Here is a 224,426-nt window from a genome sequence, read left to right as displayed (position 1 = left end):
TGGGCGATGGCTACGCCGCGCTGGTGCAGGGCCACCAGCAGGCGCTGGCGGCGCTGGCGGAGCAGATCGCGGGCGTCGCCAGGGCGGCCGCCGCGGGCGGCATGCCGGCGTGCCCGGCCGGCTAGCGCGGGGCGCGGGAGAGGGGATGCCGGGGCCATCGCGGCCGGAGGCCGCTCCCGCAAGGTTGCCGCGAGCCCGTGGGAGCGGCCCCCGGCCGCGATGGCCCGCGCCATGACGAGCCCTCGGAAGCCAACCCGGGCGCAGGAAAGGCGCCGATTCTGCTAGTCTGCGGGGTTCATCGTCGCCGCCGCTCGCGCCCCGCGGACGGCGGCCGCAACCGCACATGGCACCCGAACACATGCAGGACATCCAGGACCAGGCCCCGGGCAACGAGAGCGCGGGCTACGACCCGCAGGCGGTGGAAGCCGCCGCGCAGCAGTACTGGGAGGCGAAGCGCGCCTACCAGGTGAGCGAGGACGCCTCGCGCCCGAAGTTCTACTGCCTCTCCATGCTGCCGTACCCCTCCGGCGCGCTGCACATGGGCCACGTGCGCAACTACACCATCGGCGACGTGATCAGCCGCTTCCAGCGCATGAACGGCAAGAACGTGCTGCAGCCGATGGGCTGGGACGCCTTCGGCCTGCCCGCCGAGAACGCCGCGATCAAGAACCGGACCGCGCCGGCCAGGTGGACCTACGCCAACATCGAACACATGCGCGGCCAGCTCAAGGCGCTGGGCTACGCGATCGACTGGTCGCGCGAGTTCGCCACCTGCCGGCCCGACTACTACGTGCACGAGCAGCGCATGTTCGTGCGGCTGATGAAGAAGGGCCTGGCCTACCGCAAGAACAGCGTCGTCAACTGGGACCCGGTGGACCAGACCGTGCTCGCCAACGAGCAGGTGATCGACGGCCGCGGCTGGCGCACCGGCGCGCTGGTGGAGAAGCGCGAGATCCCGCAGTGGTTCCTCAAGATCACCGACTACGCGCAGGAGCTGCTCGACGGCCTGGACGACCTGCCCGGCTGGCCCGAGGCGGTCAAGACCATGCAGCGCAACTGGATCGGCCGCAGCGAGGGCCTGGAGATCGAGTTCGCGGTGGAGGGCGGGGCCGAGCCGCTGACCGTGTTCACCACGCGCCCGGACACGCTGATGGGCGTCACCTTCGTCTCCATCGCCGGCGAGCATCCGCTGGCGCTGAAGGCCGCCGGGAACAACCCCGAGCTCGCCGCGTTCCTGGAGGAACTGCGCAGGGGCGGCGTCTCCGAGGCGGAGCTGGAGACGCAGGAGAAGCGCGGCATGCCCACCGGCCTGCACGCGATCCACCCGGTCACCGGCGACAGGGTGCCGGTGTGGGTGGCCAACTTCGTGCTGATGGGCTACGGCACCGGCGCGGTGATGGCGGTGCCCGGCCACGACGAGCGCGACTTCGAGTTCGCCGCGAAGTACGGCCTGCCGATCCGGCAGGTGATCGCGGTGGACGGCGAGAGCTACGACCCCGCGCGCTGGCAGGAGTGGTACGGCGACAAGACCCGCGCCGACATGCGCGTGGTCAACTCCGGCGCGCTCGACGGCAAGAACTACAGGGAAGCCTTCGACGCCATCGCGGACATCCTCGAACGGCAGGGCAAGGGCCGCCGCCGCGTCAACTACCGCCTGCGCGACTGGGGCGTGAGCCGCCAGCGCTACTGGGGCTGCCCGATCCCGGTGATCCGCTGCCCGCACTGCGGCGACGTGCCGGTGCCGGAGGACCAGCTCCCCGTGCTGCTGCCCGAGGACGTGGCCTTCTCCGGCGTGCAGTCGCCGATCAAGGCCGATCCCGAGTGGCGCAGGACCGCCTGCCCGGAGTGCGGCGGCGCGGCCGAGCGCGAGACCGACACCTTCGACACCTTCATGGAGTCGAGCTGGTACTACGCGCGCTACACCTCGCCCAACGCGGCGACGCAGGTGGACGAGCGCGCCAACTACTGGCTGCCGGTGGACCAGTACATCGGCGGCATCGAGCACGCGATCCTGCACCTGCTGTACTTCCGCTTCTACCACAAGCTGATGCGCGACGCGGGCCTGGTGCACTCGGACGAGCCGGCCACCAACCTGCTGTGCCAGGGCATGGTGATCGCCGAGACCTTCTACCGCGAGAACGCCGACGGCTCGAAGGACTGGATCAACCCGGCGGACGTGGAGATCCAGCGCGACGACAAGGCGCGCGTGGTCGGCGCGGTGCTCAAGGCCGACGGCCGGCCGGTGAGGATCGGCGGCACCGAGAAGATGTCCAAGTCCAAGAACAACGGCGTCGACCCGCAGTCGATGGTGGCCAAGTACGGCGCCGACACGGTGCGCCTGTTCTCCATGTTCGCCGCGCCGCCGGAGCAGTCGCTGGAGTGGAACGAGGCGGGCGTGGAGGGCATGGCGCGCTTCCTGCGCCGCTTCTGGCGCGAGGTGACCGCGCACGCCGCGCAGCCGGACCACCCGGCGGTCGACCCCGCGCGGCTGGACGCCGGCCAGAAGGCGCTGCGCCGCCAGCTGCACGAGACCATCCAGAAGGTGAGCGACGACCTCGGCCGCCGCCATTCCTTCAACACCGCCATCGCCGCGCTGATGGAGCTGCTCAACGCGGTGGGCAGGTTCGCCGACACGAGCGAGCAGGGCCGCGCGGTGCGCCACGAGGCGCTGCAGGCCATGGTGCTGCTGCTCAACCCGGTGGTGCCGCACGTCTGCCATCATCTGTGGCAGGTGCTGGGCAACCCGGCGAGCGTGCTGGAGGACCAGCCCTGGCCGCAGGCGGACCCCGCCGCGCTGGTGCGCGACTCGCTGACCCTGGCGGTGCAGGTGAACGGCAAGCTGCGCGGTACCATCGAGGTGGCCGCCGACGCCGGCAGGGAGGCGGCCGAGGCGCAGGCGCTGGCCCACCCGAACGTGCAGGCGTTCCTGGAGGGCCTGAGCGTGCGCAAGGTGATCGTGGTGCCGGGCAAGATCGTCAACATCGTCGCAGGATGAAAGCCATGAACCGCATGCTGAAGGCCACGCTGCTCCTGGGCACGCTCGCGCTCGCCGCGTGCGGCTTCCACCTGCGCCGCAGCGTGGCGCTGCCGCCCTCGATGCAGCGCATCCACCTCACCGTGAACGGCGGCAACGAGCTGCAGCGCGACCTGGCCCGCGCGCTGGAAGGCTCCGGCGTCACCGTCGAGGAGCAGTCCGGCCCCGGCATCGCCGAGCTCAGGATCCCCGTGGCGCAGTTCAACACCGACACGCTGACCATCAGCGGCACCGCGCGCATCACCGAGTACGCGGTGCGCTACCAGGTGCAGTTCGAGATGGACGATGCCGGCGGCCAGGTGCTGCTGCCGCGCCAGCGCATCGACATGTCGCGCGAGTTCAGCTACGACGCCACCAACGCCGTGGGCACCGACACCCAGGTCGAGGAGCTGCAGCGCAGCCTCAACGACGACATGGTGCAGGCCATCCTGTTCCGCCTGCAGGCGGCCGGCCGGCACGCGCAGGAGGCCGCGCCGGCCGCACCCGCGGCGGCTGCCAGCGCGGGCCAGCCGTAAGAGCCTGTTCATGCGCTCCCCGTACCCCGCGTTGCCATCGGGTGGCCGCCAGGCGGCAGGGCGTGGCGCCGGCTTGCCTGGCCGGCAGGCCAAGCCGCGCGCTGTTGCCTGGCGGCCACCCGGTGACAACCCTCCGGGCCGGGGCTGTTTGCCCGCATCCCGGCGTCATCGCTCAGTCGCGGACCGAGGTCCACCCCTCGCTCCCCAAAGCCGGCGCCATCCATGGCGCCTCCCCGCGTTCCTTCGTTCTTCCTTGGCCTGCGCGCAAACAGCTCCCGGCGCGGGGCACGGGGAGCGCATGAACAGGCTCTAACGCCCATGCCGCTCGGTCCCGCGCAGTGGCAGAAGGTGCTGGCCGGCGACCGGCTGGCGCCCGCCTACCTGCTGGCCGGCGAGGAGCTGCTGGTGCTGGAGGCCGCCGACGCGCTGCGCGCGCAGGCGCGCCGGCTCGGCTACGGCGAGCGCGTGGTGCTGGACGCCGGCCAGCATTTCGACTGGGACGAGCTGGCGCGCTCCGCGGCGGGGCTGTCGCTGTTCGCCACGCAGCGCCTGATCGACCTGCGCCTGCCCGGCGGCCGGCCGGGCACCGAGGGCGCCAAGGCGATCGCCGAGTTCTGCGCCGCGCCGCCGCCCGACACCTCCCTGCTGGTGACCGCCACCGAGTGGAGCAGCAAGCACGAGGGCGCGTGGACGAAGAAGCTCGACGAGGCCGGCGTGATGGTGGTGTTCAACGCGCCGCGGCCGAACGAATGGAGCGCCTGGATCGGCGCGCGGCTCGCCACGCGCGGGCTGGCCGCCACGCCGGACGCGGTGGCGCTGCTGGCCGAGCGGGTGGAAGGCAACCTGCTCGCCGCCGCGCAGGAGATCGACAAGCTCGCCGTGCTGGTGGGAGCGGCCTCCGGCCGCGATGCTCCACCGCGCATCGACGCCACCCAGATGGAACAGCTGGTCGCCGACAGCGCCCGCTACGACGCCTTCAAGCTCACCGACGCCGCCTTCGCCGGCGAGGGCGGCCGCGCGCTGCACATCCTCGCCGGCCTGCGCGCCGAGGGCGAGGAGCTGATCGGCCTGATGGGCTGGCTGGTCAACCAGCTGCAGCTCGCGCTGCGCCTGGCCAACGCGCGCGACCTCGCCGCGCAGGCGCGCGCCGAGCGCCTGTGGCCGGCGCGCGAGCAGCTGTTCCGCAAGGCGCTGCGCCGCGCCCCGCGCGAGCACTGGCAGGCATGCCTGGCGCGCGCCGCGCGCATCGACCGCATCGCCAAGGGCCGCGAGCAGGGCGACGCCTGGCTGGAGGCCGAGCGGCTGATCGCCGCCATCGCCGAGCCGCGCGCGGCGCAGGCGCTGGCATGAGCGCCGCCCGCCTCCTTGCTCCCTCTCCCCGCCGGGGCGAGGGCCGGGGCGAGGGGCCGCCCTCGCGCGGCGCTGCTTCCACTCCCTCTCCCCACCGGGGCGAGGGCTGGGGTGAGGGGCCACTCTGGCGACGGCCTCCCATGCCCGTCGCGCCTGCGCAGGCAGGAGCCCGGCGCGGCAAGGCCCGCTTGCCGGCTCGCCTCGAATCCGGTTTTTTGGACGGCGCCTTCGGTTGGCGACCGCGGTCGGTCGTAACCGTCGAGCGTTGTTGGGGACGCATCCGCAAGCCCCGGCCCCTCACCCCGGCCCTCTCCCCGAAGGGGAGAGGGAGCCTGCCGGGAGGTTCCCGGCGATGACCGCGAGCGCAGGCCAGCAGGCGCCCTTGCGCCCCCTCGCCATCCTCGGCGGCACCTTCGATCCGGTGCACCTGGGCCACCTCAACGCCGCGTGGGAGGCCGCCGAGCTGCTCGACGCCGAAGTGCGCCTGCTGCCGGCCAGGGTGCCGCCGCACCGCCCGCCGCCGGTCGCCGGCGCGGACCAGCGCGTGGCGATGCTGCGGGCGGCCCTGCGGGGACAGCCGCGCCTGGTGCTGGACACCCGCGAGCTGGAGCGGGACGGTCCTTCCTACACCGTCGACACCCTCGCCGCGCTGCGCGCGGAGCAGGGCGCGCGGCCGCTGGTGCTGCTGGTGGGCGAGGACGCCTTCGCCGGGCTGCCGTCCTGGCATCGCTGGCGCGAGCTGTTCGGGCTGGCGCACCTCGGCGTGCTGACGCGGCCGGGCGCGGAGCCCGCCTGGCCGGAAGCGCTGCGCGAGACCGTGGCGCAACGGCTGGCCGGCGATCCGGCGATCCTGCGCCGCGAGCCCGCCGGCCGCGTGGTCGCGCTGCCGGTGACGCCGCTGGAAATCTCCGCCACGCGCGTGCGCGAGCTGCTCGCGGAGGGACGCGAGCCGCGCTACCTGTTGCCGGCGGCGCTGTTCGACGACCCGGCGCTGCTGGCGCCGTACCGGGCGGTCGCCGGCGGCTGACGGGCGTCGCCGGCGCGCGCCGCTGCGCACACTTGTACCGGCTGTGGCGCGGCTGCGATGCGTTCCTGTCCGACCGCAACGGCTCCTGCGGCCGGTACGTCTGCCTGCGCTGCCGCCAGCGGGCTCGCCGCCGCGCTCAGCCCCGGCGCGGAATGAAGCGCAGCGCCACCGAGTTCATGCAGTAGCGCAGGCCGGTCGGCGGCGGGCCGTCGTCGAACACGTGGCCGAGGTGGCTGTCGCAGCCGGCGCAGCTCACCGCGGTGCGCTGCCAGCCGAAGCTGTCGTCCTCGGTCTCGACCACGTTCTGCCTGGCGATCGGCTGCCAGAAGCTCGGCCAGCCGGTGCCGGAGTCGAACTGCGTGGCGGCGTCGAACAGCGCGGTGTCGCAGCCGGGGCAGCGATACAGGCCGGGCACCGGCGGTTTCTCGTGCGGGCCGCTGAAGGCGCGCTCGGTGCCGTTGCGGCGCATCACGTCGAACGCCTCGTCGGACAGGCGCTGGTGCCATTGCGCGTCGCTCAGCGCCAGCTTGCGCACGTGGCAGGGGCCGAGGTAGTGGCCGTCGTCCGCGTAGCAGGCCAGCAGCACGTCGGCGCCCGGCGCCGGCGCGGCCGGCGGCGGCGCCGCGTCGCGCGCGCGCAGCCGCGGCAGCAGCACGCCGCCGAGCGCGGCCGCCGCGCCGCCGGCCAGCGCGGCGCGCAGGAAGCGGCGGCGTTCCAGGGCGAGGGTTTCGTCGAGGCGGGACATGGGGACCTCCGGGTCGGTGCGGTGTTTCGGGCGGGCGTGTCGCGGCCGGAGGCCGCTCCCACGGGGCGGCAGCGGCTTTGCGGGAGCGACCTCGGGCCGCGATGCCGCGAGTTGGAGCGGCATCCCTGCCTCAGCCGAAGGTGAACGCATAGGCCCGCACGCCAGGGTCGAGGAACTCGATCTCGAACAGCCGCTCGCCGCTGCCGTGCGCCTGGCGCACCAGCTGGTACAGCCGCTGCGTGGTCACCGTGCCGTTGCCGTCGGCGTCCGTGTCCATGCCGTGGTCGGCGCCCGGCGGCCTGCCGTCGATGCGCACGCGGAAGCGCACCGGCCCGCCGTCGCCGCCGGGACCGAGCACCAGGTGCAGGTCGCGCCCGCGGAAGCGGTAGGCGATGCGGCCGCCCGCGCGCTCCAGCGCGGCGTTCTCGTCGTGCACCGTCCAGCGGCCGTCCAGCGTCCACTGGTTGAGGGCCGGCGCGGCCGGCGCGCGGTAGTCCCACGGCTCGTCGTGCGCCGCCGCTCCGCCGGCGAAGCCCTCGGCGCGCGCGTAGCCCACGTAGGTCTCCGGCGAGCGTCGCGCGTCGCCCGAGCCGGCCGCTTCCGCGCCGGTGGCGCCGGGCTGCACGTAGCCGCCGGGCAGGTCCTTGTAGCCGGCCTCGGCCAGCAGCTGGCGGATCACGTCCTCGCCCTGCGCGTACTCGCCCTCGCCGAAGTGGTGCGCGCGGATGCGGCCCCGGGCGTCGACGAAGTAGTGCGCGGGCCAGTACTCGTTGTCGAAGCCCTTCCAGATCGCGTAGTCGTTGTCGAGCGCGACCGGGTAGTCCACGCCCAGCTCCTTCACCGCGCGCGCCACGTTGGCCGGCTCCTTCTCGAAGGCGAACTCCGGCGCATGCACGCCGATCACCACCAGGCCGTGGTCGCGGTACTTGTCGGCCCAGGCGCGCACGTAGGGCAGCGAGCGCAGGCAGTTGATGCAGGAGTAGGTCCAGAAGTCGACCAGCACCACCTTGCCGCGCAGCGCCTCGCGGGTCAGCGGCGGGCCGTTGAGCCATTGCGTGGCGCCGTCCAGCGGGGGCAGCTCGCCCTCCACCGGCGGCGGCGCGCCGGCGGCGCGCGGGGCTTGCGGCTGCGGCGCCGGGCGCACGCCGTCGAGCAGCCGCTGCTCGATGCCGCCGGTGCTGGCCAGCGAGACGCGCGCGAGCACGCCGGTGTCCAGCCCCAGCGCGATCGCCGCCACGCCGGCCAGCACCAGCACGCCGAGCGCGCGGCGCACCCATTCGCCGGCGCCCAGCGAGCGCTTCATCAGCGCGAACACCTTGCCGCCGATCAGCAGCGCCAGCGCCAGCGAGGTGGCCGCGCCCAGCGCGTAGGTGAGCAGCAGCAGGGTGGTCCGCACGCTGGCGCCATTGAGCGCCGCGCCGGTCAGCAGCAGGCCGAGGATCGGCCCCGCGCAGGGCGCCCACAGCAGGCCGGTGGCCACGCCCAGGCCGAACGAGGCGGCGGCCGAGTCGCCGCCGTCGCGCGCCGAGCGCTGCGACAGCCGGTTGCCCAGCGCCACGAACGGCCGCGCGATCCACTCGGCGACGTGCGCGGAGAGCAGGCCGAGGCCGAGCAGGGCCAGCACCGCCAGCGCGATCCAGCGGCCGTACTGGTTGGCGCGGATCGCCCAGCCGCCGCCCACCGCCGCCAGCGTGGCGACCAGCGCGAAGGTGAGCGCCATGCCGGCCAGCAGCGGCAGCCCGCTGCGCGCGAACGGCCGGTCGGCGCGCGCGAACACGAACGGCAGCACCGGCAGGATGCACGGGCTCAGGATGGTCAGGACGCCGCCGAGGTAGGCGAGGATCAGCACGAGCATGGATGCGTTTCCGTGGGGGCTTGGCCGGGCATTCGCTGCCGGCGGGGATGAAGTTACTCCGGTGTCCGGCCGCGAAGGCATCTCCACGCGGCCACGGAGTAACCGCGGCAGTCCCCGCCGCGAATCCGCCAGCATGTGGGACTTGACCGCCGCCGCGCCGATGCGACTAGATGACGCCCTTGTCCTCCGGGCGGATTCCCGCGTCCCCGTGCCAGCCGACCCTCCCGCCAGCGAGACCAGCGACCAGCGCCGCGCCGCGTGGATGGCCGCCGCGCAGGCCGGCGACCGCCGCGCCTACGAGCGCGTGCTGGCCGACTCGGTGCCGCTGATCCGCGCGGTGGCGCGCCGCCAGGGCGTGCCGGCGGACGCGCTGGACGACGTGGTGCAGGAGACCCTGCTCAGCGTGCACCGGGTGCGCCACACCTACGACCCGGCGCGCTCCTACGACGCCTGGCTGGGCGCGCTGGCCGCACGCCGCGCGATCGACGCGCTGCGCGGCCACGGCCGCCGCGCGCGGCGCGAGGTGAGCGACGAGCTGGCGCTGGAACGCCACGCCGGCGCCGACGACGCCAGCGCCGATGCCGAGCGCGCGCAGCAGGCGGCCCGGCTGCGCGCGGCGATCGCCGCGCTGCCGCCCGGCCAGCGCGAGGCGGTGGAGCAGCTCGGCCTGCGCGAGCGCTCGTTGGCCGAGGCGGCGCAGCGCACCGGCCGCCGCACCGGCGCGCTGAAGGTGAACCTGCATCGCGCGCTGAAGGCGCTGCGCACGCGCTTCCACGGAGACGACTGAACCGCCATGACCGATCCGCGCTCCCACGACAGCCTGATCGCCGCGCTCGGCGCCGAGCTGGCGCCGGTGCGCCGGCTGCCGCCGCCGTGGCGGCGCACGCTGGGCTGGCTGCTGGCGGTGGCGGCGATCGCCGCCGCGCTGTTCTGGCACTACGGCGCCGGCGGCATGCTGGCGCGCTGGCGCGGCACGCCGGACCTGGCCTGGGCCGGCATCGGCGCGCTGCTCACCGCGGTCGGCGCGGCCTGGGCCGCGTTCGCGCTGGCGGTGCCCGGGCGCAGCGCGCGCTGGGCCTGGCTGCCGCTGCCCGGCGCGCTGCTGTGGATCGGCGCCAGCGGGCTGGGCTGCCTGCGCGGCTGGGTCGCGCCGGCCACCCACGTCGCCGCGCTGCGCGAGGCGCCGGACTGCCTGGCGTTCATCGTCGCCTTCTCGGTCCCGCTGTCGGCGCTGCTGGTGTGGCTGCTGCGCCGCGCCGCGCCGCTGCGGCCGGTGCTGACCGCGGTGCTGGCGGGGCTGGCCAGCGCGGCGGCCTCGGCGACGCTGCTGGAGATCTGCCACGCCTTCGACGCCAGCGCGACCGACCTGGCGATGCACGCGCTCGCGGTGGCGCTGGTGGTGGCCGCCAACGCGGCGATGGGCGGGCGGCTGCTGTCGAAGGCCGCGTAACCGCGGCGGCGTCGGCGGCGAAGGAAGCGCTGGAGGCCCCGCGCCTCCATCCCTTATCTTTCCGAGGACACCACCATGAAAGCACGCATTCCCGTCGTCCTGGCGCTCGCCATGCTCTGCGGCGCGCCGGCCTTCGCGCAGGACGCCACGGCGCCGGCCGGCGCCGGCACCGCCATGCAGCAGGACGGCATGCGGCACGATGCGACGATGAAGAAGGACGACGCCATGAAGGGCGAGGCGATGAAGTCCGGGAAGGACGCGATGAAGCCGGGCCACAAGGCGATGAAGCGCCACGCCAGGGACGCGGGCGGCGGCATGTCCGGCGACGCGATGAAGTCCGACGGCGGCAAGTAGGCCGTGGCGCGGCGGCCCGCGCCGGCCGCCGCGGAAATCTTTACGCGATCTATACGGGGTAGCGGCTTCCCGCTACCCCTTTCTTATGCGCCGGTTCCTACAGTGCGCGCCGTTCGCTACGAGGAGACGGCGCCCTTGGACGTCATCTATCTGCTTTTCGCCTTCGTGCTCACCGCGGCCACGGTCGGCTTCCTGCTGGTCTGCGACCGCCTTGGCCGGCGCTGAGCCGCAGCGCGACTTCCCGAAGGATTTTCCCCCATGACCCTGATCTACGGGCTGGCCATCGCCATCGCGGTGGCGCTCGCCGGCTACCTGTGCGTGGCCCTGCTCAAGCCGGAGTGGTTCGAATGACCGCCAACGACTGTCTCCAGGTCGGCCTGTTCCTGGCCGTGCTGCTGCTGCTGGTGAAGCCGATGGGCGCCTACATGGCGCGGGTGTTCGCCGACGCGCCCAACCGCGTCACCCGCTTCGGGGCGCGCGCGGAGCGCGGCATCTACCGCCTGTGCGGCGTCGACCCGGCCGAGGACATGGGCTGGAAGCGCTACGCGCTGGCCATGCTGGCGTTCAACGTGCTCGGCCTGCTCGCGGTGTATGCGCTGCAGCGCCTGCAGCCATGGCTGCCGCTCAACCCGCAGCACTTCGGCGCGGTGTCGCCCGACTCGGCGATGAACACCGCCATCAGCTTCGCCAGCAACACCAACTGGCAGGGCTACGCCGGCGAGTCGACGATGAGCTACCTGACCCAGATGCTGGGCCTGGCGGTGCAGAACTTCCTTTCCGCCGCCACCGGCATCGCGGTGCTGGTGGCGGTGGTGCGCGGCTTCGTGCGGCGCAGCGCCCAGGGCCTGGGCAATTTCTGGGTGGACCTGGTGCGCGGCACGCTGTACGTGCTGCTGCCGCTGTCGCTGCTGATGGCGCTGCTGCTGGTGTCGCAGGGCGTGGTGCAGAACTTCAAGCCCTACGTGGACGTGCCGCTGGTGCAGGCCAGCAGCTACACGGAGACGCTCAAGGACGCCGCCGGCAACGCGCGCAAGGACGCGGCCGGCCACGCGCTGACGCGCGAGGTCGCGGTGACCGCGCAGACCCTGCCGATGGGCCCGGCCGCCTCGCAGATCGCGATCAAGCAGCTGGGCACCAACGGCGGCGGCTTCTTCAACGCCAACTCCGCGCATCCGTTCGAGAACCCGACGCCGTTTTCCAACTTCGTCGAGATGCTGGCGATCTTCCTGATCCCCGGCGGGCTGTGCCTCACCTTCGGCCACATGGTGGGCGACCGCCGGCAGGGCTGGGCGCTCCTCGCCACGATGCTGCTGATCTTCGTCCCGCTGGCGCTCGGCGCGGTCGCGGCGGAGCAGGCCGGCAACCCGGCGCTGCACGCTCTGGCGGTGGACGCGCACGCCTCCGCGCTGCAGGCCGGCGGCAACATGGAGGGCAAGGAGACGCGCTTCGGCATCGTCTCCTCCGGCCTGTTCGCAGCGATCACCACGGCCGCCTCCTGCGGCGCGGTGAACGCGATGCACGACTCGCTGACCCCGCTGGGCGGCCTGGTGCCGATGTGGCTGATGCAGCTGGGCGAGGTGGTGTTCGGCGGCGTCGGCTCGGGCCTGTACGGCATGCTGGCCTTCGCCGTGGTGGCGGTGTTCATCGCCGGCCTGATGGTGGGGCGCACGCCGGAATACCTGGGCAAGAAGATCGAGGCGCACGAGATGAAGATGGCCAGCCTGGCCGTGCTGCTGCCGTGCGCGCTGGTGGTGATCTGCACCGCGGTCGCCGTGCTGGTGCCGGCCGGCGTGGCCGGCATCGCCAATCCCGGCGCGCACGGCTTCAGCGAGGTGCTCTACGCGGTCAGCTCCGCCTCCAACAACAACGGCAGCGCCTTCGGCGGGCTCTCGGCGAACACGCCGTTCTGGAACGTGCTGCTGGGCCTGTGCATGTTCTTCGCGCGCTTCCCGCTGGCCATCGCGATGCTGGCCATGGCCGGCTCGCTGGCCGCCAAGCGCCACGTGCCCGAATCGGCCGGCACGCTGCCCACGCACACCCCGCTGTTCGTGGTGCTGCTGGCCTGCGTGGTGATCGTGGTCGGCGCGCTGACCTTCCTGCCGGCGCTGGCGCTCGGGCCGATCGCCGAATACCTGATGTCGGGACATTGATCGATGAATACGCATTCCCATGCCGTCCGCGGCCTCGACCGCGCGCTGGTCCTCAAGGCGGTGGCCGATTCGTTCCGCAAGCTGTCGCCGCGGTTGCAGTTCCGCAACCCGGTGATGTTCGTGGTGTTCGTGTGCAGCGTGCTGACCACGCTGCTGTGGGTCCAGGCCGTCGCCGGCCACGGCGAGGCGCCGGCCGGCTTCATCTTCTGGGTCGGCGTGTGGCTGTGGTTCACGCTGCTGTTCGCCAATTTCGCCGAGGCGCTGGCGGAGGGCCGCGGCAAGGCGCAGGCCGCCGCGCTGCGCAGCTCGCGCAAGGACGTGGTGGCGAAGAGGCTGGCCGCCGCCGAGCGCAACGCCGCCATCACCTTCGTGCCGTCCAGCGAGCTGCGCGCCGGCCACTACGTGCTGGTCGAGGCCGGCGACCCGGTCCCGGGCGACGGCGAGGTGGTGGCCGGCGCCGCCAGCGTGGACGAGAGCGCGATCACCGGCGAGTCCGCGCCGGTGATCCGCGAGTCCGGCGGCGACCGCAGCGCGGTCACCGGCGGCACCAAGGTGCTGTCGGACTGGCTGGTGGTGCGCATCACCCGCAACCCCGGCGAGAGCTTCCTCGACCGCATGATCGCGATGGTGGAGGGCGCCGCGCGGCGCAAGACGCCGAACGAGATCGCGCTGACCATCCTGCTGGCCAAGTTCACGCTGATCTTCCTGCTGGCCTGCGCCACGCTGCTGCCGTACTCGATCTACAGCGTGCAGGCGGCGGGCCAGGGCCACCCGATCACGCTGACCGTGCTGGTCGCGCTGCTGGTGTGCCTGATCCCCACCACCATCGGCGCGCTGCTGTCGGCGATCGGCATCGCCGGCATGGACCGGATGATCCGCGCCAACGTGATCGCCACCTCCGGCCGCGCGGTGGAGGCGGCCGGCGACGTGGACGTGCTGCTGCTGGACAAGACCGGCACGATCACCCTGGGCAACCGCCAGGCGGTGGCCTTCCATGCCGCGCCGGGCGTGGAGGAGCGCCGGCTGGCCGAGGCCGCGCAGCTCGCCTCGCTGGCCGACGAGACGCCGGAGGGGCGCAGCGTGGTGGTGCTGGCCAAGGAGCGCTTCGGCCTGCGCGAGCACGCGCTGGAAGCCCTGCACGCGCAGTTCGTGCCGTTCAGCGCGCAGACCCGCATGAGCGGCGTGGACATCGGCCGCCGGCGCATCCGCAAGGGCGCGCTGGACGCGGTGGAGCGCCACCTGGAATCCCGCGGCAGCCACCTGCCGCCGATGGTCAAGCGCATGGCCGAGGACGTCGCGCGCCGCGGCGCCACGCCGCTGGTCGTGGCCGAGGACGACGCGGCGCTCGGCGTGATCGAGCTGAAGGACATCGTCAAGGGCGGCATCAAGGAGCGCTTCGCCGAGATGCGCCGGATGGGCATCAAGACCGTGATGATCACCGGCGACAACCCGCTCACCGCGGCGGCCATCGCCGCCGAGGCGGGCGTGGACGACTTCCTCGCCGAGGCCACGCCGGAGACCAAGCTCAAGCTGATCCGCGACATCCAGTCCGAGAACCGGCTGGTGGCGATGTGCGGCGACGGCACCAACGACGCGCCCGCGCTGGCCCAGGCCGACGTGGCGGTGGCGATGAACACCGGCACGCAGGCGGCCAAGGAAGCCGGCAACATGGTCGACCTGGACTCCAACCCGACCAAGCTGATCGAGGTGGTGGAGATCGGCAAGCAGATGCTGATCACCCGCGGCGCGCTGACCACGTTCTCCATCGCCAACGACATCGCCAAGTACTTCGCGATCATCCCGGCCGCCTTCGCCACCACCTACCCCGCGCTCGACGCGCTGAACGTGATGCGCCTGGCCACGCCGCAGAGCGCGATCCTGTCGGCGGTGATCTTCAACGCGCTGATCATCGTCTTCCTGATCCCGCTGGCGCTGAAGGGCGTGAAGTACCGCGCGCTGGGCGCCGGCGCGCTGCTGCGCCGCAACCTGCTGGTCTACGGCCTGGGCGGCATCGCGGTGCCGTTCGTGGGCATCAAGCTGATCGACATGCTGCTGGTCCTGCTGGGACTGGCCTGACTCGCCGCGCCGGCGCCGCCGCAGGGCGACGCCGGCGCGGACACCCCCACCGTCTTTTTCCCCGAGGCCAACCATGCAAACGCTCAGGCTCTCCATTTCGCTGCCGGACGACACGCACCCCGACATGGAACTGCGGCTGTCGGCCAACGACGCCGACTGCGACGTCGTGATCGCGCTGCCCGGCGGGCCGCGCCCGCCGGGCAAGGGCGGGCGCTCCCTGCACGACACCGAGTCGCCCGACAGCGACGACTACGTGCTGGGCGGCTACGCCGGCATCTGAGGCATCCGCGCCGTCGCCACGGCGAGGATTCATCCACCGACAAGACGGTCCCCGTGGACCGGCAATCCAAGGTATCTATGCGCTACGTGAAAGCTTTTCCGCTGGCGGCCGTCATCGCCATGACGCCGCTCTCCCAGGCCCTGGCCGGCGCGCTGGACGCCCGGCCGGCGACCGTCGTCGCGGCGACGGCGGACCAGGTGGCCGCCGCCGAGCCGGCGCCGCCGCCGTCCAGCGGCGACTGTTCGCGGGGCTTCTTTTCGCGCCTGGCCGCGGCCTACCGCGAGGACGCGCAGCCGGCCGACCCGAACGCCCCCGCGCCGGAGCGCCGCGCCATGGACGCGCCGCTGGACGCGCCGCCGTTCCCCAACGGCGAATGGCAGCTCGGCGGCGTGCCCGCGCCCATCGGCGTGCCGGTCGCCTACGGCCAGTACCCGGTGCAGAAGGCGCTGGCATGCACGAAGCTCGGCGGCTGGATGAAGCGCCACCGCATCGAGGTCAACGGCTGGATCAATCCGTCGGCCAACGCCAGCTCGTCCAGCTTCACCAACTATCCGCTGTCATACGCCACGCGGCCCGACCGCGTGGAGTTCGACCAGCTGGTGCTCAACGTCACCCGCGCGGAAGACACCGTGCAGACCGACCACGTGGACTGGGGCTTCAACATCTCCACCCTGTACGGCTACGACTACCACTACACGGTGACCAAGGGCGTGTTCAGCAACCAGCTCCTGAACCACCCCAATTCGAACGGCCCGCTGCCCGGCAAGGTCTACGGCATCGACCCCATGCTGTTCTACTACGACCTCTACATCCCCACGGTCGCCGAGGGCATGGTGGTCCGCATCGGCCGCTACCTGTCGCTGCCCGACATCGAGGCGCAGTTCTCCCCGCAGAACTACCTGCTCACCCATTCGATCCTGTACACGGTCGACCCGTACACCCAGACCGGCATCATGACGACCACGCGGCTGAGCCGGCAGTGGACGCTGCAGATCGGCGTGAACGCCAGCAACGACACCGCGCCGTGGAACCGTTCGGCGCGCCCGGCGCTGCAGGCCTGCGTGCGCTGGGTGTCGGCCGACAACAACGACATGCTCTACCCCTGCATCAACAACTGGAACACCTCCGACTACAACTACAACAACGTGCAGATGTACGTGATGACCTGGGGCCACCGCTTCAGCCGCAAGGTGCACATGCAGACCGAGGGCTACTACATGTACGGCCGCAACGTCCCGGGCTTCGGGCCGGGCGGCGAGCCCGGCGTGGTGGCCTCGTCGCCCTATCCGGGCAAGGCGGCCGAATACGGCGTGGTGAACTACCTCAACTTCGAGCTGAGCTCCAGCAGCATGCTGACGTTCCGCAACGAGTTCTACAACGACCAGAAAGGCCAGCGCACCGGCTACGCCACGCACTACAGCAGCCATACGCTGGGCATGACGCACTGGGTGTCGCCGGACCTCGAAATCCGCCCGGAGCTCCGCTACGAGCGCTCGTACGACGTGGACGCCTACGACGGCGGCAAGAAGAACTACCAGGCCGTCGCGCTGGTGGATGCCATCCTGCACTTCTGAGGACGACGGACATGGGCAAACTCGTTCGCAATGCGCTGGCCATGCTGGTGCTGATGACGGCGCTCACCGGCGTCGCCTACCCGCTGGTCGTCACCGGCCTGGCCCGGCTGCTGTTCCCGGCCCAGGCCGACGGCAGCCTGGTGACGCGCGAGGGCAAGCCGGTCGGCTCCGCCCTGATCGGCCAGTCGTTCACCGACCCGAAGTACTTCTGGGGCCGCCCGTCGGCGACCAGCCCGATGGCCGACAACGCCGCCGCGTCCGGCGGCTCCAACCAGGGCCCGACCAACCCGGCGCTGACCGACGCGGCCAGGCAGCGCATCGCCGCGCTGCGCGCGGCCGACCCGGGCAACGCCGCGCCGGTGCCGGTCGACCTGGTGACCGCCTCCGGCAGCGGCCTGGACCCGGACATCAGCCCGGCCGCCGCGCGCTACCAGGTCTCGCGCGTGGCCCGCGCCCGCGGCCTGCCGCCGGACCAGGTGCTGGCACTGGTCGAGGCGCACACCCGCGGCCGCCAGTTCGGCGTGCTCGGCGAGCCGCGGGTGAACGTGCTCGGGCTCAATCTTGCGCTCGATGCCCTGCGGAAGCGCTAACGTAGGACGCCCCACCGCCAGCGAGCATGCATGAACGACCACCGCCAGGCCCGCGCCGACGCCCTGCTCGGCGCCGTGCAGGAGGAGCAGCGCCGGCTCAAGGTGTTCCTCGGCGCCGCGCCCGGCGTGGGCAAGACCTACGCCATGCTCTCGGCCGCGCGCGAACTCAAGCGCCAGGGCGTGGACGTGGTGGTGGGGCTGGTCGAGACGCACGGCCGCGCCGAGACCGCCGCGCTGCTCGAAGGCATGGAGGTGCTGCCGCGGCGCGGCGTGCGCTACCGCGAGCGCGACTTCGAGGCATTCGACCTGGACGCCGCGCTGGCGCGGCGGCCGGCCGTGCTGCTGGTCGACGAGCTGGCGCACCGCAACCTGCCGGGCGGGCGCCACGAGCGGCGCTGGCAGGACATCGCCGAGCTGCTCGACGCCGGCATCGAGGTCTACACCGCGCTCAACGTGCAGCACCTGGAGAGCCTCAACGACCAGGTGCGCCGCATCACCGGCATCACGGTGCGCGAGACGGTGCCGGACGCCTTCCTCGACCGCGCGCGCGACATCGTGCTGGTGGACCTGCCGCCGCGCGAGCTGATCGAGCGGCTCAAGCAAGGCAAGGTGTACGTGCCCGAGACCGCGGCGGCGGCGCTGGACGCCTTCTTCTCGCCCACCAACCTGGCCGCGCTGCGCGAGCTGGCGGTGGAGACGGTGGCCAGCCACGTGGAGAGCGACCTGCGCGAGCACATGCTGGCGCGCGGCGGCGCCATGCCGGTGCGCCGGCGCGTGCTGGCCGCGATCGACGGCCACGCGCAGAGCGAGTACCTGGTGCGCGTGGCGCGGCGCATCGCCGAGCGGCGCGGCGCGCCGTGGAGCGTGGCCTTCGTCGACACCGGCGGCGCGGTCGAGCCGGCCCGCCGCGAGCGCGTCGACGCGGCGATGCGGCTGGCGCGCCGGCTCGGCGGCGACGCGGTGATCCTGCGCGGGCCGGCGATCGCCGACGAGCTGCTGGCGCACGCCGACCGCGAGGGCGTGGGGCAGATCATCCTGGGGCGCACGCGCGAGCGGCCGCTGGCGCGCATGCTGGGCCTGTCGCTCACCCAGCAGCTGCTGCGCCGCGGTGCCCACCTGGAGCTGGCGATCATCGCCACCCCGGCCGAGCGCGCGCGGGCGCGGCGGCGCCTGCAGCTGCCCGGCGGCCGCGGCACGCGCCGCGAGTACGCCTTCGCCACGCTGGCGACGCTGGCGGCCTTCGGCCTGGCGTTCCTGGCCGACCGCTACCTGTCGGTGGCCAACCTCGCGCTGATCTTCCTCACCGCCGTGCTGGCGGTGGCCACGCGCACGCGCATGCTCGTGGCCGTCTATACGGCCGCGCTGTGCTTCCTCGGCTACAACTTCTTCTTCGCGCCGCCGCGCTACACGCTCGCCATCGCCAACGCGGACGACGTGCTGGCGGTGCTGCTGTTCCTGGTGGTGGCGCTGGTGTGCAGCCGCATGGCGACCCGGCTGGCCACCCAGGTGGAATCGCTGCGCGGCGCGCAGACGCGCGCGCGGGCGCTGCTGGCGCTGGGGCAGCGGCTGGCCGCCAGCACCGACGCCGAGGGCGTGCGCGACGTGGGCGCGCAGGCGCTGGCGCAGGCGCTGGGCGCGCAGGCGGCGATCCTGGGCCGCGACGCGGACAGGACGATGCGGGTGCTCTCGACCTGGCCGCGCGACCTGGCGCTGAGCGCGCAGGACGTGGCCGCCGCCGACTGGAGCGACCGCCACGCGGAGCCCGCCGGTCGCTACACCGACACCCTCAACGCCGCCGGCTGCTGGACCCTGCCGCTGGGCAGCGAGGACAGCCCGCTCGGCGCCGCCGCGCTGCGCTTCGGCGCGGACGAGGGCGAGCCCGACGCCGACCGCCGCGGCCTGGCGCTGGCGATGGCGCAGGACATCGGCCTGGCGCTGGAGCGGGCGCGGCTGGCGGAGGAGCTGGAGAGCGCGCGCGTGCAGGGCGAGACCGAGCGGCTGCGCAGCGCGCTGCTGTCCTCGGTCTCGCACGACCTGCGCTCGCCGCTGGCCTCGATGATCGGCGCGGCCGGCACGCTGGCCAGCTACGGCGGGCAGCTGCCGGCGGAGGAGCGCGCCCAGCTGCTGGAAGCCATCCTGGGCGAGGGCCAGCGGCTGGACCGCTACATCCAGAACCTGCTCGACATGACCCGGCTCGGCCACGGCACGCTCAAGCTCAACCGCGACTGGGTGGACGTGGCCGAGATCGTCGCCGCCGCGGTGGCGCGCCTGCGCCGGCTGTTCCCCGACCTGCGCGTGGACACGGCGCTGCCGGCCGACACCGTGCTGCTCTACGTGCACCCCGCATTGATCGAGCAGGCGCTGTTCAACATCCTGGAGAACGCCGCGCGCTTCTCCCCGCCGGACCAGGCCGTGCAGGTGGAGGCGCGCGTGGTGGGCGAGCGGCTGCTGATCGAGGTGGGCGACCGCGGCCCCGGCATCCCGGAGGAGGAGCGCGCGCGCATCTTCGACATGTTCTACTCGGTGTCGCGCGGCGACCGCTCGCCGCAGGGCACCGGGCTGGGGCTGGCGATCTGCCGCGGCATGATCGGCGCGCACGGCGGCAGCGTGGAGGCCTTGCCCCGCGCCGGCGGAGGCACCACCATCCGCGTCTCGCTGCCGCTGCCCGCGCCGCCGGACCAGCCGTGAGGCGGCGGCCGCCTGCCGGCACGCTGGCCCGTTGTATCTTTCGTCCATGAACGCGCTCACCCTTTTCGGCCTGCTCGCCGTCTCGGCCATGCTGGTCTGCCATGCGATGGAAAACCGCTGCCGCGGGTGGACGCTGGGCTTCGCGTTCGCCTGTGCGCTGGGCTCGGCCTATGGCTTCCTGCAGGGCGCCTGGCCGTTCGGTCGGGTCGAGGGCGTGTGGGCGCTGGTCGCGCTGGCGCGCTGGCGCGCGCGGAGCGTGCAGGCGTGAAGCCGGGCGTCGCCCCGCGCGTGCTGGTGATCGACGACGAGGCGCAGATCCGCCGCTTCCTCGACATCGGCCTGCGCGCGGAAGGCTACGAGGTGCTGCTCGCGGCCGACGCCGCCGAGGGCCTGGCGCTGGCCGCCACGCGCTCGCCCGACCTGGTGATCCTGGACATCGGCCTGCCCGACCGCGAGGGCCACGAGGTGCTGGCCGAGCTGCGCCAGTGGAGCCAGGTGCCGGTGCTGATGCTGTCGGTGCGCGACGCCGAGGGCGAGAAGGTGCGCGCGCTGGACGGCGGCGCCAACGACTACGTGACCAAGCCGTTCGGCATCCAGGAGCTGATGGCGCGGCTGCGCGCGCTGCTGCGCGTGCGCGCGACGGCCGGCGCGGCGGAGGCGCCGGCGCGCTACGACGACGGCCGCCTGGCGATCGACCTGGCGCGCCGCGAGGTCACCCTGGACGGCGCGCCGGTGGCGCTCACCCGCAAGGAATACGCCGTGCTCGCCCTGCTGCTGCGCCACGCCGGCCGCGTGGTGGGCCAGCAGCAGCTGCTGCGCGAGATCTGGGGCGCCAGCCACGCGCAGGACACCCACTACCTGCGCATCGTGGTGGGCAAGCTGCGCCAGAAGCTGGGCGACGACCCGGCCGCGCCGCGCTGGCTGAAGACCGAGCCGGGGGTGGGGTATCGGTTTCTGGCGGAGGCCGCGCCGGACCGCGATCACTGATCCCGCGGCCGCATCGCGCTCTCGACGGCGAACTGCGCCGCCAGCGCCCGCCACGGTTCCAGATCCCAGTGCCCGCGCGCCTGCCCCGACGGCGAGGGCAGCACGAACACGCGCGCCGGCCCGATGGTTTCGTCCTGCGGGCCGTAGTGTGCGACGGCGCGGCCCAGCGCGGCGCGCGCGGCGTTCTTGCTGGTGAAGGCGAGCAGGCGCGGCGCGTAGGCCTCGATCTTGGCGGCCAGCGCGGGCGCGTCGAAGGCGTCGCGCGGCAGCTCGTCGTCGTTGCCGCTGTGGCGCTTGGCCAGGTCGGTGAGGCCGATGCCGTGCTCGGGCAGGCGCGGGAATTCGTGCGGCGCGAACAGGCGCGGGGTGAGCCCGGCCTCGAACAGCGCGCGCCAGAACAGGTTGCCCGGATGCGCGTAGTAGGCGCCCTCGGCGGCGGAACGCCTGCCGGCGGCGGTGCCGCAGAACACCAGCGCCAGGCCGGGCCGCAGCACGTCGGGCAGCACGTGGGCGTCAGCGCGGCGCGGCATCGGCGGGCAGGAAGTCGGTGCACTGGAAGCGGCCGTCGCGCAGCACCGTGCCGCCGCGGCGCAGCCGCAGCGCGTGCGCGAACAGCGGGCCGCCGTAGCTCAGCGTGTGGAACTCGCCGCGCTCGCCGCAGGGATCGACGCCGGCGGGCAGCGCGTCGAGCAGCGCGCCGTCGTACTCGCGGCCGCAGTAGCCGGCGTCGAGCTGCTGCGTGTCCACGCAGCACAGCACCGCGCGGTGTCCCTCGGCGACGAAGCGCCGCGCCAGCGCGGCGGTGTCCTCGCCCCACAGCGGGAACACCGCGCGCCATTCCGCCAGGCCGAGCTGGCGCACGCGGTAGTCGCGCACGTCCTCGAGGAACAGGTCGCCGAAGGCGCAGTGGCGCACGCCCGGCCAGCGCATGCGCGCCTCGGCCAGCGCGCGGCGGTGCGCCTCCTCGTAGGCCTGGTTGCCGCCGGGCCAGTCCATCGGCACCTCCAGCAGCGGCAGGCCGAGCGCCTCGGCCTGCGCGGCGAGGATGGCGCGCCGCACGTGGTGCATGGCGACGCGCTGCTCGCCGCGGTCGACCGTGGTGAGCAGCGCGACCACGCGCCAGCGCGGGTCGGCGCGCAGGCGGGCGAGGGCCATCAGGCAGTCCTTGCCGCCGCTCCAGGCGAGCAGGATCGGGGTGGCGTTCATGCCGACACTTTAGCGTGGCGGGCCGTTGCGGTCCCTCTTTCTTTGCACGCACCGGCACAACCGGCCTGCCCAGTTGGACCCCTGGGATGGGCGCGCGGAGAGATGCGGCGAATCGGGCAGCGCCGTTCGTTCCGGGCCGGAGGGGCGGGCGTCGCACATGGCGGGGCGGGCCGCTTCAGCGGAGCTAGCTGCGCAGTACCGCCATCACGGGCTCCAGCTCGCGCAGGGCCTGCGGGTGGCTGGCCGCCACGTGTTCCCTGAGATGGCCTTCCAGGAGCCGACTCATCAGCCCCTGGACCGCGCCGCGGATCGAGGCCGCCTGCTAGCACGGTGCTGCAATCGGCATCCGCTTCCAGCCCCTCGGCCGAGGACGGCGGCCCGCGCCGCGCCGGGGCTTGAGAGCCTGCTCGAGATCGGCGCATGCCCCGCGCCGGGAGCCGTCCGCGCATGGGCCGGGAAGAGCGTGGGGCGTGGACGTCCGTCCACCAGGGCGCGGCATGGCGCGATGATCCGGGCATCGCGGCCGGAGGCCGCTCCCGCAAGGCTTGCGAGGCTCCCTGTGGAAGCGGCCTCCGGCCGCGATCGACCTGGCGCGAGACCGCCAACAGCCTCGACGCCATGCCCGGCGCCCGATGGTGGCACGTGGTCCGGCTTGGCTGGAGAAATACGGAAGGCGACGGCAGGACGGCGAGCGCCGCCCACGCCCCGCCCGAGGCTCATCGGCGCCGGCCTGGCGCTCTTCCGCGGAAGATTTCGAGCAGGCTGCGAGGTCGCGCTCAGCCCGCGCAGCCGTGCGCGAGGTCGAGCTCCGGCCGATACACCGAGGTCCGCACGCCGAACAGGCCCAGCACGGTGTGGAACAAATTGTCCTGGCCGGCCGGCCGGTGCGTGCGCGAGGCCACGCAGGCGGCCTGCGCCGGCTGCGCGGCCTTCCAGGCCGGCGAGAACCACACCAGCAGCGGGATGTGCGTCTGCTCCGGCGGCGCCACGCGGTAGTCCATGCCGTGCAGGTAGATGCCGTTCTCGCCCAGCGACTCGCCGTGGTCGGAAAGATAGACCAGCGCGGTCTCGGCGGGCAGCGCGCGCAGGTCGGCGATCACCCGGCCGAGGATGTGGTCGGTGTAGAGGAGGGTGTCGTCGTAGGTGTTGACGATGGCGGCGTGGTCGCAGGTCTGCACCTCGGCGGTGTCGCAGGTGGGCGCGAAGCGGCGGAACGCCGGGGTGTAGCGGCGGTAGTAGGCCGGGCCGTGGCTGCCCTTCAGGTGCAGCACCAGTAGCGCGGGCGCGCGCAGCGCGGCGAGCTTCGCCGGCAGGTCGCGCACCAGCACGTCGTCCAGGCAGTCGCCGCCGGCGCACAGGCCGGGGATGGCGGCGTCGCTGAGGTCCTCGGTGGGCACGCGCTTGCACACGCCCTTGCAGCCGTTGTCGTTGTCGCGCCACTGCACCGCCACGCCGGCGCGCTGCAGGATGTCGAGCAGGTTCTCGGTGCGCCTGGCGACGTCCTCGTTGTAGTGCGCGCGGCCGAGGTGGGAGAACATGCACGGCACCGAGACCGCGGTGGCGGTGCCGCAGGAATGCGCGTCGGTGAAGTAGTCCACGCCGGCGGCGGCCAGCTCCGGCGTGGTGTCGCGCGCGTAGCCCTGCAGGCCCTGGTCCTGCGCGCGCGCCGTCTCGCCCACCACCAGCACCACCAGCCGCGGGTGCGCCGGGTCGGGCGGCGCGGCCAGGCGCGCGTCGCTGCCCAGCGGCTGCAGCGGCTGGCCTTGCCCGGCCAGCGCGTGGCGCGCGTAGCGCACGCCGGCGGAGAGGTAGTTGTAGGGGTTGAACAGGTCGTAGACGTCGCGGTGGTTGCGCGCGAAGTAGATGTACTGCTTGCTGGACAGCCCGAACAGGCCCGCCGCCAGCGCCAGCGTGGCCAGCGCGCCGGCCAGCGCGCGCAGCCACTGGCGCCGCGGCGCCCAGGCGATGCGCAGGCGCGCGAACAGCAGCGCCGGCAGCGCGCCGTACAGCGCGAGGTGCCAGAGCAGCGCCGGCGTGACCAGCGCGCGCGCCTCGCTGGGGTTGGTCTGGAACACGTTCTCGATCATGTCCCGGTCCAGCGCCACGCCGTAGCTGTCCATGAAGTAGGCCGCCGCCGCCGAGACCAGCAGCAGCGCGCACACCAGCGGCTTGCCCACGCGCGGCCACAGCAGCAGGGTGAACAGCAGGTTGAGGTAGCAGACCAGGAACAGGCACAGCGAGACGAAGAAGCCGGCGCCGCCCGCGCCGCCGCCGTGGAACAGCGGCCAGAGCGCGCGCCACAGCGAGTGGTTCAGCGCGAGCAGGAAGTACGCCGACAGCAGCAGGGCCGCGACGGGGGAGGACAGCCGGAGGCGGAAGGCGGCGAAGGGCCGGCGGAGGAGGATGGCGGACACGCGGCGGGTCTGGAGCGGACGGCGGGGCCGGGCCTGTCCAGGCGCGGCGCGCGCGCAGTCTTGCGGGTTTCGCTTAGCAAACCCTTAGGGGCGGGAACGACTTTCATTCCGCTCCGGTCCGCCCGGGCGCGGCTCAGGCGGCGGGCGGTCCCAGGCGCGCCTGCAGGCGGCCCGCGCGCAGCCGGTGGTCCAGGCGCAGGCCGAGCGCCTGCGCCGCCGCCGCGGCCAGCGCGAGGCCGAGCCCAGCGTGCCCGGAGTCCGGCGGCTGCTTGCGCCAGAAGCGCTGGCCGAACAGGGCGAGGTCGCCTTCCTCCAGCTCCGGCGCGGCGTTCTCCACGAGGACGCCGTCGGCGTCCAGCCACACCGCCACGGTGTCGCCGGCGGGCGCGTAGCCGCAGGCGTTGCCGAGCAGGTTGCCGAGGATCAGCTCCAGCAGCGCCGCGTCGCTGTGCCAGACGGCGCCGGCCCCGGCCTGCAGCCGCAGGGCCACGCCGCGGCCCTCCGCGGCCGCGCGCTGGCGCCGGACCAGGCGCGCGAGCAGTGCGCCGAGGTCGACCTCGGCGCACTGCGGGCGCTCCAGCCCGGACTGCAGCCGGGTCAGCAGCAGCAGCGCGTTGACCGTGCTCTCCAGCTCGGCGCCGATGTGGCCGATCTCGCGCAGCAGCTCCTCGCGCGGCCGCGCGCTGGGATAGCGCGCCTCCACCTCGCACAGCGTGCGCAGCTCGGCCAGGCGGGTGCGCGTCTCGTGGGCCAGCCCGCTGGCGAACTGGCGCTCGCGGGCGAGGCCGTCGTCCATCCGCGCCAGCACCTCGTTGAAGCGCGCGACCAGCGGGTCGAGCTCGCGCACGCCGACCGGCGCCAGCCGCTGCCCCGGCGCGTTCGGCCCGATGCCGGCCATGCGCTCGCCCAGCGCGCCGAGCGGGCGCAGGCCGCGCCGCACGATCGGCGGCACCGCGAACAGCGCGATGCCGAGCGCCAGCAGCGGGCCCAGCGCCAGGATCCAGTCGACGCTCAGCAGGATCTCGTCCAGGCGGCCGCGGTCCTGCATCAGCAGCAGGCGGCAGTCGCGCGAGGCGGAGGGGCGGCCTTCCCGCAGCCAGCGCTGCTCGCGCTCCGCCTCGGTCCTGCCCCAGCCCTGGCCGAGCGGCATGCGGAAGGCCAGCATCGTCCAGCCCATGCGGTGGCCGTCGGCGAGCTTCAACTCGCCGCTGGACGGCTTGCGGCCGGCGGCGGCGGGCCAGGACGGCGGCACCGCGGGCGGCGGCACCTCGCTGCGGGCGAGCAGGCGGCCGCCGCACTCGATCGCGTAGTGCAGGGTGGCGTCGCCCAGCAGCCCCACCGACAGCCAGCTGGCGTTGTCCGGCTCCAGGTGCCAGGGCTCCAGCTCCATCGCCGCGGTCAGCGCCTGGGCCTGGGTCAGCTGGCTCTGCCGGAAGCGCCGCTCCAGCTCGTGGTCCACCTGGTGGTCCATCACCAGCGAGCCGCCGGCGAACACCAGCAGGCTGGTCGCCAGCAGCAGCCAGGTGATGCGCCGCGACAGCGAGGCGGCCTTCATGGGATCAGGTAGCCGGCGCCGCGGCGCGTCTCGACCAGGCCGGGCAGGCCGGCGGCGTCGAGCTTGCGGCGCAGGCCGTGCACCAGCACCTCCACGCTGCGGTCGGACACGTCGGCGTCGCTGCCGGCCAGGCGCTCGAGGATGCCGGCGCGGCTGAAGGCGCGGCCGCGGTGGCGCAGCAGCAGCGCCAGCAGGGCGAACTCGCGCGGGGTCAGCGGCAGCGGCGTGCCGCCCACGCTGGCCTGCCGCGCGCGCGGGTCCAGCCGCAGCGCGCCCAGCTCCAGCACGTCCGGCTGCGCCTCCTGCGGGCGCCGCGCCAGCGCGTGCAGGCGGGCCAGCAGCTCGTCGAAGGAGAACGGCTTGATCAGGTAGTCGTCGGCGCCGGCGTTGAGCGCCTCGATGCGGTCGCCCACCTGGTCGCGCGCGGACAGCACCAGCACGCGCGGCCGCCGCCCGCGCGGCGGCAGGCCGCGCAGCACGCCGATGCCGTCCAGCCGCGGCAGCATCAGGTCGAGCACCACCAGGTCGTAGTCGTAGGCCTGCAGCAGGCCGCGCGCCTCCATGCCGTCGGCGGCGGCGTCGACGGTGAAGCCGGCCCCCTGCAGGCCGTGCTTCAGGGTGGTGCGCAGGCGTTGCGAGTCCTCGGTCAGCAGCAGTTTCATGGCGGCCTACTGTACGCGATGCGCGGCCGCCGCCGCGCGGCGGCGGGACCGTGCGCCGCGCATCGACAGTCCGCGCGCGCAACCGCTATAAAGGCCGCATCAGCCTCGGGGATGCCGGTGAGCGAAGAAATCCTGATCAACGTGACCCCGCGCGAGACCCGCGTCGGCGTGGTCGAGAACGGCATGCTGCAGGAAGTGCACGTGGAGCGCGCTTCCCGCCGCGGCTACGTGGGCAACGTGTACAAGGGCCGGGTGCAGCGGGTGATGCCGGGCATGCAGGCGGTGTTCGTGGACATCGGGCTGGAGCGCGCGGCCTTCCTGCACGCCTCCGACATCGTGCGCCCGCCGCTGCCGGAGGGCGCCGAGCTGCCCGGCGGCAACGGCCACACGCCGTCGATCAGCGAGCTGGTCCACGAGGGCCAGGAGATCGTGGTGCAGGTGGTGAAGGACCCGATCGGCAGCAAGGGCGCGCGGCTGTCCACCCACCTGTCGATCCCCTCGCGCTACCTGGTGCTGCTGCCGCACTCGCGGACGCTGGGCATCTCCGCGCGGATCGAGGACGAGGCCGAGCGCGCGCGGCTGAAGGAGGTGATGGCCGCGCTGGTCGGCGACAGCCCGCTCGGCTACATCGTGCGCACCAACGCCGAGGGGCAGAGCGCCGAGGCGCTGGCCTTCGACGTGACGTACCTGGGCAAGGTCTGGCGCGTGGTGCAGGAGAACATCGCCCGGGCCAAGGTGGGCGAGCGCGTGTACGAGGAGCTGTCGCTGCCGCTGCGCAGCCTGCGCGACATGCTCAACGACGACATCGAGAAGGTGCGCGTGGACTCGCGCGAGACCTACGACAAGGTGGTCAGGTTCGTGCACAAGTTCATGCCGAACCTGGACGACCGCGTCGAGCACTACGCCGGCGAGCGGCCGATCTTCGACCTGTACGGCGCCGAGGACGAGATCCAGCGCGCGCTGAGGAAGGAGGTGCCGCTGAAGTCCGGCGGCTACCTGATCGTCGACCAGACCGAGGCGATGACCACCATCGACGTGAACACCGGCGGCTACGTCGGCTCGCGCAACCTGGAGGAGACCGTCTACCGCACCAACCTGGAGGCGGCGCAGGCGGCGGCGCGGCAGCTCAGGCTGCGCAACCTCGGCGGCATCGTCATCATCGACTTCATCGACATGGTCGACGAGGAGCACCGCCGCCAGGTGCTGCGCACGCTGGAGAAGGGCCTGGCGCGCGACCATGCCAAGACCACGGTGTACCCGATGTCGCCGCTGGGCCTGGTGGAGATGACCCGCAAGCGCACCACCGAGAGCCTGGAGCGCCAGCTGTGCGAGCCGTGCCCGGCCTGCGGCGGGCGCGGCACGGTGAAGACCGCCGAGACGGTCACCTACGAGATCTTCCGCGAGATCACCCGCGCGGTGCGCCAGTTCAACGCGCAGGCGCTGCTGGTGATGGCCAGCCCCAAGGTGGTCGGGCGCATCCTGGAGGAGGAGTCCGCCGCGGTGGCCGAACTGGAAGAGTTCATCTCCAAGAGCATACGCTTCCAGGCCGAAGAGCATTATTCGCAGGAACAGTTTGATGTGGTTCTGCTGTAGCCCCGGCATCCCCGGCCGTACCCCGTGACCTCGACCTGGCAGCGACGCCTGCACCGGCTGACCCGCGCCCTCGGCTGGACCGCGGGCGTGGCGCTGGTCGCGCTCGCCGCGCTGATGGCGCTGGCGCAGCTGCTGCTGCCGCTGCTGGCGCGGCACCCGCAGTGGGTCGCCGCGCAGCTCGGCGCGCGGCTGCAGCGGCCGGTCGCCTTCGCCTCGCTGGAAGGGCACTGGCGGCCTTCCGGGCCGCTGTTCGTGATGCACGACATCACCGTGGGCGCGGCGCAGGGCGGCCAGCCGCTGCACCTGCCCGAGGCGCAGCTGGAGCTGGACTTCGGCGGCTGGCTGCTGCCCTCGCGCCACGTGCTCAACCTGCGCGCGCGCGGGCTGGAGCTGGACATCGGCCGCGACGCCGGCGGGCAGTGGCACGTCAACGGCATCGGCGTGGCCGGCGGCGGCGCGAGCCAGCCGCTGTCGCTGGGGCCGCTCTCGCTCGGCCTGTGGCTGGACGACCTGCGCCTGGACATCGCCGACCAGACCAACGGCCGCCACTACCGCCTGCTGGCGCGCACGCTGCTGCTGGACCGCCAGGGCGAGCGCATCCGCTTCGGCGTGGCGCTGCGCCGCGAGGGCGCCGCCGGCGGCTGGCGCGGCGCCGGCAGCTTCCGCGAGGACGGCAGCCAGGGCCGGGTGTGGCTCGCCGGCGAGCAGGTGGACCTGCACGCGCTGCTGGGCGACATCGCCGTGGACGGCTACACCGCCAGCAGCGGCCACGGCAGCCTGGCGGCCTGGCTGGACTGGCGCCACGGCAAGGTGGTGCGCGCCACCCTGCGCGCCGACCTCGACGACCTGGCGGTGGCCGGCCCCGCCGGCACCGCGGTGGTGCCGCGGCTGCACGGCACGGCCGCGCTGGCGCGGCTGGACGACGGCCACGAGCTGCGCTGGGCCGGCGACGACGGCGGCGCGTTCGTGCTGGCCCTGCATGCGTCCGGCGACGGCGCCCTGCGCGCAGGCTTCGCCGCGCGCCGGCTGCAGCTGGCGCCGCTGCTGCCCTGGCTGGCGCTGAAGCCGGACCTGTCGCCCGGCCTGGCGCAGTGGCTGGGCGGCGGGCGGCCGCACGGCGTGCTGGACCAGGCCAGCCTGCGCTGGAGCCGCGCCGCCGGCGTGGAGCAGGTGCAGGCGGATTTCCGCGACGCCGGCATCGACGCGGTCGGCAAGCTGCCCGGGGTGAGCGCGCTCGCGGGCACGCTGCGCGGCGACGCCGAGGCGCTCGCGCTGGAGCTGCCGGCGCAGGCCAGCACGCTGGCCTTCCCGCACGTGTTCCGCAAGCCGTTCGTGATGGCCAGGCTGGCCGGCGAGCTCGCCCTCTGGCATGCCGACGGCGCCTGGCACGTCGGCACCGACGCGCTGGACTTCGAGGGCGAGGGCTTCGGCGGCCAGGCGCGCGGCGAGGCGGCGCTGCCGGACGGCGGCGGCCGGCCCTTCCTCGACCTGTACGCGCGGCTGGACCACGCGGCGGTGCCGGCGGCCAAGCTGTTCTGGCCGGTCAACGACATGCCGCCCTCGGCGATGGCCTGGCTGGACCAGGCGCTGGTCGACGGCCAGGTCACCGAGGGCGCGGCGCTGGTGCGCGGCAGCCTGGCCGACTGGCCGTTCCGCCACAACGAGGGCCGCTTCGAGGCGCGCGGCGTGATCGACGGCGCGGTGCTCGACTACGGCCGGGGCTGGCCGCGCGCCGAGGGCGTGCACGCGGTGGCCAGCTTCGTCGACAACGGCATGCTGGTGGAGGCCAGCGCCGGGCAGTCGCTGGGCAACAAGGCCGAGCGCGCGGTGGCGCTGATCCCCGACTTCGCCGACACCACGCTGGACCTCAACGTGCAGGGCAGCGGCACCGGCGCGAGCATGCTGGAGTTCCTGCGCCGGAGCCCGATCGCCAGCGCGCAGGCCGACGTGCTGTCCAAGCTGAAGCTCGGCGGCAGCGGCCGCTTCGCCTTCCACCTCTCGCTGCCGGTGAAGGACGCCAGCCAGATGGTGCTGAGCGGCCAGGCGCAGCTCAAGGACATGGACCTGGCCGCGCCGGAGTGGAAGCTCGCGCTGGACAGGCTGAGCGGCCCGCTCGCCTTCGACGCGCACGGCGTGCGCGCGGGCCCGCTGCAGGGCGGCTTCCGCGGCCAGCCGTCCACGCTGGACGTGGACATCGCCGCCGCCACCGGCCGGCCCGACACCGTGCTCGCCGCGCGCCTGGCGGGCAGCTACGGGATGGCCGAGCTGGTGCAGGACGTCCCCGCGCTGGCGTGGCTGAAGGACGCCGGCGCGGGTCGCAGCGACTTCGCCATCGGCCTGGAGGTGACGCGCGCCGGCGCGAACGCCGCCTGGACGCCGACGCTGAGCCTGGACTCGACCCTGGCCGGCATGCGGCTCGACCTGCCCGTGCCGCTGCAGAAGCCGGCGGCCGCGTCGCTGCCGCTGCACCTCGCGCTGCCGCTGCCGGCGGGCAGCGCCGACCTGCAGCTCGCCGTCGCCGACGTGCTGCGCGCGCGCCTGCGCCTGCCCGGCGACGGCGACCGCCCGCTCGCCGGCACGGTCGCCTTCGGCACCGCCATGCCCGACGCGCTGCCGGACGCGGGGCTGCGCATCCGCGGCAAGGCGGCGAAGCTCGACGTCAGCGGCTGGGTGCAGCAGGCGGTGGCCGGCGCGGCCGGCGGCGACGGGCCGGGGCTGGAAAGCATCGACGTGAACGCCGACCAGGCGCTGCTGTTCGGCCGCGCCATCCCCGCCATGCACATCCTCGCCGCGCCGAAGGGCGGCGTGCTCGGCATCGACGCCAGCAGCGAGGCGCTGGCCGGCCACTTCGACGTGCCCACGCAGGACCTGCGCCGCCGCGGCATCACCGCGCAGCTGCAGCGCCTGCACTGGCCCAAGGACAACACGCCGGCGCCGCCGGGCGCGGCCGCCGCCGCGCCGGCCGCCAACCCGGCCGCCACCGGGATCGACCCGGCCGCGCTGCCGCCGTTCCACCTGCTGATCGACGACCTGCGGCTGGGCGAGGCGCGGCTCGGCCAGGCGCGGCTGGAGACCTGGCCGACCGCCACCGGCCTGCACATCGACCAGCTGCGCGCGCTGTCGAAGAAGGTGCAGATCACCGCCGGCGGCGACTGGGACGGCAACGCCGCCGACAGCCATACCCGCCTGCGCATCGACTTCGCCGCCGACGACCTGGGCAGCCTGCTCGGCGCGCTGGGCTTCGAGGGCCTGTTCGAGGGCGGCAAGACGCAGGCGCGGCTGGACGCCCGCTGGCCCGGCGCGCCGTCCTCGCTGGCGCTGGCCAACATGGACGGCACGCTGAAGGTGGACGTCAGCAACGGCCGCATCCCCGAGGTGGGGCCGGGCGTGGGCCGCCTGTTCGGGCTGGTCTCGGTGGGTGAGCTGCCGCGCCGGCTCACCCTGGATTTCGGCGACGTGTTCGGCAAGGGCCTGGCCTTCGACTCGATCACCGGCGACTTCCGCCTGGGCGGCGGCAACGCGGTCACCGACAACCTGAAGATCGAGGGCCCCGCCGCCGAGATCAGCATCAAGGGCCGCACCGGCCTGCGCGCGAAGGACTACGACCAGCAGGTGCTGGTGGTGCCGCACGTGGGCAGCAGCCTGCCGGTGGTCGGCGCGGTGGTGGCCGGCCCGGTCGGCGCGGCGGCGGGCCTGGCCGTGCAGGGCATCCTCGGCCGCGGCCTCAACAAGGCCGCCGCGGCGCGCTACCGCGTCACCGGCACCTGGGACAAGCCGGTGATGACCCTGGTCGAGAAGCGCAACGTGCCGGTGCGGCCGCCGCTGGCCGAGCCGGCGCTGCCCGCGTCGGCCGCGCCGCCGGCCGGGCATTGAGCCGCGCCGCGCGCTTTAAAGCCCGCGCCGGCGGCCCCATGTGACAATCACGCTTTCCCCCACGAGTCTCCCCATGACGGATTCCCCGCTCGCCCAGGCCGAACGCAGGCTGCTCGCCCCCGGCGGCCTCGCCACCGGCGACCTCGACCGCGTGTTCGCCCAGCTGATGGGCCCGGACATCGACGCGGCCGACCTCTACTTCCAGCACTCGCGCAGCGAGTCCTGGCTGCTGGAGGAGGGCATCGTCAAGGACGGCAGCCACGCCATCGAGCAGGGCGTGGGCGTGCGCGCGATCAGCGGCGAGAAGACCGGCTTCGCCTATTCCGACGAGATCGTGCTGCCGCAGCTGCTGGACGCCTCGCGCGCCGCGCGCGCGATCGCCCGCGACGGCCACGGCGCCGGCCGGCCGCTGGCGCTCGCCGGCGCGCGCGCGCTGTACCCGGCGATCGACCCGGTGGAGAGCCTGCCCAACCCGGACAAGATCGCGCTGCTGCGCGAGGTGGACGCCTACGCGCGCGCGCGCGACCCGCGCGTGAAGCAGGTGATCGTGAGCCTGGCCGCCACGCTGGACACCGTGCTGGTGGCCGGCTCCGACGGCACCCTGGCCGCCGACGTGCGCCCGCTGGTGCGGCTCAACGTGCAGGTGATCGCCGAGGCCAACGGCCGCCGCGAGCAGGGCCACGCCGGCGGCGGCGGCCGCTACGGCTACCGCGAGCTGATCGAGAACGGCCGCGCGCTGGCCTTCGCCGCCGAGGCGGTGCGCCAGGCGCTGGTGAACCTGGACGCGGTGGACGCGCCGGCCGGGCAGATGCCGGTGGTGCTCGGCCCCGGCTGGCCCGGCGTGCTGCTGCACGAGGCGGTGGGCCACGGCCTGGAGGGCGACTTCAACCGCAAGGGCAGCTCCGCCTTCGCCGGCCGCATCGGCCAGCGCGTGGCCGCGCCCGGCGTCACCGTGGTCGACGACGGCACGCTGGAGGGCCGCCGCGGCTCGCTCAGCGTGGACGACGAGGGCACGCCCACCGAGTGCACCGTGCTGATCGAGGACGGCATCCTCAAGGGCTACATGCAGGACAAGCTCAACGCGCGCCTGATGGGCATGGCGCCCACCGGCAACGGCCGCCGCGAGTCCTTCACCCAGCTGCCGATGCCGCGCATGACCAACACCTACATGCTGGGCGGCAGCCACGACCCGGAGGAGATCATCCGCTCGGTCAGGCGCGGCCTGTACGCGCCCAACTTCGGCGGCGGCCAGGTGGACATCACCAGCGGCAAGTTCGTGTTCTCCGCCAGCGAGGCGTACCTGATCGAGGACGGCCGCATCACCGCGCCGGTGAAGGGCGCCACCCTGGTCGGCTCCGGCCCCGAGGTGATGCAGCGCATCTCGATGATCGGCAACGACATGCAGCTGGACGACGGCGTGGGCGTGTGCGGCAAGGACGGGCAGAGCGTGCCGGTGGGCGTGGGCCAGCCGACGCTGCGCATCGACGGCATGACGGTGGGCGGCACGGCGGCGTAGGCGCTGTCGAAATCCGGCGCGGCGGATCGTCGTGAGGCAGAGGGCGCAAGCGGCCGTGCCGCGCGCGCCATCCGTCCACCCCTTCGCCACCGAGGAAGCCCGCCATGTCCGACGACCGCACCGTCCGCCTGCACCGCGTCCTGCGCACCACGCCCGAGAAGCTCTACCGCGCCTTCCTCGAAGCCGAGGCCATGGCCAAGTGGCTGCCGCCGCACGGCTTCACCTGCACGGTGGAGCACCTGGACGCCCGGGCCGGCGGCACGTTCCGCATGTCCTTCCGCAACTTCTCCACCGGCGACGGGCACTCGTTCGGCGGCGAGTACGTCGAGCTGGTGCCGCACGAGCGCATCCGCTACACCGACCGCTTCGACGACCCGAACCTGCCGGGCACGCTGGAGGTGACGGTGGCGCTGCGGCCGGTGGCCTGCGGCACCGAGCTGCGCATCGAGCAGGCCGGCATCCCCGCGGCCATCCCGCTGGAGATGTGCTACCTCGGCTGGCAGGAATCGCTGCAGCAGCTGGCCGCGCTGGTCGAGCCGGACATCCCGGGCTGACGGCGGGCCTTCCGGCCGCCGCGCGCGGCCGGAAGGCGCTGCGCGTTGTACGCTGGCGCCTCTCCCGACCGCCAGGAAACGCGCATGGCCACCGACCGCGATTTCGTCGACTACGTGCTGGACCAGTCGGGCCTGGGCGAGGCGCTGGCCGTCCGCAAGATGTTCGGCGAGTACGCCTTCTACCTCGACGGCAAGGTGGTCGCCTTCGCCTGCGACAACAGCTTCTTCCTCAAGCCGATCGCGGCGGTGCGCGCGGTCGCGCCCGCTTTGCCCGAGCGGCCGCTGTTCCCGGGATCGAAGCCGTACCTGGTCGCCGACGAGCTGCTGGACGACTCCGACACGCTGAGGCGCGCGCTGCTGGAGACGGCGAAGGCGCTGCCGCCGCCCAGGCCCAGGAAGGCCGGGCGCGGGCGCGGCGACGCGAAGCGCGGCAAGTAGCCCTGGCGGCCCGCCGCAAGCCGGTGCGGCCAGTGCCGCACCGACGGGGCAATCCGTCGGCAGACGGCGTTCGAGCCGGTGCGGTGGCCGGGGCACGTGCGCCGCGCAACCGCTTGCCGGCGTCCACGTGGTTCCCCGGTTGATTCATCCGGGCGCGCCGGCGGAGCGTTCCGGTCGCATGTCCCGGCCGCGCCCGTCCTGCGGGCAGCGCCGGGGCGCACGCTCCGGCTGTTCTTCGCACAACAGGGCCGCACCGTTGCCGTCCCCGGCACGGCAGGGTTCCGACGCGCCTCGCGTATGATATCTAAATATCATTGACATAAAAATGTTACGATGATAACAATGCTCCGCGGGTCGTCCGCATACTCCGGGGGGAGGTGTCATGGAGCACTGTTGTCCGCGGTACATCCGCCGGCGCATCGGCCTGGCCGTTGCCCTGGCACTGGCCAGCCCGCCGGGCGTCGCCGCGCAGGCCGGGGACGAGGCCGGCAAGCCGCCGGCGCAGGACGGCGCGGCCGCCTTCGCCGGCGGCCGCGCGCAGGACGCGCGCCAGCCGCCGTCCACCCGGCTCGGCACCGTGATCGTCACCGCCAACAAGCGCAGCGAGCGCTCGCAGGACGTGCCGATGGCGGTGTCGGTGCTGGACGACACCCGGCTCGAACGCCAGAACGCGCTCGGCTTCGCCGACTACGCGGCGCAGGTGCCGGGGCTCAACATCATCTCGTCCGGCGCGGGCTGGACCCAGCTCGTGCTGCGTGGCGTCACTTCCGGCAGCAGGCAGCCGAACGCGACGGTGGGCACCTACATCGACGACATGCCGTTCGGCTCGAGCACCGTCTACGCCGCCGGCAGCGTGCTCACCCCGGACATCGATCCGGGCGACCTGCAGCGCATCGAGGTGCTGCGCGGCCCGCAGGGCACGCTGTACGGCTCGAACACCCTGGGCGGCCTGCTCAAGTTCGTCACCACCCCGCCGGACACCACGCAGGCCAGCGCCCGCGCCGGCTTCAGCACCAGCCACGTCGACGGCGGCGGCAGCGGCTACGGCGCGCGCGCCTCGGCCAACCTCCCGCTGGTGGCCGATACCCTGGGCCTGCGCGTCAGCGTGTACCACCGCGACGATCCCGGCTACATCCGCAACGTCGTGACCGGCCGCTCCGAAATCGACGAGGCCAAGGTCAGCGGCGGCCGCGCGCAGCTGCTGTGGACGCCGGACGACAAGGTGTCGGTGCGCTTCTCGGCGCTGGCGCAGAACCTCGGCAGCGACGGCCTGGCCAACCAGGGCATCGACGTCGATCCGGCCACGCTGCGGCCGGTCCAGGGCTGGCCGAACCAGGCGCGCGCGGCCGGCACCGGCATGTTCAAGATCAAGTACCGCCTCTACGGCCTGACGGTGAACGCGGACTTCGGCTGGGCCAGGCTGGTGTCCACCACCAGCTACGGCACGCTGCGCTTCAACGAGAACACCGACATCACCTCGGTCTACGGCCCGGTGCTGAATCCGCTGTTCGGGCTGGACGACGGCGGCTATTCCGAGCTGCAGCCGATCGCGCTGAACAAGGCCACGCAGGAGCTGCGCCTGCAGTCGCCCGCCGACCGGACCTGGGAGTGGCGCGCCGGCGCCTTCTTCACCCGCGAGCACACCACCGACGACCAGGACATCCTCGGCTTCGACGCGCGCACCGGCGCGCCGATCGCCCTGCCGACGCTGGGCAGCGTGTCGGTGGGGCCGGCCGTCTTCCGCGAGTGGGCGGGCTACGGCGATCTCACCTGGCACGCCACGCCGCGGCTGGGCATCCTGGTCGGCGCGCGCTACAGCAGCGACAGCACGTCCTACACGCAGACCAGCAGCGGCCTGCTGATCGGCGACGCCCACTTCACCACCCGCGGCAGCGACCACCCGGTCACCTACCTGTTCAATCCCAGCTACAAGTTCGGCGACGACCTGATGGCCTACCTGCGCGTGGCCTCGGGCTTCCGTCCCGGCGGCCCGAACGTCGGCGTGCCGCCGGGCCTGGGCGCGCCGCTGACCTTCGGCCCGGACAAGCTGGTCAATTACGAGCTCGGGCTGAAGTCGCTGCTGCTCGACCGGCGCATGAGCGTCGAGGCCGACGTGTTCTACATCGACTGGAGCAAGGTGCAGCTCACCGCCACCGCGGGCGGCTTCAGCTTCCTCGGCAACGGCGGCAGGGCGACCAGCAGGGGCGCGGAGCTGAGCTGGAGCTACCGGCCGCTCGCGGGCCTGACGCTGTGGGCGAACGCCACCTACACGAACGCGCGGCTGGCCGCGGACACGCCGGCCGGCGGCATCTACGGACTGAAGGGCGACCCGCTGCCCTACGTGCCCAAGTGGAGCGCGAACCTGGGCGCGGACTACAACTTCCCGCTCGGCGGCGGCGGCTGGTCCGGCTTCGTGGGCGGCAACCTCAGCTACGTCGGCGCGCGCGCGTCGGACTTCAACTCCACGCCGGCGCCGCGCATGCACCTGTCCGGCTACAACAACCTCGACCTGCACGCGGGCGTCAACTACGCCAACTGGACCGTCGAGGTGTACGCCAAGAACCTGGCGGACAGGCGCGGCATCACCGCCATGTGGCCGGAGACGCTCGGCGAGACCAGCGGCCCCTACCAGGCTTCCTACCAGGCGCCGCGCACCATCGGCATGTCCGCCAGCGTCGAGTTCTGAGACGGCCTTTCCCACCAACGCATCCCGCACGGAGTGTCCGCATGAACCGCCATCTCAAGCGCCTGGCGAGCCTGGCCGCCGTCCTCGTCGCCCACCTCGCCGCGGCGCAGGCAGCGCCCGTGCTGCCGCCGGCGCCGGCCGCCGCGGCCTCGGCGCCCGCCCCGGCGCCCGCCGGCACCCCCGCCGCGGCGCCGGCGCTGACGGCCGAGGACCTGTCGTCCTTCCTCGACGGCCTGGTGCCCTTCGCGCTCCGGCGCAGCGACATCGCCGGCGGCGTGATCGTGGTGGTCAAGGACGGCGGCGTGCTGTTCGCCCGCGGCTACGGCTACGCCGACCTGGAGCGCCGCACGCCGGTGTCGCCGGAGAGCACGCTGTTCCGTCCCGGCTCGACCTCCAAGCTGTTCACCTGGACCGCGGTGATGCAGCAGGTGGAGCAGGGCAGGCTGGACCTGGACCGCGACGTCAACGGCTACCTCGACTTCGGGATTCCGCCCTACCAGGGCAAGCCCGTCACCCTGCGCCAGCTGATGACGCACACCGCCGGCTTCGAGGAGGCCGCGCGCGGCCTGCTGCCGGCCAGGATCGAGGAGGTGGGGCTGGAGCGCTACCTGAAGGAGCACGTCCCCGCGCGCATCTTCCCGCCGGGCGACGTGGTGGCCTATTCCAACTACGGCTGCGGCCTGGCCGGCTACATCGTGCAGCGCGTCTCCGGCGAGCGCTTCGAGGACTACGTGCAGCGCCACATCCTGCAGCCGCTGGGCATGCGCCACTCGACCTTCGCGCAGCCCTTGCCGCCGGAGCTGGCGCCGCTGCTGGCGAAGGGCTACAAGACCGCCTCGGACGGCAAGCCGCAGCCGTTCGAGCTGGTCAACCCGGCGCCGGCCGGCGCGATGAGCGCGTCGGCGCTGGACATGGCGCGCTTCATGATCGCCCAGCTGCAGGGCGGCCGCTACGGCGACGCGCGCATCCTGCAGCCGGCCACGGCGGAGCTGATGCACAGCCGGCAGTACACGCCGGCGCCGGGCCTGCCCGGCTTCGACCTGGGCTTCTACCAGGAGGACCGCAACGGCCTGCGCATCATCGGCCACGGCGGCGACACCATCGTCTTCCACAGCGACCTGCACCTGCTGCTGGACAAGGACGTGGGCGTCTTCATGTCGTTCAACAGCGCCGGCCGCCCCGACGCGGGCGGGGCGGAGATGGTGCGCACGGCGATCTTCCACGCCTTCCTCGACCGCTACTTCCCGTACCAGGAGCCCGCGCCGCCGGCGCTGCCGACGGCGAAGGCCGACGCCGCGCGGGTGGCGGGCTGGTACGAGGTCAGCCGCCGCAACGAGAGCGCGATGCGCGTGATCTACCTGCTGAACCAGGTCAACGTCGCGCCGCAGCCGGATGGCACCCTGGTCGTGCCGATGCTCACCGACTACGCGGGCCAGCCGCTGCACTGGCGCGAGACCGGCCCGCTGCAGTACCGGGAGACCGACGGCCGCAACCGGCTCAGCTTCGTCACCGGCACCGACGGCGGCATCCGCCACTGGGCCACCGACTACATCCCCGGCGTCGAGGTGTTCCAGCGCGTGCCCGCCTACCGCAGCCTGGGCTCGGTGCTCTGGCTGGGCGGTGCGAGCGTGCTGGTGGTGCTGGCGGCGCTGCTCGTCTGGCTCGGCGGCCGGCTGCTGCGCCGCCGCTACCGCGCAACGCTGGAGCTGCCGCCGCGCCTGCGCCGCACGCGCCTGCTGTCGCGGCTCGGCGCGCTGGCGCTGTTCGCCGACCTGCTCGGCTGGGTGGTGCTGATCGCCGTCATATCCGCCGACGAGAACGTGCTGCTGCAGGGCGCGGCGGTGCCGTGGCTGTACGTGCTCTACGTGCTGGGCGTGGTCGCGTTGCTCGGCGCGCTGGCCGTCGTCGTGCACGCGGTGCGCGGCTGGCAGGTCGGGTCGCGCAGCGTGCGGGTGCGGCTGGGCGAGACGCTGCTCGCGCTTGCCGTGCTGTACCTGGCCTGGTTCATCGTGGCGTTCGGGCTGGTCAGCTTCAGCGCGCGCTTCTGAGGCGGAGGACGACCGTGACGAACCATGGAAGCGGGCCGCTGGAGCTGGACGCGCGCATCGAGACCCTGCCGCTGACCGAGCCGTTCCACATCACCGGCTACACCTTCGTCGATTGCCGGATGCTGGTGGTCGAGCTGCGCGACGGCGCGCTGGCCGGCCACGGCGAGGGGCTCGGCGTGTACTACCGGCACGACACGCCCGACACGATGCTGCGGCAGGTGGAGGCGCTGCGCGGCGCGATCGAGGCGGGCGTCACGCGCGGGCAGCTGCTGCGGCTGCTGCCGCCCGGCGGCGCGCGCAACGCGGTGGACTGCGCGCTGTGGGACCTGGAGGCCAAGCGCAACGGCAAGCCGGTCTGGCAACTGGCCGGGCTGCCGCCGCCGCGGCCGCTGCCGACCACCTTCACCCTGGGCGCCGACGAGCCGGCGGCGATGGCCGCCGCGGCGCGCCGGCTCGACGGCGCGCGCACGCTCAAGCTCAAGCTGACCGGCGACCGCCGCAACGCCGAGCGCGTGCGTGCCGTGCGCGCGGTCTGCCCGGACGCATGGATGATGGTGGACGCCAACCAGGGCTTCACCCGCGAGACGTTCGCGGAGACGCTGCCGGCGCTGGTCGAGGCCGGCGTCGCGGTGGTGGAGCAGCCCTTCCCGGTCGGCCGCGAGGACTGGCTGGACGGGCTCGACTGCCCCATCCCGCTCGCCGCGGACGAGAGCGTGCAGGACAGCGCCGACCTGCCGAAGGTGGCCGGCCGCGTGCGCATCGTCAACATCAAGCTGGACAAGTGCGGCGGCCTCACCGCAGCCTTGGCGCTGGCGGAGGAGGCGCGCCGGATGGGCTTCGAACTGATGGTCGGCAACATGGGCGGGTCGTCGTGGTCGATGGGGCCGGCCTTCGCCCTCGGCGCGCTGTGCGCGGTGGTGGACCTGGACGGGCCGCTGTACATGCGCGGCGACCGCTCGCCCGCGGTGAGCTACCGGGACGGCCGCATCTGGTGCCCGGACGCCGTCTGGGGCGGCCCGGCCATGTCCGCCGCATGATCGCGGCGCCCGCGCCCGCCGCGGGCCCGCCGCCGCGCGGGCGCGACTGGTTCGGCCATCCGCCGGGGCTGAGCATCCTGTTCCTCACCGAAATGTGGGAGATGTTCTCCTTCTTCGGCATGCGCGCGCTGCTGGTCTACTACATGACCCTGCGGCTGGACATCCGCCAGGACCACGCCTCGCTGATCTACGGCGCCTACGCGGCCTTCGTCTACTTCACCCCGGTGTTCGGCGGCATGGCGGCCGACCGCTGGCTGGGCAAGCGCCGCGCGGTGCTGCTCGGCGGCGCGACGATGGCGCTGGGCCACTTCATGATGGCGTCCGAGCCGCTGTTCTATCCCGCACTGGCCACCATCGCGCTGGGCAACGGCCTGTTCCTGCCCAGCCTGGCCAGCCAGATCGAGGGCCTGTACCGGCACGGCGACCCGCGCAGCAAGAGCGCGTACAGCGTCTACTACGTCGGCGTGAACCTGGGCGCGTTCCTGGCGCCGCTGGTGTGCGGCACGCTGGGCGAGGCGCTGGGCTGGCACTGGGGCTTCGCCGCCGCCGGCATCGGCATGCTGGCCTCGCTGGTCATCTACGTGGCCGGCGGCCGCCACCTGCCGCCGGAGCCGGCGCGCGCCGGCGCGGCGCCCGCGCCGCGGCCGCCGGTGGACCGCGCGGTGCTCGGGCGCTTCGCCTTCCTGCTGGGCGTGGCGGCGATCGTGGTGGTGTTCCGCGGCGCCTACGAGCAGGTCGGCAACACCATCGCGCTGTGGGCGGAGGAGGGCGTGGACCGCCACGTCACCGCGGGCTGGAGCATCCCGATGACCTGGTTCCAGGCGCTCGACTCGCTGGTGGTGTTCACCGCCACGCCGCTGCTGGTCGCGCGCTGGACGCGCCTGGCCCGGCGCGGCGTGGAGACGCCGTGGCTGCACAAGATGGCCTTCGGCGCCGCCGTGGTGGGCCTGTCCTACCTGCTGCTGGCCGGCGTGTCGGCCTGGTCCGAGGCGCATGGCGCGCGCGCGAACTGGGCCTGGCTGGTCGGCTGGTTCGTGCTGATGACGCTGGGCGAGCTGTACATCCTGCCGGTGGGGCTGGGCCTGTTCGGCCGCATGGCGCCGGCGGGCTTGCGCGCCACCAGCATCGCCGCCTGGTTCTTCGCCGGCTTCTTCGGCAACCTGCTGGCCGGCGCGCTGGGCACGCTGTGGCGGCCGCTGCCGCACGCCTGGTTCTTCGCGCTGGTCGGCGGCGTGGCCGGCCTCGCCGCGGCGCTTCTGTATATGCTTGGGCTGCGCATGGGCCGGGTGGAAGGCCGCGAGGAAGCGGCCGCGGCGGCCGTGCTTTCCCGATGAACGGACGACGATGACCACGGAACTGCAGAAAAAGCTCAAGGACCGCTGGAAAAGCTTCACCGCCTCCGAGCAGAAGATCGCCACCTACCTGCTGCACAACATCCGCGAGCTGCCCTTCGAGACGGCGGCGTCGCTGGGCAAGCGGGTGGGGGTGAGCCCGATGACGGTGGGGCGCTTCCTGCGCAACCTGGGCTACGACGGCGTGGGCGAGCTCAAGGAGGAGCTGCGCGGCGGCGCGGCGTGGCGGCATCTCTACCGGGAGGTCGAGGTGCCGCAGGACACCGACGCCATCGCCTCCCACCTGCAGACGGAAATGCGCGCGCTGACCGGCGTGCACGCGCTGGCCGGCGGCAAGGAGTGGGCGCCCATCGTGAAGCTGCTGGCCTCGGCCGACCGCGTGTCGGTGGCGAGCTTCCAGCAGGGCGCCTTCCTCGGCCTGGGCCTGGCCACGATGCTGCAGCAGATCCGCCCGCACGTGGCGTTCCACTCGGGCGCCGACGGCGCCTACGTGGACATGCTGCTGGACTCGACGCGCAGGAGCTGCGTGGTGCTGATCGACATGCGCCGCTACTTCCGGCTGTTCCGCACCCTGGCCGAGGAAGTCGTCGCGCGCGGCATCCCGCTGGTGATGATCACCGACACCGACTGCTACTGGGCGCGCGAGCTGACCCCGCACGTGCTGATGGTGCACGCCGAGCGCGCCTGGCACGGCTTCAGCGCCTACACCAGCCTGTTCAGCCTGCTGGTGACGGCGATCGCCCAGGAGAAGGGCAACTTCATGGACCGGCTCGGCGACATCAACCAGCTGCGGCAGAAGCTGGTGGGCTACCTCGGCGCGGCGCCGGGCCGCGGCGAGCCCGCCGCGCCGGACCGCGCGGGAGCGCGCACGGCCGGCGCGGCGGGGAGGCGGGGCAAGCCACGGCGGTAAGGGCCGCTGCCCGGCACTCACGCCCCTCGTCGATGCAGGGCGTCGATGCGACCCCGCGGAGACTCAGGGCTTGCCGCCCCGCCGCAGCAGCGCCAGCACCTCGTGGCACGCGCCCATGGTGTGGTAGTCCACCTTGCCCGCCGGGCTCTTCTCGTCGCCGTACTTGCGGTTGTCGCGGGTGAGGATGCGGTACCAGGCGCCGTAGCGGTGGTCGATCATGTGGTTCCAGGCATAGGTCCACAGCCGCACGTACCAGTCGTCGTAGGCGGCCTCGCCGGTGCGCTCGTGCAGCAGGGCGGCGGCGGCGAGGGATTCGGCCTGCACCCAGAAGTACTTGTCGTCGTCGCAGACCTTGCCGTCGGGGTCGAAGCCGTAGCACAGGCCGTCGTACTCGGTGTCCCAGGCGCGCGCGACGGCGGTGTCGAACAGGTGGCGCGCGGTGGGCAGCAGCCAGTCGGGCGCGGGGCGGCCGGCTTCGCGCAGCTCGCGCTCCAGGATCAGCAGCAGCTTGGCCCACTCGGTCTGGTGGCCGGGCTGGAAGCCCCAGGGACGGAACAGGTGCTTGGGATCGTCCCTGTGGTAGTCCCAGTCCACGTTCCACTGCGCGTCGTAGTGCTCCCACACCAGGCCGCCGGCCTTGGCGGCCTGGCGGCGGGTCATGTGGTCGGCCAGGATCAGCGCGCGGTCGAGGTAGCGCGCCTCGCCGCTGGCCTGCCAGGCGGCCAGCATGGCCTCGCACATGTGCATGTTGGCGTTCTGCCCGCGGTAGGGGCTGAACTGCCAGTGCGCGTCGGCCTCGTCGCGGTACAGGCCGGCGTCGGCGTCCCAGTAGCGGCGCTCCAGCAGCTCCCAGGTCTCGTCCATCCACGCGGCGGTGTCGATGCCGGCCTTGCGCGCGGTGGCGCAGGCGAGCAGCACGAAGGCGACGCCGTAGGCGTGGTTGGTGCGGTCCTCGGGGCGGCCGTCGCGGATGGTCCAGGCGTAGCCGCCGGTCTCGGCGTCGCGGTGGACCTCGCGCAGGTAGCGCAGGCCGTGGCGGGCCATCGCCAGGTACGGCTCGGCGCCGAACTCGATCGCCGCCATCGCGTAGTTGTAGACGAAGCGCGTGCTGCTCACCAGGTGGCGGTGGCCGGCATCGTAGACCGTGCCGTCGTCCCTGAAGTACTGGAAGAAGCCGCCGGCCGGGTCCAGCGCGTGCGGCTGGTAGAAGGCCAGGGTCTGGGCGATGTGCGCGCGCAGGAAGTCGGCGCTGCGGAAGTCGGGCAGGGGAGGAACGGGAGCGGTCATGCGCGGGAGTCCATGAAGGCCAGCACCTCGGCCTCGTCCGGCATGGCCGAGAACGAGCCCTGGCGGGTGACGGTGAGCGCGCCGCAGGCGGCGGCGAAGCGCAGGGTGGCGTGCAGGCGCGGCAGCATGCCGACCAGGCCGTCGAGGCGGCCGCCGTCGCCGTCCAGCTCGGCCAGGCGCAGCAGCAGGCCGCCGACGAAGGCGTCGCCGGCGGCGGTGCTGTCCACCATCGGCACCGGGTACACCGGCAGCTCGCCCTCGGCGTCGGGGTGGAACCAGCGGATCGGCTGCGCGCCGTCGGTGACCACCAGCAGGCGCGGCCGCCCGCCCCACAGGCGCGCGATCGCGGCCTCCTCGCCGTCCACCGCGAGCCAGGCCAGCTCCTCGGCGCTCAGCTTCACCACGTCGGCCAGGTGCAGCGCGGGCCAGACCAGCGGGCGCGCGTCGAGGTTCTTCGGCCACAGCGCGGGGCGCAGGTTGAGATCCATGCTGACCAGCGCGCCGGCGGCGTGCGCGCGGCGCATGCCCTCCAGCGTGGCGGCGGCCAGCTCGGGGTCGGTGAGGCTGTTGGAGCACACGTGGAACACCGCCGCCGCGCGGAAGCTCTCGTCCCTGAAGTGCTGCGGGCGGAACAGCAGGTCCGCCGAGGGCGGCCGGTAGAAGCTGAAGCTGCGTTCGCCGTGCGCGTCGCGCGCGACGAAGGCCAGCGCGGTGTTGGCCTCGCCGGTGCGCACCACCGCGGCGGTGTCCACGCCGGCGCGGCGCAGGCTGTCGAGCAGGAAGTCGCCGAACACGTCGGTGCCGAGCATGCCGGCGAAGGCGGCGCGGCCGCCCAGCCGGGCCACCGCCACCGCCACGTTGGCCGGCGCGCCGCCGGCGAAGGGCACGTAGCTGGCGGGGAAGCCGTGGGCATCGCGGCCCTCGCCGTGGAAGTCGATCAGTGCTTCGCCGAAGCACAGGATGTTGCGTGGCATTCCGGTTCCTTAGGGCCTGTTCGTGCGCTCAGCGCGTGAGCGACGGCGCTTCCACGACGCGCGAGCCGCGCAGGCCGTAGAACACGATGTAGGCGTAGCACAGCGCCGGCAGGAAGAAGGCGTGCTGCACGCCGATGCGGTCGGCCAGCAGCCCCTGCAACTGCGGCACCACCGCGCCGCCGACGATGGCCATGATCAGCAGGCTCGACGCCTTCTCGGTGAGCGGCCCCAGCCGTTCGATGCCGAGCGTGAAGATGGTGGGGAACATGATCGAGTTGAACAGGCCGATCGCCACGATCGCCCAGGTGGCGGTCGTGCCGCCAGTGCTCATGGTCACGGCCAGCAGCAGGATGTTGATCCCGGCGAACAGCGCCAGCAGCGCGCGCGGCGAGTAGCGCGTCATCAGCCAGGAGCCGGCGAAGCGGCCGACCATGGCGCCGAGCCAGTAGTAGGAGACGTAGCTGGCCGCCTGCTGCTCGCTCATGTGGCCGATCTGCGGCTCGGACAGGTAGTTGACCATGAAGCTGCCGATCGACACCTCCGCGCCCACGTAGCAGAAGATGCCGACCACGCCGAACAGCACGTGCGGATGGCGCAGCGCGTCGAGCAGGGTGTGGCGCTCGCGGTCGGTCTGGCCGATGGTTTCCGCCAGCGCGGGCAGGCGGAACAGCCACACCAGCACGGCCAGCGCGAACAGCACGATGGCCAGGCCCAGGTACGGCCCCTGCACGGTGTGCGCCTCCTGCGCGCGGTAGGCGAGCTGCTCGGCCGGCGGCAGCTGGGCGACCTCGGTGGCGCTCTTGACCACGGTGGAGAGGATCAGCAGGCCGCCGAAGTGCGGCGCCAGGAAGGTGCCGAAGGAGTTCAGCGCCTGCGCCAGGGTGAGCCGGCTGGAGCTGGTGCGCTCGGGGCCGAGCAGCGCCACGTAGGGGTTGGCCGCCACCTGCAGCACGGTGATGCCGGTGGCGAGCACGAACAGCGCGCCGAGGAAGGCGGGATAGGAGTGCAGCCCCGCCGCCGGCCAGAAGCCGGCCGCGCCGAGGCCTGCGATGGCCAGCCCCACCACGATGCCGAGCTTGTAGCCCAGCCGGCCCACCATCCAGCCGGCCGGCAGCGACATCAGGAAATAGGTGCCGAAGAAGGTGAACTGCACCAGCATCGCGCGCGCGTAGTTCAGCTCGAACACCGCCTTCAGGTGCGGGATCAGGATGTCGTTGAGGCAGGTGAGGAAGCCCCACATGAAGAAGATCGTGGTGACCACGCCCAGCGCCAGCGGGTAGTCGGTGTAGCGCCCGGAGGCGGCCCGCGGCTGCGGGGAGGCGGTGGAGGCGGGCGGTGCGGCGAAGGCCATGCGGGATTCCCCTGGTCGGTGGGCGGTCGTGTGGCGGGTCAGCGGTCGGACGGCGGCGGGCTGCTCTCGCGCACCACCAGCCGCACCGGCGCGACCACCGTCTGCGCCGGCGCCTGCGGGTCGTGCAGGCGCGCCAGCAGCAGCTCGGCGGCCTGGCGGCCGCGCTCGCGCGGCGCGGTGGCCAGCGTGGTCAGCGGCGGCGTGCTGAAGGCGGACTCGGCGATGTCGTCGAAGCCGGTGACGGCGAAGTCGCGGCCGGGTCGCAGGCCGCGCTGGTGCAGGCCCAGCAGCAGGCCCAGCGCGACCGCGTCGTTGTAGCAGACGGCGGCGGTCGGCGCGGGCGCGCGCGCGAACAGGCGCTCGGTCTGCCGCGCGGCGTCCAGGCGCGTGGGCGCGGTCTCGACGCGCCAGTGCGCCGCCTCCTTCGCCCCGGCCGCGCGCAGCGCGTCGCGGTAGCCGGCGTAGCGCTGCTGCGCCGAGCTGGAATCGCCGTGGCCGCCGAAGAAGGCGATGCGCCGGTGGCCCTGCGCGAGCAGGTGCTCGGTGGCCAGCCGCGCGCCGGTGCGGTTGTCCAGCAGCAGGCGGTCCCAGTGCGCGTCCTGGGCCCCGGCCTCCTCCAGCTCGCGGTTGAACAGCAGCAGCGGCACCTGCGCGCCGACCGCGGCCAGCACTTCCGGCGCGGTGCTGCCCTCGGCCGGCGAGAGGATGATGCCGCCCGGGCCGTGCTCCACCAGCGAGCCGAGCACGGCCTGCTGGCGCGTGCGCGACTCGCCGCTGTTGCCGAGCAGGGTGACGTAGCCGGCCGTGCCCAGCGCCTCGTCCACGCCGGCGGCGAACTCGGCGAAGAACGGGTTGGCCAGGTCGTTGAGCACCAGCGCGATGGACGAGGAGGTGCGCCGGCGCAGGTTGGCGGCCGAGCGGTTGTAGACGTAGTTCTGCCGGCGCAGCTCCGCCTCCACCCGCTCGCGCGTGCGCGCGTTGACCAGCGGGCTGCCGCGCAGCACCAGCGACACGGTGGCGCGCGACACGCCGCAGCCGGCGGCGATGTCGGACAGGGTCACCTTGCGGGTGGTGGGCGGGCTGGCGCTCAAGGCGGCTCGTCGGCGTTGGATCGTTTCAAATGTAGCGGTTGCGGCGCACGCGGCCAATCGCGCAGCGCAGCATGCGCCGGTGGCGGCGCAATGCTAGCGTACCGGCATTTGTCACGATCTAAATCCCAAGGAGCCGCCATGGCCGTGCGTACCCGTTCCATCCGTCGTTCCCTCGGTGCGCTGGCGGTGGCGCTCGCGCTGGCCGGCGGCGCGCGGGCCGCCGGGCATGCCGGCGAGGTCGACCCGCGCATCGGCACCGGCGGCGACGGCCACACCTTCCCGGGGGCCACGGTGCCGTTCGGGATGATCCAGCTCTCGCCCGACACGGCGATGCCGGACTTCAAGCACGCCTACAAGTGGGCGGCCGGCTACCAGTACGGCGACCCGACCATCCTGGGCTTCTCGCACACGCACTTCTCCGGCTCCGGCCACTCGGACCTGGGCGACGTGCTGGTGATGCCGGTGGCCGGCGAGGCGAAGCTGGAGCCGGGCGAGGCGGACAAGCCCGGCAGCGGCTACCGCTCGCGCTTCAGCCACGCCAGCGAGGTGGCGCGGGCCGGCTACTACGCGGTGACGCTGGAGGACTACGGCGTGCGCGCCGAGCTCACCGCCGGCCGGCGCGTGGGCTGGCACCGCTACACCTTCCCGGCCGGCAAGGACGCGCACGTGCTGCTGGACCTGCGCCCGAGCATCTACGACTACCCCGGCAAGGTGCTGTGGGCTTCCCTGCGCGTGCATGCCGACGGCACCGTCACCGGCTGCCGCACCACGCGCGGCTGGGCGCCGGGGCGCGAGCTGTGCTTCGCCATGCGCTTCTCGCAGCCGATGGTCTCGCGCGAGCTGTACGACCGCGAGAGCGACGCGCCCTACAAGGGCTTCAGGGGGCCGGGCAACCAGCCGCAGGACCGCGACGCGCAGAACGGCCGCGCGCTGCTCGGCGTGTTCGACTTCGGCGCGCTCAAGCAGCCGCTGGTCGCCAAGGTGGCGATCTCCACGGTGAGCGAGGCCAACGCCGTGGCCAACCTCGACGCCGACGGCCGGGGCTTCGACTTCGACGCGCGCCGCGCCGAGGCCACCGCGGCGTGGAACAAGGCGCTGGCGTCGATCGACGTGGACGCGCCGGCGACGCAGCGCACGCAGTTCTACACCGCGCTCTACCACGCCATGCTCTCGCCCACGCTGTCGATGGACAGCAACGGCGAGTACCGCGGCCCGGACCACCAGGTGCACAAGGCCGACGGCTTCTCGTTCTACTCGACGTGGTCGCTGTGGGACGTCTACCGCGCGCAGCAGCCGCTGATGGTGCTGCTGCGGCCCGACCTCAGCAGCGACTTCGTGAACTCGCTGGTCGCCGCGCGCGAGGCCAGCCCGTTCGGCATCCTGCCGGTGTGGGCGTACCAGGGCCTGGAGACCTGGTGCATGATCGGCTATCACGCCGTGCCGGTGATCGCCGACGCCTACGTCAAGGGCGTGCGCGGCTTCGACGCCGGGCGCGCGCTGGAGGCGATGGTCGCCAGCGCCACCTACGGGCCCTACGGCGACCTGGCCGACTACATGAAGCTGGGCTACGTGCCGATCGACAAGGAGCCCGAGGGCGCCTCCAAGACGCTGGAGTACGCCTACGACGACTGGTCGCTGGCGCAGATGGCCAAGGCGATGGGGCAGACCAAGACCGCCGCCGAGTTCGAGCGGCGCGCCGGCAACTGGAAGAACGCCTGGGACGCGGCGACCGGCTTCATGCGCGCGCGCAAGAGCGACGGCAAGTTCCGCGAGCCGTTCGATCCCGCCGCCGCCGGCTACGGCAGCGACTACACCGAGGGCAACGCCTTCCAGTACTCCTGGTACGTGCCGCAGGACGTGGCCGGGCTGATCGGCGCGATGGGCGGCGACGCGCGCTTCGTGCAGAAGCTCGACGCGGTTTTCGACGCCAGGGTCGACCCGGCGCACTTCAAGAACGTGGAGGACATCACCGGCCTGATCGGCTGGTACGCGCACGGCAACGAGCCCAGCCACCACCTGGCCTACCTGTACGACTACGCCGGCGCGGCGTGGAAGACGCAGGAGCGCCTGAAGCGGATCATGGACAGCCAGTACGCGCCGCGCCCGGACGGCCTGGCCGGCAACGACGACCTGGGCCAGATGTCGGCGTGGTACGTGTTCACCGCGCTGGGCTTCTACCCGGTGGCGCCGGGCAGCGACCAGTACGCGATCGGCCGCCCGTTCCTGCCGCGCGCGGTGCTGCACCTGGCCGGCGGCAGAACCTTCACCGTCACCGCCGCGCCGCTGGACGACGCGCATCCCTACGTGGGCAGCGTGACGCTCGACGGCAAGCCGCTGGACCGCGTGTACCTGCGCCACGGCGAGATCGTGCAGGGCGGCGAATTGCACTTCACCATGCAGGCGCAGCCGAACCGCGAATGGGGGAGGGCGGCGCAGGCGCGGCCGTTGTCGATGAGCGCGTATCCCTGAGGCAAGAGCGGCCCCTCACCCCGGCCCTCTCCCCGGAGGGGAGAGGGAGCCAGCGCTTAGAGGGAGTCAAAGCGCGCTTGTTCGAGCCTGCGACGAACGCCACGCCCTGCTTCCTCTCCCCTCCGGGGAGAGGATCGAGGTGAGGGGCGGGCTCGCGGTGGCGCTTCGTCCGGGCCGGGTTTTCTTTTCGACGGGAAGGAAGACCGGGGCAAGAGCGGCCCCTCACCCCAGCCCTCTCCCGGGAGGGGAGAGGGAGCAAGGGCGCCTACTCCTGGCCGTCTTCGCCGTCCGCGCCTTCGTCGGCGGCGCCGCCCGCCTCGTCGCCCAGCTCCTTGAGCAGCTGGAAGATCTCCCGGTACGCCCGGGGCGGCCTGTTCGGCGCTTCCTTCTCGATCCGCGCCTGGCGCACCAGCGCGCGCAGGCGCTGGCGGTCGACGCCGGGATGCTGCGCGATCAGTTCGCCGACCGCCGCATCGTCGGCGAGCAGGCGCTCGCGCAGCGCCTCCAGCCGGTGCATCGCGGCGGTCTCCTGGCGCTGGCGCTCGCGGTTCTCGCCCAGCGCGGCGCGCACCGGGTCGAAGGTCGCGCTGTCGTAGCGGCGCATCAGCTTGGCGAGGAAGCCGAGCTGGCGCTTGCGCGCGATGTGCGAGGTGATGCGGCGCACGTTGGCCACCTCGGCGCGCACGTCGTCGGGCAGCTCCAGCTTGGCCAGCCGGGCCGGCGCCAGCTCGACCAGCTGGCCGGCCAGCGCCAGCACGGCCAGCGCCTCGCGCCGCTGCTGGGTGCGGGTGGGGCCGTAGTCGGTGTCGTCGAGTTCGGTCTGGTTGCGGCTGCGGCTCGGGCTCACGATGTCGGTTCCGTAAGGGCTGAAGGCCAGGTGCGCGGCCCGTCGGGCGATTCGGCCTGCTCCAGCGCGAAGCGGGGGATCGGTTCGCCGTCCATCTCGACGGTCTCGGCGAACATCGCCGCCGGGCGCACCCACAGGCCGTGCTCGCCGTACAGCGCCTGGTACACCACCAGCTCCTCCAGCGTCTCGCTGTGGCGGGCGGTGCCCAGCACGCGGTAGCGCTGGCCCTTGTAGTGGCGGTAGATGCCGGCGACGGTGGTCATGGCGCGCTCCGCGTCTGTCCTGAAGGCTTTGCATTCGGCCGCGACGGCCCCATCTGGGGATGATCGCGCGGCGTGGACCGTGCATTCTACCCGCCCGCCATCCGAGGACAGCTTTCGTGAGCGCCATTGCCGACCGCCAGGACCACAGCCTGCAGGAACTCGACCGCCTGGCCGAACTCGCCGGGGAGGTGATCCGCCGCGCCCGCGCCGCCGGCGCCAGCGAGGCCGAGGTGGCCGCCAGCATCGACACCGGCCTCAACGTGAACGTGCGGCTGGGCGAGGTGGAGACGGTGGAGCACACCCGCGACCGCGGCTTCGGCCTCACCGTCTACTTCGGCCGGCGCAAGGGCTCGGCCAGCACCGCCGACCTCAACCCCGAGTCGATCCAGGCCACGCTCGACCAGGCCTGCGCGATCGCGCGCTACACCGAGGAGGACCCGGCCGCCGGCCTGGCCGACCCGGCGCGCATGGCCACCGACTTCCCCGACCTCGACCTGTGGCACCCGTGGGCCATCGACACCGCGCAGGCCATCGCGCTGGGCCAGCGGATCGAGGCGGCCGGCCGCGCGCACGCGGGCATCACCAACTCCGAGGGCGCCAGCGTGCAGGCGGGCGAGAGCCTGTCGGTGTACGCCAACTCGCACGGCTTCGTCGGGCGCGAGCGCGGCACGCGGCACTCGCTGTCGCTGTCGCTGATCGCCGGCGAGGGCGAGCGCATGCAGCGCGACTACTGGTACGACAGCGTGCGTGCCCCCGGCGACTTCATGGGCGCGCAGGCGCTGGGCGACAAGGCCGCCGAGCGCACGCTGGCACGGCTGGACGCGCGCGGCCTGTCCACCCGCGAGTGCCCGGTGCTGTTCGCGCCGGAGATCGCGCGCGGGCTGGTCGGCCACCTGGTGGGCGCGGTCAGCGGCGGCGCGCTGTACCGCCGCGCCAGCTTCCTGCTCGACCATGCCGGCAAGGCCGTCATGCCGCCCTGGCTGAACATCGTGGAGCGGCCGTTCCTGCGGCGCGGCCACGGCTCCGGCGCGTTCGACGCGGAAGGCGTGGCGACGCGCGACAGCGCGCTGGTCGAGGGCGGCGTGCTGGCGCGCTACGTGCTGGGCAGCTACTCGGCGCGCAAGCTGGGCCTGGAGAGCACCGGCAACGCCGGCGGCATCCACAACCTGGTGGTGGAGCCGGGCTCGGCCGAGGGCACGGCGGAGGACTTCGCCGGCATGCTGCGCCGCCTGGGCACCGGCCTGCTGGTGACCGAGGTGATGGGACAGGGCGTCAACACGCTCACCGGCGACTACTCGCGCGGCGCGGCGGGCTTCTGGGTGGAGAACGGCGCGATCGCCTACCCGGTGGAGGAGATCACCATTGCGGCCAACCTGCGCGACATGTTCGCCGGCATCCGCGCGGTGGGGGCGGACGTCGACCCGCGCTCGGCGATCCTCACCGGCTCGATCCTGGTGGGGCGGATGACGGTGGCGGGCGAGTAGGTCAGGCATCGGGCGTCGCGGCCGGAGGCCGCTCCCGCAAGGCCTGTCGCGGCCCTGTGGGAGCGGCCTCCGGCCGCGATCCCGGACCCCCGGCCAGGGCCCGCGCCGCCCAGCGGCCGCTTCACGCCGGCGCCACGCGAAAAACCCACCGCGGCTTGCTAGCATCGGCGCGCACCCGGCGCTGGCCGGCGATCCACGATGGAGGAGTTGCCCATGAGCGTTCCGCCCGAGTCCGTCACCCCGCCACCGCCGCCGCCCGACGACGTGCCGCCGCCCCCGGCGGACGGCATGCCCTCGCACGAGGAGCGCCAGTGGGCGCTGTTCGCCCACCTCTCCGCGCTGCTCGGCTGCCTGGTCACCGGCCACTTCTTCGGCGTGGGCTGCTTCCTGGGGCCGCTGATCATCTGGCTGGTGAAGAAGGACAGCATGCCCTTCGTCGACGACCAGGCCAAGGAGGCGCTGAACTTCAACATCACCCTGGCGATCATCGGCCTGGTGCTGGTGGTGGTCACCGTGCTCACGCTGGGCATCGGCATCTTCGTCACCGCGCCGATCGGCATCATCGTCGGCATCGCCGCGCTGGTGTTCATCATCATCGCGGCGATCAAGGCGAACGAGGGCGAGCGCTACCGCTATCCGTTCGCGCTCAGGCTGATCAAGTAGCCCGCCGGGGACGCGGAACGGAAGAGGCGGCCCGCGGGGCCGCCTTTTTCATGGGCGCGCCGTTGTCAGCGCGCGCGCTCGGCCGCGTAGCGGGCCAGCTCGCGCAGCAGCCCGCCCCGCGCGCCGAACGGGGCGAGCGCGTCCAGCGCCTCGGCGGTCAGCGCGGCCAGCCGTTCGCGCGAGGCGTCCAGGCCGAGGATCGAGGGGAAGGTCGGCTTGTCGGCGGCGGCGTCCTTGCCGGCGGTCTTGCCGATCACCGCCGCCTCGCCCTCCACGTCGAGGATGTCGTCGCGCACCTGGAAGGCCAGGCCGACCGCGGCGGCGTAGCGGTCCAGCGCGGCCAGCGCCTCCTCGCCGGCGCCGGCGGCGAGCGCGCCCAGCCGCACCGAGGCGCGGATCAGCGCGCCGGTCTTGCAGGCGTGCATGCGTTCCAGTTCGTCGAGCGCGAGCCTCCGGCCGACGGCGGCGAGGTCCAGCGCCTGGCCGCCGGCCATGCCCTCGGCGCCGCAGGCGCGGCCGAGCGTGCGCAGCATCTCCACGCAGCGCGCGGCGTCCACGCCGTTGTGGACGTCGTGGGCGAGGATCTCGAAGGCCAGCGCCTGCAGCGCGTCGCCGGCGAGGATCGCCATCGCCTCGCCGAACACGATGTGGCAGGTGGGGCGGCCGCGGCGCAGGTCGTCGTCGTCCATCGCCGGCAGGTCGTCGTGCACCAGCGAGTAGGCGTGGATCAGCTCCACCGCGCAGGCCGGCGCGTCCAGCTCCGGGCCGTCGTGGCCCAGCGCGTGGCCGGCGGCGTAGACCAGCAGCGGACGCAGGCGCTTGCCGCCGCCGAGCACGGCGTAGCGCATCGCGCGGTGCAGCTCGGCGGGAGGCTGGTCCTCGGCGGGCAGGGTGGCGGCGAGCGCGCGGTCGGCGCGTGCGGTCAGCGCCTGCAGGGCCGGGCCCGGTTCAGTCTTCGGGCTCAAACGGTTCGGCGTGTTCGGGGGCGTCGGGATCGAGCAGCAGGCGCACGCGCAGCTCGGCCTGGTCCAGCGCCTGCTGGCAGTGGCGGTACAGGCCGATGCCGCGCTCGAACGCGGCCAGCGACTCGTCCAGGCTCAGCTCGCCGCCTTCCATGCGCGCCACCAGCTGCTCGAGCTCGTCCAGCGAGTGCTCGAAGTCGGCGACGGAGGCGGGTTCGGCGGGGGATGGAGCGGGGGTGGCCATGGCCGGCAACGCTAGCGCAGCACAGATGGGGAATCAATCGCAGCCGCGCGACCGGGGCGGGCCGCGCTGCGCCCGGCGCGGCACGCCGGCCCGCACGCACGCGCGACGCGGGCTTGATTTAGATATATCTAAGTTATATCTTTCATGGCTACTGGGCCCACCCATGGGCCGGCATTGTCCCCCGCAGGAGCCCCTTCGTGACCACCGACCCGTCGACATCCGCCGCCGAACCGGCCCGCGCGCGGTTCTCCGGCTACCAGAAGTTCGTGGTGGCCGTGCTGGCCTTCCTGCAGTTCACCATCGTGCTGGACTTCATGCTGCTGGCGCCGCTCGGCGCGCTGGTCACTCCGGCCCTGAGGATCACCCCCGGGCAATTCGGCATGGTGGTGTCGGCCTATGCCTTCAGCGCGGGCGTGTCGGGCATCCTCGCGGCGGGCTTCGCCGACCGCTTCGACCGCAAGAAGCTGCTGCTGGCCTTCTATGCCGGCTTCATGTTTGGCACCCTGCTCTGCGCGCTGGCGCACAGCTACGCGATGCTGCTACTGGCGCGCATGGTGACGGGGCTGTTCGCGGGCGTGGTGGGCGCGGCGTCGATGGCGATCGTCACCGACCTGTTCCCGCTGTCGATGCGCGGCCGCGTGATGGGCTTCATCCAGTCGGCGTTCGCGGCCAGCACGGTGCTGGGCCTGCCGCTGAGCCTGGCGCTGTCCAGCCGCTGGGGCTGGAACGCGCCGTTCTTCCTGATCGTGGCGGTGTGCACCGCCGTCGGCGCCGCCGTCCTGGGCCGCCTGCGCCCGGTCAACGCCCACCTGGCGCTGCGGCCGGACAAGAGCCCGCTGCACCACCTGCTGCACACGCTGGGCACGCGCGCCTACCTGGTCGGCTTCGCCACCACGGCGCTGCTGACCATGGGCGGTTTCATGCTGATGCCGTATTCCACGCTGTTCCTGGTGCACAACGTCGGCATCCCGGTGGAGCGGCTGTCGCTGGTGTACCTGGCGACGGGGCTGGTGTCGGCGGTGGCGGGGCCGGCGATCGGGCGGCTCAGCGACGCGCTGGGCAAGTTCCGCGTGTTCGCCTTCGGCTGCGCGGCGACGATCGTGATGGTGCTGATCTACACGCGCCTCTCCGGCGTGGCGCTGTGGACGCTGATCGGCGTGAGCGCGCTGCTGCAGATCGGCATCTTCTCGCGCATGATCTCCTCGTCGGCGCTGATCTCCGCGCTGCCCAGCCCCACCGATCGCGGCGCCTACATGTCGGTCAGCTCTTCGCTGCAGCAGGTGTCCGGCGGCCTTGCCGCGATGCTGGGCGGGGCGATCGTGACGCAGGCCGGCGGCGGCCGGCTGCTGCATTTCGACGTGCTGGGCGACCTGCTGGTGGGCACCACGCTGGCGTCGTTCGCGCTGATGTATTTCGTCAACCGCCGGGTGACGGGCGCGGCCGCCGCGCCGGCGGCGGCCCTGCCGCTGGAGAACGAGGCCTGATACGGGCGTCAGCGGCCCGGACGCCAGCGCGGCCGGGCGCCGGCGGCGTGGAAGATCGCCTCGGCGCGCTCGCTCAGCCAGTGGCCGGCGACGGCAATCAGCTCGTCGCCCTCGTAGAGCAGCGGGCAGGCGGCGCGCCGCCACGGCGGCAGCGCGGCCTGCTGGAACAGGTCGCGCAGCTCGCGCGTGTGGCGGTCGCCCGCGGGGCGGATGCGCTCGCCGCCGCGGCGCAGGCGCACGGCGAGCGGCGCGGCGAGGCGCGCGGGCGGTTCCAGCCGCAGCTCGCCGCCGTCGGGCAGCGGCAGCGGTTCGCCGGTCCAGGCGGCGCTCCAGCCGGGATCGACGGCGGGCGCGGGCCTGCGCGCCCACAGGCGGCCTTTCCAGACGTGCAGCTCGGCACCCGGCCAGCGGATGCACGGCAGCTGGCCGGGCCGCGCCGCGCACTGCCGCTCGATCTGCCGGCGCTGCGCCCATGTGGGCGCCGGCACGCCCTGCGCGTGCAGCCAGTGGTCGAGCAGCGGCTCGCGCAGTGCGGGGGGCAGGGCCAGCCAGCCCGCGGCGTCCAGGCTGCCGGTGGCGGCGTCGCGCAGCGTCCCGAGCGCGGCCTGCCATTCCTGCCGCAGCGCGTCGGCGGCGGCGCGGCACAGCGCGGCGCTGTGCGCGATGGAGTCGGCCGCCTGCGGCCAGTGCGCGGTCAGCCGCGGCAGGATCTCGTGGCGCAGGCGGTTGCGCGCGAGGCGGACGTCGGCGTTGGAAGGGTCGTCGATGCAGGGCAGCCCGTGCGCGGCGGCGTAGGCGCGCAGCGCCTCGCGCGGCAGCTCCAGCAGCGGCCGCCACAGCGCGCCGCGGCCGAGCGGGCGCCGCGCGCGCATGCCGCCCAGGCCCTCCGGGCCGGCGCCGCGCAGCAGCTTGAGCAGCACCGTCTCCACCTGGTCGTCGCGGTGGTGGGCGAGCAGCAGCCGCTCGCCGCCGCCCAGCGCGTCGGCGAAGGCGGCGTAGCGCGCGTGCCGCGCGGCGGCCTCCGGGCCGAGGCCGGCGTCGCGCGCGACCGCGACGCGCGCGACCGTGCAGGGGACGTCCAGCGCGCGGCAGAAATCCGCGCAATGCGCCGCCCACGCGGCGCTGTCCGCGTGCAGGCCGTGGTCCACGTGCAGCGCGCGCAGGCCGCGCGCGCGCGCCTCGGGCAGCGCGGCCAGCGCGTGCAGCAGGGCGGTGGAGTCGGCGCCGCCGCTGTAGGCGGCGCAGAGCGCGCCGCCGTCCGCGTCGTCGCGCAGGGCGCGGCGCAGCAGCGCGGGCAGCGCGTCAGGACGGCTCACGGGGCGCGGGTTTCTTCTTGTTGCGCACGTAGATGTGCTTGCCGTTGCCCACCTGGCGCTCTTCCGTGTCGAACAGCCCGATGGCGGCGATCAGTCCGCTGAGCTTGGCGTAGCCGTAGTTGCGCGAGTCGAAGTTGGGCGCGCGCTTGCTGAGGATGTTCCCGATCGCCCCCAGGGCGGCCCAGCCGCCGTCGTCCTCGGCGTCGGCGATGGCGTTGCGCAGCAGGTTCAGCAGGCGGGCGTCCTGGCGCAGTTCCTGGGCGGAGAGCCGCCGGGGCGGCTCGATGGCTTTCTCGCGGCCTCCCTCGGCCGCCTTTTCCCGGCTTTCCTCGGCGGGCTGCGCCAGCACCTCGGTGTAGATGAACTTGTCGCAGGCGGCGACGAAGGGTTCGGGCGTCTTGCGCTCGCCGAAGCCGTACACGATCAGCCCGGACTCGCGGATGCGCGCGGCCAGCCGGGTGAAGTCGCTGTCGCTGGAGACGATGCAGAAGCCGTCGAAGCGGCCGGAGTAGAGCAGGTCCATCGCGTCGATGATCATCGCCGAGTCGGTGGCGTTCTTGCCGCTGGTGTAGCCGAACTGCTGGATCGGCTGGATCGACTGGGTGAGCAGCTGGTCCTTCCAGCCCTTCAGGTGGTTGCCGGTCCAGTCGCCGTAGGCGCGCTTGACGTGCGCGGTGCCGTACTTGGCGACCTCGGCCAGCAGCCCCTCGGCCAGCGAGGGCTGCGCGTTGTCGGCGTCGATCAGGACGGCCAGCTTGGCGGTGGTGTCGTTGGCCATGGCGGACTTCCCGGCGGCAGAGGCGGTGCGGCGATGGTAGCGCGCCGCTCAGCGCAGCAGGCCGTCCCGGCGCAGGTGGGCGCGCAGCAGGTCCATGTCGTGGCCGCTCCACCTGTCCACCAGCCGGCCCTGCCGGAACACGTAGAAGGTGGGCATGCCCCAGTCGTCCAGCATCGGCCACTCGCTGTCCTGCCAGGCGATGTTGATGGGCTGGTCGGGGAAGCGGCGGTTCCACTCGGCGGCGGCCGCGAAGGAGGTGCCCTGGCTGGCCAGCCAGATCGCCCGTTCGGCGAACAGCGGGCGCAGCCGGGCGTCCGCCACGATGTCGCGCGCGGCGTCTTCGGAGAAATGGCAGGCGGCGACCACCACGATGCGCCACGGGCCGGACAGGTCGAAGGCCTGCCGGCGCATGTGCCGGCCCGAGGCGTCCACCCGCAGCGCGGTCGGCTGTCCCTGCGGCGGCGCGGGCGTCGGCGGCATGGCCGGGACGGCGTCGACCTGCATGCCGGGGCGCTGCCGCGCCAGCGCCGTGGCCTCGTCGAGCCGGCGGCTGGCGACCAGCACCCGGTAGAGGCCGGCGTAGTCGCCGTCGCCGATCATGCGGCGGCGCTGCAGCTCCGCCAGGTCGGCCCGCAGGTCGGCGATGCGCGCGGCGTCGGGCGCTTCGGCCGCCGCGCGTTCGGCCGCCCGTTTCAGCAGGCGCAGGTCGGGCTTGCTCACCTGGCGCAGGCTGGCGGGATGCTGCAGGCCCGCGAACAGGCGGTCGTAGCGCCGGCCGATCGCGGCGCGCCGCCCGGCGTCGGGCATCGCGGGGTCGGGCCGTTGCAGCACCAAGGCATCGAAGCGCTGCTCGATCGCGCTTTCCGGGCAGCTTCCGGCGGCGCAGCCGCGCGCCCTGGCGTCCTCGGCGCGCTCGGTTTCGCGGCGCGCGCGTTCGGCCGGCGCCAGGCCCAGTCCCCGCGCGTAGGCCTGCGCGTCGAACAGCGCCAGCAGGCGGACCGCCTGCGCGTGGGTCAGCTCGTTGTCGATGTCGTCGAAGGGAACCGAGCCCAGGCCGCCGCGGCCCCAGCCCAGTTCGGCGAGGAACCGCCTGCGGCCGCCCGGCGACAGCGGCGCGAGCGGCGTGCGTTCGAGGGGCGTGTCGCGCAGGTAGCGGTCGAGCTCGGCCTGCGAACGGATCGCCGGCCCTGCGGCCGGGGCCGCCGCGGCAGCGGCCAGCAGGGCGGCGAAGAGGGGCGTGAGCGGGTTCAAGGGCGTTCCTCGCGCGGCGGCTTCCGGCGAAGGAATCTAGCGCAGGCCGCCCGCGCCATGCAGGCGCGCGGGGCTACTCCTGGTACGCGCCGTAGCCGCGCAGGCGGCGGTAGCGCCGCTCCAGCAGGTCCTGCACCGGCATCGCCTCCAGCTCGTCGAGCTGGTTGAGCAGCACCGCCTTCAGGCGGATCGCCATCGAGCGCGGGTTGCGGTGCGCGCCGCCCAGCGGCTCGCGGATCACCTTGTCGATCAGGCCCAGCTCCAGCAGGCGCGGCGCGGTGAGGCCCAGCGCCTCGGCGGCGTCGCGCGCCTTCTCGGCGCTCTTCCACAGGATCGAGGCGCAGCCCTCGGGCGAGATCACCGAGTAGGTGGCGTACTGCAGCATGTTCACGCGGTCGCCCACGCCGATCGCCAGCGCGCCGCCGGAGCCGCCCTCGCCGATCACGGTGCAGACGATCGGCACCTTCAGCCCGGCCATCTCCAGCAGGTTGCGCGCGATCGCCTCGCTCTGGCCGCGCTCCTCGGCGCCCACGCCGGGATAGGCGCCGGGCGTGTCGATCAGGGTGACGAGCGGCAGGCCGAAGCGCTCGGCCAGCTTCATCAGGCGCAGCGCCTTGCGGTAGCCCTCCGGGCGCGGCATGCCGAAGTTGCGGCGCACCTTGGTCTTGGTGTCGCGGCCCTTCTGGTGGCCGATGATGACCACGGCGCGGCCGTTGATGCGGCCCAGCCCGCCCACGATGGCGGCGTCGTCGGCGTAGGCGCGGTCGCCGGCCAGCTCGTGGAACTCCTCGCAGATCACGCCGACGTAGTCGAGCGTGTACGGCCGCGCCGGGTGGCGCGAGAGCTGGGTGACCTGCCAGGAGTTGAGGTTGCGGAAGATCTCCGCGGTCTTGAGCTTGAGCTTCTCGCGCAGCCGGCCGACTTCCTCGTCGATGTTGAACGCCTGGCCATGGCTGGCATGGCGCAGTTCTTCGATCTTCCCTTCCAGTTCGGCGATGGGCTGTTCGAAATCGAGGAAGTTCGGATTCATTCGCTGCGGTTCATGGCGCGGAAGCGGGGCAGTATACCGGGCCCCGCGGAACGGCGGGAACGGAGGCGTATGGGGTGCGGGAGGGGCCGCGGATGGGGATTTCCGTCAAGCGGGAAACCGGGCTGGCGTGGCGCTGCGAGCGTGCGCTTCCTCTCCCCTGCGGGGAGAGGAGTGAGGTGAGGGGAAAGGGCTTGCCATGGCGTTTCATGCAGAGCCGGTCTCGGGGGCGCCTTCGCGGCGTGGCCCCTCGCCCCGGCCCTCTCCCCGGGGGGGGAGGGCGCGGAGGCGCCCCGCGCTTCGGGGAGCGGGCGGCCTCAGCCTTCGTTCTTGACGATGCGCAGCCGCGCCGCCTCCACCCCGGGCAGCGCGCGCACGCTGCGCAGCAGCTCGGGGACGGCGTTGATCTGCCAGTCCTTGCCCAGCTCCAGGTCGGCCTGGGCGACGCGGTTGTGGTAGCCGTGCAGGGTCACCGTGGCGCGGCCGCCGCGGTAGCCGGCCAGCGCCTGCTTGAGCTGGGCCGCGAAGCCGGGGTCGACGCCGTTGAGCTTGAGCTGCAGCGCGCGCGCGTAGCGGCGGCAGGCGTCGGCCAGGGTCATCGCGCCGCGCGCGCGCAGCTGGAAGCCGCCGCCGGAGAACTCGTCGATGCGCAGGCCACCCTCGACCACCAGCAGCTCGTCGCGCACCAGCAGCGGCGCCGCCTGCTGGTACAGCTCGCCGAAGAAGCTCACCTCGATGACGCCGCTGCCGTCCTCCAGCCGCACGAAGGCGTCGCTGTCGCCGCGCTTGCGCACCGCGACGACCATGCCGGCCACCGTCCACGGCGTGTCGGGGCCGCGGCGGAAGCGGTTCTCCTCGCCGTCGCCCTTGCGCGGGCGCGGCGGCTGGTAGCGCGCGGGAATCTCGCCGAGCGGGCAGGTGGCGAGCTGGGCCAGCTCCTCGCGCCACGGGTCGGTGGGATGGCCGGAGAGGTAGTGGCCGAGCGTGTCGCGCTCGCCCTGCAGCTTCTGCTCCAGCGGCCACTCGGGCGCGGTGGGCAGCTCCACGTGGACGACCGGCGCGGCGCCGCCGGCGAGCGCGCCGAACATGTCGTTCTGGCCGGACTCGCGGTCGCGCAGGTGCTGCTCGGCGGCCTTGATCGCGTCGGGCAGCTGCAGCATCAGGCTGGCGCGGGTGGGCGCCAGCGCGTCCAGCGCGCCGGAGAGGATCAGCGCCTCCAGCACGCGCCGGTTGAGCTTGGTCGGGTCGACGCGGCGGCAGAAGTCGGCCAGGTCCTTGTACGCGCCGTTCCGGCGGCGCTCCTCGACGATCGCCTCGCAGGCGCCCTGGCCCACGCCCTTGATCGCGCCCAGGCCGTAGCGGATCACCTTCGGCTCGACCGCGACGAACATGTACTCCGAGGCGTTGGCGTCCGGCGGCAGCACGGTCAGGCCGATCGCCTTCGATTCCTCCAGGAAGGTCACCACCTTGTCGGTGTTGTCCATGTCCGAGGAGATCGTCGCGGCCATGAACTCGGCCGGGTAGTGCGCCTTCAGCCAGGCGGTCTGGTAGGACACCAGCGCGTAGGCGGCGGCGTGCGACTTGTTGAAGCCGTAGCCGGCGAACTTCTCCATCAGGTCGAAGATCTGGTCGGCCTTCTCCGCCGACAGCCCGTCCCTGGCCGCGCCCTCGCGGAAGATCGCGCGGTGCTTGACCATCTCCTCGGGCTTCTTCTTGCCCATCGCGCGGCGCAGCAGGTCGGCGCCGCCGAGCGTGTAGCCGCCCACGATCTGCGCCATCTGCATCACCTGCTCCTGGTAGACCATGATGCCGTAGGTCTCTTTCAGGATCGGCTCGACGCGCGGGTCGGGGTACTCCACTTCCTCGCGGCCGTGCTTGCGCGCCACGAAGCTGGGGATCAGGTCCATCGGGCCGGGGCGGTACAGCGCCACCAGCGCGATGATGTCCTCGAAGCGGTCGGGCCTGGCGTCCTTGAGCATGCGCTGCATGCCGGTGGACTCGAGCTGGAACACGGCGACGGTCTGCGCCTTCTTCAGCAGCTCGTAGGGCGCCGGGTCGTCCAGCGGCAGCGCGGCGATGTCCAGCGGCGCCTCGCCGGCTCTGGCGCGGCGCGCGTTGATCGCCTTCACCGCCCAGTCGATGATGGTCAGCGTGCGCAGGCCGAGGAAGTCGAACTTCACCAGGCCGACCGCCTCCACGTCGTCCTTGTCGTACTGCGTCACCACGCCGGTGCCGCCCGGCTCGCAGTACAGCGGCGCGAACTCGGTGAGCGGCTTGGGCGCGATCACCACGCCGCCGGCGTGCTTGCCGGCGTTGCGGGTGAGGTTCTCCAGCTTCAGCGCCAGGTCGATCAGCGGGCGCGCCTCGTCCTCGTCCTGCTCGTAGAGCTCGCAGAACTCCCGGACGACGCGCTCGGGCTCCTTCTTCGACTTCTCGCTGCGGCCCAGCGCGTCGGACAGGGTGAGGTCGAGCGGGCGAGCGGGGATCAGCTTGGCGATGCGGTCGACCGCGTTGTAGCCCATGCCGAGCACGCGGCCGGAGTCGCGCAGCACTGCCTTGGCCGCCATCGAGCCGTAGGTGATGATCTGGCTGACGTGGTCGCGGCCGTACTTGCGCGCCACGTAGTCGATCACCTCGTCGCGGCGGTCCATGCAGAAGTCGATGTCGAAGTCCGGCATCGACACGCGCTCGGGATTGAGGAAGCGCTCGAACAGCAGGTCGAACTGCAGCGGGTCCAGGTCGGTGATCCTGAGCACCCAGGCCACCAGCGAGCCCGCGCCCGAGCCGCGGCCGGGACCGACCGGGATGCCGTTCTGCTTGGCCCAGTTGATGAAGTCCGCCACGATCAGGAAGTAGCCGGGGAAGCCCATCTCGACGATGACGTCCAGCTCGCGCTCCAGCCGCTGCTCGTAGTCGGCCGGCGTGCGGCCGGGCGCCATCGGCGCGGCGGCCAGGCGCTGCTTCAGGCCGTTGCGCGCGGTCTCGCGGATGTAGCTGGCCAGGTCGTGGCCTGCCGGCACCGGGAACTCGGGCAGGTAGTAGGTGCCGAAGGAGAGCTCCAGGTTGCAGCGCTTGGCCAGCTCGACGGCGTTCTCCAGCGCCTCGGGGAGGTCGGCGAACAGCGCGGCCATCTCCTCCGGCGACTTCAGGTACTGCTGATCGCTGTACTCGCGCGGGCGCTTGGGATCGGCCAGCACGCGGCCCTGGTGGATGCACACGCGCGCCTCGTGCGCCTCGAAGTCCTCCTGCTTCAGGAAGCGCACGTCGTTGCTGGCGATCACCGGCAGGTCCAGCGCGGCGGCGAGCGCGAGCGCGGCGGCGTTCCAGGCTTCCTCGCCCTCGCGGTGGCAGCGGGTGAGCTCCAGGTACAGGCGGTCGGGGAACAGCCGCGCCAGCGGCCGCAGCTTCGCCAGCGCGGCGTCGTGGCCCTGGTTCAGCGCCAGCCGCGCCACCTCGCTCTCGCGGCCGAGCAGGGCGATCAGGCCGGCGCCGCCGTCCGCGTCCAGCCAGGCCGCGTCGACCAGCGCGCGGCCGCCGTGCTGGCCCTCGCGCCAGGCGCGCGAGACCAGCCGCGACAGGTTGAGGTAGCCCTCGCGGTTCTGGCACAGCACGGTGAGCCGCCACGGGCGCGGGTCGTCCGGCGCGCTGATCCACAGGTCGCAGCCGCCGATCGGCTTGATGCCGGCCGCGCTGCACGCCTTGTAGAACTTCACCAGCGCGAACATGTTGCTCTCGTCGGTGAGCGCCGCCGCCGGCAGGCCCAGGCGCACGCAGGCGTCGACCAGCGCCTTGATGCGGATGGTCGAATCGACCAGCGAGTACTCGCTGTGCAGGTGCAGGTGGACGAAGCGGGCGGGCATGCGGCTCACGGGGTGAGTCGGGGAAGGCTAACCGTGCGCTCCCGAACCGGCAAGATTGACAAGCGCGGCGGTCCGCGGGGCGGCGCGGCGCGCCGTCCCGCGGACGCGCGCGGCTAGCCCACCCGGAAGCGCTCCCCGCCGCTCGGCGGCTCGATGTAGTGCCCGAAGGCGTGCACCCGCAGCGGATGCAGGTCGTAGTCGAGGTGGGCGTCCGCGTCCTGCGCGGCGGGGGCGTCGGTCAGGGCGCGCGCGGGCGGGGTCGGGACAACCGCGTGCGGCGGTTCGGGGCGCGTGGGCAGCATCATGGCAAGCCTCCTGCCTCGGGTGAGGCGCGATGCCTGGGCGAACGGCGTCGGCGTCCTGCCGCGGGGCGGCGCCGGCGCGTGGCGGGCGGCGCCGCATCCTTCCTGCCCGACATGGATGCGGCGGCGCGCGGAAAGGTTGCCTGCGCGGGCCGCCGGCTCCACGGGCAGGGCGGATTTTACGCCGCCGGGCGCGGCCGCGCCCGGGCCGACAGCCATGGGATGGGCCGCCGTGCTTGGCCCCGGCGATGCATGCGTGGCGGGCCGCTAGGGCGTGGCGGACGACGCGGCCGGCGCCGCCAGCAGGGCGTTCAGCTCGTCGGCGATGGTGGGCAGCATGTCCTGGTCGTAGCCCACGTGCACGTGGGCGATGCGGCCGTCGCGGCCGATCATCACCATGTGCGGGATGCCGTTGACGCCGAAGGCCGCGGCGGCCTTCTTGTCGCCGTCGTAGGCGAGCACCAGGCCCAGGTCCTTCAGCTGGCGCGCCACCTGCACGTAGGTGCTGCGTTCCTCGTCGTGGCTGATCGCCACCACCTGCAGGCGCGCGGCGCCGGCGAGGCGCTGGATGTTGGCCAGCACCGGCAGCTCCTTCATGCAGTAGCCGCACCAGGTGGCCCAGAAGGTGACCACCACCACCTTGCCCTGGAACTGCTGCGCGTGGACCGGCGTGCCGTCGCGCAGGGTGCCCAGGTAGTCGGGCGGCGCGTCGCCCGCGGCGGCGTGCGCGCATGCGATGCCCAGCGACAACAGCGCGGCCAGCGCGCCCCGGATCGGCTTCGTCATGGTGGATTCCCCCCGTGGGCCGCAGCATAGCCCGGGGCGGCGTGATCAGAACAGCACGCCCTGGTCCAGCAGCAGCTTCACCGGCGCGAAGCTGCGGCGGTGGTGCGGGCACGGCCCCAGCCGCCGCAGCGCGGCCAGGTGCTCCGGCGTCGAGTAGCCCTTGTGCGCGGCGAAGCCGTAGCCGGGGTGCAGCGCGTCCAGCATGGCCATGTGGCGGTCGCGGGTGACCTTGGCGAGGATCGAGGCGGCGCTGATGGCCGGTTCGGAGCCGTCGCCGCCGATGATGGCGCGGCCGGGGCAGGGCAGGTCGCGCGGCAGCCGGTCGCCGTCGACCAGCGCCTCGTGCGCGCCGGGGGACAGGCCGGCCAGCGCGCGGCTCATGCCGACCAGGGTGGCCTGCAGGATGTTGATGCGGTCGATCTCCTCCACCTCGACCAGCACCACGTGCCAGGCCAGCGCGCGCTCGACGATGCGCGCGTGGAGCGTTTCGCGGCGGGCCTCGCTGAGCTTCTTGGAGTCGTCCAGCCCGCGGATCGGCCGGCGCGGGTCGAGGATCACCGCGGCCACCGCCACCGGGCCGGCGAGCGGCCCGCGGCCGGCCTCGTCCACGCCCGCCACCAGCCGCGCCACCCTGACGCCCTCTCCCCCGCGGGGAGAGGGCTGGGGCGAGGGGGCGGGGCTCGCGGTGGCGCCGGCCTTGGCAGGCTTTTCCCTGGCTTCCATCGTGGGCGTGTCGCCAGTGCGGCCCCTCACCCCGGCCCTCTCCCCGGCGGGGAGAGGGCGGACCTCGGCGGCTTCGTGTTCACGCCTGCGCATGGCCGCCCTCCATCAGTTCGCCGATCGCCGCGGCGGCCGCGTCGGCGGCGCTGCCGGACAGGTCCGCGCGCAGCGCGCGGTGCAGCTGCTCGAACGCGGCGACGATATGGCCGCGCCGCTCGCTGTCGCGGAACAGCGCCAGCGTCGCCCCGGCCAGCTTGCCGGCGGTGCAGTCGTCCTGCATCAGCTCCGGCGCCAGCAGCGCGCGCTCGCCCAGGCCGCAGGCGCGGGCGAGGATGTTGGGCAGCGCGTAGACGTCGGTCCTGAGCATGCGAAGCGCGCGCGCGATGCGGTAGCTGACCGGCGAGACGCGGTAGCCCACCACCATCGGCCGCTTGGCCAGCATCGCCTCCAGCGTGGCGGTGCCGGAGGCGAGCAGCACGACGTCGGCGGCCTGCATCGCCTCGTGCGCGCGGCCGTCCAGCAGCAGCGGCGGGGCCAGGTCCGCCGGCCAGCCAGCCAGCAGCGCCTGCAGGCGCGCGTGCATCCGCGCGTTGGCCGCCGGGATCGCCACGCGCAGGCCGGGCAGGGCGGCGGCGACTTTCTTCGCGGCGGCGAGGAAGGGCCCGCCCAGCCGCGCCAGCTCGGACGAACGGCTGCCCGGCAGCACGGCCAGCACCGGCGCGTCCTGCGGCAGGCCCAGCGCCTCGCGCGCGGCGGCGCGGTCGGACACCAGCGGGAAGCGGTCGGCCAGCGGATGGCCGACGAAGCGCGCGTCCACGCCGTGGCGCGCGTAGATCGGCGGCTCCATCGGGAACAGGCACAGCACGCGCGCGGCCGAGCGGCCGATCTTCTCCGCGCGGTTCTCGCGCCACGCCCACACCGATGGGCTGACGTAGTGCACGGTGCGCAGGCCGGCGCGCCTGAGGCGCTGCTCGACGCCGAGGTTGAAGTCGGGTGCGTCGATGCCGACCACCACGTCGGGCTTCGCCGCGACCAGCCGCGCGACGAGCTCCCTGCGCAGGCGCAGCAACCGCGGCAGGTGCGCCACCACCTCGGCCAGGCCGAACAGCGACAGCTCGCGGATGTCGTACCAGGACTCGAAGCCCCGTGCCTGCATGCGCGCGCCGCCGATGCCGACGAAGCGCGCCTGCGGATGGCGCGCGCGCAGCGCGGCGACCAGGTCGGCGCCGAGCTGGTCGCCGGAGTCTTCGCCGGCGATCAGGGCGATCAGCGGCGCGCCGGACCGTGGATGCGGGGAAGCGGGGACGGCTCCCGAAGCGGCCGACAGGGGGGCGGAGGAACTCATGGGGCGGGAGTGTAACGCGCGGAGCGCGAGCGATCGCGGACCGCATGTGCAGGGTTGCCGTGCGGGCCGTCTCGCAGGCCTGCGCCGCCGTGCGCACGCCCGCTCGCCGGCGGCCGGAACCGCCAGAGGCGGCGGTTGGCGCCGTCGACCGAGCGGTGGTGCAACGAAATCCGTGCCCTGGAGATGGCGTCGGGACACAGGCGGCGGAATGCTCCCCCGTTCCCCGTTCCCCGTTCCCCGTTCCCCGTTCCCCGTTCCCCGTTCAACGCGCCAACGCGCGCTCGCTGCGGTCGATGAAGTCCAGCAGCGCCTTCACGTCGTCGCTGTCCTGCGCCTGCGCGGCGAGCTGCTCGCGCGCCTCGGCCAGCGGCAGGCCGCCCATGTACAGCGTGCGGTAGGCGCGCTTGATCGCGGCGATGCGCGCGGGCTCGAAGCCGCGGCGCTTCAGGCCCTCGCTGTTGATGCCGCGCGGGCGGCCGCGCTGCTCGTTGGCCATCGTCACGAACGGCGGCACGTCGGCGCCGACCAGGCAGCCCATGCCGATGAAGGCGTGCGCGCCGACCTTGCAGAACTGGTGCACGCCGGAGAAGCCGGACAGGATCACCCAGTCGCCGATCTCCACGTGCCCGGCCAGCGCCGAGTAGTTGGAGAACACCGTGTGGTTGCCGACCTGGCAGTCGTGCGCGATGTGCACGTAGGCGAGGAACCAGTTGTCGCTGCCGATGCGGGTCACGCCGCCGCCGTCGCCGGTGCCGCGGTGCACGGTGACGAACTCGCGGAAGATGTTGCGGTCGCCGACCACCAGCTCGGTGCGCTCGCCCTTCCACTTCTTGTCCTGCGGCGCGCCGCCGAGCGCGGCGAACTGGTTGATGCGGTTGTCGCGGCCGATCCGGGTCGGCCCCTCGATCACCACGTGCGGGCCGACCACCGTGCCCTCGCCGATCTCCACGTCGGCGCCGATCACGCTGTAGGCGCCGACGCTGACGCTGGCGCCGATGACGGCGGAAGGATCGACCTGCGCGGTGGGATGGATCATTTGTCGCTCCTGGCCGCGCACATCAGCTCGCAGCTGGCCACCTCGCGGCCGTCCACCACGGTGCGCGCGGCGAACAGGCCCATGCCGCGCATCAGGCGCTTGAGCGAGACCTCCAGCCGCAGCTGGTCGCCCGGCACCACCGGCGCGGTGAAGCGCGCGTTGTCCACCTTGGCCAGGTAGAACAGCGGGCTGCCCTTGTCGCCCTTGAGGCGGCTGCTGATCTGGGTGAGCAGGCCGGCGGCCTGCGCCATCGCCTCCACGATCAGCACGCCCGGCATCACCGGGTGGCCGGGGAAGTGGCCCTGGAAGAACGGCTCGTTGATGGTGACGTTCTTCAGCGCCACCACGCGCTCGTCCGGCACCAGCTCGACCACGCGGTCGACCAGCAGGAACGGGTAGCGGTGCGGCAGGAGCTGCTGGATCTGCTCCACGTTCACCGGCAGGCCGAGGGCCGGGGTGTTGTCACTCATCGTTGCTGTCCTTCTCCAGCGCCGCGATCCGGCGCGCGTACTCGTCCAGGTGCTTGAAGCGGGCGGCGTTCCTGCGCCAGGTGCGGTTGTCCTGCAGCGGGGTGCCCGAGGAATACTCGCCGGGCTCGCGGATCGAATGCGTGACCAGGCTCTTGGCGGTAATGGTAACCCGGTCGGCCACCTCCAGATGGCCCAGCACGCCGGCGTTGCCGCCGATCATGCAGTAGCGGCCGATCTTCGCGCTGCCGGCCACCGCGGCGCAGCCGGCCAGCGCGCTGTGCGCGCCGATGTGGACGTTGTGGGCGATCTGGATCTGGTTGTCCAGCCGCACGTCCTCCTCCAGCACGGTGTCCTCCAGCGCACCGCGGTCGATGGTGGTGTTGGCGCCGATCTCGCAGTCGTCGCCGATGCGCACGCCGCCGAGCTGCGGGATCTTCACCCAGTGGTCGCGCTCGAAGGCGAGGCCGAAGCCGTCCGAGCCGATCACCGCGCCCGGGTGCACCAGCACGCGCCGGCCCAGCGTCACCCGCGTGACCAGCGTGACGCGCGCCACCAGCCGCGACTGCGCGCCGACCGTGCAGCCGGCGCCGACGATGCAGTGCGGGCCGAGCACCGCGCCCGCGCCGATCTCCGCGCCGTCCTCGACCACGCAGCACGGGCCGATGCTGGCGCCCTCGCCGATGCGCGCCGTGGGCGCGACCACCGCGCTCGGGTGCACGCCCGGCGCGGCGGCCGGCAGGCGCTCGAACAGCGCGGCGATCTTCGCGTAGGCCACGTAGGGGTCGGGCGCGACCAGCGCGGCGGTGGGGCAGGCGGGCAGGTCGGCCTCGCGCAGCACCACCACGCCGGCGCGGGTGGCGGCCAGCTGCGCGGCGTACCTGCTGTTGGACAGGAAGCTCAGCTGGCCGGGCCCGGCGCCGGCCAGCGTGCCCACGCCGCCGATCACGCGGCCGCCGTCGCCGTGGAAGGCGAGGCCGAAGCGTTCGGCCAGTTCGGCCACGGTGTAGTTGTCTGCGCTCATGCGGGCTCCCGGCAGGGCGGCCAATTGTAATGGCCCGGGCCGCTCCTGTCCGGCGCGGCCCCCGAAACGCGGAGAGCGCGGCTGGGCCGCGCTCTCCGTGTGGAACTCCATGTGCCGCCCTGTGGGAGCGGCCTCCGGCCGCGAAGGCAGCTCCGGCCGGCCGGCCTCAGAACTGGCTGCCGAAGGTGAACTGGATGCGCTCCTCGTAGTGCTTGTCCTCGTCCTTGGAGCGGATCGGCGTGGCGAAGCTGATGATCAGCGGGCCGATCGGCGCCTGCCACTGCAGCGCGATGCCGGTGGAGGCGCGCAGGTCCTTCGCCTCGAAGCTGTTGTAGTCCTTGTAGGCGTTGCCGACGTCGACGAACAGCGAGACGCGCGCGGTGTTGACGTCCTTGAGGAACGGCAGCGGCAGGAACAGCTGCGCCGTGCCCAGCACCTTGAATGCGCCGCCGATCGGCTGGGCATAGTTGTAGTAGCTGCCGTTGCAGTAGCCGCGCTTGTCCGGCTGGATCGGCGTGCCGTCGGAGTTCACGCCGGCGCACAGGCGCGGGCCCAGGGTGTTGTCCTGGAAGCCGCGCACGTCGCGCACGCCGCCGGAGTAGTAGTTCTGCCAGAACGGGAAGTCGATCTTCTCGCCGGCCTTGTACTCGCCGAAGGTGGCGTCGTAGGTCTGGTTGCCGTAGGTCTTGCCCATGCCCACCTGGCCGTCCAGGTACAGCACGAAGCCGCCGCCGACCGGCCAGTAGTGGTTGGCCTCGGTGTACAGCTTCCAGTACTGCACGGTGGAGCCGGGCAGGGCGACGTCGAGGTTGGCCGACAGCAGGCCGCCGCGGGTGGCCGCCCAGTAGCTGTTGCGGGTGTCGCGGCTCCAGCCCAGCGTGCCGGTCCAGGCGTGCTCGGTGTAGTGGCCCAGCGCGTGCTGGTAGTCCAGCAGCGCCTGCGGCGTGTAGCCCTCGATCGACACCACCTTGTTGCTGGACAGGCCCAGGCCCACGCGCATGCTGCTGAAGTCGGTGAGCGGGATGCCCAGGTAGCTGGAGAACGCCTTGGTGCTGGTCTCGTAGTTGGCGAAGTCGGTGTCGCCGTAGTCGGTCTTGGTGTAGGTGGCGGTGTAGCCGATGCCCACGCCGTTGTCGGTGAGGTACGGGTTGTAGTAGCTGGCGTTGATGCGGGTGTAGTAGTCGCTGCGCTCGGCGCCCACGCTGAAGCTGTCGCCGGTGCCGAGGAAGTTGTTCTGCGACACCGAGGCGGACAGGATGATGCCCGAGTACTGCGAGTAGCCGATGCCGAACATCAGGCTGCCGGCGGACTGCTCCTCCACCTTCACGGTGACGTCCACCTTGTCGTCGGTGCCCGGCACCAGCTGCTTGTCGATGTCGACCTTCTTGAAGTAGCCCTTCTGCTGCAGGCGGATCTTCGAGCGGTCGATCGCCGCCTGGTTGTAGTAGGAGCCCTCGAGCTGGCGCATCTCGCGGCGCAGCACGTCGTCCTCGGTGCGGGTGTTGCCCTGGAACACCACGCGGCGCACGTACACGCGCTTGCCCGGCTCGATGTAGAGGGTGAGGTCGACGGTGCGCTTTTCCTTGTCCAGCTTCGGGATCGGCGTGACCTTGGCGTAGGCGTAGCCGATGTTGGACAGCAGGCCCTTGATGGCGTCGCTGCTCGCCTCGATGGCGCCGCGGTTGAAGGTGTCGCCGGTGCGGATGAACACCAGCTTGCGCAGGGTGTCCTCGGGCAGGATCAGCTCGCCCAGCAGGTGCACGTCGGAGACGGTGTAGATCTCGCCTTCCTTGATGCTGGCGGCGATGTACATCTCGCGCTTGTCCGGCGCGATGGTCACCTGGGTGGAGTCCACGCCGAAGTCGGCGTAGCCGCGGTTCATGTAGTAGGACTGCAGCTTCTCCAGGTCGCCGGAGAGCTTCTCGCGCGAGTACTGGTCGTCCTTGGAGTACCAGGACATCCAGTTGGTGGTGTCCGACTCGAAGTCCTTGCGGATCTCCTTGTCGGTGAAGGCCTTGTTGCCGACGATGTTGAGCTGCTTGATCTTGGCGACCTTGCCCTCGCGGATCTCGATGTCCACCGCCACGCGGTTGCGGTCGAGGTTGGTCACGTGCGGGTCGACCGAGACGTTGTACTTGCCGCGGTTGTAGTACTGGCGGATCAGCTCCTGCTGCACGCGGTCCAGCGACAGGCGGTCGAAGGTCTCGCCCTCGGCCAGGCCGATCTCCTTGAGGCCCTTGCGCAGGTCCTCCTCCTTGATGTCCTTGTTGCCGCGCAGGGTGAGCTTGGCGATCGAGGGGCGCTCGACCACCTTGATGACCAGGATGTCGCCCTCGCGCTCCAGCTCCACGTCGCTGAAGAACTTGGTGTTGTACAGCGCGCGGATGGCGCGCTGGGCCGCCTCGTTGGTGAGCCGGTCGCCCTTGTTGATCGGCAGGTAGTTGTACACCGTGCCGGCCGAGATGCGGCTCAGGCCGTCGATGCGGATATCGGAAACGACGAACGGCTCGAAGGCCAGCGCGTTGGCGGAGAGTGAGGCAAGCAGGATCAGGGCGGCGATACGCTTCATCGTCGATTCCGTTGGGTTATTGCGGCGAGGCGGCCGGATGGGCCGCCCCGAGATCAAGGGTGCCGGGCGGGACCGTGCCCGCCTCGCCACGCATCCCGCGCACGCGCCGCGTCACGACAGCAGCGTGCGGTGGATGTCGTTGTAGAACGCCAGCCCCATCAGCATGAACAGCACGGCCAGTCCGATGTACTGCCCGATGATCATGGTGCGCTCGCTGACCGGGCTGCCCTTGACCAACTCGATAAGGTAGTACAGCAGGTGCCCGCCGTCCAAAACCGGGATCGGCAGCAGGTTCAGCACCGCCAGGCACAGCGAGATCTGCGCCAGGAAGCTGAGGAACCAGGCCGGCCCCATCTGCGCCGAGACCTGCGCCGCCTGGGCGATGCCGATCACGCCGGACAGGTTCTTCGTCGAGGCCTCGCCGGTGACCAGCTTGCCGATCATGGTGAGCATCGCGGCGACGCCGTCGCGGGTGGACGCCAGCGCGGCGCCGACGGCCTCCAGCGGCCCGTAGCGGCGCACGGCCGGCTCCCGCTCGGCCGGCCCGACGCCGATCAGCCATTTCTCCGGCTGGCCCTGCAGCGAGGCCATGTGCGCCTGCACGGTGAAGGGCAGGGTCTGGCCGCCGCGCTGCACCACGATCCGCAGCGTGGGCGACCTGGCCGCCTCCTGCGGGATCAGCTTGTTGAGCGCGTCGAAGTCGGCCACGGCCTGGCCGTTGACGCTGACGATGCGGTCGCCGCTGCGCAGGCCGGCCAGCGCGGCCGGCTGCCCGGGCGTCACCACCGCCGCGACCGGCGGCGGCGGGTTCAGGTCGAGCCCCAGCGCGTCCATGTATTCGTCCACCGCCTTGCCGGCGGGCAGCTGCTGCAGCGGCAGCAGCAGGTCGCGCACGCCGCCGTCGGGATCGCGCACCTCGAGCGGCAGCGGGCCGCGGCCCAGCGTGGCCATGGCGATGCTCTCGTAGGCGTCGCTCCAGGCGCTCACCGCCTTGCCGTCCACCTTCAGCAGGCGGTCGCCCGGGCGCACGCCGGCCTGCGCGGCCAGGCTGTGCGGCGCGGCGGTGACCACCGGGGCGACGTCCGGCTTGCCCAGCACGAACATCAGCCACAGCGCGAGCACGGTGAAGACCAGGTTGAAGCCCGGCCCGGCCAGCACGATGGCGATGCGCTGCCACACCGGCTTGCCGGTGAACTCCTGGTCCGCCAGCGCCGGGTCGACCTCGCCCTCGCGGGCGTCGAGCATCTTCACGTAGCCGCCGAGCGGGATCGCGGCGATGCAGTACTCGGTGCCGTCGCGGCCGATGCGCTTCCAGATCGCGTTGCCGAAGCCCACCGAGAAGCGCAGCACCTTCACGCCGCAGCGCCGCGCGACCCAGTAGTGGCCGAACTCATGGAAGGTCACCAGCACGCCGAGCGTGACCAGCAACCAGAACACCGAGCCGAAGAAGGAAGTCATCAATCGGAAACTGTCCGCGGGGAATCCAGAGCTTATCAGCAAGCGCCGTGGAGCACGCGGCGGGCGGCCGCGCGGGCGGCCCGGTCGCGCGCGACCAGCGTCTGGACATCGACCACGGCCTGCGCCGGCAGTTCCGCGAGCACGCTCTCCACCACGTCGGCGATGGCCAGGAACGGAATCGCGCCGGCCAGGAAGGCCTCCACCGCCACCTCGTTGGCGGCGTTCAGGATCGCCGGCGCGTCGCCGCCGGCGTGCAGCGCCTGGAAGGCCAGCGCCAGGCAGCGGAAGGTGTCCAGGTCCGGCCGCTCGAAGGCCAGCGGCGGGCCGGCCGCCAGGTCCAGCGGCGCCACCCCGGCCTCGACGCGCTCCGGCCAGGCCAGCGCGTGGGCGAGCGCGGTGCGCATGTCCGGGTTGCCCAGCTGCGCCAGCACCGAGCCGTCGGCGTACTCGACCAGCGAGTGCACCAGGCTCTGCGGGTGCACCAGCACCTCGATCCGCGCGGGCGGGGCGCCGAACAGGTGGTGCGCCTCGATCACCTCCAGCCCCTTGTTCATCAGCGTGGCCGAGTCGACCGAGATCTTGCGGCCCATCGACCACTTCGGGTGCCGGCAGGCCTCGTCCGGGCCGACCGTGGCCAGCTCCGCCCGCGTGCGGCCGCGGAACGGGCCGCCGGAGGCGGTGAGGATCAGCCGGCGCACGCCGGCCTCGGCCAGCGCGGGGCGGCCGCCCGGCAGGCACTGGAAGATCGCGTTGTGCTCGGAGTCCACCGGGATCAGCTCGCCGCCGCCCTCGCGCAGCGCCTGCAGCAGCAGCGGGCCGGCCATCACGATGGATTCCTTGTTGGCCAGCAGCAGGCGCTTGCCCGCACGGGCGGCGGCCAGGGTGGAATCCAGCCCGGCGGCGCCGACGATGGCCGCCACCACGGTGTCGCACAGCGGGCCGGCGGCCGCGGCGGCGATCGCCTCCATGCCGGCGGCGACCTCGCAGCGCACGCCGGCGGCGGCGAGGCGGCGGGCCAGCTCGCCCTCCAGCGCCGGGTCGGCGATCACCGCCAGCTCCGGCCGGTGCGCCGCGCACAGCGCGGCCAGCGCCTCCACGTTGCGGTGCGCGACCAGCACGCTGGCGCGGAAGCGCGCCGGGTGGCGCGCGATCACGTCGAGCGTGCTGCCGCCGATCGAGCCGGTGGCGCCCAGCACGGCGACCCGGCGTGGCGCGGAAGCGTTCATAGGCCGAGCAGCAGCTTGCCGAGGGCGAACACCGGCATCGCCGCGAACACGCTGTCCAGCCGGTCCAGCAGGCCGCCGTGGCCGGGGAACAGCGTGCCGGAATCCTTCACCTGGGCGTGCCGTTTCATCAGGCTCTCCAGCAGGTCGCCCACGATCGACGCCGCCACGGTGAGCACGGCCAGCAGCACCAGGCCGGCCAGGCGCGCGTCGCGCACGCCCAGCAGCCAGCCGCCGGCCAGCGCCACCAGCGCGCCGGCGGCGAAGGCGCCGTACACGCCGGCCCAGGTCTTGCCCGGGCTGATGTTCGGGGCGAGCTTGCGGCGGCCGAAGCGGCGCCCGCTGAAGTAGGCGCCGGTGTCCGCCGCCCAGACGATGGCCAGCGCCAGGAAGGTCCACCAGTGGCCGTGCGGCTGGGCGCCGTGCAGGGCGGTCGCGGCGACCCAGCCCGGCACGATCACCAGCAGGCCCGCCAGCAGCTTGAGGCCGCGATTCTCGGCGGTCGGCGCGGCGCCGAAGGCGAAGTGGCGCAGCCACAGGCAGGTCAGCCCCCACCAGGCCACGCCCAGCGCGATCAGCGCCGGCCACAGCGCCGTGGCGCGCCAGCACCACAGCAGCGCGAACACCGCGGCGGTGAACGCCAGCAGCGCGCCGCGCGCGGCGTCGCCGCGCACGCCCGACAGCTGGCTCCATTCCCAGGCGGCGCCCAGGAACACCAGCGCGACCGCCGGCGCGAACAGCCAGGTCGGCGCGGCGAGGATCAGCAGGATCGCCAGCGGCGCCAGCAGCAGGGCGGTGAGGATGCGCTGTCGCAGCATGGGTATCCTTCGGTCAGGCCTGCTTGACCTGCTCGCCGGTGCGGCCGAAGCGGCGCTCGCGGCGGGCATAGTCCTCGATGGCGCGACGCAGGCAGGCCTGGTCGAAGTCGGGCCACAGGGTGTCGGTGAAGTACAGCTCGGCGTAGGCGGCCTGCCAGAGCAGGAAGTTGCTGATGCGGCACTCGCCGCCGGTGCGGATGAACAGGTCCAGCGGCGGCTGGTCGGCCAGGCACAGGTAGCGGCCCAGCGTGGCCTCGTCGACCTGCTCCGGCCGCAGCGCGCCGTCCGCGACGGCCTGCGCGGCCCGGCGCGCGGCCTGCGCGATGTCCCAGCGCCCGCCGTAGCTCACCGCGACGTTGAGCTGCAGCCGGTGCGCGTCCGCGGTGCGCGCCATCGCCGCCTGCATGCGCTCGCGCAGCGGCGCGGCGAAGGCGTCGAGGTGGCCGATGAAGCGCAGGCGCACGCCCTGCGCGTGCAGCTCGTCGACCTCCTTGTCCAGCGCGCGGACGAACAGCTCCATCAGCGCGCCGACCTCGTCCTCGGGGCGCTGCCAGTTCTCGCTGGAGAAGGCGAACAGGGTGAGCGCCTCGACGCCCTCGCGCAGGCAGCCCTCGACCACCTCGCGCACCGCCTTGCGGCCGGCGTTGTGGCCGAAGCTGCGCGGGCGGTGCCGCGCCTTCGCCCAGCGGCCGTTGCCGTCCATCACGATGGCGATGTGGCGGGGGACCCGCGCGCCGGCGTGCCCGCTCACGGCGCGGCTCCCCGCCGCGGCGAGGGCGCGGCGCACGGGCGGGCGGGCCGTCGCCGCCGCGGCGCTCCCCGCCCGGCGCGCGCGCAGGCCTCCCCGCCCCGGCGGGGAAGGGCGGCGGAAGGGCCGCGCGGGATCGCGCGGGCGGGCGGCGCCGGGAGGTGCATGGCGAGGCTCGATGGCGCCCGTCCCTACAGGGCCATCAGCTCCTCTTCCTTGGCCTTCACCACGGCGTCGACGTCCTTGACGAAGCGGTCGGTGAGCTTCTGGATCTCGTCGTCGGCGCGGCGCTCCTCGTCCTCGGTGATCTGCTTGTCCTTGAGCAGGTCCTTCACCTTCTGCATGGCGTCGCGGCGCACGTTGCGGATGGCGATCTTGGCGTTCTCGCCCTCGTGGGCGACGTGCTTGGCCAGCTCGCGGCGGCGCTCCTCGGTGAGCGGCGGCATGTTCAGGCGGATGGTGGTGCCGGCGGTGTTCGGGGTGATGCCGATGTCCGAGGCGAGGATGGCCTTCTCGATCGGGCCGACCATGTTCTTCTCGAACGGCGTGATCAGGATCGAGCGGGAGTCGCCCAGCGACACCGAGGCGACCTGGTTCAGCGGCATCTCCGCCCCGTAGTAGGGCACCCGGATGCCTTCCACCAGCGCGGTGCTGGCGCGGCCGGTGCGCAGGCGGGTCAGTTCGTGCTTGAGCGCGTCGATGCTCTTGCCCATGCGCGTCTGGGCATCGTTCTTGATGTCGTTGATCATGGGGCGTTTCCCGGTGGATCTGGCAAGCGGGCGAGTATAGCAGCGCGGCCCGGCCGGGCCGCGCGGTCAGCCGGCGTCGACCAGGGTGCCGACCGGCTCGCCGCGCATGATGCGCATGAGGTTGCCGGGCACGGTCATGTCGTAGATGCGCATCGGCATGCGGTCGTCGCGGCACAGCGCGATCGCGGCGGTGTCCATCACCGCCAGCTTGCGCTCGATCACCTCGTCGTAGGTCAGGTGCTCGAAACGCCTGGCGTCGGCGTGCTTGGCCGGGTCGGCGGTGTACACGCCGTCCACCTTGGTGGCCTTCAGCAGCAGGTCCGCGCCGATCTCCACCGCGCGCAGCGCGGCGGCCGAGTCGGTGGTGAAGAACGGGTTGCCGATGCCGGCCGCGAACAGCACGATGCGGCCCTTCTCGATGTGGCGGATGGCGCGGCGGCGGATGTAGTCCTCGGCCACGTCGTGGATCGGGATCGCGCTCATCACGCGCGCGTAGCCGCCGCGCTTCTCGATCGCGTCCTGCATCGCCAGCGCGTTCATCACGGTGGCCAGCATGCCCATGTGGTCGCCGGTGACGCGGTCCATGCCGGCGGCGGCCAGGCCCGCGCCGCGGAAGATGTTGCCGCCGCCGATCACCACGCCGACCTGCACGCCGGCCTTCTGCACCTCGATGATCTCGTCGGCCAGGCGGCCGATCACCTTCGGGTCGATGCCGTAGTCGCCGTCGCCCATCAGGGCTTCGCCGGAGAGCTTGAGCAGGATGCGGCGGTACTTGGGCTGGTCGCTCATGAGGTCTCCGGATTGTGGCGTGCAAACCGGCGCATTGTAGCCGAGCGGCCGTGCTTCGTCAGGCGCCGCGGCGGTATGCTGCAAGGTTCCCTCGGCCTGCGGAGAAGACCATGCGGCATGCGATCGGCGCCGTCGCCCTGATGGTGCGCGACTACGACGAGGCGATCGCCTGGTACGTGCGCCGCCTCGAACAGGCGGGCCTTCTCGTTGGCTTCATGCAGTTGGACTTGCAGCGCTTTGATCTGTTGTTCCGGGGTCAGCGGTCTGGGCTTGGTAGGCATGGGTGTTGATGATGCGTCATCTCGCCAGTCTTGCCGACCGTGCTTGCGGAGCCACACCAGCACAGTCGATCGGCCCTGGACCCCGTAGCGCTCCTGAGCTTGCTTGTAGGTCAGCTCGCCTTTTTCTACCTGCTCGACCACCGACAGCTTAAAGTCCAGCGTGTAGTCGCGCTGAGTGCGTTTGATCCTCGAATTCATGAGGGCGCCTTTTCTTGGGTGAAAAGGTGTCAACTCATTTCAGGACGGGTCACGGGTCAGAGGCAAGAAAAAGGCCGCGGTTTCCCGCGGCCTTTTTCTTGTTGCTTTCGCGCGATCCCGAACCGACAGCGCGCCCTTGCGAGGAGGCCGGCCGTGGATGGCCGGTCTCCCCGTCGGGGCCAGCCTTACGCCAGGCCCGCCTGCTTCATCACCTCGGCGGCGAAGTCCTCCTCCACCTTCTCGATGCCTTCGCCGACGGCCAGGCGCACCACCGCGGCCACGTCCGCGCCTTCCTTCTTCAGCGCGTCGCCCACGGTGACGTTGGTGTCCAGCACGTAGGGCTGGCCGACCAGGGTGACCTCGGAGACGATCTTGTTGACCTTGCCGGAGACGATCTTCTCCAGGATGTCGGCGGGCTTGTTCTTCTCCTTGTCCGACATCGCGGCCAGGGCGATCTCCTTCTCCTTGGCGAGGAACTCGGCCGGCACGTCCTCGGCCTTCACGTACTGCGGGCTCATCGCCGCCACGTGCATCGCCACGCCCTTGGCCAGCTCCTCGCTGCCGCCCTTGAGGGCGACCAGCACGCCGATGCGGCCGCCGTGGACGTAGCTGCCGATCACGCCGTCGTTCTCCACGCGCGCCAGGCGGCGCACCTGGATGTTCTCGCCGATGGTGGCGACCAGCGCCTTGGCGGCTTCCTCGACGGTGCCGCCGGCCGGGTAGGCGGCGGCCTTCAGCGCGTTGACGTCGGCGGCGCCGGACTTCAGCGCGACGTCGGCGACGGCGTCGCTGAACTTCACGAAGTCGGGGTTCTTGGTGACGAAGTCGGTCTCGCAGTTGACCTCCACCAGCACCGCCTTGCCGGCGGCCTGGGCGGCCACGATGCGGCCCTCGGCGGCGACGCGGCCGGCCTTCTTGTCGGCCTTGGCCAGGCCCGACTTGCGCAGCCACTCCATCGCGGCCTCGATGTCGCCGTTGTTCTCGACCAGCGCCTTCTTGCACTCCATCATGCCGGCGCCGGACCGCTCGCGCAGTTCCTTCACCAGCTGGGCGGAAATATTGCTCATCTCGATACCTCGAATGCTTGGGTCCGCCGCGGCGGCGGGGCGGCCGCCGCGGCGCGGAATGGCTTACTCGGCGGCGTCGGCCGACTCGGCGCGGGCGCGGCCGCCGCGGCCGCCGTCGCGGCGCGGGGCGCCCTTCTTGGCCGGGGCGCCGCGGCGCGGGGCGGGCTTGCGCTCCTCGTCCTTGGCGACCGGGTTGCCTTCCTCGTCCAGCTCGACGAACTCGTTGGCGTCGCCCTGGGCGGCGGCCGGCGCGGCGGCCTTGCCTTCCAGGATGGCGTCGGCGGCGGCGCGGGCGTACAGCTGGATCGCGCGGATCGCGTCGTCGTTGCCCGGGATGGCGTAGTCCACCAGCTCCGGGTTGTAGTTGGTGTCGACCACCGCGACCACCGGGATGCCGAGCTTCTTGGCCTCCTGCACGGCGATGTCCTCGTGGCCGATGTCGATCACGAACAGCGCGTCGGGCAGGCGGTTCATGTCCTTGATGCCGCCCAGCGAGTTCTCCAGCTTGGCGCGCTCGCGGCGCAGGGCCAGCACCTCGTGCTTGACCAGCTTGTCGAACGAGCCGTCGGTCTCGGCCGCCTCCAGCTCCTTGAGCTTGGACACGGACTGCTTGACGGTGCGGAAGTTGGTGAGCATGCCGCCGAGCCAGCGCGCGGTGACGTAGGGCATGCCGCAGCGGGCGGCCTCCTCGGCCAGCGCCTCGCGGGCGGAGCGCTTGGTGCCGACGAACAGCACGGTGCCGCGCCTCGAGGCGATCGCCGACAGGAAGTTCATCGCGTCGGTGAACAGCGGCAGGGTCTTTTCGAGGTTGATGATGTGGATCTTGCCGCGCGCGCCGAAGATGTACGGGGCCATCTTCGGGTTCCAGTAGCGGGTCTGGTGGCCGAAATGCACGCCAGCCTCGAGCATCTGGCGCATGGTGACTTGAGCCATGGTGGTACTCCTGCAGTGGGCCTTTTTCGGCGGCCCGGGGGGTTGGGACCTCCACGCATCCCCGGCTTCGACCGCTCCGCGCCCCGCCTCGTTTCGAGGGGAAGGCCCGTCGCGGCACCCCGAAGGCGGTGCCGATGCGTGTGTGGCGTTGGTTGGGTTTGTACCGCCCTGCGGTTACAATCCCGCTTCGATTTGCGGGGCGCGGAGCGGCCGGAACGGCCCGTGGCGACCTGCAAAACCATGCAATTGTAGCCGGCACGCCGGCGAGGCGGCAAGCCGGCTGGAAATCGGCCGCCGGCGCCGCCATCTGGGCGAGATCATGGCCATTACCCTGAAAACCCCCCAAGACCTCGAGGGCATGCGCGTCGCCGGCCAGCTGGCGGCCGAGGTGCTGGCGATGCTCAAGGAGCACGTCAGGCCCGGCGTCACCACCGAGGAGCTGGACCGCCTGGCCTACGAGCACATCGTCCACGTGCAGAAGGCGATCCCCGCCAACGTGGGCTACAACGGCTTTCCCAAGACGCTGTGCACCTCGGTCAACCACGTGGTCTGCCACGGCATCCCCAGCCCCGGCAAGGTGCTCAAGGACGGCGACATCGTCAACCTCGACGTCACCGTCATCAAGGACGGCTGGCACGGCGACACCAGCCGCATGTACTTCGTCGGCACCCCGTCGGTGCTGGCCAAGCGGCTGGTGGACACCGCCTACGAGGCGATGATGAAGGGCATCGGCGCGGTGCGGCCGGGCGCCACGCTGGGCGACGTCGGCCACGCGATCCAGAAGCACGCCGAGGCGGCGGGCTTCTCGGTGGTGCGCGAGTACTGCGGCCACGGCATCGGCAAGGTCTACCACGACGAGCCGCAGGTGCTGCACTACGGCAAGCCGGGCGCCGGCGTGGTGCTGCAGAAGGGCATGACCTTCACCGTCGAGCCGATGATCAACGCCGGCAAGCCGCAGACCAGGCAGCTGCCCGACGGCTGGACGGTGGTGACCAAGGACCACTCGCTGTCGGCGCAGTGGGAGCACACCATCGCGGTCACCGACGACGGCTTCGAGATCCTCACGCCCTGGCCGGACGCGGCCTGAGAGGGCGGTTCGAAATCTTCCGGGGAAGAGCGCCAGCAAGGCCGGCGGGGCGAAGCGCGGGCGGGCGTGAGGCGGCGCTGGCCGTTCCTCCATCGCCTCGCGGCTTCTCCGGCCAGGCCAGGCCGCGCCGGCCATCCGGCGCCGGGGCATGGCCTCGACGGGCATGGCATCGAGGCCGGGGCGGTCCCGCGTCGGGTTGATCGCGGCCGGCGGGCGCTCCCACAGGGCCGGCACGGCCCTGTGGGAGCGCCCGCCGGCCGCGATGCCGGAGGCCGCCGCGCCCGCCGGCGGTTTCAGTGCGCCGCCTGCTCCGGCCGGCGCGGCGGCGCGTTCTTCACGTAGCGGTCGAACCAGGCCAGCATCTCGGCCACCACCTGCTCGTTCGACTCCAGCGCGGTGTACCAGTGCGGCTCGTGCGGCAGCATCACCAGCCGGGTGGTGCCGCCGTTGCCGCGGATGGCCTGGAACAGCTTGCGCGACTGGATCGGCTCGGTGCCGGGGTTGGCGTCGTCCTCGCCGTGCACCAGCAGCAGCGGCAGCTTGATCCGGTCGGCGTAGAAGAACGGCGAGGCCTTCAGGTACACCTCGCGCGCCTGCCACACCGAGCGGCGCTCGTTCTGGAAGCCGAACGGGGTGAGCGTCTTGTTGTACGAGCCGCTGGTGGCCACGCCGGCGCGGAACAGGTCGGTGTGCGCGATCAGGTTGGCGGTCATCAGCGCGCCGTGGCTGTGGCCGGTGACGCCGATGCGGTCGCGGTCGACCACGCCCAGCGCCACCGCCTTGTCCACCGCGGCCCTGGCGTCGGCCTCCAGCTGCTCCAGGTAGGTGTCGTAGGCGGTCTTGGGGTCGCCCACGATCGGGAACGAGGCGTTGTCGATGATCGCGTAGCCGGCCAGCAGCAGCAGCCGGTAGTAGGGCAGGCGGGTGAAGGTCTGCTGCGAGCCGGACACCTGGCCGGCCTGCGCGCTGCTGGCGTAGTCCTCGGGGTAGGCGTACAGGATCGCCGGCAGGCGCGTGCCCTCCTTGTAGCCCGGCGGGGTGTACAGGGTGAAGGACAGCTCCACGCCGTCGGCGCGCTTGTAGGTGACCAGCCGCTTCCTGATCTGCCGCACTTCCGGCGTGGGATCGGCGACGCGGGTGAGCTGGCTCGCGGTCGAGGCGTACTGCGCCTCGCCCTGGGCGGCCGCCGCGTCGCGCCCGCCGAGCGCGCGCACGAAGGCGTTGGGCGGGTCGATCACCGACTGGTGCCAGGTGAGGAAGCGGCCGGGCTCGGCGGTGAAGCCGAGGAACTGGTCGTAGGCGTCGGCGCTGCTGCGGAACAGGCGCTCGGTCCTGAGGCTCTTGAGGTCGAGCTTGTCGAGGAACGGGCGGTCGCCCCGCGGCGAGGCGCCCTGGCCGCGCAGGTACACGGCGTCGCCGTCCTGGCGCACCACCGTCGCGCCGTTGGGCAGGCGGCGGTAGACGAACAGGCCCGGGTCGCCGTACAGCTCGTCGCTGGACAGGTCCCACAGCACCCTGGCCGGCCGCTGCGGATGGTCCACGTCGACGATGCCGGTGTGGCGCCAGTGGCGGTTCTCGTCGTCCTCGTTGAGGAAGGCCACGTCCGGCTGCACGGTCCAGTCGAAGCCGACGAAGCGCTGCTTCGTGCGCGCGATCTCCGCCGGCTTGCCGGCGAACGGCGCCTTGAGCATCAGCACGCGGTCGCGCGCCGGCACCTCGACGTTCCAGTCGCCGCGGTCCAGCGCCTCGGCCCATACCAGCGTGGCCGGGTCGGTGGCGCGCCAGTCGAACTCGCGCGGGCCTTCCGGCACGCCGTGCACCGGCACGCGGTCGGCCAGCGGCAGCGAGGCGATCGGCGTGGCGGCGTTGCTCGCCACGTCCAGCACGGCCACGTCGTGGGCGAAGCGCTGGTAGGTCACCGCGTGCGAGAACGGCGGCCTGATCGCCGCGGTGAGCACGTGCACGCCGTCCGGTGCGGCGTCGATCTCGTCGTACAGCGCGGGCGCGCCGACCGCGCGCACCGCGCCGGAGCCGGCGTCGACCACCGCCAGCTGCGAGGCGCCGTAGTAGGCGAAGCGCGCCTCGTCGAGCGCGCTGGACAGCGTGTCGCGCGCCTCGTAGGTACTGCTCTCGCCCTTGCCGCCGAGCGATTCCTGCGCGTCCGGGCCGGCCGGTACGCCGTCGTCGGACGGCGGCGGCCCCTGGCGCGCGGGCACCAGCTTGACCAGCAGCGCGCCGCTGCCGCCCAGCCACTGCACGGTGCTGCCGAAGATCGGGTTCAGGCGCACGCCCGGCACCTTGTGCGCCTGGCCGGTGGCGGCGTCGCCGATCCACAGCTCCACCGACTCGTCGGCGACGTTCTGGAACGCGAAGCGCCGGCCGTCGGGCGACCACAGCGCCATGCCGGGGCAGGCGCCGGCCGGCAGCGGCACCCTGGTCTCCTTGCCGCTGGCGACGTCCACCAGGGTGAAGTCGCTCGCGCAGGCGGGGATGCCGTAGCCGCCCGGGGTGTCGTGGCGGCTGCGGTTGCGCGGCTCCAGCCGCACGCCGGCCAGCTTCAGGTAGGGCTGCGCCACGCGCGCGATCGACGGGTAGGTCTGGCTGGTGACGAGCAGCAGGCGCCGGCCGGTCGGGTCCACGCTGGGAACCGGCGGCGGCGGCGCCTTCAGCACCTTCAGCAGGTTCTCCGGTGGCACGGCGTAGCCGGCGAACGCGGGCGCGCTCCCCAGCAGGAAGGTGGCCGCGACGAGCGCCGCGGGCCAGGCGGTCCGACGAAGGTGCATCGTGTTTCCCCTTGCGTGGTGGCGACAGGCATGCGGCGGCCCCGCCGGGCATGCGCCGGCCGACTCTAGCATCCGCGGTCCGCGGCGGACCGGGCCACTCGTCAGGGGTGGGCGGCGCGCGTCCATGCAACGCGGCGGCCGGCTGGGCCACAATGCGCCATGCCGCCCTTCATCCGCATCCGCCAGGCCGCGCCGAACCCGTGACCGCCGCTTCCCGCCTTCCGCCGCTTCCCCGGCTGCCCGTGGCGGTGCCGCGCTCGGGCGTGTCCACCGAGGCGCGCCACGCGCTGCGCCAGCTGCTGGGCGACGTGGACCGCGACCTGGCCACCGCCTTCCGCGACGGCGCCGACGCCACCGCGCTGGCGCGTCGCCGCGCCGAGGCGGTGCAGCGCATCGTGGTGCATGCCTGGACCGCCTGCCTGGGCGAGGTGGAGGGCGCGGCGCTGTTCGCGGTAGGCGGTTTCGGCCGCGGCCTGCTGTTCCCGTACTCGGACGTGGACCTGCTGGTGCTGGCCGAGCGCGCCGACGCGGCGCGCCTGCGCGCGCTGGAGCAGTACTTCACCACGCTGTGGGACGTGGGCCTCAAGGTCGGCCACGCGGTGCGCGAGCCGGCGCAGTGCCGCGCGCTGGCGGCGGCCGAGGCCAGCGTGTTCACCAGCCTGCTCGACGCGCGCCGGCTGGCCGGCGATCCGGCGCTGGACGCGCGCCTGCGCGCCACCGTCGAGGACCCGGCGCTGTGGCCGCCGGCCGCCTACCTGGCCGCGCGGCTGGCCGAGCGCGACGCGCGCCACGCGCGCTTCAACGACAGCGCCTACAACCTGGAGCCCAACCTCAAGGACGGCCCCGGCGGCCTGCGCACGCTCGACTCGCTGCGCTGGCTGGGCCGGCGCCTGGCGCACGCCCCCGACTTCGACGCGATGGTCGCCGAGGGCCTGCTCGACCCGGCCGAGCGCGACACGCTGGCGCGCGCCGAGGCCACGCTGCACCGCTACCGCTTCGCGCTGCACCTGGAGGCGCGGCGGCCGGAGGAGCGGCTGCTGTTCGACTACCAGCGCGGGCTGGCCGCGCGGCTGGGCTTCGAGGACGAGCACGAGAAGAACCTCGGCGTCGAGCAGTTCATGCAGGGCTACTACCGCGCCGCCAGCCAGGTCGAGCGGCTGGGCGTGCAGATGGTGGAGCGCTTCGAGGAGATGCTCGAACCGCCCGCCGCGGCGCAGCCGGTGGGCGCGGACTTCCTGCGCTTCGGCGCGCGCCTGGCCGCGCGCGACCCGGACCTGTTCGTGCGCCGCCCGGCCGCGCTGGTGGAGGCGTTCATCGCGCGGCTGGACGAGCCCGGCATCGTCGGCTTCACCGCCGACACCATGCGCCGCATCCACCAGGCCACCGCGCTGCACGACGGCGCGCTGGCCGGGGACCCCGCGGTGCTGGCGGCCTTCCTGCGCCTGCTGCGGCGCGGCGCGCCGGCGGTGGACGCGCTGTGGCGGATGAACCGGCACGGCCTGCTGGCGGCGGTGATTCCCGCCTTCGGCCGCGTGTTCGGGCGCATGCAGTACGACCTGTTCCACGTCTACACGGTGGACGAGCACACCATGCGCGTGCTGCGCAACGTGGCGCGCTTCGCCGACGCCGAGGCGCGCGAGGCGTTCCCGCTGGCCTGCGACATCTGGCCCACGCTGCCCACGCCGGAGGTGCTGCTGCTGGCCGCGCTGTTCCACGACATCGCCAAGGGCCGCGGCGGCGACCACTCGGTGCTGGGCGAAGAGGAGGCGCGCGCGTTCTGCATGCGGCTGGGCCTGCCGGAGAACGACGCCGAGCGCGTGGCCTGGCTGGTGCGCTGGCACCTCTTGATGAGCACCACCGCGCAGCGCCAGGACATCACCGACCCGGAGGTGGTCGAGCGCTTCGCCGGGGCGGTGCAGAACCGCGAGCGGCTGGGCCAGCTCTACCTGCTCACCATCGCCGACATCATCGGCACCAGCCCGAAGCTGTGGAACGGCTGGAAGGACCGCCTGCTGGCCGACCTCTACAGCGCCACCCGCTATGCGCTGCGCAGCGACGTGGAGCCGGCGCGCGACGCCGCGGCGCGCGTGCGGGAATGCCAGCGGCTCGCCCTGCCGATGCTCGCGGCCGAGGGCTTCGCGGAAGCCGCCGCCCGGCGGCTGTGGGCGGACTTCCCCGACGCCAGCTTCCTGCGCCACCGCCCCGAGCAGATCGCCTGGCAGACCGCGGCGATCCTGCGCGCGGGCGGCGCCACGCCGCTGGTGGCGGTGCACCCGTTCTCGGTGCGCGGCGCCACCGAGCTGTTCGTCTACACGCCCGACCGCGACGGCCTGTTCGCCAACATCACCGCGATGCTCGACCGGCTGCGCTTCTCGGTGCTGGAGGCGCGCGTGCTCGGCGCCGCCAACGGCATGGCGCTGGATACCTTCCTGCTGCTGGAGGCCGACGGCCAGCAGCCGGCCACGCCGGCGCGCGCGGAGGAACTGCAGCAGCGCCTGGCGCGCGCGCTGGCGCAGCCGGGGCCGGTGCACCCGACCCGGCGCAGCCTGTCGCGCCAGCTGCGGCACTTCCAGATGACGCCACAGATCGGCTTCCACCCCGCCGGCTCCCGCACCCAGCTCGCGCTGGTGTGCGCCGACCACCCGGGCCTGCTCGCCGCGGTGGCGCAGGCGCTGGTGGACGCCGGGGTGCGCGTGCACGACGCGCGCATCGCCACCTTCGGCGAACGGGTGGAGGACTTCTTCCTGCTCAGCGACCGCCACGACGCGCCGCTGGACGCCGCGCGGCAGGAGCGGCTGCGCCGGGCGCTGCTGCTGCGCATCGGGCAGGGCAGGGGGTGAGCGGTTGGTAGGGCGGGGTCAAAGCCGGCCAGCGCGCCTTGGCGGTGCCTGGCGGCTTGAATGCCGATATGCGCCGATGGTGCGGGCCAGGCAGATTGATCGGTGAGCCTGCTTCCCCTCGCCGTCGTTCCGGCGCAGGCCGGAATCCAGTGAAGTGCGTCGTGCGAAGCACGCAGAACCGATTTTCGAGCGCTTCGCACGGTTCATCCCACTGGATGACTCGCTGCGTTCGCCCCTGCGGGCGTTCTTCGCGCTGCGCGCTCGTCCGGCCCGCGCCGGAATGACGGGCAAAGCGCCCCGCTACCCCGCCGCATCCGCTCCCCACAGCGCCTCCATGCCCACCTCCAGCCGCAGCGCGTCCAGGTCCACCACCTCGCTCACCGCGTGCGCCTCCACGTCGTTGCGGCGGCGGATCGGCGCGCCGGTACGCAGGCCGTCGTGGGTGGTGATCGAGGCGACCTTCGGCGCGTGGCTGGTGGCGCCGCGCTCGAGCACCACCGCGATGGAGCCGTTGCGCAGGCGCACGGCGGTGCCCGGCGGGTAGATGCCCACGGTCTTGATGAACAGCGCGGCCAGCTCCCGGTCCAGCATCGCGCCCTCGTTGAGGAACAGCCAGCGCAGCGCGACGTTGGGCTGCAGCGGCGGACGGTAGCCGCGCGCCGAGACGCGCGCGCAGTACACGTCGCCCAGCGCCAGCAGCCGCGCCGGCACGCCGATCGCCGCGCCGTGCCGGCCGGCGGGATAGCCGCTGCCGTCGGGGCGCTCGTGGTGGTCGCGCACCGCCTCCAGCCAGACCGGGTCGTCCACGCCGCGCTCGCGCAGCATCACCACGCCGGTCTCGCAGTGGGCGCGCACGGCCGCGTGCTGGGCGTTGTCCAGCGGTCCCTCGACGGCGAGCAGCGCCTGCTGCAGGTCGAGCATGCCGATGTTCATGGTCAGGGCCGCGGCGACGGTGGCCGCCTGCTGGTCCGCCGGCAGCGGCAGCGCCTGGCCGACCAGCTCGCAGGCGATCGCCACGTTCACCGCGTGGCGGATCGCGTAGGGGCCGTCCCGGCGCAGCAGGATCGAAGCCAGCGCCACATCGGCGTTGCGGCGGCAGGCCAGGCGCAGCAGGGCGCCGATGCGCAGGATCTCGGCCGCGAAGCCGGGCGCGGCGGCGTCGGCCAGCCGCCGCTGCAGGCGCTGCCTTGCGGAGAGGACCAGCGCCAGCGGGCGCAGCTCGGCCGGTTCCTCCGGCGGCGGCTCGGCGCGGTGGTCGGCGAACAGCGCGTGGCGCGCCAGCCGCTCGATCTGCGCCTCGCTGGTCAGCACGTGGCCCTCGCGCAGCAGCAGCTTGCCCTTGGCGTCGTAGGCGTCGCAGGGCAGCGGTTGCCCCACGACCAGTTCGGATGGATGGATCTGCCGCCTCGTCACTCCGCCTCCCCGGCCGCACGGCGGCGCGCCTTGCGCGCGCCGCTTCCCGGGCCGGCCGCCGGCCGGGCGCGCCGCGGCCGCCGCGTCTCCCGCGCGGCGTGCCCATCCTGCGCGGGGACGGACCCGATACGGAGGAAACGGCCGGCCCGACGGAAACTTGAGCGCCGGCCGTGCCCGGGGCTGGGGCATGGCGCACCGCAGCGTGTACTCTTGGCAGCCGTTTCCCCGCGGCGGCCCGTCGCCGCCGCCCCGATTTTCCGAGCGAGCCATGCAGACCCTCCAGAGCCTGATCGACGATGCCTTCGAGCGGCGCAACGCACTGACCCAGAGCGAGATCGAGACCCACCTGCGCCCCGCGGTGGAACAGGTGCTCGACCTGCTGGAGAGCGGCGAGCGCCGCGTCGCCGAGCCGGACGGGCAGGGCGGCTGGACGGTGAACCAGTGGATCAAGAAGGCGGTGCTGCTGTACTTCCGCATCAGTGGCAACCGCGTGGTGGACGGTGGCCCGGCGCTGGCCTACGACAAGGTGCCGCTGCGCTTCGCCCACGGCGACGACCTGGCGCTGGAGCAGCTCGGCGCGCGCGTGGTGCCCGGCGCGCTGGTGCGCCGCGGCGCGCACGTCGCGAAGGACGCCGTGCTGATGCCGAGCTACGTCAACATCGGCGCCCACGTGGGGCCGGGCACCATGGTGGACACCTGGGCCACGGTCGGCTCCTGCGCGCAGATCGGCGCGAACGTGCACCTGTCCGGCGGCGTGGGCATCGGCGGCGTGCTGGAGCCCCTGCAGGCCAACCCCACCATCGTCGAGGACGGCTGCTTCATCGGCGCGCGCTCGGAAGTGGTCGAGGGCGTGGTGGTGGAGAAGGGCAGCGTGATCGGCATGGGCGTGTTCCTCGGCCAGTCCACGCGCATCTACGACCGCGCCACCGGCGAGGTGAGCTACGGCCGCGTGCCGGCCGGCAGCGTGGTGGTGGCCGGCAGCCTGCCGGCGAAGGACGGCTCGCACAGCCTGTACGCCGCCGTCATCGTGAAGCGGGTGGACGAGAAGACCCGCGCCAAGACCGGCATCAACGAGTTGCTGAGGAGTGCGGAGTGATGGGATAGGGGCGAGGGACGAGTGGCGAGGGCGCGGACACCTGCGTGCGCCGTCGGCCTCACCTCGCCTCACCTCACCTCACCTCATTCAACTCACTACTCACTAACTCACTTCCCGCTCCTCGTCTCCCGCTTCCCGCAACGCCCGGGCCAACCCCATGATCACCACCGCCACCCCCGTGACCCTCTACGGCCTGCCCACCTGCGACACCTGCCGCAAGGCGCGCCACTGGCTCGACCGCTTCGAGGTGCCGTACACCTTCGTCGACTACCGCGCCGATCCGGTGCCGGCCGCCACGCTCAAGGCCTGGGCGCGGCAGCTCGGCGGCTGGGAGAAGCTGGTCAACAAGTCCTCCACCACCTGGCGCAACCTGCTGCCGCAGCGCAAGAACCCCGGCTCCGACCCGGAGTGGACGCTGCTGCTGAAGGAATACCCCGCGCTGATCCGCCGCCCGGTGGTGCTCAAGGAGGACGGCAGCGTCAGCGTGGGCTTCAGCGACAACGGCTTCAAGAAGCTGTTCGGGCGCTGAGGGCCGCGGCGGTGGCGGTGCGCCTGTCGAAGATCCTGCTGGTCGCGGCGATCGCGCTGTGGCTGGCGCTGGCGGCCTTCGGCAACCTCACCGACTACGGCAGCAACTGGCCGTTCGTGCGGCACGTGCTGGCGATGGACACGATCTTCCCCGACGCCGGCATCCGCTACCGCGCGATCCACTCGCCGCTGCTGCAGCGCGCCGCCTACGCGCTGATCGTCGCCGCCGAGACGCTGGCCGCGGCGCTGTGCGCGCTGGGCGCCTGGCGGCTGTGGCGCGCGCGCCGGCTGCCCGCCGCCGCCTTCCACCGTGCCAAGGGCCTCGCGGTGCTCGGCCTCACCACGGGCGTGCTGCTGTGGCTGGGCGGCTTCATGGCGATCGGCGGCGAATGGTTCGGCATGTGGATGTCCACGCCATGGAACGGGCTGGAGAGCGCGTCCCGCTTCGTGGTGGTGCTGCTGGCCGCGCTGCTCTACCTGGGGCAGCGCGAGGAGGACGCGGAACCATGAACAGCCACCGCACCCGGCGCTTCCGCGAGAACCTGCGCATCGAGCGCGACAACGCCGCGCTCTACGCGCGGCTGGCGGAGCTGGCGGAGAACCCGCGGCAGGCCACGGCCTACCGGCGCATCGCCGACATCGAGCAGGCCAACGCGCGCTTCTGGGAGGAGCGCCTGCGCGAGGCGGGCGAGCCGGTGCCGCCGCCGCGCGCGCGCCTGCGCGTGCGCGCGCTGGGCTGGCTCGCGGCGCGCTTCGGCACCGGCTTCGTGATGCCCACGGTGGTGCGGCTGGAGCACGCCGACCACCTCGCCACCCCGGTGGACCGCGAGGGGCAGCGCAACCACTTCGCCGGCGAGGCGGTACCGCTGCCGGTGCCGCGTGGCCGCCACGCCGCGCAGAGCGGCAACACCCTGCGCGCCGCGGTGCTCGGCGCCAACGACGGCCTGGTCTCCAACGCCAGCCTGGTGATGGGCATGGCCGGCGCCGCCACCGGCGACCACGCGGTGCTGCTGGCCGGCCTGGCCGGGCTGGTCGCCGGCGCCTGCTCGATGGCGCTGGGCGAGTGGCTGTCGGTGAACAGCTCGCGCGAGTTCTACCAGGCGCAGATCACCGAGCGCGCCGAGCGCCTCGCGGTGGCGCCGGAGGACGGCCAGCAGTACCTGGCACGCAGCTACCGCGAGAAGGGGCTGGAGCCGGCCGCCGCCGACGCGCTGGCGCGGCACCTGCTGGAGACGCCGCGCGCCGCGCTGGACACCATGGTGCGCGAGGACCTGGGCGTGGACCCGGAGGACCTCGGCGGCTCGGCGTGGAAGGCCTCGGCCTCCTCGTTCTGCCTGTTCGCCTTCGGCGCGCTGTTCCCGGTGGCGCCGTACTTCCTGCTCGGCGGCCGGACGGCGCTGCTCGCCAGCGCGGCCTCCACCGCGTTGGGCCTGGTGCTGATCGCGCTGGGCACCTCGCTGTTCACCGGCCGCGGCCTGGCGTTCTCCATCGCGCGCCAGCTCGGCATCACCCTGGCCGCCAGCCTCATCACCTACCTGGTCGGCCACCTGCTCGGCGTGGCCATCGCCGGCTGACCGGCTCTCAGAGCCTGTTCACGATCTCCAAGTATCCCCCTGGAAGCGTCATCCCGGCGAAAGCTTAAGATCCAGCGGCGTTGGCTTTTCGAGGGAAAGCCACTGGGTGACTCGCTGCGCTCGCCCCTGTGGGGCCAGCCTTCGGCTGTTCAACGCTCGCTTTGCTCGCTTTTGTCCTGCTTCCGCAGGAATGACGGAGAGGGAATAGCCGGACCAACGGTGGATCGTGAACAGGCTCTCAGAGCGGCCGCTCCCAGACCTGGCCCACCAGGTCCGCGCCGAAGCTGTGGTGGGGGTACTCGCGCACCAGCCCGAAGCCGGCGGCCTGGTAGATGCGGCGGGCGGCGACCAGCACGTCGTTGGTCCACAGCCGGATCCTCGGGTAGCCCGCCGCGCGCGCGAAGGCGATGCACTGCTCGACCAGCCGCCGGCCGATGCCGTGCCCGCGCGCGGCGGGGTCGACCAGCAGGCAGCGCAGCTGCGCCACCGCCGGGTCGTCCTCGCCGCGCGCCACGAACACGCAGCCGGCGCGCTCGCCGTCGAGCTCGGCGATCCAGCAGCGCTCGGCGGCGGGATCGTGCGCGCTGGCGAAGCGCGCGAACAGGGTGGCGACCAGCGCCTCGAACTCGGCGTTCCAGCCGTATTCCTCGGCATACAGCTCGCCGTGGCGCTGGATCGCCCAGCCCAGGTCGCCGGGGCGGTGGGTGCGGATCACGACGCGGCCCGCCGGGGCCTCGTCCGGGGCGAGCAGGCGCTGGACGCTGCGCAGGCTGCCGAGCAGGCGGCGGCGCGCGGCGGGCGCCAGCCCGGCCAGCAGCGCGGTGGCCTGCGCCCGGGAGCGCCGGTCGAGTCGCGCGAAGGCGCGCCGGCCGGCGGCGGTGAGGCTCAGCATCGTGCGGCGGCGGTCGTCCGGCGCGGGCTTGCGCGCCAGCAGGCCCTGCGCCGCGAAGCCGCGCAGGATGCGGCTCAGGTAGCCGGCGTCCAGCCCCAGCGCCTGGCCGATCTCGCTGGCCGCGGCCTGGCCGCGCTGGGCCAGCTCGTACAGCACGCGCGCCTGGGTCAGGGTGTAGGGGCTGTCCAGCAGCCCCTCGTCGAGCACGCCGATGCGCCGCGTGTAGAAGCGGTTGAAGCGGCGCAGCGCCTCGGCGTGGCTCGCCGGCACGGCCTGGCTCATCGGGGCATCCTCCTGGCGGGCGGGCGTTCCACGCTAGGCCGATTGCTTGACTCGGTCAAGTAATCGGCCGCGCCCTTGGCACGCCGGCGCGGACGCGGGGTATGCTCGCCGGATGAACGCCGAAACCGCATCGAACCCGTCGCCGGCCGCCGCCATGTCGCCGGTGCTGCAACTGGCCGTCGAGCTGATCCGCCGCCGCTCGGTGACGCCCGAGGACGCCGGCTGCCAGGCACTGCTCGCCGCGCTGCTGGAGCGGGCCGGCTTCCGCATCGAGCGGCTGCGCTACGGCGAGGTGGACAACCTCTGGGCCACGCACGGCGCGGGCGGCCCGACGCTGGCCTTCCTCGGCCACACCGACGTGGTGCCGAGCGGGCCGGAAGCGGCCTGGCGGAGCCCGCCGTTCGAGCCCGCGATCCGCGACGGCCGTCTTTACGGCCGCGGCGCCGCCGACATGAAGGGCTCGGTGGCGGCGATGGTCGTCGCGCTGGAAACCTTCGTGGCGGCGCATCCCGGCCATCCCGGCCGCGTCGGCCTGCTGCTGACCAGCGACGAGGAAGGCCCGGCCAACCTCGACGGCGTGCGCCGCGTGGCCGAGCACTTCCGCGCCACCGGCGAGCGCATCGACTGGTGCGTGGTGGGCGAGCCGTCGTCGAGGGAGAAGCTGGGCGACCTGATCCGCGTGGGCCGGCGCGGCTCGCTGTCGGGCACGCTGGTCGTGCACGGCGTGCAGGGCCACGTGGCCTATCCGGAGAAGGCGAGGAACCCCATCCACGCCTTCGCGCCCGCGCTGGCGGAGCTGGCCGCCGAGCGCTGGGACCGGGGCAACGCCGACTTCCCGCCGACCTCGTTCCAGGTCTCCAACCTCAACGCCGGCACCGGCGCGACCAACGTGATCCCCGGCGAGCTGACCGCGCTGATCAACTTCCGCTACTGCACCGCCAGCACCGCCGACGGGCTGCGCGCGCGCACCGAGGCGATCCTGGCCAGGCACGGCCTCGAGTACGCACTGGAGTGGAACCTCTCCGGCGAGCCCTTCCTCACCCCGCCCGGCGGCCGCCTGCGCGAGACGGTGGTCGCGGCGTGCCGCGAACTGTGCGGCGCCGAGCCGGAGCAGAGCACCGGCGGCGGCACCTCGGACGGCCGCTTCATCGCCCCGCTCGGCGCCGAGGTGGTGGAGCTGGGGCCGGTCAACGCCACCATCCACAAGGTGGACGAGTGCGTGGCGGTGGACGATCTGGAGCGGCTGCCGGGGCTGTACCGGGCGGTGTGCGAGCGCCTGCTGGGTTCTTAGGCTAGACCGCCGCTTCCCCGGCGGCGCAGCGGCGGGGCAGCACGGCCTCGAAGCGCGCCCCCGTGGCGGTGTTGCCGGCGGTGACCTCGCCGCCGTGCGCGCGGATGAACTGGTCGACGATGTAGAGGCCCAGCCCCAGGCCGCTGCCCGGCTTCTCGGCGCCCTTGAAGGGCTCGAAGATGCGCGGCAGCAGCTTGTCGGGGATCCGCCCGCGGTTGCTCACCGTCATCCGCAGCCAGTCGGGCTGGCAGCCGTCCAGCTCCACGGTGACGGGCCCCGGCTCGCCGTGGATCACGGCGTTGCCGATCAGGTTCGACAGCACCTGCGCCAGGCGGTCCGGGTCGAAGACGCCGCGCAGGACGCCCTTGCCGATGCAGTCGATCTGCCGGTCCGGATGGCCCTGGCGCACCTCGGAGACGACCAGCGCGGCGATGCTGGCCAGGTCGCCCTCGCGCAGGTCCATGCGCAGCACGTCGGAGCGGATCTTCGAGAAGTCCAGCAGCTGCTGCACCATCCGCGACATCCGGTGCGCGCTGGCATCCAGCAGCAGGGTGGTGGACAGCAGGCCGGGATCGTCCATTTCCGTGCGCAGCTTGTCCGTGCACAGGGTGATCACCGTCAGCGGCGTGCGCAGGTCGTGGGTGAGCACGGCGATCATGGTTTCGTTGAGCTTGAGCGCCTGCTCCAGCTTCTCGTTGCGCGCGCGCAGCAGCTGGCGCTGCTGGCGCAGCTCGATGAAGACGTTGACCTTGCTCTGGATCACCCGCGGGTCGATCGGCTTGTGCAGGAAGTCGACCGCGCCGCTGTCGTAGCCCTTGAAGGAACGTAGCGGATCGCTGGGCGAGGCGGTCAGGAAGATGATCGGCACGTGCCGCGTGCGCTGCGAGCCGCGCATCAGCTCGGCCAGCATGAAGCCGTCCATCTCGGGCATCTGCACGTCGAGCAGCGCCAGCGCCACGTCGTGTTCGAGCAGCAGTTCGAGCGCCTGGGCGCCGGAGCCGGCCTTGAGCACGTCGACCCCGTCCCGGCGCAGCAGGGCCTCCATCGCCACCAGGTTCTGTGGCACGTCGTCCACGATCAGCAGGTGGACTCGTTCCCGTCCTTGCTCCCCTTTCGCCTCCCCCTCCTGGGTACTCGCATCGACAGAAAGGGTCTCCGTCAATAAGCCGCCAGTCGCTCGCATATCTTGTTCAGGGTCAGTACTTCGTCGGCGCCCGCCAGCGCGAGCGCGGAAGATGGCATGAGTTCGGAGGCCGCATCGGACGGATCCTGGACCCAGGCCACGCCACCCGCCCGCCGCACGGCGGCGATCCCCTCGCTGCCGTCCGCGCTCGCCCCGGTGAGCAGGATGGCCAGCAGGCGGTGCGTGAAGGCGGCCGCTGCCGAATCGAACAGGAAGTCGACCGCCGGACGCGAATACAGTACCGGCTCGTCCACGGACAATGCCAGATGGCCGCGGTCCTCGACAAGCAGGTGGTAGTCGGGCGGCGCGAAGACCACCGTGCCGGGCTCCAGCGGCTGCTTGTCGTACGCCTCGCACACCGGCCGCGCGCAGTGCGGGGCGAACAGTTCGGGCAGCCGGCTCGGCCGTCCGCTCGGCAGGTGCAGCACCACGAGTACCGGCGGCGCGAAATCGGCGGAGAGGCTGGAAAGCACCGCCTGCAGGGCGTGCACCCCGCCGGCCGAGGCGCCCATCACCACGGCGTCGATCTCGCGCCGCAGGTCCACCCGGCGCCTCACGCGGCCACCTTGCGGTACAGCCGCTGCTCCGGGACGCAGGGCTCGAACTCCGTCGCGTGCGGGCCCAGCTGCAGGGATTCCTTGCTGCCGAGCCCCAGGAAGCCGCGGTGCACCAGCGCGTCGCGGAACAGCCCCACCGCGCGGTCCTGCAACTCGCGGTTGAAGTAGATGAGCACGTTGCGGCACGAGACCAGGTGGACCTCGGAGAACACCTGGTCGGTGGCCAGGCTGTGGTCGGCGAACACGATCTGCCGCTTGAGCCGGCGGTCGAACACCACGCCGCCGTAGCCGGAGGTGTAGTAGTCCGACAGCGAGGCGCGGCCGCCCGCCGCGAGGTAGTTGCGGCTGAACTGCGCCACGCGGTCCAGCGCGAAGGCGCCGGCCTCCGCGATGCGCAGCGACTCGGGGTTGATGTCGGTGGCGTAGATCAGCGACCGTTCGAGCAGGCCCTCCTCGGCGAGCAGGATGGCCAGGGACCACACCTCCTCGCCCGTGCTGCAGCCGGCGATCCAGAGCTTGATCGACGGGTAGGTGCGCAGCACCGGCACCGCGTGCTCGCGCAGCGCCTGGAAATAGAGCGGGTCGCGGAACATGTCCGAGACCTGCACGGTGAAATACTGCAGCGCCTGCGCGAACAGCCCCGGCTCGTGCAGCAGGCGGTGCTGCAGGTCGCTCAGGCGCTCGCAGCCGAAGCGCGCCATCGCGTGGCGCATGCGCCGGCGCATCGAGCTCAGCGCGTAGTCGCGGAAGTCGTGGTGGTAGCGCAGGTAGACCGCCTCGAGCAGCAGCCTGATCTCCAGGTCGAACAGCTCGTTCGGCGCGTCGTCCGTCACTTCGGGCACCACACGCGGCACAGCGAGACGAGCTTGTCCACGTCGATGGGCTTGGCGATGTAGTCGTTGGCGCCGGCGCGGATGCAGTGCTCGCGGTCGTCGGCCATCGCCTTGGCGGTGAGCGCGATGATGGGCAGGTCGGCCCATTTCGGCTTCGTGCGGATGTGCCGCATGGCAGCCAGGCCGTCCATCTCGGGCATCATGATGTCCATCAGCACCAGGTCCACCTCGCGCCGCTCCAGCCGCTCGATCGCCTCGCGGCCGTTGCGGGCGATCTCCAGGCGCACGCCGAGGGGTTCGAGCACGCTGGACAGCGCGAAGATGTTGCGCACGTCGTCTTCGGCCAGCAGGAAGGTGCGCCCGTCGAGCATCGCGTCGCGCTGGCGCGCCTGGGCCAGCAGGCGCTGCTGGTCGGTGGGCAGCGAGGACTCCACGCTGTGCAGGAACAGCGTGACCTCGTCCAGCAGGCGCTCCGGCGAGCGCGCGCCCTTGATGATGATCGACTTGGAATAGCGCCGCAGGCGCTGCTCCTCGTCGCGCGAGAGCGAGCGGCCGGTGTAGACGATCACCGGCGGGAACGACAGCGTGTCGCTGCCGGCCATCCGTTCGAGCAGCTCGAAGCCGCTGCCGTCCGGCAGGCCGAGGTCGGTGACCATGCAGTCGAAGGTCGAGCCGGACAGGTGCTCCAGCGCCTCGTCGACGCTGCCGGCGGTGATGATCTCCAGCTCGTCGCGGGCGAGCAGCACGGTGAGGCTCTCGCGTAGCTGGCGATCGTCCTCGACGATCAGGAGCCGGCGCATGACGCGGCGGTGGCGCTCCTCGAGCTGCCGGATCGCGTCCACCAGCATCTCGCGGGTGGCCGGCTTGAGCGCGTAGCCCACCGCGCCCAGCTCCAGCGCCACCTGCGTGCGCTCCACCGCGGAAACCACGTGTACCGGGATGTGGCGGGTGAGCGGATCGCGCTTGAGGCGCTCCAGCACGCTCAGGCCGGAGACGTCGGGCAGCGCGATGTCGAGCAGGATGCCGCTGGGCAGGAATTCCCTGGCCAGCCGCAGGGCGTCCTCCGCGGTGCCCGCCACCAGGCAGTCGAAATCCAGCTCGTGGGCGAGCTGCGTCAGCGCGGCGGCGAAGCGGGTGTCGTCCTCCACCGCCAGGATCAGCCGGCCGGGGCGGGTGAGCGTCTCGCGGTCGTCGGGCACGGGTGGCGTGGACGGCGCCTTCGCGGCGGCGGCCGGGACGGGGGGCGACGGGCACCGCCGCGGGCGCCGGTTCGAGCGTGGCGGGCAGGGTCACCGGAGCGGGCACCGCGGCGGCTTCCGGCGCGCCGTCGAGCGGCAGTTCCAGCGTGAAGCAGCTGCCGCGCCCGGGCTCGCTCTCGACCGTGATGTCGCCGCCCATCCGCCGTGCCAGGTCGCGCGAGATGGAGAGGCCCAGGCCGGTGCCGCCGAACTTGCGGCTGGTGCTGCCGTCGGCCTGCCGGAACGCTTCGAAGATGACGGCCAGCTGGTCCGGCGCAATGCCGATGCCGGTATCGCGCACGGCGAAGCGGACGCGGCCGGGCGCGTCCGCTTCCACGCGAAGCGAGACCCGGCCGGCCTCGGTGAACTTGAGCGCGTTGGCGATCAGGTTCTTCAGGATCTGCAGCAGCCGCTGCGCGTCACCGACCATCTCCGCGGGCGCGCCCGGCGCGATCTCGGCAGCGAAGGCCAGGCCCTTCTGGCGCGCCAGCGGGTCGAAGGTCTCGCGCAGGCGCTGCAGCACCGCGGGCAGCGCCACCGCGTCGTCGGCCAGCTCGATGTGCCCGGCCTCGATCTTGGACAGGTCGAGGATGTCGTTGATCAGCGAAAGCAGGTCGCTGTTGGAATCGTGGATCGCCCGGGCGTACTTCACCTGCTCCTCGGACAGGTTGCCGTCCTTGTTGTCGGCCAGCAGCCGGGACAGGATCAGCGAGCTGTTCAGCGGCGTGCGCAGCTCGTGCGACATGTTCGCCAGGAATTCGGACTTGTAGCGGCTGGCGGCCTCCAGCGCGCGGGCGTTGCGCACCAGTTCCGACTGCGCCTTGAGCAGCGCCTGCTTCTGGCCTTCCAGCTCCCGGGTGCGTTCCTCCAGCCGCACGTTGGTCTGCTCCAGCTCGGCCTGCTGGGTTTCGAGGCTGGCCTGGGAGTGCTGGAGCGCGCGGCTCTGCTCCTCCAGCTCCTCGTTGGCGACGCGCAGCTCCTCCTGCTGCGCCTGCAGTTCCTCGCGCTGCCGGCGGGTTTCCTCCAGCAATTCCGTCTGGTGCTTGCGCAGCAGCGCGGTACGCAGGGCGATGCCGACGATCTCGCTGGATTGCTCGAGCAGGGTCAGGTCCTGCCCGTCGCGGTCGGCGCGCTGCAGGCGGCCCAGCTCCAGCGCGCCCAGCGGCACGCCGTCGGCGACGACCGGCGCCAGCAGCAGTTCGGCCGGAGCGCTGCGACCGAGCGCGGAGGTTACCGGCAGGTGGTCGGACGGCAGGGCGGCCACGCGGCGCACCTTGCCGAGCTGCAGCGTCTCGCCGAGCTGGCCGGCGTCGTGCCGCAGCTCGCGCGGCTGGCTGTCGTCGAGGGCCACGCCGCCGGCCAGCAGCAGGCGGCCGCCTTCGAGCCGGTACAGCGCGCCGACTTCGGCGTCGAGCTGCTGGCACAGGCAGCGCACGGCGTTGGTGGCCAGCGATTCGGGCGTCTGCTCGCCGGCCAGCGCGCTGGCCAGCGCGTTCTCGCCCTGCTGCAGCCACAGCAGGCGCTCGGCGTTGCGGCGCGCCCGGATGGCCATGTTCACGACGAAGGCGACGACCCAGATGGCGACGGCGCCGACGCCGCGGTTGAACATGATGACGACGGGTTCGCCGCTGGGCGGCGAAAGCTGCGTGCCCAGGGCGAGCAGCGCCGTGGCGAAGGCGGCCGTGGAGAGGGGCACCGAGGGCTGCGACTGGAACAGGGTCAGCGCGACGCCGAGGAAATACAGGCACCAGACCGTGTAGCCGGGCGGGATGAGCGCGCCGATGCCGAGGGTGGCGATGAGCAGGAGGGCGACGAGGATGTAGACGATGCGTTCGCGCAGTGCTGTCTGGGGCATCATGGAGTTCGCGCAGAAGGGTTGATCCGTGCCGGCCGAAGTGCCCGTGGCCGGCCGATGCCCGTGGCCGGCCGATGCCCGCGGGCGCGGGCCGGCGATCCGGATCAGGCTACCGTGGGGCCTGTCCGAAGCCAAGGGTCGTCCCGGCCGGGCCGGCGGAAGCGGCCGGGTGCCGAGTCCTCCGTTCCCCTGCGTTGCCAGCCCGGGAGAAAGCGGCATGGGCTGCCTGCCATTGCCTTTGTTCTTTTGATCGGTTTCTTCGTCGGCCGCCTGTTTGGCGGCGACGCCGGCGCGCTGTGGGGATCGGCCTCGGTCTCGTGCCGGGCCTGGCCTGCACGACCGCCTTCGCGCTCGCGCTGCGGCGATACCGGCCCCACGACGGGGGCGCGAAGCGCGGATGGCGGCTAGCCTTCCTCGCCCGCCTTCACCGTCGCCTTGCGCTCCTGCTTGCCCCAGCCCACCGACGGGCCGCGCAGGGCCGTCCACACCGAGCGCACCACCACGTAGTACATCAGCTGGCGGTAGCCGAAGCGCTGCAGCACCAGCCACCACAGCAGGCTCCACTTCTCGCGCTTCTCCATGGCGAAGGCGAGCACGCCGGCAGCGAGGTCCACCGCCATGAACACGGCGTAGAACACGCCCATCTTCACCAGGTTGTCGTAGTTGAACTGGCCGCGGTGCTGCAGGTAGTCGATGCCGGTGGAGACGAGCTGCCACAGCATCAGCAGGTCCACCAGCGGCGACACCACCGAGAACACGATCTGGAACAGCCACACCTGCGGCAACGCCACCAGGCCCAGCGCGCCGTAGCGCGGGTTGAAGGTGGCGCCGCGGTGCTTCCACAGGCACTGCAGCGTGCCGTAGGCCCAGCGGAAGCGCTGGCGCGCCAGGCCGCGCGCGGTGTCGGGCGCTTCGGTCCAGGCCACCGCGGCGCTGTCGAACAGCGCGGTGTAGCCGGCCTTCTGCACGGCGATGGTGAGGTCCTGGTCCTCGGCCAGGGTGTCGCCGGGGAAGCCGCCGAGCCATTCCAGCGCCGCGCGCCGCCACGCGCCCACCGCGCCGGGCACCACGGTGATGGTGCCGAGCGCGGCCAGCGCGCGGCGCTCCAGGTTCTGCGCGGTGACGTATTCCAGCGCCTGCCACATCGTGATGAGGTTGACGCGGTTGCCGACCTTGGCGTTGCCGGCCACCGCGCCGACCTTGGGGTCGGCGAACCAGCGCACCAGCCGCGCGATGGTGTCCGGCTCGAACTGGGTGTCGGCGTCCAGCGCCACGATCACCTCGCCCTTCGAGGCGCGCAGCGCGGTGTTCACCGCGTTGGCCTTGCCGCCGTTGGGGATGCGGATGAGCCGCACGCGCGGCTCGTTCGCGTAGGCGTCGCGCACCACCTGCGCGGTGGCGTCGGTGGAGCCGTCGTCCACCACGATCACCTCCAGGCGCACGTGGCGGCTCTTGAGGATGCGGCGGATCGAGCTGGCGATCACCTTCTCCTCGTTGTAGGCGGGGATCAGCACCGACACCAGCGGCTCGTCCGCCATCGCCGCCGGCCTGCGGCGGCGGTCGCGGAACCAGTTGATCGCGGCCAGCCCGCCGAGGACCAGCAGGCGCGCCACGCCCAGGCACACCGCGGCGAGGAACAGCCCGCGCAGGAAGTGGCCGAACCAGCCCAGGGTGAGGAACACCGAGCGGTCGGCCCAGCGCGCCAGCGAGCCGGGCGGCAGCGGCGGCATGCCCTGGTCGCGGGTGAGCCCGGCCAGCTCCGACACGGTGACGAACTGGTAGCCCTGCGCGCGCAGCCCGTCGATGATGCGCGGCAGCGCCGCCACCGTCTGCGAGCGCTCGCCGCCGCCGTCGTGCAGCAGCACCACGCGGCTCTGCCGGTCGGGGCTCTGGTGCGCGACCTGGCTGAGCACGCTGTCCACCACCTGGTCGGCGGGCAGGCGCTGCCAGTCGTCCGGGTCGATGTGCAGGCCCACCGCGATGTAGCCCATCTTCTGCGCGATCCGGATCGGCACCAGCTCGTCGGCGGTGGTGGGCTCGGCGTCGCCGAAGTAGGGCGCGCGGAACAGCCGCATCGAGCGGCCGGTGAGCGCCTCGAACAGCCGCTGGGTGGCGTTGAGCTCCAGCGCCACGATGCCGGGCGGGATGTCGCCCATGTTCGGGTGGGTGAAGCTGTGGTTGCCGACGTCGTGGCCCTCGGCCACCTCGCGCTGCACCAGCCCCGGCGACATCTCGGCGTTCTCGCCGATGATGAAGAAGGTGGCCGGCACGTGCCTGGCCTTGAGGATGTCCAGGATCTGCGGCGTCCACTCCGGGTCGGGGCCGTCGTCGAAGGTGAGCGCGATCTTGCGCGGCGCGGTGCCCACGCGCTGGATCACGTAGGAGCTGGGCAGCGCGGTGTAGCGCTCGTCGTCGATGCTGCCGTCGTCCTTGTCCACTTCCAGCGTGCGCGCGCCGGGCGAGGGCGCGCTGGCGATCTGCAGGATCTCGCCCTGGCCCTCGATGTCGATGTCCTCGCCCTGGCCGATCGTGCGCAGGCCGTCCGGCGCCGGCGCGCCGTAGGGGCGGCCGAACAGCGACCACACCGAGGGGTCCTCCGAGCCCAGCCGCCACACGGCGTAGCCCCACGGCCTGTAGGCGTCGGCGGCGTGGATCTGGTTGTAGGCGGTGACGCCGTCGAGGAACCACACCTGGTGCACGGTGCCGTCGTCCTCGCTGTAGGAGTAGTGCGGGTTGCCGCTGTCGCCGTCGAAGTCGATCCCGGCCTGCGCGTCGCTGGCGCGGTCCATCGCGTCCTGGAAGGTCAGCGCCTCGGCGGCCTTGCCCTGCGCCCAGTCGTAGCCGTAGCTGCCCAGCGCGACGATGGTCTGGTCCGGGTCCAGCTCCTTCATGCGCCTGTCCAGCGTCTGCTCGAACCAGTCCTGGCCGGCGATGCTGCCCGGGTCCTTGCCGGCCCAGTGCTGGTCGTAGGCCATCAGCAGCTCGAAGTCGGCCAGGTCGGCGCAGCCCTTGTAGTCCCAGTCGGGATCGTCGAACGGCACCGACAGCACGATGCCCCAGCCGTGCGGCGCGAAGGCGTCGGACAGCTCGGACAGGAACGCCTTGAGATCCTTCTGCGCGCCGGCGGGCAGTTCCTCGAAGTCCACCGTGACGCCCTGGAAGCGGTGCGCGGCGAGGAAGCCGACGATCTCGCTGATGCGCGCGCGCCGGCGCGCGGGGTCGGCCAGCAGGCGCGCCAGGCCGGCGCCGTCCCATTGCGCGTTCGCCGCGTTCTGCAGCAGCGGCAGGATCGGCGCGGAGGGCTTCGCGCGGCGGATCAGCTCCAGCGCGCGGCTGTCGATGTTCTCGTGCAGCGCCATGTCCGGGCCGCTCACGCTCAGCCAGGAGGGGATCACCCAGTCCAGCGAGGGCAGCGCGCGCTTGAGCGCCGGGTAGCTGTTGTCGTCCCAGTTGACGTAGAAGCCGATCGCCAGCGGGCGGTCGGCCGGGCGGTCCAGCGAGGGCGGCGGCGTGCGCGCCGGCGCGCTGCGCGCGGCCGGCTGGCGCGGCGGATGCAGCTGCTTCTGCCTGGCGCGCACTTCCGCGGCCAGCTTCTCGGCGGGCTTGAGCAACTGCGGCGCGGCCGCCTTCACCCCGGCCAGCGCGTGCAGGCCGTGGCCGTGCCGGCCCAGCCGCAGCGTGTCCAGGTTCGGCGCCACGAACAGGCTCGCCGCGCAGGCCAGCGCGAACAGCGTGCTGACCACGGCGATCGCCAGGCCCAGCCGCGAGACGTGGCTGGCGCGCCGGCCGGTGGGGTCGAAGAAGATCGGTTTCTTTTGCATGCCCTGGACAGGGTGGAGGAAGCGCGGCGGCGATTGTCGCTGCCGGCCGGTGAACTGGGACGGAGCGGCGCAGGGGCGATGATAAGAGCCTTTTCACGGTCTCCCCCATGCCTCGCCAGGAGCCGACTGCGCGCGGGCCGGGAAAAGCGAAGGCGTGCCGGCTTCGGGGAGCGGGGAGTGGGCGGCGGTCCGCGCCGGTGAGGCCTGGCGGAGTGGGGCGCGGGGCCGCGATACCCCCGCGTCGGCGCGGAAGCCGGGCGCACCGGGCGGTCAGCCCGCCGCGCCCGGGCGGCAGCGGGCGGCGCGTTCCAGCATCAGCTGCCGCTCGCGCGCGTTGCCGGCCAGCGCCGCCGCGCGCTCGAACTCGGCGCCGGCCTCGGCGTGGCGGCCGAGCTTGTCCAGCAGGTCGCCGCGCACCGCCGGCAGCAGGTGGTAGTGCGCCAGTGCCGGCTCGCCGCGCAGGGCCTCGACCACGGCCAGGCCGGCGGCGGGCCCCTCGGCCACGGCCACGGCGACCGCGCGGTTGAGCTCCACCACCGGCGAGGGCGCGACGCGCGCGAGCAGCGCGTAGAGCGCGGCGATGCGCGGCCAGTCGGTGTCGCCGTACCGGCGCGCGCGGGCGTGGCAGGCGGCGATGGCGGCCTGCAGCGCGTAGGGGCCCAGCGCGCCGCCCAGCCGTTCCGCGCGGGCCAGCGCGTCCAGCCCGCGCCGTATCGCCAGGCGGTCCCACAGCGCGCGGTTCTGCTCCGGCAGCAGCACCGGGCGGCCGTCGGCGTCGGTGCGCGCGCGCTGGCGCGAGGCCTGCAGCTCCAGCAGCGCGAGCAGGCCCTGCGCCTCCGCCTCGCGCGGCATCAGCGCGGCCAGCGTGCGCGCCAGCCGCAGCGCCTCCTCGCACAGCGCGGGGCGCAGCAGGTCCTCGCCGGCGGTGGCGGCGTAGCCCTCGTTGAAGATCAGGTAGAGCGTGCCGAGCACCGCGGGCAGCCGGGCGGCGCGCTCCTCGCCGCGCGGCACCTCGAACGCCACGCCCTTCTCCGCCAGCGTGCGCTTGGCGCGCACGATGCGCTGCGCCACGGTGGGCTCGCTCTGCAGGAAGGCGCGCGCGATCTCGGCCGTGCTCAGCCCGCCGAGCAGGCGCAGGGTGAGCGCGACCTGCGCCTCGGGCGACAGCGCCGGGTGGCAGGCGGCGAAGATCAGCCGCAGCAGGTCGTCGCCGATGTCGTCGTCGAGGGCGTCGAGGTCGGGCATGGCGAAGGCCTCGCCGTCGGGGTCCGCGCCGAGCACGGCGTGCTTGCGCTCGATCAGCTTGCGCCGGCGCAGCTGGTCGATGCCGCGGTGGCGCGCGGCGGTCATCAGCCAGGCGCCGGGGTTGTCGGGCACGCCGTCCACCGGCCAGCGCTCCAGCGCCGCCACCAGCGCGTCCTGCGCCAGTTCCTCGGCCAGGTCCAGGTCGCGCACCACGCGCACCAGCGCGCCGATCAGGCGCGGCGATTCCAGCCGCCAGACGGTCTCGATGGCCTTGTGCGTGTCGGCTCCGCGCATGGGGCCGATCACAGCATGCCGCGCCGGCGGCCACAAGGCGCGCGCATCAGTGGCGGCCGGCCGCGCCGGCGCGCAGGCGTTCCTCCGCGGCGCGCAGTTCCGGCGACAGCGCCGCGCCGAAATCCTCCGCCTCGAACAGCGGGCGGATCTCGATCTCGCACGCGCCGTCGAACGGCGCCGGGCAGCGGCGCACCCATTCCACCGCCTCGTCCATCGAGCGCACCTGCCACAGCCAGAAGCCGGCCACCAGCTCGCGGGTCTCGGCGAACGGACCGTCCACCACCGTGCGCCCGCCGTCGGCGCCGAAGCGCACGCGCTTGCCGCGCGCGCTGGGCTGCAGGCCCTCGCCGGCGAGCAGCACGCCGGCCTGCGCCAGCTCCTCGTTGAAGCGTGTCATCGCGGCCAGCAGCCGCTCGCTCGGCATCGCCCCGGCCTCGGAATCCGCGGTGGCCCTGACCATCACCATGCAGCGCATCGTCGTCTCTCCCGTTCGCGTGGACGAGGCGGGCGGGTTTTCCCGCCGCTCTCGTGGACACGACGAACGGCGGGCCGCCGGATCGACAGGCCGGGTCAGCGGGCCGCCGCCGCGCGCGCGAGGTCGGCCGGCGCCTGCGCGGCAGGCCTGCCCACGGCGACCACAGGCCGCCCGGTGGCTTCGCCCCAGTACAGTACAGGCCGGCCAGGTCGGCGGCGGTGCCCAGCGACCAGCAGGCGACCGGGAAGGCGGGCCAGGCCGACCAGCTCCGCGTCGGACAGCGTGGCGTGCGTGTTCCGGCATGGCGCGTTCCTCCCCGTTTGCCGGTCGGAAGCAGCGGCCGCGGCAAAGGTTCCCGGCGCCGTGCCGGCCGGCTCAGCGGGCCGGCGGCGCCAGCGTCAGCGTGTACTTCGCCGGCCCCGGCAGCAGCGGCGTGGGGCGGCCTTCCACCCAGTCGTCGTGGCCGGCGCCGTAGAACGGCGAGAGCGGGTTGTCGCTCTGCCCGCCGGGCATCTCCAGGATGCCCTCGGCCTCGTGGCCGGGGCTCACGTCCAGCCGCTCGGAGGCGCCGAAGCCGGGCGCGGCCACGCGCGGCATGTCGGCGTCGCCCGGCAGCGGCTGGTCGGGCATGTCGAGCAGGCGGCCGGCGAAGCCGGGCAGCGCGCGCGAAAGCGGATGGCGGATGCCGGCGTGGTTGACCTCGCCCCAGGTGCGCGCGGACAGGCCGCCCGGCTGGCTGCCGAGCTCGTCCACGACCTGCCGCGCGGCGGCCAGCAGCAGCGCGTTCCAGTCCTGGTACTTCGGGTCGAGCAGCCAGGCCGGGCGGTCGCGCAGCAGCGTCCACACCGCGGCTTCCGGGTCGGCGCCGCGCGGCCAGGCGAAATCGGCGAAGCGCGCCTTCGCGCGCGCCACGAAGGGCGCCAGCACGGCGGCGTGCACGTTCGCGCGGAAGGCGCGCACCAGCCGGTAGTCCACGCCGTCCGGCGCGGCGCGGTTGCGCCAGGCGGCGGTGAGCTGGCGCAGCTGCTGCAGTGCCGGGTCGTTCGCGCCGGCCAGGGTGTCCTGCAGCAGGCGCTGCCAGCGGAGCAGGAACGGCGCGCGGTTGTCCAGCTGCACGTCGAGCAGGCTGCCCGGGGTGAAGCTGGCGCGGGCGCGCAGGTCGTCGCGGATCTGCTGCGCGCGCGCGCCGAGGTCGTGGCCGCCGTTGCCGAGCAGCGCCAGCGCCGGGCCGTCCACGGTGCGGTTGTTCGCCGTCCACAGCCGGCCGTCGGCGGGATCGAGCACGCGCGGGCGCTGCGCGGCGTCGGCCCAGCCCTGCCAGCCGGTGCCGGGGCGCGACCAGTCGGCCGGCAGCTGCGGGTCGAAGCCCGCGCGCAGCGGCACGCTGTTGCCGGTGACGGTCCAGCCGACGTGGCCGGCGGCGTCGGCGGCCAGCAGGTTCTGCGGCGGCATGCCCATCGACGGGGCAAGGTCGAGCGCGTCGGCGGCGCTGGCGACGTGCTCCAGCTGCATCACGCCCAGGTTGTAGGCGCGCGGCAGGTCGCCGATCCAGGCCAGCGCGAGCGGCGTGCCGTCGGCGTCCTTGGCGAGGATCGGGCCCCAGCGCGTGTCTTCCACCGTCAGCACGTGGTCGGGCTGGCCCTTGACGCGGATGCGCTCCTCGTGGCGCCCGATCGTCGCCCAGCCTTCCGGCACCTTGTAGCGCGAGGCGTCCGCCGGGTCGCGCTGCACGCGCACCCAGTCCAGCCAGTCGCCGTAGCTGTTGGTGAAGCCCCAGGCGACCTGGCCGTTGGAGCCGACCACCAGCGCCGGCGTGCCGGGCAGGGTGACGCCCACCGCGTCGCGGCGGCCGCTCGGCGCGGCCGGGTCGGGATAGCGCAGCCGCGCGCGGAACCAGATGTCGGGCACGCGCAGGCCCAGGTGCATGTCGTTGGCGAGCATCGCCGCGCCGGTCTCGGTGAGGTTGCCGGCCACCGCGAAGTTGTTGCTGCCGGGCATGCGCGCGTCCAGCGCCGGCGCGAGCGCGGCGGCGAGGCCGCCGGCCGCCCGCGCGGGCGGCGCGGCGCGCAGGTCGAGCACGTCGGCGCCCGGCACCACCGGCGGGTGCGAGGGCTGGCCGAGCAGCGGCGCTTCCCAGTCCGGGTCGGGCGCGAGCAGGAAGTCCACCAGCGGCCCCGGCAGCGTGGCGCGCAGCTGCGCCACGCGCAGCTCGCGCTCGTTGCGGCCGTCGCCGTTGAGGTCCAGGTACATCGCGGCGATCACCAGGAAGCTGTCCTCCGAGCGCCACGGCCGCGGCTGCGTGCCGAGCAGGAAGTACTCCCACGGCTTCAGGTGCAGCGCGGCGAGGCCGGCGTTGACGCCGTCGCGGTAGCGGTCCAGCACGCGCTTCTGCTCCGGCGGCAGCTGCGCGTAGGCGGCCTCGGCCACCGCGCGCAGACGGTGGCGGCGGTGGTTGAGGTCGGCGTCCAGCGCGGCCGGGCCGACCAGCTCGGCCAGCTCGCCGGCGGCCAGCCGGCGCATCAGGTCCATCGCGAAGTAGCGCTCCTGCGCGTGCACGAAGCCCAGCGCCCAGGTGAGGTCGTCGCGGCTCTCCGCGGTGAGGGTGGCGCTGCCCAGCGCGTCGCGCTCCACGCTCACCGGCGCGGCGAGCGCGGCCGTGCGCAGCTCGCCGTCGAGCCGGGCGCGGCTGCCGGCCAGCAGGTACCAGCCGGCGGCGAGGACGATCAGCACGAGCGCGAGCAGGCCCAGCAGCAGGGCGCGCCGGAAGCGGAAACGGTAGCGTGGCGTCATTGGGGGGCGAAGACCGCGAAGATGCCCGCGTAGGGCTTGACCATGAAGGCGGGAGCACCGGCGTAGCCGTCGCCGTCGAGGTAGAACTGCGAGATGGTGCCGTCCAGGTAGAGCGCGTCGCGGCAGTGCAGGGCGTCGCGGAACAGCCGCGCGAAGGTGTGGAAGTTCACCGGCGCCTCGCTCACCGCGAACACCACCCGGGTCGGCGTCTGCGCGCACACGCCGCTGCGCCACTTCAGGCTGTCCGAGTCGCCCACGAAGGCGTTGTTGAGCTGGCCGTCGATCACCAGCATCGGCCCCGACTGCGTGGCCCACTGCGCCGGTCTGCCGTCGGCCTTGAACGCCTCGCTGGTGCGCACCGCGGCGCGGCCGTCCGGGTAGATCGAGAACACGCCGTTGGGCCGCAGCGAGAAGTTGCCCGCCGCCGGGTTGCCGTGCGCGAGGTTGAGCGGCACCAGCACCTTGCCGTTCTCCACGTACAGGCCCAGTGGCGCGGTGCGGTGGTCGTAGATGCCGGCGTTGGCGGCGAACAGCAGCCGCCGGCCGTGCGCCTCGCCCCACTGGCGCAGCGTCTCGATGTCGCCGAAGGGGCGGCCGGTGTCCGGGTCGCGCCAGTACAGGCCCAGCGGCTGGCGCTTCAGGTCCACGCCGACCACGCGGAAGGTCTGCCCGTCGAAGCTGCGCTCCTCCGTCTCCACCGCGCGCGCCGGATGGAAGCAGGCGGCGACGAGGACGGCCAGCGCGAGCGGCAGCAGCCGGCGCAGGCGTCGGACGGTCGGTGGCAGGGAACGCATCGGCATGTGCCGATGGTCGCCGCCCGCCGCCGGCCCGCGCAAGGGCGGCCGCGGGAAACGTTCAGCGGAGGGGCCGTCCGCTACACTTGCGTCTTTTGCCGGCCGCCGCGCCATGCCCTACACGCCGATCGTCGCCACGCTGGGATACGTGCTCTCGCCCGACCGCGCGCGGGTGCTGATGATCCACCGCAACGCGCGGGCGGACGACCAGCACCTGGGCAAGTACAACGGCCTGGGCGGCAAGATGGAGCCGGGCGAGGACATCGCCGCCTGCATGCGCCGCGAGATCCGCGAGGAAGCCGGCATCGAGTGCGAGGCGATGCGCCTGCGCGGCACGCTCAACTGGCCCGGCTTCGGCAAGCACGGCGAGGACTGGCTGGGCTTCGTCTTCCTGATCGACGGCTTCAGCGGCGAGCCGCACGCGGGCAACCACGAGGGCACGCTGGAATGGGTGCCGCGCGACCGGCTGATGGAGCTGCCGATGTGGGAGGGCGACCGCCACTTCCTGCCGCTGGTGTTCGACGCCGACCCGCGCCCGTTCCATGGCGTGATGCCGTACAGGGACGGGCGCATGCAGTCGTGGTCGTACACCCGGCTGTGAGCGCGCCGGACGCCGCGCCGCGCATCCGCATCGTCGCCGCGGTGATCCGCGACGGCGCGGGCCGCTCGCTGCTGGTGCGCAAGCGCGGCGCCGAAGTGTTCCAGCAGCCCGGCGGCAAGCGCGATCCGGGCGACGCCGACGACCTCGCCACGCTGGCGCGCGAGCTGCGCGAGGAGCTGGGCTGCGAGCTGCTGCCCGGCTCGGCGCGCTTCCTGTGCCGCGCCAGCGCGCCGGCGGCGAACGAGCGCGGCCACGTGGTCGAGGCCGAGGTCTACGAGGTGCAGGTGCGCGGCGAGATCCGCGCGCAGGCCGAGATCGCCGAGCTGCGCTGGATCGATCCCGCCGCGCCCGGCGGGCTGCCGATCGCGCGGCTCAGCCGCGAGCACATCCTGCCGCTGCTGCGCTGAGAGTCTCTCTGGTTTCCAGCTTCTCGAGGCGGCGGTTTTTAGCCGTCGTTCCAGCGCGAGCTGGAATCCAGTAGCGATACCGCCTGTTCGGGCCGTGTCGTCACCGGATGACCAGCCCTTCGGCTGTTGAAAAGCGCCTCCGGCCTGCGCCGGAATGACGAGCGCAGGCCCGGCAGGGGCATGGGCCGCGCGCTGTCACGGGAGGCCGTGCTGCGCCCGTACAACCGGCCGCATCACCCCCGCTCGGCCAGCGCGCGCAGGATGGTGCAGGTCGCGGTGGTGCCGTGGCGGCAGGCGTCGAGCATGCCGCGCAGCTCGGCGGCCATCGCGTCCAGCTCGCGGCGCTTCGCCTCGACCTGGGCCAGGTGCGTCCGCGCCAGCTCGTCCGCCTCGCCGCACGGCAGGTCCCCGGCCGCGGCCAGGCGCAGCAGGCCGCGGATCTCGTCCAGGCCGAAGCCGAGCGCGCGGCTGCGCACGATGAAGCGCAGGCGCTCCACGTCGCGCGGCCCATAGGAACGGTAGCCCGCGCCCGAGCGCAGCGGCCGCGGCAGCAGCCCGATGCGCTCGTAGTAGCGGACGGTCTCGAGGTGGCAGCCGGCGGCGCGCGCCAGCTCGCTGATCCGCATGGCGTTGACTCCGTAGCGGCTACGGGCCTTAGCCTGCCAGCCTCCGCGAAGGCGATCAATCGACGCATGGGCTGCTGCGGCTGCGAATTCACCGGCGCGCGACTGGCGCGCAGATCGCCGGACCACCGCCGCGTGCTGTGGCTGGTGCTGGCGATCAACGCGGCCATCTTCGCCGGCGAATACGCCGCCGGCTGGCTGGCCCGCTCGACCGCGCTGCAGGGCGACTCGCTGGACAGCCTCGGCGACGCGCTGGTGTACGGCCTCAGCCTGGTCGTGGCCGGGCGCGCGCTGCGCGCCCGTGCCGCGGCGGCGCTGGTCAAGGGCGGCATCCAGCTGGCGTTCGCGCTCGGCGTGCTGGCGCAGGCGCTGCACCGGCTGGTGGTGGGCGGTCCACCGCTGCCGCCGGTCATGCTGGTCGCCGCCGGCCTCGCGCTGGCGGCCAACGCGACCTGCCTGTGGCTGCTGACGCGCTACCGCGACGACGACGTCAACATGCGCTCGGTCTGGCTGTGCTCGCGCAACGACGTGCTCGGCAACGCGGGCGTGCTGCTCGCCGCCGGGCTCATCGCGTGGAGCGGGTGGGGCTGGCTCGACCTGCTGTTCGGCGCGGGGCTGGCCATGCTGTTCCTGGGTACCGGCCTCGGCGTGCTGCGCGCCGCGTGGCCGCAGTTCCGCGCGCCGCGGGCCGCGGCGACCCGCTGATCCACAGGACGACGGCTCAGGGCACGTCCGCGAGCCAGGGCGCGGTGCCGAACTTGTGCTGCGCCAGCGCCTGCGCGCGAGCCAGCTCGCCGGGGCGCAGCGCGTCGTCGGCCAGCCCGTGGCGGCGGCGGAAGGTGTCGACCATGCGCGCGATCACCGCCTCGCGCGGCAGGCCGGTCTGGCTGCGCAGCGGGTCCACGCGCTTGGCGGCGCTCCGCGTGCCCTTGTCGGACAGCTTCTCGCGGCCGATGCGCAGCACCTCCAGCATCTTCGCCGCGTCGATGTCGTAGGCCATGGTGACGTGGTGCAGCACCGCGCCGCCGCGGCGGGTCTGCGCGGCGCCGCCGATCTTGCCGGCGTCCGAGGCGATGTCGTTGAGCGGCTGGTACCAGGCGCGGATGCCCAGCTCGCCCAGCGCCGCGATTACCCAGGCGTCCATCAGCGCGTAGGACTCCTGGAAGGACAGGCCCTCGACCAGCGAGGCCGGCGCGTAGATGGAGTAGGTGATGGTGTTGCCCGGCTCGATGAACATCGCGCCGCCGCCGCTGATCCGCCGCACCACCTCGATGCCGTGCCGGCGCGCGGCCTCGCCGTCCACCTCGTTGCGCAGCGACTGGAAGCGGCCGATCACCACCGCGGGCGAGGCCCATTCCCACACGCGCAGCGTGGGCGGGCGGCGGCCGGCGGCCACCTCGTCGGTGAGCGCCTCGTCCAGCGCCATGTGCAGCAGCGGCGGCTGCGGCGCGTCGTGGATCAGCTGCCACCCGTGGTCGCGCCAGTGCGTGCGCATCAGGCCGTCTCCGGCCGCAGCGCGCGGTGCACCGCCACCGCGACGGCCTCGGGCGAGATGCCGTACATCAGCGTGTCCGCCGGCAGGCCGCGGCGGACGGCCTCCGCCAGCGCGTGCTCGCCGGTGTCGGCGGGCTGGCCTTCCAGCGCGCGGTCGATCGCGCGCAGCGCCTCGTCGGGTTCGAGGAAGAAGTCGCCGCTCAGGCGCACATGGGCGAGCCGGCCGTCGCGCACGTCGAGGTCGACCACGACCAGCTTGCCGCCGGGCATCTTGTATTCGCCGTGCATGGGCTCCGGGAACCTGCCGTTGTCGGGAAGTTGACGGTGCCCGGATCGGGGGGCGCGGCGCAAGTGGTTCCTGCCGCGAACGGGCCCGTCCGTCATTCCGGCGAAAGCCGGAATCCAGTCCGAGCATGCCGTGCGAAGCACACGACCTTGGGTTTGCCGCGCTTCGAGGAAAGCACTTCGGCTGGACGACCCGGTGCGCTCGCCTTGCGGGCCTTTCCGTCACGCGGATGTTCCGCGCGCTTCGCGCCGGTCGGCTTTCGCCGGCATGGCGGCGCGGGAGGCTGGATGCGGGACGGCGGACGCGCCGGCTTCAATGCGCGGGCCTGCTGCCCCAGGCGGCGCTTCCGCTCAGTGCCCGTGGAAATGCCCGGTCGCCCCGCCGACGGAGATGCTCACGCCGCCGGTGGGATGCTCGCAGCTGCCGAAGGCCTGGCTGAGGCTGACCGTGCCGGTCTGGTAGTTGCCGCTGACGTGGTTGCCGCTCATCACGCCCATGCCCACGCTGCCGTGCATCTGCGGCTGGTTGTAGGTGGCGTCGTCGCAGGCGGGGACGGCGCGCGCCGTCTCGTCGCTGCCCATGCGGCCGCTGGTGTCGCCGTAGTAGGTGCCGGGCGGGTCGGCGCGGTAGGACGAGGCGTTCGCCGCCGTGGCGGCACGGCCCGCCTGCGCGTTCGAGGCGGCGGCCGTGGAGGCGGCGCCGGCGGGAGCCGCGTTGCCGGCGGCCGGCGCCGCCTGGGTGTTCGTCGTGCCGGTGCCGGCGGCGCTGCCGCTGGCGGCGGGATAGCTGCCGGCCGGCGGCAGCTTGAGGTTGAGCGGCTTGCCGGCGTTCTGCGCCCACGCCGTGCCGGCCAGCAGGCAGGCGGCGAGGAGGGCGGTGCTGCGGATCGTCTTCATGGGGAACTCCGGGAGGATGCCGCTTCCAACGCGCGAGCGGTGCCGGCGTGCACAACGGGGTTGGAAAGGCTCGTGCGCGGGAAGTTCCGCTGGCGGGGGCGGGACCTTGCCGCGAGGGTCGGCCCCTCACCCCGACCCTCTCCCCGGAGGGGAGAGGGAGCAGACGAAACCTCACCCAGAGGGGAAGCGAAAGCCGAGGATCAGCCGGTGGTCTCGATGCGCTCCACGCGGCGGAAGCCGCGCGGCAGCACGCCGCCGCGGCTGGCGCGGTTGCCGCCGTACTCGACCAGGTCCGGCCACTTCAGGATCAGCTTGCGCTGGCCGGCGTACAGCGTCACCTCGCCGCTGCCCTCGGCCACCACCGCGATGCCCGCCACCTTTTCCTCGCCGCTGGCGAGCCTGGCCCTGGGAATCTCGATCAGCTTGTTGCCCTTGCCCTTGTCCAGCTCGGGCAGCTCGGCCACCGAGAACATCAGCAGGTGGCCCTCGGTGGTGGCGACCACGATGCGGTCGCGCGCCGGGTCGGCGGTGATCTGCGGCGCCAGCAGCCTGGCCCCCTCGGTCAGCGAGACCAGCTGCTTGCCGGCCTTGTTGCGCCCGGTCAGCGCCTCGAAGCGGGTGACGAAGCCGTAGCCGTGGTCGGTGGCCAGCACCAGGCGGGTGTCGTCGTCGCCGGCGGCCAGCGCGTCGAAGCTGGCGCCGGCGGGCGGGCTGAAGCGGCCGGTCAGCGGCTCGCCGTTGCCGCGCGCGGAGGGCAGCGTGTGCGCGGGCGTGGAGTAGCTGCGGCCGCTGGAGTCGATCACCGCCACCTGCTGCGTGGTGCGCGCCTTCACCGCGGCGAGCAGGCCGTCGCCCTCGCGGTAGCTCAGCCCCTCGGCGTCCACGTCGTGGCCCTTGGCGGCGCGGATCCAGCCCTTCCGGCTCAGCACCACGGTGACCGGTTCGCTCGCCACCAGCGCGCTCTCGTCCAGCGCCTGCGCCGCCTCGCGCTCGACCAGCGGCGAGCGGCGCGCGTCGCCGTACTTCTCCGCGTCGGCCTTCAGCTCCTGCTTGATCAGGCCCTTGAGCTTGGCCGGCGACTTCAGCAGCACGTTGATCTTGGCGCGCTCCTCCTCCAGCTGGTCGCGCTCGGCGTTGATCTTCATCTCCTCCAGCCGCGCCAGCTGGCGCAGGCGGGTTTCGAGGATGTAGTCGGCCTGTTCCTCGCTCAGGCGGAAGCGCGCCATCAGCACCGGCTTGGGCTCGTCCTCGGTGCGCACGATGCGGATCACCTCGTCCAGGTTGAGGTAGGCGATGCGCAGGCCTTCCAGGAGGTGCAGGCGGCGCTCGACCTTGCCGAGGCGGTGGTTGAGGCGGCGCGTCACCGTGTCGGTGCGGAAGGCCAGCCACTCGGTGAGGATGCGCTTCAAGTCCTTCACCTGCGGCCGGCCGTCCAGGCCGATCATGTTGAGGTTGACGCGGAAGCTCTTCTCCAGGTCCGTGGTGGCGAACAGGTGCTGCATCATCTCGTCGAGGTCGACGCGGTTGGAGCGCGGCACGATCACCAGGCGGATCGGGTTCTCGTGGTCGGACTCGTCGCGCAGGTCCTCGATCATCGGCAGCTTCTTGGCGCGCATCTGCGCGGCGATCTGCTCGAGGATCTTCGACGGACTCACCTGGTGCGGCAGCGCGGTGATCACGATGTTGCCGTCCTCGCGCCTGTACACGGCGCGGGCGCGCACCGAGCCGCCGCCGGTCTCGTAGATCGTGCGCAGCTCGCGGCGCGGCGTGATGATCTCCGCCTCGGTGGGGAAGTCGGGGCCGAGGATGTGCTCGCACAGCTCGGTCACGCCGGCGTCCGGCTCGTCCAGCAGGCGGATGCAGGCGGCGGCCACCTCGCGCAGGTTGTGCGGCGGGATGTCGGTGGCCATGCCCACCGCGATGCCGGTGGCGCCGTTGAGCAGGATGTGCGGCACGCGCGCGGGCAGCCAGCTCGGCTCCTCCAGCGTGCCGTCGAAGTTCGGCACGAAGTCCACCGTGCCCTGGCCGAGCTCGCCGAGCAGCGCCTCGGCGATCGGGGTGAGCTTGGACTCGGTGTAGCGCATCGCCGCGAAGCTCTTCGGATCGTCCGGCGAGCCGAAGTTGCCCTGGCCGTCGATCAGCGGGTAGCGGTACGAGAACGGCTGCGCCATCAGCACCAGCGCCTCGTAGCAGGCGCTGTCGCCGTGCGGGTGGAACTTGCCGATCACGTCGCCCACGGTGCGCGCGGACTTCTTCGGCTTGGCGGTGGCGGCCAGGCCCAGCTCGCTCATCGCGTAGACGATGCGCCGCTGCACGGGCTTGAGGCCGTCGCCCACGAAGGGCAGGGCGCGGTCCAGCACCACGTACATCGAGTAGTCGAGGTAGGCGCGCTCGGCGTATTCCTTGAGCGGGATCTGTTCGTAGTTGGCTTGCAGGTTCATGCGATTGCGTCGATGTGATGGCGCCGCCGCGGCGCCGATAGCCGGCCGATGGTGCCAGAACGCCCCCGCGCGGGACAGCTTGCGCGGCGGCGATCCTTGCCGGAGCCCTAGCCGCCGGGCAGCGGCGGCGCGCGCAGCGGCACCGGGGTGGACTGCACGATCGAGGTAGTGGTCTGGCCGTACTGCAGGAAGCGGTCGAGGATGGTGTCCAGGTGCTCCAGCGCGTCCAGGTGCACCTTGATGACGAAGCAGTCCTCGCCGGTGACGCGGTGGCACTCGGCCACCTGCGGCAGCTTGCGCGCCAGCTCGGCGATCTTCGGCAGCTGCCCCGGCGCCGGGCGCACGCGCACGTAGGCGGTGATCGGCCAGCCCAGCGCGGCGGGGTCCAGTTCCAGCCGGTAGCCGCGGATCACGCCGCTTTCCTCCAGCCGGGTGAGGCGCTCCTTCACCGCGGGCGCGGACATGCCGACGCGCTCGGCCAGCCGTGTCACCGGCTGGCGCGGGTCCTCCAGCAGGGCCTGCAGCAGCGCGACGTTGCGTGCGTCGGCCAGCAGCCTGGAAATCTGAGGCATGGATGTCTCCTGGCCTTCAATATCGAAAAAATGGCTTCGCTTGGCCTTGAAGGTTGGATGGATGATGCGCCCATCCTCTGCAAAAGTGGAAGCATGCAGAAGGCAGCGGGTTTCCCGGCAGGCAATGGTCCGGTCGCGGCACGTTCCGCCGCGGAGCGGCTGCCGCCGCAGCTGTGGTTCGTCGTCAGCGCGGTGTTCCACTACCTGGGACCGGCGTTCGCGGTGCTGCTGTTCGCGCGGCTCGGGCCGCTGGGCGTGGCCTGGCTGCGCATCGCCGGTGCGGCGGCGGCGTTCGCGGCCTGGCGGCGGCCGTGGCGCGGCTTTTCACGGCAGGCCGCGACGGTGCGGCGCGACGTCGTCGCGCTGGGCGCGGTGCTCGCCGCGATGAACGCGTGCTTCTACCTGGCCATCGCGCGGCTGCCGCTGGCCACGGTCGGCGCGATCGAGTTCCTCGGGCCGATCGCGCTGGCGCTGGCGGGCATGCGCACGCCACGCAACGCGATGGCGCTCGCGCTGGCCGTCGCCGGGGTGGGCCTGCTCGTGCGCGTGCGCCTGGCCGGCACGCCGGCGGGCTTCGCGTTCGCCTTCGCCAACGCCGCGCTGTTCGCCCTGTACATCGCGCTCGGCCACCGGCTGGCGGGGGAGGGCGGCGGCAAGGGCATCGACCGGCTGGCCGCCGCCATGCTGGTGGCCCTGGCCTGCGTGGCGCCGCTGGGCCTGCGCGACGCGCTGCCCGCGTTCGCCAGCCCGCCGCTGCTCGCCGCGGGCGTCGGCGTCGGGCTGTGCTCCTCGGCGGTGCCCTACGTCTGCGACCAGCTGGCGATGGCGCGCCTGCCGCGCGCCAGCTTCGCGCTGCTGCTCTCGCTGCTGCCGGCCACGGCCTGCCTGATCGGCCTGCTGGTGCTGCGGCAGTGGCCCGGCCGGCACGAGGCGCTCGGCCTCGTCCTGGTGATGGCCGGCATCGCCATCCATCGCGCGGCGCGCTGAGCGCCGCCTGCGGAGATCACGCCATGCAATACGCAAGACTCGGCAGGAGCGGCCTCAAGGTTTCCCGGATCGGCCTGGGCTGCATGAGCTACGAGGTGTCCCCGGCCGAGCGGCCGTGGCACCTGGACGAGGCGCAGGGACGGCAGTTCATCCGCCGCGCGCTGGAGCTGGGCGTCAACTACTTCGACACCGCCAACATGTATTCCGGCGGCGCCAGCGAGGAAGTGCTGGGCCGCGCGCTGCGCGACTTCGCGCGGCGCGAGGAGGTGGTGGTCGCCACCAAGGTGTTCTATCCGATGCGCGCCGATCCCAACGCCGGCGGCCTCTCGCGCAAGGCGATCATGACCGAGATCGACGCCAGCCTGCGCCGGCTCGGCACGGACTACGTGGACCTGTACCAGATCCACCGCTGGGATGCCGGCACGCCGGTCGAGGAGACGCTGGAGGCGCTGCACGACGTGGTGAAGGCGGGCAAGGCGCGCTACCTCGGTGCCTCGACGATGCTGGCCTGGCAGTTCTGCAAGGCGCTGCACGTGGCCGGCCGGCACGGCTGGACCCGCTTCGTCGCCATGCAGAACCACTACAACCTGCTCTACCGCGAGGAGGAGCGCGAGATGCTCGACCTGTGCCGGGCCGAGGGCGTCGGCGTGGTGCCGTGGAGCCCGCTGGCGCGTGGCCGCTTGGCGCGCGCGTGGGAGGACGAGCCGAGCACGGTGCGCGGCCGCTCCGATCCCTGGGGCGACGGCGTGTACGCCGCGATGCGCGAGGCGGACCGCAAGGTGGTCGACCGCGTGGGCGAGGCCGCCGCGCGGCTCGGCGCGACGCGCGCGCAGGTGGCGCTGGCCTGGCTGCTGCGCCAGCCGGCGGTGACCGCGCCGATCGTGGGCGCCACCCGCATGCATCACCTGGAGGAGGCGGTGGCCGCCGTCGCGCCGGCGTTGCCGGACGAGGAAGCCGTGCGGCTGGAGGCGCCGTATGTGCCGCATCCGGTGGCCGGCATCGTCGTGCCGGGCGTGGCGGACTGAGTGATCGAGGAGCCGCGGGCGGAGCCGCCGCCGCCCCCGCTCGTCATTCCAGCGCAAGCTGGAATCCAGTGCCCCGGCCTTCAGGAGTGGCCCGAGCCGGGCCGGTCGCCTCCCTACGGCTCCCGCGTCGAATCGATGCCGAGCGCCCTGAGCCTGGCCTGCACGCTGTCCGGCCCGGCCAGGTGCGCCGCGCCCACCGCGATGAAGTACGTGCCGGGCTCTTCCAGCATCGCCTTGATGCGCTGCGCCCAGGCGGCGTTGCGCTCCACCAGCAGGCGCTGGTAGAGCTGCGGTTCCTCGCGCCGCAGCATCTCGTTCTCCAGCTTCGCGATGGCCGCGTCGTCGCCGGCCTTCCAGGCGTCGATCAGCTTCTTCAGCTCCAGGGTGGCGCGGTCGGTCTCGCGCAGTGTGGAGCGCAGCAGGCCGAGCTGCAGCGCGGCCGGCATGTCGGCGAGGAAGCGGATCTGCTGCTCGGCGGTCTCCAGCCCGCGCACCGGCTTGCCGGCCTTCTCCATCGCCGTGCGCAACTGCTTGTCCACGCCTTGCGCCGGGTCCAGGCCGGCCTTGGCCAGCGGCGCCACCGTCAGGCTGAGCGCGGCCAGCCAGGGCTTCATGATGTTCAGCCCGCCGGCGCCGCCGGGCACGTCGGCCAGCTGCGCGGCGTGCTGCAGGCGGCTCCAGTCGGACGGCGAGAGCAGGCTGGACAGCGGGTGCGCGGAGTCGATCCCGTAGCGCAGCACCAGCGCGGCCATGTGGAGCTGGTCGTCGTCCACCAGCTCCACGTACAGCGCCTGGCTGTCCGCCAGCGCCTTGTCCAGCGCCGAATAGTGCCAGTCGGTGTCGTGCGGCAGCAGGTGCACGGTGCCGAACAGGTAGATGGTGGTGTCGGCGTCCCTGACCACCCACAGCGCGGGCTTGGCGAGGGCGATGGCCGGCGCCAGCACCGCAAACGCGACGGCGAACGCCAGAATCAGCCGCTTGGACCAGAATCCCAACCCCATGGTGCTTCCCCCTGATTGCGGCAAGGCCCGATGCGCTTCCGGCGCCGCCGGTGGCAGTGGCTCGAACAAGGTACAAAAAAACACGGGGTGTCCGTGAGACCGGCGGCCGCGAACGACATCGCCCATCCATGCCAGCATGCCGGCTCGAATGCGCCGCGCAAGGCCTGCGGTACGGGCGGGTAGTGAGTTATTGGACCGTGGCGCGATGGATCCCCGGGACCAGCAGCCGAACCGGAGGAAGGACTACAACGGCCCACACAAGTGCAGCGGCTTGCGCCACGGCCAGCCACGGAACATGGCGACGGCCGCGAGGCCGGGCAACGCGGCCACCGGGAAGAAGTACCCGTTTGCGGCCGCCAGCTGGTACGCGCCCGAGTCAACGTTGCGACCATACGGGGCCATGGCCTCCGCCGCTGCCGCCTCGGACCGTGGCCGCAGCCAGAGCGCCGCGGCGAAAGCGGCCACGCTGGCGACCGTGTCCATCCAGGCTGAAAGGCGTATCGCTGTGGCCACCGTGGTCCAGCGCTTGGGTCGAGCGGCGCGGCATGCGCGTCGGCTTGTGCAATGGCGGAAACTAGTCGCGGTAGGCGCGCCACGCAAGCCAGGCGAAACCCGCGAGGCCCACGGCGAACAGGAAAAGCATGAACCAGTATTGCGATGGATCCGTCGCACTCGAGTATCCGGAGTCGGTGATCCACCAGGCCATGCCAGGGCCTGGAGCTCTGCCGCTCTTGACGGACATCACGATCAGGGCGCCCGACGAGATTGCGCCGATCGCCCCGACAATCATCTGGAAGTAGCGGCTTATCGGGCCTTTCATGCGGCCTCCTTGCTTCCTCGTGACCAAGGCTTGAGCTCGGCCGATGGTAGCCCGGGTGGCGAAATGGCGTCGGCCGCAGCGACCCGTTAGGTGCCTTTTGCCGGGCCATCTCTTCCATGCAGTCCGTCCGGAACGACGCGAGCCACCTACGCGGGACGCGATGCCTCGCCGAGGTCCTTCTCATGGCGCCAGACTTCAAGCGGAAAAAATCCGTCCGGCGTCGGCAACCGGATGATCCTGTTTCCGACGCGGTGCCAGCCACGCTTCTCGTAGAACCTTGCCGCCCGCTCGTTGCCGATCGCGCAGGCGAGCCACGCCGTCCGGACGCCGAGGGCACGGAGACGTTCCTCCGCATCCGCCAGGAGTTCCGCCGCGACTCCGGAACCTCGCGCGCCGGCGGCAACGTAGAGTTGGTAAAGCTCGTCGTCCTTGACGATGCAGAAACCAAGCGGCTGGCCCGGCGGTCCCGCGACCCGCAGGTTGGCCAGGTCTTCCTGGAGCCTGTGCCGAAAGCTCTCCAGCGTCCGATGCCGGGCGAGCTCGGCCGGCAGAAGCCGGGCATGGGCGTCCTGCCAGCCGTCGTGCCAGATGCCGGCCAACTGGTCGAGTTCCGTTGTTTCGGCCGTTCTTACGCCCATAGCGCCTTCTGCCGTTGGGTTTGTGGTGTCCGGGGACTTCCCGGAAGGGAGAGGGAGCACGTCAGCCCGGACGCCGCGCACCGAGCTGCACCAGTACTTCCTGCGCGCTGCGTATGCGCTCGCTGGCGCCGGGCAGGTCCAGGGTGACGCGCAGCTTGTCCTGGCCGTCCAGCTTGTAGACGCGCGGCTGGCTCTGGATCAGGCGGATGATCGCCATCGGGTCGACGTCCGGCTTCTCGCGGAAGGTGATGCGGCCCCCGTTGGGGCCGAAGTCGAGCTTGCGGATGCCCAGCGGCGTGGCCATCAGCTTCAGGCCGGACAGCGCGAACAGGGTCTTGGCGGGCTCGGGCAGCAGGCCGAAGCGGTCGATCATCTCCACCTGCAGGTCGCGCAGCGCGTCCTCGCCGCGCGCGCTGGCGATGCGCTTGTACAGGGTCAGGCGCGCGTGCACGTCGGGCAGGTAGTCGTCGGGGATCAGCGCGGGCAGGTGCAGCTCCACCTCGGTCTCGTGCTCGCTGGACAGGTCGAAGTCGGGCACCTTGCCGCTCTTGAGCGCCTGCACCGCGCGTTCCAGCAGCTCGGTGTAGAGGCCGAAGCCGATCTCCTGGATCTGGCCGGACTGTTCGTCGCCCAGCAGCTCGCCCGCGCCGCGGATCTCCAGGTCGTGGGTGGCGAGGGTGAAGCCGGCGCCCAGCTCCTCCAGCGAGGCCAGCGCCTCCAGGCGCTTCTCGGCGTCGGCGGTCATCGCCTTGCGGTCGGGCACGATCAGGTAGGCGTAGGCGCGATGGTGCGAGCGGCCCACGCGGCCGCGCAGCTGGTGCAGCTGGGCCAGGCCGAAGCGGTCGGCGCGGTCGATCACGATGGTGTTGGCGGTGGGGATGTCGATGCCGGTCTCGATGATGGTGGTGCACACCAGCACGTTGTAGCGCTGGCGGTGGAAGTCGGCCATCACCTGCTCCAGCTCGCGCTCGGCCATCTGGCCGTGGGCGATGCCGATGCGCGCCTCGGGGATCAGCGCCTCCAGCTCGCGCGCGGTGCGCTCGATGCTCTGCACCTCGTTGTGCAGGAAGTACACCTGGCCGCCGCGCGCCAGCTCGCGCTGGAACGCCTCGCGGATCAGCGCCGGCTCCCAGGTGGAGATGAAAGTGCGCACGGCCATGCGGTGCGCGGGCGGGGTGGCGATCAGCGAGAGGTCGCGCAGGCCGCCCATCGCCATGTTCAGCGTGCGCGGGATCGGCGTGGCGGTCATGGTGAGCAGGTCCACCTCGGCGCGCAGCTTCTTCAGCTGCTCCTTCTGGCGCACGCCGAAGCGCTGCTCCTCGTCCACGATCACCAGGCCGAGGTTCTTGAACTTCACTTCCGGTTGCAGCAGCTTGTGGGTGCCTATGATGACGTCGATCCGGCCCTCGGCCAGGCGCTTGAGCGCCTCGTTCACCTCCTTGCCGGACTTGAAGCGCGAGAGCACGTCCACCTTCACCGGCCAGTCGGCGAAGCGGTCGGCGAAGTTGCGGTAGTGCTGCTGGGCGAGCAGGGTGGTGGGCACCAGCACCGCCACCTGCTTGCCGGCGGTGGCGGCGGCGAAGGCGGCGCGCAGCGCCACCTCGGTCTTGCCGAAGCCGACGTCGCCGCAGATCACCCGGTCCATCGCGCGCGGCGCGGCCAGGTCGGCGAGCACCGCGTCGATCGCCTGCTGCTGGTCGGGCGTCTCCTCGAACGGGAAGCCGGCGCCGAATTCCTCCACCAGCTGGCGGTCGATGGCCAGCGCCTGGCCGCCGCGCGCCTCGCGCTGGGCGTAGATCGCCAGCAGCTCGGCCGCCACGTCGCGCGCCTTCTCGGCGGCCTTGCGGCGCGCGCGCTCCCAGGCGTCGCCGCCCAGCGAATGCAGCGGCGCCAGCTCCGGCGCGGTGCCGGAATAGCGGCTGACCAGGCCGAGCTGCGCCACCGGCACGTAGAGCTTGTCGCCCCTGGCGTACTCGATGACCAGGAACTCGCCCTGCATGCCGCCCAGTTCCATCGACACCAGGCCCTGGTAGCGGCCCACGCCGTGGTCGACGTGCACGATCGGCGCGCCGACGCTGAGCTCGGTGAGGTCGCGGATGACCGCCTCGGGGTCGCGTGCCGCGCCGCGCCGGCGCCGCCGCTCGGTGCGCACGCGCTCGCCGTACAGCTCGCGCTCGGTGAGCACGGTGAGCGCGGGCGTGCGCAGCGCGAAGCCCTGTTCCAGCGGGGCGACGGCGATGGCGAAGCGGGGGAGGTCTTGCTCGTCATTCCGGCGCAAGCCGGAATCCAGCGTCTTTCCGGCCTCCAAAGTCGCTGGGTCCCGGCTTGCGCCGGGACGGCGGTCGAGGAAGGCCGGCCAGCTGTCGACCTGTTCCGGCTTCAGGCCCGCGCCTGCCAGCGTCTCCGCCAGCGCCTCGCGGCGGCCGGCGGAGTCGGCCGCGACCAGCACGCGGCCGGGATAGCCGGCGAGGAAGTGGCGCAGCGACGTGCCCGGCTCCTCGCCCTTGCGGTTGAGCGGCAGCTCCGGCGCGGGCTGGGTGCCGGCGTCGACGGCATGCTCGTGGCCGCTGGCGACGATCTCCACGCGCAGGCGCCGGTTGAGCTGCTCGCGCAGCTGCTCCGGCGACAGGTACAGCTCGGCCGGCGGCAGCACCGGGCGCTCGACGTCGTGCGCGCGCTGTTCGTAGCGCTCGCCGGTCTGCGCCCAGAACTGCTCGGCGGCCTCGCCCGCGCCCTCGCCCATCACGAACAGCGCGTCGCCGCCCAGGTAGTCGAACAGCGTGGCGGTCTGCCCGAAGAACAGCGGCAGGTAGTACTCGATGCCGCCGGGCGTCACGCCTTCCTTCATGTCCTGGTAGAGCGGACAGCGGCGCACGTCGATCGGGAAGCGCTCGCGCAGGCGGTCGCGGAAGCCCTTGGCCGCCTCGCCGGTGAGCGGGAACTCGCGCGCGGGCAGCAGCTCGACCCGCTCCACCGGCTGCTGCGAGCGCTGCGTGTCCGGGTCGAAGCTGCGGATCGACTCCACCTCGTCGTCGAACAGCTCGATGCGGTAGGGCTCGCCCGCGCCCATCGGGAAGATGTCGATCAGCGCGCCGCGCACCGCGTAGTCGCCGGGCTCGGTCACCTGCGGCACGTTGCGGTAGCCGCTGGCTTCCAGCCGGCGCTGCTCGGCGGCGAGGTCGAGCTTCTGGCCCCGTGCCACCACCAGCCCGCTGCCGGCGATGTGCGTGCGCGGGGCGATGCGCTGCATCAGCGTGGCGACCGGCACCACCAGCACGCCGCGCCGGACGTTGGGCAGGCGGTACAGCGTGGCGATGCGCTGCGAGACGATCTCCGGGTGCGGGCTGAACACGTCGTAGGGCAGCGTCTCCCAGTCGGGGAAGTGCAGCACCGGCAGGCCGCCGGCGAAGATGCGCAGCTCCTCCTCCAGCGCGGAGGCGCGCTGGGTGTCGCGCGCCACCGCCACCAGCAGGCCCCCGTGCGAGCGCGCGGCCTCGGCGATCAGCAGCGCGCGGGCGGAACCGTGCGGCGGCGTCCAGTAGCGGCGCTGCTTCGGCGTGGCGGGAAGTGGGGGATGCGGGATCGGGGTCGGCATGGGGGACGCGGCGTTCGTGGCGCGGCCATGGGCGGCCGCGCCGGGAAAGCGCGCAAGTGTAGCGCGACAGCCGCGGCGGACCGGGGCTGCCGGGAGTCATGGACGCCGGGTCAGAGCCGGTTCACGATCTACCGTCGGTCCGGCTATTGCCTCGCCGTCATCCCTGCGAAGGCAGGAGGCGCTTTTCGACAGCCGAAGGGCTGGTCATCCGGTGACGTTCCCTCGAAAAGCCAACGCCGCCGGATCCCAGCTTTCGCCGGGATGACGTTCCATGGGGGGGGATACTTGGAGATCGTGAACAGGCGCTCAGAGCAGCAGCGCGATCTGCGCGATGCCCGGGTCGTCCGGGCTCAGGCGGCGGGTGAAGCCCAGCTCCTTGCACAGCTGCAGCATCGGGCGGTTTTCCAGCAGCACGTAGCCCCACAGCTCGTCGAGGCCGCGGCGGCGGCACTCGTCCACCAGCCGCTGCATCAGCAGCGCGCCCAGGCCCACGCGGGACCAGTCGCGCTCCACCAGCACGGAGAACTCCGCGCTGTTGGCCGCCTCGTCCACGTAGATGCGGCCGACGCCGCGCATCTCGGCGGGCGACACGCCGTCGTCCATCAGCACGAAGGCCGCCTCGCGCACCGGGTCCAGGTTGCACAGGCGCTGCGCCATCGGCTCGGGCAGCTCCGACATCGCATGCAGGAAGCGGCGCCGCACGTCCTCCGGCGACAGGCGCCTGAAGCAGCGCTGCATCGCGGCAACGTCGCCGGGCGAGATCGGCCGCAGCAGCACGCGGCGGCCGTCGTGCGCCGTCACGCGCTCGCCCTGCGGCGGACGCGGCACCAGGGCGGGGGAGAAGCGGCGACGGCTGGGCGGCGGCAGCGCCGGGTAGCGGTCGGGAGCGGCGAAGTCGATGGCGGCGTTCATGGCCATACTTTACCGTATTGTGTGCATCGCAACATGAATAGTGCCGGGTTTCGGCCGGACGATGCGGTGGCTTTATGTCGCAGGCTGCGCATCCGCGGCGTGAAGCGCCGCCCGCCGGTCGCGCGCGGAAATGCTGCTGTGCGTCATGGATTGCCGGCGCGGCCGGCTCAGTCGGCCAGGTCCGGCTCGAAGAAGCTCCAGCGCACGTCCGGGAACTGCGCCTTCATCGCGGCCTCGACGGCGTTGATGGCCTGGATCAGCCCCGTCTCGCCGCCGGCGGGGTTCATGCGCGCCTTCACCGCCACCACCACGTCCGGGCCCATCTGCAGGGTGAGCAGGTTGAGCACCTCGGCCACTTCCGGACGGCTCTTGAGGAAGGTGAGCAGCTCGGCGCGGCGCTGCGGCTCCACGCCCTGGCCGATCAGCAGCGCCTTCACCTCGATCGCCACCGCCACCGCGACCGCCACCAGCAGCACGCCGATGGCGATGGTGCCGAGCGCGTCGTAGACCAGGTCGCCGGTGAGCATGGTGGCGCCCACCGCCAGCGCGGCCAGGCACAGGCCGAGCAGGGCGGCCAGGTCCTCGCCGAAGATCACCAGCAGCTCACTGGAGCGCGTGGCGCGGAACCATTGCCACAGGCTCAGGTCGCCGCGCGCCTTGTTCACCTCCTGCAGGCAGCCGCGCATGGAGATGCTCTCGGCGACGATGCCGAACACCAGCACGCCCAGCGCCAGCCACGGCCACTTCAGCGGCTCGGGATGGGCGAGCTTGTGCACGCCCTCGTAGATGGAGAACACGCCGCCCACGCTGAACAGCAGCATCGCCACCAGGAACGACCAGAAGTACAGCGCGCGGCCCCAGCCCAGCGGGTACTCGTCCGACGGCGGCCGCTTCGCCTGGCGCATGCCCAGCAGCAGCAGGCCCTGGTTGCCGCAGTCGGCCAGCGAGTGCACCGCCTCGGCCAGCATCGCGCCCGAGCCGGTCACCACCGCGGCGACCAGCTTGCTGACGAAGATCGCGAAGTTGGCGCCGAGCGCGAGGAGGATCGCCTTCAGCGAGTTGGCATGGCCCGACATGGTCCGCGTCCTTGGGAGAGGGCGGGCTAGTTTATCGGCAACCGCGCCCGGCGTGCCCGCGGCCTAGTGATCCCGTGCGCCGCATGCAAGGCGCGGAGGCGCGCATGCGTCCCCGGGAACAGGCACGGCATGCGGCAGGCCTGGCCCGCGTCCCTGCGGCTGGAGCGCGGGACGCGACGCTCCCCCGCCGCGAGTGCGGAGGGAGCGCGACCAAAAACGTTGGGCGGTGGCGGAACCGCGCCGGGCGCGGCGTCAGCGCACCACGCCCACCCCCACGCCGAAGCTGACGTTGGGATGGCCCTTGCGCATCTCGTCGGCGCTCCACACGTGCGCCTGCGCCACGCGCACCAGCGGGAACACGTAGGCCGCCCCGCCCACCTTGCCGGCGCGGCTGCCGTCGATGCGGCCGCTCACCGTCATCAGGCCGCCGGCGGGATAGTCCAGCGGCTCCACGTAGCCCTGCATCACCGCGATGAAGCGGCCGTTGCCGCTGTCGTTGGCCTTGGGCCGCTGCGAGCCGTCGAGCGGGTAGGCGAGCAGCTCGATCTCGCTGTGGTCGGCGTAGTTGGTCACGCCGACGATGCGGCCGCCCCAGATCACCGAGCCGTTGGCGTAGCGCTCGGGCGACTGCGCCACCTGCGCCGGCACGGCGGCCACGGCGTCGGGCGCGGGCTTGTAGATCGGCGCCGGCGCGCAGGCGGCCAGCGCGAGCGCGGGCAGCGCGGCGAGGGTGAGTCGGGCGGGGATGCGCATGGGACGGGCTCCTCGGAGGCATGGCCGGGTCGGCGGCTACGCTACATCAAGCGGCGTCCGCCGGGCGTGGGGGCGGGGCGTGCGTTCAGCGGGCGGTGGCGTGTGCGGCCAATGCCCAGCAGCCCCGGCCGGTCAGCCCGCCGGCTCCGCCACCGGCCAGTCCAGCGTCCACGCGGCAGGTCGTTCCTGCGCCAGCAGCCGCGCCAGCGCACGCAGCGGCTCGCGCAGCGTCTCGTCCAGCTTCCACGGCGCGTTGACGATGGCCATGCCCGAGCCGTTGAGGCGCAGGGGCGAGTCGTCCGGATGCACCAGCAGCTCGGCGCGCAGCACGCGCCGGGCGCCGCAGTGCTGCAGCCAGCGCAGGAAGGGCTGCACCTGGCTGCGCAGCTTGACCGGGTACCACACCGCATAGGTGCCGCCGGGCCAGCGCTGCAGCGCGGCCTTCAGCGCCCGCTCGATCAGCCGGTACTCGGCCTCCTGCGCCTCGTAGGGCGGGTCGATCAGCACCAGGCCGCGCTTCTCCTTCGGCGGCAGCAGCGCCTTCAGCGCCTCGTAGCCGTCGCGCTGGTGCACGTGCACGCGCGCGTCGCGGCGGAACAGCCCGCGCAGGCGTTCGGCCTCCTCCGGATGCAGCTCGCACAGCTGCGCGCCGTCGGTGTCGCGCATCGCGCGCGCGGCCTGCAGCGGCGAGCCGGGATAGAGCTTCAGGCCGTGCTCGTTGCCGGGCAGCGCGAGCAGGCCGTCCAGCCAGCGGCGCAGCAGCGGCGGCAGCGCGGCGGCCTCGCCGTGGGCGTGCAGGTCGGGGAACAGCAGGCGGCCGACGCCGTCGCGCCATTCGCCGGTCTTGCCGGCCTCGGCGCCGTCCAGCGCGTAGCAGCCGCTGCCGGCGTGGGTGTCGACGAAGGCGAACGGCGCCGGCTTCGCGCGTAGGGCCTCGACCAGCGCGAGCAGCACGACGTGCTTGAGGACGTCGGCGTGGTTGCCGGCGTGGTAGGCGTGGCGGTAGTTCATGGCGGGCGCCGTGCAAGGGCGCTGGATTATAGCGGCCGACCGCCGATGGCCTGCATCCGGCTCCAGAGTTGAGCGCGTGCGCGCGGCATGGCTATGCTCGGCGCATGGGTCCGCGCCTCCTTCCGTCGCTACGCCGCCGCCGCGCGCTGTTCGCGCTGGCGCTGTGCGCCTGGCTGGCGCTGGCCGGCGCGGCCTGGGGGCAGGGCGGCTGCTGCGCCTCCACGGGCGGCATGGCGGCGCACGGCGCGATGCACGCGCACGCGACGCACGGCGGCGGGGCCGCCAGGCACGTCCACGATCACCTGCATGCCGGCGTGTGCGAGGCCTGCGCCTGCGCGCACGCGCCGGCGGTTCCGGCCGCCGCGCTCGCCGCGTTGCCGGGCCCGATGGCGAAGGCCGGCATGCCGGCGCCCGTCGCCGGCGCGGCGCCGCAGCCCGCGCGGCCGCCGCCGTTGCGGCCGCCCAGCGCCTGACCGTCGTCATTTCGCTCGAGCCGCCGGGCCGGACCCGGCGAGGTGGTTGCGCCTGACTGGCAGGCGCGGACGACGGACACAACGACGATGAACAGACAGGATCCGCGCGGCGTGCTGCTGCCGCGCCGGCGTTTCGTGCAGGGCCTCGCGCTGGGCGGCGTGGCCGCCGGCCTGGGATGGGCGCCGTGGCGGGCGCCGGCGCAGGCCGCGCCGCGCGCCGAACTGCGCGGCACCACTTTCGAACTGGAGATCGGCGAGCTGCCGGTCGACTTCACCGGGCGCCGCCGCCTCGCCACCGTGGTCAACGGGCGACTGCCCGCGCCGCTGCTGCGCTGGCGGCAGGGCGACACGGTGACGCTGCGCGTGCGCAACGTGCTGCCGGTGACCAGCTCGATCCACTGGCACGGCATCGTGCTGCCGGCCGACATGGACGGCGTGCCGGGGCTGAGCTTCGACGGCATCCCGCCGGGCGGCGAGTACGTCTACCGCTTCGCGGTGAACCAGGCGGGCACCTACTGGTACCACGGCCACTCGCGCTTCCAGGAGCAGACCGGGCTGTACGGCCCCATCGTGATCGAGCCGCGCGGCGGCGAGCGGCATCCGGCCGAGCGCGACCACGTGGTGCTGCTCAGCGACTGGACCGACGACGACCCCGAGCGCATCTACGCCAACCTCAAGAAGCAGTCCGACTACTACAACCGCGGCGAGCCCACCGTCGGCGAGTTCCTGCGCGACGCCCATGCGCGCGGCCTGCGCGCCGCGCTGGACGAGCGGCGCATGTGGCAGCGCATGCGGATGGACCCCAGCGACCTCGCCGACGTCTCCGGCGCCGCCTACACCTACCTGATGAACGGCCACGCGCCGGCCGCCAACTGGACCGGCCTGTTCGCCGCCGGCGAGCGGGTGCGGCTGCGCTTCATCAACGGCTCGTCGATGAGCTTCTTCGACGTGCGCATCCCCGGCCTGAAGATGACCGTGGTCGCCGCCGACGGCCAGGACGTGGAGCCGGTGAGCGTGGACGAGTTCCGCCTCGGCACCGCCGAGACGCTGGACGTGATCGTGCGGCCGGCGGCCGACCGCGCCTGGACGATCTTCGCGCAGAGCATGGACCGCAGCGGCTACGCCTGCGGCACGCTGGCGCCGCGTCCCGGCCTGCGCGCGGAGGTGCCGCCGCTCGACCCGCGTCCGCGGCTGGCGATGGCGGACATGATGGGCGCGATGGGCATGGCCGCGCCGCCGGCCGGCGCGGACGGCATGCCGGGCATGGACCACGCGGCGATGGACCGGGCCGGAATGGGCCATGCCGCGATGGACCACATGGCGATGGGCCACGGCGCGGGCGCGGCGCCGGCCGCATCCGCCGCGCTGGCCACCGGCCCCGAGGTGGACATGCGCGTGGCGCGGCCGCGCACCGACCTCGACGATCCCGGCGTCGGCCTGCGCGGCAACGGCCGGCGCGTGCTCGGCTACGCCGACCTGCGCACGCTCACCGCGCCGATCTCGCCGCGCGTGGACCGCGAGCTGACCCTGCGCCTCACCGGCAACATGCAGCGCTACCTGTGGTCGTTCGACGCCGCCCGCTACGCCAAGGCGCCGCCGCTGCGGCTCAGGCACGGCGAGCACGTGCGCATCACCCTGGTCAACGACACCATGATGACCCACCCGATCCACCTGCACGGCATGTGGAGCGAGCTGGAGGACGAGCGCGGCGAGTTCCTGGTGCGCAAGCACACGGTGAGCGTGCAGCCGGCGCAGCGGCTGAGCTACCGCGTCAGCGCCGACGCGGCGGGCCGCTGGGCCTACCACTGCCACCTGCTCTACCACATGGAGGCGGGCATGTTCCGCGAGGTGGTGGTGGCATGAAGGCGAGAGGCTCGATTCCCGCGCTGGGCCTGCTTTGCACGCTCGGCACGGCTGCGATGGCGCAGCACATGCACCCCAGCGAGGCGGAAGCGCCGCCTGCTCCTTCAAGCACCGCCGCGCCGGCGATGCCGATGGACGACATGCCCGGCATGGACATGGAGCCGCCGCAGAAGACGCCGGCGGCGAAGCCGCACGCCGCGCCTCGCGCGACGAAGCCCGCGGCACGTGCGGGCCACGACGCGATGGCGATGCCCGGCATGGCGCACGGTGGCCAGGCCGCCGGCATGCCGGACATGCCGCACGACCGGCACGCCATGGACAGGCAGGACATGCCGCACGGCGGCGGGGAAGCCATGCCGGGCACGGCCGCCGGCGATGGGGGCACGTCCATGGACGGCCGCCCGCCGAACGACCACGTGCCGCCCGCGCCGCCTTCAGGCGGGCCCACGCCGGTGCCCGCGGCGCGCATGGCCGACGCCATGCAGATGCACGGCGACGCCCCGCGCGCGATGCTGCGGCTCGACCGCCTCGAATACCGCCGCGCGACGCGCGGCGACGACGGCATGGCCTGGGAAGGCGAGGCCTGGTGGGGCGGCGATCTCGACCGGCTGTGGCTGAAGAGCGAGGGCGAACGCGGGGACGGCGGCCTGCGCGAGGCACGCATCGAGCTGCTGTGGAGCCATGCGGCCGCCGCGTTCTGGGACTGGCAGTTGGGCGTGCGCCACGACGCCGGCGGCGGCCCGTCGCGGCAATGGGCCGCGTTCGGCGTGCAGGGACTGGCACCCTACTGGTTCGAGCTGTCGGCCACCGCGTACGCCGGCAGCGGGGGACGCACCGCGGCGCGGCTGGAGGCGAGCTACGAGCTGCGCTTCACCCAGCGGCTGCTGTTGCAGCCGCGGCTGGAACTGGACGTCTACGGCAGGGACGACCCGGCCCGCGGCGTGCGCGCCGGGTTGAGCGAGGCCGAGGCCGGCCTGCGCCTGCGCTACGAGATCAGCCGCCGCTTCGCGCCCTATCTCGGCATCGGCTGGACGCGGCGCTTCGGGCGGTTCGATCCGCCGCGGCGGCCGGAGCCGGCGCGCGAGACGGCGTGGGTGGCGGGGGTGAGGTTCTGGTTCTAGCCGCCGGCCGAGGGCGGTGTCGGGGCGGTTTGCTCCGGCCGGCCCCTCACCAGCAGCATCAGGTCAGTACGCAACCGATACCCGCCGCCGCGGCGCATCGTCCTTTTCCGCGCGGTCGAGCATGGCGACGGCGAAGTCGGCCACGCTGATCCGGCTCGCGCCCTGCGCATCGACCAGCAGCCGGTCGCCGCCGAGGCGGTAGGCGCCGGTGCGCTCGCCGTCCTCCAGCAGGGCGGCGGGGCTGACGAAAGTCCAGTCCACGCCGGAATCGCTGGCGCGGAACACCTCCAGCGCCCTGGCCTGGCCTTCCGCCTCCGGCTTCCACGCCGCGGGAAAGGCGGGATCGTCGATCACCCGCACGCCCGGCGCGGTCTCCAGCGAGCCCGCGCCGCCCACCCACAGCAGCCGCTTCACGCCCGCCTCGGGCAGGTGCTCCAGCAGGGTGCGGGCAAGGGCGGGGATGACGGCGTTGTCGCCGTCGCGGCGGGCGGACAGGCTGGCGATGGCCGCATCGCTGCCGCGCACCGCGTCGAGCCAGGTGGCGGGCCTGGCCGCGTCGCCGGCCACGACCTCCAGCTTCGCGTGACGGCGGTCCAGCCGCGCCGGGTCGCGCACGACGGCGACGACCCGGTGGCCGCGCGCCAGCGCCTCGTCGAGGATGCTCCGGCCGACGTGGCCGGTGGCGCCGAACAGGGCGAGTTTCATGGGAATGGCTCCATGGCAAGGGGAACGGCGCACAGCATGCGCCGGATCATTGGATCGATAAACGCACCCATGGGTAATTCATCGTCAAGTTTCGATTGGCAAAGGAGGGACCATGGGCGGCGAGGTCAACCTCAACCGGCTGGCGGTGTTCGCCGCGGTGGTGCGGGCCGGCTCGTTCACCGCGGCGGCCGCGCAGCTGGGCCTGACCAAGGCGATGGTGAGCCAGCACCTGGCGCGGCTGGAGCGCGAGCTGGGCGCGACGCTGCTGGTGCGCAGCACGCGGCGGATGGCGCTGACCGAGGCCGGCGCGGCCTTCCACGAGGACTGCGTGCGCATCCTGGCCGAGGCGCAGGCAGCGATCGAGCGCGTCGGCGCCGGGCGCGAGCTGCCGCGCGGCACGCTGCGCCTCACCGCGCCGGCCAACTACGGCGCCATGGTGATCGCGCCGGCGCTGGCCGGCTTCCTGCGCCTGCACCCGCAGCTGCGCGCCGACCTGGTGCTGGACGACCAGCTGCGCGACCTGATCGGCGAGCGCTTCGACCTGGCGATCCGCGGCGGCCCGCTGCGCGATTCCGGCCTGCACGCGGTGCGCCTGGACGGCTTCCAGCAGTGGCTGGTCGCCGCGCCGGCCTACCTCGACGCGCGCGGCGCGCCGCGGCGCCCGCAGGACCTGGCCGAACACGACGCGATCGCGCTCACCGCGCTGTCCTCGCCCACGCGCTGGAGCCTCGCCGACCGTCGCGGCGCGCGCCACGCGGCGCGCCTGCGGCCGCGCGCGCAGGCCGACAGCGCCGCCGCGGTGCACGCGATGGCGCTGGCCGGCGCCGGCCTGGCGGTGCTGCCCGACTTCATGGTCGAGGCCGACCTGGACGCCGGGCGGCTGCGCCGGCTGCTGCCCGCGTACCGCCTGCCCGAGGGCAGCTTCCACGCGGTCTATCCGGGCCAGCGGCCGCCGGCCAAGGTGCGCGCCTTCATCGACCACCTGCGCGCCGCGCTGGCGGCGCGCTAGTCGGCCACGCCGCGGCTCTCGGCGGTGCCGAGCAGCTCGGCGTGCTCCGGGCGCCGCCGCTCGCGGTGCAGCAGCGGATGGGCGAACACCGCGGCGAGGATCACCGCCACGCCCAGGTAGAAGCGCACGTCCAGCTCGCGCTGCTCGCCCAGCAGCACGATCGCCAGCACGATCGCGTAGACCGGCTCCAGGTTGGTCACCACCTGCATGCCGAAGGCGCTGACGTGGCGCAGCGCCGACAGCACCAGCGCGAACGGCAGCAGCGTGCAGCCGAAGGCCAGCGCCAGCAGCAGCAGCGCGTCGCGCGCGCCGGGCAGCGGGAACGCGGGGCCGGCATGCGGCAGCAGCGGCGCCAGCGCGGCGAGGAAGACGGTGCCGGCGCCCAGCTCCAGGCAGGTGACGGCGAGCGGGTCGCCGTGTTCCGCCAGCCGCTTGTTGCAGGCGCCGAACAGCGCCACCAGCAGCGCCGACAGCGCGCCCACCGCGATGCCGGCCCGCATGCCGTGCGGCACGCCGCCGGCGACCAGCGCCACGCCGGGCACCACCGCGATGCCGAGCAGCAGCTCGCGCGGGTCGAAGCGCCGCCGCGCGATCCACGGCTCGACGAAGGCCAGGAACACCGGGCCCAGCGCGATGCAGGTGGCGCCCACCGAGGCGTTGGAGAGCTTGATCGCGGCGTAGAAGGTGAGCCAGTGCAGCGACACCAGCACGCCGATGCCGGCATAGGCGCAGCGCAGCCGCACCGGCATCGCGCGCAGCGCCCGCCAGACCCGCGGCACCAGCAGCAGCGCCCCGCTCACCAGCAGCATGCGCCACCACACCAAGGGCAGCGCGGACAGGCTGATCAGCTTGCCGAGAATGGCGGTGAAGCCCCACAGCAGCACGCAGAAGTGGATCTGCAGGCGGGCCTTGTTGACGGCTTGCATGGGGAACGCGCGAGGGGAGGGGGCGGGCATTGTAGGCGCCGGGCGGTGCGTCCAGCGAGGTCTTGCGGCGGTGGGCTTCGGGCGAGTGGTGGCCTTGAGTGGCTCGCCATCCATGCCTCGGCCCAGTTCCCTCTCCCCTCCGGGGAGAGGGCTAGGGTGAGGGGCCGGTCTGGCGAGAAACGTTGAGGCCGCGGAAGCCCGGGCATGGAAGCCGCTGGTCATGACGGGCGTCGAGGCGAGGGTGTCCTCTCACCCCTGCCCTCTCCCCGGAGGGGAGAGGGGGCTATCGCGTATGGAGGTTGGCGCTCGGGATCAGCAGGCCCAGTTCCCTCTCCCCTCCGGGGAGAGGGCTAGGGTGAGGGGCCGGTCTGGCGAGAAACGTTGGGGCCGCGGAAGCCCGGGCGTGGAAGCCGCTGGCCATGACGGGCGTCGAGGCGAGGGTGTCCCCTCACCCCGGCCCTCTCCCCGGAGGGGAGAGGGAGCTGTCGCGCGGCGTGGTTCGCGGAGATGGTGAGGCGCGGGGATCATCGGCGCATCTTCGCCAGCACCTTGCGGCAGGTGCCGTCGTCGCCGTCGCCGTGGCTGGGCGCCACCATCGCCAGCAGCGCGGCGGCCGGGGCCGCGGCCACGCCCAGCGCCACCGCGCCCGCGCCGCGCGCCAGCAGCGGGCCGGCGTGCACGCCCACGTCGGGCTTCTTCAGCGTGCCGCGCACGTACAGCGGCGAGCGCAGCGAGAGCACGCGGAAGCCCTTGGTGTGCGGCTGCACGTCCAGGTCCAGCTTCTCGCTGGCGAAGTCCACGGTGCCGTCCACGTCGATCTCCGCGTCGTCGGTGTCGAACACGAACAGGCGCGTGGCGAAGCGGCCGTTCTCGGCCGCCAGGTCGGTGGCCGCGCAGTTGATCTTCACGGTGCGGTCGCCGAACAGCTTGCCGAGCACGATGTTGCCCACGTTGAGGCCGGCGGTCTCCAGCAGGTTGCGGCTGATCGCGCCGTCGTTCATCAGCAGCTTCAGCCCGCCGTCGGCGCTGCCGAGCAGGGCGGCCACCGAGTTGCCCTGCGCCTTGAGGTCGGCGCTGCCGTTGATCTCGCCCAGGCTGGTCTGCATCGGCTGGAAGGTGGGGAACAGCCGCTTCAGCTTGAGGTGGCGCGCGTGCAGCTGCAGCGCGCCGCGCATCGGCGCGGCGCTGCCGTCCAGGCGCACGCGGCCGTCCACGGTGCCGCCGGCCAGGCCCAGGCGCAGCGGGGAGAGGGCCAGCACGCCGTCGTCGAGCGTGAGGTGGGTGTCCAGCGCCTCCACCGGCACGCTGCCCTCGCCGTGCACGATGCGCGCCGCGGCGTAGGCGACGTCGGCGTCCATCGCGCGCCAGCGCTCGGTGCGGAACGGCTCGACCGGCAGCACCTTGTCGGCCGGCTGCGGCGTGGCGTCGCCGCGCTGCTGCTTCTGCGCGTTCGAGTCGGCGCCGATCAGCGGCGCCAGGTCGGCGAAGCGCAGCAGCCTGGACTGCACCTTGCCGCTCAGCTTCGGGCGCGCGCCGCCGGTGACGTAGTCGAGGTCGCCGGCCAGGTCGCTGCCGCCCACGCGGCCGCGGAAGCCGTGGTAGCCATAGCGGCTGCCGCCGCGCCTGAGCTGCGCGGTGAGGTGGCCCTCGGTGGCGAACGGCGGCGTGTCGGGCAGGGTGACGCCGGTGATGGCGTAGAGCTTGGCCATGCTGCTGCCGGCGAACCACAGGCGCACGTCCAGCGCGCCCAGGTGCAGCGGGTCGGTGAGCGTGCCGACCAGGGCGATGCGGCTGTCGCCGATCCGCACGCGCGCCTGCAGCGGGAACGGCTGGCTGGCGTCCTGCAGCGCCAGCATGCCGCCGGTGCGGCCGCTGCCCTTGACCGGCGCGCCCTTGTAGCTGCCCTGCGCGGTCCAGCCGAACAGGTAGCGCAGGTCGCCGCGGGCGTTGCCGACGCGCTCGTCGCGCGGCGCCTGGCCGGCCAGCGTCTTGCCCGCCGCGGCGCCGGCGGACTGGCTGGCGTCCGCGCGCGCCTCGTCCGATGCCTGCGCGACCAGCTGGTCGTAGGGGATCGGGCCGGCCAGCGGGGTCACCTCCACCGCGAGCTTCACCTGGCCGAGCGCGTCGTCCAGCGCGATGCGGCCGCGATCGAAGCCGATGCGCCGCAGGTCGAGCTTCCACGCGGACGGCGCGCCGCCCTGCGGCAGCGCGAAGTCCCAGGTGGCGCGGCCCTGCGCGTCGCGCTCCAGGTCCACGGCGGGCTGCACCAGCTGCAGCATCGGCACCTCGACGCGGTGCGCGAGCAGCGCCAGCGGCGCGAGGCGGAAGCGCAGCGCGTCCAGGCGCGCGAACTGCGGCTGCGCCGCCCAGTCCGGGTTGCCGATGCGGATGTCGCGCGCGGTGAATTCCGGCCAGGGCACCAGCGCGGCCAGCCCGCCGGCGTCGCGGTCGCGCCGCCAGTCCACGGAGAGGTCGCCGGCGATGGTGAACGGGCGGCCGAGCGCCTGGCTCACCTTGTCGTCGATGAAGGGACGGGCGCGGTTCCAGTCGAACAGCGCCAGCGCCAGCACCGCCAGCGCGACCAGCGCCAGCAGCGCGCCCGCGATCCACGCCAGCCATTTGCGTATGCGACTGCGACCGGCCAAGCCCGTCTCCTTGCGTGCGCGACACGGCAAAGCAATAGCGTGGCGCGCGACAAGATTCCGTGTTGGCGGCCGCGCCGCTTTAGGCGGGGTTCACGGCGCGGCCGCGTCGGCCTTCCAGTAGCCGGTGGCCTTGAGCCAGTCCTTGGGCACGCCGCGCTCGTCGTGCAGGTACTGGCGCATCGCGCGGGCGCGGCGCGACTCGGCGGCGATCCACCAGAAGGCGTCGCCGCGCGGCGCGGGCAGGGCGCGCAGGGCCCGTTCGAGCGGGCCGTCGGCCGCGGCGTCGGCGCCATCGCGCTCCAGCCAGGTCACCTCGACCGCGGCCGCGGAAGGCAGCGGCTGGCGGTCGGCGGCCTCGGGGATCTCGGCCAGCACGATCGCGCGGGCGCGGGCCGGCAGTTCCTCCAGCCAGCGGCCGATCGCGGGCAGGGCGGTCTCGTCGCCGGCCAGCACGTAGGCGTCGAAGTCGTCCGCCACCACGAAGGAGCCGCGCGGCCCGCCGGCGACCAGGCGCTGGCCGGGCGCCGCCTGCGCGGCCCAGGTGGAGGCCGGGCCGTCGCCGTGCAGCACGAAGTCGATGGCCAGCTCGCCGCGCGCGGCGTCGTGCCGGCGCGGGGTGTAGTCGCGCGCCGGCGAGGGCTCGCGGCCGGGCGGGTATTCCGGGCCGTTCGGGCCCAGCGTGGGCGTCACGAACTCGCCGTGGCGGTTGGGGAAGAACAGCTTGACGTGGTCGTCCGGCGCGGGGCTGTGGAAGCCGCGCAGCTGCTCGCCGCCGAACACCACGCGCTGCATGTGCGGGGTGAGGCGTTCGACGCGGAGCACGTCCAGCGTGCGCAGCACGACCGGGTGGCGCAGCACGCGGTGGGCATGTTCGGTCATCGGCATCGTCTCCATCTGGAATGCGGGCGCCGGCTGCGGGGCCGCGTCCCGCCGGGCAGGCGCGGACGCCGGCGGCGCCGGCTCAGTAGGCGGGTGGCTGCAGCGGCGCCAGCCGGTAGCCGAGGCGGGCGGCGACCTGCTGCAGCAGCCGCAGGGTGGGATCGGGCGCCGGGGGCGGGACGTCCGTCGCCGGCGCAGCGAGGCCGAGCGCTTCCAGCTCGTGCAGGAAGTCGTGCATCCGCCGCAGCACGGCGCCGTCGTCCGCCGTCCCGGCCTCGGCGAGGCGCCAGCGCATGCGCCCGTGCGGTTGCGCCTCGGCGTGCGCCAGGCCCAGCCGCTCCAGCTCGCGCAGGAAGCGGTAGACCGTGCCCAGGCGGAGCTCCGCGTGTTGGCGCTGCGCGGCCTGGAGCAGGGCCACCGCGTCGACCGTCGCGTCGGCCCGCCGCAGCGCGTCCAGCAGCGCCCGCCGCGGCGCGGTCAGGCGCAGGCCGGCCGCGCGGCAGCGCGCTTCGAGGCGGCCGGGTTCAGTCATCGCTCCGTCCGCCGGCGATCTCGGCGGCGGCGCGTTCCAGGATCGCCGCCACGCGCTGCGCCTCGGCCTTGTTCCAGTCCGCGCCGCGCATCAGCAGCGCGTGCTTGAGCGCGTGCATCGCCTTGCGCACGCCCATCGGCAGGGCCATCCTGGCGGCCATGCGCGCGCTGTGCTCGGTGCGCGCGGTGACCGCTTCCACCGCCGCGCGGTTCTCCTCCAGGAAGGCGCGGCCGGCGTCGGTGATCGAGTAGAGCCTGCGGCCGCCCGCCTCGCTGCGCGCCTCGGCATAGCCGAGCTCCTCCAGCATGGTGAGGGTGGGATAGATCGCGCCGGGGCTGGGCGAGTAGTGGCCGTGGAACATCTCCTCGATGATGCGGATCAGCTCGTAGCCGTGGCGGGGCTGCTGCTCGATCAGCGCCAGCAGCAGCAGCTTGAGGTCGCCGTGGCCGAACATGCGGCCGCCGCCGCGACGGCCGCCGCCGCGCAGCTCGTCCCAGCCGCCGAGGAAGTCGCCGCCGTGGCGGCCGCCGAACGGGCCGTGGTGGCGGCCGGCGTGGCGCTCGTGGCGGTCGGCGTCGAACGCGGCGCGGTCGTCGCAGAAGGGGTGATGGCGGTGCCGCAGGGAGCGGAAGAACAGGTGGTGCATGCGCATGGCTGAATCCGATATATCGTGAGGTCGTGTCTTACGATATATCTCAATCATATCGGAATGCAACTCCCGCCCGTACCCGGCAGGCTGGGGCGTGCCTCGGAGCCTGTTCAAGATCTTCCGGGGAAGAGCGCCGGGAAGGTCGGCGGGATGAAGCGCGGGTGGGTGTGGAGGTTGCGCGCGCCGTGGGTCACACCGCCCGCTTCCCGCCATGCCGCGCCATCGCGGACCGGCGTCCACTCCTCGCGCCTCGAAGCTGGCGCCATCCATGGCGCTTCCCCGCGCACCTTCCGTGCTTCTCTGACCCGCGCGCAGATCACTCCGGAGGGCACGGGGAGATCGTGAGGGCTCTGGCCCTCAGTCCTCCAGCGCCGCGTCCAGCGTGATCGGCGGCCGCAGCGCCTTGGACACCGGGCAGCCCTGCTTGGTCGCCTCGGCGATCCGGCGGAAGGTCTCGGCGTCGGCGCCGGGCACGCGGGCGCGGCAGGCGAGCGCGATGGCGGTGATGGCGAAGCCGTCGCCCGCCTTGTCCAGCGTCACCGTCGCGCGGGTCTCGATCCGCGCCGCCTTCAGCCCGGCCTGTTCCAGCCCCAGCGACAGCGCCATGCTGAAGCAGGCGGCGTGGGCCGCGCCGAGCAGTTCCTCCGGGTTGGTGCCGGGGCCGTCCTCGAAGCGCGACTGGAAGCCATATGGCGCGTCGCGCAGCGCGCCCGTCTCGGTGGAGATGGAACCCTGGCCGTCTTTCAGGCCGCCGTTCCACACGGCGGAGGCGAATTGCTGCTTCATGGCGCGTGTCTCCCGTGGCGAAAGCCGCAGTGTCCGCCGGCCCGCATGCAGGCGGCGCGAAGGCCGCGCGCGGCCGCCGGCGGGTTATGCTGCGGCTTTCGCCGAGCGGGAGAAGCGTATGGCCCTGGAGATCCGCCACGATGCGGCCGGACAGCGGTTCGTCGCCGAAGTGGACGGCGCGCAATGCGTGCTCGAGTACGGGCTGGCCGGCCAGGTCATGACCATCACCCACACCCTGGTGCCCGCCGTGGTGGGCGGACGCGGCATCGCCGGCGAGCTGGTGCGGCACGCGCTGGCGGCCGCGCGCGGGCAGGGCTGGAAGGTGGTGCCCGCATGCTCCTACGCCGCGGCGTGGATGGAGCGGCACCCGGAATTCGACGACCTGCGCGCCTGAGCCCGGCCATGTCCGCGCCCGGCGACAAGTCCGCACCCGCCGGCGGCCCGGCGCCGCCGCGCCGCCGCTGGCCGGTGCGCTTCTTCCACCAGCGGCCGCGGCTGAGCGTGGCCGCGGCGGTGTTCGTGCTGGCGACGGGCGCGCTGACGTGGGCCGGGGTGCATCCGGTCAGCGCGGTGCTGTTCGGCTTCGACCTGGGCGCGCTGGTGTTCCTGGCCGGGCTGGTCCTGCTGTTCAACCACTCCACCCCGGCGCACATGCGCGACCAGGCGCTGGCGCAGGACACCGGCCGCTGGGGCCTGTTGTGGAGCAGCGTGGTGCTGGCCGCGGTGGTGATGGTGGCGCTGGGCGCCGAGCTGCACAGCGCCAGGGCCGGCGGCGCGGCGGCCATCGCCGGCGCCGCGCTCAGCATCGTGCTGTCGTGGCTGTTCATCAACACGATGTTCGCCCTGCACTACGCGCACGGCTACTACGGCGACTACGGCGTGCAGCACCAGGGGCTGGACTTCCCCAAGACCGACAAGCCCGACTACTGGGACTTCGCCTATTTCGCCATCTGCATCGGCATGACCTTCCAGGTCTCCGACGTGCAGATCACCAGCCGCTACCTGCGCCGCGTGGTGCTGCTGCACAGCGTGATCGCGTTCTTCTTCAACGTGTTCATCATCGCGCTGAGCGTGAACATCGTGGCGAGCCAGGGCTGAGACCGCGATGTTCGTGATCGAGGGCAAAGAGGGGGCCGGCTACCGATTCTTCCGGCCTGGCCGCCCGATGCGGGACGGCAGGCTGCGGGCCTTCCGGCTGCCGCCACGCCGCCTGCTCGCCTGGTTCGGCCTGGCCAACGCGCTGCTCGTCTTCGAACTTGCCCGGGATCGGCTGCAGGACCGCCACGGCGGCGTACCACCGGCGCATGCGCGCTTTTACCTGGCGGCGCTGATGCTGCTGCTGGCAGAGCTCGGACTCAGGGCGGGCCTGCTCTGGCGCCGGTGCCTCATCACGGTAGGGCCGACACCGCCGCGGCTGCGAGCGGCACCCTCCTTGCTGCGGGTGGAGCACATGCTGTTCTGGATGGCGCTGCAGCTGTCCCTCATCGCGTCGGTCGAGCTCGACCATCCGACGCCCGGCCTGTTGTGGGAAGCGTCGATCTGGTTCTGTCTGGCGATGGTGCTGTTGCCGTTGGCCAGCGCCGCGCTGCCGCGACTGCGGCGCACGGGCGGCTAGTCGCGGAAGTTGTCGAACTGCAGCGGCAGGTCCACCTCGGCCTTGCGCAGCACGGCGATGGCCAGCTGCAGGTCGTCGCGCTTCTTGCCGGTGACGCGCAGCTTGTCGCCGTTGATCTGCGCCTCGACCTTGAGCTTGGCCGCCTTCAGCTCGGCCACCAGCTTCTTCGCCACCGCCTGCTCGATGCCCTGCTTGACGGTGATCTTCTGCCGCGCGCCGCCCAGGTTCACCTCCGGGTCGGCGGCGTCCAGCGCGCGGATGTCGATCTTCCGCGCGGTGAGCCGCCCGCGCAGGATGTCCAGCATCTGCTGCAGCTGGAACTCGCTGGGCGCGCTCATCGCGATCACCGACTCGTCCAGCTCGTACTTCGCGTCCACGCCGCGGAAGTCGAAGCGGTTGGCCAGCTCGCGGTTGGCCTGGTCCACGGCGTTGGTCAGCTCGTGCTTGTCCACCTCGGAAACGACGTCGAAGGAGGGCATGGCGGGGCTCGGCGGGGAGGAAGCTGCGAATTTACGGTGCGGCGGGGTGGAGGGGAAGAGAGGCGAGGAGTGAGCGGCGAGTAGAGAGCAGCGAGGGCGCGGAAATCGTATGTCGCGCCGGCTTGCGGATGGCGGACGACCGCGGTCTTCGGGCTTGCGCCCTCGCTACTCGTCCCTCGTCCCTATAATGCTCCCCCGTTCCCCCTTCGCCACCCGATGAAAACCGACGTCCTGATCATCGGCGCAGGCGCCGCCGGCCTGATGTGCGCGATCGCCGCGGGACGGCGCGGCCGCCGCGTGCTGGTGGTGGACCACGCCAACAAGCCGGGCAAGAAGATCCTGATGTCCGGCGGCGGGCGCTGCAATTTCACCAACCTCGGCGTCGCCCCCGCCTGCTACCTCTCGGCCAACCCGCACTTCGCCAAGTCGGCGCTGGCGCGCTACACCCCGGCCGACTTCATCGCGCTGGTGGAGAAGCACCGCATCGCCTGGCACGAGAAGGAGCAGGGCCAGCTGTTCTGCGACGAGTCCTCCAAGCTGATCGTGCGCATGCTGCTGGACGAGTGCGCGGCGGCGGGGGCGCGGGTGGAGACTTCCTGCGCGGTGGAGCGGGTGCGGAAGACCGAGGAAGGCTTCGCCGTGCTCACCGTGCGCGGCGAGGTGCACGCCGAGTCGCTGGTGGTCGCCACCGGCGGCCTGTCGATCCCCAGCATGGGCGCCACCGGCTTCGGCTACGCGCTGGCGCGGCAGTTCGGCCACGCGGTGCGGCCCACCCGCGCGGGGCTGGTGCCGCTGACGCTGAGCGGCAAGCACCTGGAGCGCTACCAGGACCTCGCCGGCGTGGCGCTGCCGCAGGCCGGGGCGCGGGTGGGCAAGCGCGCGTTCCGCGCCGGCCTGCTGTTCACCCACCGCGGGCTGAGCGGGCCGGCGATCCTGCAGATCTCCTCGTACTGGCAGCCCGGCGACGACCTGCGCCTGGACCTCGCGCCGGACGCCGAGGCGGCGGACTGGCTGCCCGCGCAGCGCGCGGCGCGCCCGGCGGCGGAGCTGAAGAACGTGCTGGCCGACCTGCTGCCGCGCCGGCTCGCGCAGCGGCTGTGCGAGGTCTGGTTCGGCAGCCGCCCGATGCGCCAGTACCGCGAGGCGGAGCTGCGCGAGATCGGCCACCGGCTGCACGACTGGCCGGTCGTCGCCAGCGGCACCGAGGGCTACCGCACCGCCGAGGTGACGCTGGGCGGCGTGGACACCGACGGCCTGTCCTCCAGCACGATGCAGTCGAAGCGGGTGCCGGGGCTGTACTTCGTCGGCGAGGTGGTCGACGTCACCGGCTGGCTGGGCGGCTACAACTTCCAGTGGGCGTGGGCTTCCGGCCACGCGGCGGGCGAGGCGGCCTAGCCTTTTCGCGCGGCGCCGACGCGGGGTGTGCTCCCTTGCATGGGGGCGGGCCGCGATGACGGATGTCCAGGGCCCCACACTTTCGACAACGGAGGATCGGCATGAAAGTCGGCTTCATCGGCCTGGGCGCGATGGGCAGCGCCATGGCCAGCAACCTGGTCGCGGCAGGACACGCGGTGACGGTGTGGAACCGCTCGCCGGCGGCCGCGGAGCCGCTCGCCTCGCTGGGCGCGAAGGTGGTCCGCACGGCCGACCGCGCCGTGCAGGGCGAGGCGGTGCTGAGCATGCTGGCCAACGACGCCGCGGTGCGCGAGGTGTTCCTCGACGGCGGCCTGCTCGACGCGATGGACCCCGGCACCGTGCACGTCAATCACGCCACCATCTCGCTCGCGCTGGCGAAGGAGCTGGCCGAGGCGCACGCGCGGCGCGGCCTGGGCTACGTCGCCGCGCCGGTGTTCGGCCGCCCGGACGTGGCCGCCGCGGGCAGGCTCAACATCCTCGCCGCCGGCGTGCCCGCTTCGGTGGAAAAGGTGCGGCCGCTGCTGCAGGCGATGGCGGCGAAGGTGTGGCCGCTGGGCGAGGCGCCCGAGCGCGCCAACGTGGTGAAGCTGGCCGGCAACTTCATGCTCGCCGCCGCCATCGAGAGCATGGCCGAGGCCAGCGCGCTGGCCCGCGCGCACGGCGTGGCCGCGGCGGATTTCCTCGAGGTGATGACCGCCACGCTGTTCGCCGCGCCGGCCTACCAGGGCTACGCGAAGCCGATCGCCGAGCGGCGCTACAAGCCGGCCGGCTTCGCGCTGCCGCTGGGCTACAAGGACATCGGCCTGGCGCAGGCGGCGGCCGAGGCCGCGCGCGTGCCGATGCCCTTCGCCGGCGTGCTGCGCGACGGCCTGCTGGAGGCGCTGGCCGCCGGCGACGAGGACGTGGACTGGTCGGTCCTGGCCGAGGTGGCGGCGCGGCGCGCGCATCTCGGCGACTAGGGGTGACGCCGCCTGGCCGGTGCCCGGCGCGTTGGGTTCGGGCACGAGGCCTGTGGACTGGCGTGTTCTTCCGGGATCTCCTCGACGTCATTCCGGCGCAGGCCGGAATCCAGTAGCGGATGCCTGCGAAATACTCAAACAAAGAAATTTTGCCCGTTGTGCGGGACATGTCTTGACTGGATTCCGGCCTGTGCCGGAATGACGAGTTCCCGTGAGCATGCGTTCTTCCACGGGCACGCGCTTGGCCGTGGCGCGGTCCGCGATGGGGCTCGGCAACTGCTCAGCGCGGCGGACGCCCGAGCCGGGCCAGCCAGCGGTCGAGGCTGTTGGCGAAGGCCTGGCGGTCGCGCGGGTGGAACGCGGCCGGGCCGCCGGTGTCCACGCCGGCGCCGCGCAGCTCGTCGAGGAAGTTGCGCATCGACAGCCGCTGCGCGATGGTTTCGGCGGTGTGGAGCTCGCCGCGCGGGTGCAGCGCCAGCGCGCCCTTGGCGATCACCGCCGCGGCCAGCGGGATGTCCTGCGTCACCACCAGGTCGCCGGCGCGCACGCGCCGCTCGATCTCGGCATCCGCCGCGTCGAAGCCGCCGGGCACCTGGATCGCCCGCACCCGGCGCGAGGCCGGCGTGCGCAGGAACTGGTTGGCCACCAGCGTCACCCGCACCGGCACGCGCTCGGCGGCGCGGAACAGGATCTCCTTGACCGGCGCCGGGCAGGCGTCGGCGTCCACCCAGATCTGCGGCGCGGCGTCGCCGTCGGCGGCGGGCTCGCCGCTCACGCGGCGTCCCAGTGCAGCCGGCCGTCGATCACGGTGCGCGCGCGGCCGCCGACCCAGACGTCGGCGCCGTCGATGCGCACGGTCAGCGCGGCGTCGTGACCGATCTCGCGGCCCTGGCTCACCGTGTAGCCGCGCGCCAGCGGGCCGTGCGGCTCGGCGTGGGCGAGGTAGGCGGCGATCAGGCCGTTGGCGGCGCCGGAGGCCGGGTCCTCGACGATGCCCACGCCGGCGGGGAAGGCGCGCACCACCAGCGGGTAGCCGGGCTGCGTGCCGCGCGCGAAGGCGCACAGGCCCATGCTGTCGCTGGCCTTCGCCAGCGCGCCGATCGCCGCGTGGTCGGGTCGCCAGGCGCGCAGCGCGGCCTCGTCGGCGCACTCGGCCAGCCACCAGCGGCGACCGCCGTCCACCAGCGCGGGCGGCAGCGCGCCGCGCTCGACGCCCGCGAGCGCGGCGGGCAGCAGCGGGTGCGCGTCCAGGCCGGTGCGCAGCACGCGCTCGCCGGGCGACTTCAGCAGCAGCACGCGGTCCGCGCCGGCGCCCTCGACCCGGATCGGCAGCACGCCGGCGCCGCATTCCTGCCACAGCAGGCCGTCCGCGGGCCGCGCCAGGCCGCATTCCAGCACGGCGTGCGCGCTGCCCACGCTGGGGTGGCCGGCGAAGGGGATTTCCTTGTGCGGGGTGAAGATGCGCACCAGGTAGTGCGCGGCCGGATCGTCCGGCGGCAGCAGGAACACCGTCTCCACCAGGCCGGTCCAGCGCGCGAAGCGCTGCATCCGCGCCGTGCTCCAGCCGCGCGCGTCGGTCACCACGCCGAGGTGGTTGCCGCCGCCGGGCGTGGCGGCAAAGACGTCCAGATGCAGGTAGCGGATCGGGTCCATGGGGCGCCGGGAGAGGGGAGTGGGGAAAGGAGCGTGGCCGCGCATCATAGCGGCCGGGAGACGCCGGCGGCAGCACGGGCACGGTCGACAAGCCGGCGTGGTCCGGCCAAGATGCGCGCTTCGCGTCTTCAGCAAGGGCTACGCCGGAATGATCACCCTGGCCATCATCGCCGTCACCTGCATCGTCTCGTTCATCGCGCTCAACAACCGGCGGCTGATGGACGACCTGATCCTGTGGCCGCCGGCGATCCAGCGCCACCGCGAGTACCACCGGCTGGTGACCTACGGCGTGGTGCATGCCGACTTCGGCCACCTGCTCTTCAACATGCTCACGCTGTTCTTCTTCGGCCGGGTGATGGAGGGCTTCTACACGGCGCGGCTGGGCACGCTGGGCTTCCTGCTGTTCTACCTCGGCGGCCTGGTGGTCTCGATCCTGCCCACCTACCTGAAGAACCGCAACAACGCGGCCTACCGCAGCCTGGGCGCCTCCGGCGCGGTGTCGGCGGTGCTGTTCTCCTTCATCCTGCTGGCGCCGTGGTCGCGCATCATCGTGTTCGTGCTGCCGATGCCGGCGATCCTCTACGCGGTGCTGTACGTGGCCTACTCGATCTACATGGACCGCAGCGGGCGCGACAACGTCAACCACAGCGCGCACCTGTGGGGCGCGGCCTACGGCGTGGCCTTCACCCTGCTGGTGTATCCGCCGGTGCTGTCGCACTTCCTGGCGCAGCTGTCCAGCCCGCGCTTCTGAGGGGCGGCGCGCTCATCGCGGGTACATCCGCGCGGTGCTAATGCTGGGCGCGGGGCGAGCGTATGCGCCCCGCACCTCGACCACCGCAGGAGTACCCACGCATGGCTACGACCCGCAAGTCGGCCGCGAAGAAATCCGCGGCAAGGAAGACGGCAGCGCGCAAGGCCCCGGCGACGAAGAAGGCCGCCGCGCGCAAGACGGCCGCGAAACGCCCCGCCGCGAAGAAGGCGGCGAAGAAGACGACCGCCCGCAGGGCGGCGACGAGGAAGGTCGCGCGCAAGGCGACCGCCGCGAAGAAGGCGGTGCGCAAGGCCGCCGCCGGCGGGAAGACCGCCGCCAGGAAGACCGCCACGAGGAAAGCGGCCGCGAAGAAGCTGGCCTCCCGCAAGGCGGCGCCGCGCCGCGCTGCGGGCAAGCCCACCGCGAAGAAGGCGGCCGCCGGAAAGACCGCGCGCAAGGCGGCCACTGCATCCCGCCCGGCCAAGGCGGCCGGCGCGCGCAAGGCGCCCGCGAAGAAGGCCGCCATCCGCCGCGCGACGGGCGGCACGGCGGCGCGTCCCGCGCCACGCAAGCCGTCGCCGCCGCGCCCGGCCGCCGCCGCGCGCAGGCCGGCCCGGCCCGAGCCGGTGAAGCACATCAGCCCCGAGGAGGCCGTGGCGCACATCCAGGACCTGCTGCAGGCCAAGCGCGAACGCGTGCGGCAGGGGCCGAACTGGCCGGGCGCGGCGCAGCAGGCGCGGCCCGACAACGGGTCGGCGGGCCACGTGCCGTCGAGCACGCCCTCGCCCGGCGGGAACCTGCCGTTCGGCCACAACTTCGGCGACCGCGGCAAGGACTGACGCGCCCGCGCCGTGCCGGCGGGTGAACGCGCGCCGGCACGGCGGCCCGGGCTCAGGGCGGATTCAAGCGGGCGGGCCTAGCGTGGACCGGCATCACCGAGGAGGTGGACCATGAAACGCCTGCTGGCCGGCGGCGCGCTCGTCCTCGCGGCGGCGACGCTCTCCGGTTGCTACTACGACCCGGGCTACAGCTACGTGCGCGGCGGCGCCTACGGCGGCGACGCCTACTACGGCGCCACGGTCTACGACGACGGCTACTACTACGCGCCGGGCTACTACTACGGCTGCTGCTGGGCGCCCGGCGCGAGCGTGGCGGTCGGCGGCGTCTGGTACGGCGGCCCGCGCTACCGCTACCACGGCGGCTACTACCATCGTCCCTACGGCTATGGCCATGGCGACTGGCACGGCGGCGGCCGCTACCACGGCGGCCCGCCGGGCGGGCATGGCGGTCACGGCTGGCCGGGCCACGGCGGCAACCACCGCTGACGGCTGAGGCACAATCGCGGCATGCCGCCCCATGCCGCGACACGTCCACGGACCAGGCTCATCGCACTCGCGGCGATGGGCCTGTTGCTGTCCGGCTGCGCCAGCCTGCGCTACTACGCCCACGTCGCGCACGGGCAGGGCGAGCTGCTGCTGCACCGCCAGCGCATCGACCGCCTGCTGCGCGACCCGCGCACCGATCCGGCGCTGGCCCGGCGCCTCGCGCTGGCGCTCGACGCGCGCCGCTTCGCCGCGCGGCGGCTGGGCCTGCCCGACAACCGCAGCTACACGCGCTACGTCGACCTGCACCGGCCCTACGTGGTGTGGAACGTGTTCGCCACGCCGCGCCATTCGGTGGAGGCGGTGCCGCAGTGCTTCCCGATCGCCGGCTGCGTGGCCTACCGCGGCTACTTCGACGAGGCGCTGGCGCGGACCCGGGCGGAGCGGCTGCGCGCGCAGGGCGACGACGTGTGGGTCGGCGGCGTGCCGGCGTATTCCACATTGGGCTGGTTCGCCGACCCGATCCTCTCCAGCATGCTGCGCTGGGACGACGACGAACTGGCCGCCACGATCTTCCACGAACTGGCGCACCAGCTGATCTACGTGAAGGGCGACAGCGCCTTCAACGAGTCCTTCGCCAGCTTCGTGCAGGAGCAGGGCCTGCGCGAATGGCGCGCCGCGCGCGGCCTGCCGCCGCCGGACGGCAGGGCGCAGGCGATGGACGACGGCTTCACCGCGCTGGTGCTGGACCTGCGCGAGCGCCTGCGCGCCGCCTACGCGCGCGGCGGCGGCGCGGCCGCGCTGGACGCGGCCAAGCAGGCCGAGATCGCCGCCTTCCGCGCGCGCTACGCGCAGTGGCGCGACGCGCACTGGCCCGGCGACCACCGCTACGACGCCTGGGTGGCCGCACCGATCAACAACGCGCGGCTGCTGCCGTTCGGCCTGTACGACCGCTGGATGCCGGCCTTCGCCGCGCTGTTCCGCCGGTCCGAAGCGCAGTGGCCGGCGTTCTACGCCGGCGTGCGCGCGCTGGCGCGGCAGCCGGCCGCGGCGCGGGAGCAGGCGCTGCGGCGCCTGCTGGACGAGGCGCCCCGCGGCTGAGGCTCAGTCAGGGCGTGCGCTTGCGCCCGGCCATGTGGCGCAGGTAGGCGAGCAGGGCGTCGAGGTCGGCGTCGGACAGCTCGCGCCGGGTGGGGAAGCCCTGCATCTTCGCCTGCGGCCAGCGGCGCAGCGACTGCGGGTCGCGGATGAAGGCGCGCAGCAGGCCGGCCGGCAGGTACTCGGTGGGGTTGTGCGGGATGTTGAGGTCCGGCCCCAGCCGGGCGTCGCCCTCGCCGTTGAGCGTGTGGCAGGCGAAGCAGTTGCGCTGGAACACCGCGAAGCCGCGGCGCACCGGGCTGTCGGGCGGCAGCGCGGGATCGGGCAGGATCGCCGGGAAGCGCGCGGCCGGGCCCGGCAGCCGGCGGATCGCGGCGAGCTGGTAGGGCCACTGCTCGGGGCCGATGCCGGCGGCCTGCGGGTCGGTCCACACCAGGTAGAACGGGCCGATGCCGGGCTTGCCCTCGGCGGGCGCGGGCCAGGGACGGGCCGGGTCCTCGACCGCCAGCCAGGCCCGGCTGCCGTGCCGGCCGAGCACCAGGCCGGCGGGGATTTCCGCGGCGAAGCCGTCGGCGGCGACGAACTGCAGCTGGTCGTCCGGGCCGACGCCGCGCAGCAGCGCGGCGACGGGCAGGGCGCGGTAGCGCATCGTCCGCTTGAACACGACGTCGCCCGGCACCACGATCTCGCGCAGCTCCGGGCGCGCCAGCAGCTGCGCGGTGCGGTAGACGGTCGCGCCATGGCCCAGGTCGACCTTCAGTTCGGCGGCGGCCAGCAGCGGGCACCACAGCAGCAGGCAGGCGAGCAGGGTTCTCATGGGCGTTCGGGGGAGCGGCGGGCGCCGGCCATCCTAGCCGGTCGGCCGCGACCTTGCCGGCAGCTGAACCGGACCGGCCGGCCCCTTGAACTCCCGCGGCGGCGTCCACACTAACCATCACGTATCGCCGTGAGGCGACAGGAGGCGGGGCAGAACATCGCGCCGCCGAGGGGTCGGCCCCTCTTCCCCCTAATGCGCCGGCCTGACAAAACCTCGACAGCTACTCCCCTGGCTGTCGGGGTTTTTATTTGCGCGCTCGCCAGGCGCGGCCCGCCACGCCGATAATCGGACTTCCCCCGCGATGGCCGCGAGCCCACGATGATCGTCACCTCCCTGCTCGACACCGACCTGTACAAGTTCTCGATGATGCAGGTGGTGCTGCACCAGTACCCGGCCGCGCAGGTCGAGTACAGGTTCAAGTGCCGCACGCCGGGCGTCGACCTGGTGCCGTACATCGACGAGATCCGCGACGAGCTCGCCGGCCTGTGCTCGCTGCGCTTCGCCGAGGACGAGCTGGACTACCTGCGCGGCTGGCGCTTCATCAAGAGCGACTTCGTCGATTTCCTCGGCCTGTTCAGGCTCAACGCCAAGTACGTGGAGATCTTCCCGGCCGCCGCCGGCAACGGCGAGATCGAGATCCGCATCCGCGGGCCGTGGCTGCACACCATCCTGTTCGAGGTGCCGCTGCTGGCGATCGTCAACGAGGTGTACTTCCGCAACACGCACCCGGAACCGGACCTGGCCGAGGGCCGCCGGCGCCTGCGCGAGAAGATCGCGCTGCTGCGCGACGCCACCGACTACCGCGAGTGCCGCATCGCCGACTACGGCACGCGGCGGCGCTTCTCGCGCGCCTGGCACGAGGAGGTGGCGGCCACCCTGCGCGAGGGCCTCGGCCCGCAGCTGGCCGGCACCAGCAACGTGTGGCTGGCGCGCCAGCTGGGCCTCACCCCGCTGGGCACGCTGGCGCACGAGTACCTGCAGGCGCACCAGGCGCTGGGCCCGCGCCTGCGCGACTCGCAGGTGGCGGCGCTGGAGGCGTGGGCGAAGGAATACCGCGGCGACCTCGGCATCGCGCTGTCGGACGTGTACGGCCTGGACGCCTTCCTGCGCGACTTCGACATGTACTTCTGCAAGCTGTTCGACGGCACCCGCCACGACTCGGGCGACCCGTTCGTGTGGGGCGAGCGCATGCTGGCGCACTACCGGGCCAACCGCGTCGACCCGCGCAACAAGGTGCTGGTGTTCAGCGACAGCCTGGACGTGCCGAAGGTGATGCAGCTCTACGCGCACTTCCGCGGCCGCTGCCAGCTCGCCTTCGGCGTGGGCACCAACCTCACCAACGACGTGGGGCCGACGCCGCTCAACATCGTGATCAAGATGGTCCGCTGCAACGGCCAGCCGGTGGCCAAGCTCAGCGACTCGCCCGGCAAGAACATGTGCGAGGACCCGGCCTACGTGGCCTACCTGCGGCAGGTGTTCGGGATTCCAGCGGAGCAGGGCTAACGCTTCTGGCGCCTTCTCCCCTTTGGGGAGAAGGCTGGGATGAGGGGGCAGTCTTGTGGAAGCGCTGAGGGTCGATGGGCTTTCCCGCGGGCCCCGGCCCCTCACCCCGGCCCTCTCCCGGGAGGGGAGATGGAGGCAGACGCGGTGATCAGAACGCGGGCAGCACCGCGCCCTGGTACTTCTGCTCGATGAAGGCCTTCACCTCGGGGCTGGTCAGCGCCCTGGCGAGCTTCTGCACGCGCGGGTCGTCCTTGTTGTCGGGGCGGGCGACCAGGTAGTTCACGTAGGGCGAGTCCCTGTCCTCGATCAGCAGCGCGTCGCGGGTCGGGTTGAGGCCGGCGGCCAGCGCGTAGTTGGTGTTGATCAGGGCCAGGTCCACCTCGTCCAGCGTGCGCGGCAGCATCGCCGATTCCAGCTCGCGGAACCGCAGGTGCTTCGGGTTCGCGGTGATGTCCTTCAGCGTGGCCAGCTCGTCGTTGGGGTTCTTCAGGGCGATCAGCCCGTGCTTGGCCAGCAGCAGCAGCGCGCGGCTGTTGTTGCTGGGGTCGTTGGGGAGGGTCACGCTGGCGCCGTCGGGCAGCTCGTCGATGCGCTTGTGCTTGCGCGAGTAGGCGCCGAACGGCTCGATGTGCACGCCGGTCACGATCGCCAGGTCGGTCTTGTGCTCGCGGTTGAACACGTCCAGGTAGGGCTTGGTCTGGAAGTAGTTGACGTCGATCGCCTTGTCCGCCACCTGCAGGTTGGGCTGCACGTAGTCGGCGAACACCTTGATCTCCAGGTCCACGCCCTCCTTCGCCAGCAGCGGCTTCACCTGGCGCAGGATCTCCGCGTGCGGCACGGCGGTGGCCGCCACGGTGAGGCGGTTCGCGTCGCGGCCGCCGGCGCAGGCGGCGAGCAGGGCCAGCGAGGCGAGGGCGAGCAGGGCGGGGAGCAGGAGCTTCATGGCGGGTTTCCTTGCGCGTTGCACAGCAGAATAGACGTCTGGACGTCCAATGGCAAACTACCGGCCGCGGCGCCGCGCGCTGCGCGCCGCCAGCCAGTCGCCCAGCGCCTGGATCAGCTGCACCAGCACCACCAGCAGCGCCACGGTGACCAGCATGTAGTCGGACTTGTAGCTCAGGTAGCCGTAGCGGTAGGCCAGGTCGCCCAGGCCGCCGGCGCCGATCGCACCGCCCATCGCGGTGTAGCCGACCAGCGCGATCGCGGTGACGGTGACCGCGGCGATCAGCCCGCCGCGCGCCTCCGGCAGCAGCACGTGGCGCACGATCTGCCAGGTGCTGGCGCCCATCGCCTGGCTGGCCTCGACCACGCCGTGCTCGACCTCGCGCAGCGCGCTCTCCACCAGCCGCGCGAAGAACGGCGCCGCGCCGATCACCAGCGGCGGGATCGCGCCGCGGATGCCCAGCCGCGTGCCGACCAGGAAGTAGGTCACCGGCATCAGCACGATCATCAGGATGATGAAGGGCACCGAGCGCAGCACGTTCACCGCGAACGCCAGCGCGGCGTTGAGCCGCGGCATCGGCGCAAGCTGGCCGCGCGCGGTGAGGTGCAGCAGCACGCCCAGCGGCAGGCCCAGCAGCACGGTGAGCGCGAGCGAGCCGCCCAGCATCAGCAGGGTGTCGAGGCAGGCCTGGCCGAGCTCGGCCCAGTCGTCGATGTTGGGGAACAGCGTGGTCAGCAGCGGCGCGGTCATCGCGGCAGTTCCTCGATCTCGATGCCGGCGCCGCGCAGCGCGGCCAGCGCGGCGTCCACGTCGCGGCCCTCCAGCGCCAGGGTGAGCTGGCCGTAGGGCAGGTCCTTGATGCGGTCGATGCGCCCGGCGAGGATGTTGAAGTCCACCCCGGTCTCGCGCATCACGCGGCTGAGCGTGGGCGTCCAGGTCGCCGCGCCGCGGAAGGACAGGCGCAGGATGCGGCCGGGCACGCGCGCGAACGGCGCCTCGCCGGCGGCGGCCTCCTCGGGCAGCGCCTCCTCGACGAAGCGCCGCGTGGTCGGGTGCCGCGGATGCAGGAACACGTCGGCCACCGCGCCCAGCTCGACGATGCGGCCGGCGTCGAGCACCGCCACGCGGTCGCACACGCGGCGCACCACGTCCATCTCGTGGGTGATCAGCACGACGGTGAGCTTGAGCTCGCGGTTGATCTCGGCCAGGAGGTCCAGCACCGAGGCGGTGGTCTGCGGGTCGAGCGCGCTGGTGGCCTCGTCGCACAGCAGGATCGAGGGCCGGTTGGCCAGCGCGCGGGCGATGCCCACGCGCTGCTTCTGGCCGCCGGAGAGCTGCGCGGGATACTTGTCCGCGTGCGCCTCCAGGCCCACCCGCGCCAGCAACTCGGCCACGCGCGCGCGGATCGCCGCCTCGTCGCGCGCGCCGGCCAGGCGCAGCGGGAAGGCCACGTTGTCGGCGATGGTCTGCGAGCCGAGCAGGTTGAAGTGCTGGAAGATCATGCCGATGCGCCGGCGCTGCGCGCGCAGCGCGGGCTCGTCCAGCGCGGTCATGTCGACGTCGCCGATCAGCACGCGGCCGCCGCTGGGGCGCTCCAGCAGGTTGATCAGGCGGATCAGCGTGGACTTGCCGGCGCCGGAATGGCCGATGATGCCGAACACCTCGCCGTCGGCGATGTCGAGGCTGAACGGCTCAAGCGCGGGCACGTCCCGGCCGCCGACGCGGTAGGACTTGTGGACGTCGAGGAAACGGATCACGGCGGGCCCGGATCGGGATGGAGCGGGCATTCTAGGCTAACCCATAGGGTGCGGACATCCATACGTCCGCGCGGCATATCGATATGCCGGCGGCGCTTGCAAGGCGGCACCGCGCGGGGCAGGCTGGGGCTTTCGCGCGAGGGCCGGACCCATGACCTGCGTCTACGACTTCACCGCCCGCGACATCGACGGCGACGAGCGTCCGCTCGCCGAGTGGCGCGGCAAGACCCTGCTGATCGTCAACGTCGCCTCGAAGTGCGGCTTCACCCCGCAGTACGCCGGGCTGGAGGCGCTGTGGCGCGAGTACCGCGACCGCGGCTTCGCCGTGCTGGGCTTCCCCTGCGACCAGTTCGGCCACCAGGAGCCGGGCGACGAGGCGGAGATCAAGAACTTCTGCTCCACCAGCTACGAGGTCAGCTTCCCGCTGTTCGCCAAGATCGAGGTGAACGGCGCGAACGCGCACCCGCTGTACCAGTGGCTCAAGAGCGAGGGCAGGGGCATCCTCGGCAGCGAGGCGATCAAGTGGAACTTCACCAAGTTCCTGGTCGGTCCGGACGGCCAGGTGGTCAGGCGCTACGCGCCCACCGACACGCCGGAGAAGATCGGCCGCGACCTCGCCGCGCACCTGCCGCCCGCCTGAGCCGCCGGAAGCTGGCGCCGCTCCCGCTCGCGCAGGAAGGCATGCGCCGCCCCGGCACTGGAAGGCCCCGCCGCCGTCGCCGATGTTCTGCGCGGTCATCCAGCGGCCGGCCTCGCTGACGACGTGGCCGAACGCCACGCGCGCCGGCCGCGGCCAGGCCGAGCGCGACGGCGCGGGAGCCGCCGGTGACCAGCGCATGCTTGCCTTGAAGTGAGGGGTTCATCGGGCGTGCCTCGCCGGTAGCCGGCGATCTTCCGTCGGGTCGCCGCGGCGGCCATCGGGCCGGGCGAAACGCGATGGACGCCTGTCCATTCCATGGACGGCCAAAGACGCTCGCGGCCTGTCGCGGGTGCGCGTGGAGCGGGCCGTTCGCCCCGCATTGCGTCGACGGCGGGCGGTCCGGTCGCTGGGCATCGGCAAGCCGCCCTTGCGCATGACGGCATCGGGGTCCGGCGGCGTGCCGCCGCCAGCCGGCCAGCGGCGCGGCGGGCGTGCGACACGGGGATTGAACGGGAGATTCATTCTGGCGTGGCGGGCCGATCTGCTAGGCTTGCCGCTCTCGTGCCGGTGCGGATCGCCGGTTTCCTCCACCGCTACCGGACGATTTTTCCATGCAGATCGCAGTGCGCACCGTCGCCTCCTTCAACTATGTCCTGACCGACGACGACGGCCAGGTGATCGACAGTTCCGAGGGCCGCGGCCCGCTCACCTACCTGCACGGCAACGGCCAGATCGTGCCGGGCCTGGAGAAGGCGCTGGAAGGCCGCCAGGCCGGCGACCAGTTCCAGGTGGACGTGGCGCCGGAGGAAGGCTACGGCGTGCGCCACGAGGAGCTGGTGCAGCAGGTGCCGCGCGCGGCCTTCCAGGGCGTGGAGGACATCCAGCCCGGCATGCAGTTCCAGGGCCGCGGCCCGCAGGGCACCTTCAGCGTCACCGTGACGGCGGTGGAAGGCGACACCGTGCACGTGGACGGCAACCACCCGCTGGCCGGCCAGCCGCTGCACTTCGCCATCGAGGTCACCGACGTGCGCGCGGCCACCGACGAGGAGCTGGCGCACGGCCACGTGCACGGCCCGGGCGGCCACCAGCACTGATCCGTCCGCGCATGCACGGACGCCTGCGCATCGCCATCGTGGGCTACGGCGCCGCCGGACAGGCGGCGTCGCTGTTTCTGGCCGCGCAAGGCCACGAGTTGAGCGTGTTCGAGCAGGCCGCCGTGCCCGGCCCGGTCGGCGCCGGCTTCCTGCTGCAGCCGACCGGGCTGGAGGTCCTGGCGCGGCTTGGGCTGCGCGAGCGCGCGCTGGAACACGGCCAGCGCATCGAGCGCCTGTACGGCTGCACCGCGCAGGGCCGGCGCGTGATGGACATGCGCTACGCCGACCACGCGCCCGGCTGCTTCGGGCTGGGCATGACCCGCGGCAGCCTGTTCGCGTTGTTGCGCGATGCCTACCCCGATGCGGGACGGGTCCGCACGGGCGTGCGCATGGCGCGGGTCGATCCCGAGGCCGGCGTGCTGTACGACGAGGCCGGCGGCGCCCACGGCCCGTTCGACCTGGTCGTGGCCGCGGACGGCGCGCACTCGCGCCTGCGCGCAAGCCTGCCGGGACTGGCGCGGCGCGAGTCGGTGTATCCCTGGGGCGCGCTGTGGTGCCTGCTGCCGGCCGGGGACTGGCCGCATGCCGGCGTGCTGCAGCAGCGCTACGCCGGGGCGCGCGAGATGATCGGCCTGCTGCCGGTGGGGCGGCGCAGCGACCATGACGGCCGCTGGCTGACCTTCTACTTCAGCCTGCACGGCGATGCGCTGGAGCGCTTCGACGATGCCGCGCTCGCGCGGCTGCGCGGGCGCGTGGCCGCGCTGTGGCCGGAGGCGGAGCCGCTGCTCGCCGGCGTCGAGGCGCCCGGGCAGCTGCAGCGCGCGCGCTACCGCGACGTGGTGATGCCGGTGCCGTTCCGCGGGCGCGTGGCGTTCCTCGGCGACGCCGCGCACGCGATGAGCCCGCAGCTGGGGCAGGGCGTGAACATGGCGCTGCTGGACGCGCAGGCGCTGGCCGGCGCGCTGGCGTCGCATGCGCGGCTGCCCGATGCGCTGCGCGCCTACGCGCGCGGGCGGCGCCGGCACCTGGACGTCTACCAGCGCCTGAGCCGCTGGCTGACCCCGCTGTTCCAGTCCGAGCGCGACGGCCTCGCGCGCCTGCGCGACCTGGCCTTCGGCCCGCTGGGGCGGTTGCCGCTGGCGCGCGGGCAGATGCTGAAAATCCTCGCCGGCACGAAGCGGGCGTGGTGGCGCTGAGCGCCCGGAAGACGCTCAGTACCAGTCCAGCAGCGAGATGCCCAGGCCGAGGTAGGTGGCGTTGTGGTTGTAGTCGATCAGGCTCTCGCCGTAGCCCTTGAACAGCTCCATGTAGCCGCGCAGGTTGCCGGCGATGGGGAAGCTCCAGGTGAACTGCGCGGCGCCGTGGCTGTTGCTGCCGCCGCGGAAGGAGTGGCGCAGCATCATGCCGAACTCCTGGCTGCCCGCCTCGCGCACGATCTGCACGTCGCCGCGGCCCATGTAGTCGCTGATGTCGGGGTTGTCGTCGTCCTTGCGGTCCTCCGGGACGCGCCACCAGGGCCGGAACATCACCGTCCAGCCGTCGCGCTCGAAGCCGATGTCGGCGATCACCCGGTTCCAGCTGCGCGAGAGCGGATCGGCGCGGCCGTTGGATTCGTGGTCGATGCCGATGCCCAGCAGCCGCCCGTCCCAGCCCAGCACCCGGTAGTGGGTCTCGAACACCAGCATCGCCTCGGGCTCGTAGTTGGTCTCGCGGAACGGCCGCGAGTTGTCGCTGTTGTAGACCTGCCAGCGCGAGGACTGGGTGTAGCCCACCCACAGGTCGCCGGTGTCGCCGAACACGCCCTGCCACACCTTGGTCTTGAGGCTGAGCTGGAACTTGGCCTCCACCGTGTCGAGCGACTGCGGCGACTGCACCGTGTTGTTCGGGTTGGGGCTTTGCGGGCGGGTGTTCTGGTTGCTGGTGGCGAACACCGGCATCACGTAGAGCGGCCGGTAGCCGCGCAGGTTGAAGGTGCCCAGCTTGCTCTCCGGCGACAGCTCCCAGCGGCTGTCCAGCAGCGACAGCGGCCTGGCCACCTCCGGGTTGGCGGCGGCGACGTCGCGGCCCGCCGGCGCGGCGCCCTCGTGGCTGAACACGCTCGGCGCCTGCGCGGCGGCGTCGCTGCGCTTGTGCGCCACCGGCAGGTTCACGCGGCCGGTGGCGTGGTCGTAGCAGGCCAGGCGCTGCGCGTCGCTCTCGATCGCGGTGCAGGCGCGGATGTCCATCGGGTCGGGGTTCTGCGCCAGGGCCGCCGCGGGCGCCAGGGCGGCGCACAGCGAAGCCAGGGGGATGACGATGCGCGCGCTGCTCATCGGCGGGCTCCTCGTGTCTGTGTCCATACGGGCAAGAGTAGCCCGAGTCTAGCCGCGCCCGTCCGGCGCGGACGGGAAAACGCCGGCCGCCTGATGCGGCCGGCGTGTCCGTGCGGGCGGCGGCTTACTGGCCCGAGCGCCAGTGCTCGTACTCGCTCTTGCTGATGCGGCCGTCGCGGTTGCGGTCGGCGTGGTCGAAGTCGTTGGCCAGCGGCGGATAGGCCGAGGCCTGCTCCGCGCTGATCGACTTGCCGCCGCCGGACAGCTGCGCGAAGTCCGGCGCGGGGCCCGCCTGCGGCGCCGGCGGCATCGTGGAGCGCACCGTGACCTGCTGGCCCTGCCCGCCGTTCGCGGCGGACGCATCCGGCGGCGGGCTCTGCTGCATCGACTGGTCGGCCGGCGGTGCCGGCGGCGTGGCATCGGCCGGCGGGGGCGGCGGCGGTGGCGTGGCGTCGGCCGGCGGCGGCGGAGGGGGCGGTGGCGTGGTCTGGTCCTGCGCCAGCAGCGATCCGCCGAACAGCAGCGATCCGGCGACGACCGCGGACAAGAGCGGCTTGCGGAATGTCATGTCGATACTCCATGCCTGAGAATGACGGGTACGCAGCGGGCGCGGGAACGCGCCGATTGCGCCGAGGCCACGCTAGCAAGGCGTGCGTAAATGTCAGCTCAACCGGAAAGTGAGGACCGCGTGAAGCCACCCGCGATGTTGCGCCCGCCTTCAGCCGCGCCGGCCGCCCGCCCGCTCGGCATCGGCCAGGCCCGCTGCCTGCAACTGGCGGCGCAAGGGTTGTTGCAGCCGCCGCGCCGCCGCGCGCGGCCGGCGGACGTGGTGGCGGCGGTGGAGCGCATGCGCCTGCTGCAGATCGACAGCATCCACGTGGTCGCCCGCAGCCCCTACCTGGTGCTGCACGCGCGGCTGGGCGACTACCCGCAGGAGTGGCTGGACGCGGCGCTGGAGCAGGGCCGGCTGGCCGAGTGCTGGGCGCACGAGGCCTGCTTCGTGCCGGCCGCCGACCTGCCGCTGCACCGTGCCTGGCGCGAGCGCGGCAGCCACTGGGCGCAGCGGCACGCCGAGCGCATGCAGCGCGAGCACCGCGCGGCGATGGACGGCCTGCTCGCGCGCATCCGCGCGGCGGGCGCGGTGCGCGCCGCGGACTTTCCGCGCGAGCGGCGCGGGGCCAGTGGCTGGTGGGAGTGGAAGCCGGAGAAGCGCTGGCTGGAGGCCTGTTTCGCGCTGGGCGAGCTGATGGTGAGCCGGCGCGAGCGCTTCCAGCGCGTCTACGACCTGGCCGAGCGCGTGCTGGCCAGGCTCGATCCGCCGTTCGTCGCCAGCGCGCTGCCGCCGGCCGGGCTGCGCCGGCGCTTCATCGCCGACAGCGTGCGCGCGCTCGGCATCGCGCAGGCGCGCTGGGTGGCCGACTACTACCGGCTGAAGCCGGCGGTGGGCGAGGCCGAGCTGGCGGCGCTGGCGGCCGAGGGCGAGCTGCTGCCGGTGGCGGTGGCCGGCTGGAGCGCGCCGGGCTACGTGCACCGCGACCACGCCGCGCTGCTGGCGCAGGCCGCGCAGGGCCGCCTGCGCGCCACGCACACCGCGCTGCTGTCGCCGTTCGATCCGCTGGTGTGGGACCGCGCGCGGGTGCAGGCGATGTTCGACTTCGAGTACGCCATCGAGTGCTACACGCCGGCGCCGAAGCGGCGCTACGGCTACTACGTGCTGCCGATCCTGCACCGCGGGCGGCTGGTCGGCCGGCTCGACGCCAAGGCGCACCGCGCCGAGGGCGCGTTCGAGATCAAGGCGCTGTACCTGGAGCCGGGCGTGGCGGCGGCGGATGCGCGGCTGCAGCGCGAGGTGGCCGCGGCGATCGCGCGCACCGCGCGCTGGCACGGCACGCCGTCGATCCGGCTGGCGCGCTGCCGGCCGGCCGCGTTCGGCGCGGCGCTGCGCCGGCACTGGCGCGCGGGGTGAAGGCTCAGCGGCCGCTGCTGGCCGCCGCCGCCGGCTGCTCCGGCTCGCACGCCTTGCCGTGCAGCGCCTGGCGCAGCTGGGAGGCCAGCGAGTTGCAGCGGGCGGCCAGCTGCGGCCGGATGTCCGGGTCCAGCGAGTCGCGCAGCAGGCTGGTGCGCATCGCCTGGTAGCGGCCCTCGATCTGGTCGGGCGCGTAGATGCCCGCGGCGCGGTGGCAGCCCCGGTAGCTGGCCAGGTAGTCGTCGCAGACCGGGATGCCGGTGCGCTCGGGCAGCGGCTGCTCGGCGGCCGCCTCGCGGTGGACCGGGCTCGTCCTGTGCGGGGAGGCGGCCGGCGCCGTGGCGTGCGCGGGGGCGCCGGTGGTGGTGCCGGCGGCGTGGCCGGTACTGCGCTGGGCGGGCTTGCTGGCGCAGCCGGCCAGCGCGAGGCCGCCAAGCGCCGTGACGATGAACAGACGCGCAAACGGGGACGTCATGGTCGGCTCCTCCGATTTCGGGGCGGTTGGATGGCGGACACTAGACAATCGCGGAAGTAAAGAAAACCTGAAAAAGCGCCGCGAGGGCGCCGTTCGCCGAACGGCCGTTCAGCCCCGGGGCGCGGCGCGTTCGCATCCGCGGCCGGATACCGCTATGATGCGCGCACTGTGTTTGCCGGGGTCACCAGAGTTTTGTGACCCGATGCAGCTGATCTCGATCCGCCTCATCGCCTCACCCCTTGGGTTTCCTTGCACACCAGTAAGTCGGCTCCGCGCGTCGCGGCAGTCGAGTCTTTCCTCAAGTAAATCCAGGAGTGTTTCATGTCTGATCGTCAGATCGGTACCGTCAAGTGGTTCAACGATGCCAAGGGCTTCGGCTTCATCAGCCGCGACAACGGCCCCGACGTGTTCGTGCATTTCCGCGCGATCACCGGCACCGGCTTCAAGAGCCTGCAGGAAGGCCAGAAGGTCAGCTTCAAGGTGGTGCAGGGCCAGAAGGGCCTGCAGGCCGACGAAGTGGCCGCGGCCTGATTCGCCCGGTCCCCGGGCGGAACGAAAAAGCCGGGCAGCGATGCCCGGCTTTTTTCATGGGCGCCGGGCTTTTTGCATAGCTAATTAGGTAGGCATTTGCATGCCGAAAAATCGGCTATGCTTGGGCCACTGTGTCTGCTCGGTCCACGTGCGTGCCCGAGACACGTCCGCTCCTGTCGGCTGACGAGGTCTGGTTGCTGCCGCCCCCTGCATGCCCAGTAAGTCGTCGGCCATAGGGGAGGTCGACTTGTCTCAAACGAGCAGATCGGAGTGAGTCATGTCGGATCGTGAGGTTGGCACCGTCAAATGGTTCAACGACGCCAAGGGCTTCGGTTTCATCAGCCGGGAGAACGGCCCCGACGTCTTCGTGCATTTCCGCGCCATCGCCGGCACGGGTTTCCGCAGCCTGAAGGAAGGCCAGAAGGTGAGCTTCAAGGTGGTGCAGGGCCAGAAGGGCCTGCAGGCCGATGAGGTCACGCCGGCCTAGGCGGCGACCCTCCCCTTTTTCCGGAAAAGGCCGGCGCGAGCCGGCCTTTTTTCTGCGCGGGGGCCAGCCCGGCGCGCATCGGGAGAGAGGGCGCCGATCACGCGGCGGAACGCCGCAGCACGTCCCGTACCGTCGGATCTTCTTCCGTGCGGGCCTGGAAGCGGGCCACGTTCGGATAGTCCTGCCGGGTTTTCGGCAGCCTGGCCGTCCAGCGCACTGTGACGAAGGCATGGGCATCCGCGGCGCTGCGGCGGTCGCGGCAGACATGGCGCCCGGGCCGACCAGGCGGGCCAGTTGCCGCATCACGCGGTCGATGCACAGGTGCGATCGGGCACGGATGTGTTCGAGCGCCCGGGGCGAATGGTCCGCCGGAAGCGCTGCGGCGAGAACAGCGCCGGATGGCAATCGCCGGTGAGGAACGCCATGGTGTCGGCCCATTCGAAACGGTTCTGCACGTCCTCCTCCCGCCGGGGTCCGCGTGGGTGCTGGCGCGCGGCGGCGAGCGGCGCGAGGTGCACCTGACCGGCCGGTTCCGCGTCAACAACGTCGGCATGATGCAGCGCCTCGCCGCCGAAGGCCCGGGCATCGCCATGCTCGGCCGCGAAGGCATGCAGGCGGGTCCCGCGGTGCAGCGGCCGACTGGCAGGCCTCGCCCATCGCGGTGCGTGCGCTCAACGAGACTCGCCTGCTACCGGCCGACACGCAGCACTTCATCGAGTATCTGAAGGCCAATCTTTCGCGAACGGCAGCTTGAGGGCGAAGGGAAAGTCCGGGCCGCGGCCGACGCCTCTGCCGCCGTGGTGCGGTGGGGATTCCGCCCGCGGTGGCGCCCGCTTCGGGCCGTGGTCGCCGGTGGCGGCTCCGCTTCCCCGGAGCTGCGGCCGCGCGCGGCGCTTTTGTGCGTGCGGCGCGTCTCGGTTAGCCTGTCCGCCTCTCCATTCGCGCGAGTACGGACCGTGCCTTCGTCGACCGCCCATCCGCCGTCCAGCGATCCCCGTGCCCTGCGCGTCGCGGCCGGCGGCGCCGAAGCCGAATTGCTGCTGCTGCAGCCGCCGGCGGGGGCGGCGCGGCGGTTGCTCTACTGGCTGCCGGCGATGGGCGTGGCGGCGCGCAACTACCTGCCGCTGGCGAGGGCGCTGGCCGGGCACGGGTTTGCGGTGGCGCTGCACGAGTGGCGCGGCATCGGCTCGAGCACCTGGCGCGCCGGGCGGAACCTGGACTGGGGCTACCGCGAACTGCTGCAGGAGGACCTGCCGGCCGGGCTGGCCGCCGCCCGCGCCGCGCTGCCGCAGGCGCCGCCGCTGATCGGCGGCCACAGCCTGGGCGGGCAGTTGTCCGCGCTGTATGCCGGCCTGCATCCGCAGGCGTTCCAGGGCCTGGTGCTGGTGGCCAGCGGCGCGCCGTACTGGCGCTGCTTCCGCCACCGCTGGGCGGTGCGCGCCGCCTACGGGCTGGCGCCGCTGCTCGCCGGCCTGTGCGGCCACCTGCCGGGGCGCCGGATCGGCTTCGGCGGCAACGAGGCGCGCGGGGTGATCCGCGACTGGGCACGCAGCGGCCGCACCGGCGTGTACGCCGCCCGGGGCCTGGGCGAACTGGAACCGTCCATGGCGCGGATCGAACGGCCGCTGCTCGCATTGCGCCTGCGCGACGACTGGCTGGGACCGGAGGCCTCGCTCGACTGGCTGCTCGGCAAGCTGCCGCGCGCGGCGGTCACGCGCGAGGTGCTGGCGCCGGGCGACCTGCACGGCCCCGCCGACCACTTCGGCTGGATGAGGGCGCCGGAGCCGGTGGCCGGGCGTATCGCGGCGTGGGCCGCCGCTACATGAAAAATGCTTCATGGCGGCGTCCCTTGAAGCAGGGAAGCGGCGCCGCATCTCGCGCGGATCGCATCCATTCCGAGGACGCCGCATGCTGTTCGATCCCTTCACGCAACGCAGCGTGACACTGCGCAACCGCATCGTCGTTTCGCCGATGTGCCAGTACTCCGCCGTCGATGGCCTGCCGGGCCCGTGGCACATGGTGCACCTTGGCAGCCGCGCGGTGGGCGGCGCGGGCGCCATCGTCGTCGAGGCCACGGCGGTCTCGCCGGAGGGGCGCATTTCGCTGGGCGATGTCGGCCTGTGGAACGATGCGCAGCGCGATGCCTGGGCGCCGATCGCGGCTTTCGTCCGCGCGCAGGGCGCGGTGGCCGGCGTGCAACTGGCGCATGCCGGGCGCAAGGCCAGCGCGCAGCGGCCGTGGGAAGGCGGGGGCCGCTTTCCGAAGCGGAAGGCGCATGGACCACGGTGGCGCCTTCGGCGTTGCCGTTCGACCAGGGCTGGCACGTGCCGCAGGCGCTGGACGCGGCGGGCATCGCCCGGGTGGTCGCCGATTTCCGCGCCGCCGCGCAGCGCGCGCTGGCGGCCGGCTTCCAGCTGGTGGAGATCCACGCCGCGCACGGCTACCTGCTGCACCAGTTCCTCTCGCCGCTCAGCAACCGCCGCAGCGACGGCTACGGCGGCAGCTTCGAGAACCGCACGCGGCTGGTGCGCGAGGTGGTGACCGCGGTGCGCGAGGTGTGGCCGCAGGCGCTGCCGCTGTGGCTGCGCGTCTCGGCCACCGACTGGGCCGAGGGCGGCTGGGACCTCGAGCAGAGCGTGGCGCTGGCGCGTATGCTCAAGCCGCTGGGCGTGGACCTGATCGATACCTCCAGCGGCGGGCTGGTGCCGCACGTGCAGATCCCGCTCGCACCCGGCTACCAGGTGCCCTTCGCCGCGCGCATCCGCCGCGAGGCGGACATCGCCACCGGCGCGGTCGGCCTGATCAGCACGCCCGAGCAGGCCGAGGCGATCGTCGCCGGCGGCGAGGCCGACCTGGTGCTGCTGGCCCGCGCGAGCCTGCGCGATCCCTATTTCCCGCGCCGCGCGGCGCGGGCGCTGGGGGCCTCGATCCAGGCGCCGGTGCAGTACCAGCGCGGCTGGTGAACCGCGGCGGCGGCGCACCCGCCGGCGGCCGTGGGTATCGCCGCAGCTGCGCAGGCCGGTCGTCGTCCGCCCGGAAGTTCGCGTTGCGCCGGCCTCCGCAGGTTCTGCCCGCGGCTGCCGCGGGAGCATCGCAAGCGGGGAGGCCGCCAGCCCGGGAGGCGTGGCCGGCGGCGACCTGCCTGGCGTTGCCGGACAGCCGGCACGTCGAGCCCGGTCACACGCGTTCCAGCGCGAGCGAAAGCCCTTGGCCCACACCAATGCACATGGTGACCAGCGCACGCCTGCCGCCGCTCGCGTGCAGCGCGTGCGCCGCGGTCATCGCCAGGCGCGCCCCCGACATGCCAAGCGGATGCCCCAGCGCGATCGCCCCGCCATGCGGATTCACGCGCGGATCGTCCAGTGCATCCACGCCCAGTTCGCGCAGCGAGGCGATCACCTGCGAGGCGAATGCCTCATTGATTTCGATCAGGTCGAAATCGGCGACGGACAGGCCCAGGCGCGCCATCAGCCTGCGGCTGGCCGGCGCCGGCCCGATGCCCATCACGCGCGGTTCCACGCCGGCGGTGGCCATGCCCAGCACGCGGGCGCGCGGCACCAGGCCATGGCTACGCGCGGTGGCCTCGGAGGCGATGAACATCGCGGCAGCGCCATCGTTCACGCCCGAGGCATTGCCGGCGGTGACCGTGCCGCCCTCCTTCACCACGCCGCGCAACGTGGACAATGCCTCCAGCGTCGTATCGGCGCGCGGATGTTCGTCGAGGCTCACCACCGTGTCGCCCTTCCTGCCGGGGACCGTCACCGGCACGATCTCCTCGGCGAGGAAGCCGCTGGCCTGCGCTCGGGCGGCGCGCTGCTGGCTTTGCAGCGCGAAGCGGTCCTGCGCCTCGCGGGTGATCCGGTACAGCCCGGCCACGTTCTCGGCGGTTTCCGGCATGGCGTCCACGCCGTACCGGGATTTCATTAGCGGATTGACGAAGCGCCAGCCGATGGTGGTGTCCTCGATGGCCTGGTTGCGCGCGAACGCGCTGCCCGCCTTGCCCATCACGTACGGGGCGCGGCTCATGCTTTCCACGCCGCCGGCGATGGCCAGCCCGATTTCGCCGGACATCACCGCGCGCGCGGCGGTGCCCACGGCGTCCGCTCCGCTGGCGCAGAGGCGATTTATCGTGACGCCCGGCACCGACGCGGGCAGGCCGGCCAGCAGCGCGGCCATGCGCGCCACGTTGCGGTTGTCCTCGCCAGCCTGGTTGGCGCAGCCGAGAATCACGTCGTCGATGCAGGCCGGATCCAGCTCCGGATGGCGCGCGAGCAGCGAGCGGATGGCGTGCGCGGCAAGGTCGTCCGCGCGTACCGTGCTCAATGCGCCGCCATAACGGCCGATGGGCGTGCGCACCGCATCGCAGAGAAAGGCGGCGCTCATGCCGGCAATCCGTTCTTGAACGGGGCCGCGGTCCTGGCCGCCACCTGCTCCACGGTCACGCCGGGCGCCAGCTCGACCAGCGTGAGACCGCCGCCGTTCGCCTTGTCGCAGGCGAATACGGCCAGGTCGGTGATGAGCAGATCGACCACGCCCGCGCCGGTCAGCGGCAGAGTGCATCGTTCGAGGATCTTCGACTCACCGGCCTTGTTGGTGTGCTCCATCACTACCACCACGCGCCGGACGCCCGCGACCAGGTCCATCGCGCCACCCATGCCCTTGAGCATCTTGCCCGGAATCGTCCAGTTTGCGATGTCGCCGTTCGCGGCCACCTCCATTGCGCCGAGCACGGTCAGGTCGACGTGGCCGCCGCGGATCATTGCGAAGCTTGCCGAGGAGGAGAAGAAGCTCGCCCCCGGCAGCGCGGTGACCGTCTGCTTGCCGGCGTTGATGAGATCCGGATCGGCCTCGTCCGCATAGGGAAAGGGGCCCATGCCGAGCAGCCCGTTCTCGCTTTGCAGGATCACCTCGATGCCGGGCGGGATGTGGTTCGCCACCAGCGTCGGAATGCCGATGCCGAGGTTCACGTAGAAGCCGTCCCGCAATTCGCGCGCGGCGCGCGCGGCCATGCCGTCGCGGTCCCAGGCCATCACGCGTTCTCCCGGGGTCGCACGGACAGCTTCTCTATGCGTTTCTCGTTCACGGTGCTTTTCACGATGCGGTCCACGTAGATGCCGGGCGTGTGTACCTGGTCCGGGTCGAGCGAGCCGACCGGCACGATCTCCTCGACCTCGGCCACGGTCACCTTGCCGGCGGTGGCCATGTCCTGGTTGAAGTTGCGCGCGGTCTTGCGATAGACGAGGTTGCCGGCCGCGTCGCCGCGCCAGGCCTTGACGATGGCCACGTCGGCGCGCAGCCAGGTCTCGCGCAGGTAGGTATGGCCCTCGAACACCTCGGTCCGCTTGCCCTGGGCGACCACGGTGCCGACGCCGGTGCGCGTGTAGAACGCGGCGATGCCGGCGCCACCGGCCCGGATGCGTTCGGCCAGCGTGCCCTGCGGGTTCAATTCCAGTTCCAGCTCACCGCTCAGGTAGAGCTGCTCGAACAGCCTGTTCTCGCCCACGTAGGAGGAGATCATCTTCCTGATCTGGCGGTTGGCCAGAAGCATCCACAATCCGAAGCCGTCGGCGCCGCAGTTGTTGGAGATGATCGTGAGATTCCTCGTGCCGGCGTCGCGGATCGCCAGAATCAGGCTTTCGGGGTTGCCGGCGAGGCCGAAGCCGCCCGACATGATCGTCATGCCGTCGAACAGCAGGCCATCGAGCGCGGCGGCAGGGTTGGGATAGAGCTTGTTGGGCATGGGCGTGTGCGGGGTCGCGTGTCGATGGGGGACGAGCGGCGGTCGGGGCTCTCGTGCGTGCAAGCGGCGGTGATTCAGGCCATGTCGCCGCCGGCGCGGCGGCGCTTCGCCGATGCGCGTGGGAGTGCCCCGCGGCATGGTCAGGCGGCCGGGCCGACTTCGTAGTTGCCCTGCATGACCTGCACGGGAGCGTGCTGGCCGGCGGCGACGGCGCCGGCGCGGATGCGGCGCATCTCGGCAAGGTCGTCGGCGGACATCCACGTGCGGTCGTGGCCCCAGAAGCTGGAGCCGTGGACGAATTCGACGGGTTGCCAGGTCGCCGGGTCGATGCTGCGCCCGCCCCAGCCGCACTCGATCATGAAGCGCGAGGGCGTGTACAGGTAGTAGGAGGTCACGTAGTCGTTGGTGTGGCGTCCGAGCGTCACGCCGACGCGGCCCGGATCGGCCAGGGCGATGTCGTAGCCCTGGCCGACGTCGTCGAGGTTGCGCATTTCCAGCATGACGTGGTGGATGCCGGTCCTGCCCGATTCGACCATGGCCAGGCTGTGATGGCGCTCGTTGACGTGGAAGAAATACACCCGGTAGGGATCTCTTATGTAGTCGGTCAGGCGGAAGCCGAGCACGTCGACGTAGAACCACATCAGGTCGTCGATGCGCTTCACGTGCACCACCGCGTGGCCCATGCCGCTGGCGCCCGTGCGGAAGCCCGTGACGGGACGCCCGGGCACGAAGGGCGCGCTCGACGTTTCGGCGCCGTGGTAGGCCATCAGGGCGTTGCCGTTGGGGTCGGAGAACGCGATCGCGTCGGCGACGCGGCGATAGTCGCATTCGGCACGCGCGAGGCGGCTCACCGCGAATCCCGCGGTCTCGAGTCGTGCGCCCAGTTCGGAGAGTTCGTCCGCGCTGCCGGTTTCCCAACCGAACACGGCGTGCTCGGCGGCGGACTCGTCGCGCGTGACGAGGATCCGCTGTCGGCGCTCGTCCATGCGGAACGCAAGGCCGTGACGTGTTCGTTCGGCAAGCTGCAGGCCGAGGTACCTGGGGCCGAACTCGGCCCATTCGTCGATCCGGGAACTGCGGATCTCGATGTGTCCTAGGGAACGGATAGGCATGTCGAACTCCCCGTGGAAGGGATGACCGGTACCGGTCAGGAGCGGGCGGAAAGCAGCGTGTCGCGTTGCGGCAGCGTGGCGGCAGCGCCGCCTTCGCCGGCTGGCCAGCCGAGGGCGCATGCGAGCACGCGCGCGGCGGCGGTGTCGTCGGCGATGCGGTTCCCGCGCCAGGCCACGTGGTTGTCCGGGCGCACCAGGACCAGCCTGGCTGCGTAGACGGCAAGCAATTGCGGTTGATCCAGCTTCAGCAGGGTGAACGGCAACCCGCGCATGGTCGCAGCCCGCTGGAAGGCATCGGCGGCATCCGGATCGTCCCCCAGCACAAGCAGGGTGAACCAGTCGCCAAGCCGGTCGTAGAGCGCCGAGCCGTCGTCGAGAAAGACGCTGGGCAGGCGGGCGCCCGGCATGGCGGTAGGTACGTAGGTGAGGGTCTCGGCGGGAACGGATGCGCCGCTCTCGGGAAATACCAGCGGGGAGTCGGCATAGATGTAGCCGAGCTCGATGCCGAGGCTTTCGTTTTCCGCGTTGCCCAGGGTGCGGATCTGACCGCTGGCATATGCGCGAGCCGAGGCGCCTTCGGCGCCGGGCGCTTCCAGGGGGGCGTCGTAGAGCTTGCCGATCTGCACGCGGACCTGGTTATGGCGGCCGGCCATCTCGCAGTTGCGCAGGCCGACTGGCCGGCGTTCGGCCTCGTAGGATTCGATCAGGGCAGGCCCGCCGAATCCGTGCAGGATGGCGGCCAGTTTCCAGGCCACGTCGCACGCGTCGCCAATGCCCGTATTCATGCCGTAGCCCCCGGTGGGGATGTACTGATGGGCCGCGTCGCCTGCGATCAGCACGCGGCCTTTGACGTAGCGGTCGGCGACGACCAGATGCGGCGTCCACGGGTTGGCGACGAGTATCCGGTGTTCGATGTCCACGCCGACGAAACGGCGGACCAGGGCGGCCGGATCGGGGTCGCCGCCGCTGGCGGACTCGGGAAAGCGCGAGTGCAGGGTCCACGTATCCCTGTCGTTCTGGGCGATCAGGGTGCCGTGGTTGGACTGGTAATGCCAGGCGAAACCCCAGCGCTGCAGTACTTCTCGCGCGTCGGACTTGAAGTGGGTCATGAAGCGCTGCATGACGTTGGACTGCCCGCTCAGGGGAATGCCCAGGCAGCGGCGCACCTGGCTGCTGCCGCCGTCGCAGCCCACCAGGTAGGCGCAGCGCACGGTTTCGGTAGCGTCGTCGAGCTTGCGCCGCAGCGTGGCCGTGACGCCGTGCCCGTCCTGGGCCAGATCGACCAGTTGCACGCCGAACCGCACGTCTACCCCTGCCATGCGCTCGATGGCACGCTTGAGCACCGGCTCGATCTCGGTCTGCGAGACGCGCATCGGTGCCTCGCGCGGCTGGGTCCCGTCGTTGTTCCGCCGGATGCGTTCGCGGGCCTCGACCACGCTCGGATAGCGGAAGCGATGCAGTTCGTGGCCGGCAAAGGAGGTGATCCACGAGACGTCGAAAGGATGGTCCTCGGCCACGGCCACGGCGCGCAGTTCCTCGGCGATGCCCATGCGCCGGAACAGCTCCATGCTGCGGGCGTTGGTGATGTCCATCTTCGGGTGCCGCGTGGTGGTTTCGTTGCGTTCGACCAGCATGCACCGGATGCCGCGACGACCCAGTTCAAGCGCGAGGGTCATGCCGACGGGACCGCCGCCGGCGATGAGTACGGGGACATTCATTCTGCTTCCACCTTTCCCTAGATAGCGAGCTTTCAAAATACTAAAATATTACAGGTGCGAAGGCCGGCCCGGTGCCGACGCTTCGGTCGCGGTTCACGTCAGGCGTGCCGATAACCCCGGCATCGGCACCAGACTGCACCCGCCGTCGACCAGCAGGGCAGACCCGGTGATGTACAAGGTCTCGGGGGCGGCCAGGAACAGCACGGCAGCGGCGATCTCGGACGCCTGGCCGGGACGGGGCACCGGGAAGCCGGCGGCGATGGCCGCGGCCTGCTCGGCAGTGACATGCGACTGCATGCGGTCGGTTTCGATCATTCCCGGCTCCACCACGTTGACCAGGATGCCGAGTGGTGCCAATTCCACCGCCAGGCCGCGGGCGAAGTGGTTCAAGTACGCCTTGGTCGCGGCGTAGGCGGTCAGGCCGGGCATGAAGGTGCGGTTGGCGGCGGCGGAGGAGATGTAGATCAGCCGCCCCTTGTCCCGGGCCTTGGCGAGGTGCGGGGCGGCATCCCTGGCCACCCAGAACAGCGCGTGGACGTTGCTCCTGATCAGGTAGTCGTAGGCGTCCTCCTCCATGTCCCGCACGTGGCCAAGCGCCGCGTCGGCGGCGACGTTCACGACGATGTCCAGTCTGCCGTGTTGCGCAACGGCGTCCTCGAACATGCGCCTGACCGCGGCGCGGTCGGCAATATCGCCGGACACCAGGGACGCCGTGTAGCCCCTGGCGCGGAAATCGGCCACGGTTTGCCTGCCGAACACCTCGGTGCGCGCGGAGATCACCACACATGCACCTTCGGCGGCGAATGCCTCGGCGATGGCCCGCCCCATGCCGCGCCCGCCACCGATGATGAAAGCCACCTTGTCCTTGAAACGCTGGCCCATGCGTAGGTTCCTCGTTGCCGGATGGGATGCATCGCCCTGCCGCAGGCAGCCATGCACGTAACTAACTATATATCAGTTAATTGGGGTATGCTCGATCCGTCGCCGCATTCGACGCGACGCAAGGGCACCGTGGCAGACGTGCCGCCGCATCCCGCCGCGGGTCCGCCGGTCGCCGGAGATTCGAGAGGCCGCATGTCCACATTGCGCTATCCGCACCTGTTCAGCCCCATCCAATTGGGGGTGCTGAAGATTCCCAACCGGGTCGTCATGGCTCCCATGTCGACCCAGCTCGGTGGCAGCGACGGCAGGGTGACCGAGCGCCAGATCGCGTTCTACCGCGCGCGCGCCGAGGGCGGGGTGGGGTTGATCATCGTCGAGTTCTGCTGCGTGGACCGGGCGACGGGGCTGTCGGAGCACCGCCAGCTCAGCCTGGACACACCGGCACATCTGGAAGGGCACAGGCGGCTGGTCGAGGCGATCCGCGATGCCGGTGCCGTGGCCTGCCTGCAGCTGCAGCACGGCGGTGCCGGCGTCCCGCGCGCGCTGGTCGAGGGAGGCGTGGCGGTCGGACCCAGCGACGTGCGCTCCCGGCGCGATCCGAGCCGGTTGACGGCGCGCGCCTTGACCGGGGCGCAGATCGAGTACCTGATCGACTGCTTCGGCCGAACGGCGGCGCTGGGCGTGCAGGCCGGTTACCAGGCCTTCGAGCTGCATGGCGCGCATGGGTATCTGCTGACCCAGTTCCTGTCGCCGCTGACCAATCACCGGGACGACGACTGGGGGGGCGACGAGGAGCGGCGGCTGCGCTTGCCGCGGCGCGTCATCGCTTGCGTCAAGCACGCCATCGGGCAGCGTCCGCTCAGCTTTCGCCTGTCCGCGGACGAGTTCTCGCCGGACGGACTCGGCATCGAGGACATGGTGCGCATCGCGCCGAAACTGGTCGAGGCCGGGGTCGACGTGCTGCATGTCTCGATGGGCACGGGCTACACCGGGCTGGACAAGGTCATCGATCCGATGTCCGCGCCGGAAGGCTGGCGCCTGCCGTATGCGCGGCGCATCCGCCAGGCGGTGTCGGTGCCGGTGATCTCGGTCGGGCAGATCCGCTGGCCTGCCACGGCGGAAGCCGCGATCGCCCGCGGCGATGCCGACATGATCGCGCTCGGGCGGCCGTTGCTGGCCGATCCCGCCTGGGCGGGCAAGGCGCGCCGCGGTGATGACGACGACATCTGCCCGTGCACGTCGTGCAACTTCTGCGTGACCAGCCATGCGGGGCCGCATGGCGTGATCGGCTGCGCGGAGAATCCGCGCACCGGCAGGGAGCTCGACCCGCCGTTCGGTTCGGACGCTCGGTGCGAAGGCAGCGCGGTGGTCGTGGGCGGAGGCCCCGGCGGCATGGCCACGGCGCTGATGCTCGACCAGGCGGGCTATCGGACGAAACTGTACGAGGCGCGCGCGTCGCTCGGCGGCGGCTTGATCGCCTCGGCCGCGCCGCCGTTCAAGGACAAGCTCGACTGGTATCGGCAGTATCTCGAACGGCAACTCGCCCGCAGCGGGGTGGAGACGGCGACGAGCAGCCACGTCGATGCGGCAACGCTGATCCGGCTGCGTCCCGACATCGTGATACTGGCCGGCGGTGCCAGGGCGGTGAGGATGGAGATCGACGGCATCGATGGCGAGAATGTGCTAGATGCCTACGACGTGTTGATGGGCGATGCGCGCGGGCTGGCGTCGACAGGGGCCATGAGGATTGTCGTCTACGGCGGCGGCGAGACCGGTTGCGAAACCGCCGAATATCTCGCCGGACGCGGGCACGAGGTGGTGCTGGTGTCGCGCTCGCCGGCAGAACAGCTGGCCCGTTCCGCCGAGGCGATCTACCGGGGCGTCCTGCTGAAGCGTTTGTTCGCAAACGCACAGGTGCGCATCGTCGACCGCAGCGAGATCGTCGCCATCCGGGCAGGCTCGGTCACGCTGAAGGATGGCGACGGCGCGACGGCCGAGATTGCCTGCGACCGCGTGCTGATCGCCCAGGGGCGCCGTCCGGACGATGCGTTCGCGCAGGCGTTGAAGGCCGCGGGAATCCCGTTCGTGGCGATAGGCGACGCTCACCACGGCGGCCGCATCGGCGATGCCGTGCATTCGGGCTACGCGGCGGTAAGCGCCTTGCTGGAGGCGCAGCGGCGGCGCGCCGTGCCTGGCTAGGCGGGCGTCCGGCACCTGCATCGCCTCATGCGGGCACGGGCTCCGGCGGACGGTCGTGCGTCCTGACGCGCGCCACGCATTCCTGGGCCATGGTTGCAAGCAGCCGGCCGTGGCGGTCATGGATGTGGCCGGTGCTCAACCCCCGGCTCGAGCCCGCATACGGGCTCTCGCAGGTGAACAGCAGCCAGTCGTCGACCGTCGGCGGGCCGTGCAGCCACAGCGAGTGGTTCAGGCTGGCCATGTAGATGCGGTCGCGCGCGCCCGCGATGGGGATATGCGGGGCCACCACCGCAAAGCATGTCCACCAGTCGGACAGATAGGCGAGCGCGGCGGCGTGGATCCGCGGATCGTCGGAAAGGGGCCGGCGCAACCTGGCCCACCAGCGCATGCGTGGCGCAGCGCTTGGCTCGAACAGGTGCGCCTCGGCATCGAGCAGCCGGAAGTCCATGCAGGGCCGCTCGAACAGCACGTAGTTCATCCGGGCCAGCGGTTCGCGGTAGCGGATGTTCAGTTCGGCGACGGAAGGCAAGGATCCCGGCGCAGGGATGCTGCCGACGTCGAAGGCCAGCGAATGGTTCCAGCTGTCCGGCGCTGGCATCTGGAAGGCGACATCGGCCACCACGGTGGCACTGCCACCCTGCGCACCCACCACCTGGCGATGCGAGAACTGGCGACCGTCCGACAGGCAGCTCACCGCGTATTCGATCGGCGCTCCCACGTCGGTGCCCTTGAGGAAATGCAGCTGCAGCGAGATCGGAGCGCGTCCGTCGACGGTATGCGCGGCCGCCATCAGCGCCTGCCCGAGCAGCTGGCCGCCGAAGGCGTGACCGTGCCCGTTGAGGTTGCCCTCGTGCCGCAGGCTGCGGAAACGCAGCGGTGCCGTCGCCTCGAGCGCGAAGAGCGGTTCCAGTTCGGTGCTGCCCAGCCGGGTGTCTCGCGGATGCATGGCGTGTTTCCGGAAGCGGTGCGTGCCGGTCGAGCGGGGCTTGCCCGCGGCCGTCGTCCGGAGCATAACTGATCTATAGTCAGTTCATGGCATCTGCCGGCTCCGCGGTGCGGGCATGCCGCGAGCGGGTACCGGAAGGTCCGAAGCAGTGGAGAAATGGCATGGATCTCGGCTTGAGGGGAAAGCGCGCCCTGGTGACGGGCTCGACGGGCGGTATCGGCTGGGCCACGGCACACGGCCTCGCCGCCGAGGGGGCGGCCATCGTCATCAACGGCCGGACGCCCGAGCGCGTGGAGGCGGCCGTGGCGCGCATGCGCGAGTCGCTGCCCGATGCGATCGTGGACGGCATCGCGGCGGACCTTGGCACCGCCGCCGGGTGCGCTTGCCTGATCGAGCGGCTTCCGCAGGTGGATGTCCTCGTGAACAATCTCGGCATCATCGGCATGCAGCGTTTCGAGGATGTCGGCGACGAGGAGTGGCTGCACATGTTCGAGGTGAACGTGATGAGCGGCATCCGTCTCTCGCGCCATTACCTGGCGGGCATGCGCCAGCGCGATTGGGGGCGCGTGGTGTTCGTTTCCAGCGAATCGGGGTTGCAGGTACCCGCCGACATGCTGCATTACAGCGTTACCAAGACCGCGCAACTGACGGTGGCGCGCGGGCTTGCCGAGATGCTTGCCGGCACCGGCGTGACCGTGAACAGCGTGCTGCCGGGGCCAACGGTGTCCGAGGGCGTGGGCAGGTTCCTCTCGCGCATGGCCGCGAAGCAACAGCTGGACATCGAGCAGGTCAAGAAGGAATTTTTGGGCCGGATGGGCCCCACGTCGGTCATCCGGCGTTTCGCCAGCCCCGAGGAGATCGCGGCAATGATCGTCTACGTGTGCAGCGCGCGCGCTTCGGCTACCACGGGGGCGGCGCTGCGCGTGGACGGCGGCATGATCCGTGCAGTCATGTGAGCGGCCTGCAAGACGAACGGGACGCCCGGGCGCGAGAGCCCGCCCGGGCGTCGGTCGCAAGTGGGGCGGGCGGCCTGCAGACCGCTCAGAACTGGGCAGCGCGAGCCGTGTCCCGTTCGAAAGTGCGGGCCGAGAGCAGGTAGTGCGCCATCGCCCATAGCAGGGTGATGCCGATGACGGTGACCAGGGCGTAGCGCAGGGATTGCGGGCCACCATACCAGTCGCTGAGCACGCCGGTCAGGTAGGGCGCCGCGCCATAGCCGATCAAATTGACGATGACCTGGATGATCGCCAGCGTCACGCCACGCATGCGAGGCTTGACCAGGCTCACCGCGCTGCCGAAGGTCGGCGGGATGGTGGCGAATGCGCACACCGAAAGCCCGAACCAGCACGCAGCGGCCAGCGCGGTGTTGCCGATCAGCACGGCGCCCAGCGTGAGCGGAATCCCGAGAAGGCAGACGATGGCGGCGAACGTGATGCGCCGGCGCGCGATCTGCCGACCGAAGCGATCGCTGATCGCGCCGCCCAGCAGGGAGCCCAACGCGGCGAATATGCCGAAGTTGATCCCCGCCAGCTGACTGGCCTGCGCCAGCGAGAGACCATGGCTGCGCATGAAAAAGGCCACCAGCCACGCGCTGATCGCCGAGATCGCCATGACCGCCAGCGGCATGGCGACCAGCAGATGGAGCAGGGCCTTCTGGCCGGCGATGAAGCGCAGGGTTTCGCCGATGCTCGGCGTGATTTCGGGCAGCTTCGCGATGGCGTCCATGCGGCCCCGCGCGGGTTCCTTGACGGTCGCCAGCAGTAGCAGCGCGCAGATGGCACCGGGAATCCCGGCGATCAGAAAGGCGGCACGCCAGCCGTGGTGGGCGGCCACGTAGCTGCCGATGAAGGCGCTGGCCGCGCCGCCGAGGGCCATGCTGAGGAAGAAGGCTCCCATCGCGGTGGAGCGCAGCCTGGCCGGGAACAGGTCGGAGATGAGCGACATGCTGGTGGGCGAGCCACCCGCCTCGGCGGCGCCGACGCCCATGCGTGCCAGCAGCAGGGAAGCGAAGCTGGACGCGAGACCTGCCAGCGCCGTGAAGCCGCTCCAGACGAGTACGAGGCCCGACAGCAGCTTGCGGCGATCCACGCGGTCGACCAGAAAACCGAGCGGGATCCCAGCGAGGGCGAAGGTGAGCCCGTACACCAGGCCGGTCAGCATGCCGAGCTGTCCGTCGGTCAGCGAAAACTCCCTGCGGATGGGTTCGATCACGATCGATACCACCGTGCGATCGAGGTAATGGCAGGAGTTGATCAGGGTCAGTATCAGCAGGGCGTACCACGAAGCCCGCAGCCCCGCCCTCCGCTCCGGTAGGGCCGTGGCTTCGGCCGCGCTCGCAAGCTGGGTATTCATGGTGTTGCCCTCCGGATGACGGGTGCCGACGCGGTGCCGGCCATGAGCTAGTGCGCCTGCTTCATGGTTCTGTTCAGGAAAGCGAGGATGGATGCGTTGAACGCGTCGTTGTTGTCGCCGGCCACCATGTGCCCGGCGCCCTCGATGTCGGCGACTTCCAGGTGCGGGATGTGCCGCTGCAGCTGGGCTACGCTTTCCCGGCTGATGACGTTGCTCAGCCGGCCGCGCACCAGCAGCGTGGGAATGCGGATGCGCTCGGCGGCCGCGAGCATCTGGCGCGACAGCTCGCGCGTGGCGGCAATGGGGTCGGCGTCCATGAAGCGCGGGTCCCAGTGCCAGCGATAGCGGCCGTCGGCGGCCAGTCTCAGGTTCTTCCGCAGGCCGTCGGGGCTGGCCGGACGCGGCCGGGCGGGGTTGTAGCGGGTGACCGCCGCTGCGGCTTCCTCTAGCGATGCGAAGCCGTCGGCGTGGCTGCGCATGAACGCGACGATGCGCTCGATGCCTTCGATCTCCAGCCGAGGCGCGACGTCCACCAGCACCAGCGCCCGGGCCAGCTCCGGGTCGGCGCCCAGGCCGATCAACGACGTGACGCCGCCCATCGATGCGCCGACCAGCGCGGGCTTCTCGTCCAGCGTGGCGATCACCATGCGCAAGTCGCCGACCTGCGCCTGCACCGAGTAGTCGCCGTCGACCGCCCAGTCCGACTGGCCATGGCCGCGGGTGTCGAGCGAGATGACGTGATAGCCGTGGGCGACCAGTTCGTCGAAGGCATTGGCCCAGGCATGCCGGGTCTGGCCACCCCCATGCATCAGGATCACCGGCGGCGCGGCGGCGTCGCCGCCAACGTCGGCGGCAAGCCGGGTGCCATGCATGCCGATGAAGTACCGTGCGGCCATGGCCGGCTCAGCGCTTCTCGACCTTGATGCCGGATTTCTCCAGGTCCCAGGTCTTCGGCGTGACGCCCTCTTCGCGCAAGGTGTACTTGAGCACCCGACCCACCGGATTGCGCGGCAGCGCATCGCGGAACTCGATGTAGCGGGGCAGGGCGAAATAGGGCAGGCGGTCGCGGCACCAGTGGAACAGCTCCTCGTGCGTGAGCGTGTGGTTTTCGCGGATCACGATGGTGACTTTCAGCTCGTCCTCGCCCAGTTCGGACAGGACGGCGTGGGCGGCCACGTCCTCGATCGCAGCGTGCGCGCGGAAGGTGTTTTCCACCTCGAAACTGGAGATGTTCTCGCCGCGCCGGCGCAGGTAGTCCTTCTTGCGGTCGACGAAGTAGAAGTAGCCCTGCTCGTCGAACTTGCCGATGTCGCCGGTGTGGAACCACAGGTTGCGCATCACCTTCAGTGTGTCCTGCGCGCGCCGCCAGTAGCCCTCGAACATGACGTGCGGCCGCAGCGGGCGCACGACGATCTCGCCCGCGACGCCGGCGGGAACCTCGACGTCGTTGTCGTCGACGATGCGCACGTCGAAATCGTCGCAGCGCATGCCGGACGAATTGGGCGCCGCCGGCAGCTCGCGCGGCTGCATGGTGACCAGCGCGCATTCGGTGAGGCCGAAGCCGCTGATGACGGTGCGCTTGACGCCGAAGCGCTTCTTCCATGCCTCCTGCAGCGGCGCCGGGAACGGCGCGCCGATCACGGTCTCGATCTGCCCGTAACAGCGCTTCATCGCGTCGTTGTCCGGCGCCTGGAGGAGCAGCGGGAACATCGATGCCAGCAGCATCACCTCGTTGGCCCCGGTGCGTTCGATCTCAGGCCAGAAATTGGAGACGGAAAAGCGCGGGTAGAGCGCGACGCGGGCGCCCACCATCATGTTGGGAATCAGCGTCGCGCTGACCGCGTTGAAGTGGAACATCGGCAGCGGGGTCCAGGTGATCGTGCCGGGTCCGCGATACGTGGTCCGCAGCATCTGGCGGCCGAGATTGCAGGTGTAGTTGTGGCTGACCATGCAGCCTTTCGAGGGGCCGGTGGTGCCGCCGGTGTAGATCAGCATGGCCAGGTCGCCGGGTTCCACCGGGACGTGCGGGTCGCTGGCGTCCTCGCTGTAGAGCTGGTCCCAGGACAGGACGTTCCACTTTGTCGTCGGCAGCCTGGGCGGCGGCCCGCGATGGACCACCGTGGTGACCTCCGGGACGCCTTCGGCAACGGCCCCGAGGCGTTCGGCATAGTCGCTTTCCGCGATGACCACGGCGGCGCCGGCGTCGGCCACCTGATGGCGCAGGAATTCGCCCTTGTAGGCCGTATTGACCGGGACACTGATGGCGCCGAGCTTGGTGATGGCGAACATGATCAGGGCCGTGCCGGCATGGTTGTCCAGCAGCGTCACCACCGTCTGACCCTTGGTGACGCCCAGCGCGCGCAGGCCGTTGGCGAGCCGGCATGCATGGTCGTCGATGTCGGCGAAGCTGTAGATCGTGCCCATGTCGTCGAGGAACGGCTGGTTGCCGAACCGTTGCACGGCGCTGCGGAGCACGTCGTTCACGGTGCCTTGCTCGCCCGTGCTCCAGTCGGGGCGCGGCTGTGTGTCGGCGGCGACGAAGGGCTTGGCTTCTGCGGGCCGGGTGATCGTGTTCATCGAGGCTCCTCGGGGGTTCGTTCGCATCGAAACAGGGGTGTCGTCGCATCGCGCCGCCGCTGCACGAAAAAAACTGACATAGCAACAGCTATTGCGCAAGGTGGGCCGCAACATGGGGCGCGCGCGCCACGGACGCGGGCAGGCGTCGACGCCCGGTGGGGTCGGTGCGGTGCGGGGCCGGCGACCCTGTCATAGCCGGACGAACAGGCCTGCGGCCGCAATCGGACCGCCGCCCATCGACACGGCGGCAACGGCGGGCGAGCCCGGTACCTGGCGCGCGCCACCCTCGCCGCGCAACTGGACGACCGCTTCGATCACGTGCCCCATGCCGTGCAGACGGCCCGCCGACAGCTGTCCGCCACCGGTGGCCAAAGGCAGCTCGCCGTCGAGCGCGATGCGCCGGCCGTCCTCGACGAACGAGGCCGCTTCGCCGCGGCCGCAGAATCCCAGGGCTTCGAGCCAGAGCAGGCTGAGGAAACTGAAGCCGTCGTAGAGTTCGGCAACGTCGACGTCGGCGGGTTTCAGGTCGGTGCGCTGCCACAGCCGGCGGCCCGCGTCCTCGCCCGCGAAGCGGGTGAGGTCGGCCTGCTGGTCCCACGTATCGCGTCCATGGAGCGGCCCGCAGATGGCTTCGATGCCGATGGGCCTGGCCCTGAGGTCGCGGGCGGTGTCCCGGTGCGAAACGATCACCGCGGCGGACCCGTCGACCGGCACGTCGCAGTCGTACAGGCACAACGGAGTGGAGATCATCCGCGAGGCCATGTACTGCTCCAGCGAGAGCGGATCGCGGTAGACGGCCAGCGGGTTGAGCGCCGCGTTGCGGCGCGCGTTGATGGCGATCTGCGCCAGCTGCTCGCGGCGCGCGCCGAATTCGTGGAAGTAGCGCGAGGCGATCAGGCCCGTCCAGTTCGCCGCCGAGAAGGCGCCGAACGGCGATTGCCACACGCCGAAGCCGGCGACGCGCTGCGTACCCGCCCCCACCAGACTCGACCGCGTGCCCTGTGCCGCCGCGGAGGATTCGGTAACGGTGCGGTAGCAAAGCACGTGGCGCGCCTGCCCGGTGGCGACCGCCATGCAGGCGTTGATCAACGCGGCCATCTGCGGGGCTTCCGAGCCGGCGCTGTACCAGTTCAGCTTCAGGCGCAGCGCTTCCTTCAGGTCCATCAGCGCAACGGAGGAATAGCCGACCGGCTCGGCCTTGTAGCCGGGCCAGCTCGCGATGCCGTCGATGTCGGACAGCTCGAGCCCGGCGTCGGCCACGGCGGCGCGTGTGGCATCGATCGTCAGCGCGAGCGCGCTGCGCTCCAGCCGGCGGCCGGTTCGCGACTGGCCGATGCCCGAGATGATCGCTCGTCGTTCCAGGATGTCCATGGCCGTCACGTGCCGGAGGATGCGGAAAACCGGTCGCCGGGCCTGCCGTCGACGACGGTCCGGCCGCAGGGCGGGCGCAGGGTCAGACGGCGAACATCTTCATCACTTCGCCCGAGGTCACCGGATGGCCATCGTTCTTCGAAGGGTTCATGCCGCCCAGTCCGCCGCGCGGCTGCGTGTCGACGTGCGTGGCCTGCGCGCGCAGCGCGCCGACCGTGCAGTTCTCGCGTCCGCCCAGGGCGCTGAACGGATCGAACGAGAACTCGCGCATGGTGTTGAGGTGGGTGATCTTGTCGATGGTCTCCTTCGGCAGATGCTTGATCGACTTCCAAAGGTCTTCCGGACAATACGGCCATACGGTGTCCGAGTGCGGATAATCGCACTCCCACGTGACCATGTCGGTGTTGAGGAAGTCCAGGCTCTTCAGCCCGAAGATGTCGTCGATGAAGCAGGTGATGAAGTTGCGGAAGAAGATGTCGCTCGGCTTGAGCCCGCCGAAGTTGGAGTGGGTCCAGGCACGATGGTGGTTGAAGGTGAAGTCGGCACGCTCGAGCAGGTAGGGAATCCAGCCGATGCCGCCTTCGGACAGCGCGATCTTCAGCTCCGGGAACTTGACGAACACCGGCGAGAACATCCAGTCGGCGGCCGCGTTGGCGATCGACATCGGCATCGTCGTGATCCACGAGTCGATCGGCGATTCGGGCGAAATGTACGGTGCGCTCATGCCGGAACCGATGTGCGTGCTTATCACCATCTTGTTGTCCGACATGACCTTCCAGAGCGGGTCCCAGTAGTCGGTATGGATGCTCGGAAGCCCCTTCTTGGCGGGCACGTCGGGGAAGGTCACCGTGTGAACGCCGAGCCTGGCGACGCGGCGGGCCTCTTCCACGCAGGCGTTGATGTCCCACAGCGGAAGGATGGCGAGCGGAATGATGCGGCCGGGCGCGGCGCCGGCCCATTCGTGGATGTGCCAGTCGTTGTACGCCGACACGATGGCCTTGGCAGCCTCCTTGTCCTTGGAGTTCACGAACAGCGTGCCGGCGAACTGCGGGAAGGTTGGAAAGCAGATCGCGCTGCAGACGCCGTTGACGTTCATGTCGTCGATGCGCGCCTTGATGTCATACGTGCCCGCCCGAAGCTGGTTGTACGCCGTGGGCTCGACGCCGTACTCCTCGCGCGGGCGACCCACCACGGCGTTCAGCGCTATGTTCGGCAAAACCATCCCCTCGTAGGTCCAGGAGTCCTGGCCGCCGCGCATCGAATGCATCTTCGGGGCCTTGTCGCGATACTTCGCGGGGAGATGCCTGTCGAAGAGATCGGGCGGCTCGATGACGTGATCGTCCACGCTCAACAGGATCAGGTCGTTCATTTCCATCAGGAATCCTCCTCGACTGGGCGATTGTGCGGACGCGTGGACGGCGTGCGGCGTCAAAAACTGACGGTTTGTATTTTTCGGACTCTAGACAGCGCCGGCGAGCGGCGTCAAGTGACGGTGCAGCATGAATCGCCGCGGGCATGGGTCGAAGCTGACGACGGGACAGCTGGCCAGGGTGCCGTGGCGCCGGCCCCGGGCGGATTGGCCGCACCGGGAGGATTTTCCCAGTCAAACCGCGGTCCCGCGTGATCGCTACGCGAGGCTTCGCGCTGGTCCATGCATTGGCCCGGCGGGGCGCGGCCTGGACTTTCGCGCGGAGCGCCAGCACGCCTCGCAAGCCTGCGCACGGGCGCGTTCGTGGCGTGCGCTTGTCGTGGCGAGGATTCATAACTATAAGATAGTCACTTATTTTTCGAGCGGGCGCGTGCGACCATGGTCGCATGGAGCGAACCGGCACGGAGGCCGCTTGCCGCGGCGAACGGCGCGGGCTCGCCCGCACTTTTTCCCTCTTCAGGCGAACCATGATGACCAGCGCCCCGTTCGCGACAGACGTGCCATCGGCACGGACCGACGCATCCGTTCCCGAGTGGTTCTCCCGCGCCGTCGGGCGCGCCGGCCATTCGAGTTTCGTCGAAATCGACGGCGCGCCCGTGCACTACCTCTCCTGGGGGCTGGATGGGCCTGGCGACAGGCCGGCCATCGTCTTCGTGCACGGCTACCGCGCGCACGCGCGCTGGTGGGACTTCATCGCCCCGTTCTTCGCCGACGACTACCGCGTGGTGGCGCTGGACCTTTCGGGCATGGGCGACAGCGGGCACCGCGATCACTACGACGGCATGACGTTCGTTCGGGACATCCTCGGCGTGATCCGGCATGCGGGCCTGGGAGCGTCGACCATCGTCGGCCACAGCTTCGGGGGCGCGCGCGTGCTGCGGGCCTGCGTGGAGGCGCCGGAGCTGGCCAGCAGGTTGATCGTCATCGACAGCTACGTGCGTTTCGGTGATGCGCCCGTGCCCGGCGGGGCGCCGCCGCGGCGGCACGCGCCGCCCTATCCGGATCTTGCAAGCGCCCTGCAGCGGTTCCGGCTGATGCCGGCTCAACCCGTGGTGCTGCCCTACGTGGAAGACTACGTAGCCCGCCAGTCGCTGCGCCAGGTGGACGGTGGCTGGCAGTGGAAATTCGATCGTGGCCTGCCGGCTATCGTGCTGGTGCCGGACGAGTACAAGCTGCTTTCGCGGATCGAGGTACCGGTCGACTTCGTCTATGGCGAAGGAAGCTGCGTGGTGGACGATGCGCTGGCACGGCGCGTGCTGGCCTCGTTCCGGCGCGGGCGCGGGCCGGTGGTGATTCCCGACGGCTACCATCACGTCATGCTTTCGCAACCGCTCGCGCTGGTCGCGGCATTGAGGTCGCTGCTGGCCTGAGGGCTGATGGTGGCAGCCGCACCGGTGCGCGCTGCGCGCCGCCTCAGTCGTGGTAGAGCGCCCAGCCGCCCGACGCCAGGCGCGTCCAGCCGCTGGAGGCGAGGGTGCCGGCATCGACCGGCAGGGTGACTCCGGTCAGGTAGGAGGCCATTCTCGAGGCGAGAAACACGGCCACGCTGCCTATTTCCTCCACCTTGCCGAGCCGCCCGAGCGGGATGTAGCGATCGCGGGCGGCGGCCTCGCCGGGCGTCGCGGCATCGTAGTAGGGCTGCAGGCCGGGCGTGACGAGCATGTCGGGCGCCAGCGCGAAGACCCGTATGGCGTGCTCGCTCAGTTCCAGCGCCATCGTGCGGGTAAAGCTGATCATGCCCGCCTTGCAGGCGGCGTACACGGCATAGCCCGGCGCGGCGCGGAGTCCTTCGCTGCTGGCGATGTTGATGATCGTGCCACCGCGGCCGCCGGCGATCATGGCCCTGGCGGACGCCTGCGTGGCAGCCAGCATGCTGACCAGATTGAGGTCGATGTGACGCTTCCAGCTCCGTTCGCTCTGCTCGAGGAAGTCGGTCTGGCGGCTGCCGCCGACATTGTTGACGAGGATGTCGAGCCGGCCGAAATGCCCCGCGGCCTGCTCGACCATGGAACGGATCTGGCCGGTGTCCGCGCAGTCCGTCGGCACCAGCAGCGCGCGCCGTCCCAATGCCTGGATGGCCGCGACCACCTGCCGTCCCTTTTCCGTGTCGACGTCGGCGATGGCCACGTCGGCACCGAAGCGCGCCAGCGTCAGCGCGATGCCCTCGCCGATGCCGTTTGCGCCGCCGGTGACGATGGCGACCTGGTCGGTCACCAGGATGTCGGAAGGATTCATGGTGCGCTCGGGGGTGGAAGACGATGCGTGAGTACGCGGCTCAGGCGCGCTTGAGTACGGAAACCACGCCCGCGCCGCCCAGGCCGACATTGTGCTGCAGGCCGATCCGCGCGTCGGGCACCTGGCGCGCGCCCGCATCGCCACGCAGATGCCACGTCAATTCGGCGATCTGCGCCGGCCCGGTGGCGCCCAGCGGATGGCCCTTGGAAAGCAGGCCGCCCGATGGATTGGTGACTATCCTGCCGCCGTAAGTGTTGTCGCCATCGGCGATGAACCTCGCCGATTCCCCTTCCGGGCACAGGCCGAGCGCCTCGTAGGCAATGATCTCGTTCGAAGAGAAACAGTCGTGCAGCTCGACCAGGTCGGCATCGTCGGGGCCGATGCCGGCCTCCTCGTAGGCCTGCCTGGAGGCCGTGCGCGCGACGCCGGCCCCCACCACGTTGGCAACGCTGCCGGACTCGAAGCTGTCATTGCCGTCGGTGACCAGGCTCATGCCGGCGATCTCGACGAGCCGGGTCAGCCCATGCCTGCGCGCGTACGCTTCGGAGACGAGGACGGTCGCCGCCGCGCCGCAGGTCGGCGGGCAGCACATCAGTTTCGTCAGCGGGCCGAAGATGGGCGTCGACTGCAGTACCTGGTCGACCGTCAGCGGTTCGGTGAACAACGCGTAGGGATTGCGCGCCGCGTGGCTGCGCGCCTTCACCGAGACCTTGGCGAAAAGCTCGTTGGTGCCGCCGTACTTCTCGAGGTATTCGGCGCCGGCGCTGCCGAAATACTGCGGCGCCTGCGGGGCATTGTCGTCCCAGCCGCGGATCGCCTCGACGGCGGCATCCAGGCGCCAGGTGATCGGCGTGCGGTCGGTGTCGACCGAGAGCGCCCCCGCCGCCATCTGCTCGAAGCCGACGGCCAGCGCCACGTCGACCTGCCCGCCAAGTATGGCCTGCCGGGCGAGGTAGATCGCGCTCGATCCGGAGGCGCACGCATTGTTGACGTTGAAGATCGGAATGCGCGTCATGCCGACCGAGTAGAGCGCGGTCTGGCCCGAACAGGTGTTGCCGTAGACGTAGCCGGCGTATGCCTGCTGCACTTCGCCGTACGCCACGCCCGCGTCGGCCAGCGCCAAGGCAGCCGCCCTGGCGCCCATGACGTCGTACATTTCGCTCTTGCCCGGCTTGGAAAACTTCACCATGGCCACGCCGGCGATCAATGCCTTGCCGCTCATGTGCTGCCTCCGTCGGCTGCTGGGAGGTGAGGTGTCACTTGCCGAAGTCGGCGATGGTCAACGCCGGTTCCGGCCGGAAGATGCGATCCTCGTGCTGCGCCAGCGATCGCGCATCGAGCGCGGCGTTGCGGCCACGGCCCGGAATGCCCTCGGCAGCGACCAGTTTCAGTTCCCTGATGCGCTGGCCCGAGGCGAACAGGCAGTGGCCGGTGCGCGTGCCGGACAATTCGCTGACCATGTACAGCACGACGGGGGCCACGTGCTCGGGCGCCAGTTCGGCCTTCGCTTCGTCGGGCAGCAGCGCCGCCGTCAGGACCGAAAGCGCCGCCGGCGCCAGCGTCCACACGCGAATGCCGTACTTGCGGCCTTCCTCGGTCAGCACATTGGAGAAACCCCACACGCCGCCCTTCGACGCGCCGTAGTTGGTCTGCCCGAAGTTGCCCGCCAGCGCCGAAACCGACGAGGTGTTGACGATCACGCCGCCGTGGCCGTTCTCCTTCATCCACGAGAACACCGGCCGGGTAACGGCGTACATGCTCTTGAGATTGACCTTGACGACCAGGTCCCAGTCCGCTTCCTCGAGCTTGAGCAGGGACTTGTCGCGCAGGATGCCGGCATTGTTGATCAGGATGTCGACGCGACCGAATGCCTCGAGCGCGGTCTGCAGCAGCGATTGTCCGCCATCCACCGTGGAGACGTCCCCGACGTGCGGCGCGGCCTTGCCGCCGTCCGAGCGGATGGACTCGGCCACGTACCCGGCGGCCGGACTGCCGTCTTCCCGTTTGCCTATGTCGTTGACGACGACCGCCGCGCCTTCCCGGGCGAGCAGCCTGGCATAGGCTTCGCCCAGGCCACGCCCGGCCCCGGTGATGATGGCGACTTTCCCTTCGAGCAGGCCCATTGCAATCTCCGGCTGGCGGATAGTCCAGGTTGAAGCGGGAGCGCGTGTCGCCCGCGCATGCGCGTGGCGGCGTAGCCGACGGCAACTTTCCCGCCGGCGCCGGACGCAAAACTAACTGCTTGACAGTTTTTCGTCAACGACTATCTTTGGCCTAGTCGCCGGCGCGTTGCCAGCGGCGCGATCCCCGAGGAGAATCCCCAGCCGTGCCGCTCGATTACGAGAAGATCAAGCGCTGGCCGATCCCGCCCGCGGAGCAGGCGTACGGCGTGCGCGAAACCATTCTTTATGCGCTGGGCGTCGGCGTGGCGACCTCCAACCCGGTGGCAGAGGACGATCTCAAGTACGTCTACGAGGACGGCCTGCGGGCGTTGCCGACCCAGCATGCCGTGCTGGCTCCCGGCGCGTTCTGGATGGGCGACCCCGGCACGGGCATCGTGGTCGAGAAAATCCTTCACGGCGAACAGTTCCTCACGGTGCACAAGCCGTTGCCGCCGCAGGGCAGGGTGATCGGACGCACCACGGTCGAGGAAATCTACGACAAGGGGGCCGGCAAGGGCGCGGTGATGTACCTGTCGCGCAGGATCCACGATGCCGCCACCGATGAACTGCTGGCCACGGTCGGATTCTCGATCTTCCTCCGCGGCAACGGGGGCTTCGGCGGCAGCGCGGCGGGTGCGCCGGTGCCGCATGCGGTACCGGCGCAGAGGCCGCCGGACGCCTCCCTCGATCTGGTCACGCGGCCCGAGCAGGCGGTGATCTATCGCCTGTCCGGCGACTGGAACCCGCTGCACGTCGATCCGAGGGTTGCCGCGCTCGGCGGCTTCGACAAGCCCATCCTGCACGGGATGTGCAGCTACGGTGTCGCCGGCCGCGCGGTGCTGAAGCTGCTCTGCGGCAACGAACCGGCGCGCTTGCGCCGGCTGGACGTGCGGTTCGCGACGCCGGTCTATCCCGGCGAGACCTTGCGCACCGAGATCTGGCGCGAAGGCGCGGGACGTGCGGCGTTCCAGGTCCGCGTCGTCGAGCGCGACGTGGTCGCGCTGACCAACGGCTACGCCGAGTGGCTGGACTAGGATTCCCGGAGATTCCCATGAGCTACAACGAAATCAGCTACGAAGTCATCGGCGCGGTGGCGCGCGTCTGCCACAACCGGCCGCAGGCCGCCAACGCCGAGTCGGAGGCGCTGCTCGACGAACTCGACGATGCACTGGAGAGGGCGAAAAAGGACGATGCCGTGCGCGTCCTCATCATCGGCGGCAAGGGCAAGCATTTTTCCTCCGGACACGATCTGGTCGACGGCATCAGGACGCGCGGGCACTTCACCTCGGAGCAGATCTACCTGTGGGAGCAGGAGCACTACCTGGGCAATGCGCTGCGGATCTGGGACTTCCCCAAGCCGACCATTGCCCAGGTCCAGGGCGCGTGCATCGCGGGCGGCTTCATGGTGGCCAACATGTGCGACCTGATGGTGGCGAGCGACGATGCCTATTTCAGCGACCCGGTGGTGCACAGCCTGGGGGCGGCCGCCGTGGAAACGCTGGTGCACCCCTGGGTGCTGGGTATGCGCAAGGCCAAGGAGTTCCTGTACACCGGGCAGCGCCTGAGCGCGGCCGAAGCCAAGGAGTGGGGCATGGTCAATCACGTGGTTCCGCGCGAGGAGCTGGAAGCGTTCACCCTCAGACTTGCCAACCGCATCGCGGAAACGCCGCCGGTGGCATTGCACGTGCTGAAGCGGTCGCTCAATCGAACTGCCGACATCCAGGGCTTCCGCAACGCGATCCTCGCGCACTTCGATACGCACGTGTTCTCGCATTCGACGGCGGAACATCGCGGCATCGTGGCGCGCGGCATGGAGCAATCCATGGCGGCCGCCAAGAAGTCGGCCGGCTCGACCTGAGCGGTACCGCCCGAGCGGCGCGGCTGGTCGCCGCGGAATCGCGAGTGCCGCGGGCGCGCCGTGCGACCGCGGGAAGCCGAGGACACGCATGTCTCTGGACTACGAGAAGCTTCTCCACTGGCCCTTCGCGCAGGTGCGCAGGCCCTACACCCGCGCCGACGTGGTCCGCTTCGCCACCGGGTTTGGTGCGGGCCTGCCCGGCCCGCTGCAGCTGGACGACGCGCCATTCGTCCATGAGGCGGATCCGCGCGTCCTGCCACCCGTCATCGTGGCGCTGGCGGACGGCGAGTTCTGGCAGCAGCAACCGGAAACCGGCATCCAGTGGCAAAAGCTCGTGCACGCGGAGGAGGCGCTCACCCTGTCCGGCGCGCTGCCTTCCGAAGGCGAGCTGCTGATCGACCGCCGCATCGTCGCGATCCACGATCGCGGCGCGGCGCGCGGCGCCGCGATCGTGGAGCAGCAGGTCATCCGCGATGCGCGCACGGGTAGCCGCATCGCGACCATCGACGTGACCACCGTCGCGCGCGGCGACGGCGGCTTCGGTGGGCCGGCCGAACCGGCCAGGGAGCGCGTCGCCATGCCTGATCGGCCGCCCGACGCGGTCATCGAACTGGCGACGCCGGCCGAGGAGGGGGCGATCTTCCGCCTGCCCGCCCACTTCGCAGTGGCCTCGGCGAACGCGGGCGAGCGGCCGCAGTCGGTTCTGCGAGGGCTGTGCTGCTTCGGACTCGCAGGTCGCGCCGTATTGAAACTGTGGTGCGACAACCGGCCCGAACGCCTTCGAAAGCTGGCGGTCCGTTATGTCGGAACGATGTGTACCGGCGAGACCATGCGCGTCGAAAGCTGGACCACGGGGCCAGGGCGCGCCGTGTTCCGCATGCGTTCGGTGGAGCGCGATGCGCCGGTGCTGGACCATGGCCTGGTCCGGTTCGAGCCGTAGGCCAGTTGCTCCGGACGCAACGTATTGCGGAGCGATCGAAAGATTGTCATGTCGCCAGTTTTCGGTTTACATTGGGTTCGCATCCGGGGGCGTGTGCGATGACATGTTCGGAGACGGTATGAGTGCCCGGCCACGCCGCACTGAAAAAGCCGCCATGAAAACCGCCAAGAAAGCCCTTCCGTCGAGGATGGAGGTGGCGCTCAGCACCGTCCAGACCAACAAGCAGGGGCAGTCGCTGGGACCGAAGGGACACGCAACGCGGCTGCGGCTGATGCGCGCCGCGGAGACCTTGCTGAAAACCAGGTCGCCGGTGGAATTGACGGCGGTGTCCATCGCCAAGGCGTCGAAGACCTCCTCCGCGACGTTCTACATGTACTTCGACGACATTCGCGACATCCTCGCCGCGCTCAGCGACGTGGCGGGCCACGAGATGAGCGATGCGCTGGCGGTACTCGACGAACCGTGGTTGCCCGATGCGCTGGAAAACCGTGCGCAACAGCTCGTCGAGGCGTTCTACAAGGTCTGGGACGCCCATCGCGAGGTACTTCGCTACCGCAACATGGAAGCCGACCGCGGCGACCCGCGCTTCGAGAAGCTGCGCATGGACGTCTACGTACCGTTCGTGGAACTGCTGGCGCAGCGGCTGATCGCGCTCTGTCCTGCCGACCGCAAAATGAGCCGTGGCGATGCGCGCGCCTTTGCCTCGGTGCTGCATGCGGCGATGGAGCGCATGGCCACCACCGATCCGAATATCGTCAACAAGGGGCTCGGCGCCAGGCGCCTGAAGGCGGCGCAGGCGCGCATCATTGCGCATGCCATCGCATCGGTCTGCGCGCAGCCGGAGCCATTGCCCAAGGATTGATCCACGGCGGATGGCTGGCAACGCCAGCCGCCGGCCCGTCGTTACGGGCCAAGCGGCGGGGCGGCTGCAGCTGGCCGCCTTCTTCGGGCGAGGGCAGGGTTCAGTCGCGTGCGCCCGTCAACAGGCCATGCAGGTTGCTGCTCATGATCTTGCGGGTGTCTTCGGGCTTGACGCCGTGGATGTCCTGGAAGAAATCGAGCGGCGTGCCCAGGCCCTCCGGATGCGGCCAGTCGCTGCCGAACAGGATGCGGTCGTAGCCGATCAGCTCGCCGATGCGTTCCACCGGATCCTCGTAGAACGGCGAAATGAAGATGTGCCGGCGGAACGCTTCCACCGGATCCTGCCTGAAGCTTTTTGGCATCTTGCGGTAGTTGCTGGCGATGCGCTTGAGCAGTGGCTCGAGCCACGCCGAGCCGTTCTCGAGCGAGGCCACCCGCACGTCCGGAAAACGGTCGAACACGCCGTGACAGATCAGCGCAGCCAGCGAGTCGGAAATGGGGCGGCCCATCCAGTCGAGAATTTCACCGAACGGTTCCTTCTCGAACGGACGCCATTCGTCGCTGTCGCGGGCGCCGGCGGTCCACCAGCGCGCGATCTGGTCGTAGCCGGAATCGGAAACGTGCATCGCGACGAAGATCCTCGCCTCGTTGATGCGCCCCCAGAAAGGATCGAACTCCCTGAAGCCCATCGAGCGGCTGCCGCGCAGGCCCGGCACCGGCGCGGGACGTATGCCGACCACGCGGGCGCCGCTTTCCAGCAGGAAGTCGAGCTCCTTCACCGCCTGGTCCACGTCGGCCAGGTGGATCATCGGAACCGGATACAGGCGGTTCTTGTACGCGAAACCCACCTCGTCCTTGAACCATTGATTGAGCGCGTGGAACAACGCGGCGATGGTCTCGGGCTGCTTGTCCAGGCGGGCCTCGATCACCGACGCCAGGGTAGGGATGATCAGTGCGCCATGGATGTTCTGCTGGTCCATCACCTTCAGATGGGCTTCGCCGTCGTGGAAGGCTTCCGCCGACGGGATCGGTTTGCCGGCCATCTCGCGCAGGGTCAGGCCCTGCGGATTGTTGGCGCGGTACCAGGCTTCGTGCGAGCCGGGCGCGGCGACCACCTCGAAGGTCGGATTGGGGATGTAGTCCGAAAGCACGCCGCCCACCGCCAGTTTCGTGCGGCCGTTCACCTGCACATACTGGAACTGGCTGTGGAACTTCTTCGGCAAGTGGCGCAGGAACGCCTCTGGCGGTTCGTAGAAGTGGCGGTCGGCGTCGAAAATGGGATAGCTGACGGTGCTCATGGGTGGTCCTCGTGGGCTGCAGGAGAAACCTACGTCCCCTGCCGCTAAAGCTGACGATATGTCAGTTAAATAGCCGGGTCAAACGGCGTGCCTGCGGTTCTCAGGCGACGCCTCTCATGCGGCGTTGCGCGCGGCGAGCGGTGCGACGGGCGTGCCGCGGCGCTGTTCCAGTTCCGCCAGCCGCTGCAGGTGGAAGTGCGAATGGCCCAGCTCGTGCTCGATGGTGGTCATGCGCTTGAAGTAGTGGCCGATGACGTATTCCTCGGTCACGCCGATGCCGCCATGCAACTGGATCGCCTGGCCGCAGACGAACTTGCCGCTGCGGCCGATGTGCACCTTGGCCGCCGCCAGCGCCTGGCGGCGAATCTCCGGCCCGGCGTGGAACAGCGAAAGCGCCCGATGGAGCATCGAGCGGGACAGCTCCAGCTCGATCAGCATCTCGCTCATGCGGTGCTGCAGCGCCTGGAAGCTGCTCAGGGTGGTGCCGAACTGCTTGCGCACCTTGAGATAGTCGCGCGTGATCCAGAGCGCGCGGTCCATCACCCCGATGGCCTCGGCACAGGCCGCCAGCAGGCCGTACGCATGGGCCTCGTCGAGCGCGTCGATGGCGCCGCCCACGCGGCCGATGACGTCGGCCTTGTCGACCTGAACGTTCTCCAGCAGCAGGTGCGCGGCCCAGCGGTTGTCGATGAGGCGCACGTTCTGCCGGCGCAGGCCCGCCGCGTCGGCGGCGACGAGAAACAGCGAGATACCCTCGCGATCGCCGGTCCTGCCCGAGGTACGTGCCGATACCAGGAAGCGGTCGGCGATGTTGCCGCCGACGACCAGCGTCTTCTCGCCGCTGATCCGCCATCCGCCCTGTGCCGTCGGCGTCGCCACGGTGGCGACGTGCTCGGTCACGCCGCCCGCGTCGGCTTCGTTGTGCGCCAGCACCGGCAGGACCTCGCCGGCCACCAGCCGGGGCAGCAGCGCGAGTGCCCGTTCGTCGCCCGATGCCAGCAGCGCGTGGGCCGTGAGCACGGCGATGGCCCAGACCGGCTCGACCATCAGCACCCGGCCGATTTCCTCCATCAGCAGCGCCGTCTCGATCGCGCCGCCGCCGAAGCCGCCGTGTTCCTCGGGCAGAGCCATGCCCAGCCAGCCCATCTCGGCGATGGCCCGCCAGCGATCCCCGTCGAAGCTGCCCTTGGCGATCAATGGGCCACGGGTCTCGAACCGGCATTCCGTCTCGAGCATGCGCCGTGCGCTGTCCTGAAAGATCTGCTGTTCCTGCGAAAGCGAGAAGTCCATGGCTTTAGAGCTCCAGGAAGGATCGGGCGATGATCTGGCGTTGCACCTCGTTGGCTCCGCCGTAGATCGTGGTGGCGCGCCGATACATGAAATCGGCGACGACGCCCGGCGCGAAGGCCGGTCCGGGAGGCCAGGCGGCGATGCCGTGAGGTGACTGTTCCGGCGGCGGATACGCATAGGAGACGTAGTCGCCCAGGGCTTCGAGCTGCATCTCGCCGGTCTTCTGGAACAGCTCTGAGCCGCGGACCTTGAGCAGCGAACCGACGGGCAGGCGGGTTCCCCCGGCTTTTTCCGTCAGCGCCCTGAGGGTGAGGAACTCCAGGGCCTGCAGGTCGATTTCCAGCCGGGCCAGCCGCGCCGCGAAGCCGGGATCGTCGATCAGCCGGGTGCCGTCGCCGCGCTTTCGCTGCGCCATCTGGCGAAGTTTCATCAGGTTGAACTTGTTGGCGGGGATTTCCGCGCTGGAGGCGCGTTCGTTGTCCAGCAGCGACTTCGCGTAATGCCAGCCCTGGCCCTCTTCGCCGATCAGGTTGTCGACCGGCGTGCGCACATCCTCGAAGATCGTCTCGTTCAGGCTGTGCCCCTCGCCGATGTCGATGATCGGGCGGATGGTGACGCCGGGAGCCTTCGGGTCGACGATGATCATCGAGAAGCCGCGCCTGGACTCGGGATTGGTCCGGGCCAGCACGCAGAGGACATTGGCGACGTGGGCGTTGGTGGTCCAGATCTTGCGCCCGTTGATCACGTACTCGTCGCCCTCGCGCACGGCACGCGTGGTCAGGGCGCCCAGGTCGGAGCCGGCGTTGGGTTCGGAGAAGCCTTGGCCCCAGCACGTTTCGCCGCGCAGGATCGGGTCGCGGTAGCGGTTCTTGAGCGCATCGCTGCCGAAGGTCATGATGAGCGGACCGAACATGCGGAAGCTGGCGACGTCCAGTTGCGGCGCGCCGGCCAGCGCGCATTCTTCCTCGAAGATGAACTGGCGAAGATGCGTCCAGCCGCAGCCCCCCCATTCGGCAGGCCAGTTCGGACCCGGCCAGCCGTGGTCGTAGACGATCCTGGTCCACGCCTGCACGTCCGCGAGTAGCGGGTGATAGCCGCGACGCGAGCGCTCGGCGATGTCCGCGGGGAGCTTCTCGCGCAGGAACTGCCGTACCTCGTCGCGGAACGCTTCGTCTGCAGGGTCCAGGCTGAAATCCATCGACGATGTCCTCTCGTTCGGTTGCGGGGATGCGCGGGCAGGGCGACGGGCGCGCGAGGCGCTCAGGACTCGAGCTGGCGGAAGGGCACGCCCTTGTCCGGGCGGTGGTCCTGCGGCAAGCCGAGCACGCGTTCGGCCAGCGTGTTGAGCAGCACTTCGTCGGTGCCGCCGGCGATGCGCACGCTGGGGTCCAGCCACGCATGGGCGAAGTCGCGGCTCGACTCGCCCTGCGGGTCGAGGCGGATGCCGTCGGCTCCCATCAGGTCCAGCGCGAGGGCGCCCAGCTGCTGCCGCATGCGTCCGAGCAGCAGCTTGCGGATGGCGCCTTCCGGCCCGGGTTCGCGGCCGGCGGCGATGGCCTCCATTGCGCGCTTCTGGATCGAGCGCAGGCCCTGGCGCTCGACATAGGCCCTGGCGATGGCTGCGCGCACTTCGCCATCGGCCAGCGCGGGACGGCCGTTCAGCCGGGCGCGGCGGGCGAGTTCGACCAGGGCTTCCAGCGCGGGCGAACTGGCGGTCTCGTCGGTGATGCCGTAGCGTTCGATCATCAGCGTCTCGATGGCCACCCTGAAGCCGCCGCCGACCTCGCCCAGGCGCTGTTCGTCGGGCACGTAGACGTTGTCGAAATAGACTTCGTTCAGATCCGGATGGCCGACGAGCCGCCGGATCGGGCGCACCGAGATGCCCGGCGACCGCATGTCGAGGAAGAAGTAGGTAAGACCCGCATGCTTGGGAACGTCGGGGTCGGTACGCGTGACGATCACGCCCCACTGGGCGATCTGCGCCCAGCTGGTCCACAGCTTCTGGCCGTTGAGCACCCAGCCGTCGCCCTGGCGCTCGGCCCGCAGGCGCAGGGCTGCCAGGTCGGAGCCGGCCGCGGGTTCGGAAAACAGCTGGCACCAGATGTGCTCGCCGCGGATCGCCGGCGGCCCGAGGCGTTGCCGGAACGTTTCGGGCGCGTGACGGAGGAAGATCGGCACCGGATTGCTCAGGCTTATCGAGAAATACGCCACCGGCAGGTCGTAGCGGAGTTCCTCCTCCGTGAAGACGATCTTCTGCAATTCGGTGCCGCCGCCGCCGCCATAGCGCTTGGGCAGCGTGATGGCGCCGTAGCCGTGCGCGGCTTTCAGGGCCTGCCAGGCCCTGCCGAGCGCCACGTCGCGCTCGAGCGGCAGGCCGCGGCGCACCGCTCCGCTGAAGCGCGGCGCATGTTCGGCCAGCCACGCGCGGGCATCCAGGCGATAGCGTTCAAGGGCGTCCTCGGCAGGGACGGCGGTGCGAGGTTCGAGCAGGGCGCTTGCGCTGGACATGGGAGGGCTCCTCGATCAGGCGGCCGCGGCATCGAAGCCGGCTTCGGCCAGCAGGTATTCCCGCCAGGCCTGGGTGCTGCCCAGTTCCAGCGCCAGGCAGCGTGCGCGCCGGTAGTAGTGATGCGGCATGGCTTCCCAGGTGACGCCCATGGCACCGTGGGTCTGGATGTTTTCGCGCGCGGCGAAGTCGTAGGCTTCGATCGCGGCCAGCCTGGCGGCGGCGGCCAGAGCGGGCCACAGCGGGTTGCCCCCTTCCAGCGCATCCAGCGCGTCCAGTGCGCAGCCGCGGGCAATCTCGATGCGCCAGTACATGTCCACCAGCTTGTGCTTGATGGCCTGGAAGCGGCCGATCGGCTGGCCGAAGGCCTTGCGTTCCAGTGCGTAGCCGCGCGCGCAGGCGAGGCAGGCCGAGGCGCCGCCGATCTGCTCGAAGGCAGTGGCCAACGCGACGCGCGCCATGATCTTTCCTATCGCCGCATCGCCGCGCAAAAGCGGGTACGCCTTGGCATCGCGAAACTGCAGCGCGGCATGCGCGCGCGCGTTGTCGAGGCCGGGTTGCGTGCGGCGCGTGACGCCTGGCTGATCCAGGGGTACCAGCATCAGCTGGCTGGCGCCGTCCGCATCGGCATGCACCAGCGCCAGGTCGGCGACCGCGGCGAACGCGGCGGCAGCCTTGCTTCCGTTGAGCGTGTCGCCCGAGCAGGCGAGCTCGGGGCGTTGCAGTGGACTCGTCTGGCCGGGTTCGGCGAAAGCCACGCAGGCGATCAGCTCGCCGCTCACCAGCGGTGCGAGGTAGCGCGCGGCCGGGGCCTCATCGTCGCTGGCCAGCAGCGCCTCGGCGACGACCGGGGTCGCGATCAGCGGCAGGGAGACCACCGCCTTGCCCACCTCTTCCATGAGCGCCGCCAGGCCCGGCCACCCCATGCCCATGCCGCCTGCATGTTCCGGCACGGCGATGGCTGGCTGACCCTGCTCCACGGCGGCCTGCCACAACGCGCGATCGAAGCCGACGGTCTGGTCGAGCAGGGCCTTCAGGCGCTCCGGCGTGGCATACCTGTGCTGCAGCCGTGCGACCTGGTCGCGGATCTGGCAGAGCGCCTCTTCGGCATCGCTTGACGACATGGGGCTTCCTCGAGGCTGCTCAGGCCGGGACGAATACCGGCAGCCAGACGTCTTCACGGTTCTCGAACGCCACCCGCACCCGCTGACCGATGCTCGCCGATGCGGCGGCGGGGCCGACGATGTTCGTGGTCAGGCGCAGACCGGCTTGCTCGTCCAGCGCCACGATGGCGATCACGTAGGGGACGGGCAGCCCGGGCAGCCAGGCCTGGTGATTGACGGTGACGGCTTCGATGGTGGCCAGGCCCGACACGGCTTGCGGACGCAGATCCTCCCCCAGGCACTGCGGGCAGACCGGGGCCGGCGGATGCAGCCAATGCCCGCAGTCGGCGCAGCGGAGGATGCGCAGCACGCCGTCGGCACCACTCGTCCAGAAGAAGCGGTTGGCGGCGTCGAGCTCGGGCAGTGGCGGGGCGGCGGCTGCATGCATGGCTGGAAACTCCCGGCAGCGACACGTTATCGAAGCGCAAGGCGGTCGGGAATGCCGTCGCGCCGCACGCCGCGTCGCCGGCCGGCCGGGCTGGCCTGATCGTCATGGATGGCTCGCGACTTCATAACTGACACAATATAAGTTATTTTGCGGAGGCGCAAGGGGCATGGCGAATGTCCCCTGCACGCCGTCTTTTCCCGCACCGCAGCGTGACATCCGGAATGGTTGACAGTTCAGTACGCGCCACCACGGCGGCTGAAATTCTAGGATTTTTGAGACGCTCGAGTGGCATCCCAGGTGAGGCGAGGAGAGGTGGCGATGGTCGAGCAATTTGCGGTTCTTGGCTACAAGGCGCCCACGCGGGCGGATGCCGCTTTCGCTATGCGCAATCCGGTTGTCGGCGAAGGGGGAAACGTGGAGGAAGCGGCGGCGGAAACAGGGCGAGGCGGCGCTCCGGATGTTGCGCAGGTGCCGGTCGACCGGCCCTGCGTGGCGATGGATAACTTGATGGATCGTCAGTCTGCCGGCGGCGCGCCGGCAAGCTACGCGAATTGTACGGTGCGGGGTACGGCCGGGGGCGCCGCGAGCGCGGGCGTGGCGCCGTGCCGGCGCCTGCCCGCCGCTCCGCTGGCGCTTGCGCTTGGCGCACTGTGCGCCCCGCCGGCGTGGGCGGCGGATGACGCCGCGCAGGACCCGCAGCCGTCCGCCCAGGCGAACCGGCAGGATGCCGCGCCGGCGACCGCGCAGCAGCAGGAGCTTCAGGCCAGGCTGGCCAAGTTCCATCATTTCGACGAGCTGGGCGAATCCGGGTTGACCACCAACTTTCCGCTGCCGGCGATCGATTCGGTACTGCAGGACGCCGGCGGCTGGCGCAGCGCGCTGGCGCAGCACGACATCGGCGTGCAGACCCAGTTCGTCTTCGATGTGACCGATGGCCTGCTGTCGACCGGGCAGCCGGCGCACCCGCAGATGTACAACGGCCAGCGGTTCACCGTGTCCACCATCACCGCCGAGAGCGACGTGACCTTCGGGCTCGCCTCGTGGGGGCTGCCCAATTCCAAGATCACCGTGGGCGCGCATGTGCTGGCCAATACCTTCCATGCCGGTGGCGGGCCGAACACCGGCGAGATCCGCGCGCTGTACTACTACCAGTCGTTCGGCGACGGTCGCTACGAAGCCAAGGTCGGCTGGATCGCGAACATCTGGGAGTATGCCGGCTTGTTCATGGGCGGTAGCCCCGTGCTGGCCAACGGCATCTCGGCGCTGATCCCCATCGAGGTCGGCCTGAGCTCGGACACGGCCACGACGCCCGCCATCAACCTGACGGCGCATGGCGACCACGGCGAGTACGTGCGGATCGGCGTACAGCGCAGCGTCAGCCCCGAAGGCAACAACTACGAGACGGAGCACCACAATTTCTGGGGTCTCAAGATCCATCAGCCGGGCGCCGGCCCGCTGTACATCGGCGAGGTCGGCCTCAAGCGCGACGCCTCGGGCAGCCACCACCAGATCTGGCTGCGCGGCGGGTACATGTACAACGACTCCGATTACACGAGCTTCGTCAACGGGCGGACCAAGGCCAATCGCGCGACCTACGCGGCCGGCGACTACCAGCTCACGCAGATCAATTCGGGCATGCCCTTCCGCGGCCTCTACGTCGGCGCGAGTGCGGCCTGGGCGCCCAAGGAACTCAACGTGTATTCGACCAATTACGAGGTGCGCGCGTACTACGTGGGGCCCTTCGACGGACGTCCCACCGACGCCATCACCTTCCGCGCCTACTACAACAAGTTCAGCGGCCCGGCGCAGCGGGCGCTGGCGATGGAAGGCTTGTTCACCAACCCGGATCAGAAAGGTTACGAGGTCGGCTATGCCTACCACGTCACGCACGGCGTCCACCTGCTGCCGGCACTGGCCTACATCGAGCATCCGTCGTTCGTGGGCGATTTCAAGGACGCACTGATCGCCTCGTTGAATCTGTACATGGAGTTCTGACGGGCGCCTGGCCGTGGTGCGCCGGAACGGAGCTTCTCGTTCCGGCCACGCGGCCCGTGCCTTCCGGTCACGCGAGCACGCACGAGGTCCACATGGGCAGTACCGACGAATGGCTCTACGAGTTGCGGCTGTACACCATTGCGCCCGGCCGTCTGGGCGACATGGCCGACCGGTTCAGGAACGAGCTCGGCACGCTCTTCCCCCGCCACGGCGTGCATCCGCTGGCGGGATGGACTGCCACCGCCGGGGCTGGCATGCCCAAGTTCGTGTACCTGATGCCGTGGCGCGACCTCGGACAGAGGGCGCGGGCATTGGCCTCCTTCGCGGCCGACCCGGACTGGGCGGAGGCCCGCGCGAGGACCAATGGCCCCTCCGAGCTGGTCGAGCGGTTCGACATCCATCTGCTCAAGGCGATCGCGCCGCTGCGGGACATTCCGCAAGGCGCGGGCGATGTCGGGGCGGTGTACGAGCTGGCGATCCAGTCGATGGCAAACGGGCACGTTGCCGCGGCGCGGCAGACCCTGCTCGAGGTGGAGTTGCCTGCCTGCGTCCGCGCGGGGGCCGTTCTGGCGGGAGCCTTCGAGATGATCTTCGGCACCGGTCTGCCTGCGGCCGTGAGCTTGCTTGAGTGGCCCGATCACGCGGCGCGCGCATCCGGCATGGCGGCGGTAGAGGCCGATGCCGCGCTGCGCGAAGCACGCTCGGCGCAGCTCGCCGAACATGGCCGCTGCCTGCTGGGGCAGGCCGATCGCTATCTGCTCGACGTGGTCGCCGTGCAGTGGGCCGGGTCGGCGCAATGAAGGCGGCTTCAACCGGTGGAGGTAGTGCGGCCATGGGACGTCTGTCGGGGCGCGTGGCATTGATCACGGGCGGCGCGAGCGGCATCGGCGAAGCGGCCTGCCGGCGCTTCCTCGAGGAGGGCGCGAAGGTGGCGCTGGTGGACATCGACGAGCAGCGCGGTCCTGCTCTGGCCGCCGAACTCGGCGCGGATGTGCTGTTTTTGCCGGGCAACCACATCAACCGCGACGACAATGCGCGCGCGATCGCCGCCGTCGTCGAACATTGGGGCGGCCTGGACATCCTGTACTGCAATGCCGGGCGAGGCTCGGCCGGTACGCTGGAGGAAACCACCGACGCGGCCATGCAGGCCGACCTGGACAGCCACGTGATCGGGCCGATGCGCATGGTGCAGGCGGCGCTGCCGGCGCTCAGGGCCAGCGCGACGCGCGACGCGCGGCGCAGCGCCGCCATCGTCATCACCGCATCGCGCTCCTCGCTCAAGGCGCGTCCCAACATGCTGAGCTACGCCACGGCCAAGCACGCCGAACTGGGCCTGATGCGGGCGCTTGCGGAAGACCTCGGGCCGATGAACATCCGCGTCAACGCGGTATGCCCGGGCATGGTGGAAACGCCGCTGTCCCGCTCGATGGCGGCGGTCTACCGGGCCGAGCCGGACGAGATCTACCGCAAGCTCGCCTCGGAAACGCCGTTGCGTCGTCTGGCGCGCGCGGTGGACGTGGCCAATGCCGCCCTGTTCCTCGCATCGGACGAGGCCGCCGCGATCCACGGGCATGCCCTGCTGGTGGACAGCGGCGTGCACGCATGCTGAGCGGGCGGCGACTCCGGCGATTTTTGCAGCATGGCCGGCCCGGCGCCGATGCCGGGCACTACGCGGGAAGTACACGGTGACACAGCTGAGCGATTTCGACGTGGTGGTGGTGGGGTCCGGCGCCGGCGGCCTGAGCGCGGCGACCACGGCGGCGCTGCATGGCCTCAAGGTGCTGGTGATCGAGAAGACCGCGCTTTTCGGCGGCAGCACGGCGATCTCCGGTGGTACGGTTTGGATCCCGAACAACACGCTGATGGAAGGCGTCGGGCTGCACGACAGCCGGGCATCGGCCATGCGGTATCTCGCGCTCACCGTCGGCGAGGGCATGCGCCGGGAGCTGATCGAGGCATATGTCGACAACGGTGCGGCGATGCTCCGGTTCATGCACCGCCACACCGCGGTGCGGCTGGCGTCGCGTGCCGTGGCGCCGGACTACTACCCGGACAAGGAAGGATGGATGCCCGGGGGGCGGGCGCTCGATCCGGAGCCCTTCGACGGCCGGCGGCTGGGCCCCTGGTTCGCGTGGCTGCGGCCACCCCTGCACAGCTTCGTCGCGCTGGGCGGCATGATGGTGAACCGCAGGGACATCGACCACCTGATGCACATGGCCTCGTCGTGGCCGTCGTTCGTGCATGGCTCACGGCTCCTCTTCCGGTATCTGGGCGATCGCCTGCGCTACCCGCGCGGCACCCGGCTGGTGCTGGGCAATGCGCTGGCGGCCAGCCTGCTGCGTTCGGCGCTGGACGCGGGGGTCACGCTGTGGCGCCACACGCGTGCGCGCGAGCTGCTGGTCGAGAACGGCGAAGTGGTCGGTCTCCAGGCCGAGCGCGAGGGCCGGCCGGTGACGTTGCGCAGCCGCCTGGGCGTGGTGCTGGCCAGCGGCGGTTTCGGCGCCAACGCCGAGCTGCGCCGGCGCTACGTGTGGCCTGACGCAAAACACCTCTCGATGGCACCGGAAGGCAACGTTGGCGAAGGGCTGGACATGGCGGCCAGCGTGGGTGCCAGCATCGTCGAAAGCAATCTCGACAATGCCTTCCTGACCCCGGTATCCCGCATGCCGGACCGGCCCGGTGGCAAGCAATACCCGCACCTGCTGATGGACCGCGCCAAGCCGGGCCTGATCGCGGTGAACGCCCAGGGCCGACGCTTCGTCAACGAGGCGACCAACTATCACGAGTTCGGCCGGGCGATGCATCGGCAGTCCCTGGCCGAAGCGCATCTCGTGGTCGATTCGCGGTTCATCCGCAAGTACGGGCTCGGCCTGGTGCGACCGGGCCGTTTTCGTCCCCTTGGCGGCTTTCTGCGCAGCGGATACCTGAAGAAGGCCGGCACGCTGGACGAACTCGCCGCCCTCGTCGGCGTGCCGGCGGACGCGCTGGCCGAGGAAGTCGCGCGCCAGAACCGTTTCGCGGCCAGCGGCATCGACGAGGATTTCGGCAAGGGCCGCTCGGCCTACGAGCATTACCTCGGGGATGCCGGCCATCGTCCCAATCCCTGCCTCGGTCCCATCGCCACGCCGCCGTTCTACGCGGTCACCGTGCATCCGGGCGACATCGGCACGAGCCGCGGATTGCGCACCAACGAGCGGGCCCAGGTGCTCGACCGCGGGGGGCGGGCGATACCGGGCCTGTACGCCTGCGGCAGCGACATGAACTCGATCATGGCGGGCAACTACCCGGGAGCCGGCATTACCCTGGGGCCGGCGATGACGTTCGGCTATCTCATCGGCAAGGCCCTGGCCGAACGGGCCGGAGCGGAAGCGCTTCCGTGAAGCGGCAAGGCGGCATGGGCGGTAGTGTGTTCGACGGCGCGTCGCCCGAGGGCGGGGCCGTCTCGTGAATGTCCAATGTGGTTGACGAAGGAGAAACCCATGCGTTTAGCGAGTATCAGCGTCGCCGGCAAGGCCACCTACGGCGTGGTCGAGGGCGACGTCGTGCGCACGGCGGGAGCCGATGCGCTGGCGCGCCATCCCGACCTCAAGTCGGCGCTTGCGGCCGGTCCGGACCGCCTGGCGGGGCTGTTTTCCGGCGAGGAGATCCCGCTGGCCCAGGTGCAGTTCCTGCCGGTGATCCCGAATCCGGACAAGATCCTCTGCATCGGCATCAACTATGCCTCGCACATCGCCGAGACGGGCCGGCCGGCGCCGCCCAAGCCGGTGGTCTTCATGCGCTGCGCGAATTCGCAGGTGGGTGCCGGGCAGCCGATGGTGCGTCCGCTGGATTCGGAGCAGCTCGACTACGAGGGCGAACTGGCGGTGGTGATCGGCCGCCGCGGCCGGCGCATCGCCGCCGGAGATGCATTCGCGCATGTGGCTGGCTATGCTTGCTACAACGACGGCAGCATCCGCGATTTCCAGCGGCATTCCTCCCAGTTCGGCCCCGGCAAGAATTTCCCGGGCACCGGTGCCTTCGGTCCCTGGCTGGTCACGACGGACGAGATCCCCGACCCGTCGACGCTGACCCTGGTCACGCGGCTCAACGGCAACGTGGTGCAGCAGGCGCCGGTCTCGGATCTGGTGTTCGATGTCCCCGCGCTGGTTGCCTATTGCTCGACCTTCACCGTGTTGGAGCCGGGCGATGTCATCGTGACGGGCACCACCGGCGGCGTCGGCGCCTTCCGCGAGCCGCCGCTGTGGATGAAGCATGGCGACATCGTGGAAGTGGAGATTTCCGGAATCGGTATCCTACGCAACCCGGTCATTGCCGAAGGCTAGTGCTTTGAAACGCGACGCATCTGCGAAGTCAGCGGGAAGCCGACGTCTCCAGGCGTCCTCGCCGGCGCGCGGCGGCGGCACGGCGGCAGCCGGTTTGGCGCGGGCGAAGGGCGCGCCGACCGGCCGCAAGCTTGCCGTTCCTGCAGCCGCGCCGGTGCGGGAGGCGGATGCCGCATCCGCCGGCGGGCGGCGCGGCGATGCCGCGCTGCGCCGCGGCGGCCTGACCGAGCACGTCTACGAGCACATCAAGGCGAGCATCCTCGACGGCGTTTTCTCCCGCGAAGCTTGGCTGCCGGTCGACCAGCTGGCCGGCCAACTGGACGTGAGCCGCCAGCCGGTGATGGACGCGTTGAAACGCCTGGGGATGGAGGGCTTCGTGAGCATCATCCCCCAGGTGGGTTGCCGCATCCGCAGCTACTCCCCGGAAGAGATCGGGGACTTCTACCGGCTGTTCGCCGAGGGCGAGGCGCTGGTGGCGGAGTTCGCCGCCTCCCGCGCCACCTCCGAGGACGTGGTGGCGCTCGAGGTCATTTCCGCGAAGATCGGCCATCTGCGCCGGCAGAAGCTCCCGCAGGTGAAGCTGGCGCGGCAGTACCGTGCGCTGAACCGGCGTCTGCATTACGAGATACGGCGCATCGCCCGCTCCGAGTCGGTGACCGAGGTGGTCGAACGCCTGGGCGACCGCAGCGATTTCTTCATCACCACGACCAATGCGCCGATCTTCGCCGACCGGCTCAATGCGGCGCACGACGAGCACGAGGACATCATCGACGCCATCGCGCACCACGACGCGGCGCGCGCGCGGCGGGTCATGAAGAGCCACATCGTTGCCATCGGCGACCGTCTGCAGGCGGCCCTGCGGCGTGCAACGGCCGGATGAACGTTTCTCCGCCCGAGGGGCGGCGCGCCATGCGGCGGATCGGCCGGCTGGGTCGACGCGTCGCGCCCGCAGACCCGTGGCCCTTGGCGGCCCGAAAAGCCTTGCAACGGGCAGTACGGGGAGCGTGCGGGCCGCGCTCGCGCGTGTCGGCGCGCGCAGCCCGCTTGATGCGGGCCAGCACCGGCGGCCTGGCAGTGCGAGCGATGGCCGACGGGAGCAGGCCCCGCGAGCGCCTGCCGGGGGCGCGCCTCTCGTCGATTTCGCGTGTCGCCGGGAGGGTGCGGCCTCGCGAGCGCAAACTTCGTCGATGAGCCCTTCCATCGGTCGCGCGCAGACGCGTGGCGATTCATCCGCATGCCGATGCGGGCCCGCCCGAGGATGGCTGGTCAACGCGGCCGCGAACCCGGGACCGGTTGGTGCGGGACCCGGCAGGACATGACCGCTCATCCCAAAGCGGCGACGAGCTCGGGCACGAGGGTGAACAGGTCGCCGACCAGGCCGTAGTCCGCGACGGAGAAGATCGGCGCTTCGGGATCCTTGTTGATCGCAACGATCACCTTCGCATCCTTCATGCCCGCCAGATGCTGGATCGCGCCGGAGATGCCGACCGCGATGTAGAGCTGCGGCGCGACGATCTTGCCGGTCTGGCCGATCTGGTAGTCGTTCGGCACGTAGCCGGCGTCGACCGCCGCGCGCGAAGCCCCGAGCGCTGCGCCGAGCTTGTCGGCAAGCGGTTCCAGCAGCTCTGCAAAGTTCCCGCCCGAGCCCAGTCCGCGGCCGCCGGAGACGACGATCCTGGCCGAGGTCAGTTCCGGTCGTTCAAGTCTGGTGGTCTCGCGCGAAACGAACCGGGAGAGGCCGGCGTCGGCCGCCGCCGGGATGGATTCGACCGACGCATGGCCGCCCTCCGGTGCGACCGGGTCGAACGCGGTCATGCGCACCGTGGCAACCTTGACCGCGTCGGCGCTGCGCACCGTGGCGAGCGCGTTGCCGGCATAGATCGGCCGCTGGAACGTATCCGCGTCCAGTACCGCCACGATCTCGGAGATCTGGGCCACGTCGAGCGTGGCAGCGACGCGCGGCAGCACGTTCTTGCCGGTCGCCGTGGCCGGGGCGAGGATGTGGCCGTAGCGGCCGGCGACGGCGAGCACCTGCGCGGCGAGGTTTTCGGCCAGCGCGTCGGCGAGCTGCGGCGCGTCCGCATGCAGTACCCGGGCGACGCCGCTGACGCGCGCCGCCGCCCCCGCGACGGCACCGGCGCCGTGGCCGGCCACCAGCAGGTGGACGTCGCCTCCGATGCGCTGCGCCGCCGCCACCGCATTCAGCGTGGCCGGGTGCAGCGTGCGGTTGTCGTGTTCGGCAAGAACCAAAATGGCCATGATGCGGTTCCTCAGAGCACTTTCGCTTCGAGTTTCAGTTTCTCGACGAGGGTTTTCACGTCGGGCAGGCGGACGCCGGCGCTGCGGCGAGCCGGCTCGCTCACCGAGATCGTTTCCAGGCGCGGCGCCACGTCCACGCCGAGTTCGGCGGTGCTGAACACGGCCAGCGGCTTGGATTTGGCCTTCATGATGTTCGGCAGCTTCACGTAGCGCGGCTCGTTCAGGCGCAGGTCGGTGGTAACGACCGCGGGCAGCGTCACCGCGATCGTCTCCAGCCCGCCATCGACCTCGCGCACGACGGTAGCCCTGCCGTCGGCGATGTCGAGCTTCGATGCGAACGTGGCCTGTGGCATACCGGCCAGCGCGGCGAGCATCTGTCCGGTCTGGTTGCTGTCGTCGTCGATGGCCTGCTTGCCCAGGATCACCAACTGCGGCCGTTCGCGATCGACCAGCGCCTTGAGCAGCTTGGCCACCGCGAGCGGCTGCAATTCCTCGTCGCTCTGCACGAGAATGGCGCGGTCGGCGCCGAGGGCCAGCGCGGTACGCAGGACTTCCTGGCATTGCGCCACCCCGCAGGAGACCACGACGATCTCGCTCGCCGTGCCGGCTTCCTTCAGCCGCACGGCTTCCTCGACCGCAATCTCGTCGAACGGATTCATCGACATCTTCGCGTCCGCGACGTCGACGCCGCTGCGGTCTGGCTTGACGCGAATCTTCACGTTGAAGTCGACCACGCGCTTGATCGCAACCAGTATCTTCATGCCTCTCTCCCATCGTGGCTCACGTGCGCTCCGCCGCACCGCCCTGCGGAGCCGGCGATCCCGCCCCGGACCGCACGTTCCGCGGATTAAGCGGGGATCGACCTTTCAGCTGGCCGGCATCGCCGCGGGCCTTGTCGAGCGGAGCGTCGAGGATCGCCTTCCCGCCCCCGGCCCTGGCGACAGGCCAGCCCTGCGATCCCCGGGTGGCACACGCCGCGATGCCGCCGAAGCGGTTCCCGCGCGGGTCGCCCGGGGTTGCGGCGCCTGCTCGCGCCACGGTCCGGCCCGATCTCGAACCGCAACAGCCGTCGTCGGGCGATTGCGCGTGGCCGGCTCAAACCCTCCCGGTCACCGGCAGGATCGCGCCATGGATGTCTGCGGCTTCGTCGGATGCGAGGAAACGGATGGCAGCCGCCAGCGATGCCAGCGGAACCCAGCGCGTGAAGTCCGCTTCGGGCATGGCGCTGCGATTGGCGGGCGTGTCGAGAATGCTGGGCGCGACCGCGTTGACGTTGATGCCGCGGTCGCGCAATTCCAGCGCCATCGATTCGGTGATGCGCGCGACCGCGCTCTTGGACGCCACGTAGGGGGCCATGCCTGCCTTGCCGGAGGCGGCGGAGGCCGCCGCCACGTTCACGATCTTGCCGCGTCCGGCGGAGAGCATGCCCGGCACGACGGCGCGGCTGGCATTGACCAGGGTGGCCACGTTCATGTCGAACATGCGCTGCCATATGCCCGCGTCCGCGGCATGCGCGTCGCCGCTGTAGTCGAAGCCGCCCGCGATGTTGCACAGCACGCTCGCCGGACCGTGTTTTTCCAGCGCCGCGCCGAGTCGGGCGGAGGTGTCCTGCGCATCGCCGAGGTTGGCCGCGATGCACACGGCATCCGGCGTGGCGGCATGGACTTGCGCGAGGGCGGCCGCGTCGACGTCGACCAGGAGCAGGAAGGCGCCGTCCTCGGCGAAGCGGCGGGCCACCGCCTTTCCGAGCGCACCCGCGGCGCCGGTGACGATGACGGTGCTGGTGCTGGATGTGCTTGACATGTCCGATGGTCGTCCAGGAGCGATGGGAAAGGGGGTGGAAAAGCAGGCGCGCCGTGTGCAGCCAATAACTAACATATATTCAGTTTTGTCCGACTGCAAGCGGTTTTTTCCCCGCGGCCCTGGTTGGCGAGGATGCAGGCTCTGGCCGGCGGCGAGGCGGACCGTTGTGCCGCAGGAGCGCGCTGGGGAAGCCGTCGATCGCAGTACCGGTGCGGGAGCGGCATGGCCGACGAGCCGCGTCCAATGCGGGCGCCGGTGTCGCGCGGCAGCGGCTCCCGCTTGCATCGTCGCGACCACGCAGGCAGGCTGACCGTGGGTCACCCGGAGGTTCGCATGTCGCGTTTCGCCAGCTTCCGCGAGTTCTATCCGTATTACCTGGGCGAGCACCGCAACCCCGTCTGCCGCCGGCTGCATTTCGCGGGCAGCACGCTGGTGCTGCTGGCCGTGCTGCTGGCGCTGCTCGCGCGCGACTGGCGCTGGCTGCTGCTGGCGCCGGTGGCCGGATACGGTTTCGCATGGGTCGGCCACTTCCTGTTCGAGAGGAACCGTCCGGCCACCTTCCGCCATCCGCTGTACAGCCTGATGGGCGACTGGGTGCTCTACTGGCAGGTGCTCACCGGCGAACAGAAGCTCTGAGTCCTGCGTGCCGGCCGGTCGTGATGGAGGCAACGAGGCCGGCGCAAGCAGGCCACGATGGCAGCCCATCATCCTTCCCCGCGCGGGAGAAGGTGCCGGCAGGGCCTGGCCCGGACCCGATCCGCGGCGGACGAGGATTCGGCCGGAGCGCAGCCGTGCTGGCGGGCCGAAGCCTCGGTCCCCGGCCGCTTTCCCACCGGTGGGGCAGCAGTCCGGAACAGGCTCAGCGGTACTGCTCGTGGCAGGACTGGCAGGCTTCGTTGATCGGCTTGCTCGCGGCGGCCAGCGCCGGACAGTCGGCGGGCGCGGACTGCACGGCGCCGTTGACCGCCGCGTGCAGCTTGTCCGCTGCCTTGATGAAGTCCTCGTCGGCGCCGGCAAAGGCGGCTGCGATGTCGCTCGATACCGCCTGCAGCTGTACCAGGTGATGCTGGCTGGTGCCCGCGTCGCAGCGCTGCGCCTTCAGCTCCTGCTTGAGCTGGCCCGCGTGGAAGGCCATCAGGTGCATCACCGCGTGCGGCAGCGGATCGCGCTCGTGCAGGGCATTCATCGTGAACACGGTGCCGACGATGCCGATGGCCAGGCCGAGGACGATCAGGAGGGCGGCGCGCATGGGGAACCTCGCTGCGTATGGCGGACCGGGCAAGCATAGCAAGCCGGCGCAGGCGCAGGCCTTAGAATGGCGGGATGAATTTTCTCGCGCAGCTCGCCACCAACCTCGCATGCCGCGTTCCGCCGCCGCAGGCCCGTCCATGAACGGTGCGGAGGTGGCCGCCGAGCGCTTCGCCGGCATCGAGCGCCTGTACGGCGCGGGTTCGCTGGCGCGGCTGGCGCAGTCGCACGTCTGCGTGATCGGCATCGGCGGCGTCGGCTCGTGGGCGGCCGAGGCGCTGGCGCGCAGCGGCGTGGGGCGGCTCACCCTGATCGACGCCGACGAGGTGTGCGTGTCCAACACCAACCGCCAGCTGCACGCGCTGGAGGGCGAGTACGGCAAGCCCAAGGTCGGCGTGATCGCGGCGCGCGCGCGCGCGATCAACCCGGCGATGCGGCTGGAGGCGGTCGAGCGCTTCCTCTCCCCCGCCACGCTGGACGAATTGCTCGGCCGCGGCTACGACGTGGTGCTGGACGCTTGCGATGCCTTCCGCGTGAAGCTGGAAACCATTGCCTGGTGCCGCCGCCGCAAGCTGCCGCTGGTGACGGTGGGCTCGGCGGGCGGGCGCACCGATCCCACCCAGATCCGCGTGCGCGATCTCTCGCGCACCGAGCACGATGCGATGTTCAGCCTGATCCGCAAGAAGCTGCGCCAGGACTTCGGCTTCCCGCGCAATCCGCAGCGCTACTTCGGCGTGCCGGCGGTATATTCGCTGCAGAACGTGCAGTACCCGCAGCCGGACGGCAGCGTCTGCGGCACGCGGCCACCGGGCGGCGATGCATTCAATCTCGCCTGCGGCGGGGGGCTGGGTTCGGCCACCCACGTCACCGGCGCGTTCGCCTTCGCGGCGGTGGGCAAGGTGCTGGAAAAACTGCTGGAGAAATGAGTCAGCGCCGCTTCGGGCGGGATGCCGCCGCGTCCAGCTGCGCCCGCGCCCACGGGCCGGGCGCGCGCAGCGCTTCCGGATCGCCACTTCGGGCGGTGCGTCTCGACGTAGGCCAAGGCCTCGGCGGGCGTCCCGGCCGGGGCGGACATAGGCTCACCAGCCCATGTAGTGGCCGCCGTTGATGGCCAGGTTGGCGCCGGTGATCCAGCTCGCCTCGTCGGTGGTGAAGAAGGCCACCGCGTGGGCGATTTCCTCCGGCTTGCCGAGCCGGCCCACCGGGATCTGCGCCACGATCTTCTCGCGCACCTCCTCCGGCACCGCCATCACCATGTCGGTGGCCACGTAGCCGGGCGAGACGGTGTTCACGGTGATGCCGAACCGCGCGTTCTCCTGCGCCAGCGAGATGGTGAAGCCGTGCATGCCGGCCTTGGCGGCGGCGTAGTTGGCTTGGCCGTACTGGCCCTTCTGGCCGTTGATCGAGCTGATCTGCACGATGCGTCCCCACTTGCGCGCGCGCATGCCCTCGATCACCGGGCGGGTGACGTTGAAGCAGGCGTTCAAGTTGGTGTTCACCACGTCCGTCCACTGCTGGTAGGTCATCTTGTGGAAGGTGGTGTCGCGGGTGATGCCGGCGTTGTTGACCAGGATCTCGACCGGGCCGCACTTGGCCTCGACCGCGCGCACCATCGCCTCGGCCGAGGCGGGGTCGGCGACGTCGCCGGGGACCAGGCACACCTCGATGCCCTCGGCGGCCATGCGCTTGCGCCACTCTTCCGCCCTGGCCGCATCGCGGTAGTTGGTGGCCACCCGGTGGCCCTGGCGCGAGAGGTAGCGGACGATGGCGGTGCCGATGCCGCCGGTGCCGCCGGTGACCAGTGCCGTGCGCTGACTCATTGGTTGCTGTGCTCCTGGGAAATGCGTGATAGGGGGTCCATCGTGGACAAGCTTGGCGTGGCGCCGTGACAGGCTCGTGCCGCGGCGATGGCGAACCGCGCACTTATAGTCCTTTATGCGGCCGGGCGCGCCTTGCAGTGCGGCAAAACGCCCGGCCGGAAGCGTGCCAGCGCCTCCCGCAGCAGCACCTGCGGCGTGCCCGCCGCGCCGGGCGGCAGGCCGAGGAAGGCCAGCGCGCGGCGCAGCGCCGGCAGCGGATCGGCCGGGTCGACCGGCAGCGCCCGCTCGGACTTGGACAGCTTGCGGCCCTGCGCGTCCAGCGCCAGCGGCAGGTGCAGGTAGCGCGGCGTGGGCAGGTCCAGGCGGCGCTGCAGCCAGATCTGCCGCGGCGTGGAGTCGAGCAGGTCGCAGCCGCGCACGACCTCGGTGATGCCCTGGTGGGCGTCGTCCACCACGCAGGCGAGCTGGTAGGCGTGGTAGCCCTCGACGCGGCGGATCACGAAGTCGCCCGCCGCCTCGCGCAGGTTCTGCCGCTGCGGGCCCTGCAGCGCGTCGTCGAAGGCGATCTCCGCGTCCGGCACGCGCAGCCGCCATGCCGGCGGGCGCGCCGGGTCGGGCGGCGCCACGCAGCGGGCGTCGCGGTGCAGCCCGCCGGCGGCGGCGAGGTCGGCGCGGCTGCACCAGCACGGGAACACCAGGTCCCGCGCGCGCAGCCGCTCGAACGCGGCCTCGTAGGCGTCGCGGCGGCCCGACTGGAACAGCGGCGGCTCGTCGGCCTCCAGCCCGAACGCGGGCAGCGCGGCGAGGATGGCCGCGGCCGAGCCGGGCACCTCGCGCGGCGGGTCGATGTCCTCCACGCGCAGCAGCCAGCGCCCGCCGGCGTGCCGCGCGCACAGCCAGCTGCCCACCGCGGCCACCAGCGAGCCGAAGTGCAGCAGGCCGGTGGGCGAGGGGGCGAAGCGGCCGCGATAGGTCATCGGCGCATTATGCCGTCCGCGCGGCACTCTCCGGCGCCGGCGCTGTCCAAACCGACAGTGGCCGCCGGCCCTTGAAAGCGCCGGCGGCCGCCCCGAATCTTTCACCGTTTCCCTTCATGACTGCCCAGAGAGACAGCCATGCGTCGCATCGTCCTGTTCCTGCTCACCAACCTCGCCGTGCTGCTGCTGCTCGGCATCGTCTGCCGCGTCTTCGGCATCGACCAGTGGGCCGCCGCGCGCGGCTACGGCGGCATGCCCGGCCTGCTCGTCTATGCCGCCGTGATCGGCATGGGCGGCGCCTTCATCTCGCTGGCGATGTCCAAGCCGATGGCCAAGTGGTCCACCGGCGCGCGGGTGATCGAGCAGCCGCAGACCGAGACCGAGCGCTGGCTGCTGGACACCGTGCGCCGCCACGCGCAGGCCGTCGGCATCGGCATGCCCGAGGTGGCGATCTACGACGCGCCGGACATGAACGCCTTCGCCACCGGCATGAGCAGGAACAGCTCGCTGGTGGCGGTGAGCAGCGGCCTGCTGCAGCAGATGGACCGCGAGCAGGTTTCCGCCGTGCTCGGCCACGAGATCGGCCACGTCGCCAACGGCGACATGGTCACCCTGACGCTGATCCAGGGCGTGCTCAACACGCTGGTGATCCTGGCCGCGCGCATCGTCGGCCGGCTGGTGGACAGCTGGCTGTCCGGCGGCCGCGACCGCGAGGGCGGCACCGGCCTCGGCTACTGGGTGTCGGTGATGGTGCTGCAGCTGGTGTTCGGCCTGTTCGCCTCGATGATCGTGATGGCCTTCTCGCGCTGGCGCGAGTTCCGCGCCGACGCCGCCGGCGCCAGGCTGGCCGGCCGCGGCGCGATGATCTCCGCGCTGCAGCGCCTGCAGGCCGGGCACGGCGAGAGCACGCTGCCCAAGTCGCTGGCCGCGTTCGGCATCTCCGACCGCATGGGCGGCGGCCTGCAGCGCCTGTTCATGAGCCATCCGCCGCTCGAAGAGCGCATCGCGGCGCTGCGCAGCGCGCAGGGCTGAGCGATTGCGCCCCTCTCCCGGCGGGAGAGGGGCTGGGGGTGAGGGTTCGGGCAGGGCGTGCGTTGCATGCCTGCGCAAGCCACCGGCTCTCCGCTGCGACCGAACCCTCACCCGCCCGGATCAGGTCCGGGGCAGGCTCTGCCGGCACCCTCTCCCGGGGAGAGGGATGCAAGGTTTCAAGGTTTCGCGGCTGGCCATCCGCCGCGTACCGTAGACATCGATCCGATCCAACGACGAGTTCCACGCATGAACGCACCCGCCGAAACCCGCAAGTTCGAAGCCGAAGTCGCCCAGGTGCTGCACCTGGTCACGCATTCGCTGTACTCGCACAAGGAGATCTTCCTGCGCGAGCTGATCTCCAACGCTTCCGACGCCTGCGACAAGCTGCGCTTCGAGTCCATCGCCAGGCCGGAGCTGCTGGCCGGCGAGGGCGAGCTGCACATCGACGTGAGCTACGACGAGAAGGCGCGCACCGTCACCGTGCGCGACAACGGCATCGGCATGAGCCGCGAGGAGGTGGTGGCCAACCTGGGCACCATCGCCAGCTCCGGCACGCGCCGCTTCCTGGAGGCGATGAGCGCCGAGCAGAAGGCCGACGCGCGGCTGATCGGCCAGTTCGGCGTGGGCTTCTACTCGGCCTTCGTGGTGGCCGACCGGGTCACCGTGCTGACCCGCCGCGCCGGCACCGCCGCGGGCGAGGGCGTGAAGTGGGAGAGCGACGGCAAGGGCGAGTACGCGCTGGAAACCGTCGAGCTGCCCGAGCGCGGCACCGCGGTGGTGCTGCACCTGAAGGCCGACGAGGACGATTTCCTCAAGGGCTGGCAGCTGCGCTCGCTGATCCGCAAGTACTCCGACCACGTCGCCTTCCCGATCCGCATGCCCAGGGAGAAGGACGGCAAGCCCACCGACGAGTGGGAGACCGTCAACGACGCCTCCGCGCTGTGGACCAAGCCCAAGAGCGAGATCGGCGACGAGGACTACCAGAGCTTCTACAAGTCGCTGGGCCACGACTTCAACGACGCGCTGGCCTGGACGCACAACCGCGTGGAGGGCAACCAGAGCTACACCACGCTGCTGTACATCCCCTCGCAGCCGCCGTTCGACCTGATGATGGGCGCTCGTGACGAGCGCAAGGGCCTCAAGCTCTACATCAAGCGCGTCTTCATCATGGACGCGGCCGAGGAGCTGCTGCCCAGCTACCTGCGCTTCGTGCGCGGCGTGGTGGACGCCGACGACCTGCCGCTCAACGTCAGCCGCGAGATCCTGCAGCACAACCGCCAGCTGGAACGGATCAAGGCCGCCTGCGTCAAGCGCGTGCTCGACCTGATCGAGAAGCTGGCCAAGGACGAGCCGGAGAAGTTCGCCACCTTCTGGAAGGCGTTCGGCAACACGCTCAAGGAAGGCGTCGTCGAGGACCACGCCAACCGCGAGCGCATCGCCAAGCTGCTGCGCTTCGCCTCCACCAGGGGCGAGGGCGCCAGGCAGGTCGTCTCGCTGGACGACTACATCGGCCGCATGGCGGTGGGCCAGGACACCATCTGGTACATCACCGCCGACAGCCACGCCGCCGCCGCCGGCAGCCCGCAGCTCGAAGCCTTCAAGGCCAAGGGCATCGAGGTGCTGCTGATGTCCGACCGCATCGACGAGTGGATGCTGGGCAGCCTCACCGAGTACGCCGGCAAGAAGCTGCGCAACGTCGCCAAGGGCGAGCTGCCGCTGGACGAGGCCGACAGGAAGAAGCAGGAGGAGGCCGCCAAGGCCGCCGAGCCGCTGCTGAAGAAGCTCAAGGAGCTGCTCGGCGAGCGCGTGTCCGAGGTGAAGGTGTCCGCCCGCCTCACCGACTCGCCCTCGTGCCTGGCCTTGTCCGACTACGAGATGGCCCCGCACCTGGCGCGCCTGCTGCGCGAGGCCGGCCACGAGATGCCGGAGAGCAAGCCCACGCTGGAGGTCAACCCGCAGCACGCCCTGGTCAGGCGGGTGGAGACGGAGGCCGACGAGGGCAAGGCGAAGGACCTGGCCCTGCTGCTGCTGGAGCAGGCGGAGATCGCCGCCGGCGCCCGGCTGCCCGACCCGGCGGCCTTCGTGCAGCGGATGAACCGGGTGCTGCTCGGCTGACCGCCGTCGCCCGTTTCACCGGCGTGTGGCCGGCATGAAAAAAAGCCCGCCGGTCGCGGCGGGCTTTTTGCGCGCGATACGGCTGGCCGGTTCAGCGCCCGTGGCCGCCGGCGTTCGGCGTCGTACTGGATGCCACGCGGGTGGCGGCGGGCGCCGGCATCGTCGGCTGCGACGGGCCTTGATGGCGCAGGGGCGGGAGGCCGCGGACGCCGTCGCGGGGTACCCGGTTGATCATGCGGTACGGGCGTGCGCTGTCGCTGACCAGGGCCAGGCGGCGGTCGTCGATGTTGGCCCAGTGCCACGACCCCGGAGGCACCGGCTGGGTGGACGCATAGGCGAAGCTGGCATCGAAGCTGCCGTCGGCGCGCGGCGCGGTCTTCAGGTAGAGGTTGACGATGAACTGGCTGCTGACCGCGCGGTCACGGGCATGGGCGGGGCCGGTGATCAGCTCGTCCAGGTTCTGCTGCAGCAGCCGGTTGAGGTTGGGCGGGAGTTCCATCGCCGGCGAGGCCTTGGTGACCTTGCCCTGCGCGTTCACGTTCACCAGCACCGGCAGCAGCTTGGGCGGGAACGGGCTGAGGGAACTCGAGGCCGCCAGCGCGGCATGGCTGGCCATCAGCAAGGCGCCGGCCAGGGCGGCGATCCGAAGGCGTTTCATGGGACCTCCATGCGCAAATGAACGAAGCGACGCCCCTCCACGAATCCACTGTCCCCCCGGCGGGCAGGCTTGTCAAATGAAGCGAGGCCATGATGGCCATGCCCGCGGGGACGCCATGGCGCCAGGGCATCGGCCGCGCGCCCGCGCAATCGGGACGCACGCCGCATGGCAGCCTCCGGCCGTTGTAGCCTGTGCGCCGATGCGCGCCTGCGCCATCCGCGTGGCGCGCCTGTCCGCATGAGCGATCGAACCTTGCGCATCGGCCTGATCTCCGACACCCACGGCCTGCTGCGGCCGCAGGCGCTGGACTTCCTGCGCGGCTGCGACCGGATCCTCCATGCCGGCGACATCGGCGACGCGACGATCCTGCAGGCGCTCGGCGAGCTGGCGCCGGTGACCGCCGTGCGGGGCAACAACGACCTCGGGCCGGCGTACGAAGCGTTGCCCGAGACCGCGTTCGTGCCGCTCGGCGGCGTGCTGGCCTACGTGCTCCACGACCTCAAGCGGCTGGACATCGATCCGGTCGCGGCGGGCGTGCAGGTGGTGGTGTGCGGCCACTCGCACAAGCCGCTGGCCGAACGGCGCGGCGGGGTCTGGTACGTGAATCCCGGCAGCGCCGGACCGCGGCGTTTCCGCCTGCCCATCGCAGTGGGCGAGCTGCGGGTGAGCGGGGACGCGGTCGCGCCGCGGATCGTGGAGCTGGCCGGCTGAGCCGGCAGATGCGCTGCGGCGCGCTCCGTTGCCGCACGGCGAGGTCGGTGTCGCCGGCTTCCGGCCCGTGGCGGCATCGCGTCTAATGTCGCCATGTCCCGCATGCCGATGTCCCGATGACCGCCTTGCTGCTGCTGTTCGCCTGCCTCGCGCTGGGCGCGCTCTCCCGGCGCTACGCCTCGCCGCCGGCGGGCATCGTGCACGGCCTCAACTGGTGGGTGATCAACGTCGCGCTGCCGGCGCTGGTGCTGGCGCTGATTCCGCGGGTGAAGCTCGACCCGCAGCTGTGGTTCCCGGTGGCGACGATGTGGCTGACCTTCTTCGGCGCCTGGCTGCTGTTCGGCCTGCTGGGGCCGCGGCTGGGCTGGTCGCGGCAGCGCATCGGCGCGCTGGTCCTGGTGTGCGGGCTGGGCAACACCTCGTTCATGGGCTATCCGCTGGTCGAGGCGCTGCGCGGCAAGGAGGGGCTGGCGCTGGCGGTGGTGGCCGACCAGCTCGGCTGCTTCCCGCTGCTGGCCTCGGCGGGCATCGTGGTGGCCTCGCTGTACGCCGGGCGCGCGCCGCAACCGCGGCTGATCGTGCGGCGCATCCTCGCCTTCCCGGCCTTCCTGGCGCTGGTCGCCGGCATCGCCGCCGGCGCGCTGGGCGGCTGGCCGGCGTGGCTGGACGGCGTGTTCGCGCCGATCGGCGCCACGCTGACGCCGCTGGCGCTGTTCTCGGTGGGGCTGCAGTTCAAGCTGCGCCTGGGCGAGCGGCAGCTCGCCGCGGCGGCGCTGGGGCTGGGCTGGAAGCTGGCGCTGGCGCCGCTGGCCTGCTGGCTGCTCGGCCGCGCCGCGGGCGTGGGCGGGACGGTGCTGGCGGTGGGCGTGCTGCAGGCGGCGATGGCGCCGATGATCTCGGCGGCGATCCTGGCCGACGAGTACGGCCTGGAGCCGCCGCTGGCGAACACCGTGCTCGGCGCCGGCATCGTGCTGTCGCTGCTGACGGTGCCGCTGGGCGACTGGCTGCTGGGCTGAGCCTACGGCCGCGGGCCCAGCCGCGCCGCGCGCGCCTGCACCGCCTGCTTCGCCGTGCGCAGGTCGCAGCCGGTGCGCAGGCGGTACAGCCGGATCGCCTCGACGGACCGGCGCGCGCGCAGCGCCGCGTCGATGGCTTCGTCGCTCGTGTCGGGAGGCGGGGCGGGCGGTGCGTAAGGGCGACGGTAGATCGCCCGCGCCAGCGCGAAGCCGAGCACGAACAGCGCCGGGCCGTAGTACCACGCATGCGTCACACTATCCATGCCGCCTCTCCCTGGAGACTCCGCCGCCATCATGCCATCGGCCAGCCCCCCGAACGAAGTCCGCGCCGACGTGTGGCTGTGGGCCGCGCGCTTCTTCAAGACGCGCGGCCTGGCCAAGCAGGCGATCGACGGCGGCAAGGTCGAGCTCAACGGTCACGGCTGCAAGCCGGCCAAGATGCTGCATGTGGGCGATACGCTGCGCATCGTGCGCGGCGAGGAGCGCTTCGAGGTGGAGGTGCTGGCGCTGACCGAGCAGCGCGGACCGGCCAGCGTGGCGCAGGCGCTGTACCGCGAGAGCGCGGCCAGCGCGGCCGCGCGCGAGGCGGCGCGGGCGCAGCGCCGGCTGCTGGGCGCGGTGGCGCCGCCGACGCGGCCGGACAAGCAGGCGCGCCGGGAATTGCGACGGCTGAAGGATTCCATGTGAGTCGCCCATCGCAGATTGCCTGGGCGATCTGCGCGAGCATCTTTCCGCGGATCGCAGCCGCGCGGGGAGCGCGGCCGGCCGCCGACACGACGCGGGGAGGGACGATGAACGGCATGGGATTCCTGAAACGATGGCTCGGTGGCGCGCCCGAGGAAGCGCCGCCGCAGCAGTGGCGCAAGGCCGCGCGCGGCGCGCGCGTGCTGGTGGTGGACGATTCGCCGACCATCCGCGCGGTGCTCGGCCGCATGCTGGAGGCGGAGGGCTACGCGGTGGCGCAGGCCGCCGACGGCGAAAGCGCGCTGGCGCTGGCGCGCGCGCAGCCGCCCGCGCTGATCTTCCTGGACATCGTGCTGCCCGGCATCAACGGCTTCGCCGTGCTGCGCGCGTTGCGCCACGACCCGCTCGCGCGCGAGGTGCCGATCGTGATGATCAGCGGCAACCCGCAGGCGACCGAGCAGTACTACGTGCAGCGCTTCGGCGCCGACGACTTCATCCGCAAGCCGTTCGGCCAGGCCGAGGTGGCACGCAGCATCGACCGCCTGGTGCGCGCCGGCCGCCTGCCGGGGCGCGAGGCGGCGGAAGCGGGCGGCACCGGCGCGGCGCCCGCGGCCGAGGCGGGCGTGGTGGCGCTGTCGGCGCGTCCGGCCGCGGCCGAGGCGGCGGAGCCGGCGCGCGACGGCATGGCGGGGCTGGCCGCCTGACCGGCCGGGGACCGGCGGCGCCGTTCACGCCTCGCCTATCGCAGGCGTGACGGCGGCATCGGCCGACGTCGGCACTTCTCCGGCGCTTTCCGCGGCGCGCCTTGCCGCTTGGATTCCGGGGCCGGAAGAGTCGGGCCGCTCCGGCGGCCCGACCCGGGGTGGCGTCACGCCGCCAGGTCGAAGCGGTCGAGGTTCATCACCTTGTGCCAGGCCGCCACGAAGTCGTGGACGAACTTCTCCTGCGCGTCCGCGCTCGCGTAGACCTCGGCCAGGGCCCGGAGCTGGGCATTCGAGCCGAACACCAGGTCGACGCGGGTGCCGGTCCACCTGAGCTCGCCGGTCCTGCGGTCGCGGCCCTCGAACACCTCCCTGGCCTGCGAGGTCGGCTTCCACTCCGTGCCCATGTCGAGCAGGTTCACGAAGAAGTCGTTGGTCAGCACGCCGGGACGCCGGGTGAAGACGCCGTGCCCGCTGTGCCCGGCATTGGCGTCCAGCGCGCGCAGGCCGCCGACCAGCACGGTCATCTCCGGCGCGGTCAGCGTCAGCAGCTGCGCCTTGTCGACCAGCAGCGCCTCGGCGGGGATGCCGTAGCGGCCCCTGAGGTAGTTGCGGAAGCCGTCGGCGACCGGCTCCAGCGGGGCGAACGAGGCCACGTCGGTCTGCTCCTGCGAGGCGTCCGTGCGGCCCGGGCTGAAGGGTACCGTCACGTCGACGCCGGCGTCCTTCGCCGCCTTCTCGACGCCCGCGCAGCCGGCCAGCACGATCAGGTCGGCGAGCGAGATCTTCTTGCCGCCGGCCTGCGCGCCGTTGAAGTCGCGCCGGACGCCTCCGAGGGCGCGCAGCACCTTCGCCAGCCGCTCCGGCTGGTTGACCGCCCAGTCCTTCTGCGGCGCCAGGCGGATGCGGGCGCCGTTCGCGCCGCCGCGCTTGTCCGAGCCGCGGAAGGTGGAGGCGGAGGCCCACGCGGTCGACACCAGTTCCGGCACGCCCAGTCCCGAGGCCAGCACCTTCGCCTTGAGCGCGTCGACGTCCCGCGCGTCGACCAGCGGATGGTCGACGGCAGGCAGCGGGTCCTGCCAGATCAGTTCCTCGGCCGGGACTTCCGGGCCGAGGTAGCGCGCGCGCGGCCCCATGTCGCGGTGGGTGAGCTTGAACCAGGCGCGGGCGAAGGCGCCGGCGAACGCCTCGGGGTGCTCCAGGAAGTGCCGCGAGATCTTCGCGTAGGCCGGGTCGAAGCGCAGCGAGAGGTCGGTGGTCAGCATGGTCGGCCGCCGCTTCCTCGACGGGTCGTGCGCGTCCGGGATGATCGCCTCGCTGTCCCTGGCGACCCACTGGTGCGCGCCGGCGGGGCTCTTCTCCAGCTCCCACTCGAAGCCGAACAGGTGCCTGAAGAAATCGTGGCCCCAGCGCGCCGGCGTGGTGGTCCAGGTGACTTCCAGGCCGCTGGTGATCGCGTCGCCGCCCTTGCCGGTGCCGAAGCTGCTCTTCCAGCCCAGGCCCTGCTCCTCGAGCCCGGCCGCCTCCGGCTCGCGCCCTACGTGGTCGGCCGGGCCGGCACCGTGGGTCTTGCCGAAGGTGTGGCCGCCGGCGATCAGCGCGACGGTCTCCTCGTCGTTCATCGCCATGCGGGCGAAGGTCTCGCGGATGTCGTGGGCCGCGGCGACCGGGTCCGGGTTGCCCTCGGGACCTTCCGGGTTCACGTAGATCAGGCCCATCTGCACCGCGGCGAGCGGGTTCTCCAGGCGGCGCCCGTGGTCGGTGCGGTCCTCCTCGCTGCCGTGCAGCTCCGCGTCGGCCACGACCACGCCCTCGTCGCCGCCGGGCCTGCCCTTGCCGTAGCGGACGTCGCCGCCCAGCCAGGTCCTCTCGTTGCCCCAGTAGACGTCCAGGTCCGGCTCCCAGGTGTCCGCGCGTCCGCCGCCGAAGCCGAAGGTCTTGAAGCCCATCGTCTCCAGCGCGACGTTGCCGGCGAGGATCATCAGGTCCGCCCAGGAGATGCTGCGGCCGTACTTCTGCTTGATCGGCCACAGCAGGCGGCGCGCCTTGTCCAGGCTGACGTTGTCCGGCCAGCTGTTGAGCGGGGCGAAGCGCTGCTGGCCGCGGCCGCCGCCGCCGCGGCCGTCGCCGATGCGGTAGGTGCCTGCGCTGTGCCAGGCCATGCGGATGAACAGCGGGCCGTAGTGGCCGAAGTCGGCCGGCCACCAGTCCTGCGAATCGGTCATCAGCGCGGCGAGGTCCTTCTTCACGGCGGCCAGGTCGAGGCGCTTGAACGCCGCGGCGTAGTCGAAGTCCTCGCCCATCGGGTTGGACTTGGACGAGTGCTGGCTCAGCAGGTCCAGCCGCAGCTGGTGGGACCACCAGTCGCGGTTGGTCGTGCCGCCGCCGGCGGCGTGGTGGAACGGGCATTTCGGTTCGGTGGACATGGGGTCTCTCCCTCGGGAAGCGGCGGCCTTGGCGGGGCGGGGCGCCCGGGCCGCGGGCGGGGCGGGCGCCGGGACCGGGCCGTGCGTGCGGGCCAGGCGGTGCTGCGATGAGGCGGGGTGGCAATGGAGCCGTCCGGGGCGTCCGGCGACGGATCGCCCGCCGCACATCCAGGACGGGAGGCCATGGCACGGTGGCTGCGGCGTGCCATGGCGGTATCGGTGGCTGGCGTCGGCTGGCTTGCGGCCCAATCTATACAGGTCGGGCCATTGGGTGAATTCGATTGTTGCGATGCCGGCGATAGGGGCCGGCTATGGTGTCTCGCGCGCCGGCCGGGCGCCGCGTCGTTGCGGAGTACGGCGAAGGAACAGATCGGAGGCCGGGTCAAGGACGCATCGCCGCGCGCCACCGCCACGCCCGGCTGCCAGGAGCGTCGCCGGGCAGTCTTCGACCGGCGGTCCGGCTTCAGAGCATCCGCTTGAGGCGGTAGAGGGCGTCGAGCGCCTCGCGCGGGGTGAGCGCGTCCGGGTCGGTCGCCTGCAGCTCGCGCTCCACGGCCGAGGGTTGCGCCGCGAACAGGCCCAGTTGCGGCGAGGCCCCCGCCGCGGCGGGACCCGCGGACGGCGCGTGGCCGTGCATGCCGCGCTCCAGTTCGGCCAGCGTGCGCCGCGCCTCGGCCAGCACGCTCTTGGGCAGGCCGGCCAGCGCCGCCACCTGCAGGCCGAAGCTGCGGTTGGCCGGGCCTTCCTTCACCGCGTGCATGAACACCAGCTGCTCGCCGTACTCCACCGCGTCCAGGTGCACGTTGGCGATGCCGGGGTATTCGCCGGCCAGCTCGGTGAGCTCGAAGTAGTGCGTGGCGAACAGGGTGAAGGCGCGGCTCGCGGTGGCCAGGTGCACCGCCGCCGCGCGCGCCAGCGCGAGGCCGTCGTAGGTGCTGGTGCCGCGGCCCACCTCGTCCATCAGCACCAGGCTCTGCGCGGTGGCGTTGTGCAGGATGTTGGCGGTCTCGCTCATCTCCACCATGAAGGTGGACTGGCCGCGCGAGAGGTCGTCGCCCGCGCCGATGCGGGTGAAGATGCGGTCGACCGGGCCGATCACCGCGCGCGCCGCCGGCACGTAGCTGCCGACGTGGGCGAGCAGCACGATCAGCGCGTTCTGCCGCATGTAGGTGCTCTTGCCGCCCATGTTGGGGCCGGTGATCACCAGCATGCGGCGGTGGTCGTCGAGCACCAGGTCGTTCGGCTCGAACGGCTCCTCGCGCACCTTCTCCACCACCGGGTGGCGGCCGCGCTCGACGTGGATGCCGGGCTCGTCGGTGAGCTCCGGCGCGCGCCAGTCCAGCGCGTCGGCGCGCTCGGCCAGGGTGGCGAGCACGTCGAGCTCGGCGATGGCGGAGGCGGCGGCCTTGAGCGGCTCCAGCCGCCCGGTGAGCGCGTCGAGCAGGCCCTCGTACAGCAGGCGCTCGCGCATCAGCGAGCGCTCCTTCGCCGACAGCACCTTGTCCTCGAAGGCCTTCAGCTCCTCGGTGATGTAGCGCTCGGCGTTCTTGGTGGTCTGCCGGCGCGTGTAGTGGGTGGGCGCCTTGTCGGCCTGCGCGCGGCTGATCTCGATGTAGTAGCCGTGGATGCGGTTGTAGCCGACCTTCAGCGTGGGGATGCCGCTGGCGGCCTTCTCGCGCTCCTCCAGCTCGACCAGGAACTGGTCGGCGTGGTCGGCCAGGCGGCGCAGCTCGTCCAGCTCGGCGTCGTAGCCCTCGGCGATCACGCCGCCGTCGCGCTGCAGCGCGGGCGGCTGCGGCACCACCGCGCGGGCGAGCAGGGCGGCGGTGTCGGCGTGGTCGCCGATGCGCGCGACCAGGGCGTGCAGCAGCGGGCTGTCCAGGTCCCCGATGCGCGTCCGCAACTCCGGGGCCGCCAGCAGGCCGTCGCGCAGGGTCGACAGGTCGCGCGGGCGCGCCGAGCGCAGCGCCACGCGGGCGAGGATGCGCTCCAGGTCGCCGATGCCGCGCAGCTGCTCGCGCAGCGCCTCGTGGCGGCGGCCGTCGAGCAGCGCGCCGATCGCCTGGTGGCGCGCGCGCAGCAGCTCGCGCGAGCGCAGCGGACGGTTGAGCCAGCGGCGCAGCAGGCGCGCGCCCATCGGCGTCACCGTCTCGTCCAGCACGCCGAGCAGGGTGTGCTCGGTGCGGCCGCTGGGGTGCGTGTCCAGTTCCAGGTTGCGGCGCGTGGCGGCGTCGAGCGCGATGGTCTCGCCGGCCGATTCCACCGCCATGCCGGTGAGGTGCGGCAGCGCGCTCTTCTGCGTCTCCTCCACGTAGCCGAGCAGGCAGCCGGCGGCGGCGATGGCCAGCGGCAGGCCGTCCACGCCGAAGCCGTCCAGGCCCTTGGTGCCGAAGAAGCGGTTGAGCTCGCGCCGCGCCGCGTCGCCGTCGAAGTGCCACGGCGGGCGGCGGCGCAGGCCGGGCAGGCCGGCGACCAGCTTCGGCCAGGCCACGCTCTCGTCCACCAGCGTCTCGGCCGGCTGCAGGCGCGCCAGCTCGGCGGCCAGCGCCTCGGCGTCGGCCACCTCGCTCAGCAGGAAGCGGCCGCTGGAAAGATCCACCCAGGCCAGCCCGTAGCCGCCGCGCGGGCCGGCGGCGATGGCCAGCAGCAGGTTGTCGCGGCGCTCCTCCAGCAGCGCCTCGTCGGTGATGGTGCCGGGGGTGACGACGCGCACCACCTTGCGCTCCATCGGTCCCTTGCCGCTGGGATCGCCGATCTGCTCGCAGATCGCCACCGACTCGCCCAGCCGCACCAGCTTGGCCAGGTAGTTCTCCACCGCGTGGTAGGGCACGCCGGCCATCGGGATCGGCGCGCCGGCCGACTGGCCGCGCTGGGTCAGCGTGATGTCGAGCAGCCGCGCCGCCTTGCGCGCGTCGTCGTAGAACAGCTCGTAGAAATCGCCCATGCGGAAGAACAGCAGCACGTCGGGGTGCTGCGCCTTGGCGGCGAGGTACTGCTTCATCAGCGGGGTGTGCATGGAGGTGTCTAGGCTGTCCATCGGAAACCGACCCGTGAAGTCCCCATCCGCGCGGCGGGGACGCTGCGCTTTGCGGCGGCGGGAGCAGCGGCGCCGACGCGGGCCGCCCGCCGGGGGTGAGCGCAGACGTTACATGCTGCCGGCGCCGTTGGCGAGATTGACTTGTCCGCCGCGGCGTGTCCTGTCCGCCGCGGCCGTCGCCGCGCGTCGGCCGTCTCCGACGGCGGCATGCGGGCGGTGTCACCGCGGCTGTTCAGGGCAAGGCGGGCAGCGGCGGGGTGCCCGCCTCCCGCGCAGCCATGACCCTGGCATCGCTTGCCGCCAGCCAGTCGCGCTTACCGTCGGCTCCGGGCATTCCAGCAGGAGCCCCGCCCCGACCGTCCCGCCGGGCGCAAGGCATCGCGCCGGATCGAGGTTGGATGCGTCCGGCGACCCGCTCCGCGGCTCCACGCAGGTGGCGTGGGCGGGCTCGTCGTACACCACCCAATGGTCGCAGTCCGAGGCCATCCGCAGCGACCGGCCGGCGCGCGCTGCAGCCCGACCGGCCACGTGTTGGCGGAGCGGTGGCGCCGCGCCCGCGGATTCCGGACGGGCTGAACATCAATTCCGGTGAGGGCTGGTCATGCCGCTGGTGCTGACCACTGATTCGATGGAGCCATACGCGTATATGAAGTTCCTCGTCAATCGCCGAGCACGGCAACTGCGATGAGGAAGAGATCGAGCGTAAGCGTGCGCCGAAGCCACCTACCCCCGGACCTCAGCTATGCCAGTGGCAGCAGGCTGTTGATGTCACGGTCCTTGGTGGTGGGCAGTCGGGT

Annotated in this window: 198 protein-coding genes and 3 pseudogenes (1 of these 201 running past the window's edge); 86 read left to right on the top strand and 115 right to left on the bottom strand. The window is 72.1% G+C overall.

Annotated features, from left to right (window positions below; translation table 11 throughout):
* The 5 genes from C7456_RS04960 to nadD all read left to right on the top strand — a co-directional run.
* Window positions 1–125, top strand: partial view of a PqiC family protein gene (locus tag C7456_RS04960; RefSeq protein ID WP_109722656.1) — the 3' end only. The gene continues 475 nt to the left of window position 1, outside the view; only the last 125 of its 600 coding nucleotides appear in the window; its start codon lies off the left edge, out of view; its stop codon occupies window positions 123–125.
* 233 nt (window positions 126–358) lie between these two features.
* Window positions 359–2,995, top strand: a complete 2,637-nt coding sequence (leuS, locus tag C7456_RS04955) for a leucine--tRNA ligase (protein WP_109722655.1) — start codon at window positions 359–361, stop codon at window positions 2,993–2,995.
* Window positions 2,996–3,000: 5 nt separating this feature from the next.
* Window positions 3,001–3,549, top strand: a complete 549-nt coding sequence (locus C7456_RS04950) for an LPS-assembly lipoprotein LptE (protein ID WP_109722654.1) — start codon at window positions 3,001–3,003, stop codon at window positions 3,547–3,549.
* Between the two features lie 318 nt (window positions 3,550–3,867).
* Complete coding sequence (holA, locus tag C7456_RS04945; protein ID WP_109722653.1) at window positions 3,868–4,899, top strand: DNA polymerase III subunit delta; 1,032 nt, start codon at window positions 3,868–3,870, stop codon at window positions 4,897–4,899.
* A 352-nt stretch (window positions 4,900–5,251) separates the two neighbouring features.
* Window positions 5,252–5,926 carry a nicotinate-nucleotide adenylyltransferase gene (nadD, locus tag C7456_RS04940; protein ID WP_109722652.1) on the top strand — a complete coding sequence of 225 codons (675 nt, stop codon included), beginning with the start codon at window positions 5,252–5,254 and terminating at the stop codon, window positions 5,924–5,926.
* 136 nt (window positions 5,927–6,062) lie between these two features.
* Here nadD and msrB read toward each other — a convergent pair whose 3' ends face one another.
* Window positions 6,063–6,671: a peptide-methionine (R)-S-oxide reductase MsrB gene (gene msrB, locus C7456_RS04935; RefSeq protein ID WP_109722651.1), complete on the bottom strand. Its 609-nt coding sequence runs from the start codon at window positions 6,669–6,671 to the stop codon at window positions 6,063–6,065.
* A gap of 130 nt (window positions 6,672–6,801) precedes the next feature.
* Window positions 6,802–8,526 (bottom strand): cytochrome c biogenesis protein DipZ, encoded by a 1,725-nt coding sequence (locus C7456_RS04930; protein ID WP_109722650.1) that lies wholly within the window; start codon window positions 8,524–8,526, stop codon window positions 6,802–6,804.
* Between the two features lie 262 nt (window positions 8,527–8,788).
* Between C7456_RS04930 and C7456_RS04925 the strand changes: the two genes are divergently transcribed.
* The 12 genes from C7456_RS04925 to C7456_RS04870 all read left to right on the top strand — a co-directional run bounded on the left by C7456_RS04925 (window position 8,789) and on the right by C7456_RS04870 (window position 20,675).
* Window positions 8,789–9,313, top strand: a complete 525-nt coding sequence (locus tag C7456_RS04925; protein ID WP_109722789.1) for a sigma-70 family RNA polymerase sigma factor — start codon at window positions 8,789–8,791, stop codon at window positions 9,311–9,313.
* A 6-nt stretch (window positions 9,314–9,319) separates the two neighbouring features.
* The gene (locus C7456_RS04920) at window positions 9,320–9,976 is read left to right on the top strand and encodes an NrsF family protein (RefSeq protein ID WP_109722649.1); all 657 of its coding nucleotides are present in this window, start codon (window positions 9,320–9,322) and stop codon (window positions 9,974–9,976) included.
* Between the two features lie 75 nt (window positions 9,977–10,051).
* On the top strand, window positions 10,052–10,330 hold the full coding sequence (locus C7456_RS04915) for a pentapeptide MXKDX repeat protein (RefSeq protein WP_139942897.1): 279 nt from the start codon (window positions 10,052–10,054) through the stop codon (window positions 10,328–10,330).
* A 258-nt stretch (window positions 10,331–10,588) separates the two neighbouring features.
* On the top strand, window positions 10,589–10,681 hold the full coding sequence (gene kdpF / locus C7456_RS04910) for a K(+)-transporting ATPase subunit F (protein WP_109722647.1): 93 nt from the start codon (window positions 10,589–10,591) through the stop codon (window positions 10,679–10,681).
* The gene (kdpA, locus tag C7456_RS04905; protein WP_109722646.1) at window positions 10,678–12,480 is read left to right on the top strand and encodes a potassium-transporting ATPase subunit KdpA; all 1,803 of its coding nucleotides are present in this window, start codon (window positions 10,678–10,680) and stop codon (window positions 12,478–12,480) included. The genes kdpF and kdpA overlap by 4 nt, the downstream gene beginning before the upstream one ends.
* Before the next feature lie 3 nt (window positions 12,481–12,483).
* The gene (gene kdpB, locus C7456_RS04900; RefSeq protein WP_109722645.1) at window positions 12,484–14,556 is read left to right on the top strand and encodes a potassium-transporting ATPase subunit KdpB; all 2,073 of its coding nucleotides are present in this window, start codon (window positions 12,484–12,486) and stop codon (window positions 14,554–14,556) included.
* Window positions 14,557–14,629: 73 nt separating this feature from the next.
* Window positions 14,630–14,836: a hypothetical protein gene (locus tag C7456_RS04895; RefSeq protein ID WP_109722644.1), complete on the top strand. Its 207-nt coding sequence runs from the start codon at window positions 14,630–14,632 to the stop codon at window positions 14,834–14,836.
* Window positions 14,837–14,955: 119 nt separating this feature from the next.
* Complete coding sequence (locus C7456_RS04890) at window positions 14,956–16,410, top strand: outer membrane beta-barrel protein (RefSeq protein ID WP_109722788.1); 1,455 nt, start codon at window positions 14,956–14,958, stop codon at window positions 16,408–16,410.
* 11 nt (window positions 16,411–16,421) lie between these two features.
* Entirely contained in the window at window positions 16,422–17,000 is a 579-nt protein-coding gene (gene kdpC, locus C7456_RS04885; protein ID WP_109722643.1) for a potassium-transporting ATPase subunit KdpC, read from the top strand.
* A gap of 30 nt (window positions 17,001–17,030) precedes the next feature.
* Complete coding sequence (locus C7456_RS04880) at window positions 17,031–19,688, top strand: sensor histidine kinase (protein WP_109722642.1); 2,658 nt, start codon at window positions 17,031–17,033, stop codon at window positions 19,686–19,688.
* Between the two features lie 46 nt (window positions 19,689–19,734).
* A complete protein-coding gene (locus C7456_RS04875; RefSeq protein WP_109722641.1) occupies window positions 19,735–19,956 on the top strand; it encodes a hypothetical protein in 222 nt (73 codons plus the stop codon).
* Entirely contained in the window at window positions 19,953–20,675 is a 723-nt protein-coding gene (locus tag C7456_RS04870; RefSeq protein ID WP_109722640.1) for a response regulator, read from the top strand. The genes C7456_RS04875 and C7456_RS04870 overlap by 4 nt, the downstream gene beginning before the upstream one ends.
* On the opposite strand, the gene C7456_RS04865 is transcribed toward C7456_RS04870, so the two are convergent.
* From C7456_RS04865 to C7456_RS04840, 6 genes are all read right to left on the bottom strand, one after another.
* Entirely contained in the window at window positions 20,669–21,205 is a 537-nt protein-coding gene (locus C7456_RS04865; protein WP_109722639.1) for a mismatch-specific DNA-glycosylase, read from the bottom strand. The two genes, C7456_RS04870 and C7456_RS04865, sit on opposite strands and share 7 nt — an antisense overlap.
* Complete coding sequence (locus C7456_RS04860; RefSeq protein WP_109722638.1) at window positions 21,189–21,881, bottom strand: Dph6-related ATP pyrophosphatase; 693 nt, start codon at window positions 21,879–21,881, stop codon at window positions 21,189–21,191. Before C7456_RS04860 ends, C7456_RS04865 begins: the two co-directional genes overlap by 17 nt.
* A 184-nt stretch (window positions 21,882–22,065) precedes the next feature.
* Complete coding sequence (locus C7456_RS17475; RefSeq protein WP_425454622.1) at window positions 22,066–22,191, bottom strand: metal-sensing transcriptional repressor; 126 nt, start codon at window positions 22,189–22,191, stop codon at window positions 22,066–22,068.
* Between the two features lie 466 nt (window positions 22,192–22,657).
* Window positions 22,658–24,295 carry a phosphoethanolamine transferase gene (locus C7456_RS04850; RefSeq protein ID WP_109722637.1) on the bottom strand — a complete coding sequence of 546 codons (1,638 nt, stop codon included), beginning with the start codon at window positions 24,293–24,295 and terminating at the stop codon, window positions 22,658–22,660.
* A 133-nt stretch (window positions 24,296–24,428) separates the two neighbouring features.
* A complete protein-coding gene (locus C7456_RS04845; RefSeq protein WP_109722636.1) occupies window positions 24,429–25,850 on the bottom strand; it encodes an ATP-binding protein in 1,422 nt (473 codons plus the stop codon).
* Window positions 25,847–26,512 (bottom strand): response regulator transcription factor, encoded by a 666-nt coding sequence (locus C7456_RS04840; protein WP_109722635.1) that lies wholly within the window; start codon window positions 26,510–26,512, stop codon window positions 25,847–25,849. The genes C7456_RS04845 and C7456_RS04840 overlap by 4 nt, the downstream gene beginning before the upstream one ends.
* 117 nt (window positions 26,513–26,629) lie before the next feature.
* Here C7456_RS04840 and rng point away from each other — a divergent pair, with 117 nt between their 5' ends.
* The 10 genes from rng (at window position 26,630) to C7456_RS04790 (ending at window position 42,519) form a co-directional block, all read left to right on the top strand.
* The gene (rng, locus tag C7456_RS04835) at window positions 26,630–28,105 is read left to right on the top strand and encodes a ribonuclease G (RefSeq protein WP_109722787.1); all 1,476 of its coding nucleotides are present in this window, start codon (window positions 26,630–26,632) and stop codon (window positions 28,103–28,105) included.
* Window positions 28,106–28,129: 24 nt separating this feature from the next.
* Window positions 28,130–31,978: a YhdP family protein gene (locus tag C7456_RS04830; RefSeq protein ID WP_109722634.1), complete on the top strand. Its 3,849-nt coding sequence runs from the start codon at window positions 28,130–28,132 to the stop codon at window positions 31,976–31,978.
* Between the two features lie 73 nt (window positions 31,979–32,051).
* Entirely contained in the window at window positions 32,052–33,494 is a 1,443-nt protein-coding gene (gene tldD / locus C7456_RS04825) for a metalloprotease TldD (protein WP_109722633.1), read from the top strand.
* A 104-nt stretch (window positions 33,495–33,598) separates the two neighbouring features.
* Window positions 33,599–34,048: an SRPBCC family protein gene (locus tag C7456_RS04820; protein ID WP_109722632.1), complete on the top strand. Its 450-nt coding sequence runs from the start codon at window positions 33,599–33,601 to the stop codon at window positions 34,046–34,048.
* Between the two features lie 84 nt (window positions 34,049–34,132).
* The gene (locus C7456_RS04815) at window positions 34,133–34,486 is read left to right on the top strand and encodes a TfoX/Sxy family protein (protein ID WP_109722631.1); all 354 of its coding nucleotides are present in this window, start codon (window positions 34,133–34,135) and stop codon (window positions 34,484–34,486) included.
* 382 nt (window positions 34,487–34,868) lie between these two features.
* The gene (locus C7456_RS04810; protein ID WP_109722630.1) at window positions 34,869–37,172 is read left to right on the top strand and encodes a TonB-dependent receptor; all 2,304 of its coding nucleotides are present in this window, start codon (window positions 34,869–34,871) and stop codon (window positions 37,170–37,172) included.
* Window positions 37,173–37,213: 41 nt separating this feature from the next.
* Window positions 37,214–39,220: a serine hydrolase domain-containing protein gene (locus C7456_RS04805; RefSeq protein ID WP_109722629.1), complete on the top strand. Its 2,007-nt coding sequence runs from the start codon at window positions 37,214–37,216 to the stop codon at window positions 39,218–39,220.
* A gap of 14 nt (window positions 39,221–39,234) precedes the next feature.
* On the top strand, window positions 39,235–40,257 hold the full coding sequence (locus C7456_RS04800) for a dipeptide epimerase (protein WP_245889770.1): 1,023 nt from the start codon (window positions 39,235–39,237) through the stop codon (window positions 40,255–40,257).
* The gene (locus C7456_RS04795) at window positions 40,254–41,591 is read left to right on the top strand and encodes a peptide MFS transporter (protein ID WP_109722628.1); all 1,338 of its coding nucleotides are present in this window, start codon (window positions 40,254–40,256) and stop codon (window positions 41,589–41,591) included. Before C7456_RS04800 ends, C7456_RS04795 begins: the two co-directional genes overlap by 4 nt.
* A gap of 10 nt (window positions 41,592–41,601) precedes the next feature.
* Window positions 41,602–42,519 carry a MurR/RpiR family transcriptional regulator gene (locus tag C7456_RS04790; protein ID WP_109722627.1) on the top strand — a complete coding sequence of 306 codons (918 nt, stop codon included), beginning with the start codon at window positions 41,602–41,604 and terminating at the stop codon, window positions 42,517–42,519.
* A 63-nt stretch (window positions 42,520–42,582) separates the two neighbouring features.
* On the opposite strand, the gene C7456_RS04785 is transcribed toward C7456_RS04790, so the two are convergent.
* The 4 genes from C7456_RS04785 to C7456_RS04770 are packed head-to-tail and all read right to left on the bottom strand — an operon-like array spanning window position 42,583 to window position 47,243.
* Window positions 42,583–43,806 (bottom strand): AGE family epimerase/isomerase, encoded by a 1,224-nt coding sequence (locus C7456_RS04785; RefSeq protein ID WP_109722626.1) that lies wholly within the window; start codon window positions 43,804–43,806, stop codon window positions 42,583–42,585.
* Window positions 43,803–44,780, bottom strand: a complete 978-nt coding sequence (locus C7456_RS04780; RefSeq protein ID WP_109722625.1) for a carbohydrate kinase family protein — start codon at window positions 44,778–44,780, stop codon at window positions 43,803–43,805. Before C7456_RS04780 ends, C7456_RS04785 begins: the two co-directional genes overlap by 4 nt.
* Before the next feature lie 28 nt (window positions 44,781–44,808).
* On the bottom strand, window positions 44,809–46,131 hold the full coding sequence (gene fucP / locus C7456_RS04775; protein ID WP_109722624.1) for an L-fucose:H+ symporter permease: 1,323 nt from the start codon (window positions 46,129–46,131) through the stop codon (window positions 44,809–44,811).
* Between the two features lie 38 nt (window positions 46,132–46,169).
* Complete coding sequence (locus C7456_RS04770) at window positions 46,170–47,243, bottom strand: LacI family DNA-binding transcriptional regulator (RefSeq protein ID WP_425454621.1); 1,074 nt, start codon at window positions 47,241–47,243, stop codon at window positions 46,170–46,172.
* Window positions 47,244–47,360: 117 nt separating this feature from the next.
* Here C7456_RS04770 and C7456_RS04765 point away from each other — a divergent pair, with 117 nt between their 5' ends.
* Window positions 47,361–49,691 carry a GH92 family glycosyl hydrolase gene (locus C7456_RS04765; protein WP_109722622.1) on the top strand — a complete coding sequence of 777 codons (2,331 nt, stop codon included), beginning with the start codon at window positions 47,361–47,363 and terminating at the stop codon, window positions 49,689–49,691.
* A gap of 265 nt (window positions 49,692–49,956) precedes the next feature.
* On the opposite strand, the gene yjgA is transcribed toward C7456_RS04765, so the two are convergent.
* Both yjgA and C7456_RS04755 read right to left on the bottom strand, forming a co-directional pair.
* Window positions 49,957–50,538 (bottom strand): ribosome biogenesis factor YjgA, encoded by a 582-nt coding sequence (yjgA, locus tag C7456_RS04760; RefSeq protein ID WP_109722621.1) that lies wholly within the window; start codon window positions 50,536–50,538, stop codon window positions 49,957–49,959.
* Window positions 50,535–50,801 carry a DUF1653 domain-containing protein gene (locus C7456_RS04755; protein WP_109722620.1) on the bottom strand — a complete coding sequence of 89 codons (267 nt, stop codon included), beginning with the start codon at window positions 50,799–50,801 and terminating at the stop codon, window positions 50,535–50,537. The genes yjgA and C7456_RS04755 overlap by 4 nt, the downstream gene beginning before the upstream one ends.
* 116 nt (window positions 50,802–50,917) lie before the next feature.
* Between C7456_RS04755 and pmbA the strand changes: the two genes are divergently transcribed.
* Window positions 50,918–52,285 (top strand): metalloprotease PmbA, encoded by a 1,368-nt coding sequence (gene pmbA, locus C7456_RS04750; RefSeq protein ID WP_109722619.1) that lies wholly within the window; start codon window positions 50,918–50,920, stop codon window positions 52,283–52,285.
* Between the two features lie 213 nt (window positions 52,286–52,498).
* A complete protein-coding gene (locus C7456_RS04745; RefSeq protein WP_109722618.1) occupies window positions 52,499–52,948 on the top strand; it encodes a DUF4870 domain-containing protein in 450 nt (149 codons plus the stop codon).
* A 65-nt stretch (window positions 52,949–53,013) separates the two neighbouring features.
* On the opposite strand, the gene ispA is transcribed toward C7456_RS04745, so the two are convergent.
* Complete coding sequence (gene ispA, locus C7456_RS04740) at window positions 53,014–53,913, bottom strand: (2E,6E)-farnesyl diphosphate synthase (protein ID WP_109722617.1); 900 nt, start codon at window positions 53,911–53,913, stop codon at window positions 53,014–53,016.
* Window positions 53,897–54,154, bottom strand: coding sequence for an exodeoxyribonuclease VII small subunit (locus C7456_RS04735; protein WP_109722616.1), 258 nt, complete (start codon window positions 54,152–54,154; stop codon window positions 53,897–53,899). The genes ispA and C7456_RS04735 overlap by 17 nt, the downstream gene beginning before the upstream one ends.
* A gap of 197 nt (window positions 54,155–54,351) precedes the next feature.
* Between C7456_RS04735 and C7456_RS04730 the strand changes: the two genes are divergently transcribed.
* Window positions 54,352–55,638, top strand: coding sequence for an MFS transporter (locus tag C7456_RS04730; protein ID WP_109722615.1), 1,287 nt, complete (start codon window positions 54,352–54,354; stop codon window positions 55,636–55,638).
* An 8-nt stretch (window positions 55,639–55,646) separates the two neighbouring features.
* Here C7456_RS04730 and tilS read toward each other — a convergent pair whose 3' ends face one another.
* The 22 genes and pseudogenes from tilS to rpsB all read right to left on the bottom strand — a co-directional run bounded on the left by tilS (window position 55,647) and on the right by rpsB (window position 80,383).
* On the bottom strand, window positions 55,647–56,924 hold the full coding sequence (gene tilS, locus C7456_RS04725; protein ID WP_425454620.1) for a tRNA lysidine(34) synthetase TilS: 1,278 nt from the start codon (window positions 56,922–56,924) through the stop codon (window positions 55,647–55,649).
* Window positions 56,925–56,940: 16 nt separating this feature from the next.
* The gene (locus C7456_RS04720) at window positions 56,941–57,732 is read right to left on the bottom strand and encodes an NYN domain-containing protein (RefSeq protein WP_109722613.1); all 792 of its coding nucleotides are present in this window, start codon (window positions 57,730–57,732) and stop codon (window positions 56,941–56,943) included.
* Between the two features lie 48 nt (window positions 57,733–57,780).
* Window positions 57,781–58,983 (bottom strand): hypothetical protein, encoded by a 1,203-nt coding sequence (locus C7456_RS04715; RefSeq protein ID WP_109722612.1) that lies wholly within the window; start codon window positions 58,981–58,983, stop codon window positions 57,781–57,783.
* A gap of 73 nt (window positions 58,984–59,056) precedes the next feature.
* Entirely contained in the window at window positions 59,057–60,013 is a 957-nt protein-coding gene (locus C7456_RS04710; RefSeq protein ID WP_109722611.1) for an acetyl-CoA carboxylase carboxyltransferase subunit alpha, read from the bottom strand.
* Between the two features lie 314 nt (window positions 60,014–60,327).
* The gene (dnaE, locus tag C7456_RS04705) at window positions 60,328–63,870 is read right to left on the bottom strand and encodes a DNA polymerase III subunit alpha (protein WP_109722610.1); all 3,543 of its coding nucleotides are present in this window, start codon (window positions 63,868–63,870) and stop codon (window positions 60,328–60,330) included.
* A gap of 113 nt (window positions 63,871–63,983) precedes the next feature.
* The gene (locus C7456_RS17310; protein WP_109722609.1) at window positions 63,984–64,175 is read right to left on the bottom strand and encodes a hypothetical protein; all 192 of its coding nucleotides are present in this window, start codon (window positions 64,173–64,175) and stop codon (window positions 63,984–63,986) included.
* A gap of 264 nt (window positions 64,176–64,439) precedes the next feature.
* Window positions 64,440–64,958, bottom strand: a complete 519-nt coding sequence (locus C7456_RS04695; RefSeq protein ID WP_109722608.1) for a TlpA disulfide reductase family protein — start codon at window positions 64,956–64,958, stop codon at window positions 64,440–64,442.
* 45 nt (window positions 64,959–65,003) lie between these two features.
* Window positions 65,004–65,681: a ribonuclease HII gene (gene rnhB, locus C7456_RS04690; RefSeq protein WP_109722607.1), complete on the bottom strand. Its 678-nt coding sequence runs from the start codon at window positions 65,679–65,681 to the stop codon at window positions 65,004–65,006.
* 79 nt (window positions 65,682–65,760) lie between these two features.
* Window positions 65,761–67,023: a lipid-A-disaccharide synthase gene (gene lpxB, locus C7456_RS04685; RefSeq protein WP_109722606.1), complete on the bottom strand. Its 1,263-nt coding sequence runs from the start codon at window positions 67,021–67,023 to the stop codon at window positions 65,761–65,763.
* A gap of 262 nt (window positions 67,024–67,285) precedes the next feature.
* On the bottom strand, window positions 67,286–68,059 hold the full coding sequence (gene lpxA / locus C7456_RS04680) for an acyl-ACP--UDP-N-acetylglucosamine O-acyltransferase (RefSeq protein WP_109722605.1): 774 nt from the start codon (window positions 68,057–68,059) through the stop codon (window positions 67,286–67,288).
* Complete coding sequence (gene fabZ / locus C7456_RS04675) at window positions 68,056–68,529, bottom strand: 3-hydroxyacyl-ACP dehydratase FabZ (RefSeq protein WP_109722604.1); 474 nt, start codon at window positions 68,527–68,529, stop codon at window positions 68,056–68,058. The genes lpxA and fabZ overlap by 4 nt, the downstream gene beginning before the upstream one ends.
* Window positions 68,522–69,550, bottom strand: a complete 1,029-nt coding sequence (gene lpxD / locus C7456_RS04670; protein ID WP_109722603.1) for a UDP-3-O-(3-hydroxymyristoyl)glucosamine N-acyltransferase — start codon at window positions 69,548–69,550, stop codon at window positions 68,522–68,524. The genes fabZ and lpxD overlap by 8 nt, the downstream gene beginning before the upstream one ends.
* A gap of 166 nt (window positions 69,551–69,716) precedes the next feature.
* Window positions 69,717–72,119 (bottom strand): outer membrane protein assembly factor BamA, encoded by a 2,403-nt coding sequence (gene bamA / locus C7456_RS04665; protein ID WP_109722602.1) that lies wholly within the window; start codon window positions 72,117–72,119, stop codon window positions 69,717–69,719.
* Between the two features lie 111 nt (window positions 72,120–72,230).
* Entirely contained in the window at window positions 72,231–73,577 is a 1,347-nt protein-coding gene (rseP, locus tag C7456_RS04660; RefSeq protein WP_109722601.1) for an RIP metalloprotease RseP, read from the bottom strand.
* 35 nt (window positions 73,578–73,612) lie between these two features.
* Window positions 73,613–74,803, bottom strand: a complete 1,191-nt coding sequence (locus C7456_RS04655) for a 1-deoxy-D-xylulose-5-phosphate reductoisomerase (RefSeq protein ID WP_109722600.1) — start codon at window positions 74,801–74,803, stop codon at window positions 73,613–73,615.
* Window positions 74,800–75,618 (bottom strand): phosphatidate cytidylyltransferase, encoded by an 819-nt coding sequence (locus C7456_RS04650; protein ID WP_109722599.1) that lies wholly within the window; start codon window positions 75,616–75,618, stop codon window positions 74,800–74,802. The genes C7456_RS04655 and C7456_RS04650 overlap by 4 nt, the downstream gene beginning before the upstream one ends.
* 13 nt (window positions 75,619–75,631) lie before the next feature.
* On the bottom strand, window positions 75,632–76,369 hold the full coding sequence (gene uppS, locus C7456_RS04645) for a polyprenyl diphosphate synthase (protein WP_109722598.1): 738 nt from the start codon (window positions 76,367–76,369) through the stop codon (window positions 75,632–75,634).
* A 188-nt stretch (window positions 76,370–76,557) separates the two neighbouring features.
* Window positions 76,558–77,115, bottom strand: a complete 558-nt coding sequence (gene frr / locus C7456_RS04640; RefSeq protein ID WP_109722597.1) for a ribosome recycling factor — start codon at window positions 77,113–77,115, stop codon at window positions 76,558–76,560.
* A gap of 66 nt (window positions 77,116–77,181) precedes the next feature.
* On the bottom strand, window positions 77,182–77,904 hold the full coding sequence (pyrH, locus tag C7456_RS04635; protein ID WP_109722596.1) for a UMP kinase: 723 nt from the start codon (window positions 77,902–77,904) through the stop codon (window positions 77,182–77,184).
* A gap of 182 nt (window positions 77,905–78,086) precedes the next feature.
* Window positions 78,087–78,383, bottom strand: a pseudogene (locus C7456_RS17470) (IS3 family transposase); the annotation flags it as partial.
* A gap of 185 nt (window positions 78,384–78,568) precedes the next feature.
* Window positions 78,569–79,450: a translation elongation factor Ts gene (gene tsf, locus C7456_RS04620; RefSeq protein WP_109722595.1), complete on the bottom strand. Its 882-nt coding sequence runs from the start codon at window positions 79,448–79,450 to the stop codon at window positions 78,569–78,571.
* A 63-nt stretch (window positions 79,451–79,513) separates the two neighbouring features.
* Window positions 79,514–80,383: a 30S ribosomal protein S2 gene (gene rpsB, locus C7456_RS04615; protein ID WP_109722594.1), complete on the bottom strand. Its 870-nt coding sequence runs from the start codon at window positions 80,381–80,383 to the stop codon at window positions 79,514–79,516.
* Between the two features lie 319 nt (window positions 80,384–80,702).
* Here rpsB and map point away from each other — a divergent pair, with 319 nt between their 5' ends.
* On the top strand, window positions 80,703–81,470 hold the full coding sequence (gene map, locus C7456_RS04610) for a type I methionyl aminopeptidase (RefSeq protein WP_109722593.1): 768 nt from the start codon (window positions 80,703–80,705) through the stop codon (window positions 81,468–81,470).
* A 293-nt stretch (window positions 81,471–81,763) separates the two neighbouring features.
* On the opposite strand, the gene C7456_RS04605 is transcribed toward map, so the two are convergent.
* Window positions 81,764–84,253 carry a S9 family peptidase gene (locus C7456_RS04605; protein WP_109722592.1) on the bottom strand — a complete coding sequence of 830 codons (2,490 nt, stop codon included), beginning with the start codon at window positions 84,251–84,253 and terminating at the stop codon, window positions 81,764–81,766.
* 248 nt (window positions 84,254–84,501) lie between these two features.
* On the opposite strand from C7456_RS04605, the gene glnD reads away from it, so the two are divergent.
* The gene (gene glnD / locus C7456_RS04600; protein ID WP_245889781.1) at window positions 84,502–87,093 is read left to right on the top strand and encodes a [protein-PII] uridylyltransferase; all 2,592 of its coding nucleotides are present in this window, start codon (window positions 84,502–84,504) and stop codon (window positions 87,091–87,093) included.
* Between the two features lie 300 nt (window positions 87,094–87,393).
* Here glnD and C7456_RS04595 read toward each other — a convergent pair whose 3' ends face one another.
* Window positions 87,394–88,470, bottom strand: a complete 1,077-nt coding sequence (locus tag C7456_RS04595) for an HD-GYP domain-containing protein (protein ID WP_245889768.1) — start codon at window positions 88,468–88,470, stop codon at window positions 87,394–87,396.
* Between the two features lie 304 nt (window positions 88,471–88,774).
* On the opposite strand from C7456_RS04595, the gene dapD reads away from it, so the two are divergent.
* The 4 genes from dapD to C7456_RS04575 all read left to right on the top strand — a co-directional run bounded on the left by dapD (window position 88,775) and on the right by C7456_RS04575 (window position 91,704).
* On the top strand, window positions 88,775–89,602 hold the full coding sequence (dapD, locus tag C7456_RS04590; protein ID WP_109722589.1) for a 2,3,4,5-tetrahydropyridine-2,6-dicarboxylate N-succinyltransferase: 828 nt from the start codon (window positions 88,775–88,777) through the stop codon (window positions 89,600–89,602).
* 157 nt (window positions 89,603–89,759) lie between these two features.
* Window positions 89,760–90,131 (top strand): Spx/MgsR family RNA polymerase-binding regulatory protein, encoded by a 372-nt coding sequence (locus C7456_RS04585; protein ID WP_109722588.1) that lies wholly within the window; start codon window positions 89,760–89,762, stop codon window positions 90,129–90,131.
* A gap of 17 nt (window positions 90,132–90,148) precedes the next feature.
* On the top strand, window positions 90,149–90,640 hold the full coding sequence (locus C7456_RS04580; protein ID WP_245889767.1) for a DUF2165 family protein: 492 nt from the start codon (window positions 90,149–90,151) through the stop codon (window positions 90,638–90,640).
* Window positions 90,637–91,704 carry a VIT1/CCC1 transporter family protein gene (locus C7456_RS04575; protein WP_109722586.1) on the top strand — a complete coding sequence of 356 codons (1,068 nt, stop codon included), beginning with the start codon at window positions 90,637–90,639 and terminating at the stop codon, window positions 91,702–91,704. Before C7456_RS04580 ends, C7456_RS04575 begins: the two co-directional genes overlap by 4 nt.
* 238 nt (window positions 91,705–91,942) lie before the next feature.
* On the opposite strand, the gene C7456_RS04570 is transcribed toward C7456_RS04575, so the two are convergent.
* Window positions 91,943–92,878, bottom strand: coding sequence for a bifunctional helix-turn-helix transcriptional regulator/GNAT family N-acetyltransferase (locus tag C7456_RS04570; protein WP_109722585.1), 936 nt, complete (start codon window positions 92,876–92,878; stop codon window positions 91,943–91,945).
* Window positions 92,879–93,032: 154 nt separating this feature from the next.
* Here C7456_RS04570 and dapE point away from each other — a divergent pair, with 154 nt between their 5' ends.
* Window positions 93,033–94,169, top strand: a complete 1,137-nt coding sequence (gene dapE, locus C7456_RS04565; RefSeq protein ID WP_109722785.1) for a succinyl-diaminopimelate desuccinylase — start codon at window positions 93,033–93,035, stop codon at window positions 94,167–94,169.
* 1 nt (window position 94,170) lies between these two features.
* Here the strand turns inward: dapE and C7456_RS04560 are convergent, their stop codons facing one another.
* The 9 genes and pseudogenes from C7456_RS04560 to C7456_RS04505 form a co-directional block, all read right to left on the bottom strand.
* Window positions 94,171–95,352, bottom strand: a complete 1,182-nt coding sequence (locus C7456_RS04560) for a hybrid sensor histidine kinase/response regulator (RefSeq protein ID WP_109722584.1) — start codon at window positions 95,350–95,352, stop codon at window positions 94,171–94,173.
* Complete coding sequence (locus tag C7456_RS04555) at window positions 95,328–95,864, bottom strand: chemotaxis protein CheB (protein WP_109722784.1); 537 nt, start codon at window positions 95,862–95,864, stop codon at window positions 95,328–95,330. The genes C7456_RS04560 and C7456_RS04555 overlap by 25 nt, the downstream gene beginning before the upstream one ends.
* A 41-nt stretch (window positions 95,865–95,905) precedes the next feature.
* Complete coding sequence (locus C7456_RS04550; RefSeq protein ID WP_425454617.1) at window positions 95,906–96,763, bottom strand: CheR family methyltransferase; 858 nt, start codon at window positions 96,761–96,763, stop codon at window positions 95,906–95,908.
* Window positions 96,739–99,838, bottom strand: a pseudogene (locus C7456_RS17465) (response regulator). Before C7456_RS17465 ends, C7456_RS04550 begins: the two are co-directional and overlap by 25 nt.
* A 401-nt stretch (window positions 99,839–100,239) precedes the next feature.
* Entirely contained in the window at window positions 100,240–103,656 is a 3,417-nt protein-coding gene (locus C7456_RS04525) for a trifunctional glycoside hydrolase family 18/polysaccharide deacetylase/glycosyltransferase family 2 protein (protein WP_109722582.1), read from the bottom strand.
* Between the two features lie 270 nt (window positions 103,657–103,926).
* Window positions 103,927–105,195, bottom strand: coding sequence for an RNA polymerase sigma factor (locus tag C7456_RS04520; protein WP_109722581.1), 1,269 nt, complete (start codon window positions 105,193–105,195; stop codon window positions 103,927–103,929).
* A gap of 46 nt (window positions 105,196–105,241) precedes the next feature.
* On the bottom strand, window positions 105,242–105,670 hold the full coding sequence (locus C7456_RS04515) for a YciI family protein (RefSeq protein WP_109722580.1): 429 nt from the start codon (window positions 105,668–105,670) through the stop codon (window positions 105,242–105,244).
* 375 nt (window positions 105,671–106,045) lie between these two features.
* Window positions 106,046–108,460, bottom strand: coding sequence for a penicillin acylase family protein (locus C7456_RS04510; protein WP_109722579.1), 2,415 nt, complete (start codon window positions 108,458–108,460; stop codon window positions 106,046–106,048).
* On the bottom strand, window positions 108,457–109,260 hold the full coding sequence (locus tag C7456_RS04505; protein ID WP_109722578.1) for a phosphodiester glycosidase family protein: 804 nt from the start codon (window positions 109,258–109,260) through the stop codon (window positions 108,457–108,459). Before C7456_RS04505 ends, C7456_RS04510 begins: the two co-directional genes overlap by 4 nt.
* Before the next feature lie 106 nt (window positions 109,261–109,366).
* Here C7456_RS04505 and C7456_RS04500 point away from each other — a divergent pair, with 106 nt between their 5' ends.
* On the top strand, window positions 109,367–109,855 hold the full coding sequence (locus C7456_RS04500) for an NUDIX hydrolase (protein WP_109722577.1): 489 nt from the start codon (window positions 109,367–109,369) through the stop codon (window positions 109,853–109,855).
* The gene (locus C7456_RS04495; RefSeq protein ID WP_245889764.1) at window positions 109,834–110,262 is read left to right on the top strand and encodes an NUDIX hydrolase; all 429 of its coding nucleotides are present in this window, start codon (window positions 109,834–109,836) and stop codon (window positions 110,260–110,262) included. Before C7456_RS04500 ends, C7456_RS04495 begins: the two co-directional genes overlap by 22 nt.
* A gap of 233 nt (window positions 110,263–110,495) precedes the next feature.
* On the opposite strand, the gene C7456_RS04490 is transcribed toward C7456_RS04495, so the two are convergent.
* The gene (locus C7456_RS04490) at window positions 110,496–110,888 is read right to left on the bottom strand and encodes a MerR family transcriptional regulator (protein ID WP_109722576.1); all 393 of its coding nucleotides are present in this window, start codon (window positions 110,886–110,888) and stop codon (window positions 110,496–110,498) included.
* Between the two features lie 66 nt (window positions 110,889–110,954).
* On the opposite strand from C7456_RS04490, the gene C7456_RS04485 reads away from it, so the two are divergent.
* The gene (locus tag C7456_RS04485; RefSeq protein WP_109722575.1) at window positions 110,955–111,590 is read left to right on the top strand and encodes a cation efflux transmembrane domain-containing protein; all 636 of its coding nucleotides are present in this window, start codon (window positions 110,955–110,957) and stop codon (window positions 111,588–111,590) included.
* Between the two features lie 16 nt (window positions 111,591–111,606).
* On the opposite strand, the gene C7456_RS04480 is transcribed toward C7456_RS04485, so the two are convergent.
* The 5 genes from C7456_RS04480 to C7456_RS04460 form a co-directional block, all read right to left on the bottom strand.
* Window positions 111,607–112,380, bottom strand: coding sequence for a lipoate--protein ligase family protein (locus C7456_RS04480; RefSeq protein ID WP_245889763.1), 774 nt, complete (start codon window positions 112,378–112,380; stop codon window positions 111,607–111,609).
* On the bottom strand, window positions 112,380–112,667 hold the full coding sequence (lplB, locus tag C7456_RS04475) for a lipoate-protein ligase small subunit (protein WP_109722574.1): 288 nt from the start codon (window positions 112,665–112,667) through the stop codon (window positions 112,380–112,382). Before lplB ends, C7456_RS04480 begins: the two co-directional genes overlap by 1 nt.
* A 348-nt stretch (window positions 112,668–113,015) precedes the next feature.
* The gene (locus C7456_RS04470; protein WP_109722573.1) at window positions 113,016–113,561 is read right to left on the bottom strand and encodes a hypothetical protein; all 546 of its coding nucleotides are present in this window, start codon (window positions 113,559–113,561) and stop codon (window positions 113,016–113,018) included.
* A 200-nt stretch (window positions 113,562–113,761) separates the two neighbouring features.
* Complete coding sequence (parC, locus tag C7456_RS04465; RefSeq protein ID WP_109722572.1) at window positions 113,762–116,002, bottom strand: DNA topoisomerase IV subunit A; 2,241 nt, start codon at window positions 116,000–116,002, stop codon at window positions 113,762–113,764.
* A 107-nt stretch (window positions 116,003–116,109) separates the two neighbouring features.
* Window positions 116,110–116,574, bottom strand: coding sequence for an Lrp/AsnC family transcriptional regulator (locus C7456_RS04460; RefSeq protein ID WP_109722571.1), 465 nt, complete (start codon window positions 116,572–116,574; stop codon window positions 116,110–116,112).
* Window positions 116,575–116,667: 93 nt separating this feature from the next.
* Between C7456_RS04460 and C7456_RS04455 the strand changes: the two genes are divergently transcribed.
* Together C7456_RS04455 and C7456_RS04450 are read left to right on the top strand one after the other, a co-directional pair.
* Window positions 116,668–117,561: an EamA family transporter gene (locus tag C7456_RS04455; protein ID WP_109722570.1), complete on the top strand. Its 894-nt coding sequence runs from the start codon at window positions 116,668–116,670 to the stop codon at window positions 117,559–117,561.
* Between the two features lie 23 nt (window positions 117,562–117,584).
* Window positions 117,585–118,586 (top strand): aldo/keto reductase, encoded by a 1,002-nt coding sequence (locus tag C7456_RS04450; RefSeq protein ID WP_109722569.1) that lies wholly within the window; start codon window positions 117,585–117,587, stop codon window positions 118,584–118,586.
* A gap of 113 nt (window positions 118,587–118,699) precedes the next feature.
* Here the strand turns inward: C7456_RS04450 and C7456_RS04445 are convergent, their stop codons facing one another.
* The 9 genes from C7456_RS04445 to C7456_RS04405 all read right to left on the bottom strand — a co-directional run bounded on the left by C7456_RS04445 (window position 118,700) and on the right by C7456_RS04405 (window position 128,392).
* Entirely contained in the window at window positions 118,700–119,587 is an 888-nt protein-coding gene (locus C7456_RS04445) for a TraB/GumN family protein (RefSeq protein WP_211306246.1), read from the bottom strand.
* 243 nt (window positions 119,588–119,830) lie between these two features.
* The gene (locus C7456_RS17305; protein WP_109722567.1) at window positions 119,831–120,070 is read right to left on the bottom strand and encodes a hypothetical protein; all 240 of its coding nucleotides are present in this window, start codon (window positions 120,068–120,070) and stop codon (window positions 119,831–119,833) included.
* 91 nt (window positions 120,071–120,161) lie between these two features.
* Complete coding sequence (locus tag C7456_RS04435; protein WP_109722566.1) at window positions 120,162–120,407, bottom strand: hypothetical protein; 246 nt, start codon at window positions 120,405–120,407, stop codon at window positions 120,162–120,164.
* A gap of 146 nt (window positions 120,408–120,553) precedes the next feature.
* Window positions 120,554–121,006 (bottom strand): GNAT family N-acetyltransferase, encoded by a 453-nt coding sequence (locus C7456_RS04430; RefSeq protein WP_211306244.1) that lies wholly within the window; start codon window positions 121,004–121,006, stop codon window positions 120,554–120,556.
* 100 nt (window positions 121,007–121,106) lie between these two features.
* A complete protein-coding gene (mfd, locus tag C7456_RS04425; RefSeq protein WP_109722564.1) occupies window positions 121,107–124,640 on the bottom strand; it encodes a transcription-repair coupling factor in 3,534 nt (1,177 codons plus the stop codon).
* Between the two features lie 306 nt (window positions 124,641–124,946).
* Window positions 124,947–125,552, bottom strand: coding sequence for a GNAT family N-acetyltransferase (locus C7456_RS04420; RefSeq protein WP_109722780.1), 606 nt, complete (start codon window positions 125,550–125,552; stop codon window positions 124,947–124,949).
* 167 nt (window positions 125,553–125,719) lie between these two features.
* Entirely contained in the window at window positions 125,720–126,628 is a 909-nt protein-coding gene (locus C7456_RS04415) for a cation diffusion facilitator family transporter (RefSeq protein WP_109722563.1), read from the bottom strand.
* A 252-nt stretch (window positions 126,629–126,880) separates the two neighbouring features.
* Entirely contained in the window at window positions 126,881–127,381 is a 501-nt protein-coding gene (locus C7456_RS04410; protein ID WP_109722562.1) for a Slp family lipoprotein, read from the bottom strand.
* Between the two features lie 132 nt (window positions 127,382–127,513).
* Window positions 127,514–128,392, bottom strand: a complete 879-nt coding sequence (locus C7456_RS04405) for a 23S rRNA (adenine(2030)-N(6))-methyltransferase RlmJ (RefSeq protein WP_109722561.1) — start codon at window positions 128,390–128,392, stop codon at window positions 127,514–127,516.
* Between the two features lie 104 nt (window positions 128,393–128,496).
* Here C7456_RS04405 and C7456_RS04400 point away from each other — a divergent pair, with 104 nt between their 5' ends.
* From C7456_RS04400 to C7456_RS04390, 3 genes are all read left to right on the top strand, one after another.
* Window positions 128,497–128,865: a hypothetical protein gene (locus tag C7456_RS04400; protein WP_109722560.1), complete on the top strand. Its 369-nt coding sequence runs from the start codon at window positions 128,497–128,499 to the stop codon at window positions 128,863–128,865.
* 87 nt (window positions 128,866–128,952) lie between these two features.
* A complete protein-coding gene (locus tag C7456_RS04395; RefSeq protein WP_109722559.1) occupies window positions 128,953–130,728 on the top strand; it encodes a copper resistance system multicopper oxidase in 1,776 nt (591 codons plus the stop codon).
* Window positions 130,725–131,849, top strand: a complete 1,125-nt coding sequence (locus C7456_RS04390; RefSeq protein WP_211306242.1) for a copper resistance protein B — start codon at window positions 130,725–130,727, stop codon at window positions 131,847–131,849. The genes C7456_RS04395 and C7456_RS04390 overlap by 4 nt, the downstream gene beginning before the upstream one ends.
* A 63-nt stretch (window positions 131,850–131,912) precedes the next feature.
* On the opposite strand, the gene C7456_RS04385 is transcribed toward C7456_RS04390, so the two are convergent.
* Window positions 131,913–132,554, bottom strand: a complete 642-nt coding sequence (locus tag C7456_RS04385; RefSeq protein ID WP_109722557.1) for an NAD(P)-dependent oxidoreductase — start codon at window positions 132,552–132,554, stop codon at window positions 131,913–131,915.
* 112 nt (window positions 132,555–132,666) lie between these two features.
* Here C7456_RS04385 and C7456_RS04380 point away from each other — a divergent pair, with 112 nt between their 5' ends.
* Window positions 132,667–133,563 (top strand): LysR family transcriptional regulator, encoded by an 897-nt coding sequence (locus C7456_RS04380; protein ID WP_109722556.1) that lies wholly within the window; start codon window positions 132,667–132,669, stop codon window positions 133,561–133,563.
* Here C7456_RS04380 and C7456_RS04375 read toward each other — a convergent pair.
* From C7456_RS04375 to C7456_RS04350, 6 genes are all read right to left on the bottom strand, one after another.
* Entirely contained in the window at window positions 133,560–134,489 is a 930-nt protein-coding gene (locus tag C7456_RS04375) for a DMT family transporter (protein ID WP_109722555.1), read from the bottom strand. The two genes, C7456_RS04380 and C7456_RS04375, sit on opposite strands and share 4 nt — an antisense overlap.
* Window positions 134,490–135,013: 524 nt before the next feature.
* Window positions 135,014–137,134, bottom strand: coding sequence for an AsmA family protein (locus tag C7456_RS04370; protein WP_109722554.1), 2,121 nt, complete (start codon window positions 137,132–137,134; stop codon window positions 135,014–135,016).
* A gap of 90 nt (window positions 137,135–137,224) precedes the next feature.
* Window positions 137,225–138,013, bottom strand: a complete 789-nt coding sequence (locus tag C7456_RS04365) for a siderophore-interacting protein (RefSeq protein ID WP_109722779.1) — start codon at window positions 138,011–138,013, stop codon at window positions 137,225–137,227.
* 82 nt (window positions 138,014–138,095) lie between these two features.
* On the bottom strand, window positions 138,096–138,545 hold the full coding sequence (locus tag C7456_RS04360) for a Fur family transcriptional regulator (protein WP_109722553.1): 450 nt from the start codon (window positions 138,543–138,545) through the stop codon (window positions 138,096–138,098).
* Window positions 138,538–139,197 (bottom strand): PadR family transcriptional regulator, encoded by a 660-nt coding sequence (locus C7456_RS04355; RefSeq protein ID WP_109722552.1) that lies wholly within the window; start codon window positions 139,195–139,197, stop codon window positions 138,538–138,540. Before C7456_RS04355 ends, C7456_RS04360 begins: the two co-directional genes overlap by 8 nt.
* 354 nt (window positions 139,198–139,551) lie before the next feature.
* Window positions 139,552–139,980, bottom strand: coding sequence for an OsmC family protein (locus C7456_RS04350; RefSeq protein ID WP_109722551.1), 429 nt, complete (start codon window positions 139,978–139,980; stop codon window positions 139,552–139,554).
* A gap of 118 nt (window positions 139,981–140,098) precedes the next feature.
* Here C7456_RS04350 and C7456_RS04345 point away from each other — a divergent pair, with 118 nt between their 5' ends.
* The 3 genes from C7456_RS04345 to C7456_RS04335 are packed head-to-tail and all read left to right on the top strand — an operon-like array spanning window position 140,099 to window position 141,595.
* On the top strand, window positions 140,099–140,374 hold the full coding sequence (locus C7456_RS04345) for a GNAT family N-acetyltransferase (RefSeq protein WP_109722550.1): 276 nt from the start codon (window positions 140,099–140,101) through the stop codon (window positions 140,372–140,374).
* A gap of 8 nt (window positions 140,375–140,382) precedes the next feature.
* Window positions 140,383–141,078, top strand: a complete 696-nt coding sequence (locus C7456_RS04340) for a DUF1345 domain-containing protein (RefSeq protein WP_109722549.1) — start codon at window positions 140,383–140,385, stop codon at window positions 141,076–141,078.
* Window positions 141,079–141,085: 7 nt separating this feature from the next.
* Window positions 141,086–141,595 (top strand): hypothetical protein, encoded by a 510-nt coding sequence (locus C7456_RS04335; RefSeq protein WP_109722548.1) that lies wholly within the window; start codon window positions 141,086–141,088, stop codon window positions 141,593–141,595.
* On the opposite strand, the gene C7456_RS04330 is transcribed toward C7456_RS04335, so the two are convergent.
* Window positions 141,592–142,074, bottom strand: coding sequence for a YajQ family cyclic di-GMP-binding protein (locus C7456_RS04330; RefSeq protein ID WP_109722547.1), 483 nt, complete (start codon window positions 142,072–142,074; stop codon window positions 141,592–141,594). The two genes, C7456_RS04335 and C7456_RS04330, sit on opposite strands and share 4 nt — an antisense overlap.
* A gap of 216 nt (window positions 142,075–142,290) precedes the next feature.
* On the opposite strand from C7456_RS04330, the gene C7456_RS04325 reads away from it, so the two are divergent.
* The gene (locus tag C7456_RS04325; protein ID WP_109722546.1) at window positions 142,291–143,469 is read left to right on the top strand and encodes a BaiN/RdsA family NAD(P)/FAD-dependent oxidoreductase; all 1,179 of its coding nucleotides are present in this window, start codon (window positions 142,291–142,293) and stop codon (window positions 143,467–143,469) included.
* Window positions 143,470–143,570: 101 nt separating this feature from the next.
* On the top strand, window positions 143,571–144,449 hold the full coding sequence (locus C7456_RS04320; RefSeq protein WP_109722545.1) for an NAD(P)-dependent oxidoreductase: 879 nt from the start codon (window positions 143,571–143,573) through the stop codon (window positions 144,447–144,449).
* Window positions 144,450–144,729: 280 nt separating this feature from the next.
* On the opposite strand, the gene C7456_RS04315 is transcribed toward C7456_RS04320, so the two are convergent.
* Together C7456_RS04315 and C7456_RS04310 are read right to left on the bottom strand one after the other, a co-directional pair.
* On the bottom strand, window positions 144,730–145,224 hold the full coding sequence (locus C7456_RS04315; RefSeq protein WP_109722544.1) for a YaiI/YqxD family protein: 495 nt from the start codon (window positions 145,222–145,224) through the stop codon (window positions 144,730–144,732).
* On the bottom strand, window positions 145,221–146,102 hold the full coding sequence (locus C7456_RS04310; RefSeq protein ID WP_109722543.1) for a PhzF family phenazine biosynthesis protein: 882 nt from the start codon (window positions 146,100–146,102) through the stop codon (window positions 145,221–145,223). The genes C7456_RS04315 and C7456_RS04310 overlap by 4 nt, the downstream gene beginning before the upstream one ends.
* Window positions 146,103–146,250: 148 nt before the next feature.
* On the opposite strand from C7456_RS04310, the gene C7456_RS04305 reads away from it, so the two are divergent.
* The gene (locus C7456_RS04305; protein WP_109722542.1) at window positions 146,251–146,853 is read left to right on the top strand and encodes a rhomboid family intramembrane serine protease; all 603 of its coding nucleotides are present in this window, start codon (window positions 146,251–146,253) and stop codon (window positions 146,851–146,853) included.
* 37 nt (window positions 146,854–146,890) lie between these two features.
* Here the strand turns inward: C7456_RS04305 and C7456_RS17460 are convergent, their stop codons facing one another.
* Window positions 146,891–147,490, bottom strand: coding sequence for a hypothetical protein (locus C7456_RS17460; protein ID WP_245889762.1), 600 nt, complete (start codon window positions 147,488–147,490; stop codon window positions 146,891–146,893).
* Between C7456_RS17460 and C7456_RS17455 the strand changes: the two genes are divergently transcribed.
* The 3 genes from C7456_RS17455 to C7456_RS04290 all read left to right on the top strand — a co-directional run bounded on the left by C7456_RS17455 (window position 147,480) and on the right by C7456_RS04290 (window position 149,276).
* Window positions 147,480–147,692: a hypothetical protein gene (locus tag C7456_RS17455; RefSeq protein ID WP_170211487.1), complete on the top strand. Its 213-nt coding sequence runs from the start codon at window positions 147,480–147,482 to the stop codon at window positions 147,690–147,692. The two genes, C7456_RS17460 and C7456_RS17455, sit on opposite strands and share 11 nt — an antisense overlap.
* A gap of 111 nt (window positions 147,693–147,803) precedes the next feature.
* Entirely contained in the window at window positions 147,804–148,178 is a 375-nt protein-coding gene (locus C7456_RS17450) for a hypothetical protein (protein ID WP_109722541.1), read from the top strand.
* A gap of 75 nt (window positions 148,179–148,253) precedes the next feature.
* Window positions 148,254–149,276, top strand: coding sequence for an aminopeptidase (locus tag C7456_RS04290; RefSeq protein WP_109722540.1), 1,023 nt, complete (start codon window positions 148,254–148,256; stop codon window positions 149,274–149,276).
* A gap of 7 nt (window positions 149,277–149,283) precedes the next feature.
* Here C7456_RS04290 and C7456_RS04285 read toward each other — a convergent pair whose 3' ends face one another.
* Window positions 149,284–150,090 carry a cytochrome c gene (locus C7456_RS04285; RefSeq protein WP_109722539.1) on the bottom strand — a complete coding sequence of 269 codons (807 nt, stop codon included), beginning with the start codon at window positions 150,088–150,090 and terminating at the stop codon, window positions 149,284–149,286.
* 318 nt (window positions 150,091–150,408) lie between these two features.
* Here C7456_RS04285 and pncB point away from each other — a divergent pair, with 318 nt between their 5' ends.
* The gene (pncB, locus tag C7456_RS04280; RefSeq protein ID WP_109722538.1) at window positions 150,409–151,593 is read left to right on the top strand and encodes a nicotinate phosphoribosyltransferase; all 1,185 of its coding nucleotides are present in this window, start codon (window positions 150,409–150,411) and stop codon (window positions 151,591–151,593) included.
* 148 nt (window positions 151,594–151,741) lie between these two features.
* Here pncB and C7456_RS04275 read toward each other — a convergent pair whose 3' ends face one another.
* Genes C7456_RS04275 through C7456_RS04265 form a run of 3 tightly spaced genes read right to left on the bottom strand, consistent with a single transcriptional unit; the run spans window position 151,742 to window position 154,293 of the window.
* The gene (locus C7456_RS04275) at window positions 151,742–152,536 is read right to left on the bottom strand and encodes a MetQ/NlpA family ABC transporter substrate-binding protein (protein WP_109722537.1); all 795 of its coding nucleotides are present in this window, start codon (window positions 152,534–152,536) and stop codon (window positions 151,742–151,744) included.
* Window positions 152,537–152,593: 57 nt separating this feature from the next.
* Complete coding sequence (locus C7456_RS04270; RefSeq protein ID WP_109722536.1) at window positions 152,594–153,286, bottom strand: methionine ABC transporter permease; 693 nt, start codon at window positions 153,284–153,286, stop codon at window positions 152,594–152,596.
* Window positions 153,283–154,293, bottom strand: a complete 1,011-nt coding sequence (locus tag C7456_RS04265; RefSeq protein WP_109722535.1) for a methionine ABC transporter ATP-binding protein — start codon at window positions 154,291–154,293, stop codon at window positions 153,283–153,285. Before C7456_RS04265 ends, C7456_RS04270 begins: the two co-directional genes overlap by 4 nt.
* A gap of 151 nt (window positions 154,294–154,444) precedes the next feature.
* Here C7456_RS04265 and C7456_RS04260 point away from each other — a divergent pair, with 151 nt between their 5' ends.
* The 3 genes from C7456_RS04260 to C7456_RS04245 all read left to right on the top strand — a co-directional run bounded on the left by C7456_RS04260 (window position 154,445) and on the right by C7456_RS04245 (window position 157,223).
* Entirely contained in the window at window positions 154,445–154,933 is a 489-nt protein-coding gene (locus C7456_RS04260) for a glutathione peroxidase (protein ID WP_109722534.1), read from the top strand.
* Window positions 154,934–155,544: 611 nt separating this feature from the next.
* Window positions 155,545–156,027: an FKBP-type peptidyl-prolyl cis-trans isomerase gene (locus C7456_RS04250; protein ID WP_109722533.1), complete on the top strand. Its 483-nt coding sequence runs from the start codon at window positions 155,545–155,547 to the stop codon at window positions 156,025–156,027.
* A gap of 11 nt (window positions 156,028–156,038) precedes the next feature.
* Window positions 156,039–157,223, top strand: coding sequence for an FAD-dependent oxidoreductase (locus C7456_RS04245; RefSeq protein WP_109722532.1), 1,185 nt, complete (start codon window positions 156,039–156,041; stop codon window positions 157,221–157,223).
* Between the two features lie 15 nt (window positions 157,224–157,238).
* Here C7456_RS04245 and C7456_RS04240 read toward each other — a convergent pair whose 3' ends face one another.
* Together C7456_RS04240 and C7456_RS04235 are read right to left on the bottom strand one after the other, a co-directional pair.
* Window positions 157,239–158,339 (bottom strand): phospholipase A, encoded by a 1,101-nt coding sequence (locus C7456_RS04240; RefSeq protein WP_109722531.1) that lies wholly within the window; start codon window positions 158,337–158,339, stop codon window positions 157,239–157,241.
* Window positions 158,340–158,463: 124 nt separating this feature from the next.
* Window positions 158,464–158,907: a hypothetical protein gene (locus C7456_RS04235; protein WP_109722530.1), complete on the bottom strand. Its 444-nt coding sequence runs from the start codon at window positions 158,905–158,907 to the stop codon at window positions 158,464–158,466.
* Window positions 158,908–159,042: 135 nt separating this feature from the next.
* Here C7456_RS04235 and C7456_RS04230 point away from each other — a divergent pair, with 135 nt between their 5' ends.
* Window positions 159,043–160,305 (top strand): winged helix-turn-helix domain-containing protein, encoded by a 1,263-nt coding sequence (locus C7456_RS04230; protein ID WP_109722529.1) that lies wholly within the window; start codon window positions 159,043–159,045, stop codon window positions 160,303–160,305.
* Between the two features lie 4 nt (window positions 160,306–160,309).
* Here the strand turns inward: C7456_RS04230 and C7456_RS04225 are convergent, their stop codons facing one another.
* Window positions 160,310–160,780, bottom strand: coding sequence for a hypothetical protein (locus C7456_RS04225; RefSeq protein ID WP_109722528.1), 471 nt, complete (start codon window positions 160,778–160,780; stop codon window positions 160,310–160,312).
* A gap of 321 nt (window positions 160,781–161,101) precedes the next feature.
* Between C7456_RS04225 and C7456_RS04220 the strand changes: the two genes are divergently transcribed.
* Window positions 161,102–161,311 (top strand): cold-shock protein, encoded by a 210-nt coding sequence (locus C7456_RS04220; protein ID WP_109722527.1) that lies wholly within the window; start codon window positions 161,102–161,104, stop codon window positions 161,309–161,311.
* A 277-nt stretch (window positions 161,312–161,588) separates the two neighbouring features.
* Window positions 161,589–161,798 (top strand): cold-shock protein, encoded by a 210-nt coding sequence (locus C7456_RS04215; RefSeq protein WP_109722526.1) that lies wholly within the window; start codon window positions 161,589–161,591, stop codon window positions 161,796–161,798.
* Window positions 161,799–162,100: 302 nt separating this feature from the next.
* On the opposite strand, the gene C7456_RS17150 is transcribed toward C7456_RS04215, so the two are convergent.
* Complete coding sequence (locus C7456_RS17150; RefSeq protein WP_170120171.1) at window positions 162,101–162,253, bottom strand: hypothetical protein; 153 nt, start codon at window positions 162,251–162,253, stop codon at window positions 162,101–162,103.
* Between the two features lie 501 nt (window positions 162,254–162,754).
* Between C7456_RS17150 and C7456_RS04210 the strand changes: the two genes are divergently transcribed.
* Both C7456_RS04210 and C7456_RS04205 read left to right on the top strand, forming a co-directional pair.
* A complete protein-coding gene (locus C7456_RS04210) occupies window positions 162,755–163,624 on the top strand; it encodes an alpha/beta hydrolase family protein (RefSeq protein ID WP_245889761.1) in 870 nt (289 codons plus the stop codon).
* An 82-nt stretch (window positions 163,625–163,706) separates the two neighbouring features.
* Window positions 163,707–164,761 (top strand): annotated as a pseudogene (locus C7456_RS04205) (NADH:flavin oxidoreductase/NADH oxidase).
* Window positions 164,762–164,975: 214 nt separating this feature from the next.
* Here C7456_RS04205 and pcaF read toward each other — a convergent pair.
* The 6 genes from pcaF to C7456_RS04175 form a co-directional block, all read right to left on the bottom strand.
* Complete coding sequence (pcaF, locus tag C7456_RS04200; RefSeq protein ID WP_109722525.1) at window positions 164,976–166,181, bottom strand: 3-oxoadipyl-CoA thiolase; 1,206 nt, start codon at window positions 166,179–166,181, stop codon at window positions 164,976–164,978.
* Window positions 166,178–166,828 (bottom strand): 3-oxoacid CoA-transferase subunit B, encoded by a 651-nt coding sequence (locus C7456_RS04195; protein ID WP_109722524.1) that lies wholly within the window; start codon window positions 166,826–166,828, stop codon window positions 166,178–166,180. The genes pcaF and C7456_RS04195 overlap by 4 nt, the downstream gene beginning before the upstream one ends.
* Window positions 166,828–167,538 carry a CoA transferase subunit A gene (locus C7456_RS04190; protein WP_109722523.1) on the bottom strand — a complete coding sequence of 237 codons (711 nt, stop codon included), beginning with the start codon at window positions 167,536–167,538 and terminating at the stop codon, window positions 166,828–166,830. Before C7456_RS04190 ends, C7456_RS04195 begins: the two co-directional genes overlap by 1 nt.
* Before the next feature lie 140 nt (window positions 167,539–167,678).
* A complete protein-coding gene (locus tag C7456_RS04185; protein WP_109722522.1) occupies window positions 167,679–168,650 on the bottom strand; it encodes a VOC family protein in 972 nt (323 codons plus the stop codon).
* A gap of 35 nt (window positions 168,651–168,685) precedes the next feature.
* The gene (locus tag C7456_RS04180) at window positions 168,686–170,368 is read right to left on the bottom strand and encodes an FAD-dependent monooxygenase (RefSeq protein WP_109722521.1); all 1,683 of its coding nucleotides are present in this window, start codon (window positions 170,366–170,368) and stop codon (window positions 168,686–168,688) included.
* 93 nt (window positions 170,369–170,461) lie between these two features.
* Window positions 170,462–171,250 carry an SDR family NAD(P)-dependent oxidoreductase gene (locus tag C7456_RS04175; protein WP_109722520.1) on the bottom strand — a complete coding sequence of 263 codons (789 nt, stop codon included), beginning with the start codon at window positions 171,248–171,250 and terminating at the stop codon, window positions 170,462–170,464.
* An 87-nt stretch (window positions 171,251–171,337) separates the two neighbouring features.
* On the opposite strand from C7456_RS04175, the gene C7456_RS04170 reads away from it, so the two are divergent.
* Window positions 171,338–173,449: an oxidoreductase gene (locus tag C7456_RS04170; protein ID WP_211306239.1), complete on the top strand. Its 2,112-nt coding sequence runs from the start codon at window positions 171,338–171,340 to the stop codon at window positions 173,447–173,449.
* Window positions 173,450–173,474: 25 nt separating this feature from the next.
* Here C7456_RS04170 and C7456_RS04165 read toward each other — a convergent pair whose 3' ends face one another.
* A complete protein-coding gene (locus C7456_RS04165) occupies window positions 173,475–174,395 on the bottom strand; it encodes an acyl-CoA thioesterase (protein WP_170120170.1) in 921 nt (306 codons plus the stop codon).
* Window positions 174,396–174,556: 161 nt separating this feature from the next.
* On the opposite strand from C7456_RS04165, the gene C7456_RS04160 reads away from it, so the two are divergent.
* Entirely contained in the window at window positions 174,557–175,351 is a 795-nt protein-coding gene (locus C7456_RS04160) for an SDR family NAD(P)-dependent oxidoreductase (protein WP_109722517.1), read from the top strand.
* A gap of 85 nt (window positions 175,352–175,436) precedes the next feature.
* On the opposite strand, the gene C7456_RS04155 is transcribed toward C7456_RS04160, so the two are convergent.
* The 5 genes from C7456_RS04155 to C7456_RS04135 all read right to left on the bottom strand — a co-directional run bounded on the left by C7456_RS04155 (window position 175,437) and on the right by C7456_RS04135 (window position 182,064).
* Window positions 175,437–176,747, bottom strand: a complete 1,311-nt coding sequence (locus C7456_RS04155) for a spinster family MFS transporter (protein ID WP_109722516.1) — start codon at window positions 176,745–176,747, stop codon at window positions 175,437–175,439.
* Window positions 176,748–176,794: 47 nt separating this feature from the next.
* Window positions 176,795–177,643 (bottom strand): alpha/beta fold hydrolase, encoded by an 849-nt coding sequence (locus C7456_RS04150; RefSeq protein ID WP_109722515.1) that lies wholly within the window; start codon window positions 177,641–177,643, stop codon window positions 176,795–176,797.
* 7 nt (window positions 177,644–177,650) lie between these two features.
* The gene (locus tag C7456_RS04145; RefSeq protein WP_109722514.1) at window positions 177,651–179,324 is read right to left on the bottom strand and encodes an AMP-binding protein; all 1,674 of its coding nucleotides are present in this window, start codon (window positions 179,322–179,324) and stop codon (window positions 177,651–177,653) included.
* Window positions 179,325–179,513: 189 nt separating this feature from the next.
* Complete coding sequence (locus C7456_RS04140; RefSeq protein ID WP_109722513.1) at window positions 179,514–180,695, bottom strand: thiolase family protein; 1,182 nt, start codon at window positions 180,693–180,695, stop codon at window positions 179,514–179,516.
* Between the two features lie 82 nt (window positions 180,696–180,777).
* Entirely contained in the window at window positions 180,778–182,064 is a 1,287-nt protein-coding gene (locus C7456_RS04135) for an amidohydrolase family protein (RefSeq protein ID WP_211306238.1), read from the bottom strand.
* Window positions 182,065–182,510: 446 nt separating this feature from the next.
* On the opposite strand from C7456_RS04135, the gene C7456_RS04130 reads away from it, so the two are divergent.
* Window positions 182,511–183,494 (top strand): alpha/beta fold hydrolase, encoded by a 984-nt coding sequence (locus C7456_RS04130; protein WP_211306237.1) that lies wholly within the window; start codon window positions 182,511–182,513, stop codon window positions 183,492–183,494.
* 43 nt (window positions 183,495–183,537) lie between these two features.
* Here the strand turns inward: C7456_RS04130 and C7456_RS04125 are convergent, their stop codons facing one another.
* The 3 genes from C7456_RS04125 to C7456_RS04115 are packed head-to-tail and all read right to left on the bottom strand — an operon-like array spanning window position 183,538 to window position 186,482.
* Window positions 183,538–184,359 (bottom strand): SDR family NAD(P)-dependent oxidoreductase, encoded by an 822-nt coding sequence (locus C7456_RS04125; protein WP_109722511.1) that lies wholly within the window; start codon window positions 184,357–184,359, stop codon window positions 183,538–183,540.
* A gap of 40 nt (window positions 184,360–184,399) precedes the next feature.
* Entirely contained in the window at window positions 184,400–185,581 is a 1,182-nt protein-coding gene (locus C7456_RS04120) for a thiolase C-terminal domain-containing protein (protein WP_109722510.1), read from the bottom strand.
* A gap of 34 nt (window positions 185,582–185,615) precedes the next feature.
* On the bottom strand, window positions 185,616–186,482 hold the full coding sequence (locus tag C7456_RS04115) for an SDR family NAD(P)-dependent oxidoreductase (RefSeq protein WP_109722509.1): 867 nt from the start codon (window positions 186,480–186,482) through the stop codon (window positions 185,616–185,618).
* Window positions 186,483–186,685: 203 nt separating this feature from the next.
* Between C7456_RS04115 and C7456_RS04110 the strand changes: the two genes are divergently transcribed.
* The 4 genes from C7456_RS04110 (at window position 186,686) to C7456_RS04095 (ending at window position 190,181) form a co-directional block, all read left to right on the top strand.
* A complete protein-coding gene (locus tag C7456_RS04110; protein WP_109722508.1) occupies window positions 186,686–187,555 on the top strand; it encodes a MaoC/PaaZ C-terminal domain-containing protein in 870 nt (289 codons plus the stop codon).
* A 17-nt stretch (window positions 187,556–187,572) separates the two neighbouring features.
* Window positions 187,573–188,379: an enoyl-CoA hydratase gene (locus C7456_RS04105; protein WP_109722507.1), complete on the top strand. Its 807-nt coding sequence runs from the start codon at window positions 187,573–187,575 to the stop codon at window positions 188,377–188,379.
* 88 nt (window positions 188,380–188,467) lie between these two features.
* The gene (locus C7456_RS04100; RefSeq protein ID WP_109722506.1) at window positions 188,468–189,319 is read left to right on the top strand and encodes a MaoC/PaaZ C-terminal domain-containing protein; all 852 of its coding nucleotides are present in this window, start codon (window positions 188,468–188,470) and stop codon (window positions 189,317–189,319) included.
* Window positions 189,320–189,473: 154 nt separating this feature from the next.
* Window positions 189,474–190,181 carry a TetR/AcrR family transcriptional regulator gene (locus C7456_RS04095; RefSeq protein ID WP_170120169.1) on the top strand — a complete coding sequence of 236 codons (708 nt, stop codon included), beginning with the start codon at window positions 189,474–189,476 and terminating at the stop codon, window positions 190,179–190,181.
* 100 nt (window positions 190,182–190,281) lie between these two features.
* Here C7456_RS04095 and C7456_RS04090 read toward each other — a convergent pair whose 3' ends face one another.
* From C7456_RS04090 to C7456_RS04065, 6 genes are all read right to left on the bottom strand, one after another.
* A complete protein-coding gene (locus C7456_RS04090) occupies window positions 190,282–191,478 on the bottom strand; it encodes an amidohydrolase family protein (protein WP_109722504.1) in 1,197 nt (398 codons plus the stop codon).
* A 114-nt stretch (window positions 191,479–191,592) separates the two neighbouring features.
* Window positions 191,593–192,768 (bottom strand): acyl-CoA dehydrogenase family protein, encoded by a 1,176-nt coding sequence (locus C7456_RS04085; protein ID WP_109722503.1) that lies wholly within the window; start codon window positions 192,766–192,768, stop codon window positions 191,593–191,595.
* A gap of 4 nt (window positions 192,769–192,772) precedes the next feature.
* Window positions 192,773–193,966: an acyl-CoA dehydrogenase family protein gene (locus tag C7456_RS04080; protein ID WP_109722502.1), complete on the bottom strand. Its 1,194-nt coding sequence runs from the start codon at window positions 193,964–193,966 to the stop codon at window positions 192,773–192,775.
* 62 nt (window positions 193,967–194,028) lie between these two features.
* The gene (locus C7456_RS04075; protein ID WP_109722501.1) at window positions 194,029–195,276 is read right to left on the bottom strand and encodes an acyl-CoA dehydrogenase family protein; all 1,248 of its coding nucleotides are present in this window, start codon (window positions 195,274–195,276) and stop codon (window positions 194,029–194,031) included.
* Window positions 195,277–195,291: 15 nt separating this feature from the next.
* Window positions 195,292–196,398, bottom strand: coding sequence for an acyl-CoA dehydrogenase family protein (locus C7456_RS04070; RefSeq protein ID WP_109722500.1), 1,107 nt, complete (start codon window positions 196,396–196,398; stop codon window positions 195,292–195,294).
* 19 nt (window positions 196,399–196,417) lie between these two features.
* A complete protein-coding gene (locus tag C7456_RS04065) occupies window positions 196,418–196,825 on the bottom strand; it encodes a Zn-ribbon domain-containing OB-fold protein (protein ID WP_109722499.1) in 408 nt (135 codons plus the stop codon).
* Between the two features lie 318 nt (window positions 196,826–197,143).
* Here C7456_RS04065 and C7456_RS04060 point away from each other — a divergent pair, with 318 nt between their 5' ends.
* From C7456_RS04060 to C7456_RS04035, 6 genes are all read left to right on the top strand, one after another.
* The gene (locus C7456_RS04060; RefSeq protein ID WP_109722498.1) at window positions 197,144–198,820 is read left to right on the top strand and encodes a carbohydrate porin; all 1,677 of its coding nucleotides are present in this window, start codon (window positions 197,144–197,146) and stop codon (window positions 198,818–198,820) included.
* Between the two features lie 92 nt (window positions 198,821–198,912).
* On the top strand, window positions 198,913–199,620 hold the full coding sequence (locus C7456_RS04055; RefSeq protein WP_109722497.1) for an NIPSNAP family protein: 708 nt from the start codon (window positions 198,913–198,915) through the stop codon (window positions 199,618–199,620).
* 32 nt (window positions 199,621–199,652) lie between these two features.
* Window positions 199,653–200,429 (top strand): SDR family NAD(P)-dependent oxidoreductase, encoded by a 777-nt coding sequence (locus tag C7456_RS04050; RefSeq protein WP_170120168.1) that lies wholly within the window; start codon window positions 199,653–199,655, stop codon window positions 200,427–200,429.
* 76 nt (window positions 200,430–200,505) lie between these two features.
* A complete protein-coding gene (locus tag C7456_RS04045) occupies window positions 200,506–202,200 on the top strand; it encodes an FAD-dependent oxidoreductase (protein WP_211306236.1) in 1,695 nt (564 codons plus the stop codon).
* Between the two features lie 99 nt (window positions 202,201–202,299).
* Window positions 202,300–203,142 (top strand): fumarylacetoacetate hydrolase family protein, encoded by an 843-nt coding sequence (locus tag C7456_RS04040; protein ID WP_109722494.1) that lies wholly within the window; start codon window positions 202,300–202,302, stop codon window positions 203,140–203,142.
* Window positions 203,143–203,146: 4 nt separating this feature from the next.
* A complete protein-coding gene (locus C7456_RS04035; protein WP_170120167.1) occupies window positions 203,147–204,022 on the top strand; it encodes a GntR family transcriptional regulator in 876 nt (291 codons plus the stop codon).
* Window positions 204,023–204,465: 443 nt separating this feature from the next.
* Here the strand turns inward: C7456_RS04035 and C7456_RS04030 are convergent, their stop codons facing one another.
* From C7456_RS04030 to C7456_RS04020, 3 genes are all read right to left on the bottom strand, one after another.
* Window positions 204,466–205,404, bottom strand: a complete 939-nt coding sequence (locus tag C7456_RS04030) for an electron transfer flavoprotein subunit alpha/FixB family protein (RefSeq protein ID WP_425454619.1) — start codon at window positions 205,402–205,404, stop codon at window positions 204,466–204,468.
* A gap of 8 nt (window positions 205,405–205,412) precedes the next feature.
* Window positions 205,413–206,162 (bottom strand): electron transfer flavoprotein subunit beta/FixA family protein, encoded by a 750-nt coding sequence (locus tag C7456_RS04025; RefSeq protein WP_109722491.1) that lies wholly within the window; start codon window positions 206,160–206,162, stop codon window positions 205,413–205,415.
* 334 nt (window positions 206,163–206,496) lie between these two features.
* Entirely contained in the window at window positions 206,497–207,204 is a 708-nt protein-coding gene (locus C7456_RS04020) for an SDR family NAD(P)-dependent oxidoreductase (protein WP_109722490.1), read from the bottom strand.
* 333 nt (window positions 207,205–207,537) lie between these two features.
* Here C7456_RS04020 and C7456_RS04015 point away from each other — a divergent pair, with 333 nt between their 5' ends.
* Entirely contained in the window at window positions 207,538–207,840 is a 303-nt protein-coding gene (locus C7456_RS04015) for an Mpo1-like protein (protein ID WP_109722489.1), read from the top strand.
* Between the two features lie 223 nt (window positions 207,841–208,063).
* On the opposite strand, the gene C7456_RS04010 is transcribed toward C7456_RS04015, so the two are convergent.
* On the bottom strand, window positions 208,064–208,453 hold the full coding sequence (locus tag C7456_RS04010; RefSeq protein ID WP_109722488.1) for a cytochrome c: 390 nt from the start codon (window positions 208,451–208,453) through the stop codon (window positions 208,064–208,066).
* A 109-nt stretch (window positions 208,454–208,562) separates the two neighbouring features.
* On the opposite strand from C7456_RS04010, the gene C7456_RS04005 reads away from it, so the two are divergent.
* The gene (locus tag C7456_RS04005; protein WP_425454616.1) at window positions 208,563–209,378 is read left to right on the top strand and encodes a tRNA threonylcarbamoyladenosine dehydratase; all 816 of its coding nucleotides are present in this window, start codon (window positions 208,563–208,565) and stop codon (window positions 209,376–209,378) included.
* A gap of 153 nt (window positions 209,379–209,531) precedes the next feature.
* On the opposite strand, the gene phbB is transcribed toward C7456_RS04005, so the two are convergent.
* The gene (phbB, locus tag C7456_RS04000) at window positions 209,532–210,272 is read right to left on the bottom strand and encodes an acetoacetyl-CoA reductase (RefSeq protein ID WP_109722486.1); all 741 of its coding nucleotides are present in this window, start codon (window positions 210,270–210,272) and stop codon (window positions 209,532–209,534) included.
* A gap of 113 nt (window positions 210,273–210,385) precedes the next feature.
* Complete coding sequence (gluQRS, locus tag C7456_RS03995; protein ID WP_109722485.1) at window positions 210,386–211,249, bottom strand: tRNA glutamyl-Q(34) synthetase GluQRS; 864 nt, start codon at window positions 211,247–211,249, stop codon at window positions 210,386–210,388.
* Between the two features lie 138 nt (window positions 211,250–211,387).
* On the opposite strand from gluQRS, the gene htpX reads away from it, so the two are divergent.
* Both htpX and htpG read left to right on the top strand, forming a co-directional pair.
* Window positions 211,388–212,281: a protease HtpX gene (gene htpX / locus C7456_RS03990; protein WP_109722484.1), complete on the top strand. Its 894-nt coding sequence runs from the start codon at window positions 211,388–211,390 to the stop codon at window positions 212,279–212,281.
* 246 nt (window positions 212,282–212,527) lie between these two features.
* Complete coding sequence (htpG, locus tag C7456_RS03985) at window positions 212,528–214,396, top strand: molecular chaperone HtpG (protein WP_109722483.1); 1,869 nt, start codon at window positions 212,528–212,530, stop codon at window positions 214,394–214,396.
* 91 nt (window positions 214,397–214,487) lie between these two features.
* Here the strand turns inward: htpG and C7456_RS03980 are convergent, their stop codons facing one another.
* A complete protein-coding gene (locus C7456_RS03980) occupies window positions 214,488–215,054 on the bottom strand; it encodes a hypothetical protein (RefSeq protein WP_109722482.1) in 567 nt (188 codons plus the stop codon).
* Between the two features lie 237 nt (window positions 215,055–215,291).
* On the opposite strand from C7456_RS03980, the gene C7456_RS03975 reads away from it, so the two are divergent.
* Together C7456_RS03975 and C7456_RS03970 are read left to right on the top strand one after the other, a co-directional pair.
* Complete coding sequence (locus tag C7456_RS03975; protein WP_109722481.1) at window positions 215,292–215,765, top strand: metallophosphoesterase family protein; 474 nt, start codon at window positions 215,292–215,294, stop codon at window positions 215,763–215,765.
* A 116-nt stretch (window positions 215,766–215,881) separates the two neighbouring features.
* Window positions 215,882–216,781: an AEC family transporter gene (locus C7456_RS03970; protein WP_211306235.1), complete on the top strand. Its 900-nt coding sequence runs from the start codon at window positions 215,882–215,884 to the stop codon at window positions 216,779–216,781.
* Between the two features lie 2 nt (window positions 216,782–216,783).
* Here C7456_RS03970 and C7456_RS03965 read toward each other — a convergent pair whose 3' ends face one another.
* The gene (locus C7456_RS03965) at window positions 216,784–217,044 is read right to left on the bottom strand and encodes a hypothetical protein (RefSeq protein ID WP_139942904.1); all 261 of its coding nucleotides are present in this window, start codon (window positions 217,042–217,044) and stop codon (window positions 216,784–216,786) included.
* Window positions 217,045–217,075: 31 nt separating this feature from the next.
* On the opposite strand from C7456_RS03965, the gene C7456_RS03960 reads away from it, so the two are divergent.
* Together C7456_RS03960 and C7456_RS03955 are read left to right on the top strand one after the other, a co-directional pair.
* Window positions 217,076–217,468, top strand: coding sequence for an RNA-binding S4 domain-containing protein (locus C7456_RS03960; RefSeq protein WP_109722479.1), 393 nt, complete (start codon window positions 217,076–217,078; stop codon window positions 217,466–217,468).
* A 104-nt stretch (window positions 217,469–217,572) separates the two neighbouring features.
* Entirely contained in the window at window positions 217,573–218,169 is a 597-nt protein-coding gene (locus C7456_RS03955) for a response regulator (RefSeq protein ID WP_109722478.1), read from the top strand.
* Window positions 218,170–218,333: 164 nt separating this feature from the next.
* On the opposite strand, the gene katG is transcribed toward C7456_RS03955, so the two are convergent.
* Window positions 218,334–220,592 (bottom strand): catalase/peroxidase HPI, encoded by a 2,259-nt coding sequence (gene katG, locus C7456_RS03950; protein ID WP_109722477.1) that lies wholly within the window; start codon window positions 220,590–220,592, stop codon window positions 218,334–218,336.
* A 463-nt stretch (window positions 220,593–221,055) separates the two neighbouring features.
* Complete coding sequence (gene mutS / locus C7456_RS03945) at window positions 221,056–223,608, bottom strand: DNA mismatch repair protein MutS (protein ID WP_245889760.1); 2,553 nt, start codon at window positions 223,606–223,608, stop codon at window positions 221,056–221,058.
* Window positions 223,609–224,426: the final 818 nt, after the last annotated feature.

This window comes from Fulvimonas soli (assembly GCF_003148905.1).
Lineage (GTDB): Bacteria > Pseudomonadota > Gammaproteobacteria > Xanthomonadales > Rhodanobacteraceae > Fulvimonas > Fulvimonas soli.
The sequence above is the reverse complement of the archived record's forward strand: the minus strand, read 5'-3'. Positions and strand labels throughout refer to the sequence as shown.

Coding starts and splice junctions, on each gene's coding strand:
- leuS (WP_109722655.1), top strand. CDS start 359: ATGCAGGACATCCAGGACCAGGCCCCGGGCAACGAGAGCGCGGGCTAC.
- C7456_RS04950 (WP_109722654.1), top strand. CDS start 3,001: ATGAACCGCATGCTGAAGGCCACGCTGCTCCTGGGCACGCTCGCGCTC.
- holA (WP_109722653.1), top strand. CDS start 3,868: ATGCCGCTCGGTCCCGCGCAGTGGCAGAAGGTGCTGGCCGGCGACCGG.
- nadD (WP_109722652.1), top strand. CDS start 5,252: ATGACCGCGAGCGCAGGCCAGCAGGCGCCCTTGCGCCCCCTCGCCATC.
- msrB (WP_109722651.1), bottom strand. CDS start 6,671: ATGTCCCGCCTCGACGAAACCCTCGCCCTGGAACGCCGCCGCTTCCTG.
- C7456_RS04930 (WP_109722650.1), bottom strand. CDS start 8,526: ATGCTCGTGCTGATCCTCGCCTACCTCGGCGGCGTCCTGACCATCCTG.
- C7456_RS04925 (WP_109722789.1), top strand. CDS start 8,789: ATGGCCGCCGCGCAGGCCGGCGACCGCCGCGCCTACGAGCGCGTGCTG.
- C7456_RS04920 (WP_109722649.1), top strand. CDS start 9,320: ATGACCGATCCGCGCTCCCACGACAGCCTGATCGCCGCGCTCGGCGCC.
- C7456_RS04915 (WP_139942897.1), top strand. CDS start 10,052: ATGAAAGCACGCATTCCCGTCGTCCTGGCGCTCGCCATGCTCTGCGGC.
- kdpF (WP_109722647.1), top strand. CDS start 10,589: ATGACCCTGATCTACGGGCTGGCCATCGCCATCGCGGTGGCGCTCGCC.
- kdpA (WP_109722646.1), top strand. CDS start 10,678: ATGACCGCCAACGACTGTCTCCAGGTCGGCCTGTTCCTGGCCGTGCTG.
- kdpB (WP_109722645.1), top strand. CDS start 12,484: ATGAATACGCATTCCCATGCCGTCCGCGGCCTCGACCGCGCGCTGGTC.
- C7456_RS04895 (WP_109722644.1), top strand. CDS start 14,630: ATGCAAACGCTCAGGCTCTCCATTTCGCTGCCGGACGACACGCACCCC.
- C7456_RS04890 (WP_109722788.1), top strand. CDS start 14,956: ATGACGCCGCTCTCCCAGGCCCTGGCCGGCGCGCTGGACGCCCGGCCG.
- kdpC (WP_109722643.1), top strand. CDS start 16,422: ATGGGCAAACTCGTTCGCAATGCGCTGGCCATGCTGGTGCTGATGACG.
- C7456_RS04880 (WP_109722642.1), top strand. CDS start 17,031: ATGAACGACCACCGCCAGGCCCGCGCCGACGCCCTGCTCGGCGCCGTG.
- C7456_RS04875 (WP_109722641.1), top strand. CDS start 19,735: ATGAACGCGCTCACCCTTTTCGGCCTGCTCGCCGTCTCGGCCATGCTG.
- C7456_RS04865 (WP_109722639.1), bottom strand. CDS start 21,205: ATGCCGCGCCGCGCTGACGCCCACGTGCTGCCCGACGTGCTGCGGCCC.
- C7456_RS04860 (WP_109722638.1), bottom strand. CDS start 21,881: ATGAACGCCACCCCGATCCTGCTCGCCTGGAGCGGCGGCAAGGACTGC.
- C7456_RS04845 (WP_109722636.1), bottom strand. CDS start 25,850: ATGAAGGCCGCCTCGCTGTCGCGGCGCATCACCTGGCTGCTGCTGGCG.
- C7456_RS04840 (WP_109722635.1), bottom strand. CDS start 26,512: ATGAAACTGCTGCTGACCGAGGACTCGCAACGCCTGCGCACCACCCTG.
- tldD (WP_109722633.1), top strand. CDS start 32,052: ATGACGGATTCCCCGCTCGCCCAGGCCGAACGCAGGCTGCTCGCCCCC.
- C7456_RS04820 (WP_109722632.1), top strand. CDS start 33,599: ATGTCCGACGACCGCACCGTCCGCCTGCACCGCGTCCTGCGCACCACG.
- C7456_RS04815 (WP_109722631.1), top strand. CDS start 34,133: ATGGCCACCGACCGCGATTTCGTCGACTACGTGCTGGACCAGTCGGGC.
- C7456_RS04810 (WP_109722630.1), top strand. CDS start 34,869: ATGGAGCACTGTTGTCCGCGGTACATCCGCCGGCGCATCGGCCTGGCC.
- C7456_RS04805 (WP_109722629.1), top strand. CDS start 37,214: ATGAACCGCCATCTCAAGCGCCTGGCGAGCCTGGCCGCCGTCCTCGTC.
- C7456_RS04795 (WP_109722628.1), top strand. CDS start 40,254: ATGATCGCGGCGCCCGCGCCCGCCGCGGGCCCGCCGCCGCGCGGGCGC.
- C7456_RS04790 (WP_109722627.1), top strand. CDS start 41,602: ATGACCACGGAACTGCAGAAAAAGCTCAAGGACCGCTGGAAAAGCTTC.
- C7456_RS04785 (WP_109722626.1), bottom strand. CDS start 43,806: ATGACCGCTCCCGTTCCTCCCCTGCCCGACTTCCGCAGCGCCGACTTC.
- C7456_RS04780 (WP_109722625.1), bottom strand. CDS start 44,780: ATGCCACGCAACATCCTGTGCTTCGGCGAAGCACTGATCGACTTCCAC.
- fucP (WP_109722624.1), bottom strand. CDS start 46,131: ATGGCCTTCGCCGCACCGCCCGCCTCCACCGCCTCCCCGCAGCCGCGG.
- C7456_RS04765 (WP_109722622.1), top strand. CDS start 47,361: ATGGCCGTGCGTACCCGTTCCATCCGTCGTTCCCTCGGTGCGCTGGCG.
- C7456_RS04755 (WP_109722620.1), bottom strand. CDS start 50,801: ATGACCACCGTCGCCGGCATCTACCGCCACTACAAGGGCCAGCGCTAC.
- C7456_RS04745 (WP_109722618.1), top strand. CDS start 52,499: ATGAGCGTTCCGCCCGAGTCCGTCACCCCGCCACCGCCGCCGCCCGAC.
- C7456_RS04735 (WP_109722616.1), bottom strand. CDS start 54,154: ATGGCCACCCCCGCTCCATCCCCCGCCGAACCCGCCTCCGTCGCCGAC.
- C7456_RS04720 (WP_109722613.1), bottom strand. CDS start 57,732: ATGGCCAACGACACCACCGCCAAGCTGGCCGTCCTGATCGACGCCGAC.
- C7456_RS04710 (WP_109722611.1), bottom strand. CDS start 60,013: ATGAATCCGAACTTCCTCGATTTCGAACAGCCCATCGCCGAACTGGAA.
- dnaE (WP_109722610.1), bottom strand. CDS start 63,870: ATGCCCGCCCGCTTCGTCCACCTGCACCTGCACAGCGAGTACTCGCTG.
- C7456_RS17310 (WP_109722609.1), bottom strand. CDS start 64,175: ATGATGCTGCCCACGCGCCCCGAACCGCCGCACGCGGTTGTCCCGACC.
- C7456_RS04695 (WP_109722608.1), bottom strand. CDS start 64,958: ATGACGAAGCCGATCCGGGGCGCGCTGGCCGCGCTGTTGTCGCTGGGC.
- rnhB (WP_109722607.1), bottom strand. CDS start 65,681: ATGGAAGCCAGGGAAAAGCCTGCCAAGGCCGGCGCCACCGCGAGCCCC.
- lpxB (WP_109722606.1), bottom strand. CDS start 67,023: ATGAGTTCCTCCGCCCCCCTGTCGGCCGCTTCGGGAGCCGTCCCCGCT.
- lpxA (WP_109722605.1), bottom strand. CDS start 68,059: ATGATCCATCCCACCGCGCAGGTCGATCCTTCCGCCGTCATCGGCGCC.
- fabZ (WP_109722604.1), bottom strand. CDS start 68,529: ATGAGTGACAACACCCCGGCCCTCGGCCTGCCGGTGAACGTGGAGCAG.
- lpxD (WP_109722603.1), bottom strand. CDS start 69,550: ATGAGCGCAGACAACTACACCGTGGCCGAACTGGCCGAACGCTTCGGC.
- bamA (WP_109722602.1), bottom strand. CDS start 72,119: ATGAAGCGTATCGCCGCCCTGATCCTGCTTGCCTCACTCTCCGCCAAC.
- rseP (WP_109722601.1), bottom strand. CDS start 73,577: ATGACTTCCTTCTTCGGCTCGGTGTTCTGGTTGCTGGTCACGCTCGGC.
- C7456_RS04655 (WP_109722600.1), bottom strand. CDS start 74,803: ATGAACGCTTCCGCGCCACGCCGGGTCGCCGTGCTGGGCGCCACCGGC.
- C7456_RS04650 (WP_109722599.1), bottom strand. CDS start 75,618: ATGCTGCGACAGCGCATCCTCACCGCCCTGCTGCTGGCGCCGCTGGCG.
- frr (WP_109722597.1), bottom strand. CDS start 77,115: ATGATCAACGACATCAAGAACGATGCCCAGACGCGCATGGGCAAGAGC.
- pyrH (WP_109722596.1), bottom strand. CDS start 77,904: ATGAGCGACCAGCCCAAGTACCGCCGCATCCTGCTCAAGCTCTCCGGC.
- tsf (WP_109722595.1), bottom strand. CDS start 79,450: ATGAGCAATATTTCCGCCCAGCTGGTGAAGGAACTGCGCGAGCGGTCC.
- rpsB (WP_109722594.1), bottom strand. CDS start 80,383: ATGGCTCAAGTCACCATGCGCCAGATGCTCGAGGCTGGCGTGCATTTC.
- map (WP_109722593.1), top strand. CDS start 80,703: ATGGCCATTACCCTGAAAACCCCCCAAGACCTCGAGGGCATGCGCGTC.
- C7456_RS04605 (WP_109722592.1), bottom strand. CDS start 84,253: ATGCACCTTCGTCGGACCGCCTGGCCCGCGGCGCTCGTCGCGGCCACC.
- dapD (WP_109722589.1), top strand. CDS start 88,775: ATGCAGACCCTCCAGAGCCTGATCGACGATGCCTTCGAGCGGCGCAAC.
- C7456_RS04585 (WP_109722588.1), top strand. CDS start 89,760: ATGATCACCACCGCCACCCCCGTGACCCTCTACGGCCTGCCCACCTGC.
- C7456_RS04575 (WP_109722586.1), top strand. CDS start 90,637: ATGAACAGCCACCGCACCCGGCGCTTCCGCGAGAACCTGCGCATCGAG.
- C7456_RS04570 (WP_109722585.1), bottom strand. CDS start 92,878: ATGAGCCAGGCCGTGCCGGCGAGCCACGCCGAGGCGCTGCGCCGCTTC.
- dapE (WP_109722785.1), top strand. CDS start 93,033: ATGTCGCCGGTGCTGCAACTGGCCGTCGAGCTGATCCGCCGCCGCTCG.
- C7456_RS04560 (WP_109722584.1), bottom strand. CDS start 95,352: ATGCGAGCGACTGGCGGCTTATTGACGGAGACCCTTTCTGTCGATGCG.
- C7456_RS04555 (WP_109722784.1), bottom strand. CDS start 95,864: ATGGGCGCCTCGGCCGGCGGGGTGCACGCCCTGCAGGCGGTGCTTTCC.
- C7456_RS04525 (WP_109722582.1), bottom strand. CDS start 103,656: ATGCAAAAGAAACCGATCTTCTTCGACCCCACCGGCCGGCGCGCCAGC.
- C7456_RS04520 (WP_109722581.1), bottom strand. CDS start 105,195: ATGCGCGGAGCCGACACGCACAAGGCCATCGAGACCGTCTGGCGGCTG.
- C7456_RS04515 (WP_109722580.1), bottom strand. CDS start 105,670: ATGCGCTGCATGGTGATGGTCAGGGCCACCGCGGATTCCGAGGCCGGG.
- C7456_RS04510 (WP_109722579.1), bottom strand. CDS start 108,460: ATGACGCCACGCTACCGTTTCCGCTTCCGGCGCGCCCTGCTGCTGGGC.
- C7456_RS04505 (WP_109722578.1), bottom strand. CDS start 109,260: ATGCCGATGCGTTCCCTGCCACCGACCGTCCGACGCCTGCGCCGGCTG.
- C7456_RS04500 (WP_109722577.1), top strand. CDS start 109,367: ATGCCCTACACGCCGATCGTCGCCACGCTGGGATACGTGCTCTCGCCC.
- C7456_RS04490 (WP_109722576.1), bottom strand. CDS start 110,888: ATGCGGATCAGCGAGCTGGCGCGCGCCGCCGGCTGCCACCTCGAGACC.
- C7456_RS04485 (WP_109722575.1), top strand. CDS start 110,955: ATGGGCTGCTGCGGCTGCGAATTCACCGGCGCGCGACTGGCGCGCAGA.
- C7456_RS04480 (WP_245889763.1), bottom strand. CDS start 112,380: ATGCGCACGCACTGGCGCGACCACGGGTGGCAGCTGATCCACGACGCG.
- lplB (WP_109722574.1), bottom strand. CDS start 112,667: ATGCACGGCGAATACAAGATGCCCGGCGGCAAGCTGGTCGTGGTCGAC.
- C7456_RS04470 (WP_109722573.1), bottom strand. CDS start 113,561: ATGAAGACGATCCGCAGCACCGCCCTCCTCGCCGCCTGCCTGCTGGCC.
- parC (WP_109722572.1), bottom strand. CDS start 116,002: ATGAACCTGCAAGCCAACTACGAACAGATCCCGCTCAAGGAATACGCC.
- C7456_RS04460 (WP_109722571.1), bottom strand. CDS start 116,574: ATGCCTCAGATTTCCAGGCTGCTGGCCGACGCACGCAACGTCGCGCTG.
- C7456_RS04455 (WP_109722570.1), top strand. CDS start 116,668: ATGCAGAAGGCAGCGGGTTTCCCGGCAGGCAATGGTCCGGTCGCGGCA.
- C7456_RS04450 (WP_109722569.1), top strand. CDS start 117,585: ATGCAATACGCAAGACTCGGCAGGAGCGGCCTCAAGGTTTCCCGGATC.
- C7456_RS04445 (WP_211306246.1), bottom strand. CDS start 119,587: ATGGGGTTGGGATTCTGGTCCAAGCGGCTGATTCTGGCGTTCGCCGTC.
- C7456_RS17305 (WP_109722567.1), bottom strand. CDS start 120,070: ATGGACACGGTCGCCAGCGTGGCCGCTTTCGCCGCGGCGCTCTGGCTG.
- C7456_RS04435 (WP_109722566.1), bottom strand. CDS start 120,407: ATGAAAGGCCCGATAAGCCGCTACTTCCAGATGATTGTCGGGGCGATC.
- mfd (WP_109722564.1), bottom strand. CDS start 124,640: ATGCCGACCCCGATCCCGCATCCCCCACTTCCCGCCACGCCGAAGCAG.
- C7456_RS04420 (WP_109722780.1), bottom strand. CDS start 125,552: ATGAACGCCGCCATCGACTTCGCCGCTCCCGACCGCTACCCGGCGCTG.
- C7456_RS04415 (WP_109722563.1), bottom strand. CDS start 126,628: ATGTCGGGCCATGCCAACTCGCTGAAGGCGATCCTCCTCGCGCTCGGC.
- C7456_RS04410 (WP_109722562.1), bottom strand. CDS start 127,381: ATGCGCATCCCCGCCCGACTCACCCTCGCCGCGCTGCCCGCGCTCGCG.
- C7456_RS04405 (WP_109722561.1), bottom strand. CDS start 128,392: ATGAACTACCGCCACGCCTACCACGCCGGCAACCACGCCGACGTCCTC.
- C7456_RS04400 (WP_109722560.1), top strand. CDS start 128,497: ATGGGTCCGCGCCTCCTTCCGTCGCTACGCCGCCGCCGCGCGCTGTTC.
- C7456_RS04395 (WP_109722559.1), top strand. CDS start 128,953: ATGAACAGACAGGATCCGCGCGGCGTGCTGCTGCCGCGCCGGCGTTTC.
- C7456_RS04390 (WP_211306242.1), top strand. CDS start 130,725: ATGAAGGCGAGAGGCTCGATTCCCGCGCTGGGCCTGCTTTGCACGCTC.
- C7456_RS04385 (WP_109722557.1), bottom strand. CDS start 132,554: ATGAAACTCGCCCTGTTCGGCGCCACCGGCCACGTCGGCCGGAGCATC.
- C7456_RS04380 (WP_109722556.1), top strand. CDS start 132,667: ATGGGCGGCGAGGTCAACCTCAACCGGCTGGCGGTGTTCGCCGCGGTG.
- C7456_RS04375 (WP_109722555.1), bottom strand. CDS start 134,489: ATGCAAGCCGTCAACAAGGCCCGCCTGCAGATCCACTTCTGCGTGCTG.
- C7456_RS04365 (WP_109722779.1), bottom strand. CDS start 138,013: ATGACCGAACATGCCCACCGCGTGCTGCGCCACCCGGTCGTGCTGCGC.
- C7456_RS04360 (WP_109722553.1), bottom strand. CDS start 138,545: ATGACTGAACCCGGCCGCCTCGAAGCGCGCTGCCGCGCGGCCGGCCTG.
- C7456_RS04355 (WP_109722552.1), bottom strand. CDS start 139,197: ATGCGCATGCACCACCTGTTCTTCCGCTCCCTGCGGCACCGCCATCAC.
- C7456_RS04350 (WP_109722551.1), bottom strand. CDS start 139,980: ATGAAGCAGCAATTCGCCTCCGCCGTGTGGAACGGCGGCCTGAAAGAC.
- C7456_RS04345 (WP_109722550.1), top strand. CDS start 140,099: ATGGCCCTGGAGATCCGCCACGATGCGGCCGGACAGCGGTTCGTCGCC.
- C7456_RS04340 (WP_109722549.1), top strand. CDS start 140,383: ATGTCCGCGCCCGGCGACAAGTCCGCACCCGCCGGCGGCCCGGCGCCG.
- C7456_RS04335 (WP_109722548.1), top strand. CDS start 141,086: ATGTTCGTGATCGAGGGCAAAGAGGGGGCCGGCTACCGATTCTTCCGG.
- C7456_RS04330 (WP_109722547.1), bottom strand. CDS start 142,074: ATGCCCTCCTTCGACGTCGTTTCCGAGGTGGACAAGCACGAGCTGACC.
- C7456_RS04325 (WP_109722546.1), top strand. CDS start 142,291: ATGAAAACCGACGTCCTGATCATCGGCGCAGGCGCCGCCGGCCTGATG.
- C7456_RS04320 (WP_109722545.1), top strand. CDS start 143,571: ATGAAAGTCGGCTTCATCGGCCTGGGCGCGATGGGCAGCGCCATGGCC.
- C7456_RS04310 (WP_109722543.1), bottom strand. CDS start 146,102: ATGGACCCGATCCGCTACCTGCATCTGGACGTCTTTGCCGCCACGCCC.
- C7456_RS04305 (WP_109722542.1), top strand. CDS start 146,251: ATGATCACCCTGGCCATCATCGCCGTCACCTGCATCGTCTCGTTCATC.
- C7456_RS17460 (WP_245889762.1), bottom strand. CDS start 147,490: ATGTGCTTCACCGGCTCGGGCCGGGCCGGCCTGCGCGCGGCGGCGGCC.
- C7456_RS17450 (WP_109722541.1), top strand. CDS start 147,804: ATGAAACGCCTGCTGGCCGGCGGCGCGCTCGTCCTCGCGGCGGCGACG.
- C7456_RS04290 (WP_109722540.1), top strand. CDS start 148,254: ATGGGCCTGTTGCTGTCCGGCTGCGCCAGCCTGCGCTACTACGCCCAC.
- C7456_RS04285 (WP_109722539.1), bottom strand. CDS start 150,090: ATGAGAACCCTGCTCGCCTGCCTGCTGCTGTGGTGCCCGCTGCTGGCC.
- pncB (WP_109722538.1), top strand. CDS start 150,409: ATGATCGTCACCTCCCTGCTCGACACCGACCTGTACAAGTTCTCGATG.
- C7456_RS04275 (WP_109722537.1), bottom strand. CDS start 152,536: ATGAAGCTCCTGCTCCCCGCCCTGCTCGCCCTCGCCTCGCTGGCCCTG.
- C7456_RS04270 (WP_109722536.1), bottom strand. CDS start 153,286: ATGACCGCGCCGCTGCTGACCACGCTGTTCCCCAACATCGACGACTGG.
- C7456_RS04260 (WP_109722534.1), top strand. CDS start 154,445: ATGACCTGCGTCTACGACTTCACCGCCCGCGACATCGACGGCGACGAG.
- C7456_RS04250 (WP_109722533.1), top strand. CDS start 155,545: ATGCAGATCGCAGTGCGCACCGTCGCCTCCTTCAACTATGTCCTGACC.
- C7456_RS04245 (WP_109722532.1), top strand. CDS start 156,039: ATGCACGGACGCCTGCGCATCGCCATCGTGGGCTACGGCGCCGCCGGA.
- C7456_RS04240 (WP_109722531.1), bottom strand. CDS start 158,339: ATGAGCAGCGCGCGCATCGTCATCCCCCTGGCTTCGCTGTGCGCCGCC.
- C7456_RS04235 (WP_109722530.1), bottom strand. CDS start 158,907: ATGACATTCCGCAAGCCGCTCTTGTCCGCGGTCGTCGCCGGATCGCTG.
- C7456_RS04230 (WP_109722529.1), top strand. CDS start 159,043: ATGTTGCGCCCGCCTTCAGCCGCGCCGGCCGCCCGCCCGCTCGGCATC.
- C7456_RS04225 (WP_109722528.1), bottom strand. CDS start 160,780: ATGACGTCCCCGTTTGCGCGTCTGTTCATCGTCACGGCGCTTGGCGGC.
- C7456_RS04220 (WP_109722527.1), top strand. CDS start 161,102: ATGTCTGATCGTCAGATCGGTACCGTCAAGTGGTTCAACGATGCCAAG.
- C7456_RS04215 (WP_109722526.1), top strand. CDS start 161,589: ATGTCGGATCGTGAGGTTGGCACCGTCAAATGGTTCAACGACGCCAAG.
- pcaF (WP_109722525.1), bottom strand. CDS start 166,181: ATGAGCGCCGCCTTTCTCTGCGATGCGGTGCGCACGCCCATCGGCCGT.
- C7456_RS04195 (WP_109722524.1), bottom strand. CDS start 166,828: ATGGCCTGGGACCGCGACGGCATGGCCGCGCGCGCCGCGCGCGAATTG.
- C7456_RS04190 (WP_109722523.1), bottom strand. CDS start 167,538: ATGCCCAACAAGCTCTATCCCAACCCTGCCGCCGCGCTCGATGGCCTG.
- C7456_RS04185 (WP_109722522.1), bottom strand. CDS start 168,650: ATGCCTATCCGTTCCCTAGGACACATCGAGATCCGCAGTTCCCGGATC.
- C7456_RS04180 (WP_109722521.1), bottom strand. CDS start 170,368: ATGAATGTCCCCGTACTCATCGCCGGCGGCGGTCCCGTCGGCATGACC.
- C7456_RS04175 (WP_109722520.1), bottom strand. CDS start 171,250: ATGGGCCAGCGTTTCAAGGACAAGGTGGCTTTCATCATCGGTGGCGGG.
- C7456_RS04170 (WP_211306239.1), top strand. CDS start 171,338: ATGCTCGATCCGTCGCCGCATTCGACGCGACGCAAGGGCACCGTGGCA.
- C7456_RS04165 (WP_170120170.1), bottom strand. CDS start 174,395: ATGCATCCGCGAGACACCCGGCTGGGCAGCACCGAACTGGAACCGCTC.
- C7456_RS04160 (WP_109722517.1), top strand. CDS start 174,557: ATGGATCTCGGCTTGAGGGGAAAGCGCGCCCTGGTGACGGGCTCGACG.
- C7456_RS04155 (WP_109722516.1), bottom strand. CDS start 176,747: ATGAATACCCAGCTTGCGAGCGCGGCCGAAGCCACGGCCCTACCGGAG.
- C7456_RS04150 (WP_109722515.1), bottom strand. CDS start 177,643: ATGGCCGCACGGTACTTCATCGGCATGCATGGCACCCGGCTTGCCGCC.
- C7456_RS04145 (WP_109722514.1), bottom strand. CDS start 179,324: ATGAACACGATCACCCGGCCCGCAGAAGCCAAGCCCTTCGTCGCCGCC.
- C7456_RS04140 (WP_109722513.1), bottom strand. CDS start 180,695: ATGGACATCCTGGAACGACGAGCGATCATCTCGGGCATCGGCCAGTCG.
- C7456_RS04135 (WP_211306238.1), bottom strand. CDS start 182,064: ATGAACGACCTGATCCTGTTGAGCGTGGACGATCACGTCATCGAGCCG.
- C7456_RS04130 (WP_211306237.1), top strand. CDS start 182,511: ATGGAGCGAACCGGCACGGAGGCCGCTTGCCGCGGCGAACGGCGCGGG.
- C7456_RS04125 (WP_109722511.1), bottom strand. CDS start 184,359: ATGAATCCTTCCGACATCCTGGTGACCGACCAGGTCGCCATCGTCACC.
- C7456_RS04120 (WP_109722510.1), bottom strand. CDS start 185,581: ATGAGCGGCAAGGCATTGATCGCCGGCGTGGCCATGGTGAAGTTTTCC.
- C7456_RS04115 (WP_109722509.1), bottom strand. CDS start 186,482: ATGGGCCTGCTCGAAGGGAAAGTCGCCATCATCACCGGGGCCGGGCGT.
- C7456_RS04105 (WP_109722507.1), top strand. CDS start 187,573: ATGAGCTACAACGAAATCAGCTACGAAGTCATCGGCGCGGTGGCGCGC.
- C7456_RS04100 (WP_109722506.1), top strand. CDS start 188,468: ATGTCTCTGGACTACGAGAAGCTTCTCCACTGGCCCTTCGCGCAGGTG.
- C7456_RS04095 (WP_170120169.1), top strand. CDS start 189,474: ATGAAAACCGCCAAGAAAGCCCTTCCGTCGAGGATGGAGGTGGCGCTC.
- C7456_RS04090 (WP_109722504.1), bottom strand. CDS start 191,478: ATGAGCACCGTCAGCTATCCCATTTTCGACGCCGACCGCCACTTCTAC.
- C7456_RS04085 (WP_109722503.1), bottom strand. CDS start 192,768: ATGGACTTCTCGCTTTCGCAGGAACAGCAGATCTTTCAGGACAGCGCA.
- C7456_RS04080 (WP_109722502.1), bottom strand. CDS start 193,966: ATGGATTTCAGCCTGGACCCTGCAGACGAAGCGTTCCGCGACGAGGTA.
- C7456_RS04075 (WP_109722501.1), bottom strand. CDS start 195,276: ATGTCCAGCGCAAGCGCCCTGCTCGAACCTCGCACCGCCGTCCCTGCC.
- C7456_RS04070 (WP_109722500.1), bottom strand. CDS start 196,398: ATGTCGTCAAGCGATGCCGAAGAGGCGCTCTGCCAGATCCGCGACCAG.
- C7456_RS04065 (WP_109722499.1), bottom strand. CDS start 196,825: ATGCATGCAGCCGCCGCCCCGCCACTGCCCGAGCTCGACGCCGCCAAC.
- C7456_RS04060 (WP_109722498.1), top strand. CDS start 197,144: ATGGTCGAGCAATTTGCGGTTCTTGGCTACAAGGCGCCCACGCGGGCG.
- C7456_RS04055 (WP_109722497.1), top strand. CDS start 198,913: ATGGGCAGTACCGACGAATGGCTCTACGAGTTGCGGCTGTACACCATT.
- C7456_RS04050 (WP_170120168.1), top strand. CDS start 199,653: ATGGGACGTCTGTCGGGGCGCGTGGCATTGATCACGGGCGGCGCGAGC.
- C7456_RS04040 (WP_109722494.1), top strand. CDS start 202,300: ATGCGTTTAGCGAGTATCAGCGTCGCCGGCAAGGCCACCTACGGCGTG.
- C7456_RS04025 (WP_109722491.1), bottom strand. CDS start 206,162: ATGAAGATACTGGTTGCGATCAAGCGCGTGGTCGACTTCAACGTGAAG.
- C7456_RS04020 (WP_109722490.1), bottom strand. CDS start 207,204: ATGTCAAGCACATCCAGCACCAGCACCGTCATCGTCACCGGCGCCGCG.
- C7456_RS04015 (WP_109722489.1), top strand. CDS start 207,538: ATGTCGCGTTTCGCCAGCTTCCGCGAGTTCTATCCGTATTACCTGGGC.
- C7456_RS04010 (WP_109722488.1), bottom strand. CDS start 208,453: ATGCGCGCCGCCCTCCTGATCGTCCTCGGCCTGGCCATCGGCATCGTC.
- C7456_RS04005 (WP_425454616.1), top strand. CDS start 208,563: ATGCCGCGTTCCGCCGCCGCAGGCCCGTCCATGAACGGTGCGGAGGTG.
- phbB (WP_109722486.1), bottom strand. CDS start 210,272: ATGAGTCAGCGCACGGCACTGGTCACCGGCGGCACCGGCGGCATCGGC.
- gluQRS (WP_109722485.1), bottom strand. CDS start 211,249: ATGACCTATCGCGGCCGCTTCGCCCCCTCGCCCACCGGCCTGCTGCAC.
- htpX (WP_109722484.1), top strand. CDS start 211,388: ATGCGTCGCATCGTCCTGTTCCTGCTCACCAACCTCGCCGTGCTGCTG.
- htpG (WP_109722483.1), top strand. CDS start 212,528: ATGAACGCACCCGCCGAAACCCGCAAGTTCGAAGCCGAAGTCGCCCAG.
- C7456_RS03980 (WP_109722482.1), bottom strand. CDS start 215,054: ATGAAACGCCTTCGGATCGCCGCCCTGGCCGGCGCCTTGCTGATGGCC.
- C7456_RS03975 (WP_109722481.1), top strand. CDS start 215,292: ATGAGCGATCGAACCTTGCGCATCGGCCTGATCTCCGACACCCACGGC.
- C7456_RS03970 (WP_211306235.1), top strand. CDS start 215,882: ATGACCGCCTTGCTGCTGCTGTTCGCCTGCCTCGCGCTGGGCGCGCTC.
- C7456_RS03965 (WP_139942904.1), bottom strand. CDS start 217,044: ATGGATAGTGTGACGCATGCGTGGTACTACGGCCCGGCGCTGTTCGTG.
- C7456_RS03960 (WP_109722479.1), top strand. CDS start 217,076: ATGCCATCGGCCAGCCCCCCGAACGAAGTCCGCGCCGACGTGTGGCTG.
- C7456_RS03955 (WP_109722478.1), top strand. CDS start 217,573: ATGAACGGCATGGGATTCCTGAAACGATGGCTCGGTGGCGCGCCCGAG.
- katG (WP_109722477.1), bottom strand. CDS start 220,592: ATGTCCACCGAACCGAAATGCCCGTTCCACCACGCCGCCGGCGGCGGC.
- mutS (WP_245889760.1), bottom strand. CDS start 223,608: ATGCACACCCCGCTGATGAAGCAGTACCTCGCCGCCAAGGCGCAGCAC.